The organism is Croceibacterium sp. TMG7-5b_MA50 (assembly GCF_039830145.1).
Classification (GTDB): domain Bacteria; phylum Pseudomonadota; class Alphaproteobacteria; order Sphingomonadales; family Sphingomonadaceae; genus Croceibacterium.
Window position 1 is genome coordinate 870,174 of sequence record NZ_CP156082.1, and the last position, 226,963, is coordinate 1,097,136.

At 66.7% G+C, this 226,963-nt stretch carries 217 protein-coding genes and 5 tRNA genes (1 of these 222 running past the window's edge); 96 read left to right on the plus strand and 126 right to left on the minus strand.

The window, feature by feature from the left end; translation table 11 throughout:
- Positions 1–33 precede the first annotated feature (33 nt).
- Together V5740_RS04315 and V5740_RS04320 are read right to left on the minus strand one after the other, a co-directional pair.
- A complete protein-coding gene (locus V5740_RS04315; RefSeq protein WP_347303851.1) occupies positions 34–339 on the minus strand; it encodes a cell division protein ZapA in 306 nt (101 codons plus the stop codon).
- A 7-nt stretch (positions 340–346) separates the two neighbouring features.
- Positions 347–520 (minus strand): hypothetical protein, encoded by a 174-nt coding sequence (locus V5740_RS04320; RefSeq protein ID WP_347303852.1) that lies wholly within the window; start codon positions 518–520, stop codon positions 347–349.
- A gap of 208 nt (positions 521–728) precedes the next feature.
- Here V5740_RS04320 and tkt point away from each other — a divergent pair, with 208 nt between their 5' ends.
- From tkt to V5740_RS04345, 5 genes are all read left to right on the plus strand, one after another.
- On the plus strand, positions 729–2,675 hold the full coding sequence (gene tkt / locus V5740_RS04325; protein ID WP_347304439.1) for a transketolase: 1,947 nt from the start codon (positions 729–731) through the stop codon (positions 2,673–2,675).
- 19 nt (positions 2,676–2,694) lie between these two features.
- A complete protein-coding gene (gene gap, locus V5740_RS04330) occupies positions 2,695–3,702 on the plus strand; it encodes a type I glyceraldehyde-3-phosphate dehydrogenase (protein WP_347303853.1) in 1,008 nt (335 codons plus the stop codon).
- Between the two features lie 95 nt (positions 3,703–3,797).
- Positions 3,798–4,193, plus strand: coding sequence for an MOSC domain-containing protein (locus V5740_RS04335; protein WP_347303854.1), 396 nt, complete (start codon positions 3,798–3,800; stop codon positions 4,191–4,193).
- Positions 4,190–5,389 carry a phosphoglycerate kinase gene (locus V5740_RS04340; RefSeq protein ID WP_347303855.1) on the plus strand — a complete coding sequence of 400 codons (1,200 nt, stop codon included), beginning with the start codon at positions 4,190–4,192 and terminating at the stop codon, positions 5,387–5,389. Before V5740_RS04335 ends, V5740_RS04340 begins: the two co-directional genes overlap by 4 nt.
- 58 nt (positions 5,390–5,447) lie before the next feature.
- Entirely contained in the window at positions 5,448–6,347 is a 900-nt protein-coding gene (locus V5740_RS04345) for a fructose bisphosphate aldolase (RefSeq protein WP_347303856.1), read from the plus strand.
- Here V5740_RS04345 and V5740_RS04350 read toward each other — a convergent pair.
- From V5740_RS04350 to V5740_RS04370, 5 genes are all read right to left on the minus strand, one after another.
- On the minus strand, positions 6,344–6,700 hold the full coding sequence (locus tag V5740_RS04350) for a hypothetical protein (RefSeq protein WP_347303857.1): 357 nt from the start codon (positions 6,698–6,700) through the stop codon (positions 6,344–6,346). The genes V5740_RS04345 and V5740_RS04350 overlap by 4 nt on opposite strands.
- A gap of 194 nt (positions 6,701–6,894) precedes the next feature.
- Entirely contained in the window at positions 6,895–7,599 is a 705-nt protein-coding gene (locus V5740_RS04355) for a DUF2459 domain-containing protein (protein WP_347303858.1), read from the minus strand.
- A complete protein-coding gene (locus V5740_RS04360) occupies positions 7,584–8,501 on the minus strand; it encodes a 50S ribosomal protein L11 methyltransferase (protein ID WP_347303859.1) in 918 nt (305 codons plus the stop codon). The genes V5740_RS04355 and V5740_RS04360 overlap by 16 nt, the downstream gene beginning before the upstream one ends.
- On the minus strand, positions 8,498–9,400 hold the full coding sequence (bla, locus tag V5740_RS04365) for a subclass B3 metallo-beta-lactamase (protein ID WP_347303860.1): 903 nt from the start codon (positions 9,398–9,400) through the stop codon (positions 8,498–8,500). The genes V5740_RS04360 and bla overlap by 4 nt, the downstream gene beginning before the upstream one ends.
- Positions 9,390–10,118: an SDR family oxidoreductase gene (locus V5740_RS04370; protein WP_347303861.1), complete on the minus strand. Its 729-nt coding sequence runs from the start codon at positions 10,116–10,118 to the stop codon at positions 9,390–9,392. The genes bla and V5740_RS04370 overlap by 11 nt, the downstream gene beginning before the upstream one ends.
- 161 nt (positions 10,119–10,279) lie before the next feature.
- Between V5740_RS04370 and sdhC the strand changes: the two genes are divergently transcribed.
- From sdhC to sdhA, 3 genes are all read left to right on the plus strand, one after another.
- Entirely contained in the window at positions 10,280–10,606 is a 327-nt protein-coding gene (gene sdhC, locus V5740_RS04375) for a succinate dehydrogenase, cytochrome b556 subunit (protein WP_347303862.1), read from the plus strand.
- Between the two features lie 14 nt (positions 10,607–10,620).
- The gene (sdhD, locus tag V5740_RS04380; RefSeq protein ID WP_347303863.1) at positions 10,621–11,004 is read left to right on the plus strand and encodes a succinate dehydrogenase, hydrophobic membrane anchor protein; all 384 of its coding nucleotides are present in this window, start codon (positions 10,621–10,623) and stop codon (positions 11,002–11,004) included.
- Positions 11,005–11,072: 68 nt separating this feature from the next.
- The gene (gene sdhA / locus V5740_RS04385) at positions 11,073–12,878 is read left to right on the plus strand and encodes a succinate dehydrogenase flavoprotein subunit (protein WP_347304440.1); all 1,806 of its coding nucleotides are present in this window, start codon (positions 11,073–11,075) and stop codon (positions 12,876–12,878) included.
- Positions 12,879–12,941: 63 nt separating this feature from the next.
- Here sdhA and V5740_RS04390 read toward each other — a convergent pair whose 3' ends face one another.
- Genes V5740_RS04390 through V5740_RS04400 form a run of 3 tightly spaced genes read right to left on the minus strand, consistent with a single transcriptional unit; the run spans position 12,942 to position 15,138 of the window.
- Positions 12,942–13,583, minus strand: coding sequence for a peptidylprolyl isomerase (locus V5740_RS04390; RefSeq protein ID WP_347303864.1), 642 nt, complete (start codon positions 13,581–13,583; stop codon positions 12,942–12,944).
- 51 nt (positions 13,584–13,634) lie between these two features.
- Positions 13,635–14,255 carry a hypothetical protein gene (locus V5740_RS04395; RefSeq protein WP_347303865.1) on the minus strand — a complete coding sequence of 207 codons (621 nt, stop codon included), beginning with the start codon at positions 14,253–14,255 and terminating at the stop codon, positions 13,635–13,637.
- Between the two features lie 10 nt (positions 14,256–14,265).
- Positions 14,266–15,138 carry a neutral zinc metallopeptidase gene (locus V5740_RS04400; protein WP_347303866.1) on the minus strand — a complete coding sequence of 291 codons (873 nt, stop codon included), beginning with the start codon at positions 15,136–15,138 and terminating at the stop codon, positions 14,266–14,268.
- A 66-nt stretch (positions 15,139–15,204) separates the two neighbouring features.
- Between V5740_RS04400 and V5740_RS04405 the strand changes: the two genes are divergently transcribed.
- The 3 genes from V5740_RS04405 to guaB all read left to right on the plus strand — a co-directional run bounded on the left by V5740_RS04405 (position 15,205) and on the right by guaB (position 17,721).
- The gene (locus V5740_RS04405; protein ID WP_347303867.1) at positions 15,205–15,963 is read left to right on the plus strand and encodes a 3-hydroxybutyrate dehydrogenase; all 759 of its coding nucleotides are present in this window, start codon (positions 15,205–15,207) and stop codon (positions 15,961–15,963) included.
- 5 nt (positions 15,964–15,968) lie between these two features.
- A complete protein-coding gene (locus V5740_RS04410; protein WP_347303868.1) occupies positions 15,969–16,163 on the plus strand; it encodes a hypothetical protein in 195 nt (64 codons plus the stop codon).
- A 106-nt stretch (positions 16,164–16,269) separates the two neighbouring features.
- Positions 16,270–17,721, plus strand: coding sequence for an IMP dehydrogenase (guaB, locus tag V5740_RS04415; protein WP_347303869.1), 1,452 nt, complete (start codon positions 16,270–16,272; stop codon positions 17,719–17,721).
- Positions 17,722–17,798: 77 nt separating this feature from the next.
- Here guaB and V5740_RS04420 read toward each other — a convergent pair whose 3' ends face one another.
- The 3 genes from V5740_RS04420 to V5740_RS04430 form a co-directional block, all read right to left on the minus strand.
- The gene (locus tag V5740_RS04420; protein ID WP_347303870.1) at positions 17,799–18,239 is read right to left on the minus strand and encodes a DUF3291 domain-containing protein; all 441 of its coding nucleotides are present in this window, start codon (positions 18,237–18,239) and stop codon (positions 17,799–17,801) included.
- 132 nt (positions 18,240–18,371) lie between these two features.
- Positions 18,372–18,914: a hemerythrin domain-containing protein gene (locus V5740_RS04425; RefSeq protein WP_347303871.1), complete on the minus strand. Its 543-nt coding sequence runs from the start codon at positions 18,912–18,914 to the stop codon at positions 18,372–18,374.
- Between the two features lie 83 nt (positions 18,915–18,997).
- Complete coding sequence (locus V5740_RS04430) at positions 18,998–19,477, minus strand: peroxiredoxin (protein ID WP_347303872.1); 480 nt, start codon at positions 19,475–19,477, stop codon at positions 18,998–19,000.
- A 153-nt stretch (positions 19,478–19,630) separates the two neighbouring features.
- Here V5740_RS04430 and ahcY point away from each other — a divergent pair, with 153 nt between their 5' ends.
- From ahcY to trxA, 8 genes are all read left to right on the plus strand, one after another.
- Entirely contained in the window at positions 19,631–21,064 is a 1,434-nt protein-coding gene (ahcY, locus tag V5740_RS04435) for an adenosylhomocysteinase (protein WP_347303873.1), read from the plus strand.
- 53 nt (positions 21,065–21,117) lie between these two features.
- Complete coding sequence (locus V5740_RS04440) at positions 21,118–23,268, plus strand: PAS-domain containing protein (protein ID WP_347303874.1); 2,151 nt, start codon at positions 21,118–21,120, stop codon at positions 23,266–23,268.
- A complete protein-coding gene (gene tsaE, locus V5740_RS04445) occupies positions 23,265–23,714 on the plus strand; it encodes a tRNA (adenosine(37)-N6)-threonylcarbamoyltransferase complex ATPase subunit type 1 TsaE (protein WP_347303875.1) in 450 nt (149 codons plus the stop codon). The genes V5740_RS04440 and tsaE overlap by 4 nt, the downstream gene beginning before the upstream one ends.
- Positions 23,711–24,706 carry a phosphotransferase gene (locus V5740_RS04450; RefSeq protein ID WP_347303876.1) on the plus strand — a complete coding sequence of 332 codons (996 nt, stop codon included), beginning with the start codon at positions 23,711–23,713 and terminating at the stop codon, positions 24,704–24,706. Before tsaE ends, V5740_RS04450 begins: the two co-directional genes overlap by 4 nt.
- On the plus strand, positions 24,703–25,431 hold the full coding sequence (locus V5740_RS04455) for a nucleotidyltransferase family protein (protein ID WP_347303877.1): 729 nt from the start codon (positions 24,703–24,705) through the stop codon (positions 25,429–25,431). Before V5740_RS04450 ends, V5740_RS04455 begins: the two co-directional genes overlap by 4 nt.
- An 8-nt stretch (positions 25,432–25,439) precedes the next feature.
- On the plus strand, positions 25,440–28,406 hold the full coding sequence (gene addB / locus V5740_RS04460; RefSeq protein ID WP_347303878.1) for a double-strand break repair protein AddB: 2,967 nt from the start codon (positions 25,440–25,442) through the stop codon (positions 28,404–28,406).
- On the plus strand, positions 28,403–31,855 hold the full coding sequence (addA, locus tag V5740_RS04465) for a double-strand break repair helicase AddA (RefSeq protein ID WP_347303879.1): 3,453 nt from the start codon (positions 28,403–28,405) through the stop codon (positions 31,853–31,855). Before addB ends, addA begins: the two co-directional genes overlap by 4 nt.
- Before the next feature lie 68 nt (positions 31,856–31,923).
- Positions 31,924–32,244, plus strand: coding sequence for a thioredoxin (trxA, locus tag V5740_RS04470; protein WP_347303880.1), 321 nt, complete (start codon positions 31,924–31,926; stop codon positions 32,242–32,244).
- An 83-nt stretch (positions 32,245–32,327) separates the two neighbouring features.
- On the opposite strand, the gene V5740_RS04475 is transcribed toward trxA, so the two are convergent.
- The 7 genes from V5740_RS04475 to V5740_RS04505 form a co-directional block, all read right to left on the minus strand.
- Positions 32,328–33,140, minus strand: a complete 813-nt coding sequence (locus V5740_RS04475; RefSeq protein ID WP_347303881.1) for a ferredoxin--NADP reductase — start codon at positions 33,138–33,140, stop codon at positions 32,328–32,330.
- The gene (locus V5740_RS04480; protein ID WP_347303882.1) at positions 33,137–33,613 is read right to left on the minus strand and encodes a hypothetical protein; all 477 of its coding nucleotides are present in this window, start codon (positions 33,611–33,613) and stop codon (positions 33,137–33,139) included. Before V5740_RS04480 ends, V5740_RS04475 begins: the two co-directional genes overlap by 4 nt.
- A gap of 3 nt (positions 33,614–33,616) precedes the next feature.
- Positions 33,617–34,045, minus strand: a complete 429-nt coding sequence (locus tag V5740_RS04485) for a hypothetical protein (protein WP_347303883.1) — start codon at positions 34,043–34,045, stop codon at positions 33,617–33,619.
- Position 34,046: 1 nt separating this feature from the next.
- Entirely contained in the window at positions 34,047–34,208 is a 162-nt protein-coding gene (locus V5740_RS04490; protein WP_347303884.1) for a hypothetical protein, read from the minus strand.
- Between the two features lie 100 nt (positions 34,209–34,308).
- A complete protein-coding gene (locus V5740_RS04495) occupies positions 34,309–36,375 on the minus strand; it encodes an NAD(+) synthase (protein WP_347303885.1) in 2,067 nt (688 codons plus the stop codon).
- Positions 36,372–36,887, minus strand: coding sequence for a CinA family protein (locus V5740_RS04500; RefSeq protein WP_347303886.1), 516 nt, complete (start codon positions 36,885–36,887; stop codon positions 36,372–36,374). Before V5740_RS04500 ends, V5740_RS04495 begins: the two co-directional genes overlap by 4 nt.
- A 90-nt stretch (positions 36,888–36,977) precedes the next feature.
- On the minus strand, positions 36,978–37,640 hold the full coding sequence (locus V5740_RS04505; RefSeq protein ID WP_347303887.1) for an alpha/beta hydrolase: 663 nt from the start codon (positions 37,638–37,640) through the stop codon (positions 36,978–36,980).
- 195 nt (positions 37,641–37,835) lie between these two features.
- On the opposite strand from V5740_RS04505, the gene V5740_RS04510 reads away from it, so the two are divergent.
- Together V5740_RS04510 and V5740_RS04515 are read left to right on the plus strand one after the other, a co-directional pair.
- A complete protein-coding gene (locus V5740_RS04510; protein WP_347303888.1) occupies positions 37,836–39,149 on the plus strand; it encodes a class I SAM-dependent methyltransferase in 1,314 nt (437 codons plus the stop codon).
- Positions 39,150–39,212: 63 nt separating this feature from the next.
- Positions 39,213–39,959, plus strand: a complete 747-nt coding sequence (locus V5740_RS04515) for a murein L,D-transpeptidase catalytic domain-containing protein (protein WP_347303889.1) — start codon at positions 39,213–39,215, stop codon at positions 39,957–39,959.
- A gap of 3 nt (positions 39,960–39,962) precedes the next feature.
- Here the strand turns inward: V5740_RS04515 and V5740_RS04520 are convergent, their stop codons facing one another.
- Positions 39,963–41,354 (minus strand): glycoside hydrolase family 88 protein, encoded by a 1,392-nt coding sequence (locus tag V5740_RS04520; RefSeq protein ID WP_347303890.1) that lies wholly within the window; start codon positions 41,352–41,354, stop codon positions 39,963–39,965.
- Positions 41,355–41,398: 44 nt separating this feature from the next.
- Positions 41,399–42,775, minus strand: coding sequence for an arylsulfatase (locus V5740_RS04525; protein ID WP_347303891.1), 1,377 nt, complete (start codon positions 42,773–42,775; stop codon positions 41,399–41,401).
- 149 nt (positions 42,776–42,924) lie between these two features.
- Here V5740_RS04525 and V5740_RS04530 point away from each other — a divergent pair, with 149 nt between their 5' ends.
- Positions 42,925–44,205, plus strand: a complete 1,281-nt coding sequence (locus V5740_RS04530; RefSeq protein ID WP_347303892.1) for a glycosyl hydrolase family 28 protein — start codon at positions 42,925–42,927, stop codon at positions 44,203–44,205.
- 173 nt (positions 44,206–44,378) lie between these two features.
- On the opposite strand, the gene V5740_RS04535 is transcribed toward V5740_RS04530, so the two are convergent.
- The 5 genes from V5740_RS04535 to V5740_RS04555 all read right to left on the minus strand — a co-directional run bounded on the left by V5740_RS04535 (position 44,379) and on the right by V5740_RS04555 (position 49,350).
- Positions 44,379–44,454, minus strand: a tRNA-Lys gene (locus tag V5740_RS04535).
- A 149-nt stretch (positions 44,455–44,603) separates the two neighbouring features.
- Positions 44,604–46,688 carry a penicillin-binding protein 2 gene (gene mrdA / locus V5740_RS04540; protein ID WP_347303893.1) on the minus strand — a complete coding sequence of 695 codons (2,085 nt, stop codon included), beginning with the start codon at positions 46,686–46,688 and terminating at the stop codon, positions 44,604–44,606.
- A gap of 31 nt (positions 46,689–46,719) precedes the next feature.
- Entirely contained in the window at positions 46,720–47,277 is a 558-nt protein-coding gene (mreD, locus tag V5740_RS04545; RefSeq protein WP_347303894.1) for a rod shape-determining protein MreD, read from the minus strand.
- Positions 47,270–48,274: a rod shape-determining protein MreC gene (gene mreC / locus V5740_RS04550; protein ID WP_347303895.1), complete on the minus strand. Its 1,005-nt coding sequence runs from the start codon at positions 48,272–48,274 to the stop codon at positions 47,270–47,272. The genes mreD and mreC overlap by 8 nt, the downstream gene beginning before the upstream one ends.
- A 29-nt stretch (positions 48,275–48,303) precedes the next feature.
- Positions 48,304–49,350, minus strand: coding sequence for a rod shape-determining protein (locus tag V5740_RS04555; RefSeq protein WP_347303896.1), 1,047 nt, complete (start codon positions 49,348–49,350; stop codon positions 48,304–48,306).
- 189 nt (positions 49,351–49,539) lie between these two features.
- Here V5740_RS04555 and mutL point away from each other — a divergent pair, with 189 nt between their 5' ends.
- Together mutL and V5740_RS04565 are read left to right on the plus strand one after the other, a co-directional pair.
- Positions 49,540–51,366, plus strand: a complete 1,827-nt coding sequence (gene mutL / locus V5740_RS04560) for a DNA mismatch repair endonuclease MutL (RefSeq protein ID WP_347303897.1) — start codon at positions 49,540–49,542, stop codon at positions 51,364–51,366.
- The gene (locus V5740_RS04565; protein WP_347303898.1) at positions 51,366–51,863 is read left to right on the plus strand and encodes a hypothetical protein; all 498 of its coding nucleotides are present in this window, start codon (positions 51,366–51,368) and stop codon (positions 51,861–51,863) included. Before mutL ends, V5740_RS04565 begins: the two co-directional genes overlap by 1 nt.
- Here the strand turns inward: V5740_RS04565 and V5740_RS04570 are convergent.
- A complete protein-coding gene (locus V5740_RS04570; protein WP_347303899.1) occupies positions 51,860–52,663 on the minus strand; it encodes a DUF1206 domain-containing protein in 804 nt (267 codons plus the stop codon). The genes V5740_RS04565 and V5740_RS04570 overlap by 4 nt on opposite strands.
- Before the next feature lie 105 nt (positions 52,664–52,768).
- Here V5740_RS04570 and lipA point away from each other — a divergent pair, with 105 nt between their 5' ends.
- Positions 52,769–53,737: a lipoyl synthase gene (lipA, locus tag V5740_RS04575; RefSeq protein WP_347303900.1), complete on the plus strand. Its 969-nt coding sequence runs from the start codon at positions 52,769–52,771 to the stop codon at positions 53,735–53,737.
- Positions 53,737–54,195, plus strand: coding sequence for a type II toxin-antitoxin system RatA family toxin (locus V5740_RS04580; protein ID WP_347303901.1), 459 nt, complete (start codon positions 53,737–53,739; stop codon positions 54,193–54,195). The genes lipA and V5740_RS04580 overlap by 1 nt, the downstream gene beginning before the upstream one ends.
- Here the strand turns inward: V5740_RS04580 and V5740_RS04585 are convergent.
- From V5740_RS04585 to V5740_RS04595, 3 genes are read right to left on the minus strand one after another with little or no spacing between them, the layout of a single operon-like run.
- Complete coding sequence (locus V5740_RS04585; RefSeq protein WP_347303902.1) at positions 54,192–54,695, minus strand: CinA family protein; 504 nt, start codon at positions 54,693–54,695, stop codon at positions 54,192–54,194. The genes V5740_RS04580 and V5740_RS04585 overlap by 4 nt on opposite strands.
- On the minus strand, positions 54,692–55,222 hold the full coding sequence (locus V5740_RS04590; RefSeq protein ID WP_347303903.1) for a hypothetical protein: 531 nt from the start codon (positions 55,220–55,222) through the stop codon (positions 54,692–54,694). The genes V5740_RS04585 and V5740_RS04590 overlap by 4 nt, the downstream gene beginning before the upstream one ends.
- Positions 55,219–56,388, minus strand: coding sequence for a bifunctional 2-C-methyl-D-erythritol 4-phosphate cytidylyltransferase/2-C-methyl-D-erythritol 2,4-cyclodiphosphate synthase (locus V5740_RS04595; RefSeq protein WP_347303904.1), 1,170 nt, complete (start codon positions 56,386–56,388; stop codon positions 55,219–55,221). Before V5740_RS04595 ends, V5740_RS04590 begins: the two co-directional genes overlap by 4 nt.
- 77 nt (positions 56,389–56,465) lie before the next feature.
- Between V5740_RS04595 and dusB the strand changes: the two genes are divergently transcribed.
- The 7 genes from dusB (at position 56,466) to hflX (ending at position 65,768) form a co-directional block, all read left to right on the plus strand.
- Positions 56,466–57,485, plus strand: coding sequence for a tRNA dihydrouridine synthase DusB (gene dusB / locus V5740_RS04600; protein WP_347303905.1), 1,020 nt, complete (start codon positions 56,466–56,468; stop codon positions 57,483–57,485).
- Positions 57,482–58,594 carry an ATP-binding protein gene (locus tag V5740_RS04605; RefSeq protein ID WP_347303906.1) on the plus strand — a complete coding sequence of 371 codons (1,113 nt, stop codon included), beginning with the start codon at positions 57,482–57,484 and terminating at the stop codon, positions 58,592–58,594. Before dusB ends, V5740_RS04605 begins: the two co-directional genes overlap by 4 nt.
- Positions 58,591–59,991: a sigma-54 dependent transcriptional regulator gene (locus V5740_RS04610; protein ID WP_347303907.1), complete on the plus strand. Its 1,401-nt coding sequence runs from the start codon at positions 58,591–58,593 to the stop codon at positions 59,989–59,991. The genes V5740_RS04605 and V5740_RS04610 overlap by 4 nt, the downstream gene beginning before the upstream one ends.
- A gap of 146 nt (positions 59,992–60,137) precedes the next feature.
- Positions 60,138–62,318: an ATP-binding protein gene (locus V5740_RS04615; protein WP_347303908.1), complete on the plus strand. Its 2,181-nt coding sequence runs from the start codon at positions 60,138–60,140 to the stop codon at positions 62,316–62,318.
- Positions 62,319–62,355: 37 nt separating this feature from the next.
- On the plus strand, positions 62,356–63,729 hold the full coding sequence (locus V5740_RS04620) for a sigma-54 dependent transcriptional regulator (protein WP_347303909.1): 1,374 nt from the start codon (positions 62,356–62,358) through the stop codon (positions 63,727–63,729).
- 150 nt (positions 63,730–63,879) lie between these two features.
- A complete protein-coding gene (gene hfq / locus V5740_RS04625; protein ID WP_347303910.1) occupies positions 63,880–64,443 on the plus strand; it encodes an RNA chaperone Hfq in 564 nt (187 codons plus the stop codon).
- A gap of 47 nt (positions 64,444–64,490) precedes the next feature.
- A complete protein-coding gene (hflX, locus tag V5740_RS04630) occupies positions 64,491–65,768 on the plus strand; it encodes a GTPase HflX (RefSeq protein WP_347304441.1) in 1,278 nt (425 codons plus the stop codon).
- Between the two features lie 228 nt (positions 65,769–65,996).
- On the opposite strand, the gene V5740_RS04635 is transcribed toward hflX, so the two are convergent.
- The 17 genes from V5740_RS04635 to V5740_RS04715 all read right to left on the minus strand — a co-directional run bounded on the left by V5740_RS04635 (position 65,997) and on the right by V5740_RS04715 (position 81,120).
- The gene (locus V5740_RS04635; RefSeq protein ID WP_347303911.1) at positions 65,997–66,347 is read right to left on the minus strand and encodes an endonuclease domain-containing protein; all 351 of its coding nucleotides are present in this window, start codon (positions 66,345–66,347) and stop codon (positions 65,997–65,999) included.
- A 151-nt stretch (positions 66,348–66,498) separates the two neighbouring features.
- The gene (mazG, locus tag V5740_RS04640) at positions 66,499–67,263 is read right to left on the minus strand and encodes a nucleoside triphosphate pyrophosphohydrolase (protein ID WP_347304442.1); all 765 of its coding nucleotides are present in this window, start codon (positions 67,261–67,263) and stop codon (positions 66,499–66,501) included.
- Positions 67,260–68,024: a glycosyltransferase family 2 protein gene (locus tag V5740_RS04645; protein ID WP_347303912.1), complete on the minus strand. Its 765-nt coding sequence runs from the start codon at positions 68,022–68,024 to the stop codon at positions 67,260–67,262. Before V5740_RS04645 ends, mazG begins: the two co-directional genes overlap by 4 nt.
- Positions 68,021–68,416 carry a capsular biosynthesis protein gene (locus V5740_RS04650; RefSeq protein ID WP_347303913.1) on the minus strand — a complete coding sequence of 132 codons (396 nt, stop codon included), beginning with the start codon at positions 68,414–68,416 and terminating at the stop codon, positions 68,021–68,023. The genes V5740_RS04645 and V5740_RS04650 overlap by 4 nt, the downstream gene beginning before the upstream one ends.
- On the minus strand, positions 68,413–69,873 hold the full coding sequence (locus V5740_RS04655; protein WP_347303914.1) for a hypothetical protein: 1,461 nt from the start codon (positions 69,871–69,873) through the stop codon (positions 68,413–68,415). Before V5740_RS04655 ends, V5740_RS04650 begins: the two co-directional genes overlap by 4 nt.
- A gap of 5 nt (positions 69,874–69,878) precedes the next feature.
- Positions 69,879–70,856 carry a hypothetical protein gene (locus V5740_RS04660; protein ID WP_347303915.1) on the minus strand — a complete coding sequence of 326 codons (978 nt, stop codon included), beginning with the start codon at positions 70,854–70,856 and terminating at the stop codon, positions 69,879–69,881.
- Complete coding sequence (locus V5740_RS04665; RefSeq protein ID WP_347303916.1) at positions 70,853–71,716, minus strand: glycosyltransferase family 2 protein; 864 nt, start codon at positions 71,714–71,716, stop codon at positions 70,853–70,855. The genes V5740_RS04660 and V5740_RS04665 overlap by 4 nt, the downstream gene beginning before the upstream one ends.
- The gene (locus tag V5740_RS04670; RefSeq protein WP_347303917.1) at positions 71,691–72,173 is read right to left on the minus strand and encodes a GtrA family protein; all 483 of its coding nucleotides are present in this window, start codon (positions 72,171–72,173) and stop codon (positions 71,691–71,693) included. The genes V5740_RS04665 and V5740_RS04670 overlap by 26 nt, the downstream gene beginning before the upstream one ends.
- Positions 72,167–73,861: a hypothetical protein gene (locus V5740_RS04675; protein WP_347303918.1), complete on the minus strand. Its 1,695-nt coding sequence runs from the start codon at positions 73,859–73,861 to the stop codon at positions 72,167–72,169. Before V5740_RS04675 ends, V5740_RS04670 begins: the two co-directional genes overlap by 7 nt.
- A gap of 144 nt (positions 73,862–74,005) precedes the next feature.
- A complete protein-coding gene (locus V5740_RS04680; protein ID WP_347303919.1) occupies positions 74,006–74,176 on the minus strand; it encodes a hypothetical protein in 171 nt (56 codons plus the stop codon).
- A gap of 1 nt (position 74,177) precedes the next feature.
- A complete protein-coding gene (locus V5740_RS04685; protein ID WP_347303920.1) occupies positions 74,178–74,945 on the minus strand; it encodes an MBL fold metallo-hydrolase in 768 nt (255 codons plus the stop codon).
- Positions 74,942–75,733: a TatD family hydrolase gene (locus V5740_RS04690; protein WP_347303921.1), complete on the minus strand. Its 792-nt coding sequence runs from the start codon at positions 75,731–75,733 to the stop codon at positions 74,942–74,944. The genes V5740_RS04685 and V5740_RS04690 overlap by 4 nt, the downstream gene beginning before the upstream one ends.
- On the minus strand, positions 75,733–77,268 hold the full coding sequence (gene metG / locus V5740_RS04695; protein WP_347303922.1) for a methionine--tRNA ligase: 1,536 nt from the start codon (positions 77,266–77,268) through the stop codon (positions 75,733–75,735). The genes V5740_RS04690 and metG overlap by 1 nt, the downstream gene beginning before the upstream one ends.
- Positions 77,261–78,217, minus strand: coding sequence for a DNA polymerase III subunit delta' (locus tag V5740_RS04700; RefSeq protein ID WP_347303923.1), 957 nt, complete (start codon positions 78,215–78,217; stop codon positions 77,261–77,263). Before V5740_RS04700 ends, metG begins: the two co-directional genes overlap by 8 nt.
- Complete coding sequence (gene tmk, locus V5740_RS04705; RefSeq protein WP_347303924.1) at positions 78,211–78,849, minus strand: dTMP kinase; 639 nt, start codon at positions 78,847–78,849, stop codon at positions 78,211–78,213. The genes V5740_RS04700 and tmk overlap by 7 nt, the downstream gene beginning before the upstream one ends.
- Positions 78,846–80,063 (minus strand): D-alanyl-D-alanine carboxypeptidase family protein, encoded by a 1,218-nt coding sequence (locus tag V5740_RS04710; protein ID WP_347303925.1) that lies wholly within the window; start codon positions 80,061–80,063, stop codon positions 78,846–78,848. Before V5740_RS04710 ends, tmk begins: the two co-directional genes overlap by 4 nt.
- Positions 80,064–80,097: 34 nt before the next feature.
- Positions 80,098–81,120 carry a lytic murein transglycosylase gene (locus V5740_RS04715; protein WP_347303926.1) on the minus strand — a complete coding sequence of 341 codons (1,023 nt, stop codon included), beginning with the start codon at positions 81,118–81,120 and terminating at the stop codon, positions 80,098–80,100.
- A 115-nt stretch (positions 81,121–81,235) separates the two neighbouring features.
- Between V5740_RS04715 and V5740_RS04720 the strand changes: the two genes are divergently transcribed.
- The 3 genes from V5740_RS04720 to V5740_RS04730 all read left to right on the plus strand — a co-directional run bounded on the left by V5740_RS04720 (position 81,236) and on the right by V5740_RS04730 (position 84,364).
- A tRNA-Ser gene (locus V5740_RS04720) sits at positions 81,236–81,322 on the plus strand.
- Positions 81,323–81,446: 124 nt separating this feature from the next.
- The gene (locus tag V5740_RS04725) at positions 81,447–83,864 is read left to right on the plus strand and encodes a glycogen/starch/alpha-glucan phosphorylase (RefSeq protein ID WP_347304443.1); all 2,418 of its coding nucleotides are present in this window, start codon (positions 81,447–81,449) and stop codon (positions 83,862–83,864) included.
- Positions 83,865–84,019: 155 nt separating this feature from the next.
- Positions 84,020–84,364, plus strand: coding sequence for a response regulator (locus V5740_RS04730; RefSeq protein ID WP_347303927.1), 345 nt, complete (start codon positions 84,020–84,022; stop codon positions 84,362–84,364).
- An 8-nt stretch (positions 84,365–84,372) separates the two neighbouring features.
- Here the strand turns inward: V5740_RS04730 and V5740_RS04735 are convergent, their stop codons facing one another.
- From V5740_RS04735 to V5740_RS04755, 5 genes are all read right to left on the minus strand, one after another.
- Complete coding sequence (locus tag V5740_RS04735) at positions 84,373–84,537, minus strand: hypothetical protein (RefSeq protein ID WP_347303928.1); 165 nt, start codon at positions 84,535–84,537, stop codon at positions 84,373–84,375.
- A 63-nt stretch (positions 84,538–84,600) separates the two neighbouring features.
- The gene (gene lpdA / locus V5740_RS04740; protein ID WP_347303929.1) at positions 84,601–86,016 is read right to left on the minus strand and encodes a dihydrolipoyl dehydrogenase; all 1,416 of its coding nucleotides are present in this window, start codon (positions 86,014–86,016) and stop codon (positions 84,601–84,603) included.
- Complete coding sequence (locus V5740_RS04745) at positions 86,009–86,419, minus strand: hypothetical protein (protein ID WP_347303930.1); 411 nt, start codon at positions 86,417–86,419, stop codon at positions 86,009–86,011. Before V5740_RS04745 ends, lpdA begins: the two co-directional genes overlap by 8 nt.
- Positions 86,419–86,790 carry an acyl-CoA thioesterase gene (locus V5740_RS04750; protein WP_347303931.1) on the minus strand — a complete coding sequence of 124 codons (372 nt, stop codon included), beginning with the start codon at positions 86,788–86,790 and terminating at the stop codon, positions 86,419–86,421. The genes V5740_RS04745 and V5740_RS04750 overlap by 1 nt, the downstream gene beginning before the upstream one ends.
- A gap of 10 nt (positions 86,791–86,800) precedes the next feature.
- Positions 86,801–88,144 (minus strand): pyruvate dehydrogenase complex dihydrolipoamide acetyltransferase, encoded by a 1,344-nt coding sequence (locus V5740_RS04755; protein WP_347303932.1) that lies wholly within the window; start codon positions 88,142–88,144, stop codon positions 86,801–86,803.
- 140 nt (positions 88,145–88,284) lie between these two features.
- Here V5740_RS04755 and V5740_RS04760 point away from each other — a divergent pair, with 140 nt between their 5' ends.
- Positions 88,285–88,737 (plus strand): universal stress protein, encoded by a 453-nt coding sequence (locus V5740_RS04760; RefSeq protein WP_347303933.1) that lies wholly within the window; start codon positions 88,285–88,287, stop codon positions 88,735–88,737.
- A gap of 19 nt (positions 88,738–88,756) precedes the next feature.
- Here V5740_RS04760 and V5740_RS04765 read toward each other — a convergent pair whose 3' ends face one another.
- Entirely contained in the window at positions 88,757–89,128 is a 372-nt protein-coding gene (locus tag V5740_RS04765) for a cupin domain-containing protein (protein ID WP_347303934.1), read from the minus strand.
- A 124-nt stretch (positions 89,129–89,252) separates the two neighbouring features.
- Between V5740_RS04765 and V5740_RS04770 the strand changes: the two genes are divergently transcribed.
- Positions 89,253–89,468, plus strand: a complete 216-nt coding sequence (locus V5740_RS04770; RefSeq protein ID WP_347303935.1) for a DUF4287 domain-containing protein — start codon at positions 89,253–89,255, stop codon at positions 89,466–89,468.
- Here the strand turns inward: V5740_RS04770 and V5740_RS04775 are convergent, their stop codons facing one another.
- Entirely contained in the window at positions 89,469–91,739 is a 2,271-nt protein-coding gene (locus tag V5740_RS04775; protein ID WP_347304444.1) for a VacB/RNase II family 3'-5' exoribonuclease, read from the minus strand.
- A 105-nt stretch (positions 91,740–91,844) separates the two neighbouring features.
- Between V5740_RS04775 and V5740_RS04780 the strand changes: the two genes are divergently transcribed.
- Both V5740_RS04780 and V5740_RS04785 read left to right on the plus strand, forming a co-directional pair.
- Entirely contained in the window at positions 91,845–93,035 is a 1,191-nt protein-coding gene (locus tag V5740_RS04780) for an MFS transporter (protein ID WP_347303936.1), read from the plus strand.
- Between the two features lie 47 nt (positions 93,036–93,082).
- Positions 93,083–94,411 carry an Nramp family divalent metal transporter gene (locus tag V5740_RS04785; protein WP_347303937.1) on the plus strand — a complete coding sequence of 443 codons (1,329 nt, stop codon included), beginning with the start codon at positions 93,083–93,085 and terminating at the stop codon, positions 94,409–94,411.
- Between the two features lie 19 nt (positions 94,412–94,430).
- On the opposite strand, the gene V5740_RS04790 is transcribed toward V5740_RS04785, so the two are convergent.
- The 9 genes from V5740_RS04790 to dnaK all read right to left on the minus strand — a co-directional run bounded on the left by V5740_RS04790 (position 94,431) and on the right by dnaK (position 104,877).
- Complete coding sequence (locus V5740_RS04790; protein ID WP_347303938.1) at positions 94,431–95,972, minus strand: aminoacyl--tRNA ligase-related protein; 1,542 nt, start codon at positions 95,970–95,972, stop codon at positions 94,431–94,433.
- 74 nt (positions 95,973–96,046) lie between these two features.
- Complete coding sequence (gene phaR, locus V5740_RS04795) at positions 96,047–96,631, minus strand: polyhydroxyalkanoate synthesis repressor PhaR (protein WP_347303939.1); 585 nt, start codon at positions 96,629–96,631, stop codon at positions 96,047–96,049.
- Positions 96,632–96,700: 69 nt separating this feature from the next.
- Positions 96,701–97,732 (minus strand): alanine racemase, encoded by a 1,032-nt coding sequence (gene alr, locus V5740_RS04800; RefSeq protein ID WP_347303940.1) that lies wholly within the window; start codon positions 97,730–97,732, stop codon positions 96,701–96,703.
- Between the two features lie 28 nt (positions 97,733–97,760).
- Positions 97,761–99,362: an MFS transporter gene (locus V5740_RS04805; RefSeq protein ID WP_347303941.1), complete on the minus strand. Its 1,602-nt coding sequence runs from the start codon at positions 99,360–99,362 to the stop codon at positions 97,761–97,763.
- A 28-nt stretch (positions 99,363–99,390) separates the two neighbouring features.
- A complete protein-coding gene (locus tag V5740_RS04810) occupies positions 99,391–99,822 on the minus strand; it encodes an iron-sulfur cluster assembly scaffold protein (protein ID WP_347303942.1) in 432 nt (143 codons plus the stop codon).
- The gene (locus tag V5740_RS04815) at positions 99,819–100,340 is read right to left on the minus strand and encodes a CvpA family protein (protein WP_347303943.1); all 522 of its coding nucleotides are present in this window, start codon (positions 100,338–100,340) and stop codon (positions 99,819–99,821) included. The genes V5740_RS04810 and V5740_RS04815 overlap by 4 nt, the downstream gene beginning before the upstream one ends.
- A gap of 9 nt (positions 100,341–100,349) precedes the next feature.
- Positions 100,350–101,717 (minus strand): DNA repair protein RadA, encoded by a 1,368-nt coding sequence (radA, locus tag V5740_RS04820; RefSeq protein ID WP_347303944.1) that lies wholly within the window; start codon positions 101,715–101,717, stop codon positions 100,350–100,352.
- Between the two features lie 37 nt (positions 101,718–101,754).
- Positions 101,755–102,879: a molecular chaperone DnaJ gene (gene dnaJ / locus V5740_RS04825; RefSeq protein ID WP_347303945.1), complete on the minus strand. Its 1,125-nt coding sequence runs from the start codon at positions 102,877–102,879 to the stop codon at positions 101,755–101,757.
- 75 nt (positions 102,880–102,954) lie between these two features.
- Entirely contained in the window at positions 102,955–104,877 is a 1,923-nt protein-coding gene (gene dnaK / locus V5740_RS04830; protein WP_347303946.1) for a molecular chaperone DnaK, read from the minus strand.
- A 197-nt stretch (positions 104,878–105,074) separates the two neighbouring features.
- Between dnaK and V5740_RS04835 the strand changes: the two genes are divergently transcribed.
- Together V5740_RS04835 and V5740_RS04840 are read left to right on the plus strand one after the other, a co-directional pair.
- Complete coding sequence (locus V5740_RS04835; protein ID WP_347303947.1) at positions 105,075–105,548, plus strand: copper chaperone PCu(A)C; 474 nt, start codon at positions 105,075–105,077, stop codon at positions 105,546–105,548.
- The gene (locus V5740_RS04840) at positions 105,545–106,039 is read left to right on the plus strand and encodes a vgr related protein (RefSeq protein WP_347304445.1); all 495 of its coding nucleotides are present in this window, start codon (positions 105,545–105,547) and stop codon (positions 106,037–106,039) included. Before V5740_RS04835 ends, V5740_RS04840 begins: the two co-directional genes overlap by 4 nt.
- A 57-nt stretch (positions 106,040–106,096) precedes the next feature.
- Here the strand turns inward: V5740_RS04840 and V5740_RS04845 are convergent, their stop codons facing one another.
- The 4 genes from V5740_RS04845 to hrcA form a co-directional block, all read right to left on the minus strand.
- Entirely contained in the window at positions 106,097–106,387 is a 291-nt protein-coding gene (locus V5740_RS04845) for a YMGG-like glycine zipper-containing protein (RefSeq protein WP_347303948.1), read from the minus strand.
- Positions 106,388–106,525: 138 nt separating this feature from the next.
- On the minus strand, positions 106,526–106,744 hold the full coding sequence (locus tag V5740_RS04850; protein WP_347303949.1) for a glycine zipper domain-containing protein: 219 nt from the start codon (positions 106,742–106,744) through the stop codon (positions 106,526–106,528).
- A 68-nt stretch (positions 106,745–106,812) separates the two neighbouring features.
- Positions 106,813–107,346, minus strand: coding sequence for a nucleotide exchange factor GrpE (locus tag V5740_RS04855; RefSeq protein WP_347303950.1), 534 nt, complete (start codon positions 107,344–107,346; stop codon positions 106,813–106,815).
- Between the two features lie 19 nt (positions 107,347–107,365).
- Complete coding sequence (gene hrcA, locus V5740_RS04860; protein ID WP_347303951.1) at positions 107,366–108,409, minus strand: heat-inducible transcriptional repressor HrcA; 1,044 nt, start codon at positions 108,407–108,409, stop codon at positions 107,366–107,368.
- A 64-nt stretch (positions 108,410–108,473) separates the two neighbouring features.
- Here hrcA and rph point away from each other — a divergent pair, with 64 nt between their 5' ends.
- From rph to V5740_RS04880, 4 genes are read left to right on the plus strand one after another with little or no spacing between them, the layout of a single operon-like run.
- Positions 108,474–109,190: a ribonuclease PH gene (gene rph / locus V5740_RS04865; protein ID WP_347303952.1), complete on the plus strand. Its 717-nt coding sequence runs from the start codon at positions 108,474–108,476 to the stop codon at positions 109,188–109,190.
- Positions 109,187–109,816 (plus strand): RdgB/HAM1 family non-canonical purine NTP pyrophosphatase, encoded by a 630-nt coding sequence (gene rdgB / locus V5740_RS04870; protein WP_347303953.1) that lies wholly within the window; start codon positions 109,187–109,189, stop codon positions 109,814–109,816. The genes rph and rdgB overlap by 4 nt, the downstream gene beginning before the upstream one ends.
- A gap of 9 nt (positions 109,817–109,825) precedes the next feature.
- The gene (hemW, locus tag V5740_RS04875; protein WP_347303954.1) at positions 109,826–110,977 is read left to right on the plus strand and encodes a radical SAM family heme chaperone HemW; all 1,152 of its coding nucleotides are present in this window, start codon (positions 109,826–109,828) and stop codon (positions 110,975–110,977) included.
- Positions 110,974–111,879 carry a tyrosine recombinase XerC gene (locus V5740_RS04880; protein WP_347303955.1) on the plus strand — a complete coding sequence of 302 codons (906 nt, stop codon included), beginning with the start codon at positions 110,974–110,976 and terminating at the stop codon, positions 111,877–111,879. The genes hemW and V5740_RS04880 overlap by 4 nt, the downstream gene beginning before the upstream one ends.
- Before the next feature lie 12 nt (positions 111,880–111,891).
- Here V5740_RS04880 and V5740_RS04885 read toward each other — a convergent pair whose 3' ends face one another.
- The 4 genes from V5740_RS04885 to rsmI are packed head-to-tail and all read right to left on the minus strand — an operon-like array spanning position 111,892 to position 114,714.
- Positions 111,892–112,500 carry a DedA family protein gene (locus tag V5740_RS04885; RefSeq protein ID WP_347303956.1) on the minus strand — a complete coding sequence of 203 codons (609 nt, stop codon included), beginning with the start codon at positions 112,498–112,500 and terminating at the stop codon, positions 111,892–111,894.
- 44 nt (positions 112,501–112,544) lie between these two features.
- Complete coding sequence (gene gshB, locus V5740_RS04890; RefSeq protein ID WP_347303957.1) at positions 112,545–113,501, minus strand: glutathione synthase; 957 nt, start codon at positions 113,499–113,501, stop codon at positions 112,545–112,547.
- Between the two features lie 17 nt (positions 113,502–113,518).
- Positions 113,519–113,869, minus strand: coding sequence for a YraN family protein (locus tag V5740_RS04895; RefSeq protein WP_347303958.1), 351 nt, complete (start codon positions 113,867–113,869; stop codon positions 113,519–113,521).
- Complete coding sequence (rsmI, locus tag V5740_RS04900) at positions 113,866–114,714, minus strand: 16S rRNA (cytidine(1402)-2'-O)-methyltransferase (protein WP_347303959.1); 849 nt, start codon at positions 114,712–114,714, stop codon at positions 113,866–113,868. Before rsmI ends, V5740_RS04895 begins: the two co-directional genes overlap by 4 nt.
- A gap of 58 nt (positions 114,715–114,772) precedes the next feature.
- On the opposite strand from rsmI, the gene V5740_RS04905 reads away from it, so the two are divergent.
- From V5740_RS04905 to rpsD, 3 genes are all read left to right on the plus strand, one after another.
- Positions 114,773–115,930, plus strand: a complete 1,158-nt coding sequence (locus V5740_RS04905) for a penicillin-binding protein activator (protein WP_347303960.1) — start codon at positions 114,773–114,775, stop codon at positions 115,928–115,930.
- A 60-nt stretch (positions 115,931–115,990) separates the two neighbouring features.
- Positions 115,991–117,982, plus strand: a complete 1,992-nt coding sequence (gene parE, locus V5740_RS04910; RefSeq protein WP_347303961.1) for a DNA topoisomerase IV subunit B — start codon at positions 115,991–115,993, stop codon at positions 117,980–117,982.
- Between the two features lie 195 nt (positions 117,983–118,177).
- A complete protein-coding gene (rpsD, locus tag V5740_RS04915; protein WP_347303962.1) occupies positions 118,178–118,792 on the plus strand; it encodes a 30S ribosomal protein S4 in 615 nt (204 codons plus the stop codon).
- 88 nt (positions 118,793–118,880) lie between these two features.
- Here the strand turns inward: rpsD and V5740_RS04920 are convergent, their stop codons facing one another.
- The gene (locus V5740_RS04920) at positions 118,881–119,192 is read right to left on the minus strand and encodes a chorismate mutase (RefSeq protein WP_347303963.1); all 312 of its coding nucleotides are present in this window, start codon (positions 119,190–119,192) and stop codon (positions 118,881–118,883) included.
- Positions 119,193–119,324: 132 nt separating this feature from the next.
- Between V5740_RS04920 and V5740_RS04925 the strand changes: the two genes are divergently transcribed.
- Complete coding sequence (locus V5740_RS04925) at positions 119,325–119,489, plus strand: hypothetical protein (RefSeq protein ID WP_347303964.1); 165 nt, start codon at positions 119,325–119,327, stop codon at positions 119,487–119,489.
- Here V5740_RS04925 and V5740_RS04930 read toward each other — a convergent pair.
- The 6 genes from V5740_RS04930 to V5740_RS04955 form a co-directional block, all read right to left on the minus strand.
- Positions 119,486–120,577: an alpha/beta fold hydrolase gene (locus V5740_RS04930; RefSeq protein ID WP_347304446.1), complete on the minus strand. Its 1,092-nt coding sequence runs from the start codon at positions 120,575–120,577 to the stop codon at positions 119,486–119,488. The genes V5740_RS04925 and V5740_RS04930 overlap by 4 nt on opposite strands.
- Before the next feature lie 74 nt (positions 120,578–120,651).
- On the minus strand, positions 120,652–121,470 hold the full coding sequence (locus V5740_RS04935) for a hypothetical protein (RefSeq protein WP_347303965.1): 819 nt from the start codon (positions 121,468–121,470) through the stop codon (positions 120,652–120,654).
- A gap of 251 nt (positions 121,471–121,721) precedes the next feature.
- Positions 121,722–122,843 carry a tRNA guanosine(34) transglycosylase Tgt gene (tgt, locus tag V5740_RS04940; protein WP_347303966.1) on the minus strand — a complete coding sequence of 374 codons (1,122 nt, stop codon included), beginning with the start codon at positions 122,841–122,843 and terminating at the stop codon, positions 121,722–121,724.
- Between the two features lie 6 nt (positions 122,844–122,849).
- Positions 122,850–123,794: a DUF481 domain-containing protein gene (locus tag V5740_RS04945; RefSeq protein ID WP_347303967.1), complete on the minus strand. Its 945-nt coding sequence runs from the start codon at positions 123,792–123,794 to the stop codon at positions 122,850–122,852.
- A gap of 17 nt (positions 123,795–123,811) precedes the next feature.
- A complete protein-coding gene (locus V5740_RS04950; protein ID WP_347303968.1) occupies positions 123,812–124,573 on the minus strand; it encodes an ABC transporter permease in 762 nt (253 codons plus the stop codon).
- Positions 124,570–125,529 (minus strand): ABC transporter ATP-binding protein, encoded by a 960-nt coding sequence (locus V5740_RS04955; protein ID WP_347303969.1) that lies wholly within the window; start codon positions 125,527–125,529, stop codon positions 124,570–124,572. The genes V5740_RS04950 and V5740_RS04955 overlap by 4 nt, the downstream gene beginning before the upstream one ends.
- A 125-nt stretch (positions 125,530–125,654) precedes the next feature.
- Between V5740_RS04955 and V5740_RS04960 the strand changes: the two genes are divergently transcribed.
- Together V5740_RS04960 and V5740_RS04965 are read left to right on the plus strand one after the other, a co-directional pair.
- Positions 125,655–126,794 (plus strand): glycosyltransferase family 2 protein, encoded by a 1,140-nt coding sequence (locus tag V5740_RS04960; RefSeq protein WP_347303970.1) that lies wholly within the window; start codon positions 125,655–125,657, stop codon positions 126,792–126,794.
- Positions 126,795–126,831: 37 nt separating this feature from the next.
- The gene (locus V5740_RS04965; protein WP_347303971.1) at positions 126,832–127,209 is read left to right on the plus strand and encodes a VOC family protein; all 378 of its coding nucleotides are present in this window, start codon (positions 126,832–126,834) and stop codon (positions 127,207–127,209) included.
- Positions 127,210–127,216: 7 nt separating this feature from the next.
- Here the strand turns inward: V5740_RS04965 and queA are convergent, their stop codons facing one another.
- From queA to V5740_RS04990, 5 genes are all read right to left on the minus strand, one after another.
- Positions 127,217–128,245, minus strand: a complete 1,029-nt coding sequence (gene queA / locus V5740_RS04970; RefSeq protein ID WP_347303972.1) for a tRNA preQ1(34) S-adenosylmethionine ribosyltransferase-isomerase QueA — start codon at positions 128,243–128,245, stop codon at positions 127,217–127,219.
- A gap of 10 nt (positions 128,246–128,255) precedes the next feature.
- Positions 128,256–128,945, minus strand: coding sequence for a peptidylprolyl isomerase (locus V5740_RS04975; protein WP_347304447.1), 690 nt, complete (start codon positions 128,943–128,945; stop codon positions 128,256–128,258).
- A gap of 69 nt (positions 128,946–129,014) precedes the next feature.
- Positions 129,015–129,524: a pantetheine-phosphate adenylyltransferase gene (gene coaD, locus V5740_RS04980; RefSeq protein WP_347303973.1), complete on the minus strand. Its 510-nt coding sequence runs from the start codon at positions 129,522–129,524 to the stop codon at positions 129,015–129,017.
- Between the two features lie 3 nt (positions 129,525–129,527).
- Complete coding sequence (locus V5740_RS04985) at positions 129,528–130,436, minus strand: polyprenyl synthetase family protein (RefSeq protein WP_347303974.1); 909 nt, start codon at positions 130,434–130,436, stop codon at positions 129,528–129,530.
- An 11-nt stretch (positions 130,437–130,447) separates the two neighbouring features.
- A complete protein-coding gene (locus V5740_RS04990) occupies positions 130,448–130,702 on the minus strand; it encodes an exodeoxyribonuclease VII small subunit (RefSeq protein ID WP_347303975.1) in 255 nt (84 codons plus the stop codon).
- A 79-nt stretch (positions 130,703–130,781) separates the two neighbouring features.
- Between V5740_RS04990 and purL the strand changes: the two genes are divergently transcribed.
- Positions 130,782–133,016 (plus strand): phosphoribosylformylglycinamidine synthase subunit PurL, encoded by a 2,235-nt coding sequence (purL, locus tag V5740_RS04995; protein ID WP_347303976.1) that lies wholly within the window; start codon positions 130,782–130,784, stop codon positions 133,014–133,016.
- A gap of 39 nt (positions 133,017–133,055) precedes the next feature.
- On the opposite strand, the gene V5740_RS05000 is transcribed toward purL, so the two are convergent.
- Positions 133,056–137,255, minus strand: coding sequence for a YadA-like family protein (locus V5740_RS05000; RefSeq protein ID WP_347303977.1), 4,200 nt, complete (start codon positions 137,253–137,255; stop codon positions 133,056–133,058).
- 404 nt (positions 137,256–137,659) lie between these two features.
- Here V5740_RS05000 and V5740_RS05005 point away from each other — a divergent pair, with 404 nt between their 5' ends.
- Genes V5740_RS05005 through V5740_RS05015 form a run of 3 tightly spaced genes read left to right on the plus strand, consistent with a single transcriptional unit; the run spans position 137,660 to position 140,446 of the window.
- The gene (locus tag V5740_RS05005; RefSeq protein WP_347303978.1) at positions 137,660–138,535 is read left to right on the plus strand and encodes a PAS domain-containing protein; all 876 of its coding nucleotides are present in this window, start codon (positions 137,660–137,662) and stop codon (positions 138,533–138,535) included.
- Positions 138,536–138,549: 14 nt separating this feature from the next.
- A complete protein-coding gene (locus V5740_RS05010; protein ID WP_347303979.1) occupies positions 138,550–139,863 on the plus strand; it encodes a DUF418 domain-containing protein in 1,314 nt (437 codons plus the stop codon).
- On the plus strand, positions 139,856–140,446 hold the full coding sequence (locus V5740_RS05015; protein WP_347303980.1) for an NADPH-dependent FMN reductase: 591 nt from the start codon (positions 139,856–139,858) through the stop codon (positions 140,444–140,446). Before V5740_RS05010 ends, V5740_RS05015 begins: the two co-directional genes overlap by 8 nt.
- Before the next feature lie 3 nt (positions 140,447–140,449).
- On the opposite strand, the gene serB is transcribed toward V5740_RS05015, so the two are convergent.
- The gene (serB, locus tag V5740_RS05020) at positions 140,450–141,334 is read right to left on the minus strand and encodes a phosphoserine phosphatase SerB (RefSeq protein ID WP_347303981.1); all 885 of its coding nucleotides are present in this window, start codon (positions 141,332–141,334) and stop codon (positions 140,450–140,452) included.
- A 4-nt stretch (positions 141,335–141,338) separates the two neighbouring features.
- On the opposite strand from serB, the gene miaA reads away from it, so the two are divergent.
- From miaA to leuA, 6 genes are all read left to right on the plus strand, one after another.
- The gene (miaA, locus tag V5740_RS05025) at positions 141,339–142,286 is read left to right on the plus strand and encodes a tRNA (adenosine(37)-N6)-dimethylallyltransferase MiaA (protein WP_347304448.1); all 948 of its coding nucleotides are present in this window, start codon (positions 141,339–141,341) and stop codon (positions 142,284–142,286) included.
- 75 nt (positions 142,287–142,361) lie between these two features.
- Entirely contained in the window at positions 142,362–144,104 is a 1,743-nt protein-coding gene (ilvB, locus tag V5740_RS05030) for a biosynthetic-type acetolactate synthase large subunit (RefSeq protein ID WP_347303982.1), read from the plus strand.
- A 29-nt stretch (positions 144,105–144,133) separates the two neighbouring features.
- The gene (gene ilvN / locus V5740_RS05035) at positions 144,134–144,649 is read left to right on the plus strand and encodes an acetolactate synthase small subunit (RefSeq protein ID WP_347303983.1); all 516 of its coding nucleotides are present in this window, start codon (positions 144,134–144,136) and stop codon (positions 144,647–144,649) included.
- A gap of 72 nt (positions 144,650–144,721) precedes the next feature.
- Positions 144,722–145,741, plus strand: a complete 1,020-nt coding sequence (gene ilvC, locus V5740_RS05040) for a ketol-acid reductoisomerase (RefSeq protein WP_347304449.1) — start codon at positions 144,722–144,724, stop codon at positions 145,739–145,741.
- A gap of 133 nt (positions 145,742–145,874) precedes the next feature.
- Positions 145,875–146,522 (plus strand): YceI family protein, encoded by a 648-nt coding sequence (locus tag V5740_RS05045; protein WP_347303984.1) that lies wholly within the window; start codon positions 145,875–145,877, stop codon positions 146,520–146,522.
- A 223-nt stretch (positions 146,523–146,745) separates the two neighbouring features.
- A complete protein-coding gene (gene leuA, locus V5740_RS05050) occupies positions 146,746–148,428 on the plus strand; it encodes a 2-isopropylmalate synthase (RefSeq protein ID WP_347303985.1) in 1,683 nt (560 codons plus the stop codon).
- A gap of 240 nt (positions 148,429–148,668) precedes the next feature.
- Here the strand turns inward: leuA and V5740_RS05055 are convergent, their stop codons facing one another.
- Both V5740_RS05055 and V5740_RS05060 read right to left on the minus strand, forming a co-directional pair.
- Complete coding sequence (locus tag V5740_RS05055) at positions 148,669–149,283, minus strand: AHH domain-containing protein (protein ID WP_347303986.1); 615 nt, start codon at positions 149,281–149,283, stop codon at positions 148,669–148,671.
- A gap of 50 nt (positions 149,284–149,333) precedes the next feature.
- Positions 149,334–150,026 carry a hypothetical protein gene (locus V5740_RS05060; protein ID WP_347303987.1) on the minus strand — a complete coding sequence of 231 codons (693 nt, stop codon included), beginning with the start codon at positions 150,024–150,026 and terminating at the stop codon, positions 149,334–149,336.
- A gap of 276 nt (positions 150,027–150,302) precedes the next feature.
- Between V5740_RS05060 and recJ the strand changes: the two genes are divergently transcribed.
- The 10 genes from recJ to phoB all read left to right on the plus strand — a co-directional run bounded on the left by recJ (position 150,303) and on the right by phoB (position 159,638).
- Entirely contained in the window at positions 150,303–152,081 is a 1,779-nt protein-coding gene (recJ, locus tag V5740_RS05065) for a single-stranded-DNA-specific exonuclease RecJ (RefSeq protein WP_347303988.1), read from the plus strand.
- 69 nt (positions 152,082–152,150) lie between these two features.
- Positions 152,151–152,225: transfer RNA gene (locus tag V5740_RS05070), tRNA-Glu, on the plus strand.
- 25 nt (positions 152,226–152,250) lie between these two features.
- Positions 152,251–152,325, plus strand: a tRNA-Glu gene (locus tag V5740_RS05075).
- 83 nt (positions 152,326–152,408) lie between these two features.
- Positions 152,409–153,638 carry an ATP-binding protein gene (locus V5740_RS05080; protein WP_347303989.1) on the plus strand — a complete coding sequence of 410 codons (1,230 nt, stop codon included), beginning with the start codon at positions 152,409–152,411 and terminating at the stop codon, positions 153,636–153,638.
- A gap of 109 nt (positions 153,639–153,747) precedes the next feature.
- Entirely contained in the window at positions 153,748–154,785 is a 1,038-nt protein-coding gene (locus tag V5740_RS05085; protein WP_347304450.1) for a substrate-binding domain-containing protein, read from the plus strand.
- 10 nt (positions 154,786–154,795) lie between these two features.
- Positions 154,796–156,181: a phosphate ABC transporter permease subunit PstC gene (pstC, locus tag V5740_RS05090; RefSeq protein WP_347303990.1), complete on the plus strand. Its 1,386-nt coding sequence runs from the start codon at positions 154,796–154,798 to the stop codon at positions 156,179–156,181.
- Entirely contained in the window at positions 156,174–157,433 is a 1,260-nt protein-coding gene (gene pstA / locus V5740_RS05095) for a phosphate ABC transporter permease PstA (RefSeq protein ID WP_347303991.1), read from the plus strand. The genes pstC and pstA overlap by 8 nt, the downstream gene beginning before the upstream one ends.
- Positions 157,427–158,221 carry a phosphate ABC transporter ATP-binding protein PstB gene (pstB, locus tag V5740_RS05100; RefSeq protein ID WP_347303992.1) on the plus strand — a complete coding sequence of 265 codons (795 nt, stop codon included), beginning with the start codon at positions 157,427–157,429 and terminating at the stop codon, positions 158,219–158,221. The genes pstA and pstB overlap by 7 nt, the downstream gene beginning before the upstream one ends.
- Positions 158,221–158,889 (plus strand): phosphate signaling complex protein PhoU, encoded by a 669-nt coding sequence (gene phoU / locus V5740_RS05105; protein ID WP_347303993.1) that lies wholly within the window; start codon positions 158,221–158,223, stop codon positions 158,887–158,889. Before pstB ends, phoU begins: the two co-directional genes overlap by 1 nt.
- A gap of 59 nt (positions 158,890–158,948) precedes the next feature.
- Entirely contained in the window at positions 158,949–159,638 is a 690-nt protein-coding gene (phoB, locus tag V5740_RS05110) for a phosphate regulon transcriptional regulator PhoB (protein WP_347303994.1), read from the plus strand.
- On the opposite strand, the gene V5740_RS05115 is transcribed toward phoB, so the two are convergent.
- From V5740_RS05115 to V5740_RS05130, 4 genes are read right to left on the minus strand one after another with little or no spacing between them, the layout of a single operon-like run.
- The gene (locus tag V5740_RS05115) at positions 159,635–160,354 is read right to left on the minus strand and encodes an extensin family protein (RefSeq protein ID WP_347303995.1); all 720 of its coding nucleotides are present in this window, start codon (positions 160,352–160,354) and stop codon (positions 159,635–159,637) included. The two genes, phoB and V5740_RS05115, sit on opposite strands and share 4 nt — an antisense overlap.
- Before the next feature lie 34 nt (positions 160,355–160,388).
- A complete protein-coding gene (locus V5740_RS05120; RefSeq protein ID WP_347303996.1) occupies positions 160,389–161,024 on the minus strand; it encodes a LysE family translocator in 636 nt (211 codons plus the stop codon).
- A 53-nt stretch (positions 161,025–161,077) separates the two neighbouring features.
- Positions 161,078–162,511, minus strand: coding sequence for a UdgX family uracil-DNA binding protein (locus V5740_RS05125; protein ID WP_347303997.1), 1,434 nt, complete (start codon positions 162,509–162,511; stop codon positions 161,078–161,080).
- The gene (locus V5740_RS05130; RefSeq protein ID WP_347303998.1) at positions 162,508–163,758 is read right to left on the minus strand and encodes a putative DNA modification/repair radical SAM protein; all 1,251 of its coding nucleotides are present in this window, start codon (positions 163,756–163,758) and stop codon (positions 162,508–162,510) included. Before V5740_RS05130 ends, V5740_RS05125 begins: the two co-directional genes overlap by 4 nt.
- A 143-nt stretch (positions 163,759–163,901) precedes the next feature.
- Here V5740_RS05130 and V5740_RS05135 point away from each other — a divergent pair, with 143 nt between their 5' ends.
- On the plus strand, positions 163,902–164,729 hold the full coding sequence (locus tag V5740_RS05135; RefSeq protein ID WP_347303999.1) for an alpha/beta hydrolase: 828 nt from the start codon (positions 163,902–163,904) through the stop codon (positions 164,727–164,729).
- A 6-nt stretch (positions 164,730–164,735) separates the two neighbouring features.
- Here the strand turns inward: V5740_RS05135 and V5740_RS05140 are convergent, their stop codons facing one another.
- A complete protein-coding gene (locus V5740_RS05140; RefSeq protein WP_347304000.1) occupies positions 164,736–166,622 on the minus strand; it encodes a glycosyltransferase in 1,887 nt (628 codons plus the stop codon).
- A 224-nt stretch (positions 166,623–166,846) separates the two neighbouring features.
- On the opposite strand from V5740_RS05140, the gene V5740_RS05145 reads away from it, so the two are divergent.
- Positions 166,847–167,317: a pyridoxamine 5'-phosphate oxidase family protein gene (locus tag V5740_RS05145; protein WP_347304001.1), complete on the plus strand. Its 471-nt coding sequence runs from the start codon at positions 166,847–166,849 to the stop codon at positions 167,315–167,317.
- A 61-nt stretch (positions 167,318–167,378) separates the two neighbouring features.
- Here the strand turns inward: V5740_RS05145 and V5740_RS05150 are convergent, their stop codons facing one another.
- A complete protein-coding gene (locus tag V5740_RS05150; protein ID WP_347304002.1) occupies positions 167,379–168,935 on the minus strand; it encodes an amino acid permease in 1,557 nt (518 codons plus the stop codon).
- Positions 168,936–169,161: 226 nt separating this feature from the next.
- Here V5740_RS05150 and V5740_RS05155 point away from each other — a divergent pair, with 226 nt between their 5' ends.
- Positions 169,162–170,256 (plus strand): DUF475 domain-containing protein, encoded by a 1,095-nt coding sequence (locus tag V5740_RS05155; protein ID WP_347304003.1) that lies wholly within the window; start codon positions 169,162–169,164, stop codon positions 170,254–170,256.
- Positions 170,257–170,412: 156 nt separating this feature from the next.
- Here the strand turns inward: V5740_RS05155 and phoA are convergent, their stop codons facing one another.
- Both phoA and V5740_RS05165 read right to left on the minus strand, forming a co-directional pair.
- Positions 170,413–171,855, minus strand: a complete 1,443-nt coding sequence (phoA, locus tag V5740_RS05160) for an alkaline phosphatase (protein WP_347304004.1) — start codon at positions 171,853–171,855, stop codon at positions 170,413–170,415.
- Complete coding sequence (locus V5740_RS05165) at positions 171,855–174,641, minus strand: TonB-dependent receptor (RefSeq protein ID WP_347304005.1); 2,787 nt, start codon at positions 174,639–174,641, stop codon at positions 171,855–171,857. The genes phoA and V5740_RS05165 overlap by 1 nt, the downstream gene beginning before the upstream one ends.
- 186 nt (positions 174,642–174,827) lie before the next feature.
- Between V5740_RS05165 and V5740_RS05170 the strand changes: the two genes are divergently transcribed.
- Positions 174,828–175,823, plus strand: coding sequence for a substrate-binding domain-containing protein (locus V5740_RS05170; RefSeq protein WP_347304006.1), 996 nt, complete (start codon positions 174,828–174,830; stop codon positions 175,821–175,823).
- Here V5740_RS05170 and V5740_RS05175 read toward each other — a convergent pair.
- Positions 175,820–177,145, minus strand: a complete 1,326-nt coding sequence (locus V5740_RS05175) for an MFS transporter (protein ID WP_347304007.1) — start codon at positions 177,143–177,145, stop codon at positions 175,820–175,822. The genes V5740_RS05170 and V5740_RS05175 overlap by 4 nt on opposite strands.
- 153 nt (positions 177,146–177,298) lie before the next feature.
- Here V5740_RS05175 and V5740_RS05180 point away from each other — a divergent pair, with 153 nt between their 5' ends.
- Genes V5740_RS05180 through V5740_RS05190 form a run of 3 tightly spaced genes read left to right on the plus strand, consistent with a single transcriptional unit; the run spans position 177,299 to position 181,834 of the window.
- Positions 177,299–179,800, plus strand: coding sequence for a TonB-dependent receptor (locus V5740_RS05180; protein WP_347304008.1), 2,502 nt, complete (start codon positions 177,299–177,301; stop codon positions 179,798–179,800).
- A gap of 7 nt (positions 179,801–179,807) precedes the next feature.
- Entirely contained in the window at positions 179,808–180,932 is a 1,125-nt protein-coding gene (locus V5740_RS05185; protein WP_347304009.1) for a glycoside hydrolase family 68 protein, read from the plus strand.
- A complete protein-coding gene (locus tag V5740_RS05190) occupies positions 180,929–181,834 on the plus strand; it encodes an ROK family protein (RefSeq protein ID WP_347304010.1) in 906 nt (301 codons plus the stop codon). Before V5740_RS05185 ends, V5740_RS05190 begins: the two co-directional genes overlap by 4 nt.
- Before the next feature lie 354 nt (positions 181,835–182,188).
- Here the strand turns inward: V5740_RS05190 and V5740_RS05195 are convergent.
- From V5740_RS05195 to efp, 3 genes are all read right to left on the minus strand, one after another.
- Positions 182,189–182,272 (minus strand) — tRNA-Leu (locus tag V5740_RS05195).
- Positions 182,273–182,323: 51 nt separating this feature from the next.
- Positions 182,324–183,145, minus strand: coding sequence for an inositol monophosphatase family protein (locus tag V5740_RS05200; protein ID WP_347304011.1), 822 nt, complete (start codon positions 183,143–183,145; stop codon positions 182,324–182,326).
- Between the two features lie 6 nt (positions 183,146–183,151).
- A complete protein-coding gene (gene efp / locus V5740_RS05205) occupies positions 183,152–183,715 on the minus strand; it encodes an elongation factor P (protein WP_347304012.1) in 564 nt (187 codons plus the stop codon).
- A 96-nt stretch (positions 183,716–183,811) separates the two neighbouring features.
- On the opposite strand from efp, the gene V5740_RS05210 reads away from it, so the two are divergent.
- The gene (locus V5740_RS05210; RefSeq protein ID WP_347304013.1) at positions 183,812–184,207 is read left to right on the plus strand and encodes a hypothetical protein; all 396 of its coding nucleotides are present in this window, start codon (positions 183,812–183,814) and stop codon (positions 184,205–184,207) included.
- A 3-nt stretch (positions 184,208–184,210) separates the two neighbouring features.
- Here the strand turns inward: V5740_RS05210 and V5740_RS05215 are convergent, their stop codons facing one another.
- From V5740_RS05215 to V5740_RS05235, 5 genes are read right to left on the minus strand one after another with little or no spacing between them, the layout of a single operon-like run.
- Positions 184,211–184,810, minus strand: coding sequence for a M23 family metallopeptidase (locus tag V5740_RS05215; RefSeq protein WP_347304014.1), 600 nt, complete (start codon positions 184,808–184,810; stop codon positions 184,211–184,213).
- Between the two features lie 4 nt (positions 184,811–184,814).
- Entirely contained in the window at positions 184,815–186,005 is a 1,191-nt protein-coding gene (locus tag V5740_RS05220; protein ID WP_347304015.1) for a L,D-transpeptidase family protein, read from the minus strand.
- Positions 186,006–186,055: 50 nt separating this feature from the next.
- On the minus strand, positions 186,056–186,691 hold the full coding sequence (thiE, locus tag V5740_RS05225) for a thiamine phosphate synthase (RefSeq protein WP_347304016.1): 636 nt from the start codon (positions 186,689–186,691) through the stop codon (positions 186,056–186,058).
- Positions 186,692–186,736: 45 nt separating this feature from the next.
- Positions 186,737–187,615, minus strand: a complete 879-nt coding sequence (locus tag V5740_RS05230; RefSeq protein ID WP_347304017.1) for an EamA family transporter — start codon at positions 187,613–187,615, stop codon at positions 186,737–186,739.
- A 39-nt stretch (positions 187,616–187,654) separates the two neighbouring features.
- Positions 187,655–188,059 (minus strand): DUF1622 domain-containing protein, encoded by a 405-nt coding sequence (locus tag V5740_RS05235; RefSeq protein ID WP_347304018.1) that lies wholly within the window; start codon positions 188,057–188,059, stop codon positions 187,655–187,657.
- Between the two features lie 105 nt (positions 188,060–188,164).
- On the opposite strand from V5740_RS05235, the gene V5740_RS05240 reads away from it, so the two are divergent.
- Positions 188,165–189,166 carry an SDR family oxidoreductase gene (locus V5740_RS05240; protein WP_347304019.1) on the plus strand — a complete coding sequence of 334 codons (1,002 nt, stop codon included), beginning with the start codon at positions 188,165–188,167 and terminating at the stop codon, positions 189,164–189,166.
- Positions 189,167–189,174: 8 nt separating this feature from the next.
- Here the strand turns inward: V5740_RS05240 and def are convergent, their stop codons facing one another.
- Both def and recR read right to left on the minus strand, forming a co-directional pair.
- Positions 189,175–189,741, minus strand: coding sequence for a peptide deformylase (def, locus tag V5740_RS05245; protein ID WP_347304020.1), 567 nt, complete (start codon positions 189,739–189,741; stop codon positions 189,175–189,177).
- Positions 189,742–189,776: 35 nt separating this feature from the next.
- On the minus strand, positions 189,777–190,373 hold the full coding sequence (recR, locus tag V5740_RS05250) for a recombination mediator RecR (protein ID WP_347304021.1): 597 nt from the start codon (positions 190,371–190,373) through the stop codon (positions 189,777–189,779).
- 45 nt (positions 190,374–190,418) lie between these two features.
- On the opposite strand from recR, the gene fmt reads away from it, so the two are divergent.
- Both fmt and truA read left to right on the plus strand, forming a co-directional pair.
- The gene (gene fmt / locus V5740_RS05255) at positions 190,419–191,324 is read left to right on the plus strand and encodes a methionyl-tRNA formyltransferase (protein ID WP_347304022.1); all 906 of its coding nucleotides are present in this window, start codon (positions 190,419–190,421) and stop codon (positions 191,322–191,324) included.
- Positions 191,325–191,332: 8 nt separating this feature from the next.
- Positions 191,333–192,082, plus strand: coding sequence for a tRNA pseudouridine(38-40) synthase TruA (gene truA / locus V5740_RS05260; protein WP_347304023.1), 750 nt, complete (start codon positions 191,333–191,335; stop codon positions 192,080–192,082).
- 1 nt (position 192,083) lies between these two features.
- Here truA and V5740_RS05265 read toward each other — a convergent pair whose 3' ends face one another.
- The 3 genes from V5740_RS05265 to V5740_RS05275 are packed head-to-tail and all read right to left on the minus strand — an operon-like array spanning position 192,084 to position 196,029.
- Positions 192,084–194,237, minus strand: a complete 2,154-nt coding sequence (locus V5740_RS05265) for a transglycosylase domain-containing protein (RefSeq protein WP_347304024.1) — start codon at positions 194,235–194,237, stop codon at positions 192,084–192,086.
- Positions 194,238–194,293: 56 nt separating this feature from the next.
- Positions 194,294–195,277 carry an AAA family ATPase gene (locus V5740_RS05270; RefSeq protein WP_347304025.1) on the minus strand — a complete coding sequence of 328 codons (984 nt, stop codon included), beginning with the start codon at positions 195,275–195,277 and terminating at the stop codon, positions 194,294–194,296.
- Positions 195,278–195,333: 56 nt separating this feature from the next.
- Positions 195,334–196,029: a helix-turn-helix domain-containing protein gene (locus V5740_RS05275; protein WP_347304026.1), complete on the minus strand. Its 696-nt coding sequence runs from the start codon at positions 196,027–196,029 to the stop codon at positions 195,334–195,336.
- Positions 196,030–196,101: 72 nt separating this feature from the next.
- On the opposite strand from V5740_RS05275, the gene V5740_RS05280 reads away from it, so the two are divergent.
- The 10 genes from V5740_RS05280 to thpR are packed head-to-tail and all read left to right on the plus strand — an operon-like array spanning position 196,102 to position 202,224.
- Positions 196,102–196,533: a VOC family protein gene (locus tag V5740_RS05280; RefSeq protein ID WP_347304027.1), complete on the plus strand. Its 432-nt coding sequence runs from the start codon at positions 196,102–196,104 to the stop codon at positions 196,531–196,533.
- Between the two features lie 28 nt (positions 196,534–196,561).
- Positions 196,562–197,221 (plus strand): glutathione S-transferase family protein, encoded by a 660-nt coding sequence (locus V5740_RS05285; RefSeq protein ID WP_347304028.1) that lies wholly within the window; start codon positions 196,562–196,564, stop codon positions 197,219–197,221.
- 17 nt (positions 197,222–197,238) lie between these two features.
- Positions 197,239–197,592, plus strand: coding sequence for a DUF1428 domain-containing protein (locus V5740_RS05290; RefSeq protein ID WP_347304029.1), 354 nt, complete (start codon positions 197,239–197,241; stop codon positions 197,590–197,592).
- 22 nt (positions 197,593–197,614) lie between these two features.
- Entirely contained in the window at positions 197,615–198,433 is an 819-nt protein-coding gene (locus tag V5740_RS05295) for a VOC family protein (protein ID WP_347304030.1), read from the plus strand.
- A 2-nt stretch (positions 198,434–198,435) separates the two neighbouring features.
- Positions 198,436–198,921 carry a VOC family protein gene (locus V5740_RS05300; protein ID WP_347304031.1) on the plus strand — a complete coding sequence of 162 codons (486 nt, stop codon included), beginning with the start codon at positions 198,436–198,438 and terminating at the stop codon, positions 198,919–198,921.
- A gap of 2 nt (positions 198,922–198,923) precedes the next feature.
- The gene (locus V5740_RS05305; protein ID WP_347304032.1) at positions 198,924–199,373 is read left to right on the plus strand and encodes an SRPBCC domain-containing protein; all 450 of its coding nucleotides are present in this window, start codon (positions 198,924–198,926) and stop codon (positions 199,371–199,373) included.
- 3 nt (positions 199,374–199,376) lie between these two features.
- Positions 199,377–200,015, plus strand: a complete 639-nt coding sequence (locus V5740_RS05310) for a glutathione S-transferase family protein (protein WP_347304033.1) — start codon at positions 199,377–199,379, stop codon at positions 200,013–200,015.
- A gap of 56 nt (positions 200,016–200,071) precedes the next feature.
- On the plus strand, positions 200,072–200,950 hold the full coding sequence (locus tag V5740_RS05315; RefSeq protein WP_347304034.1) for an oxygenase MpaB family protein: 879 nt from the start codon (positions 200,072–200,074) through the stop codon (positions 200,948–200,950).
- A 57-nt stretch (positions 200,951–201,007) separates the two neighbouring features.
- Entirely contained in the window at positions 201,008–201,643 is a 636-nt protein-coding gene (locus V5740_RS05320) for a DUF308 domain-containing protein (protein ID WP_347304035.1), read from the plus strand.
- Between the two features lie 5 nt (positions 201,644–201,648).
- Positions 201,649–202,224: an RNA 2',3'-cyclic phosphodiesterase gene (thpR, locus tag V5740_RS05325; RefSeq protein ID WP_347304036.1), complete on the plus strand. Its 576-nt coding sequence runs from the start codon at positions 201,649–201,651 to the stop codon at positions 202,222–202,224.
- Here the strand turns inward: thpR and V5740_RS05330 are convergent.
- The 9 genes from V5740_RS05330 to V5740_RS05370 all read right to left on the minus strand — a co-directional run bounded on the left by V5740_RS05330 (position 202,167) and on the right by V5740_RS05370 (position 214,068).
- On the minus strand, positions 202,167–203,633 hold the full coding sequence (locus V5740_RS05330) for a DUF4403 family protein (RefSeq protein WP_347304037.1): 1,467 nt from the start codon (positions 203,631–203,633) through the stop codon (positions 202,167–202,169). The two genes, thpR and V5740_RS05330, sit on opposite strands and share 58 nt — an antisense overlap.
- A 44-nt stretch (positions 203,634–203,677) precedes the next feature.
- Positions 203,678–205,771: a prolyl oligopeptidase family serine peptidase gene (locus V5740_RS05335; protein ID WP_347304038.1), complete on the minus strand. Its 2,094-nt coding sequence runs from the start codon at positions 205,769–205,771 to the stop codon at positions 203,678–203,680.
- A 111-nt stretch (positions 205,772–205,882) separates the two neighbouring features.
- Positions 205,883–207,979 (minus strand): NAD-dependent DNA ligase LigA, encoded by a 2,097-nt coding sequence (gene ligA / locus V5740_RS05340; protein WP_347304039.1) that lies wholly within the window; start codon positions 207,977–207,979, stop codon positions 205,883–205,885.
- Positions 207,976–208,440, minus strand: coding sequence for a hypothetical protein (locus V5740_RS05345; RefSeq protein WP_347304040.1), 465 nt, complete (start codon positions 208,438–208,440; stop codon positions 207,976–207,978). The genes ligA and V5740_RS05345 overlap by 4 nt, the downstream gene beginning before the upstream one ends.
- A gap of 1 nt (position 208,441) precedes the next feature.
- Positions 208,442–209,092, minus strand: a complete 651-nt coding sequence (locus V5740_RS05350) for a hypothetical protein (protein WP_347304041.1) — start codon at positions 209,090–209,092, stop codon at positions 208,442–208,444.
- Positions 209,092–210,759, minus strand: coding sequence for a DNA repair protein RecN (gene recN / locus V5740_RS05355; protein ID WP_347304042.1), 1,668 nt, complete (start codon positions 210,757–210,759; stop codon positions 209,092–209,094). The genes V5740_RS05350 and recN overlap by 1 nt, the downstream gene beginning before the upstream one ends.
- Before the next feature lie 58 nt (positions 210,760–210,817).
- Complete coding sequence (locus V5740_RS05360) at positions 210,818–211,615, minus strand: outer membrane protein assembly factor BamD (RefSeq protein WP_347304451.1); 798 nt, start codon at positions 211,613–211,615, stop codon at positions 210,818–210,820.
- Positions 211,616–211,681: 66 nt separating this feature from the next.
- A complete protein-coding gene (gene lepA / locus V5740_RS05365) occupies positions 211,682–213,499 on the minus strand; it encodes a translation elongation factor 4 (protein ID WP_347304043.1) in 1,818 nt (605 codons plus the stop codon).
- A gap of 71 nt (positions 213,500–213,570) precedes the next feature.
- Positions 213,571–214,068 (minus strand): hypothetical protein, encoded by a 498-nt coding sequence (locus V5740_RS05370; protein WP_347304044.1) that lies wholly within the window; start codon positions 214,066–214,068, stop codon positions 213,571–213,573.
- Between the two features lie 200 nt (positions 214,069–214,268).
- On the opposite strand from V5740_RS05370, the gene V5740_RS05375 reads away from it, so the two are divergent.
- Both V5740_RS05375 and V5740_RS05380 read left to right on the plus strand, forming a co-directional pair.
- Positions 214,269–215,036, plus strand: a complete 768-nt coding sequence (locus V5740_RS05375) for a M48 family metalloprotease (RefSeq protein WP_347304045.1) — start codon at positions 214,269–214,271, stop codon at positions 215,034–215,036.
- 158 nt (positions 215,037–215,194) lie between these two features.
- Positions 215,195–215,512 carry a multidrug efflux SMR transporter gene (locus tag V5740_RS05380; protein WP_347304046.1) on the plus strand — a complete coding sequence of 106 codons (318 nt, stop codon included), beginning with the start codon at positions 215,195–215,197 and terminating at the stop codon, positions 215,510–215,512.
- Positions 215,513–215,565: 53 nt separating this feature from the next.
- Here the strand turns inward: V5740_RS05380 and secA are convergent, their stop codons facing one another.
- The 3 genes from secA to V5740_RS05395 form a co-directional block, all read right to left on the minus strand.
- Positions 215,566–218,319, minus strand: a complete 2,754-nt coding sequence (gene secA / locus V5740_RS05385; RefSeq protein WP_347304047.1) for a preprotein translocase subunit SecA — start codon at positions 218,317–218,319, stop codon at positions 215,566–215,568.
- A 104-nt stretch (positions 218,320–218,423) separates the two neighbouring features.
- Positions 218,424–218,687 (minus strand): hypothetical protein, encoded by a 264-nt coding sequence (locus V5740_RS05390; protein ID WP_347304048.1) that lies wholly within the window; start codon positions 218,685–218,687, stop codon positions 218,424–218,426.
- Positions 218,688–218,756: 69 nt separating this feature from the next.
- On the minus strand, positions 218,757–221,711 hold the full coding sequence (locus V5740_RS05395) for a sugar-binding domain-containing protein (RefSeq protein ID WP_347304049.1): 2,955 nt from the start codon (positions 221,709–221,711) through the stop codon (positions 218,757–218,759).
- Between the two features lie 142 nt (positions 221,712–221,853).
- On the opposite strand from V5740_RS05395, the gene V5740_RS05400 reads away from it, so the two are divergent.
- Positions 221,854–223,341: a nucleoside hydrolase-like domain-containing protein gene (locus V5740_RS05400; protein ID WP_347304050.1), complete on the plus strand. Its 1,488-nt coding sequence runs from the start codon at positions 221,854–221,856 to the stop codon at positions 223,339–223,341.
- 62 nt (positions 223,342–223,403) lie between these two features.
- Here the strand turns inward: V5740_RS05400 and V5740_RS05405 are convergent, their stop codons facing one another.
- The 4 genes in view from V5740_RS05405 to V5740_RS05420 are tightly spaced (each overlapping or abutting the next) and all read right to left on the minus strand, a layout consistent with a single transcriptional unit that may run on beyond the window.
- The gene (locus tag V5740_RS05405) at positions 223,404–224,369 is read right to left on the minus strand and encodes a D-ribose ABC transporter substrate-binding protein (RefSeq protein WP_347304051.1); all 966 of its coding nucleotides are present in this window, start codon (positions 224,367–224,369) and stop codon (positions 223,404–223,406) included.
- Entirely contained in the window at positions 224,366–225,154 is a 789-nt protein-coding gene (locus V5740_RS05410; protein ID WP_347304052.1) for a DeoR/GlpR family DNA-binding transcription regulator, read from the minus strand. The genes V5740_RS05405 and V5740_RS05410 overlap by 4 nt, the downstream gene beginning before the upstream one ends.
- Complete coding sequence (locus V5740_RS05415; RefSeq protein WP_347304053.1) at positions 225,151–226,200, minus strand: ABC transporter permease; 1,050 nt, start codon at positions 226,198–226,200, stop codon at positions 225,151–225,153. Before V5740_RS05415 ends, V5740_RS05410 begins: the two co-directional genes overlap by 4 nt.
- Positions 226,197–226,963 carry the 3' portion of a sugar ABC transporter ATP-binding protein gene (locus tag V5740_RS05420; protein WP_347304054.1) on the minus strand. The gene runs 751 nt beyond the window's last position, so 767 of the gene's 1,518 nt are visible here — the last part of the coding sequence; its start codon lies beyond the right edge, outside the window; the stop codon is at positions 226,197–226,199. The genes V5740_RS05415 and V5740_RS05420 overlap by 4 nt, the downstream gene beginning before the upstream one ends.

The window sequence follows — 226,963 nt, forward strand, 5'->3', positions numbered from 1 at the left end:
CCACCACCAATCTAGGGATGGGACGCGCCCGGCTCAAGCCCCGTGCGTGTCTGCCAGCGCTTCCATGCGATCGGCCAGTGCCTCCAGCGCTTCGGCGATGTCGCTGTCGCCATCATCACCGCGCGCCGTGGCCAGTTGCTCGCGCGCCTCGTGCAACTCGTCGGCCAGCAGCAATGCTGCATATAGCAGCCGCCGCACTTCGGATTGGCCGGACACGCCCGGCACCCCTTGCAGCCGTTCGTCGATGAACCGCCCCAGATCCTGCAGATGCGCCTCCTCGCCCGGCGCGCAGGCGAGGGTGTAGGCGCGGCCGCCGATGGTCACGTCGACATTGCTCATGGCCGGGTCAGCCTTCCAGCCCGGCGATCAGGCGATCCAGTTCGGCCAGCGCGCCTTCCGCCTCCTGCCGCAAGCTTGCGTGACGCGCCGCCAGATCCCGATCGCCTGGGCCACGTGCGGCGATCCGCTCCGCCGCCATGCCGATCCGCTCCATCGCCGCCCTGATCCGTTCCTGCTGCATCGGCGGCTGCGTAATCAGTTTCGCCAGCGAAGGCAAAATCTTGCATGCCGCTGCTGCGAGCCGTTCTGGGATTGGGCCGGGCCGCGCGCTTGACGCGGCGTGGCGGGGTTCGCAAGGGGGGCACAAGACCTCGAATCATGCCCGCTTCATCGGTGCGGCTGATGTATGGGAGCATAGCTTGACCCACGATCCTGCCCGCTTCTCCGCGATGGCCAACGCCGTGCGCGCTCTTTCGATGGACGGGGTGCAGGCCGCCAATTCCGGGCATCCGGGCATGCCGATGGGCATGGCCGATGTCGCAACGGTGCTGTGGTCGGATTACCTGAAGTTCGATCCTGCCCAGCCGCAATGGCCCGATCGTGACCGCTTCGTGCTATCGGCCGGCCACGGCTCCATGCTGATCTACGCGCTGCTGCACCTGTCCGGGTACGAGCAGCCGACGATGGATGACATCCGCAACTTCCGCCAGCTCGGCAGCGTCTGCGCCGGCCATCCGGAGAACTTCCTGATCCCCGCGGTTGAGGCGACGACCGGCCCGCTGGGGCAGGGGCTCGCCATGGCGGTCGGCATGGCGATCGCCGAACGTCACCTCAATGCCGAATATGGTGACGATCTGGTCGATCACCGCACCTGGGTGATCGCGGGCGACGGGTGCCTGATGGAAGGCATCAATCACGAGGCGATCGGCCTTGCCGGTCACCTGAAGCTCGGCCGCATGATCGTCCTATGGGATGACAACCGCATCACCATCGATGGCAGCACGGACCTGTCCACCAGCGAGGATGTGGCCGCGCGCTACACCGCCGCCGGCTGGCACGTCGCGGCCTGCAACGGCCACGATCCGGCCGCGATCCGGTCCGCGATCGATGCGGCGCTGGCCGATGATCGCCCCAGCCTGATCGCCTGCCGCACCGTGATCGGCAAGGGCGCGCCAAACCTGCAGGGCACCTCCAAGACCCACGGCAGCCCGCTCGGCGACAAGGAAGTCGCCCTGGTGCGGGAAACGCTGGGCTGGACGTCCGCCCCGTTCGAGATCCCGGCGGAAATCGCCGCCGACTGGCGCGCCACCGGTGAGCGCGGCAAGCAGGTCCATGCCGACTGGCACACCCGGCTGCAGGGTCACGCGCGCGGTTCGGAATTGTCCGCCCGCATGCATGGCGAACTGCCTGACCTCGCCGACTGGGCCGCCTACAAGGCGCAGGTCGCCGCGGAGAAGCCCAAGATGGCCAGCCGCAAGGCGAGCGAGGCGGCGCTGTCCGTGCTGACGCAGGCGGTGCCCGCACTGGTCGGCGGCTCGGCCGACCTCACCGGCTCCAACAACACCAAGACGCCCAGCACCCAGTCGCTTTCCGCGACCGATTATTCCGGCCGGTATGTCAATTACGGCATCCGCGAATTCGGCATGGCCGCGGCGATGAACGGCATGGCGCTGCACGGCGGCATCATCCCCTACGGCGGCACCTTCCTGGTGTTCTCCGACTATGCCCGCCCCGCGATCCGCCTGTCCGCGCTGCAGCAGGTCCGCGCCATCTATGTGCTGACGCATGACAGCATCGGCCTGGGCGAGGACGGCCCGACCCACCAGCCGGTGGAGCATCTCGCCGCCCTGCGCGTCATCCCCGACTTGCTGGTGATGCGCCCTGCAGATACGCTGGAAACGGCCGAATGCTGGGAGCTGGCGCTGGGCGAGGCGAACCGCCCGACGGTGCTGGCGCTGACCCGGCAGAACCTTGCCGCGGTCCGCTTCGACGCGTCGGAGAATCTCTGCGCGAAAGGCGCCTACCTGCTGAAGGGGGCCGCTGCCGACAAGCGGGTGGTCCTCATCGCCACCGGCTCGGAAGTGGGCCTGGCGCTGGAGGTGCAGACCGCCCTTGAACAGCAGGGCATCGGTGCCGACGTCGTGTCGATGCCGTGCGCCGAATTGTTCATGGAACAGCCCGCCGAATATCGCGCCGGTCTGCTCGGCGATGCAGGCGTGCTGCGCGTCTCGATCGAGGCGGGCACGACCTTCGGGTGGGAACGTTTCACCGGCCTCGACGGCCTCAATATCGGTCTCGACCGTTTCGGTGCCTCCGGCCCGGCGGAAGACCTTTTCGCGCGCTTCGGCTTCACTGCCGACGCGATCGTGCCGCAGATCACGGCCAAGCTTGGCTGACACACAGGAGACGATGAGTATGGCGACCAAGGTTTCGATCAACGGTTTCGGGCGGATCGGCCGCCTGGTCGCCCGCGCCATCATGGAGCGTGACGACCACGATCTGGAACTGGTCGCCATCAACGACCTGGCGGAACCCAAGGACAACGCGCTGCTGTTCGCGCATGACAGCACGCATGGCCGCTTCCCCGGTACGGTCACCAGCGACGGCGATTCCATCCAGATCAACGGCAAGGACATCGCCGTCACCAAGGAACGCGATCCCGCCAAGCTGCCGCACAAGGCGATGGGCGTGGACATCGTGCTGGAATGCACCGGTTTCTTCCAGTCGCACGATGCGGCGAAGCCCCACCTCGATGCTGGTGCGAAGCGCGTCCTGATCTCCGCTCCGGCGACCGGTGTATCGGCGACCATCGTGTACGGTGTGAACCACGACAAGCTGACCGCGGGCGACATCATCGTGTCGAACGCCAGCTGCACCACCAACTGCCTTGCGCCGCTGGCCAAGGTGCTGAACGACGGCTTCGGGATTGAACGTGGTTTCATGACCACGATCCACTCCTACACCAACGACCAGCGCATGCTGGACCAGATCCACAAGGATCTGCGCCGCGCCCGCGCCGGCGCCACCAACATGATCCCGACCACCACGGGCGCCGCCCGCGCCGTTGGTCTGGTGCTGCCGGAGCTGAAGGGCAAGCTGGACGGGTCCTCCATCCGCGTGCCGACGCCCAATGTGTCCGTCGTGGACCTGGTGTTCGTACCCGGCCGCGAAGTGTCGGTGGAGGAGATCAACGCCGCGCTGAAGGCTGCCGCCGACGGACCGATGAAGGGCGTGCTCGACTACACCGATCAGCCGCTCGTCTCCTCGGACTTCAACCACTATCCGGCCTCGTCCACCGTCGACAGCCTGGAGACCACCGTGCTGGAGAGCAAGCTGGCGCGCGTGCTGTCGTGGTACGACAATGAATGGGGCTTCTCCAACCGCATGATCGACACCGCCGGTGTGATGGCGGGCCTGCTCTGAGCGGGTGGGTTGCGGCCGGCCAGGGAGAAGGCCGGCTGGCGGGGATCGCGCGGCACGCGCGGCCCCGCGGCCCGATCGAGCATGGCATCAGCCATGTGCACGTCAGCCGCGCTACCGGCATCGCCGGTGATTTTCGCGGCGGCCTTGCCGCGCAGAAGAACGTCTTCAAGCGACAGGTCTCCCTGATCGAGGCGGAGAGCTGGGCGGCTGCGCTGCACGATCTGGGCGACGTGGAGCACCAGTGGTGGCACCGCCGCGCCAATTTGCTGCTAAAGGGTATCCGCCTGCCGCGGCAGGAACGTATCGTGCTGCGCATCGGGGCGAGCTGTCGCTTGCGCGTCACCATGGAATGCGATCCGTGCAGCCGCATGGAGGAGATCGCCCCCGGCCTGAAGGCTGCGCTGACGCCCGACTGGCGCGGCGGCTTCCTGGCGGAGGTGCTGGATGATGGCGATATCGCCGTGGGCGACGAAGTGAGGATCGAGGAATGAGCCAGTTCAAGACCCTGGACGATCTTGGTGACGTGACGGGCAAGGTCGCTCTCGTCCGCGTCGACCTGAACATGCCGATGGCGGATGGCGTCGTCACCGACCTGACCCGCGCCCGCGCTGTCGCCCCCACCATCCTGGAACTCGCCGACGCCGGTGCCAAGGTGCTGCTGCTGGCGCATTTCGGCCGGCCGAAGGGCGAACGTAATTCCACCATGTCCACCAGCCTCATCCAGGGCGCGCTCGCCGACGTTCTGGGGCGCGAGGTCATGTTCGTGCCGGAGGTTGCCGGCCCCGTGGTGCAGCAGACAATCGGCATCTTCCGTCCGGGCGACATCGGCCTGCTGGAAAACACCCGGTTCTGGCCGGGCGAGGAGGCGAACGATCCCGAATTCGCCCGCGCCATCGCCGCCAATGGCGACTTCTACGTCAACGATGCCTTCTCCGCCGCGCACCGCGCGCATGCCAGCACCGAAGGGCTGGCGCACCTGCTGCCGTCCTTCGCCGGCCGATCGATGCAGGCGGAGCTGGAGGCGCTGGACAAGGCGCTCGGCTCGCCCGAACAGCCGGTGGCCGCGGTCGTCGGCGGGGCGAAGGTGTCGACCAAGCTCGCCGTGCTGGAACACCTGGTGGGCCGCGTGCAGCACCTCATCATCGGCGGTGGCATGGCCAACACGTTCCTCGCTGCGCGCGGGGTGGATGTCGGCAAGTCGCTGTGCGAACATGACCTGACCGGCCAGGCCGACGCGATCATGGACGCCGCCGATCGTTCGGGCTGCACCGTGCATCTGCCGTATGACGTCGTCGTCGCCAAGGAATTCGCCGCCAATCCGCCCAGCTTGCGCACCTGCAACGTGCACGAGGTCGCCGCCGACGAGATGATCCTGGACGTGGGGCCGCAGGCGACCGATCGCCTGGCGGATGTGCTGAAGACCTGCCGCACGCTGGTATGGAACGGCCCGATGGGGGCGTTCGAGACCCAGCCGTTCGATGCCGCCACCGTTGCGCTCGCCCGTACCGCTGCCGCGCTCGGCACGGAAGGTTCGCTTGTGTCGGTGGCGGGCGGCGGCGACACGGTCGCGGCGCTGAACCATGCGGGCGTCGCGGGCGACTTCACCTATGTATCTACCGCCGGCGGCGCGTTCCTGGAATGGATGGAAGGACGCGAGCTGCCCGGCGTTGCCGCGCTCTCGCGCTGACGCTACAGCATCAACAAGGCCGCACGCGGCACACGGAAGAACTCAGGGGGCAATGCGCATGACCAAGGATGAAATGACCGCCAAAATCGCCGGCGGGAAGGGCTTCATCGCCGCCCTCGACCAGAGCGGCGGCTCCACGCCCAAGGCGCTGCGCGCCTATGGCGTGGAAGACCACGAATATGATGGTGACGAGGCGATGTTCGGCAAGATCCACGAGATGCGCTGCCGCATCATCCAGGCGCCCAGCTTCAACGGCGACCGCGTGATCGGCGCCATCCTGTTCGAACGCACCATGGATGGCGAGACCAACGGCAAGCCGGTGCCCGCCGCCCTGATCGGAAAGGGGGTGGTGCCCTTCATCAAGATCGACAAGGGGCTGGAGGACGAGGTCAACGGCGTTCAGTTGATGAAGCCGATGCCGACGCTGGATGCGCTTCTGACCCGCGCCAGCGGTCTGGGCGTGTTCGGCACGAAGGAGCGGTCGGTGATCAACTCGGCCAATCCGGAAGGCATCGCCGCGGTCGTGGCGCAGCAGTTCGAGATCGGCGCACAGGTCATCAGCCACGGCATGATGCCGATCCTGGAGCCGGAATATTCGATCAAGGCGACCGACCGGGCCGAGGGCGAGGCGCTGTTGCGCGACGAGATCCTGAAGCATCTGGACCGGCTGCCCGATGGCCAGCAGGTCATGCTGAAGCTGTCGATCCCCGCAGTGGCCGGCACCTATGATGCGCTGGTCCGCCATCCCAAGGTGCTGAAGGTCGTCGCCCTGTCCGGCGGCTTCAACCGCACCGATGCCTGCGCCGAACTGGCGAAGAACGAAGGCATGATCGCCAGCTTCAGCCGCGCTCTGCTGGAAGAGCTGCGCGCCGGCCAGAGCGATGAGGAATTCGACGCCACCCTGGACGAGGCGATCACCGCGATCCACTGCGCCAGCGTGGAGAAGGTCGCCGCCTAGATCCCGCCGTCGAAGCGAAAGCTGAACCGGTAAGCGGCGGGGGCGATCGCCTCCGCCGTTTTCGCAGGTGTCACCTGCACCAGCTCCAGCGCGCCGTCGGCGACCGGCACGGGTTTCCCTTGCTCCAGTTCGACCATCCGGTCGCCTGCACCCAGATGCACCGCCACACGGATGCGGACGCGCCCGGCCCACACGCATTGCTCGCCTGCCGGACAGCGGCTGTCCTCCAGCACCTCCAGTGGAGTAAGTTGCGGACCGTCTACTCCGATCCGCTGCCCGATTGACGCCACCGGCAGATGCCGCTCGCCCTCCGGCGGCGGCAGGGTGGCAGTACACCCGGCAAGGGTAATCATTGGCAGTGCAATAAGGCGCATGGGCGCTGCCTGCATCGCGCGCGCTTGCGCCGCGCTGAATGGGCGGTGCAGACCCCTCCGCCGCACACCCGCCGGTGCTGTCCTACACAGCGCGCATCTGCCATTGCGCTCAGGCTGCGTCAGCCGGTGATCGCAGACCTGCTTACCGGGTCGTGGGAGGTGTCAACTTAGTGTCAACTTCCGGCGTAAGTGACTCTCCGATCGACATTTTCCGGCGCGGCCACCCACTTCATCACTCCGCCGGCGAATGGGGTCCACCAGCCCGTCCTCACCCCCGCTGCCGCCAGCATGTCGCTGGTCCACTGGTTGCAGGTGTTGCGCAATGTGTAGTGCCCCGGCGCGTCGTAGAACACGTCCTGCCTGCCGTAGCCCGGATAGTGGCCTGCACCCGCCGCCGGCAGGCTGCGGCTGATGGCGTGGACCAGGCGGGCATATTCGTCGGGCCGCAGCACGATCTCGCGCAGCCGGGATGAAGGGGTGGGGCGTACATAATGTGCCACATGCAGCAACCCGTCGCCGCCCAGCCCGACAATCCGCGCCACGGTGCCCGGCCTCAGGTCCCACCAGGTCGGCGTGTTGAGGAACACCTCCCGCTCCCCCCAGCTGATCGACAGGTGGGTGTAGGGCAGCCCGGCGGCGGCGACATGCTGCACCGGGAAGACGCGCCGCCAGTCGGCCTGCGGCGTCACCAGCGGCAGCACCAGCGCCGTGTGGACGCCGTTCGTCTCCACCATGATGGTCACGCCATCCGCCGGCTCCCGCCACTCCGCGTTGCGCGGGATGGAGCTGCCGATGCCACCTGCCAGCGCGAACAGCAGCACGAGGGCTGCCAGCGCCAGCGCGGCCAGCCGTGCGCCGCGGATCAGGCGGGTTGCCACCGGCGCCTGAGCCACAGGATCGACCAGTCGCTATTCACCAGCCGCCCCGCCAGCCGGAACCCGGCGATGCGATAGGCGGCGCGCACCGCCGGCTCCTGCGTCGTCAGCAGGCCCGCCAGCAGCAGATGCCCCCGAGGTGCGACCAGCGCGGCGAAGTCGCCGGCCAGTTCCATTAGCGGACCGGCCAGGATGTTCGCCATCAGGAGGTCGTAAGGGGCGCGGGCATGGATCAGCGGATGATCGGTGCCGGGCGCCGTAATCATCGCCAATGCGCCGCGCCCCGTCCCTTCCGCCACGCCGTTCAGCCGGCAATTCTCCGTCACCACGCTCTCGCACACGGCATCGATGTCGCTGGCGGTGGCGTAGGCGCGGGGCCACAGCGCCAGTGCGGCGAAGGCCAGCAGGCCGGTGCCCGTACCGATGTCGGCGCAGTCCCGCACCCGCACACCGCGCCGCCGCATCGTGTCCAGCATGGCGAGGCAGCCGGCGGTCGTGGCATGCTGGCCGGTGCCGAAGGCCTGCGATGCGGGGATGATGAAGTCGACTATGCCGGGCGTATCATCCACCGGGTAGTCGGGTGTATGGACGTGGAAGCGCCCGGCGCGGATCGGCGTCACGCTCTTCTGCGTTTCGCTGACCCAGTCGGTTTCAGGCAGTTCCTCCGCCACGATCCGCGGCGCGTCCGCCCCGAACAGGGTGGCCAGCAGCTTGCGATCGGCGGCGCGCGGCTTGCGCGGCAGATAGGCGTCGAGCTGCCAGTCGTCCGGCCGGTCTTCCGCCACCTCGCTGCCGGTCAGCACCATGTCGCTGTCCCAGTCGCCGGTCTCCTCCAGCCTCTCATGCGCCAACAGGGCCTGCCGCACGCGATGACGGGGGGCATGGGCCAGCAGTTTCCAGCTCATGGTTCAGTCCCGGCGGCCTCACGCGCCAGCCGTTCGTCAAGCTGGCGGCGCTTCAGCGCGGCATATGCGCGGCACTGCCCTTCGCCGGCGAGATCACCCGCCGTCAGGCGGGTGTCCATGCTGCTGGCGACGGGGTGCGGCGTCAGCAGGATATCGCAGGGCAGGGCGGCAAGCTCGTCCAGCCCGCGCCGCATGGCGGCGACCAGATCGGGCGCGGCGGTGAAGCGGTAGCCATCGGCGCTGATCGGGGTCAGGCTGTCGGCATAGACGATGGTCCGGCAGGTCTCCCCTTCGCATGACTGCCAACGCCAGGTCAGCGCGCCGAGCGTGTGGCCAGGTGTCGCGACCGGGGTCAGCGCGAGTGCGCCCAGGCGCACCGGCTGTCCGGGCGTGACCGTCCCATCCACCCGGATCGCCGGGAAGTTGTCCGCGATGGCATATTGCGGGTCGGCCGGGTCAGCCGTGCCGCTCGCCATCACCGGCGCGGCCTCTGCACTCGACAGCAGGCGCGCACCTGTCAGCCGCTGCAATTCCGCAGTGCCGCCGACATGGTCGTGATGTTCGTGGCTGGCGAGCAGCAGCTTCACGTCGGACAGCTTGAAGCCCAGCGCATCCACGTTCGCAGCGATCAGCGCGGCGCTGGTCTGCGTGCCCCCGTCGATCAGCACATGCCCGTCCTCGCCGGTGACGAGCAGGGCGGTGATGCCGCAGGTCCCGACGAACCAGGTATTGCCGAATACCTGGAACGGTGGGCCGGGACGATCCCATTCGTCCTCGTCCGTGCAACGCGCAGCCCACGCTTCGCCCCGATCGTGTTCTGCCGCCTCCTGCGCGTTCCCGGTGCTGGCACAGCCCGCCAGCAGGATGGGGGCGAGCAGGAAGGCGAACCTAGCGGACATAGCTTGCTCCATTGGCGTCGATGGTGGTGCCGGTCATGCTGGCGGGTGCGTCCAGCGCGCAGAAGGTGGCAATGGTGGCGATCTCCTCCGGCAGAGCCACACGGCCCAGCGGGATATCGGCCAGCAGCCCGGGTCCGCCTCGGCTGGCGAGGTAGTCGCCCGCCATCGCGGTATCGGTGAAGCCGGGGGCGATGGCGAAGGACAGAATGCCCTGCGCGGCATAGGCGCGCGCAATCGTCTTGTGCAGCGCCAGCATGCCGCCCTTCGCCGCCGCATAGTGCCAGTGCGCGGGGCTGTCCCCGCGATGGCCCGCGCGGCTGGCGACATGGACGATGCGCCCGGCAACGGCGCCCTCTAGGGCCGGCCGGTCCTGCCAATGCCGCACGGCGAACCGGCTGAGCTGGGCCGCGGCGGTGAGGTTGATCCGCAGCGTATCCTCCCACCCGTCCAGCCAGGCGATGTCGCTGCCGTCCAGCGGATTGGCGGCGAACAGGCCGGCATTGTTGATCAGCGCGTCGATCCGGCCGCCGGCGCGGTCCATCGCCTCCTGCCACAGCAAGGTGGGGGCGCCGGGTTCGCAGAAATCGGCGGCGATCACGTCCTCGCCCGCCGTCGTCGCCTGGCCGATGACGAAGGCGCCACGGGTGCGCAATTGGGCCACGATCCGGGCGCCGATGCCCCGGCTGGCCCCGGTGACGAGGATGACTGGCTGGTCCATGGCCGGCGCCTTACGCGATCGGCCCGTCGTGGCCAAGCGACGCCTTGCCCTGCCGGGCCGATCCGCTAAGGGGGTTCGCAACTGCACACTCAAACGGTATAGTTCACATGGCAAACCGTCCGCTTTCGCCCCATCTGCAGATCTGGAAATGGGGGCCGCACATGCTGACCTCCATCCTGCATCGCGTGTCGGGCAGCGGTCTGGCGTTCGTCGGCCTGCCCGTGCTGCTGTTGTGGCTGGGTTCGCTCGCCAGCGGACCGGAAGCGTATGCCACGTTCCAGACCGTGGCCGGCTCCATCCCCGGCATGGTCGTGCTGGTGGGCCTCAGCTGGGCGTTCTTTAACCACATGAGCAGCGGCCTGCGGCACTTCGTTCTGGACGTTGGCGCGGGTTACGAACTCACCACGAACAAGCGCTTCGCGCTGGCAACGGTCGCCAGTGGTATCATCCTGACGGTGGTCTTCTGGGCCGCCATCGTCCTGCTCTAGATTTCGGGGACATAATGGCAAAGGGAACCTCCCTGGGACGCGTGCGGGGCCTCGGCTCCGCGCATCATGGCGTCCACCACTGGCTGCTGCAGCGCTTCACGGCGGTCGGCAACCTGCTGCTGATCGGCTTCCTGGTGATCTCCTTCGTGCTGTTGCCGAACTTCGGCTACCAGACGCTGACCGGATGGATCGGCAACCCGGTGGTCGCCACCGCGCTGAGCCTCATCATGGTCAACACCTTCTGGCACGCGCGGCTGGGGCTGCAGGTCGTGGCGGAGGATTACTTCCACACCGCCGGCAACAAGTTCGCCGCGTTGATGCTGATGAACCTGGCCGTGTTCGGCGGCGCCGCCTTCGGCCTCGTCTCCGTGGCCCGTATCGCATTCGGAGTGGCATGATGGCCGAGAACGTAGCACCCAATACCGGCGACGTGCCGACCGGCGGACAGCAGGGGCAGAAGAGCAACCTGGCAAGCGCCTATAACATCGTCGATCATGTCTATGACGTGGTGGTCGTCGGCGCCGGCGGGTCGGGCCTGCGTGCCACCATGGGCAGCGCGGAAGCCGGCCTGAAGACCGCCTGCATCACCAAGGTATTCCCGACGCGCAGCCATACCGTGGCCGCGCAGGGCGGCATCGCCGCATCGCTGGGCAACAATTCGCCCGACCACTGGACCTGGCACATGTACGACACCGTGAAGGGGTCGGATTGGCTGGGCGACCAGGACGCGATCGAATACATGGTGCGCGAGGCGCCGCACGCCGTGTACGAGCTGGAGCACGCTGGTGTACCGTTCAGCCGCAACAAGGATGGTACGATCTATCAGCGGCCGTTCGGCGGACACATGCAGAACATGGGCGAAGGCCCGCCGGTGCAGCGCACCTGCGCCGCGGCGGACCGTACCGGCCACGCCATGCTGCACGCGCTCTACCAGCAAAGCCTGAAGTACGACGCCGACTTCTTCATCGAATATTTCGCCATCGATCTCATCATGCAGGGCGGCAAGTGCGTCGGCGTGATCGCGATGTGCCTGGATGACGGCACGATCCACCGCTTCCGCGCGCAGGCCGTGGTGCTGGCTACGGGTGGTTACGGCCGGTGCTACTACACCGCCACCAGCGCCCACACCTGCACCGGCGATGGCGGCGGCATGGTGCTGCGCGCCGGGCTGCCGTTGCAGGACATGGAATTCGTGCAGTTCCACCCGACCGGCATCTACGGCGCGGGCGTGCTCATCACCGAAGGTGCGCGGGGCGAGGGCGGGTACCTCACCAACAGCGAAGGCGAGCGGTTCATGGAACGCTACGCCCCCAGTGCGAAGGACCTGGCGAGCCGCGACGTCGTCTCCCGCTCCATGGCGTTGGAGATCCGCGAGGGGCGTGGTGTCGGGCCGAACAACGACCACATCTTCCTGCATCTCGACCACATCGACCCCGCGGTGCTGGCGGAACGGCTGCCAGGCATCACGGAAAGCGGCAAGATCTTCGCGGGCGTGGACCTGACGCGGCAGCCGCTGCCGGTGGTGCCGACCGTCCACTACAATATGGGCGGCATCCCCACGAACTATCATGGCGAAGTCGTGACCCGCGGGGCCGACGGCAACCCGGATACGGTCGTCCCCGGCCTGTTTGCGGTGGGTGAGGCGGCGTGCGTCTCCGTCCACGGCGCCAATCGCCTCGGCTCCAACTCGCTGATCGACCTGGTCGTGTTCGGTCGGGCCACCGGCCACCGGCTGAAGGAGATCGTCAAGCCGGGTGCGGCGCAGGACGAGTTGGCGAAGGACAGCGCGGACATGGCGCTGACCCGCCTCGACCATTTCCGCCATGCCAGCGGCGGCAGCCCGACGGCGGCGATCCGCACCGACATGCAGCGGGCGATGTCTGCCCATGCCGCCGTGTTCCGCACGGACGAGCTGATGCAGGAAGGCAAGGTCAAGCTGACCGAGATCTATGGCCGGATGAACGACGTGTCGGTGACCGACCGCTCGCTGATCTGGAACAGCGACCTGATCGAGACGCTGGAACTGGACAACTTGATCTCGCAGGCGGCGGTGACGATGCATTCGGCGGCCAACCGCAAGGAAAGCCGCGGCGCGCATGCGCACGAGGACTTCCCGGATCGCAACGACGGCGAATGGATGAAGCACACCATCGCCTGGTTCGATGGCTGGGGCGGCAAGGGCGGCGATGTGCGCATCGATTACCGCCCGGTGCACGAATACACGCTGACCGACGATGTCAGCTACATCAAGCCGAAGAAGCGGGTCTACTGATCCGCCGCGATCACTGACGCTACAGAAGGGGCGGCCCGGCTTCCGCAGGGCCACCCTTTCTTGTTACGGGGTTGCCGGCTCCACCCGCCGCGCGGTGACGATCCGCACCGGCTCCGCCAGCATTTGCCCCTTCATCCAGCCTTCGCCCTTGTCCGGATCGACCGGCGCATGGAAGATCGCGCGCACCACGTCCATTCCGGCGGTGACGTGGCCGAAGGCGGCGTATCCTTCGCGCAGGTCCGCGTCGGTGCTGGCTGGATCGGCGTCCAAGCCTGGCTGCGGGCTGACGGTGATGGAGAAGTCGCCGGTCGCGCTGCCCGGCTCCATCCGCGCCATGCTGATCGCGCCTTCGGTGTGCAGTACGCCGGTGTCGCTGGTCCGTTCATGCGCAATCGGCGGCAGGATGCGCTTGGGATCGTTCTGGGTCCCGCCCTGGATCAGCCCGCTGGGCTGATCGCCCCAGTCCAGCCGCATGGCGCGGTAGAACACGGTACCGTCCAGCTTCTTGCCATCGACATAGGCCAAGAAATTATTGGCGGTGACGGGCGCACGCTCCGTCTCCAGCGCCACGGTGATCGGGCCCATGGTGGTCTGCAGCACCACCTCCGTCAGTTCAGGCACGGTCGCTGGCGCAGAAGCGGGCAGGTCCTGCGCCGCGATCGGGTTGGCAAGGAGGGCGAGGGGAATGGCGAATCGCTTCAGCATGGTTGCACTCTGCCCCGACGACGCGCCCTCTTGCCAGCCCTCGGCTGCATGTCAGGGTGCGCGGTCGCCGCTTGCCTCCGACGTGACGCGGGGTTCGCCGATCGTCTCCACCGGGACTTCCGTGCCGTTGGTCTGTTCGCCCGGGATAGCGCGGTTGGCGTAGGAGTCCGGTTCGCGCTGCAGGATCGACATCGCGACGACTTCCGGCGGGGCGGGACGCGTTGGGTACGGGCAGCCCATCGCCTCCCCCAGGCCCTTCAGGTAGGCGCGCCGCATCATGCCGGCGACGATCGCCTCCTTGAACAGCTTCTCGTGCGCGGCGGCGCCCGATACTTCGCGGATCACGCCGCGGTAGGGGATCAGCATGCTTACGACGCTGCGGGCCATGCGGCCGACCTCGATCCCGCCGGCCGGCTTCACGCCGGGCATGTCGAAATCCTCGCCCAACACGGCGTCGAGATCGCCGATCTCGGAGCGGACGGCGCCGCAATAGCTGAGCCCGTCATTGGCATAGGGACGCGCCTTGGCCCGGACCAGCACCGCCGGGATCTCGTCCCGTGCAAGGTTCAGGTCCGCCAGCGGCAGGAGCGCCACGTCGCGGGCATCCACGTCCTCGTCCGTGACGATCTCTTGCGCATGCGCCGGAACGGCCACTGCCGCGCACAACATCACGGCCAGCGTGCTAGCCCGCCTCGACAATCCGGTCACACTGCCTGTCATCACCTGTCTCTAGCCCCAATCGCAGCGCCTGCATACGCTGCTGACTTGAACCATGTGTGAAGCTTTCAGGGTTAACCCTTTGACCTGCATTGCGCATCAGCGTGTCATCGCCGATCGCGCTGGCGGCGGTCATCCCTTCTTCGAAGTCGCCGGGTTCGATCAGGTTGCGGTTCCGCCCCGCCCACACCCCGGCATAGCAATCGGCCTGCAACTCCATCAGCACCTGCAACTGGTTGGCCATCTGCGGCCGCTGCTGCTGCGCGCTGCGGATCTGGCCGGAGATGCCGGTCAGGGTCTGCACGTGGTGGCCATATTCGTGCGCCATCACGTAATAGCGCGCGAAATCGCCGCCTGCGCCCATCTGCTGCTGCATCAGGTCGTAGAAGCTGGTGTCGATGTAGATGCCCTGGTCGGCCGGGCAGTAGAACGGCCCCGCATCGGAGGTCGCGCTGCCGCAGCCGGAGCGGGTGCCCCCCTGGTAGAACACCAGTGTCGGCTGCTGGAATGGGACGTTCGCCTGCTGGAACAGCGGCTGCCACGTCTGGTTCAGCGAGGCGAGGGCGTTGCACGCCTCCGTTGCGTAAGGGTTGTCGTCGCAGATCTGCGACGCGCTCTCGCCCCCGCCCTGGATGCTGCCGGGCCCAGCCTGCTGCTGCACGCCGGCGCCCTGCATGCCCGCCAGCATCTGCCCCGGATCAATCCCGAACACTACCGCGCCGATCAGCGCGATGACGATCGCGCCGCAGCCCAGTTGCCCACCGCCACCGCCGGGGAAGCCGCCTCCGCCACCACGGCGAACCTGGATGCTGTCAGGGTTGAAAGGATTGAGCCGCACGGAACCCCCTTGCCTCAGCCACGCTTCATTGCTTTCGTCAGGCCGTCAACCAGCAGGAGGCAAGGAATGTTCCTTTCGGGCAAGCGCGCACTCGTCACCGGATCGACCTCGGGCATCGGCCTTGCCATCGCGCGCGCACTGGCGGGGGAAGGGGCCAAGGTCATCCTCAACGGTTTCGGCGATGCGGATGCCATCGCAAAGTTGCAGGAGGAACTCGGCGGCGCCGAATACGTGAACGAGGACCTGACCACCACTGACGGCGTTGAAAAGCTGATGGCCGGCGCGGGCGCGGTGGACATCCTGGTCAACAATGCGGGCATGCAGCACGTGTCTCCGGTGCAGGACTTCCCGCCCGCCAAGTGGGACCAGATCATCGCGCTGAACCTGTCGGCCGCATTCCACACGTCGCGCCTCGCCATTCCGCACATGAAACAGGCGGGCTGGGGCCGGATCATCGCCACCGCCAGCGCGCACTCGTTGGTCGCCAGCCCGTTCAAGAGCGCCTATGTCGCGGCGAAGCACGGGATCGCGGGGCTGACCAAGGTGCTGGCGCTGGAACTGGCGCAGGATGGCATCACCACCAATTGCATCAGCCCCGGCTATGTCTGGACGCCGCTGGTGGAGAACCAGATCCCCGACACGATGAAGAGCCGCGGCCTGACCCGCGATCAGGTCATCAATGATGTGCTGCTGAAACAGCAGCCGACAAAGCAGTTCGTCCAGCCGGAGGAGATCGCCGCCATCGCCCTGTTCCTGTGTCGGGAGGAGGCGCGCAACATCAACGGTGCGAACTACACCGTCGATGGCGGGTGGACGGTCGAGTAGGGTCCGTGGCCGACACCCTGCCGGACGATCCGGCTCGCCAGAGCGGCCGGGTGTCACTCCGGCTTGGCCGGCATGTCGGGCTGGAGGTTGACGTGAGGCTGACGTCCCGCGGCATTCTGGCGATCGGCGGTCTGGTCTCCGGCATTCTCCTGTCCACCGCGGTGCTTGTCGCCGTGTCCATGCAGGAAGGCGGGGATTGACGAAGGGTCGCGGCGATCCCGTGCCGCGCCCCCTCTAGCCCCGGCCACGGCCCGTCGTTACATGGACCGCCACGAATCGACGCGCAGCTTGAGGCAAGTGGCACCCATGGAAATCGAAACCGGCCTGACCTTTGACGACGTCCTGCTGAGGCCGGCCGAAAGCGATATCTTGCCCAGTCAGGCGAACACCCGCACGCGGCTGACGCGCGGCATCGGGCTCAACATCCCTATCCTGTCCGCCGCGATGGACACCGTGACAGAGAGCGAGATGGCGATCGTCATGGCTCAGCTCGGCGGGATCGGCGTGCTCCACCGCAACCTGACGGTGGAGGAGCAGTGCGATGCCGTCCGCCGGGTCAAGCGGTTCGAAAGCGGCATGGTCGTGAACCCGATCACCATCCGCCCCGACGCCACCTTGGGGGAGGCGCAGGCGATCATGCAGGCAAACCGCATTAGCGGCATCCCGGTGACGGACGGCTCCGGGCACTTGCGCGGTATCCTGACCCACCGCGACGTCCGCTTCGCCGACAACCCGGCGCAGCCGGTGGAGGAGTTGATGACGCGCGACAACCTCGCCACCGTGCGCGAGGGCGTCAGTTCGGACGAGGCACGCCGCCTGCTGCACCAGCGCCGGATCGAGAAGCTGCTGGTGGTGGACGAGAGCTATCGCTGCATCGGCCTCATCACCGTCAAGGACATCGAGAAGGCGGTGCTGCACCCCGATGCGACCAAGGATGCGGGCGGCCGCCTGCGCGTTGCCGCGGCCACTACCGTCGGCGACAAGGGGTTCGAGCGGACGGAGGCGCTGGTCGATGCCGAATGCGACGTCATCATCATCGACACCGCGCACGGCCACAACCGGGAGGTCGCCAAGGCGGTCGAACGGGTCAAGAAGCTGAGCAATTCGGTGCAGGTCATCGCCGGCAACGTCGCCACGGCGGAGGCGACGAAGGCGCTGGTCGGTGCCGGCGCAGATGCGGTGAAGGTCGGCATCGGGCCGGGCTCCATCTGCACCACCCGCATCGTGGCGGGCGTCGGCGTCCCGCAGCTGACTGCCGTCATGGAAAGCGCGCAGGCAGCGGGCGACGTGCCGGTGATCGCCGATGGTGGCCTGCGTACCAGTGGCGATGCGGCCAAGGCGCTTGCCGCCGGTGCTAGTGCTGTGATGGTCGGCTCGCTGCTCGCCGGAACGGAGGAAGCGCCGGGTGAGACGTTCCTGTACCAGGGCCGTGCCTACAAGGCGTATCGTGGCATGGGCAGTGTCGGCGCCATGGCCCGCGGCAGTGCTGACCGCTATTTCCAGCAGGACATCAAGGACCAGATGAAGCTGGTGCCTGAGGGGATCGAGGGGCAGGTGCCGTACAAGGGCCCGGCGCGCGACGTGGTCCACCAGCTCGTCGGCGGGATCAAGGCGGCGATGGGCTACACCGGCAGCGCCAGCATCGCCGATTTGAAGGAGCGCGCGCGCTTCATCCGCATCACCAATGCGGGCCTCTCCGAAAGCCATGTCCACGACGTCGCCATCACCCGCGAAGCGCCCAACTACCCGACCCGCTGACGCCATCTTCCTCCCCATCCATGATGGGGAGGGGACCGTTCGCGAAGCGAATGGTGGAGGGGCGTGGCGCAACGCCTCTAGGGCTGAACGCCCAGCGGCCTGATCGGCACAGCGCCGCTCACCCGCGGCACAGCATACGCCAGGCTCTGATGATCGGCCGAAGGATGCCGGACCTTGGAAGGGCGCCCTTCGCCTCTCATCCGGCGGTCCGCTTCGCGCCAGTCGGGCGCGATCCCGTCGGCCTGCGTCCAGTGGACCACGCTCGCCTCGTCGCACCAGCCCAGCAGCTTCGGCATGGCCTTCAGGTGCGCACCGCTGGTCATGTACCGCTTCATGCTCGCCTGATCGTGCCACAGCGTCATCGTCCAGAATGTCAGCTTGCGGTCGTCGAGCAGCGATCCTCCGATAAATCCCGCCGCGTGACGTGTCTGCCGCAGCGTCCTGAGCGTATCCAGGGCGAAGACCGGCATGAACCGTAAGGAGCGGATGCGGAGCCGGGTGATGCTGACGAAGGCCATGCCCTATCATGGCCCTGATCCGATCCCGGCTCAACGCGATAGCCGTGCTGACCGTGGCGCGACCGTCGCGCGCCGGGCAAGCAAGGCCCCGGTTGGCTCCGGTACCCTGCTCAGGTCAGGTGTTCGATACGCTCAGGCGTCAGCCTTGCCCATGTAGCGGTTGTATTCTTCCGCGAAGCGCTGATCCAGCATCACCCGTGTATTCTCGTCCACCTCCCGGGCGATCTCGGGAAACCACTGGCTTTCTTCTTCATAGATGTGGTGCAGCACCGCGCCGCGGATATGTTCCAGCTTCTCCCGCCAATCAGCGCTGAGCGGGGTCAGGCGCTCCAGTTCTGCCATCTGCACCTTGGCGAGCTGCTGTTCTTCGTAAGCCAGGGTGGCGTGGCCCTTGTGCCCCTCCATCGCCAGGACAGGGTACAGCACCACTTCCTCCGCCACGGAGTGTGCGATCAGCACATTGGCCAGCTGCCTGACCGCGGTGCGGGCGTCGGCCTCGTTGGTGGCATGACGCGCCCGTTCGAACGCTGCGCAGATCTGCTCGTGGTGGCGCAGGGCGCGATCCAGCCAGGGGTTGGATGCGGCCAGATCCTGCGCGTCCCGGTGGGCCTGCGCGCGCTGCTCGTCACTCTCGGGCGGGGTTACGGCAGCGACGATCTTGTCCAGGAAAGACATGGTTCAACTCCGAAACGGTTTGTTCGGCACACTGACGCGCCGGGCCGGACCGCCGTTCCGGAGTTGATGATTCGCAGTAAAGGTCAGAGCTGGCTGAGCATGTATTCCGCGCTGCTCACCTGGAAGTCGCCCGGCTGCTCCACATTCAGCTCCGTTACGACGCCGTCGTCCACGATCATGGAGAAGCGCTGCCCGCGCTTGCCAAGGCCGAAGCCGCTCCCATCCATGGTTAGGCCCAATGCCTCGGCGAACTCGCCATTGCCGTCGGCCAGCATGGTGATGTCGGGCGATCCGGCGGATTCATTCCACGCGCCCATCACGAAGGCGTCGTTGACGGCGGTGCAGGCGATTTCGTCCACGCCCTTCGCCTTCAGCTCGGCCGCCTTTTCCACGAAGCCGGGCAGGTGCCGGGCGGAACAGGTGGGCGTGTAGGCGCCGGGGACGGAGAACAGCGCGACCTTGCGCCCGGCGAAATACTCGCCGCTCTGCACCGCGTCCGGCCCGTCGGGCGTGACCTTGGTCAGCTTCACGTCGGGCAGGCGGTCGCCCTTGGCAATGGTCATGGTGCAAGTACTCCTGTTGAATGGAACGGGCGCACAGATAAGCCGCGTCGCCGCCCGCGCAACCGGCGGTTTGCGTGGCGCGCCGCTTGCGGCTAAGGGCGCTCGCATCATCGGCGCCGCGTGGAGCCCCGGCAGCGCCCCCAGCCAACCAGCATGGAGATTATCCACGTGGCCACCATTGCGCGTGAAGCAGATTACGTCATCAAGGACATCGCCCTGGCCGATTACGGCCGGGCGGAGATCGCCATTGCCGAGACCGAGATGCCCGGCCTGATGGCCGTGCGCGAGGAATATGGCGCGCAGCAGCCGCTGAAGGGTGCGCGCATCACCGGCAGCCTGCACATGACGATCCAGACCGCCGTGCTGATCGAGACGCTGGTGGCGCTGGGCGCCGATGTGCGCTGGGCCACCTGCAACATCTATTCGACGCAGGATCACGCCGCCGCCGCCATCGCCGCGGGTGGGACGCCGGTCTTCGCCATAAAGGGCGAGAGTCTGGCGGAATACTGGGACTATGTCGGCCGCATCTTCGACTGGTCGAGCGAGGGTGACGAGGACCTCACCTGCAACCTGATCCTGGACGATGGCGGCGATGCCACCATGTTCGCCCTGTGGGGCGCACGGGTCGAGGCAGGCGAGACCCTGTTCGAGCCGTCCAATGCGGAGGAGATCGAGTTCGTCCGCGCGCTGAACGCGTTCCTCAAGGCGAAGCCGGGCTATCTGACCCGCACGGTGCAGGCGATCAAGGGCGTCAGCGAGGAGACGACCACCGGCGTCCACCGCCTGTATTCGCTGGCCAAGCAGGGTCGCCTGCCGTTCCCGGCGATCAACGTGAACGATTCGGTCACCAAGTCGAAGTTCGACAATCTGTATGGTTGCAAGGAATCGCTGGTCGACGCGATCCGCCGCGCGACCGACGTGATGCTGGCCGGCAAGGTCGCCTGCGTCGCGGGCTTTGGCGACGTCGGCAAGGGCAGCGCCGATTCGCTCCGCAATGGCGGTGCGCGCGTGATGGTGACGGAAATCGACCCGATCTGCGCCCTGCAGGCGGCGATGGAAGGCTACGAGGTCGTGACGATGGAGGAGGCGGTGAAGCGCTGCGACATCTTCGTCACCACCACCGGCAACGAGGACGTCATCACCGCCGAGCACATGAAGGCGATGAAGCCCATGAGCATCGTGTGCAACATCGGCCACTTCGATTCCGAGATTCAGATCAGCGCGCTCGACAATTACGACTGGCAGGAAGTGAAGCCGGGCACGGACATCGTGACGTTCCCCGACGGCAAGAAGATCATCGTGCTGGCCAAGGGCCGGCTGGTGAACCTGGGCTGCGCCACCGGCCACCCCAGCTTCGTGATGAGCTGCTCCTTCACCAACCAGGTGCTGGCGCAGATCGAGCTTTTCACCAAGGCGGAGCAGTACAAGAACGACGTATATGTCCTGCCCAAGCACCTCGACGAGAAGGTCGCCGCGCTGCACCTCGACAAGCTGGGCGTGACGCTGACGAAGCTCAGCCAGAAGCAGGCCGATTACATCGGCGTGCCGGTGAACGGTCCCTTCAAGTCGGATCACTACCGCTACTGAGCATGCAGCCTGCCCTTGCATCGCGCCGCCTGCGCCCATAGCGCTGGCGGCCGATGCAATTGTCGTCGTTCGCGCTGGTCATGCTCGGCCTGCTGCTCTCCGCCTGGAGCGTGGGGGCGGCGTGGATCGCGCTCGGGGCGCATGGGCGGGCGCGGCAGGCACGGGGGGCGCGGGGCAATGTCCGGCGCCTGACCCGCATGATCGACACCGCACCGGCGCTGCCGCTGCTGGTGCGATCGGACGGGCGGATCGAAGGGCCGGAGCGCCTCGCCGCGCTGCTCGGCCATGATGCGCTGCCGGCTTACCTGACAGAACTGGACCGTGGCCCGGCAGGGCTCACCAGCGCCGATGTCGAGACACTGGCGGAGGAAGTACGCCGCACTCAGCGCAGCGCCGCTCCGTTCGCAACCGTGGTGCCGACCCGTTCGGGCCGCAGCCTGGCGGTTCGCGGCCAGCTGGCCGACCCGGCGATCGCACCGGCCAGCACGGCGCTGCTGTGGTTCTTCGACATGTCGGACAGCCATGCCGAGCTTGCCGCCGCCCGGTCCCAGGCCGCGCAGACGAGTGCCGACTTCGCCGCGCTTGCGGGTCTGGTCGAACACGCGCCCTTGCCCATGTGGGTGCGGGGTACCGACGGATCGCTGCGCTTCGCCAACCAGCCCTATGTCTCCGCCGTCGGGGCGGTGGATGTGGATGACGTCCTCACCCGCAATCTGGAACTGGTCGAGCCCGTCGACGGCATGACCCCGCGCGCTGCCGCCGCCCGCGCGCTGGAGAAGGGCGCCCCGCTCACCCGCAGGGTGCAGGCGACGATCGCAGGGGAGCGCCGCGCGCTGCGCGTCACCGACCTGCCGGTGCCCGATACCGGTCAGGTCGCCGGCTATGCCATCGACGTGGAGGAGCGTGAGGCGCTCGCGCGGGAGCTTGCGGCATTCCGCGCCGCCCAGCGCGCCCTGCTGGATCACCTGCCGCTGGCGGTCGCGCAGTTTTCCGCCGACCGCCGCCTGGATTTCGTGAACGAGCCGTTCGTCCGCATCTTCGCCCTGCCGCCGGATGCGGCCGAGGGGCTGGCATTCGATCGCCTGCTCGACCGGCTGCGCGATGGCGGGCGCCTGCCCGAAAGCCGCGACTTCCCCGCTTTCCGGCGCGAACTGGCAAGCTGGTTCCAGGCGGATGCGCCCGTGCGCGCCGACTGGACCGTGAAGGGCGGCATGCACCTGCGCGTCCTGGGCGTGCCGCTGCCCGATGGCGGGCTGGTGCTGGTGGCGGAGGACCGGTCGGACCAGCTCGCGGTACTCGCCACCCGCGACACCCTGCTGCGGGTGCGGACCGCCATGGTCGACAACCTGTTCGAAGCGGTCGCCGTCGTCGCGCCCGACGGGCGGCTGCAATTGTGGAACCGCCGTTTCGGGCTGTTGTGGGATCTGCCCGAAGACCTGCTGCACGAGGAAGCGGGTTCCGCGCCCCCACGGTTCGAGGCGGTGCTGCAGGCCATCGCCACGCGGCTGGCGCGCCCGGCGCAGTCCGCCGCCATCGGCGACGTGGTGCGCGCCGCCACGCTGGACCGGCGCATGCGGGCGGGGCAAGTCCTGCTGGCGGACGGGCGCACGCTCGCCTTCGCCGGGGTGCCGCTGCCCGATGGCAACGGCATGCTGACCACGCTCGACATCACCGGGCAGAAGCTGCGCGAGGATGTGCTGCGCGAACGGGCCGACCTGGTGGAGCGTGCCGATCAGGCATTGCAGCAGGCGGCGGTTCCGGTCGTACCCGGCGCGCGGGAGACGGTCGATCTGCTGCCCTTCGTGACGGCGGCCGTCCGCGCGCAGGAAGCGGCGATCTCCGCCGGGAACCTGATGCTCGACCTGCGCGGCGATCGCGGCGCGGGCGAGGTGCAGGCGGACCCGGCGCAGTTGGGAGAGGCGCTGCAAATCCTGCTGGGCCGTGCGATCGCCGATTGCCGACCGGGCGGCCGCATCCAGGTGACGCTGGCCGGCCCGCGCAAGCCGGAACGGATCGTGCTCGCGCATGATGGCATCGCCATCGCGCCCACCGTGCTGGAGGAGGCGCTGGGCAGCGCCCCACCGCGCAGCGAGGCCGGCCGGGTACTCGCCCGTGCCCGCACGCTGGTGGAAGCGCAGGACGGCAAGTTGCGACTGCGGTCAGATGGCGTGCGCGGCACCATCGCGGCGATCACCCTGCCGTGAAGCGCACCATCGACCTGCCGGACGAGGGCGCGACCGCCTTGCTGGGCGCCCGCATCGCCGCCGTGCTGCAACCCGGCGACGTGGTCGCGCTGACCGGCGGGCTGGGCGCCGGCAAGACCACGCTGGCACGCGCGATCATCGCCGCCGCCGGCCATGCGGGGGAGGTACCGTCGCCCACCTTCACCATCGTGGAAACCTACGATCCCCCGGCGGTGCGGCTGCCGCTGGTCCACGCCGACTTCTATCGCCTGCGTCATCCGGACGAGGCGGCGGAGCTGGGTCTCGATGATTACCGCGCGGGCGCGGCGCTGATCGCCGAATGGCCCGACCATGCCGGCGGCTTCACGCACGAGCCGGCATGTCTGGCAATCCACATCGAAAGCGTGGGGGAGGGCAGAAGGGCGATTGTCGAACCCGGCGCGGATTGGCATGGCCGCTGCCCATGAACGACCTTCTGCCTCATGGGCTCGACGACTTCCTGGCGGAGGCCGGCTGGACCGGCGCGGTGGTGGAACCGCTTGTCGGTGACGCCAGCTTCCGCCGCTATTTCCGGCTGCGCGCCGCGGATGGCAGCACCGCCATGCTGATGGACGCGCCGCCTCCGCAGGAGGATCCGCGCCCGTTCCTGCATGTCGCCGGCTGGCTGGCGGAGCATGGCATGCGGGCCCCGCGCATCCTGGCCGCGCGGCCGGATCAGGGATTGGTGCTGCTGGAGGATTTCGGCGACGCCCGCATGCGCGACTGGCTGGATGACCATGGCGGGCACGAACAGGCCGTCTATGCCGCGGCGATCGACGCACTGGTGGCGCTGCACGCGCAGCCCGCCGGTCCGTTCGCGCCGTACGACATGGCCGTGTACCAGCGGGAAGCGGGGCTGTTCACCGAATGGTACTGCCCCGCGATGGGCCTGTCGGTGGACGAGGATGGCTGGCGTACGGCGTGGGACGCGGTGCTGCACCCGCTGCTGCCGCGCCAGACCGATCCCGTCACCGTTCTGCGCGACTACCATGCGGAAAACATCATGCTGCTTGACCCCGCCGGGCCCGATGGCGGCGCGCAGGGCGTGATCGACTTCCAGGACGCGCTGGTCGGCCACCGGGCCTACGACCTGGTTTCGCTGCTGCAGGACGCGCGGCGCGATGTTCCGGTCGAGCTGGAGAGCGCCATGCTGGACCGGTATTGCGCCGCGACTGGAGCCGGCGACGACTTCCGCGCCGATTACGCCCGGCTGGGCGCGCAGCGTAACGCCAAGATTGTGGGCATCTTCGCCCGGTTGTGGAAGCGCGACGGCAAGGCGCGGTACCTCGCCTTCATCCCGCGTGTATGGGACGCGCTGGAGCGGGACTTGCAGCATCCGGCGCTGGCGCCGGTCGCCGCGTGGTTCGCGGCCAACGTGCCGCAGGAGATCCGCGATACGCAAGGCGGGGAACTGCAATGAGCCGCCCGGTGCAAGCGCTGGCCTCCGACACCTGCATGGTCATGGCCGCCGGTCTGGGCAAGCGGATGCGGCCGTTGACCGTCAGCCAGCCCAAGCCGATGATCCGCATCGCCGGCAAGCCCATGCTCGACCATGCGCTGGACCGGCTGGTGGAGGCCGGCGTCGCCCGCGCGGTGATCAACGTGCATTATCTCGCCGACGCCATCGAGGCGCACCTGAAGCTGCGCAGCGCGCCCGAGATCACCATCTCCGACGAGCGGGCGCAATTGCTGGAAACCGGCGGCGGAATGGTCAAGGCGGCGGGCCTGCTGCCCGATCCGTTCTTCTGCATGAACAGCGACAATCTGTGGCTGGACGGGCCCAATGATGCGTTCCACGACCTGTCGCAGGCGTGGGACCCCAAGCGGATGGATGCGCTCCTGCTGGTCGTCGGCCATGCGCGGGCGCACAATTTCAGCGGCAAGGGCGACTTCCACATGGATGCTCTGGGGCGGCTGACCCGGCGGCGGACCGGCCGTGTGGCGCCCTTCATCTACACCGGCGTGCAATTGGTGGCCAAGCGGCTGCTGGACGACGCGCCGGAAGGGCCGTTTTCCACCAACCAGCTGTGGAGCCGCGCGATGGAGCAGGGGCGGCTGTTCGGCACCACCTTCACCGGCGAATGGTTCGAGGTCGGCACGCCGCAGGCGATCGCGCCGACCGAGGCGGTTTTGGCGCAGGGCTGATCCGGCCAATGGCGGTTCTGCCGGCCCGCATCGCACCACGCGTTCACGCCATCGCCGCGCATCGCGGCTTTGCCGATGCGCTGGTCGCCGGGCTGGTGCCGCGTTACGCCGATGCGGAGCTGGGGCTGGTCCGCCTCACTCTGCTGCTGCCCAGCACCCGCGCGATCCGCACGGTGACGGAGGCATTCATCCGCCATTTCGGGGAGAGCGGCAGCGCGCGGGCAGGCCTGCTGCTGCCGCGCATGGTGGTGGTCGGCGACCTTGATCTGGACGAGGCACTGGGGCCGCTGCTCGATCCCTTGGATGCGGGCGCAGCGATCCCGCCGGCGGTGGAGCCAACCCGGCGCTGGCTGCGGCTTGCCGAACTGATCGCGCTGGAGCGGCCGGGCCTGCCCGGTGCCGCGCGGCTGCGGCTGGCGCATGAGACCGCGCGGACGATGGACCGCCTGCTGACGGAGGAGATCGCGCCGGATGAACTGCTGGGCGACCTGGTGCTCGACACGCTGGGCGAGCTGGCCGGTCACTGGCGCGACAGCCTGGCGCTGTTCGCGCGGTTGCAGGCGCGCTGGCGGCACGAGCTGGAGGAACGGGGGGAGGTCGATGCCGCTGCCCGGCGCAATCTGCTGTTCCGTCATGCCGCGCAGGTGTGGCGCAACGATCCGCCGGCCACCCCGGTCATCGCCGCGGGCGTCACCAGCGCGGCGCCCGCGCTCGCGCGGTTGCTGCGGGTAGTCAGTGAATTGCCGCAGGGCGGCGTGGTGCTGCCCGACTTCGATCTGGCGCTGCCCACCCATGTCTGGGACGAGCTGGGCTATGCTGGTGCCCCTGACGCGGTGCCGCCGCTGGCCCGGGGTGACGCGGTGACGCATCCGCAATATCACCTGAAGTTGCTGCTGAACCGAATGGGCGTCGCGCGGGAGGAGGTGCAGCCATGGCACCGCGCTGGGCTCGGTGCCGCGCCTCCGTCACGCAGCCAGGCGCTGAGCAGCCTGTTCCTGCCGCCATCGGCCAGCCGCAGCTGGATCGACCTGCCGCCCGAAAAGCGCCGGATGGCGGGCGTGCGTCTGATGACCAGCGCCAATCCGGAGGAGGAGGCGCAGGCGATCGCGCTGCTGGTGCGGGAGGCGCTGGAGGTGCCCACCCGGCGCGTGTCGGTCGTCACGCCCGATCGCGGGCTGGCGGGCAGGGTGGCGCATCACCTGCGCCGCTGGAGCATACAGGCGGACGATTCCGCCGGCGTCCCTCTGCCGCAGACCGCAGCAGGCCGACTGTTCCTGCTGTTGGCGGAGACAGGGGCGCAAGGCGCCGCGCCGGTGCCGCTGGTCGGCCTGTTGCAGCATCCGCTGGTGCAGGCGGGGGACCCCGCGACCCGCGCCCGCTGGCTCGAACGGGTGCGGCGGCTGGACCTGCTGCTGCGCGGGCCGCGCCGGGCGCCGGGGCTGGATGCGATCGGGGCCGTGGCCGGCGACGGGCCGCTGGGTGAATGGTGGGCGCGGATCGTCCCGATCCTGGCGCCGCTGGTGGAGGGCGCCGGCGCACCGCTGGCCGACCTCATGGACCGGCTGGTGACCGCGGGCGAGGAACTGGCGGGGGAAGCGCTGTGGGCGCGCGAGGATGGCCGCGCACTGGCCGGTTTCGTGGAGGACCTGCGGCTCCATTCCCGTGCGGTCGGCACGATGCTCGACCCGGCGGAACTGCCGGCAGCCCTGCGCGAGGCGATGGAGCGGGTCGCGGTGCGACCCCCTTATGGCGGGCATCCGCGGGTCAGCATCTACGGGCTGCTGGAATCGCGCATGGGCCGCGCCGATCTCGTCATCTGCGGCGGGCTGAACGAAGGCGTGTGGCCGGCGACACCCGCGACCGATCCGCTGCTCGCCCCCGCCGTGCTGCGCGCGTTGGGCGTGCCGGGCGCCGATTTCCGCATCGGCCTCGCGGCGCATGACCTTGCAGGGGCGCTGGGCGCGCCGGAAGTGGTGCTGAGCCGGGCGGAGCGGGACGTGGGTGGCCCGGCCATCGCCAGCCGGTTCTGGCTGCGGGTGCAGGCCCTGCTGGGGGAGGACCTGCTGCCGCGCCATACGGAAACGCGCATTCCGGACCTCGCGCGCAAGCTGGACACCAGCGGCTACGACCCGGCGCATCCACGCCCCCGGCCGGTGCCGACGGCCGAACAGCGGCAGGTGCGGATCAGCGTGACAGCGCTCGATCGGCTGCGGTCCGACCCTTACCAGTTCTACGCCTCGTCCATCCTGCGGCTGAAGGAATTGCAGCCGCTGGATGCGGAACCCGACGCGGCGTGGCGGGGCACGGCGGCGCACGCCATTCTGGAGGCGTGGCATCGGTCCGGCCGGCCGTTGGCCGAGGTGGCGGAAGAGGAGCTGGCCAGGCTGGGGCAGCACCCGCTGATGCTGGCCCTGTGGCGTCCGCGGCTGCTGCAGGGGCTGACCTGGGCGGCGGCGGAGATCGCCCGTCATCCGGAGCGGGAGCCGGCCCTGTTCGAGGAATGGGGCGAGATGGAGGTGCGCGGCGTTGCCATCTTCGGCAAGGTCGACCGGATCGACCGGCTGCCCGGCGGCGAACTCGCCGTCATCGACTACAAGACCGGCCGCACGCCGACGGGCAGGGAGGTCGAGGCCGGCTATGCCCTGCAGCTCGGCACGCTCGGCCTGATGGCGCGGGCCGGCGGCTTTCCGGAGGTCGAGGGCGAGCCGACCGCTTTCGAGTATTGGACGCTCGCCAAGTCGCGCACCAGCGAGACGGGGTTCGGCGCCGTCATCACGCCGCTGCTGGTCGGGGCCAAGCGCAGCGGCATCCCGCCTGACGACTTCCTTCCAGAAGCGGAGCGGTACCTGCACGATGCGCTCGACCGCTGGATCCTGGGTGACGAGCCGTTCACCGCCCGCCTCAACCCCGATGCGCCGGGTTACGCGACCTATGACCAGTTGATGCGATTGGACGAATGGATGGGCGAGCTGTGAGCGGCCGGGTCCACCCGCTGAAGGGCGAACAGGCGCGCGCGGTCAATCCGGCGGACAGCGTCTGGCTGAGCGCCAGCGCCGGCACCGGCAAGACGCAGGTCCTGTCCGCCCGCGTGCTGCGCCTGCTGCTCCAGGGCGACGTATCGCCCGACCAGATCCTGTGCCTGACCTTCACCAAGGCGGGTGCGGCCGAGATGGCGGAGCGGGTCAATGCCGTGCTCGCCCGCTGGGTGCGCCTGGAGGAGACGCTGCTGTTCATCGATCTGGAGGCGATCGGCGCACCCACCGATCCCGCCACGCGCGAGCGCGCCCGCACGCGCTTCGCGGCGGTGCTGGACTGCCCCGGCGGCGGCCTGCGCATCGACACCATCCACGCCTTCTCCCAATGGTTGCTCGGCGCCTTCCCCGAAGAGGCGGAGATGGCCCCCGGCACGCAGCCGATGGAGGACCGCGACCGTGACCTCTTGGGCCGGCAGGTGCTGGCGGACCTGCTGGCGGACTGGCAGGCGACGGGCGAGCGGGAGCCGATCGAGGCGTTGGAGGCGCTTTCCCTACGGCTGGGTCCGGACAAGGCGCGCGGCTGGCTGATGCGCTGCGCCGCCGCGCGTGACCTGTGGTGGGGAGCGGGCGCCTGGCAGGAGCCCTTACGCCCGCAGGTAGAGCAGGCGGTCGGCCTGCCCGCTGGCGCCGGGCCGGAAAGCCTGGTCGAACTGTGCGCCGACGGACTGTTCGACTGCGCCGCCTTGCAACGCTGCCTTGAGGTGAACCGCAGCTGGGGCACCGCGAGCGGCCTGAAATGCGCGGAGGCGATCGTGCAATGGCAAGGCACCGCCGATGCCCTGCGGGCCGAGACGTTCGAGGCGCTGGCAGCCGCGCTGTTCACGAAAGACGGCAAGCCCCGATCGCTGAAATCGCTGGAAAAGCTGGACGGCAATTACGAGGGTATGGCCGCCCGTGTGCTGGAAAGCATCGGCCGGGTGCGCGAGCGAGCCGCGCTGCTGCAGCTCGTAGAAATGCTCACCCCCGCCCTGTCACTGGGCCGCCGCTTCGCGCTGGCCTGGGATGCGGCCAAGGTGCGCGAGGGGCTGATCGAGTTCGACGACCTGATCCGCCGCGCCGCGCAATTGCTGACGGTGCCGGGCATGGGCGACTGGATCCGCTACAAGCTGGATCGCCGGTTCGATCACATCCTGGTGGACGAGGCGCAGGATACCAATGCCAGCCAGTGGTCGATCATCGGTGCGCTGACGGAGGATTTCTTCGCCGGCCAGGGTCAGCACGATAACAAGCTGCGCACGATCTTCGTCGTCGGCGACTACAAGCAGGCGATCTTCCGCTTCCAGGGCACCAGCCCGGAAAATTTCCGCGAGGCGAAGGGGCGCTTCGCCCAGGCGATGCTGGACCGGGTGGACAATGTCCGCCTGCTGCCGGAACGGATCGACGCACGCGAACTGGTGGAACTGGGGCTCGGCCGGTCATACCGCACGGCGCAGCCGGTGCTGGATTTCGTGGATGCCGCCATTGGCCTGATCGGGCACGAAAGCATGGGGCTGGACCGCCCGACCACGCCGCATGTGGGGGACGAGCGGGCCGGCATGGTCACGCTGTGGCGGCCGGTCACCGCGCAACCCGGTGAGGAGGACGAGCCGGACGAGGAAGGCGAGGGGGGCGAAGGCTGGCTGTCGGCCCCCGAACGCCGCATGGCCGACCGGATCGCCGCGCAGATCAAGGGCATGATCGGCACCTATCCGCTGGTGAAGGGCAAGCCGCGCATGGCCGATGCGGGCGACTTCATGGTGCTCGTCAGGAAGCGCCGGGAACTTGCCGGGCTGATCGTCGCCCGCCTGCATGCGGCCGGCGTGCCGGTCGCGGGCGTGGACCGCTTGCGGCTGGGCGCGCCGCTGGCGGTGAAGGACCTGCTGGCCGCGTTGCGCTTCGCCGCGCAGCCGCTGGACGATCTCAGCCTCGCCTGCCTGCTGGTCAGCCCGCTGATCGGGTGGTCGCAGGACCAATTGCTGCAGCATGGCTGGCGCGGGGACAGCAAGGCGGCGCTGTGGGACCATCTGCGCCGGTCCGATCATCCGGACGTCCTGGCTTTGCGGGTCCAGCTGGATGCGCTGCTGGCGCGGGCCGACTTTGAACCGCCGCAGGCATTGCTGCACTGGCTGCTCGTCGGCCCCTGGCAGGGTCGCGCCCGCTTGGTGGCACGGCTGGGGCAGGAGGCGAACGATCCGATCGACGAGCTGCTGAACGCCGCCATGGCCTTCTCCGCGACGCAGGTGCCGGGGCTCACCGCCTTCCTGCGCTGGTTCGATGCGGGGGAAGGCGAACTGAAGCGGGAGCAGGCCGGGGCCGGCGGGCTGGTGCGGGTGATGACCGTCCATGGCTCCAAGGGGCTGCAGGCGCCGATCGTGATCCTGGCCGATGCCACGGGCAATCCCGATGCCAGCCCCATGCGCGACCTGATCCTGCCCGAACGGGTGCCCGGTGGCACCACACGCACGATCCCGCTGCCCGATCCACCCAGGGAACTGAAGGTCGGCCGCATCGCCGAGGCGGAGGCAGCCGCGCGAGCCGAGGAGCGGGAGGAGCACTGGCGCCTGCTCTACGTCGCGATGACGCGGGCGGAGGAGGCTTTGTTCATCGGCGGTGCCCTAGGCAAGCGGGAGACCGAACCGGCGGAGGATAGCTGGTATGCGCGCCTGTCGCCGCTGATCTGGGGCGCGGAGATCGACGACCCGGTATGGGGCGGGCGGCGCGATTGGGGCGACCCGCCGGAGGCACCGCGCAGCCTGCTGCGCCGGCAGGCCGAACTGCCGATCCCGTTCGTGCCCCCGCAATGGGCCGTGCGCGCGGTAGGCGAGGAACCCCGCCCGCCACGCCCGCTCGCGCCCTCCGCCGCGGGCAGCGAGGAAGGCTCCGACCCGCCGCTGGCGCCCGGCGCACCCAGCCTGGCCGCGCGGCGCGGCACGCTGATCCACCGCCTGCTGGAACGTCTGCCCGCCGTCGCGCCGGAACGGCGCATGGAACTGGGGGCCAACTGGCTGCTTCGCCACGCCGGCGACCTGCCGGAAGATGTCCGGGCGGAGATGCTGACGGTGACCCTCAGCGTTGTGGGCGAACCGGCCTGGGCGGACCTGTTCGGTCCCGGCGCGCTGGCGGAGGTGCCCCTGGCGGCGACCGTCGACGGGCAGGTGATCGCCGGCACCGCGGACCGGTTGCTGGTGACGCCCGGCCGTATCCTGGTCGCCGACTTCAAGACCGCGCGCCGCCCGCCTGCCAGCGCGGAGGCGATCCCCGCCGCGACGCGGCGGCAGATGGCCGCCTATGTCGCGGCGCTGGAACGCATCTATCCCGGCCGGCAGGTGGAGGCGGCGGTGCTGTATACGCAGGTGCCGGTGCTGTACCCGCTTGGGCCATTTGCGCGGGCGAAGGAAAGCTTGCCGTAACATCGGCTTGCCCGATCCGGCAGGTAGCCTACATATCCCGCAACAATCCGTTTCAGGAGCAACTTTACATGGCCACCAAGACCGTCACCGATGCTAGTTTCCAGTCCGATGTCCTTGATGCGGACGTGCCGGTGCTGGTGGATTTCTGGGCCGACTGGTGCGGTCCGTGCAAGATGATCGCGCCCGCGCTGGAAGAGATCAGCGACGAACTGGACGGCCGCGTGACCATCGCCAAGGTCGATATCATGGCCAATCCGGAGGTCGCCGGCCGCATGGGCGTGCAGTCGATCCCGCTGATGGTGCTGTTCAAGAACGGCGAGGCGGTGGCCCAGAAGCTGGGAGCCGCGCCCAAGAGCCAGCTGAAGGGCTGGCTCGAAAGCGAGATCTGATCGCAGACGGGAAGGGGAGCCAATCGGCTCCCCTTTTCATATCAGCCGGCGTTGTTCAGCCGAGGCCGTTCAGCCGACGCCGTTCAGCCGACAAAGGCCCGCTCGATCACGTAATCGCCGGGATTGTTGTTGGCGCCTTCGACCAGGCCGAAAGTCTCCAGCTTGGCCGCGAGATCCTTGATCATCGCCATCGACCCGCACAGCATGATGCGGTCGGTCGCGGGGTCGAAGGTCGCCTCGCCAGAGAGGCCGCGGAACAGCGTGCCGTCATCGATCAGCGCATCGATGCGGCCGGTGGTGTGGAACTCCTCCCGCGTGACGGTGGGAACGTAGTGGAACTGGCGCGCGGCCTCTTCCTCCACCAGGGGATCGCCGGCGAGCTTGCTTTCCAGGAATTCGCGATAGGCGAGGTCGGCCACGGTGCGCACGGAGTGGACCACCACGATCTCCTCGAACATGTCGTACACGTCGGGGTCGCGGGCCAGGCTCATGAACGGGGCGAGGCCGGTGCCGGTGGACAGCATGAAGAGGCGCTTGCCCGGCTTCAGTGCGTCGGTGACGAGCGTGCCGGTCGGCTTCTTGCCGACATAGATCTGGTCGCCGGGCTGGATATGCTGCAGCCGGCTGGTCAGCGGACCGTCCTGCACGGCGATGGACAGGAACTCCAGCTCCTCGTCATAGGAGGCGCTGGCGACCGAATAGGCGCGCAGCAGCGGCTTCTTATCGGATGGCAGGCCGATCATCACGAACTCGCCGCTGCGGAAGCGGAAGCTGGCGTCGCGCGTCAGTCGGAAGCTGAACAGACCGTCGTTCCAGTGCTTGACCCAGGTCACCTCCTCCACGCTGAGCGCGGCGGTGGGCTCCAGCACGGTGCCATTGCTAACCAGATCGTTCATGCATTCCCCGTATCGTTCGCGCCTTCGCGGCCAGGGGGCCGCGCGCTGGCGCGGCCGGCCTGGTCCGCGCACAGCAGATCACGCGCAAATAGACGCAAAGCAAGCTGGCGCAAGGCATCGGCGAGCGCAGGGGCCGCCCCGGCATGCACGATCTGCCCCGCTATGTCGCCCGCCTGCACCAGCGAACCGCACGGCAGGGTGCGGATGAGAGCCAGCACCAGCGCCTCATGCTCCGCCACGGACTCGTCGCCCAGCAGCAGCGGTTCGCGCATGGCGGTGGTAAGCAGCGTCATCGCCAGCTGGAAATGCGGCAGTACGGAGGCGAGCCGATGGGCGTGGAAGGCAGCGGCGATCTCCCGGCAGGGATCGCCGCCATCGGCTGCATCGCGCACCCAGCGGCGCATCGCCCAGACCAGCAATTGCGGCCCGCGTTCAAGCGCGATCACCGGCCGGTCGATATAGCTGTACAGCATGGATCAGCCCTCCTGCGCGACCAGCGCCAGACGCGCATCGCCAAAAGCCTTGGCCAGCGCCTGCAGGCAGGCGGCGAGCACGGGTGCGGCTGCCTCCGTGACCAGGGCGTCGCAAGTCGACTGCACCACATGGCTGCGGCCGTCACTCGCGGCGAGCAGGGCGGAGGTCAGGATCGCCTCATCCTCCGTGATGCTGGCCCGCTGCACCGCGCCGAAGCGCATGGGCGTACGGCCATGCTGGCAGAGCACCCGCATACCGTAAAACAGGGCATCGGTCCCCGGCTGCACCTCGGCGGAGCGGAAGGCGGAGCCGATCAGGCGGCAGACGCAGCGCCCGTCCTTGGCCGCCGCTGCCCATTGCCGCATGGACCAGACGAACAACTGGATGCCGCGCTCCTGCCGGGCGAGCGGGCGATCGACGAATTCGTACATGTCAGCAGCGCCCGTGTGACGATGCGACGGGGTGCGCGGCATTGTCGCGCAGCGCGCGGGCCAGCACGGCGCAGGGTGGGCGAGCCTCCGCCAGCGCGCCGCCGGCTTCTTCGCGCCATTGCGAGCACCCGCCAGACAGGTGATGGCTGAACAGCAGTTCCATCCTGCGCCTCCGCTATTGCAACTGAATTGCAGACAACCTGTAACACCCTGCGGTAGGCGTCAAGCAAGTAATTGCAACTTATTCGCAGGTAAGTGGCGCATCACCCCGGCGGCAGCCCAGCCTCCAGCTCCGCCAGCCACACCGCAGCACTCGCGTCGGAGGGAGCGCGCCAGTCGCCACGCGGGCTCAGCGCCCCGCCTGAACTGACCTTGGGCCCGTTCGGAATGGCGCTGCGCTTGAACTGGCTGGTGGCGAAGAAGCGATGCAGGAACTTCTCCAGCCAGTGCCGGATGGTGGCGAGGTCGTACTGGTTGCGGCCGGTTTCCGGGAAGGCGGCCGGCCAGATACCGGCGGAAGCATCGCGCCACGCATGCCACGCCAGGAACGCCACCTTGGACGGACGCTGACCGAAGCGCATGATGTGATGCAGGAAGAAATCGTTCAGCTCATACGGGCCGACGGTGCCCTCCGTGCTCTGTAGCTCCTCGTCCTCCCCTTGCGGGATCAGTTCCGGGCTGATCTCCTGAGCCAGGATCGCCTCCAGCACGGCGTCGGTCGCGGGATCGAACTGGTCGGTGCGCGCGGCCCAGCGGATCAGGTACTGGATCAGCGTCTTGGGCACCCCGGCATTCACGGCATAGTGGCTCATCTGATCGCCCACGCCGTAGGTACACCAGCCCAGCGCCAGTTCGCTGAGGTCACCGGTGCCGATCACGAAGCCGCGATGCTGCCCGGCCAGGCGGAACAGGTAATCGGTGCGCAGACCCGCCTGCACATTCTCGAAGGTCACATCGTACACCTTCTCCCCGCGCGAATAGGGATGGCCGATATCGGCCAGCATCCGTTCCGCGGCGGGGCGGATGTCGATCTCCTCCGCCACGATGCCCACCGCCTCCATCAGCTTCCACGCATTCGACTTTGTGCCGGCGGAGGTGCCGAAGCCGGGCATGGTGTACCCGCGGATGGTGGTGCGCGGCAGGCCGAGCCGGTCGCAGACCTTGGCGGCCACGATCAGCGCGTGGGTCGAATCGAGCCCGCCCGACACGCCGATCACCATGCTGTCGCCGCGGGTCGATTCGAACCGACGCATCAACCCGTCGACCTGGATGTTGAACGCCTCGAAGCAGTCGTCGTCCAGCTTGCCGGCGCGATTGGGCACGAAGGGGAAGCGGCGCACCGGACGGATCAGCGCGGCGTCCATCGCGGTCGCCCGCGGCGCGTGGTCGAACCGGATGGTGATGAAGTGATCCTCCGGCCGGCCGGCCTCCTCCGCATTGTCGTTGAAGGTCTGCAACCGCAGCCGGTCACCCAGGATGCGCTGCGTATCGACATCGGCGATGCACAGCTCGGGCTCGCGCTCGAACCGGGCACTCTCCCCCAGCAGGTCGCCCAACTCGTAGATCATCCCCTGGCCGTCCCAGGCGAGGTCGGTGGTGCTCTCCCCATGGCCGGCTGCCGAGTAGACATAGGCGCAGGCGGTGCGGCTGGATTGCGCGCGGCACAGCAGATGGCGCTCATCCGCCTTGCCGATCACGATATTGCTGGCCGACAGGTTGGCGCAGATGGTGGCGCCCGCCAGCGCGCCATAGCTGCTGGGCGGGATCGGCGCCCACACATCCTCGCAGATCTCGGCGTGGAGGACGAAGCCCGGCAGGCGCTCGCTCGCGAACAGCAGGTCGCAGCCGAACGGCACCACCGCCGCGCCGACCCGGATGGTCATGCCGCCGCGGATATCGCGGCCATGCGCATACCAGCGCTTCTCGTAGAACTCGCGGTAATTGGGCAGGTAGCTCTTGGGCACGACGCCCAGCAGGCGTCCGTCGGCAATGGCCAGCGCGCAATTGTACAGCCGCCCGCGATGCCTCAGCGGCGCCCCGACCAGCAGCACCGGCGACAGCCCCGCGCTCTCCGCCACAATGGTGTCGACCGCCTGCTCCACCATGTCGAGCAGCGCGTCCTGCATCACCAGGTCGTCCAACTGGTAGGAGGAGAGCGACAGTTCCGGAAACACCAGCAGGTCCACCGCGCTGTCATGCGCCCGCCGCGCCTCCGCCAGGATGGCGTCGCGGTTGAACGCCACGTCGGCGGTCCGGACTGCCGGGGTGCTGGTCCCCACGCGGACGAAGCCGTGACTGTGGCGATCGTAGAATGGGTGATCCGCGCTCACTGGCTCAGGGCCTCCTCGAACAGGTTGAGCGCGGTGCGCAGCGCGGCAATGCGCACCCCGTCGCGCCCGATGGCACCGAAATGTTCCTCCCGGTGCAGGGTCACCCCGTTCTTGCGGGCGCAGCCGAAATGGACAAGCCCTTCCTCGCCATCCTCATCCTTGCCTGGCGGACCGGCATAGCCGGTGATGGAAAGGGCGATGTCGGCGCGGGATGATTTCAGCGCCCCTTCCGCCATGTCGATGGCGATCTGGCGGCTGACCGCGCCACAACTGTCCACCCGCTTGCGCTCGATCGCCAGCAGGTCGCACTTGGCCTGACTGGCATAGACCACCAGCCCACGTTCGAACACGTGGCTGCGGCCCGGCACGTCGGTCAGCAATGCGGCGAGCAGCCCGCCGGTGCAGCTCTCCGCCGTGGCGAGCATCAGTTCCTGATCGTGGGCGGCGTCCAGCACCCGCTCCACAGCCTGCGCGATGTCTTCAGGCAGCACCGGGTCCAGCGTTTCGGTCATCCTCGCTCCCTCTCACCCGGCATGGAATCGCCCGGGTGAGAGGTCCAACAAGGCCGCGGACAGCTGCGTTCCCGACCTTACAAACCGCAATCAGGGCGTCGCGGCCAATCGTGACTGACGTGCGGCATCGCGCAGCAGCGGCGGCGCGAGGCGGTCCTGCTCGACGCGGTGTTCACGTAGCAGGCGGCCGAGCAGTTCCTGCCCGAAGGTCCAGTCGCCCAGGCCGGATTCGGCATTGATGTGCCCCACCGTTCCCGCAAACACGAAGCGCGATCCCCAATCGTTCGCCAGCATGCGCGCGGTGCGCAGCTGGCAATAATGGTCATCGTCGCTGGCGACCAGGAACGACGGGAAGGGCAGGGGCGAACGGGGGCACGCGCCGAAGCGGGCGAGCCGCGGGTCCGTGCCCGGCCGATCGACGTCGGGCGGGGCGACCAGCAGCGCGGAGACGACCGGGTTGCCCTGGCTCGGCTGCTCGTATTCCGCCCACCATGCCACCGCCAGGCAGCCAAGGCTGTGGGCCACCAGCACCACCGGGCGTTCCGCACGGCTGATTGCCAGGTTCAGCTTGTTTACCCAGGTGTTGCGATGCGGATCGTCCCACATGCCAAGGTCCACGCGGGCGCAATCTTCCCGCTGGCGTTCCCACCGGCTCTGCCAGTGGCGGGGATTGGAATTGTTGATCCCTGGCACGATCAGGATCAGCGGATCGCCCGCCAGCTTGTGTGGCGGCAGGTCGAGATAATGGGCCATCGTGTGCACTCCTCTCTGTCCAGCTTGCAGCCGTCCGACTCGTGTGGTGCGACATCCTCCATATAAGTCTACCAGCTTGGTAGACAAACCGCCAAGCGCCGGATTGCACGGTGCTTGCGCCAAAGCGCGTCAGCCAGGTGGGGTTGCAGCAATGGCCATTGGCAATGGCCGCGGCTTGCAGCAAAGAGCGCTGCAATGACTTCGCGCGAATTGACCAGCCTGCGCTCGCTGGCGCCCACGCCGGACGATCTGGCCCGGGGCGATGCTGTCGATCACCGGCTGCATCGCCTGTTCTACGGTGCGATCGGTTGGCCGTTCCTGTTGTTCAGCCTGTGGGGCGGCACCAAGGCGAGCAAGCGCCGCCTCTTACAACGGATCGGCCTTGCAGACGACGCATTGCCCCATCTCGGCAGCTGGAAGGCCGATACCGGATTCCTGCACCGGATCGTCGATGCGGTCGAATTGCTGCGGCCGCAGGTTGTGGTGGAACTGGGCTGCGGCGCCAGCAGCCTGGTCGCCGCGCGCGCGCTGGAACTGCATGGCGGCGGACGGCTGGTCAGCTACGACCAGCATGGCCCCTTCGTGGCCGCCACCCGCGAATGGCTCGCGGGGGAGGGGGTGGACGCCACGATCCACCATGCCCCCTTGCGCAACGGCGCCGGCGGCAAATGGCCGGGCAGCTGGTACGACCTGACCGCCGTCCCCGAACAGATCGACCTCATCATCATCGACGGACCACCGTGGACCGTCCATCCGTTCGTCCGCGGCGCGGCGGAACAATTGTTCAGCCGCTTGCGGCCAGGCGGCATGGTGCTGCTGGACGATGCCGCCCGGCCGGGCGAACGGATCGTGGCGCGCCGCTGGCGCCGCAACTGGCCGGACATGCGCTTCGCGCGCGTTGGGGGCAGCACCGCCGGCACGCTGGTGGGGCGCAAGGCCGCCGACGTGATCCCGCTGCCGCAGCGTACGGTCGCCCCGCTGGCGGCGGTCCGCCGGGTTGCCGCGGCGGCGGCGCTGCTGGCCGGTGGGTGGCTGCTGAACGAAACGGCGGAAAGCGTGACCGCGCCGGTCCAGGCCGCATCCTTCATCGCCGATGCCGACGCATCCTTCAGTGCCAGCCTCATGCGTCAGCAAATGGCGTCGCAACCCGAAAGCGTTCTGCTGGACCGGGCGGAGCTTCAGCGCGCCACCGGTCTTACGCTACCCACGCTGCCGGCTGGCTGGCAGGTGCGCGATGTGCAATTGTACCCCTCCAACAGCGGCATGGCGGTTACCGCGGTGCTGTTGACGCAGGATGCGGAAACGGTCGCCCTGTTCGCCACGCGCGCGGAAACCCCGGCGGAAAAGCTGCCGCTGCTCGCACGCCGCGCGGCGCGATCGGTCGCCTATTGGGAGGAAGGACCGTTCGCCTACGCCCTGACCGGAGAGCTGCCGGCCGACCGGATGCTGCGCCTTTCGGCCGCTCTGGCTAGCAGGCCGGAGCAGCAGGCAAGCGCCGCCCGCCCCTGATCGCACAGCAGCTTCGCCAGGCATCTTGTTGATTGCGCACCGGAAAAGTTCCGCCGTCATCGCATGGCCGGCACGGTACATCGTGATCGGGCGGACAGGCGGGTCAGAATATGGCAGGCGCGCGCGATGACTCTCGATCGCAGGCAGATCCTGTTCGGCGGTGCTGTATTCGCCGCGACCTCCATGCTGGGCGGGGCGGTAGGGACCGCCCGCCGCACCGGCCTCGTCACGCCGGCCGTTCCCGTACTGCCGCCCGCCCCTGCGATGCCGGCGATGGCTGCCGGCCCGGTCATCGATCCGGTGGTGCCGGCGGCATTGCTGGCGGAGGCGCGCGACGCGCTGGATCGTCAGGGTGCGTCGATCAAGCGCGACCGAATGGCGATCGTCGATTTCGCCGCCGCCTCGTCCACGCCGCGGCTGCATCTGGTGAACCTGGAATCAGGTGCCGTCCGTTCCCTGCTGGTGACGCATGGCAGCGGCTCCGACCCCGGCCATAGCGGCTGGACGGAGCGGTTCTCGAACCAGCATGGCTCCAATGCGTCGTGCCACGGGGCCTTCCGCGTGCTCGACTACTATCATGGCAAGCATGGCCGGTCCCAGCGGCTCGCCGGCCTGGACCCGAGCAACAGCAATGCGCTGGATCGCGCCATCGTGATCCACGGCGCCTGGTATGCGGAGCCACAGGTCGTGACCGACACCGGCAAGCTCGGGCGCAGCCAGGGTTGCTTCGCCGTTGGCGATACCAAGCTGGCCGAGCTGTACGACCATCTTGGATCAGACCGGCTGCTCTACGCTGCCAAGATCGCCTGACCGTCAGGGCTGGCGGCGCGGCGCAATCGTCCATTCGTCGATCGGTGGGCCGGGTGTCCACCGCTCCAGGTCGGGCGCGTCGACGCGCGGATCGTAGGCCAGGTCCCGCGTCGCCTGCATCTCCCGCGCCCGCCGGGCCGCCTCGCCACTCGGAGCGGTGCCGGGCCGGGCGGGTGTGGCGGGTCGCTCCGCCGCTGGCGGCGCGGGCAGGGCAGGTGGGGGCACCGGCAGGGCCTGCACCGGCTGCGCAAGCTGCATGATCTCCGCCGCCGCCAGCAGGAACGCGCCGGTGCCGTACATTCCCACGTCGTCGGCCGCTGTCGGCACCGGCTGGTCGCCGGTCTTCTGCACCGCGCCAAGCTGCCCGTTGGGCAGAATGTGGCGGTTCAGGCCGGCCCAGCCTCGCAGGACCTGGGGCAGGTATTCATCCCGCGGCAGGACGCCGTGGTTGACGCCCCACGCCAGGGCATAGGTGTGCAGCGCAGAGCCGGAGGTTTCGGGTTCGGGAAAGGCGGACACGTCCAGCAGGTCGGCGCGCCACAGCCCGTCGGACTGTTGCAGCCCCGCGATGCGCGCCGCCATCTGGCGAAATTGGTCGAGGTAGCGGTCGCGCGTCGGGTAATCCGCCGGCATGTGGTCCAGCACGCGGGCGAGACCCGCCAGCACCCAGCCATTGCCGCGCGACCAGAACACCTTGCCGCCGCTGTCGGACCGGTGCGTGACAAAGCGCGGATCGCGGAAGAACAGGCCCTCCGCCGGATCGTACAGCGCCTGCGAGGTGCGCCACCATTGCACATCCATCGCGTCGAGATAGCGCCGGTCACCGGTGATCGCACTCATGCGCGACAGAACCGGCGGGGCCATGAACAGCGCATCGCACCACCACCACACCAGCCGCGCGGGCTGCGGCTCCGCCCGCAGATGCGGCAGCGAGAAATCGAGCCGCTGCTGCGTCGGCATGATGTAGCCATCCTCCCGCCGCAGGACGTACAGCTCCTGGTACAGCTCGCCGATCGCCTGATCGTCGGCGTTCAGCAGCCCCTTTGGCGAACGCGTGCCGCGCATCGCGAAGTTGAAATGGTCGGCCACCGATACCAGGAACCGCATCGGCTCCGGCCGATCGGACACACGGGCGACCCGCGTCAGCCCGGTGTAGAACGTGGCCGAGACCCAGTTGGCGGTGATCTCGTCCACGCTGCGCCCCAGCACCTGGAACGGCTTGCGTTCCAGATCGGCGATCTCTGCCAACGCGGCATACTCCATCACCGCCAGCACCCGGGCGGGATCCGGCACGATATCAGTCGCGAATGACAAATCCGGTCGCGGGGGCAGGGTGATGTCGACCGGTCGCAATTGCGCCTGCGCCACCGCCGGAACAAGCGGAAGCGGTGCCACCGCACACGCGAGTGCGAGCAGCCGAAATCTTGCCATGGCTTTCATCAAGAAGCCGCCTCTGCTGCTGGGGTAGGATCCGGGTATTCCGCCGATGCGCGATGTTCGCGCGCCATGCCATCGTTCATGAACTGCACGACCTCCGGGTAATCGCTGGCCAGGTTGCGGCTTTCCCACGGGTCCGCCGACAGGTCGAACAGCTGGGTCTGCCCGGCACGCTGCAGCCGTACAGCCTTCCACTTCCCGTAGCGCGCCGCCTGGCGATACTCGGGCGAGTAAAACTCCCAGTACATGAACCGGTCGGGCGGGACGGCATCGGTGTTCAGCAAGTGCGGCAGCAGGTCGATGCCGTCGCCCGGCTGCGACGGCGCGCCTGCCGCGGACAAGGCCGTGGGCAGCAGATCGGGGAAGTAGATCGGCACGTCGCTGCGCGATCCGGCCGCGATCTGTCCCGGCCACCGCACCAGGAACGGCACGCGCAGCCCGCCTTCGTACATGTCGCGCTTGTACCCGGTCAGCCCGCCATTGGAGTCGAACGAATCCGCGACGCGCGTCTGCGGGGCGGATGGTTCGGACCGGGGCCCATTGTCGGACGAGAAGATGACCATTGTGTCCTCGTCGATGCCGGTTGCCTTCAGCTGTTCCAGCAATCGGCCGACATTCCTGTCCAGCCGATCGATCATCGCGGCGTAGAACTTCTCGTCATCTGGCCATGACTGATCCGCGTATGGGCCGAAGTCAGGTGCGATATGCGGGCTGTGGGGCGCGTTGTACGCCACGTAGAGGAAGAACGGCGCAGCGCGGTGCCGCCCGATGAAGTCGATAGACTCATCCGTGATCAGGTCAGTGTCGTAGACCTGCCGCGCGCCGCCGGCATTCCCCGCCACATCGACCATCTGCGTGTTGTGCATCCGCTTGGCCGGCCAGTACCCCTCCGTCACGGGTTCGGTCACCAGCCAGCCCTTGAACTCGTCGAAGCCGAAATTGGTCGGCACTGCCGCCGGGTCGTAGCCGTCGAGGTGCCACTTGCCCATGATCCCCGTTGCGTAGCCGGCAGCCTTCAGGTGCTGCGCCACCGTGCGGTCCTGCGGGGTCAGGCTCGCGCGGCGGAGTTGCTGCTCGCCTTTGTAGCCAAGGTGTCCGGCAGCCAGCGCGAAATTATCGCGAATGCGGGCATGGCCGGTATGTTGCCCGGTCAGCAACGCACCGCGTGATGGGGAGCACACGGGCGCACCGGCATACCCTTGTGTGAACAGCCGCCCCTGTTCCGCCAGTCGGTCGATGTTCGGTGTCCGGAACCGCGCCTGCCCATAAGCCCCGATATCACCATAGCCGAGATCGTCCGCCAGCACGAAGATGATGTTTGGCGGTCGCCGGCGCGGTAGCGGCGTCGCGGCGAGAGCCACGCCTGAGGCTGTCACCATGACCCCTGCAATGAACGTACGACGAAGCATCGGCATCCCCTCTTTCAACATCCCTGCCAGCGTCCACCTGCGAAAGCAAATTTCACTAGCGAGGTTTATGTAACTTCGGCACATGCTTTTGCATGGTCTTTCAATCTCCTCGCCGTGCCGTGTTGCTTGCGCTGTTGGCGACATCCTTCTCGCCCCGCTGGACAAGGGCGGATGCGGCGGATGATGTACACGGCCCGCGCATGAGCATCCTTGACGCCGGCGCGATGCCCGATGGCAGCACCATCAACACACTTGCGATCCAGACGACTATCGATCGAATGGCGGCGGAGGGGGGTGGTACGGTCGTCGTGCCTGCTGGTGTTTTCGTGTCGGGCGCGCTGTTTATGAAGCCGGACGTTCACCTCTATTTGCAGGAGGGTGCCGTGCTGCGTTGTGCCGAGGATGTGGCAACCCATTTTCCTGCCGGGCCTAGCCGGATCGAGGGCCATGTGGCGGACCAGTTCACGCCGGCGCTGATCAACGCGTCCGGATGTAATGGGCTGCGGATCACCGGGCCGGGCATGCTGGACGGAGCGGGACGACCGGTTTGGGATCTGTTCTGGCGCCTGCGAAGGGCATCTGCGGACCCGCGTAATTTCCCGAACATCGGCATCCCGCGAGCGCGGCTGGCGTTGATCGAACGGTCCCGGGACGTCCGGATCGATGGCGTCGCGTTCAAGGATTCGCAGTTCTGGAACCTGCATCTCTACGCCTGCAGCGATGTCACAGTTGCCGGATGCCGCTTCACCGTGCCTGATGAGTACGAGCGCGCGCCCAGCACCGACGGGATCGACATCGACAGTTGCCAGCGCGTTACGGTGGAGCACTGCTTCTTCTCGGTCACCGACGACTGCATCGCGGCAAAGGGATCGCGTGGGCCGCTCGCTTTGCAGGATCGCAGTTCGCCGCCGGTGGAGCATGTCCGGGTGCGCAACTGCGAGTTCCGGCGTGGCGGGAGCGTCTTCACCTGCGGCAGCGAGGCGACAATCGTTCGCGACGTGGTGGTGGAAGATTGCCGGGTGACCGGGGATGTCCGGGTGCTGGTTTTGAAACTGCGCACCGATACGCCGCAATTATACGAAGATATCGAGCTGCGACGCATCACGCTCTCAACCAGCGGCGGGCAGGTGTTCACCGTCCGGCCCTGGACGCAATATGCCGACCTCGACGGACATGAGCAGCCCACCTCTCGCGTCCGCAACATCCGGATGAGCGAGATCACCGGCCGTTACGGCGCGATGGGCACCATTCGGCCTGATCCTGCCCAGACCGACATGGCGGAGGTGGTGCTGAAGAATATAAATCTGCAACTGACCGATCCCACCTTTGAGGTAACCGGCGTCAGCAATCTGGAACTCGACAACGTGATCGTTAATGGGGCAGCCTTGCAGCCGACCTGACGACTTTCGGCCTGCTCGAAAAAGGTAGAAGATTTAGAGCCCGGTGGGTCAGAGAGGGTCCGCAGGACATCGTTCCGCGCGGCACGCATCTGCCATAAGAGGGGCCGACATCGTCGCGCAGCCGATGCTTTGCCTCGTCGATGAGGAGATCAAAACTGACTGCTGGGAAGGGGTGGTGGACGCACTTGGGCTCGAACCAAGGACCCGCTGATTAAGAGTCAGCTGCTCTACCAACTGAGCTATGCGTCCATCCGGGCAGGGCCGCGGAACACCCGGGGAGACCGGTGGGCCGCCGCGGGAAGCGCCCCTATACAGATTGCGGGGCCGGTGAAAACCCCTGAATTGCGCTGCCGCAAAATTTTATGCCTGGCCATCTAAGCAGCCGGCTCACCAAGCGCCTACGTCTGCGAACTCGCAGATCGCGGGCGTGGCACAACCGGAGGGGTCGGGCTGGCGGGCGCTGCCAGTCCTCCACCATCGGGCTCTGGCGGAGGAGCCACGGCGCCCGTGGCGGCGGCGGCGGGCTGAACGCCGGCACGCGCCTCCGCATCGACCTGCTGCGTCACCGCCACCAGATCGCGCGGTACCGGCGGCGGCACGCTCTCCCCAGCCGCCGCGGCATAGCGGGCGTAGGTCGCCGTCAGCCGCTGCTGCGCCGTGCCGCCCCACTGCGCTTCCATCTGGTGCAGCGCATCCAGCGCCTTCGCCGGGTCGAACAGGAAGGTCATGACATCGCGCGCGATCGGGTAGGCCGCGCCCGAGCCGCCGCCGTGTTCGATCACCACCGCGCAGGCATAGCGTGGATTGTTGAACGGCGCGAAGGAGATGAACAGACCGTGGTCGCGGTACTTCCACGGTCCGCTCTTGCCGCTGGCGACGGACAGGCTGACGACCTGCGCCGTACCGGTCTTCCCGGCCATAAGGATGTCGGGGATCGGCAGGCGGGCGCGGCCCGCCGTGCCGGGACCGTTCACGACATCGCTCATCGCCTTCTGGATGATCTGCACGTGATCACCGTGGAAGTTCATGGTGTCGAACCGCGGCCGATCCTTGGTCATCAGCAGCCGCGGCATGATCTGGTTGCCTGTGGCGAGGCGCGCTGCCATCACCGCCAATTGCAGCGGATTGGCCAGCATGTAGCCCTGACCGATCGTGGCGTTCACCGTGTCGAACGGCTGCCACTGGCTGTTATACTTGCGCAGCTTCCATGCCGGGTCAGGCACCGTGCCGTAGAATTGGCTGGCGACGGGAAGAGAGAATTCCTGGCCCATGCCCAGCCGCTTCGCCATCGGCGCGATCACGTCCATCCCCAGCTTCTGTGCGAAGTAGTAGAAGTAGACGTCGCACGATTGGTAGATGCCCTTGGCCATGTCTACCCGGCCATGACCGCCGCGATCCCAGCAGTGGAACACACGGTTGCCGACGCGCAGGCCACCGCTGCACCCGACACTCTCATGGGGGTCGAGGCCCGCCTCCAGGAACGACATGGCCACCATCGGCTTGACCGTCGATCCGGGCGGATAGAGGCCCTTCAGCACCTTGTTGCGGAGCGGAACGCGCTCGTTCTCGCTCAACATCTTGTATTCGAGGCGGCCGATCCCATCCGAAAAGCTGTTGGGATCGAACGAGGGCATGGATGCCATGCACATCAGGTCGCCGGTCAGGCAGTCGATCACCACGACCGATCCGCTTTCCAGACCGATGCGGCGGGCGGCGTAATCCTGCAGCGGACCGTCAATGGTCAGCCGGATCGGTTGACCCTGTACATCCTCCCTCGTCTCCAGATCGCGCACAATGCGGCCACCGGCTGTCACCTCCACGCGCCGGGCACCGGGCTGACCGCGCAACACCTGCTCGAACTGCTTCTCAAGCCCGTCCTTGCCCAGCTTGAAACCGGGGGTAACCAACAGCGGATTACGGTCCGCTTCCTCCCACTCTTCCTTGTTTGCGGTGCCCACGAAACCAATCAGGTGCCCGACGGCGGAGCCCGTGGGATAGTAGCGGGAGAAGCCACGCTGCGGAATGACGCCGTGCAGTTCCGGCAGGCGCAGCCCGACGGCGGCGAAGCGATCGTAGTCGATACCACTCGCCACCTGAACCGGGGAGAAGCCAGCGGCAGCCTCTACCTTGTCGATGAGGTCGGTCTTTTCCACCGGCGTCAGCGCCAGCAGTTCGCTCAGCGTATCGATGGTGGCGGCGGGGTTCTCCAGCCGCTCCGGAATGACGTCGATCCGAAATTCGGCCTGGTTGGAGGCGAGGGGAGCGCCATTGCGATCGAGAATCCAGCCTCGGCGGGGCGGGATCAGGGTGAGGTTCACCCGATTGCTCTCCGCCTCCATCTCGTATCTCTCGTTCTCGGCCACGGCGATGTAGCCCATGCGGCCAGCAAGCAGCATGCCGACGCCGCCCTGCAGCGCGCCCACGATGAAGGAGCGGCGCTCGAAGCTCTGCGCGAGACTGGAGGGGGTAAACTTCTGGGGCACGGCGCTGGCAGGCAACTTTCGGCAGGCGGGATCAATCGATGCGGCGGACCCGCTTCAGCCGCACGCGGTCAAGGGCAGCTACAAGCCACGCGATAATGGGGAAGAGTACCGCACAGAACAAGAGTTGCGACCCGACAAGCTGCGCCTGCAACTCCGTCAGTGGCACGCGCGCGAACAGGGTGGTCGCCGCCAGATACACCATCAGCAGCAGCACCGCCGTCAGCCAATCCACCCAGAACGAGCGCCAGGGAAAGCGAATCTCGATCAGGTCGATCGCGATCAGCGTCAGGCTGAACAGCAGGATGCCGCTGCCGAACGGCTGTCCGGAATAGAGATCGTCGAAGAGGCCCAGCGGAAAGCCCGCCCATAGCGGCAGGAGGTTGGACCGTCCCAGTCGCCAGCACAGCAGCAGCATGTAGCCGAGCGGCGGCATGATCGGAGCAGGCGCGATGACCGGCAGCCACGGCGTCAGCGACCCGAGCATGATGGTGCTCCATGGCACGCCGAAGGCGCGGATCGGCGACTGCGTCCGGTTGATGCTGCGGCTCTCGGCACCGCCACGGCCAGTCAGGGCGGACAGGTCAATCACCGTCCTGCGGCTCCACCACGGGCGTGATCTGCGGACTTGGCGCAGCCGCGCTGTCAGTGGCGGTGCTGGGAGTGGCGGCAATGGCGCTGGCGCTTTCAACCGCGTCGGTTTCCTCGACCTCCGCGATGGAGGGCGCCTGGGAGGCGGCGACGGCCTGCGGCTGCCAGATCGGTTCGACCAGAACCACGTCAGTGGCGGCAGGATTGCTCAGCAACTGGGCGATGCCGCCGTCGCGGGTGATGCCGGTGACAAGCGCCACAGCGATGCCAGGCCTGAACAGGCCGCCGGCCCCGCTGGTGACGAATACATCGCCCTTCTTCATGGGGTTGATCCCGAGATTGACCAGTCGAAGCCGCAGCAGCCCGTCGGCGCGCCCTTCGGCGAAAGCCACCACATCGTCTGTCGCGCGGCGCACCGGAACCATGCTTTCTGGATCGGTCAGCAGCAGCACGCGGGACGAATGCCGCCCGGTCTCCAACACCCGGCCGATCAGGCCAAGCGGGCTGCTGACCGGCATGCCGGGGCGCACACCATCCTGCCGTCCGGCGGAGATCCAGGCGAAGCGGCGCGTGCTGGCCGCGGTGGAGCCGATCAGGCGAGCGGTAGCGACGGGGCGGGTCTCGCCATCCGCCAGCCGCAGCACGGCCTTCAGCCGCATGTTCTCCCGCCGCAGCGCCTCCGCCTCCGCCAGCTTTACGCGAGCGATGCGCACCTCGTCGCGCAGTTCCGCATTGCGGCTGCCCGCACGGTAATAGCCGGCGATGGCGTCGAATACGTTCTGTGTCGCCATCCGCCCACCGGCGCCCGCTTGCCCTGCTGGGCTGGCGATATCCGCCGCCATGGAGCGAAGGCCGGCGAAGGTTTCCGGCCGGAACAGCGACAAGGCGAGCAGCGCCGCGCCCAGCAGCGCACCGCCGCCGGCCAGCAGGTATCCGGCAAACAGGCCCAGCTGGGCCTTCCTGTTGCTACCCGGCCGGCGACCGGAAGGCAGCGCCATGGCTGCGGCCCCTTGTCAGCAGGAGAAAATCAGGCGGTCATCAGCACGCCGCGATACAGCGGGTCTTCCATCGCGCGACCAGTACCCATGGCGACGCAGGACAGCGGGTCCTCCGCGATAGAGACGGGCAGGCCGGTCTCCTCACGCAGATGATCGTCGAGGCCGGAGATCAGCGCCCCGCCACCAGTCATGACGATACCCTGATCGACAATGTCGGCCGCCAGCTCGGGCGCGGTGTTCTCCAGCGCGATCCGCACGCCTTCAACGATGGCGCCGATCGGCTCGGCCAGCGCTTCGGCCAGATTGGCCTGGTTGATGGTGATTTCCTTGGGCACGCCGTTGACGAGGTCGCGGCCCTTGATGGTGATCGGCTCACCGATGCCGTCCTCCGGCATGACGGCGATGCCGTAGTTCTGCTTGATCCGCTCCGCGGTGGCTTCGCCGATCAGCAGGTTGTGGTGACGGCGGACGTAGGAAACGATCGCCTCGTCCATCTTGTCGCCCCCGGTGCGCACCGACGTGGTGTAGGCGAGCCCGCGCAGCGACAGCACGGCGACTTCCGTCGTGCCGCCGCCGATATCGACAACCATGGACCCGACAGGCTCCGTCACCGGCATCCCGGCCCCAATCGCGGCGGCCATCGGCTCCCAGATCAGGAACACCTCGGATGCGCCGGCATTGCTGGCCGCATCGCGGATCGCGCGGCGTTCAACGCTGGTGGAACCCGACGGCACGCAGATCACGATCTCGGGGTAGCGGAACAGGCTCTTTTTGCCATGCACCTTCTGGATAAAGTGCTTGATCATCGCTTCCGCGATCTCGATGTCGGCGATCACGCCATCGCGCAGCGGGCGGATTGCCTCGATGCTGTCGGGCGTCTTGCCCATCATCAGCTTGGCGTCGTCACCCACCGCCTTGACCCGCTTGACCCCGTTCAGCGTCTCGATCGCCACAACGGACGGTTCGTTCAGCACGATGCCGCGATCCTGCACATAGACCAGCGTGTTGGCCGTGCCGAGGTCGATCGCCATGTTCTGGGAGCCGAACTTGAACAGTCTGCTGAAGTAGGAACTCATGAACATTCCGTCTCTGTTTATGCGCAGGGGCAATGGGATGGCATGGAGCGGGCAGAGGACCCGCCGCCCGATGGCGGGTCCTTAGCGCGGTGATGCGGCGAAGGCCAAAATAAATCTGTCCTTATCCGCAACACATTCGCACCACCCGCCTCGAATTGGCGGCGGCTTGCCGCTACCTTGGTGTGCATCATGCCTGTCATTCGTCGCCTGCCGGAAACGCTGATCAACCGCATTGCAGCCGGCGAAGTGGTGGAACGCCCGGCCAGCGCGCTGAAGGAGTTGGTCGAGAACGCGATCGATGCCGGCGCCACCCGGATCGCGGTGTCGCTGGTCGATGGCGGGCTCGGCCGGATCGAGGTGGTGGACGATGGCTGCGGCATGCTGCCGGATGAGATGGCGCTCGCCCTTGAGCGGCACGCCACCTCCAAGCTGCCGGAGACGCTGCTGGGCGCGGACGGTGCGCTGGAACAAGTGGCAACCCTCGGCTTCCGAGGGGAGGCGCTGCCCTCCATCGCCAGCGTGGCGCGACTGGTGCTGGAAAGCCGGCCGCACGGCGCGCCGCAGGGTTGGCGCCGCGTCACCGATCACGGCATCGTGGCGGAAGAAGGCCCCTGCGCGATCCCGCCGGGCACCAAGGTTCGGGTGGAACAGCTGTTTGGTCAGGTGCCCGCCCGCCGCAAGTTCCTGCGCAGCGCGCGCAGTGAATATGCTGCCTGCCTGGACGTGGTGCGCCGCCTGGCGATGGCGCGGCCCGACATCGCCTTCACCCTGCATCATGGCGAACGCCGCATCCTGCAATTGCAGGGCGGGGAAGGGCACGCTGCCCGGATAGCGCAGGTGATCGACCGAGACCTCGCCGACAATGGCGTAACGGTCGACTGGCTGCGGGAGACGGAGCAGGGACCTATGCGACTGACCGGCTTGGCCGGTCTGCCGACCTTCAACCGCGGTGTCGCCGATCACCAATACCTGTTCGTCAACGGGCGCCCGGTGAAGGACCGCCTGCTGACCGGCGCGGTGCGTGGCGCCTATGCGGAAATGCTGGCGCGTGACCGGCACGCGGTGCTCGCCCTGTTCATCCACCTGCCGCCGGCGGAGCTGGACGTGAATGTCCATCCCGCCAAGACGGAAGTCCGCTTCCGCGATGCGCCGGGCGTGCGCGGCTTCATCGTGTCGGGCCTGCGCCAATCACTGGCGACCGGCGGCCGGCGTAGCGCGCAAGCCGCGGATGCCGCTGCCATGGCCCGCTGGCAGACACCGCCTTCAGCTCCAATCGCGGCTCAAACCTCTGCCGCAGCATGGTCGCCACAGCCGGCCGGGGCCGAGACCCTGCGTGAACAGGTCGCCGCTTGGCAGGGTTTCGAAGGACTGGCGACCGCCGCACCCCAAGGTCGAGCGGAGGTTTCCGCCAATGAACCTGCTCCTGCCGCGCAGCACCCGCTGGGGGTAGCACGCGGGCAGGTCGCGCAGACCTATATCGTAGCGGAGGCGGAGGACGGCCTGGTACTGGTGGACCAGCACGCCGCGCATGAACGGCTGGTGTTGGAACGGCTGCGTGCCGGCGGCACCGCTGCAAAGGTCGCCGCTTCACAGGCCTTACTGATGCCGGAAGTGGTCGATCTGGACGAACCCGCCTGCGACCTGCTGGAGGATGCCTCCGCCGACATGGCCCGCTTCGGTCTGCTTTATGAGCGGTTCGGGCCGGGCGCCCTCCTCGTGCGCGCAATGCCGGGCGTGCTGGCGAAGGCCGATCCCCCGTCTCTCCTGCGCGACCTGGCGGACGATCTGCGGCAGAACGGCATGGCGCTGCTGCTGGAAGAACGGATCGAACATGTGCTCGCCACCATGGCCTGCCACGGCTCAGTCAGGGCGGGGCGCGTGCTCTCCATCAACGAAATGAACGCTTTGCTGCGCGAAATGGAGGTGACACCGCGGTCCGGCCAATGCAACCATGGGCGCCCCACATGGGTCAAACTGTCGGCGGCAGAGGTCGCCAAGCTGTTCGGGAGGCATTGATGCGCCGGTTCGCTCCTTTTACCGCCATGCTGCTCGCCACCATGCTGCCGAGCTGTGTCGCCGAGCCAACGCCGGAAGAAGCTGCTGCCGAGGCGGACCGCGAGGTTGCCATCGTGGAACAGGCGAACCGGGCGCCGCCGCCTGCCCGCCAGATTGTGCCCGACGCGATCAGCGCGCCGGAGATCATGCGGCACCAGCTAACTGGAGCAGGCTGCAGCTATGCACCCGGCACCAGCCTGGGCGCGCGGGTCATCGCCCGCAAGCAAGATGCCTGGATGAAGCTGGACGGCAAGCTGGTCCGTTTCGCCGCCGATCCCGGTGCCGGGCAACTCGCGGCCGGAAGCTGGAACCGGTACTTGGGTGCCGGCTACGAATTGCAGCTCACCCTTGCCGACGGCGAACGCCATCGTGACGGCACCGTATCGCTGCGCGACGCGCATGGGCGGGAGGTCTATCGCGGGACCGGCACGGCGCAGTGCCAGGAAACTGCTGCCTAAAGGCGGAAGGTCGGGATCCGCATATCCACATCCAGCTCCGGAATGATCCGGTACCGCGCCAGCACCAGGCTGAAGATCCCGAACAGCAGCAGGCCGACCGCCACCAACTGGAACGCGATGCCGGTATCGGCGAGGGAACTGATCGCGCTGCCGATCGACTTGATTCCGCTGCTGGTCCCACCCCACGCCGCCTGCACCAGCGACCAGCCGATGATGGCGAACACCACGGCACGCGCCAGATAGCCGGCCGCACCGATCTGGCGCGTGGCGGCGGGCGCCCGGCGGCTGATCATGTGCATGAAGCTCCCGGTCAGCCCCTCCCGCGCTTGGAACACGGCGGTCGCCAGGAAGGCGAGTCCCGCCAACGCCAGCAGGACCGGCCCCAGATTGACTGACAGCACGCCCGCTGCGACCTCCTGCGCGCGGGCGCTGTCATCGGCGGCCTGCCCGGTGGTAGCGAACTGGAAGGCGCTCCACGCCAGCAGCAGGTGGCCGATCGCGCTGCCCGCATGGCCGATCCGCTTGGCCCAGCCGATCTTGTCTGATCCCTCGTGCTCGATGTCGAGCAATGTGGAGGCAAGCCGGAATAGGGCATAAGCGACGAGGCCGGCCGCGGTCAGCCACAACAGGGCGGTGCCACCAGGCGCCTCACCGATGGCGTCGAACGCAGCGGCCGGACCGTCCGACACCTCGCTGCTGCTGGCCAGGGCCAGCACGCCGAGCAGGATGTAGATTGCCGCCCGCGCCAGGAAGCCCAGGCGGACCGCGCGCTCGAACTGTTCGGACTTGTCGATGACCATGTAATTGTCGCCCCTGCTGCGCTGCGGAACTCACAACGTTCGTGCGCGCGACTGGTGCCGTCCGCACCATTGCACGGCGGGTGCAGTGGGCCTAGATGGGCGGCAATGACCGAGCTATCCCCGATCCCGAGCCCGGAAGGGCAACCTGCGTCACCCGCACGGCAGCGCAAGCCCGACTGGATCCGGGTCAAAGCGCCGGTCAGCAAGGGTTATCAGGAAACGCGCAAGCTGATGCGCGACCTGAACCTCAATACCGTGTGCGAGGAAGCGGCATGCCCTAACATCGGGGAATGCTGGACCAAGAAGCATGCCACGGTGATGATCCTGGGCGATGTATGCACCCGCGCCTGCGCGTTCTGCAACGTCAAGACCGGTATGCCGCGCAAGGTCGATCCGCTGGAACCGGAACACACCGCGGCCGCGGCGGCGGCAATGGGGCTGGAACACATTGTCATCACCAGTGTCGACCGCGACGACCTGCCCGATGGCGGTGCGGGGCAATTCGTGAAGGTGATCGAGGCGCTGCGGCGTGAGACGCCGAGCACCACGATCGAGATCCTGACCCCCGACTTCCGCGGCAAGATGCGCCCCGCGCTGGAGGCGATCTGCGCCGCCGGGCCGGATGTCTACAACCACAATCTGGAAACCGTGCCTCGGCTCTACCCGACGATCCGCCCCGGCGCGCGCTACTACGCCTCCCTGCGGCTGCTGGAAGAGGTAAAGCGCCACGACCCGCTGATCTTCACCAAGAGCGGCGTGATGCTGGGTCTGGGGGAACAGCGGCTGGAGGTGCATCAGGTGATGGACGACATGCGCTGCGCCGATGTCGATTTCATCACCATGGGCCAGTACCTGCAACCCACGCCCAGGCATGCCAAGGTGGAGGAGTTCGTCAGCCCCAAGGCGTTCAACGCCTATGGCGCCGTCGCGCGGGCCAAGGGCTTTCTGCAGGTCGCATCGACCCCGCTGACCCGTTCCAGCTATCACGCCGGCGCCGACTTCGCGGTGATGAAGGCCGCGCGGGAGGCGAAGCTTGCCAGGGCGGCGGGCAAGGTCGGCATCGCGGTCGTCTGATGCCTGGTATAAGGGAGCAGCGCCGGTTGCCCTATTCGGCGGCGCAGATGTTCGATCTGGTCGCCGATGTGGCGCATTACCCCGAATTCCTGCCATGGGTCGTGGCGACCCGCGTGCGGTCGGACGACGGGACGGAGATGGTCGCCGACATGCTCGTCGGCTTCAAGGCCCTGCGGGAGAAGTTCACCAGCCGTGTTCACAAGGAACGGCCGGGCTTTATCCGCGTCCAATATGTCGACGGCCCCCTGCGTGATCTCGACAACAGCTGGCAGTTCACCGACTTGCCGGAAGGCGGGTGCGAGATCGACTTCTGCGTCGACTTCGCGTTCAAGAACCGCATGTTCGAAATGCTGGCCGGCCAATATTTCGACCGTGCCTTCCGCAAGATGGTGGAAGCGTTCGAACGGCGGGCCGACGCACTTTACGGCGTCAGCGGCGCGGCGCAGCCTGTCGCCTAGGTCTTCGGCAGCAGCAGGTCCAGCGCGCAGAGCGTCGCCTGTCGCCTGATGGCGGAGCGGCCCTCATCCTCGAACTGGCGCGATTCCGCGTCCGGTCGGTCCTCGTTCCGCACCGCGCGGGCGAACACCACGGTACCGACCGGCTTGCTCTCGCTGCCGCCGCCTGGCCCGGCAATGCCGCTGATCGCCACCGCGACATCGGCATTGCTGCGCTCCAGCGCGCCCTTCGCCATGGCGTAGACGCAGGCGATTGAGACCGCGCCGAACGTGTCGATGATGTCGTCCGGCACACCCAAATCGGCATGCTTGGCAGTGTTGGAGTAGGTGACGAACCCACGCTCGAACACGTCGGAGCAGCCGGCGATCTCCGTCAATGCCGCGCTGACGAGGCCGCCCGTGCAGCTCTCGGCCACTGCGACCCGGCGGCCGGCGGCGCGGTTTTCCTCGATCACGCGGTTAGCCAGTGCGACGATCTCCGGCGGCAGCAGCGGCTCGCTCATGGCCGGGCCGGTTGGCAGATGGGGGTATTGGGCGGGGCGAACAGGCCCAGCACCCCGCCGATCAGCCCGGCGGCGATCTCCGGCTCGACCTGCGACATGGTCTCCAGCAGGCGCTCCGCCGCGCCGCAATCGGCGACCGGAATGCGTGCGGACAACTCCTGTACCAGCAGCGCATCGACCAGCGGTCGGACATGCTGGTCCGGCAGACCGGAGATCATGTCCAGATTGCCGCGCATCTGCCCTTGAGCCGCGCCGCCCAGCAGCTTCCGCAGCCCGGATTTCGCTTGCGGCCAGCTACGCCCCTGCAGCGCGGCGTAGCGGCGAGACATGCCGGCGCCACCCCGCGCCAGAAAGCCGTCGCTCGCCAATTGGGTGCTGCAACGCAGGTCCAGTGCCTGCACGGCGGAGGGCACGGCGTAGATTGCCATTGCGCTCACCTCGTCCGGGGTGACGCAATCCTGTGCGGCGGCCAGGGTTGGCGCGCCCGCCAGGGCAGCAGTAGCGATCGTGGCCAGCATCCGCCTCATGCCGGAACTCCATCATTGGGGACAAGCATGGCGACAGCCTGGGCCGCGATGCCTTCGCCGCGGCCGGCGAAGCCGAGCCGTTCTGTAGTGGTCGCCTTCACGTTGACCGCTTCTACTCCCACCCGCAGCAGTTCGGCAAGCCGCTGCTGCATTGCGGGCCGATGCGGTCCGATCTTGGGTGCCTCGCAGATCAGCGTCAGGTCGACATTGCCGATGGCGTAGCCACGCTCCGCCGCCAAATCGACCGCATGGGTCAGGAACTGGTCGGACGCGGCGCCACGCCATTTGGGATCGCTGGGCGGGAAATGCTGCCCGATATCGCCGGCGCCAACTGCGCCAAGGATCGCATCGACCACGGCATGCAGGCCGACATCGGCATCGCTATGACCCGACAGGCCCAGCGGATGATCGATGCGGATGCCGCACAGCCACAATTCCTCCCCCGCAACCAGCCGGTGCACGTCGAAGCCAGTGCCGCTGCGCGGCCAGCGGGGGGCGGCGGTCTGCGGGAAGTCAGCGGCGTAGGTCAGCTTGTGCAATCTCTCGTCTCCTTCGACCAGCGTCACCGGCAGGCTGGCCGCCTGCGCCACCTGTGCATCATCGCCGGCAGTCGCGTCGCCCACCCATGTCCGATGCGCTGCCAGAATGTCGGCGAAGCGGAATGCCTGCGGGGTCTGTACTCGGCGCAGCGCCTCGCGCGCGGCAGGCTGGCCCATCAGCGCACCCGTGGCGTAGGCAAGGCTGTCGGCCACCGGCAGGACCGGGATCGCGGCGGGCGCGGTCTCCAGCGCGGCATATAGCCGCGCCAAAACCTCCGGCGGACAATGCGGCCGTGCCGCATCGTGGATCAGCACCGCTACAGGCGGTTCGTCCACCAGGATCTCCAGCGCGGCGCGCACGCTGGCCTGCCGCGTCGTGCCACCAGTCACCGTCGCCACGTTGCAGCCATCAGCAAGCCCGGAAAGGCACTTTGCCACGATCTCCTCTGCCCCGGCAGGGATCGCCAGCACGAAGCGGCGCACGCCGCCACGCACCAGAGCATCAATCGCACGACGCAGGACGGGCACGCCGTCCAGCAGCGCGAACTGCTTGGGCAACGGCTGCCCGGCGCGCAGGCCCTGCCCGGCGGCGACGATGATCGCGGCAAGATCGGAAGGGCTGCTCATGGCTTGGCCCGTGCGGCTAGCGGCTTGCGAGGCGGGCGGCAATCCACTATGCGGCTGCCTGTTTTTTGGGCAGCGCGATGCAAGATCAGACACCTCCTCCTCCGCCGTGCCGGCCGATCGCCATCGGCCCCGTTGCGATCGCCTGCCCGGTGGTGCTGGCCCCGATGACCGGCGTCACCGACCTGCCATTCCGCAAGCTGGTGCGCCGCTACGGCAGCGGGCTCAACGTGACGGAGATGATCGCCAGCCCGGCCATGATCCGCGAAACCCGGCAGTCGCTGCAGAAGGCGGCGTGGGATCCGGTGGAGGAGCCGGTCAGCCTGCAGCTCGCTGGCTGCGCGCCTGCCGAGATGGCGGAGGCGGCGAAGCTCAACGCTGATCGCGGGGCGGCCATTATCGACATCAACATGGGCTGTCCGGTGAAGAAGGTGGTCAACGGCGATGCTGGCAGCGCGCTGATGCGCGATCTGCCGCTCGCCGCCCGTCTGATCGAGGCGACCGTGAAGGCGGTGGACGTGCCCGTCACTGTCAAGATGCGAATGGGCTGGGACCATGACAGCCTGAACGCGCCGGAGTTGGCTCATATTGCGGAAGATCTGGGAGCAAAGCTGATCACCGTCCACGGCCGCACCCGAAACCAGATGTACAAGGGCAGTGCCGACTGGAGCTTCGTCGCGAAGGTGAAGCAGGCGGTTAGCCTGCCCGTGATCGTCAATGGCGACATTTGCTCTACTGTGGACGCCGCCACCGCGCTCAACCAGTCGGGCGCGGATGGGGTGATGATTGGGCGCGGCGCCTATGGCAAGCCGTGGCTGCTAGGGCAGGTGATGCGCTGGTGGCAGACGGGCGAGCTGCGCGCGGAGCCCGACCTCGACGAACAATATACCGTGCTGGTCGAACATTACGGCCTGATGCTGGACCATTACGGCCGTGACCTGGGCGTGAAGATGGCCCGTAAGCACCTGGGTTGGTACACCAAGGGTCTCCCCGGCTCCGCGGAGTTCCGCAACAAGGTCAATTTCATCGACGATGCTGCAACCGTGCTTGACGAGCTGGAGCGGTTCTATGCCCCGTTCCTGCGGCAAAAGGCTGCGTGACGGCTGACGCCCGCGGCGCTGCGGCAGGTCCGCCTGGACCGCGCGAACAGCTCACCGGCCTAACCTTCGCCGTCCTGCTGGTGTCGCCCGGCCTGCTGATCCGGGAGGTCAATCCGGCGGGCGAGAACCTGCTGGGGCAAAGCACGCGGCGCCTGCGCGGCCGCCCGCTGCTGGACGTGCTCGACTTCGGTGATCCGCTGGTGCGCAATCGCCTGCTGGAAGGCGACGTCCAACTGACCGCGCGTGGAGCCCGACTGCGGGTGGAGGAGCGGGAGATCGTCGCCAACCTCACCGTGTCGCCCATGCCGCAGCATCCCGGCTGGCGTGTGATGACGCTGTCCGACGCCGGGCAGGGCGAGCGTCTGTCCGAAGGGGGCGAGAACCAGTCCGGACTTCGCGGTCCTGCGGTGCTGGCACACGAAATCAAGAACCCGTTGGCCGCCATTCGCGGCGCGGCGCAGCTGGTCGGCCGAAAGCTGCCGACGGGCGAACGCGGCCTCACCCGCCTAATCACCGACGAGGTCGATCGTATCGCCGAGCTGATCGACCGGATGCAGCGGCTCGGCCGGGAACGGGCGCAACCGATCGGGCCGCTGAACCTCCACGCGACTATCCGCCGCGCCCTGGCCACGGTCCATGCCGCGCGCGGGCCGGGGACCGTACGGGAGGAGTTCGATCCCAGCTTGCCCCCGGTGCTTGGAAACGAAGGGGCGTTGGTGCAGGTGCTGATCAACCTGCTGGCCAATGCCCGCGACGCTAGCGACGGCATGGCCGTGCCGGAGGTGGTAATCCGCACCCGGTTCGTCAGCGGGCTGGTGATGAACGTCATGCGGCTGGGCCGTCCGGTAAAGCTGCCGATCGAGGTGCAGGTGAGCGACAATGGCCCCGGCATCGATCCCGCGATCCGCGACCACATCTTCGAACCCTTCGTTTCGGCCAAGAAGAATGGTCAGGGTCTGGGTCTGGCCCTGGTCAGCAAGCTGGTGCGCGACATGGATGGGCGCATCACATACGACCGGGAGGAACCGCGCGCCGGGGCAGGGGGGTGGACACATTTTCGCATCCACCTGCCAATGGCGCGCCACGAACAGGGAGGGGCAGGAGCATGAGCCGCAGGGCCTTGCTGGTGGAGGACGATCACGCGATCGCCACCGTGATCACCGCCGCGCTGGAGGAGGAGGCGTTTACCGTCGCCCGCTGCGAAAGCGTGGCGGAGCGAGATCGGCTACTCGCGGGCGAGCCGTTCGACGTCATGCTGACCGATGTGGTGCTGACCGATGGCGACGGCATCGCCACGCTGCCCGCCGCGATGGCGCGCTGCCCTGCAATGCCGGTCATCATCCTGTCGGCACAGAACACGCTCGACACCGCGGTGCGGGCGACCGATACCGGCGCATTCGAATACTTCCCTAAGCCCTTCGACTTGGAGGAACTGGTGCGCGCCGCTTGCCAGGCGGCGGACGGGCGCGCGGACGCCGGTTTCGATGATCCGGGAGCACCCGGCGCGCTGCCGCTGATCGGTCGCAGCCAGCCGATGCAGGACGTCTATCGCATGATCACGCGGGTCCTGCGCAATGACCTGACCGTACTGGTGCTTGGCGAATCCGGCACCGGCAAGGAACTGGTCGCGGAAGCGATCCATCAGCTCGGCGCGCGCAAGAACGGTCCATTCGTGGCCGTGAACACCGCCGCCATCCCGCGCGATCTGATCGAATCGGAACTGTTCGGGCACGAGAAGGGCGCCTTCACTGGCGCCACGCAGCGGCATCTGGGCAAGTTCGAACAGGCGAACCACGGCACGTTGTTCCTGGACGAGATCGGCGACATGCCGCCCGAGGCGCAGACGCGGCTGCTGCGCGCGCTGCAATCCGGCCGCATCCGTCGTGTCGGTGGCGGCGAGGAGGTGGCGATCAATGTCCGCATCATCGCCGCCACCAACCGCGACCTACAGCCGCTGATCGCCGACGGCACGTTCCGCGAAGACCTCTATTACCGTCTGGCCGTGGTGCCGATCCAGCTGCCGCCCCTTCGCGACCGGCATGGGGACGTGGAGCCGCTCGCCCGCCATTTCCTGCGGCTCGCGGCGCTCGACGGACTTCCGGCACGCCGCCTGACACCCGCCGGTGCGGCGCTGCTGGACGGGCAGAAGTGGCGCGGCAATGTCCGAGAACTGCGCAACTTCATTTACCGCGCGGCCCTGCTGGCGCGGGAGGAGGATATCGACACCGGGCTTATCGGCCAATTGCTGGCTGACCGGCCGCCCCTCGCCGGCGGGCAGGCGCCCGCCGACCTGGCGCAGGCGCTGGACAGCTGGCTGGCGGAAGCCGCGCCCTCACCCGGTACGCTGTATCACGCGGCACTTGCCGCCTTTGAGCGCCCGCTGTTCGAACACGCTTTGCGCCAGACCGGTGGCAACCAGCTCCGTGCGGCGCAGTTGCTGGGCATCAATCGCAACACGCTGCGCAAACGACTGACCGACTTGCAGATCGGCTCCGACGGGCACTGACGGGCAACGCCATTGCGCAAAAAGGCCTTGCGTTGACGCAACATGGCTGTTGTAAAGTTGCAACTGTGAGTGTCACCGCCACCCCCCGGGCGCCAAGGTCGGCTGATCAGGGCGCGACCCGCCGTTCCCCGCGATGGTGGCGGCGGGTGCAGGTGGTCGGCCGCCGCGCGAACGTGTTCTTCTGGCTGGAAATTCTGTGCGCCGCAGCCCTGCTGGGCATGCTCACCAGCTCCTACGTGACCTTGGCCGACCTTGCGGACGAGCGGACGCTCGTCCCATCGGTGCAGGCATCGGCGATGCTGATCGGTACGCTGATCCCCGCGCTTGGCCTCCTGGTCCTGTTCGGCCGTCGACTAGCAATCCGGCGGGCTGGCGGCACCACCGCGCGGCTGCACGTCAACCTCGTATTCTTCTTCTCGCTGGTGGCCGCGGTCCCCACGCTGCTGGTGGCGGTGTTCGCCAGCTACCTGTTCCAGTCGGGGGTCGAGTTCTGGTTCTCCAGCCAGTCACGCGGCATCCTGGAGAACGCCAATGAACTGGCGCGCGGCTATTACGACGAAAGTCAGCGCGATGTGGAGCAGGAAACCGTCGCAATGGCCGGTGATCTGCGCTTCGAACTGGAACGCAACGGCCTCGCCAGCCCCGCCTTTGCCAGCGCCTACTCGCTGCAGGTCCTGTTCCGTAAGCTCAACGAGAGCGCCGTGCTGCAGCAACAGGCGGACGGCACCCTGCAGGTGGAGGCGATCGTCGATCCGGAGGAGGGGAGCGCGGATCGCGAACGGATTTCCGCCGCCGCGCTGCAACGCCTGCGCCGTGGCGATCCGGCGGTGGTGACCGCCAGCCCCGAACGGATCGAGGCCGTGACCGCCATCGATCGCCCGTCCGGCCTCTACCTCTACAACGCCCGCAACTCCGATGCTCTCGCACTCAGCCAGTGGAAGCGCGCGCAGAGCGTGGTGCAGGCATACGATCTGCTGACCGAACGCGCGCGCGTGCTGCAACTGCGCTTCAACCTGGCCCTGCTCGGCGTGTCGCTGGCGTTGGTGGGCCTTGCCGTGTGGTTCGCGCTGCGATTTGCCGACAGACAGGTACAACCTCTGGCCGACCTCGTCGGCGCGGCCCGTGCGATCGGCGCGGGCAATTACGCCATGCGAGTGGAGGGACGCACTGGGCCGGATGAAATCGGGCTGCTCAACCGCGCCTTCAACCGCATGACCCAGCAGATCGAGCGGCAGACGGATGCACTGATCGGCGCCAACCGCCAGCTAGCCGAACGCCGCGCTTTCATCGAGACGGTGCTGCAATCGATCACCGCAGGCATCGTCTCGGTCGATGCCGCCGGCATCATCATTCTGCTGAACAACTCGGCCCGCGACCTGCTGCTGGAGGAGGAGGCTCCCAACCCGGTCGGCCGCCCGCTCGCCGATCTGTCGCCGCGCTTGGCCGAGCTGCTGCGCGGCGGCGCGACCGGCAGCACGGTGCAGTACAACCGCCGGGGCGAGATGCTGACACTCGCCGTGCGCCTCGCCCCGTCGGGCGAAGGGCACGTCATCACTTTCGAAGATATTACCCGGCAACTGCTGGATCAGCGGCAGGCTGCCTGGTCCGACGTCGCGCGCCGTATCGCGCACGAGATCAAGAACCCGCTCACCCCTATCCAACTCGCGACGGAGCGGCTGAAGCGCCGTTACCGCAAGCAGATCCTTGCCGACGGGGAATTGTTCGACGACCTGACCGGCACCATCATCCGCCAAGTCGGCGACCTCAGGAAGATGGTGGACGAATTCTCGTCCTTCGCCCGCTTGCCAAAGCCCGTATTCCGGCGGGAGGACGTGGTTGATCTGGTCCGCCAGGCGATGTTCCTGCAGGAGGTCGGCCACTCCGACATCCGTTATCAGCTGGAGGTCCATGGCGACGGGCAGACGGTTTCGTGCGACCGGCACCAGATCGGCCAGGCCCTGACGAATGTCTTGAAAAATGCCGCGGAAGCCATCGAAAGCCGTCGCCGCGACGGTAGCCCGACGCACGATCAGGGGCGTATCTCCGTCGGCGTTCAGCTCGGTGTCACCGATGTGACGGTCGAAGTGCTCGATAACGGCATCGGCCTGCCACAGGGTGGCGAACGGATCATGGAACCCTACGTCACCACGCGGGAGAAAGGCACCGGCCTAGGCCTCGCGATCGTGAAGAAGATTCTGGAGGAACATGGCGGCGAGATCGCCTTCGCCGCCGCGCCTGATGGCGGTGCGCGCGCCACCCTCCGGCTGGCCCGTGATCCCTCGGCCGTGGCGCGGACCCCCGCACACGCCACCGAGGCGGCGGAATGAACAGGAGACACGATATCCGCATAAGGGAACACAGCTGATGGCGCTCGATATCCTGATCGTGGATGACGAACTCGACATCCGGGAACTCGTAGCCGGCGTGTTGAGTGATGAAGGGTACCAATGCCGAACCGCCGGCGACAGCGTCAGCGCGCTGCGCATGGTGGATGAGAAGCGGCCCAGCCTGGTCCTCTTGGATGTATGGCTGCACGGAAGCCCGATGGACGGGCTGGAAGTGCTCGACGCAATCAAGCTGCGCGAACCTGATCTGCCGGTAATCATCTTCTCCGGCCATGGCAGCCTAGATACCGCTGTATCGGCCGTCAGCCGCGGCGCGATGGACTTCATCGAGAAACCGTTCGAGGCGGAGCGCCTGCTGCTGTTGGTCGAACGCGCGACGGAAACCGACCGGCTCCGGCGAGAGAACGCCCGCCTGCGCGAGGGCATCACGTTGGCAGCGGAGTTCACCGGCAGTTCCACCTCCATCAACCAGGTACGTGCCCTGCTGAAGCGAGTGGCGAACACCGGCAGCCGCGTGCTCATCACCGGCCCGGGCGGTTCGGGTAAGGAAGTCGCCGCCCGCCTGCTTCATGCCTGGAGCCCGCGGGCAGACAAGGCCTTTGTCACCGTCAACTCCGCCCGTATCACACCCGAACGGTTCGAACAGGAGCTGTTCGGTGAGGAGGTGGACGGCCGCCTGGTGCGCCCCGGCCTGCTGGAGATGGCCGATGGCGGAACCCTGTTCTTTGACGAGGTGGCTGACATGCCGCTCAGCACGCAGGCGCGAATCCTGCGCGTGCTGACCGAACAGAGCTTCGTGCGCGCGGGCGGCAGCCGGCAGATCGGGGTCGACGTACGCGTGGTCTCCTCAACGGCGCGTGATCTGGAGGCGGAGATCGTGGACAAGCGCTTCCGCGAGGACCTCTATTATCGCCTCAACGTGGTGCCGATCACCGTGCCCTCCCTGACGGAACGGCGGGACGACATCCCGGCCCTGGCCGAGCATTTCTTCACCCGCTACGCCCGCGAGCAGGGTCTCAGCGCACCGGAACTGTCAGCAGAGGCATTGGCCGCGATGCAGGCCTATGACTGGCCGGGCAATGTCCGCCAGTTGCGCAACGTCGTGGAACGCACGGTGATACTCGCCCCGCGCGAACGGATCGGGCGGATAGAAGCCGACATGCTGCCGGCGGAGATCATCGGCGGCGGCGGCGATCAGGGCGCCGGCATGCCAGCGCTGATGGGCGTGCCCCTGCGAGAAGCGCGGGAGAACTTCGAACGGGAATACCTGCGGGTGCAGATCCGCCGCTTTTCCGGCAATATCTCCAAGACCGCGGGGTTCATCGGCATGGAACGTTCGGCGCTTCATCGTAAGCTCAAGCTGCTGGGGATGAGCGAGCGCGGCGACGAATAGCGGCGGTCTTGCGGCCGACGCAAAAGGGGCCTTCGCAGGCGCACAATTATTTGGCATGAAGGCGCCAGCCGCGGACCGGCGGGCAGGGTAAGGCCTGCCGCTTCGCGATGGATGCGCCTGAAAAGCGCCAATAAGATGGAGTCACGCGAAATGACCAAAGGCACCCTGACCGCCCGCCCGCGCCCGCCTAAGGAGACGCCCGCGCCCGCGGCGACCCCACCGGCAGGCAGCAAGGCCGGGAATCTGCAGGACCTATTCCTCAATCACCTTCGGCGCGAGAAAATGCCCGTCACCATGTTCCTGGTGAAGGGCGTGAAGCTGCAGGGCATTGTCACATGGTTCGACAATTTCTCGATCCTGCTGCGGCGCGACGGACAGTCGCAGCTGGTGTACAAGCATGCGATCTCCACCATTATGCCGGCGCAGCCGGTTGATGCCGAACAGTTCGGCACGGGCGGGGACGGGGGGCGCAAGCAGAAGCTGCTGCAGGACATCTTCCTGTCGCGCGTGCGTGATGCCGGCGTCGCCGTGACCATGTTCCTGGTAAACGGCGTCATGCTGCAGGGGCGGATCGCCGCATATGACCTGTTCTGCATGTTGCTGGAACGCGAAGGCTATGTACAGCTTGCCTACAAGCATGCGGTCTCGACGATCCAGCCCGCGGCACCGGTGGACCTGACTACCGACATGGACGAGGAAGGCGAGGAAAGCTGAATTTCGGCGACGACATAGAGGGCGAGGTCACCCGGGGCGCTCCCGCGCTGGTGATCTGCCCCGATATCCGCAAGGACCGCCAGACGCGCGATCCGGAAGCGCGGCTGGAGGAGGCGAAGGGGCTGGCGCTCGCCATCGGGCTCGACGTGCGCGAGGCGTTCGTCGTTCCCGTGCGCGACGTGCGACCGGGCACGCTGTTTGGCGAGGGCCAGATCGAGCGTATTGCCACCGACGCCAACATGGCGGAAGCGGAACTGGTGATCGTGGATGGCGCACTTTCCGCCATCCAGCAGCGCAACCTGGAAGACCGGCTGAAGCGCAAGGTAATCGACCGCACCGGGCTGATCCTGGAGATCTTCGGGGAACGCGCCGCCACGGCGGAAGGCCGGTTGCAGGTCGAACTGGCGCACCTCGATTACCAGCAGAGCCGGCTGGTCCGCAGCTGGACCCACCTTGAGCGGCAGCGCGGCGGCTTCGGGTTCCTGGGTGGCCCGGGCGAGACCCAGATCGAAGCGGACCGCCGCATGATCCGCGCCCGCATGGGTCGCCTGCGCCGTGAGCTGGAGCAGGTGCGCCGCACCCGCGCACTGCATCGCAGCCGCCGCGACCGGGCGCCGTGGCCGGTGATCGCGCTGGTCGGTTACACCAATGCCGGCAAGTCGACGATCTTCAACCGGCTGACCGGGGCGGGCGTGTTGGCGGAGGACCTGCTGTTCGCCACGCTGGACCCGACGATGCGCGCCATCGGCCTGCCGGGTGTGGAGAAGGCCATCCTGTCCGATACTGTGGGCTTCATCTCCGACCTGCCGACACAGCTCGTCGCTGCGTTCCGCGCCACGCTGGAGGAGGTGACCGCCGCCAGCGTGATCCTGCATGTGCGCGACATTGCCAATCCCGACAGCGCCGACCAGAAGCGGGAAGTGCTGGAGATCCTGGCCGAACTGGGTGTCGGCACGGGCGAGGGCCCGTTCGCCGATATCCCGATCGTGGAGGTCTGGAACAAGTGGGACCTGCTACCGCCCGAGCAGCAGGCGGAGTTGGCCCATGTGGCGGAAGGCGAGCCCGACATCCTGCACCTGTCGGCACTGACCGGCGAGGGGATGGACGAGTTGCTGACGCGGCTCGGCGCCCTGCTGACGGGCGGCGCGCGCGTCCACACGATCACGCTCGACGCGGCGGACGGACAGCGGATCGCCTGGCTGCACGCGCATGGCGAAGTGCTGGCCGACCACGATGCGGGGGTCGGTGCGGCCGGACCGCGCCGGGCGCTCGATGTCCGCCTGACCGAACGCGAATGGGGCCGCTTCCACGCGCTATCCGGCTAGGATCTGCGGACCAGCGCCGGTCGGATCACGCTGGAAGTTGACACTAAGTTGACACCTACCTTGAGCCGGCAGGACGGGCACCTGTGACGCACCTGCCGATTGACGGCGGGTGCGTGCGAAGGGGTCTGGCGAGCCATGGCCGTCCTATGACAGGTGAGTTCCCTGTAGGACAGCATCGGCGGGTCAGTTCATTTTTAGGAATGACGGAAAACGCCCCATTGCGGACCTTCAGTCCTCCCCGTGCGCAGCATGGGGAGGGGGACCAGCCGCAGGCTGGTGGAGGGGTGTGGCACAGCGTTTGACGATGGCGCCGGCCACGCGGTCCAGGTCACTCAGGATGTCTGCCGCTGCAATGCGGATGACCTCAACCCCTTCCTGTCGCAACCAGCTATCCCGGTCGATGTCGCGCGCCGGATTGTCGCCCATGTCGTGGACGATGCCGTCCACCTCTATGGCGATGCGTTGGGCGGAGCAGTAGAAGTCGAGCACGAAGGGTCCGACAGGATGCTGTCGTCTGAACTTGAGGCCTGCCGGACGGGTGCGCAGCACGCCCCAGAGCATCAGCTCCGGCTTGGTCATCGTTCGGCATAAGCGTCGGGCGGTCAGGACTGTCGTGCGTCGTGCCATACCCCTCCACCACCCTGCGGGTGGTCCCCCTCCCCATCTGCGATGGGGAGGATCAAGACGTCCCGGCTAGAGGCACTGTTCGTTATCTACCCATCCCTGACCTTCAGCTTGCACCCTCGCGCTCACCGGCTTTGACGGCCTGCCACAGGGCCTCTTGCCGCTTCAGATCGAGAGCCGCGAAGCCACCATCCGCCAGCGTCTCCATCGCACGGTAGCGGCGCTCGAACTTCTCGTTCGCGCGGCGGAGCGCCTGTTCGGCGTCGATGCCGTGGGCGCGTACCAGATTGACGGCGGCGAACAGCAGGTCGCCGGCTTCCTCCTCCGCGGTGTCGGGGCCGGCGTCGGCCAGTTCTTCCATCTCTTCCACCACCTTGGCGCGCGGGCCGGCGGTGTCGGGCCAGTCGAAGCCATCGCGTGCGGCGCGGCGCTGCAGCTTGTCGGCACGCAACAAGGCGGGCAGGGCGCGGGCGACGCCGTCCATGGCGCTGCTGGCGCCGGATGCCTGCCGCTCCGCCGCCTTCAGCATCTCCCATGCGGTGTGGTCGGTGTCCGCATCGCCGAAGATGTGCGGATGGCGCGCCTCCATCTTGTCGGCGATGGCGCGGGCCACGTCGGCGAAGGCGAACAGCCCCGCCTCCTCCGCGATGCGGGCATGGAACACCACCTGCAGCAGCAGGTCGCCCAATTCACCCTTCAGCTCGCCATGATCGTCCCGCTCGATCGCATCGGCGACCTCGTACGCTTCCTCGATCGTGTAGGGCGCGATGGTGGCGAAGGTCTGCTCCCGGTCCCACTCGCAACCCGCCACCGGATCGCGCAGCCGCGCCATGATGGCGAGCAGGCGCTGCAGCTGGTCCACCTGCGTCACCGTACCCAAGAAGCGGCGGCGGGCGGCGGATCGGCGGTGAAGCCCGCCACCTGGTCCGGCGTACCAAGCATGCCGACATCCTCCAGCGCGAGGCTGCCCATGGTGACCAGCCCGCCCTCCTCGATCAGGCGATTATACATCGGCGCGATGTAACGCTCCCCTTTCTCGGTGCCCTGGCCATCGGCGAAGAAGCGATCGTATAGTGCGATGTACTCGGCGGCGGAGGCGAACCAGTAGAGCCCGACCGTTGCGTGGGGGGAGATGCGCACCTTCTCCCGCAGTTCCAGCACGCGTCCATCATCATTGGTGCGGCAGAACGACCAACCATCCCCCGGTCCGGGGAAGCACGGGACCCATCCGGCCGATCCCGCAGGCACCTGGCCCGGGGCCATGGCGCCAGGCGCCACAAAGGTGTCGATGTTGAACACGGCGAACGGTGTATCGGGATCGCTGCGTTGCGCCAGCAGCAGCGCGGTGGTCGCCTGCCCATCGGTCACGCCGTCCAGTTCCACCACCTCGCCCATCGCGATGTCGAGCGCGCCGCAGCGTTCGGCGAGGAACGGCCGTGCATCCTCCTCCGCTCGCGTGGCGAAGGTGAAGTGCCAGCCTGCCTGCCGGAACGATTCCATCGCCAGCATCGACCAGTCGAACAACGGCCGGCCCAGCACCACGATCTCGTATTTCGGCCGGGTATAGCCCGCCTTGATGAACCGGCTGCCAAGGCCGGCCATGGTGACGGCGACGCTGCCCGGAACGGTCACAACGTGCGGTCCCGTTCGCAGATGGCGGCCAGTTCCTCCAGCGAATGGTTCAGGAATTCACGCGGGCGCACCGTGCGGTCATCGACGTAGAACCCGTCATGCCCCGGCCAGGGCTTGGCCATGGTGATCTCGTCATAAGGGACGCCATGTTCGTCCAGCCACTTGGTCAGCTTCGGGAACACGTTGCGGTAGATCTCCCCCACGTTCCCGTCATAGGTCCGCATGCCGCGGGACGAGGCCAGGATGATGCGCCAGCCCTGCTGGTGCAGCTCCACCAGCTTCGCCTTCATGTTGGGATCGCAGGCAAGGGCGGCGTAGTCGTCTTCCGGTCCCTTGATCTTGCACAGGGTGCCGTCGATGTCGCAGACCAGCACCCGCTCCTTGGCTATCACGCGAGGGTTCCTTCCAGTTCGTCCATGATGGCGCAGGCGATCAGGCAGAAGCCCGGCAGCTTGCGCGGGGTATCGCGGTGGAGCGGCAGCATCGACAGGAACAGCGACAGCTCGTAGGCCCGTACCACGCGCCGGTCGAAGCCTTCTGCCGCCAGCCGTTCCGCGAAGGCGGTCTGCATCCAGTGAGGCGGCCCCTGATTGTCGAGGTCGAGCACCAGTCGCAGGTCATCACCCACGCGGCATTCGAACAGACCGTTGTTGACGAAGTCGTATCCGCCCAGGATCGAGTGGCTGAACTTGGCGAGATCATACAGCGGATGCATCCATGCCTCGTCCAGCGTGGTCGCGCCCTTGGGATCGATCAGGCGGAACAGACCGATGTTCCGGCTAAACAGGATGTTCGACAGACACGGATCCCCATGCCCGATGGCCAGCGCGCTGCTGCGGTCCGCGCCGATCGCCCGTTCGATCAGGGCGGCGGCCTGCCGCCCCATGCTGACGATGTCGCCACGGGGTCCGCCATGGGCCAGCACGGCATTCATCCGGCGCCCTTCACCGGTCTGCAGCAATTGCTCCAGCCGCTCCTCCATCTTGCCCAGAATGGCGCTGCGCGCCGCCGCCTGCACATCGCCGACGCCGACCTCGCGCATGGCGCGCGCGTTCACGAATTCGAAGAACCGGTCGAGCAGCCGGCCGAAGCTGGCGGGATCGAAGCTGTGATGCACGATCTGCAGTGCCGCGTCGGGCACCGCCAGGTTCTCCATGGAATAGCTGGCCCGCCCATCCTCCTCCCGATAGTCGAACGTCGGCAGCAGGAACCGCTTCATCGGTTCGGGCACGACATGGAAGAAGCCGTACTCGCCCCGCATCTTCTTCACGTCAGCGGAGGATTTGCGGAACACATCGCCCGTGACCTGGCTGCTGTTGAAGAAGCGGACCTCCGTCGCGCCGGTCATGTAGCGGAGGAAACCGCTCACATCGCGCAGGTCCGTGAAGCCGGCGGCGTTGCCGACCTCCACGCTGCTGGCGGCGAAATTGTCGAAGAAGAACCGCCGACTGCGCGCATCGGGACAGGTCAGCAGAGCGGTGGCGTCGGCCCGGTCCAGCAGCGTGACCGCCTCGTCATCGAAACGGCCACCGAACAGCACGGCGCCGGGCGCGAAGGGCAGCTTGCGCAGGGTGCGGGCGAACAGGTCCAGATCGACCGGGATCAGGCTGCTGGGCAGGCGGAATACCCAGCTGTCCGCCCGGCGCTGTCCCAGCCGCTCCACCAGCGCGTCGCGCCCGGCGGCATCGGTAACCCGCACGAACTCGAACAGGCGTTCGCGCGCCACGATCCGCTCGATCAGGTCGGCCAACCGCTGCTTCCGCTTCAGCACATCGCCGTACCGGTCCACGCCGATGATGTCGCGGATCGTCGCCGGCGCCAGCTGGCTGTCGTCATATACGAACAGCATCGGGGTCAGGCCTTTCCGGCTGCGGGCAGGGCGATGCCGTCGGCGCCGGGCAGGCGCACCCGCCGCGGCTCCGCCTGCTGGCGGCGGCCATAGGGCAGGGGCACCCAGATCCACACCAGCAGCATCGCATCGAAGAACACGAACGTCGCCAGCGCCAGGGCGCGCGGCGACAGGTCACCCAGAAGCAGCACGCGCCAGCTGGCATCGGCCCGGCCCAGCGTGGCCGCGACCGTGCCGCCGGTGGACAGCAATTGGGGGTCCAGCGCCGCCAGGATCGCGCCCACGGCGACCAGTTCCATGCTCCAGATCCCGAGCGTCGCCAGCACCAGGAAGGCGGGGGCGGCGCTGATCACCTGGCGGCTGATGTCGAGCATGCCGCGCGCCTTGCTAACCTTGGCGAGCACCGACAAGGCCCGATCCTGGTAATGGTTGACGAAGATGTGGCGCTGCACCTGCTCAAGCAGCACGGGCAGGACGAAGAAGGCGAGCACCAGCAGCGTGAGGCCCGCGCCGGCCAGGGCGACCGGGATGGCCGCGTTCCACCCGCCGCTCGCCAGCAGCAGCAGGGCGAGGCCGATCAGCACCACGCCATCCATCGACCGGTCGATCACCAGCACGATGATCGCGCGCGACCATGACTTCGCAATGCGCGCCAATTCCGATAGGCGGATCAGCTCGTCCAGCTTGAACGGCAGCACCAGCGACCAAGGCGCCACGAACAGGTGCAGCAGCACCAGCGTGCGGAAACTCGCCCCGGTCAACGGCATGGCGATCACCGCCAGGCGGAAGGCGCGCATCAGGTGCGCCAGGATATACAGCCCGCCCGCAAGCAGGCAGGCGAACAGCAGGCGCCCGGTGAACAGCCACTCCCCGGCGGACAGCACGCCGATGCTGCGCACCAGGAGAGCGGCGAAGACCACCGCGGAAATGGCGGTGGCGGGCCACCGGCCGTTTGCGCGCAAGGAGGCCGCGAAATCGCTCACGCGCGGAACTGCGCCTCCGCCGGCCATGCCCGCACCAATGTCGCCGGGTATGCGTCCCGCGGCACGTCGCGATGTTCTGCCTCGTGGAACTTGCCGACGGACAGCAGCCGTTGCCGCAGCAGCTTCAGCATCCTAAGTCCCTGGCTGAACAGCTTGGCATTGGACACCTGGTCATCCTCCCGCCAGTTGATCGGAAAGAAGCGCATGCGATGTCCATGGTCGGCGAGGCCGAACACCAGGAAGTAGTTGAAGGTCAGGTTGTCGGCATATTTCAGGTGGAACCCGGTATCGAAGATGCTGACCCGGAACAGGTTGAGCCCCGATCCCAGGTCGCTGAACCACTGGCCACCGATGATCGAGAAGATCGCGTTGAACGCATGGTTGGCCAGCGTCCGCAACGTCGAATAGCCCTGCAACGTGGCCCCGCGCATGAACCGCGCGCCCAGCAGCGCATCGACCTGCCGGTGCTCGCCCTGCGCGATATGGGGTTGCAGGTCGGCGATCGAACCCTGATCGTCACCGTGCAGCACCACCAGATAGGTGAAGCCGTTCCGCCGGGCGAAGTCGATCGCCACTTTGTGCGATCCGCCGAGGCCATAATTGTCATCGTTGCGCAGCAGGTACTTCTCGCGCACCGGGCTCGCATCCAGCGCCGCCTCCGCCGCAGCCAGCGTACCGTCGGGGGACTGGTTGTCGATACAGAGCACGGCCATGTCCGCGGGCAGGCCGGCAACCTTCGCGAATTGCTCAATCACGCGCGGGATCTGCGGCGCGCACCGGTACATCGGCACGAACACCAGGATACGCTCCCCATTCACGTTGGAGGCGGGGGCGTCACCAGAAGCGGATGCGTTGTTCAATGATGATCCCCATTGCCAGATAGTTCAGGTACATGGTGGCAGGCGTCACGGCCACCTTGGCAATCGGCGGCACCAGGTACAAAGCATTGAGCGTCACGCCAAGGCTGCTGAGCAGGTTTTCCGTCGGCATGATGACGGCCGGACTTGCCAACAGGCGACCGATCGCCGCAACCGCCACCGATGCCAGCAAGATCGCCACCACGTTCCAGCAGACATAGGCCGCGATAGCGAGGGGTAGGGGCGTGCGGCTGTCGCGAAAGATGAAGTGGCGCCCCGCCACGAAGACGAGCGATACCGCCACGCCCGCGCCGACCAGATTGGCCACGAACAGATCTACGCCCGCCACTGCCAGCAGGTTGAACAGGGTGAAATCCACCAGCCATCCAATGCCTGAAATCAGCGCGAAGGCATGGACCCGCATGGGCGGCCGCTCCGGCGTAGCAGTTCTTGTCAGCACAGCGCGCGCGCCCGGCAATTCCGGCGGGCTAGCAACCGCCAGCTGCGATTCTCGTCCACCTGGCGGAAATCGCGCTCCAGCTCGGCAGCGTAGGCTTGCTGGAACCCGCGCGAGGTCGGATCTCTCAAGATCTTGGGAACCAGCACGTAATCCACGCCGCTCAGCAACTTGTCCGCGTCGGGCTTCAACTCCAGGGAGAAGGTGCGGTAAAGGTGCCACCACGCCAGTTCATGGCGCACGGGCGGCAGGCCCATCAAAGCGGGGTAGGGGTTGCTGAAGGTCGTCGGCAGAACGACCGCGTCCTTGCGCGTGCCGATATGACTGCGCACCAGGCTGACCGCGTCGCCGAACAGCTCCAGCATGTAGACATCGTTGATCGGCCGGGCGGCGCCATTGCGCGGCGACGGCGGCGGTCCCGTGTCGAACAGCCGCAGATCGGCGAGCGGAGTATCCGCAATCCAAGCGATTGCCTCACCTTGTGCACGCGGCGCAACGACGGTCCATGCAATGCCGGCGACATCCTGTGCCATCGGCGCCGCAGCCATGCCCAGGAACCCCGCCGCACAAGCAATGCCGGCCATGCGCCTCACGCCGGGCGGCTGTGCATCAAAGGATCCTGGCGCGCGCGGGTCCTTGGCAACATTCGGCAACGAAGCGGCTCGACGCAGGAAGCGGAGCGACGGATAGCCGGCGATCAGCACCGCCACAGGCAGCAGCGGATTTTCGAATTCGGGATGGTTCTGAATGCCGATCGCCACACCTGCCAGTACAATGGCAAGGGCGAGCAGAGTGCGCGGCACCCAGAAGAACAGCCGGCGAGGCTGGTCCCATTCCCAGATCAGACCAACCACCAGCGCGGCGACGGCGCCGCTGGCGCAGTAGAAGAGCAGCCGCACGGCGAAGACCGGCCGGAATACGTCGGTCGCCACTGCTGCGGCCGTGGCGAGATCGGCCAGGTAGAGATGAACCAGGCCGGTGCTCACCTCCACGAGCAGGACCGTTGCGGCCAGGAAGCCGAAGGCGCCAGCGGCGAACCGCCAGTCGCTCAGCCGGCGCACGGTGATGATGGCCAGCACCACGATGCCAATCGCCGCCAGCGCATAGGTCAGCTTGATGAAGAACAAGGCCGTCAGCAGGATACCCGCCGCCAGCCCGTCCAGCAGCGAAGATCGCCGTGTCAGGTCGGGCCGGGGGCAGGCCGCGACGATGGCCAACAGCCCGATGAGCGCCCAACTGAACCGGTTGTAAGATGCATTATTGGTGATGACCGCGAAAGGCTCGCCGATCTGTCGCGGGGAAGCGGCGGTCAGGCCCAGGTAAAGCGCGGTGATGGACGCAAGCCACAGAGGAAAACGATGTCGGGCAAACAGCATCGTGCCGGCCGCGACCAGCAGCGCTACCAGCACGTTCGCATAAATCACGGTGCTGGCGGACAAGGGCGTGACCAGTGTCGGTATGTAATGCAGCACGAAATACAGCGCGCCCACTGGAGAACCGAAATCCCGGTGCGGCAAATGCCCGTACCGCAGGTGCAGCGCACCTTCCAGCGGAACGAACAGGTCGTGCATGAAAATATAGAAGTACACGCCGCTCGCGACCTGGATCGCCGCGAACAGGATAAGAGCTACGAAAGGCAGCGACCACCAGATTGCGTCGATCCGGCGGCCGTTCATCATCAAACGATCCATGAAGCCCAAATTAGCTGAAAACCCCTAGGTAGGTGATGGCCTTAAAGGAGGGTCGGCGTCAATGCGCATCATTGTGCGTTGCACCATATGGTAGCTCAACGGCAAAGGTTGATAATCTATATTATGTATAGTTGCGTGGCTCTGTTATTCGTTCAGGAGCTGGATTGTCAGGACTACGATGGCAAAAATGCCGGCCCATATACCTGCCAGTTGACACATGCGCCGCGCGCCCATTTGCCGCAGATGACCGGATTGAGTGACCAGCACCAGCCAGCCGACAATTGCCACCAAGGATATCAGCAGCGTCTCACTCAAGTTAGGCAACCACCTGCATGCCGTCATACCCGACTTGCACGCCATCGGGCACCTCTGCAGAGATCGTCCGGTAGTCCATGCTCTTGTCCATATGCGTCAAGATCGTCGTGCCCGCTGCGCACGCATGCGCCAGTTCCAAAGTCATCGATAGATGTGAATGCGACGGGTGCGGCTCTCGCCGCAGGCAGTCCGCGATCAACACGTCGACACCATCGAACAACTCCAGCATGTCGGGCGTGATCTTAGAGAAATCAGTAGCATAGCCGACTGACTTTCCATCAGCTTCAAACCGCAACCCCGTGCTGGTAATCGGCCCATGCGGCATCGTGCACCAGTCGATCGCAAAGCCTGCCAGGATGCGGAGCCGCTCCAAGGTCTCCAGATCGACGATGGTGGAATAGCCGAACTCGCCAGCGAAGATGTAGCTGAACCGCTGCTTCAGTCGCCGCGCAGTTTCCGGTTCTGCAAAGCCGGGAATAGGCGTCTTGCGTCCGAAACGCAGCGACCGCAAGTCGTCAATCCCGTGCGTATGATCCGCATGATCGTGCGTCCAGAATACGCCATCGATCCGCCCGATCCCATTATCGAGCAACTGGTTCCGCAGATCTGGAGAAGTGTCGACCAGCAGACGCTCGCCACTGTCGCTTTCGACCACGATCGACACTCTGCTCCGCCGGTTACGCGGCTCTGCCGGATCGCATTCACCCCAATCATTGCCGACCCGCGGCACGCCCGTCGAAGTGCCGGAACCGAGCAGCGTGACCTTCACGCGCTAACCTGCGCAGGCTGGGTTTTCTTGAACAAGCGATGGAAGTTGGTCGTGGTCGCGGCGCTCAGCGTCTCCAGCGTTTCACCGCGCAAGTCTGCCAGGAACGTCGCGGTGTCGCGGACGAACGCCGGTTCACACGTCTTCCCACGGTTAGGTACCGGCGCCAAAAACGGGCTGTCAGTTTCGACCAGCAGACGATCAGCCGGTATTTTGCGTGCGAAATCCTGAAGATCGCGAGCATTCTTGAACGTGACAATGCCGGAGATGGAGATCGACAAGCCAAGATCCAGCACCGCCCGTCCGAAGATCGCGGTCGCGGTGAAGCAGTGAATCAGCGCGGGAAAGTCGCCCCGTCCTAACTCGTCCTGCAGGATAGCCAGCGTGTCATCTTCCGCATCGCGCGTATGAATGATCAATGGCAGTCCAGTCTGGCGTGCGACCGCGATGTGCAGGCGGAAGAGACGCTGCTGCATCGAGCGATCGGAATGTTCGTAATGATAGTCGAGCCCGGTCTCCCCTAAGCCGACAACGCGAGGGTGAGCAGCCTGGACCAGGAGTTCCTCGACCGTCAGGTCGGCATGGTCGTCCGCCTCATGCGGGTGGATGCCGATGGCCGACCAGACATCCGGTTCCCGCTCCGCCACGGCAAGTACATCGGCCCATTCACTGCGTCGGGTCGAAATGTTGAGAAAGCCGCCCACACCCGCAACCCGCGCAGTCGCAAGAACGTCAGCCTGCCGCTCCACCAGCCCCTTGTAGTTGAGGTGGCAATGGCTGTCGATCAGCATCAGGCCGGCAACTCCAGCCTGGGAAAAACCGGGCTTGGCTTGTCGATGATGAAAGCGGTGACATCTTCATGCGACAAGCTGTTGTAATCACGGCTATCCGCAGGGACGCTGAGGGCATCCATCAGCTTGCCGGCAGCCGTGGGCGTCACCGGAGCGATCGCGACGGTCAACTGACGGATACAATCGCATAACGTCGCCAGCACCGTGTGCATACGGGCCGGATCAGTCTTGCGCAGCGCCCAGGGCGCCTGCTCGTCGACGTAGGCATTGCAGGCGAAAACCGCTTGCATCCATGCCTCCAGTCCGGCGGCAAAGGCGAGACGTTCGAAGGCAGCGGGCAGCTCCGTCCCGCAAGTCGCGCGCACCTTCGCCAGCAATGCCGTGTCGGCGTCGGCAAGGTCACCCTGCACCTCCACACGGCCGTCGCAGTTCTTAGCAATGAAGCTCAGCACCCGCTGGGCGAGATTGCCGAAGCTGTTTGCGAGTTCCGCGTTCGCCCGTCCAACGATCGCTTCCGGCGACCAGGTGCCGTCCTGCCCGAAGCTGAATTCACGCAGGAGGAAATAGCGCAGCACGTCGACGCCGAATTGATCGGCTAGCGCTGCCGGATCGGTCACGTTGCCGAGCGATTTGCTTTCTTTCTGTCCGCGATTGAGCAGGAAACCGTGCGCGAAGATCGCCTTGGGTAACGGCAGGCCCGCACTCATCAGGAAAGCCGGCCAATATACCGCGTGGAACCGGACGATGTCTTTGCCGATCAGGTGCAGGTCCGCCGGCCAGAACTTCGCCATCAGATCCGCATCATCGGGATAGCCGACGCCGGTGAGATAGTTGGTGAGCGCATCGACCCACACATACATGACATGGTCGTCGGCGCCGGGAACCTTGACGCCCCAGTCGAAGCTGGTGCGGCTGATCGACAGGTCCTTCAACCCGCCCTCGACGAAACGCACCACTTCGTTTCGGCTACGTTCCGGCCGCACCCAATTGGGATTGTCGCGGTAGAGTGCCAGCAACGGTTCCTGGTATCGCGACAAACGAAAGAACCAGCTTTCTTCTACGGTCCATTCGACGGGGGTCCCCTGCGGCGACAGCTTGTCGCCACCCTCCCCGTCAATCAGCTCGCCTTCATCGTAATAGGCCTCATCCCGGACCGAGTACCAACCTTCGTACCGGTCGAGGTACAGATCGCCATTTGCCTCCATCGCCTGCCACAATGTCTGGCTGGCGCGGTGATGGGCATCTTCGCTCGTGCGGAAGAATCGATCATAGCTGATGTCAAGGATATCGAACAGGTCACGGAAATGACCCGACATCTCATCGGCCAACGCGCGCGGTGTCGTGCCCAGGTCACGAGCCTTCTGGGCCATCTTCAGACCATGCTCGTCCGTCCCGGTCTGGAATCGTACATCACGCCCGCGCGCACGCTGAAAGCGAGCCATCACATCGGCGGCAATCGTCTCGTACGCGTGGCCGAGATGCGGACGGCCATTGGGATAATGGATCGCGGTGGTGAGATAATACGGGTCAGCCATGTGCCGCTTCCCTAGGCACGGCCATCCGGGCGAGCAAGCCGCCGATTTCCATCACCAGCAGGCCGGCATCGAAATTGTGGGTCGATGCCTGCGCCCCCAAGCGGACGAGATCGGCATGCGTGTCCGCGAGAATGCCGGTTGCCGCCGTTGACCCGGCGTACAGGCGATCAACTGCCACCGCTCGGGCCAGGTCAATGATGGCCAGCTGGCGCTGTCGGTCTGGACATGCTCCGATCGTATCGGCGAGGCGACCACGCCGGCTGAGATCATGATCGCCATGCGTCACGATCTCCTGCATCAAGTGGTGGATCGGCCCGAGATCGAGTTCCACGAAATTGAGTGCGATGCCAGGGGAACCGCCGGCACTGGCGATGGCCGCCGCACGTGCGGCAGCGTCGGCCTGCGGCACCTGGCGGCGCAGGATAGCGTCGATCTGTTCGGCGGGCAATTCAGGGAATTGCAGCACCCGGCAGCGGGAGCGGATCGTCGGCAGTAGGCGCCCGAGGCGATGTGCCACCAGCAGGAAGAAGCTGCCAACAGGTGGCTCCTCCAGACTTTTGAGCAATGCGTTGGCACCCTGCGGCTCCAGATCGTCAGCTGCATCGATTATTATCGCCCGACGGGCCCCGAGCGTAGGCCGGGTGGTAAGCCGCGCCTGCATCTGCCGCAGTTGGTCCACGGTGATGTTCCGGCGGGTCTGGTAAGGCCGGCCCTCCTCCCGCTTCTTCTCCTCCTCCGCATTGGTAGGTTGCGGTTGCAGCAGGAGGATGTCGGGATGGTCACCCGCAGCGGGCGCTCCAGGCTCGGCGACCAGTTCATGCGCGGCGGCAAGCGCGAAGTGCCGTTTACCGATGCCGCGACGACCCGCCAGGATCCAGCCATGATGCATACGCGCGCCGGCGATCGCGGCGCGCCATTCGGCCCATGGCTGATCATGGCCGGTCAGCATTCCGACGCCAGTCCGAGCGTTTGAAGGATCCGTCGGTGGACCTCGCTTTCCGCCCCACCTGCATCGATCCGGCAGAAGCGGTCCGGCTCGGCATCTGCCAGGTCGGCAAAGGTAAGCGCGACGCGGCCGTGATAGCTGGCCCCACGCCCGCCGATGGCGTCGCTGGCACCGCCATCGCGACGGGCGAGCCGCTGTTCCGCCAGGATCGCGGGCAGTTCCAGCAGCAAGGTCACGTCCGGCAGCAATCCGCCCGAGCCAATCCGATGCAATTGCAGCAGGTCCGCGTCCAGCATCCCGCCCGCGCCCCCCTGGTAGGCGCGCGAGGAATCCAAGAATCGGTCGCATATGACCCAGGCGCCGCGAGCCAGTGCCGGTCGGATGGCTCGCTCTACATGATCGGCACGCGCCGCGGCGAACAGCAATGCCTCCGCTGCGGCGTGCCAGCCTGGCGCCGGCGGGTCGAGCAGGAGACCGCGCACGGCCTCCGCCCCGGGTGTGCCGCCCGGTTCACGGGTGAGTACGACCTCGAATCCGCGAGCCTTCAGCGCGTCCGCGAGCAGGCGGGCCTGTGTCGATTTGCCGACACCTTCGCCGCCTTCCAGCGCAACGAACCGTCCGACGACATCGTTCACGAGAAGAACCCGCTGATGCCGTTGCCAAGCCGCTGCCACAAATCGGCCTCGGCGACATCCTGACCCGCCACCAGCGGCAGGTCGTGCGATGTCTGCCCGGGCGCGGACACCCGCAGGAAAGCGATGGTCTGCCCCGCCCTGATGGGCGCCCGCAACGGCCCGCGATAGTGGATGGTCATCTCCGGACGGACGGCCGCGCCGCGCGCGGTGCTGGTCAGCACGGGCCCGGCGGTGCGCAGCGCCACGCTGCCTGCGGCCCCACCCTGCACCAGTGCCTGCCCGACCTCGGCACCGCCAGGCAGTAATTGCCGGCTGTCGAAGGCCGTGAAGCCCCAGTCGATAAGATCGCGCGCCACCTGGTTGCGCACCGGGATGCTGGGTACCGCCCCCAGCACCATGACCAGCCGGCGATCCCCGCGTTTGGCCGAGCCGACGAAGGTATAGCCTGCCTGCCGAGTGTAGCCGGTCTTGATCCCGTCCGCCCCATCAACCCGCCCGGTGATCGGATCATGATTGGCCTGGGTTATGCCGCGCCAAGTGAAGCCGTGGTTGCCGATGTAGCGGCTGTACAATTGCGGGTACCGGGTCACCATCGCCTCCGCCAGGCGGGCCAGATCACGCGCACTGCTGTAGGTGCGACCTTCGTCCGGGTAGCCGTTGGGTGAACCATAGTGCGTATCGCGCATGCCGAGTTCGGCGGCATTGGCATTCATCTCGTCGAGCCAGGCCGGCAGGCTGCCCGCCGCTGTCAGCGCCAGCATCACCGCCGCATCGTTGCCCGACACGGTGGTGGTGCCCATCAGCAACTGATCGACCGTGACCTGCTCGCCTTCCTTCAGGAACATGGATGAGCCTTCGCCCGACCACAATTGTTCCACAATGCGCGGCACGGTGACGACCTGCGTCGGCTTCAGCCGGCCATCGCCAAGCCGCTTGAAGGCGCTGTAGGCCGTCATGACCTTGGTCACCGAGGCTGGAACGAAGCGTCGGCGGGCGTCGCGTTCGAACAGCACCTGTCCGCTCGAAAGATCGATCAGATAGGCGACTGGCACCTCCGGCGGGACAGGAGCGCCGGGTGATTCCGCCGGGGGCAGCACGATAGCCGGCTGCTTCGTATTCGCGATGGCCGGCACAGGCTCTGCCGATGGCTGCACCTGCGCCAAGGCAACACCGCCCATCAGGACCGCTGCCCCGATCGCCACAATCTTCTTCACCGAAAACGCCCCTTCAAGCCGCCGCTTGCGATCCTCAGCGCGCGATCTCGTCCGCCAGCAGCCCAACGCTCATGGCATAATAGTTGGAGCAATTGTATTCCAGAATGACGCGGTAGTTCTGGGTGATCAGGTAACCCGGCGCGGCTGGGCCATCGGGTTCGAACAGGGCGGCCATGGCATCGTCCGCGATAGCTCCTTGCGGAGTGACGCCCAGGCTGCGCCATTCTGCGACCGTTCGCCACTGGCTATGCCGCACATGGACACGGGGGCAGACGGGCGCGACCACCTGGGTGTCGAGCGCGCCGCGATCGACGCTGTTCGGCACATAGGCCCGCACGCCCCATGGCTGACCCGGTCGCCAGCCCGCATCGCGGAAGTAATTCGCGATGGAATGCAGCGTATCGGCCTCACTGGTCCAGATGTCGCGCACACCGTCGCGGTCGCCATCGACGGCTAGGCGCAGATATACCGACGGCAGGAACTGCGGATTGCCAAAGGCGCCGGCCCAGCTGCCGACCATCGTGGAACGCGCGATGCCGGTGTCGAGAATGCGCAGCGTATCAATCAGTTCGCCTTCGAACAGCGCCCGGCGACGACCTTCCCAGGCCAGCGTCGCCAGCGATCGCACCAGGTCGAAGTTTCCGCGGACCGCGCCGTAGGAAGTTTCGTGCCCCCAGATGGCGATCAGCACCGATGCCGGCACGCCATAACGCGCCTCCACCTCCGCGATCAGCGACGGCAGTCGGCGGTAAGCGCGCCTGCCGCCATCGATGCGCGCCTGCGTGTTGTGGCTGGCGAGGTACGGCGCCAGCGGCGGAAACCCGCTCGAGCTGCCGCCGGAAGACACGTTGTCGCCGTCCAGCGCGATTACCCGCTGATTGGGGGTGAGACCGGCGAAGGCACTGGCGATCGTCGCATCACTGACACCGGCCGCTCGGGCCCGCCCCGCCACCTGCTGCAGATAGGCGTCGAAGGAAGTGTCCTGCGCACAGGCGGGCGCACAGGCGAACAATGCGAGAGCGGCAGCGATCAGCGGCTTGAAGGTGATGCGTTGCATGGCGGCCTTGTGGCAAAAGCAGGTGTCCGGTGCAAACTGCCTGAACGGCGATCCGCTCCCCATGCGCGCCATTTCGCTTGGCGAGCCGCATCGGGCAGGCTAGCGCCGATGGCGAGGACAGGTGGCCGAGTGGTTTAAGGCAGCGGTCTTGAAAACCGCCGTGGGTGCAAGCTCACCGTGGGTTCGAATCCCACCCTGTCCGCCGTACCTTCCGAAGCATTGCGACGCCCGTTTGCAATCAGACGTTAACCATGGCGCGTTAACATACGTTTGCATGGCGATGCTGCAGAAGGACAAGTATGCACTACCCCGATCCGGATGAGACGATGGCGACCCGTCACCCTGGGCCGCTGGCCGGCGCCATCGCCCGCACATTGCTGCACCGCATGGGCAAGCAACCGGCGGAAGCGCTGCCACGCGATTGGCTGGATGCCACCATCCTGACCGTGCGCGACGAGATCGTGGAACGTTGGGTCGAGACGACGCTGGCAACGCAGCGCCGTGCACTGAAGCAGGTCAATTATCTCAGCCTGGAATTCCTGGTGGGGCGCCTGCTGTCCGATGCGCTGCGCAATCTGGGACGTGATGGCGAAGTGGCGAGCGCCCTGGCGGAACTTGGCGTCAACCTAGCGGAGATCGAGGAGCTAGAACCCGATGCGGCGCTGGGCAATGGCGGCCTTGGCCGGCTGGCAGCCTGCTTCATGGACAGCCTCGCCAGTCTGGGTCTGCCTGCCTTCGGCTACGGCATCCGCTACGTAAACGGTATGTTCCGCCAGCGGATTGATGGCTCCGGCCAACAGGTCGAGCTGCCGGAGACGTGGCTGGCACAAGGCAATCCGTGGGAGTTCGAGCGTCGTGACAGCGTGCATCGCGTCGGCTTCGGCGGCGCATGGCACGTGGTGGAGGATGGCCGGGTGCGCTGGTCCCCGGCGGAGTATGTCGAGGCGATCGCGGTCGACATGCCGGTGGTCGGCTGGCGCGGGCGGCACGTCAACACGCTGCGCTTGTGGACCGCGCGAGCAATCGAACCCCTGCGGCTCGATACCTTCAACCAAGGCGATTTCGCCGGGGCGCTGGCGGATCAGACGCGCGCCGAAACGCTGGTGCGTGTGCTCTACCCCAATGACAGCACACCCGCCGGGCAGGAGCTCCGCCTGCGGCAGGAATATTTCTTTGCGTCCGCTTCCATCCAGGACATCGTTCAGCGGCATCTGCGGGCGCACGGCACGCTGGCAACCCTGCCGGACAAGGCAGCGATCCAGCTGAACGACACGCACCCGGCGATCGGCGTGGCAGAATTGCTGCGCCTGCTGATCGACGAGCATCGCCTGCCCTATGACGAGGCGTGGGATATCACCCGACGCACCTTCGCCTATACCAATCACACACTGCTGCCGGAGGCGTTGGAAAGCTGGCCCTTGCCGCTGCTCGGCCGGTTGCTGCCGCGGCACTTGGAACTGATCTTCCGCATCAATGCCGACGTGCTGGCGGAGGCGCAGGCTGGAACCGGGTCGGACACTGCCGCAGTGGAGGCGGTCAGCCTGATCGACGAGCGCGGCGAACGGCGGGTGCGGATGGCGAACCTGGCTTTTGCCGGATCGCACAGCGTGAACGGCGTTGCCGGTCTGCATACCCAGTTGATGCAGCAGACCGTCTTCGCCGACCTTCACCGGCTCTACCCGGACCGGATCAACAACAAGACCAACGGCATCACTCCCCGTCGGTGGCTGCTAGGCAGCAATCCCGGACTGGCGACCTTGCTGTCGGAGGCAATCGGCCCCGCCTTTGTCGATGATCTTGCCCAGGTCGCCGACATCCGCCCGCTGGCGGAGGATGCAGCGTTTCGCGACAGGTTCGCCGTAGTGAAGCAGGCCAACAAGGCTGCGCTTGCCGCGCATGTGGCCTCCCTCACCGGCCTCAACCTCGATCCCGCCGCGATGTTCGACGTGCAGGTAAAGCGCATTCACGAATACAAGCGGCAATTGCTGAACATCCTGCACACGATGGTGCTGTATGAACGCATGCGCGCCGCGCCGCAGTTGGATTGGGTGCCGCGGGTCAAGCTTTTCGCGGGCAAGGCGGCGTCTGGCTATGCCACCGCGAAACAGATTGTCCGTCTGGCCAATGACGTGGCGCGCAGGGTCAATGCCGATCCGTTGATTGCCGGGCGGCTGCAGGTAGCGTTCCTGCCCGATTACAACGTCAGCCTTGCCGAGCGGATCATGCCCGCCGCCGATCTGTCGGAACAGATCAGCACGGCCGGGATGGAGGCATCGGGCACCGGGAACATGAAGCTGGCACTGAACGGCGCACTTACCATCGGCACACTGGATGGCGCCAACGTCGAGATGCGTGAGCACATCGGCGCCGACGACATGCAGATCTTCGGCCTGACGGCGCCAGAGGTCACACGTTTGCGTGAGCGCGGGTATGATCCGCGCGAGAGCCTCGAGCTCTTGCCGGAATTGAAGGCGGTCCTTGCCGATCTGGCCGCCGGGAGGTGGTCCGATGGCGATCAGCAGGTCTATGCGTCTATCATCGAAAGCTTGCTGACCGAGGACAGGTATCTGCTGATCGCTGATTTTGCGACCTATGACGCGGCGCAAGCAGCACTCGATCGCCGCTGGAGCAACAGGCAGGAGTGGACCGCCAGTGCGATCCGCAACGTTGCCGCAATGGGCTGGTGTTCGTCTGACCGGACCATCGCGCAGTATGCCCGCGAAATCTGGCGTATCGCTGCCTGACGGAACAAACGCGCTACATTTCAGCCGGATGAACGGCTTGCCACTCGACGGGCGACGAATGTGCGGCTAACAAATGCACCAATTAGGAGCTTTTCGCCAATCGGTAAACATTTGTTTAGCCGTGCATTGGCGACGCTTGTGGGTGTGGAAACCAAATGCGCGTTTTGCTTGTCGAAGACGAACCGATGATCTCCATGCTGCTGTGCGACATGGTGGAATCCGCCGGGCATGAAGTGGCCGGGGAAGCCAGCAGTGTCGACCGCGCGCTGGAGATGGTTGCGGAAGTGCAGGCCGACGCAGCGATCGTCGATCTTCGCCTGCATAACCATGACAGCTACGGCGTCATGCAGCGTCTTCGGGAGAAAGGCATTCCATTCGCGGTTGCCAGCGGCTTTGGTGCTGACATCGATCGCGAACTCGCGGGAACGGATGTACCTATCGTGTCGAAGCCGTACTCGGCTGGAGAGGTGGCAAACGTCCTGACCCGCCTCGCCGGTTAGCCGAGCTGTCAGTCCCCTTCTTCGGGGATGTGCAACGCGCAGTCTGCCTTGTCGAAGTAGTCCTCAGGCGAGAGATAGACCGGCTTGCGGGGTGCGATATGCCCCTTGATCAGCTCGCCGTCGCTCTCGTCATCCGCAATGTTATCCGGCCTGTCGCTGATCTCGTATTCCATCGGTGCCTCCAGGCGTGCGTGCAAGTAGAACACGCATGGAAGCACCAATGTTCCCGTTCATAATCAGATATGTAGCGCCTTGCCGTAGGCGGACAGAACGCTCTCGTGCATCATTTCCGACAAGGTAGGATGCGGGAAGATCGTGCCCATCAGCTCGGCCTCCGTCGTTTCCAGCACCTTTCCGACCGTGTAGCCCTGGATCAGTTCGGTGACTTCGGCGCCGATCATGTGCGCGCCCAACAGCTCGCCGGTCTTGGCATCGAACACTGTCTTGATGAAGCCCTCGGGCTCGCCCAGAGCGATAGCCTTGCCGTTGCCGATGAAGGGGAAGTTGCCGACCTTCACGGAGTAGCCGGCTTCCTTCGCCTTTGCCTCGGTCAGGCCCACGCTGGCGACCTGCGGGTGGCAGTAGGTGCAACCTGGAATGGCGCTGCGGTCCAAGGGATGCGGGTGCAGCCCTTCCCCCTTGCCGAGCTCGATGGCGATGCTCTCTGCCGCGGTCACGCCTTCATGGCTGGCCTTGTGCGCCAGCCACGGACCAGGGACGCAATCGCCGATGGCCCACAGGCCCTTGCTCTTCGTGCGGCCGTACGGATCGATCTGGATGAAGCCGCGATCCATGTCGGCCAGCTTCTCGACCCCGATATTCTCGGTGTTCGCGACGATACCGATCGCGACGATGACATGGCTGTATTCACCGCTCTCGATCTTGCCGTCCTTGCCCTTCAGCTTGGCGGAGATGCCTTGGTCGCTGACCTTCAGCTCCTCCAGCGCGGTGCCCGCCTTGATAGTGATGCCTTGCTTGGTCAGCGACTTGGCGAGGAAGGTCGATACGTCCGCGTCTTCCACCGGCACGATCCGGTCGAGCATCTCGACCACCGTGACATCCGCGCCCATGTCGTTGTAGAAGCTGGCGAACTCGATGCCGATCGCACCGCTGCCGATCACCAGCAGCTTGGTCGGCATTTCGGTCGGGGTCATCGCGTGGCGGTAGGTCCACACGCGCTTGCCGTCTGCCGGGGCGAACGGCAGGTCGCGCGCACGAGCGCCGGTGGCGACGATGATGTGCTTGGCGGAGAGCTGTTCCTCGCCCTTGTCGCTCTTGACGGTGAGCGAAGTCGGGCCAGTCAGCGTGCCGGTGCCCATGTGCACGGCAATCTTGTTCTTCTTCATCAGGTGCGTCACGCCCTGATTAAGCTGCTTGGCAACGCCGCGGCTGCGCTTCACCACTGCCTCAAGATCCGCCTCGATCTGGCCGGCGATCTTGAGGCCGTAATCCTTCGCATGCTGCGCGTAATGCAGGATCTCCGCCGAACGCAGCAGCGCCTTGGTCGGGATGCAGCCCCAGTTCAGGCAGATCCCACCCAGCAGTTCCCGCTCCACGATGGCGGTCTTCAGGCCCAGTTGCGCGCAGCGGATCGCCGCGACATAGCCGCCGGGGCCGCTGCCAAGAACGATGACGTCGTATTGTTCAGCCACGTGAATAGCTCCTGATTGAATAATGTCGGGCGAGCGCGCCTGCACCCGCGTGATAGCTTGAAAGCCAAATGAGCATTGTGCCGAGGCCGGCCAGACCGGCCTTCCATGGAAGCTCGCCTGCCACGGGCAGCAACAGCACCATCGGCGCGATAGCGCTGATGATGGCGGCCAGCGCGAACCGCGGGGTGCCAGCCTGGCGTCGCTGCAGCCACGCCCATGTGGGCCAGACGATCAATAGCGCTGTCAGCAAAGCAAAGGGTGCAGAGATGGCGACGCCAAACTCCAGGTCATCCATACCGATGCCGTCCCGCTGTGCCGCTGCCTCCGCCACCATGAACAGCACGGGCATGATCACCGCAGCAATCAGGCACGCGGCCAGGGGCAGGAGGATGCGGCGCACCATCAGCCATCGACCGCGCGCGGCTGACCAGCGTCGTCGATAGCGACGAAGGTGAACTTCGCCTCAGTCACCTTGAACGCGTCTTCGGTGTGCCGATGGCGGCACCAGGCCTCCACGTCGATCGTCATGCTGGTGCGCCCGACCCGGACTACCTCGCAGTAGACCGACACTTCGTCACCCATCTTGACCGGACGGTGAAACACCATGCCGTCCATTGCCACCGTCACGGCCCGGCCCTTGGCACGGCGCGCGGCGGCGAGGCCGGCGGCATTGTCCATCGTGGACAGCAACCAGCCACCAAAGATGTCGCCGTAGGAATTGGTGTCCGCCGGCATGGCGACCACCCGCACCGCAGGCTTCCGATCGTCTTTCATGCCAGGCCGCTTACGCAACCAGGCTGAGCGGCGCTTCGCAGAGTTCCTTGAACGCCTTCATCAGCGCCGCGCCGTCTGCGCCGTCGATCGCGCGGTGGTCGAAGCTGCCCGTGGCGCTCATCACAGTGGCGATCTGCAGCGCGTCCTCGACCACATAGGGCCGCTTCTCGCCCGCGCCGATTGCCATGATCATGCCCTGAGGCGGGTTGATGATCGCCTCGAACTGCTTGATGCCGTACATGCCCATATTGCTGAGCGATGCGGTGCCGCCCTGGTACTCGTCCGGCGCCAGCTTGCCTTCGCGCGCGCGGCCGGCCAGATCCTTCATCTCGGTGCTGATGGCGCTGATCGCCTTGCTGCCGGCATCCTTGACGATCGGGGTGATGAGGCCACTGGGAATGCTCACCGCCACCGACACGTCGGCGCGGGTGAAGCTCAGCAGCTTGTCGCCGGCGAACTGCACGTTGCACTTCGGCTCCGCCAGCAGCGCCTTGGCCAGCGCCTTGATCAGCATGTCGTTGACGGACAGCTTTACACCTTGAGTGGCGAGCGCGCCATTCAGCTCCCCACGCAGCTTCAGCAGCGCGTCGAGGCGGATGTCCACCGTCAGATAGATGTGCGGGACCTGCTGCTTGCTCTCCGACAGGCGACGGGCGATGGTCTTGCGCATACCGGACAGCTTGTCCTCCGTATGCGGGATGCCGAAATCCTGCGCCTGGATGGCAGGGGTCGAGGCGGCAGGAGCCTGGCTCGGCGCCGGGGCGGACGCGGGTGCCGGCGTCGCTGCCGCAGGGGCGGATGCGCTCGCCTTCGCACCGGCGAGGTCCGCCTTCACGATCCGGCCACCCGGGCCGGACCCCTTCACACCAGCCAGATCGATCCCCTCAGCCGCGGCGAGCCGCTTGGCCAGCGGAGAAGCGATCACGCGGCTGCCGCCGCTGCTGGACGGAGCCGGCGCAGGGGCCGCGGCCGTATCGGGCGACAGCGCCTTGGCATCGGTGCCGGCGAGCGCCTGCGACTGGCCGGAAGATGCACCCTTGTCGGTCTCGTCGGAAGCCGAGGCAGGCGCAGCGGTGTCTCCGGACGCCGGCTTCACGCTTGCGATATCCTCGCCCTCTTCGGCCAGGGTCGCGATGACCGTGCCGACCTTCACGCCTTCCGAACCTTCGCTGACCGCGATGTCGGCGATCACGCCTTCGTCGACGGCTTCGAACTCCATGGTGGCCTTATCGGTCTCGATCTCGGCCATGATGTCGCCACTCGACACCTTGTCGCCGACCTTCACGAGCCAGCGGGCCAGCGTGCCCTCTTCCATGGTGGGCGACAGAGCGGGCATCCGGATGGCAATGGGCATGGCGGTACGGTAAATCCCTTCAGCAAACCTTGGCCAACCCTCTGGCCAATTTGCGCGCCGCGTTCAAGCGCCGCTTGCACCTCCATGCGCTTTGGCTGAATACCGGCCTAACGAAGCAGGGAGGGGGCAGGCAGCGGACCATGCGGGTCTATCTGGTAATCATCGATGACAGCGAGGAGGCGCGCGGCGCCCTGCGCTTCGCCGCAAGGCGCGCCGCGGACACGAGTGGCGCGGTGCATCTGCTAGCGGTCGTGCCGAAGCAGGCGTTCAATGCCTTCGGCGGCGTTCAGGCGACCATCGAGGAGGAAGCCCGCGACCGGGCGGAAGTGCTCGCCTCAAGTGCGGCGGGCGAGCTGATCAGCGAGGTCGGCAAGGTCCCGCAGATCACGGTTCGGGTCGGCGATGCCAAGAGCGTGATCAACGAATATCTGGCAGACCACACGGAGGTGGCGGCGCTGGTGCTGGGTGCGGCGCGTGACGGCGGGCCGGGCCCACTCGTCACGCACTTCGCTGCGGCTGCGGGGACGCTGCCCTGCCCGATCATCATCGTACCGGGCGGCCTGTCTGATGCGGAGATCGACCGGCTGAGCTGAACAGCGCTCCTACCGGGGATCAATGATCCTCGGCTTCTTCCGCTTCTTCCTTGGTCTTGAAGCTGACGCCTTCGGGTTCCGCCGGGGGCGAGTAGATGCTGAACAGCTTCAGCGGCTCATCACCCTTGTTGATGATGTTGTGCGTGGCACCCTTGGGAATGACGATCAGGTGGTTTTCGCCCACCTTGGTTTTGCTGCCATCGATGACCGCCTGCCCTTCACCAGACACGAAGAAGGTGGTCTGGTCCGCATCGTGCGATTCCTCGCCAATATCCTCACCCGGCGGGATGTGCATCATCACGATCTGGCACTGCTCGTCCAGGTAGAGCTCCTTCTGCCAATGCGTGTTCTTGGTGACCTGAGCAATGATATCCTTGTTGAACACGGCCATGTGGCGCGCCTCCTGTTTTGGTTGAACAGGCAGGCAACCGTCAGGCGATCATCGAGGTTCCACGCTTGCACCATGTCGAAGCCGAGGCCAAACTGACGCCGATCGCTGACAAGGTGACAAGCGCATGGCAGATGCACCCGTCAAGGGACCCGCTTCCTACTTCCCGTCCATTGAGCAGAAGTACGGCCAGCCGATCAGCCACTGGCAGGATCTGGTTCGAAGCCGTTTGCCGGCAAGGCACATGGAACTGGTGACGATGCTGAAGCAAGATCATGGAATGGGCCACGGCCACGCGAATGCCGTGGTTGCCCATGTGCTTGGCTCCGCAAAAGGCCTGTAGCTACTTCCGCTTGCGACCCTGATGCCGAATGTTGGCCGGCCGCCCGCGCTTGCCCGCCGAGTGACGCCCCGCAGGGGCCTTGCGCTTCGCTTCGGGTCGACTGCCGCGCGGCTCCACAGATTGACCTTCGCTGTCGGGCAACTCGAACTTCAGCGCACCCGTCAGCGGATTAGCTTCGGCGAGCCGCAGATCCAGCAGGTCGCCGACGGCAAAGCGCGTTCCGCTGTCCTCCCCCACCAGCGCGCGTCCCGCCTCGTCATGGTGGAAGTACTCGCGCCCCAACGTGGACACCGGCACCAGGCCATCGCCGCCAAAGCCGGCAATCGTGGCGAAGAAGCCGAACTTGGCGACACCGGTGATCCGCGTGGGGAACACCTCCCCTACCCTGCCGGCCAGCCACGCGGCAACGTACCGGTCGATCGTATCGCGCTCTGCCTCCATCGCCCGCCGCTCCGTCTGGCTGATGGCATCGGTGATCCGCGTCAGGTCATCGCGGTCGCGTTCTGACAATCCGGTAGTCGGCGGCAACCCGTTGCCGGGTTTGGGCTGCTCGAACCCGAAGGCATCCACCAGCCCACGATGCACCAGCAGATCGGCGTAGCGGCGGATTGGGCTGGTGAAATGGGCGTAGGAGCCCAGCGCCAAGCCGAAGTGCCCGGCATTCGCGGGCCCGTAATAGGCCTGCGTCTGGCTACGTAGCACCGCCTCCATGACCAGCGCCTTCTCGCCCGGATCGGCGATGTCGCGGATCATGCGGTTGAACAGGCCCGGCGTGATGACCTGCCCCAAAGCCAGCTTCTGCCCGATGGTGGCGAAATAGTCCTTCAGCGCAATCAGCTTCTCGCGCGTGGGCGGCTCGTGAATGCGATAGACGACCGGGGCGACCTTGCTTTCCAGCGCCTTGGCGGCGGCCACATTGGCGGCGATCATGAATTCTTCCACCACCCGGTGCGCATCCAGCCGCTCCCGCAAGGCAACCTCGGCGATCCGCCCCTGCTCGTCCAGCATGACCCGGCGTTCGGGCAGTTCCAGCTCCAACGGATCGCGCGCGTCACGCGCAGTATTAAGCGCCCGCCACGCGTCCCACAGATGCCGCAGATGTTCGGCGGCGCTGCCGTCGTCGATGCGGGCCTGCGCATCCTCGTAAGCGATGACTTCGTGGATGCGGACCAGCCCGCGGGCGAAAAACCAATCGGAGACGCGGCCCTCGGGCGTGATGGTCAGGTGACAGACCATGGCGGCGCGCCGCTCACCCTCTTTAAGGGAGCAGACGTCGGCGCTCAGCACTTCGGGCAGCATGGGGACGACCCGGTCCGGGAAGTAGACCGAATTGCCACGCCGCCGCGCCTCCCTGTCCAACTCGCCGCCGGGCCGCACGTAGAAGGACACATCGGCAATCGCGACCACCGCCCGCCAGCCGCCGCCCTGCTCGTCCGGCAGCGGCTCGGCCCAGATCGCGTCGTCGTGGTCGCGCGCGTCCGCAGGGTCGATCGCGACGATCGGCAGGTGCGTCAAATCCTGGCGGTGCGCCTCGCTCAGCGGCAAACGCGCCGCCTGTTCGGCCTCGGCGATCGCCTCTTCGGGGAAGATGTGAGGGATGCCATGCTTGTGGATGGCAATGAGGCTGTAGGCGCGCGGCGCCAGCGGATCGCCCAGCACCTCCGTCACCTTGACGCCAGCGCGTGGCGAGCGCCCCGCAGGCTCGGCCAGCACCAGCTGCCCCTCCTCCGCGTCGCCAAGATCGGCGATCGGCGAGGAATTGCGAATGCGCTTGTCGACGGGAGCCAGCCATGGCTTGCCGCCGCCATCCAATTCCACGACGCCCAGCACCGCCTCGTGCCGGTTTGGCAGCACCTTCATGGGGTGAGCGATCCAGCCCTTGCCCGTCTCTTCCGTCCGGGCGAGCACGCGATCGCCAACACCTAGAGCGGAGCCCTTCTTTTTCTCCTGCAGGCGCAGGCGGGGAGGCGGGGTGGCATCGTCCGGCTGCCAGCTGTCGGGAATGGCGATGGCTTCCCCGTCCTCTATCGTAACCACACGCAGTACGGTCACCTTCGGCACGCCGCCCATGCGATGGTAAGCGGTCTTGCCACCGTCGATCAGACCCTCCTCCGCCATGTCGCGCAACAGGTGCTTCAGCGCGATCCGCTCCTGCCCCTTCAGGCCAAAGGCACGGGCAATGTCACGCTTGCCGGCGGTGGTATCGCTGCTGGCGATGAAATCGAGGATTTGCTGACGCGAGGGCAGCGCCGTGTTCTTGTATGGGGGCATGGTCGACACCAGTATGGCCCCTCCGCCAACGCCCCGCAAGCAAGGTACAGCTTGCATTGCTGCTGGCCATAACTATTTGCTGCACTGCACAATAGAGCGTGTCCGATGATCCATTCCAATCCATCCACCCGGCCCATGCTGGTCATACTGGCACTGGCAACCGGCGCTTTCGCCATCGGCACGGCGGAGTTTGCCGCCATGAGCCTGGTGCCGTTCTTCGCCCGCGATCTGGGCCTGACCGAGCCTCAGGCTGGTCATGCGATCAGCGCCTATGCTCTGGGCGTTGTGGTGGGTGCGCCGATCATTGCCGCCCTAGCGGCGCGGATCGGCCGGCGGCAGCTGCTGATGGGGCTGATGGCGCTGTTCGCGGTCGGCAACGGCCTGTCTGCCCTTGCCGGCAGTTATGGTCTCCTGCTGCTTACGCGCTTCATAGCCGGCCTGCCGCATGGCGCCTATTTCGGGATCGCCGCTCTGGTCGCGGCGTCACAGGTCGCGCCGGAGCGGCGGGCACAGTCGATCGCCTGGGTCATGACCGGGCTGACCGTCGCCACGGTGATCGGTGTCCCGGTGGCCAATGCGCTAGGTCAGGCGCTCGGCTGGCGCAGCGGTTTCGCAATCGTAGCAGCGCTGGCGATCCTGACAGTCGTGCTGGTCGCGCTTTATGCGCCGGAACAGCCGGCCGATCGTAACGCCAGCCCGATGCGGGAGCTTGGCGCATTCCGCCGACCCCAGGTGGTGCTGACGCTGCTGGTCGGCGCGGTCGGCTTCGGCGGCCTGTTCTGCGTCTACACCTACGTCGCTTCCACCCTGATCGAGGTGACGCGCGTTCCGGAAGCGACCGTGCCGCTGGTGTTGGCGATCTTCGGTGCCGGCATGACGGCCGGCAACTTGTTCTGGGCATGGCTGGCAGACAGGATCGGAACCCGGTCTGCATTGATTGCACTGGTGGTCAGTGCCGGCGCCTGCGCGCTCTTTCCAATCGCGGCCGGTAATCTGTGGGCGCTGCTTCCGGTCGTCACGCTGATCGGCTTTACCGGTGGCTGGGGCACCGTGCTGCAGGCCAGGTTGATGAGCGTTGCGGGCGAGGCGCAGGCACTGGCCGCGGCGGCGCATCACAGCGCCTTCAACTTCGCCAATGCGCTGGGCCCGTGGCTGGGCGGGCTGGCGATCGCTGCCGGCTGGGGCCTGCCGTCGATCGGCTGGATCGGCACGGTCCTGTCGTTGGCCGGGCTCGCATTGCTGCTGTTGACGCTGTCCCTCCACCGCCAGCAACGGATGTTGACGAGACCCGCCTGACCATCACCAAGCTTGCCCCGGATGAAATTCTTAGCCATGGCTAAGACATGGATTTCAACGTAACGTCCGGCTGGCGCAAGCAGGGCAGCGTATCGCTGCCTGAAGTCTTCCGGACCGTCGCCGTCCCTGCGGGCGCAAGCCCACTACGCAAGATGCTGGCTTTTGCGGGACCGGGTTTCCTCGTTTCCGTGGGCTACATGGATCCGGGGAATTGGGCGACCGACCTCGCCGGCGGTTCGGCATTCGGCTACACGCTGCTGTCGGTCATCCTGCTGTCCAACATCATGGCGATCATCCTGCAGGCCCTTGCCGCACGGTTGGGCATCGCGACGGGGCGCGATCTCGCTTCCGCCTGCCGTGACGCCTATTCCAAGCCAGTCGCGCTATCCCTGTGGGTGCTGTGCGAGATCGCCATCGTCGCCTGCGACCTTGCGGAGGTGATCGGGACCGCCATCGCGCTGAACCTGCTGTTCGGCCTGCCGCTGGTGGCAGGCGTGTGCATTACCGCGCTGGATGTGCTGGTCATCCTGGCCTTGCAGAAACGCGGCTTTCGCCGGCTGGAGGCGTTTGTCGTCAGCCTGCTGGTGGTGATCGCCGCATGCTTCGCGTTCGAGCTGCTGGTCAGCCGTCCCGAGCCTACCGCAGTGCTGGCCGGCTTCGTACCGCGATCAGAGGTGCTGACCAACCCGGCGATGTTGTACATCGCCATCGGCATCCTCGGCGCGACCGTCATGCCGCACAATCTGTATCTTCATTCCGCGGCCGTGCAGACGCGCGCCTTTGAGCAGACGCCGGATGGGCGGCGCGATGCGGCGAAATGGGCAACCATCGACAGCACGGTAGCTCTGATGCTGGCACTGTTCGTGAACGCCGCGATCCTGATCTTGGCAGCGGCGGCCTTCCACACCACGGGGCAGACGGAGGTGGCGGAGATCCAGGACGCGTACCGACTGCTTGCCCCGACCTTGGGGATCGGCCTTGCCTCCACCCTGTTCGCCGTCGCCCTGCTGGCGAGCGGGCAGAACTCCACCGTGACGGCCACGCTGGCTGGGCAGGTGGTAATGGAAGGTTTCCTGAACCTGCGCCTGCCCGCCTGGGCGCGCCGCCTGATCACGCGCGGGCTGGCGATCATACCGGCGGGCATCGTGGCCGCGCTTTATGGCGAGAGCGGCACTGCGCAATTGCTGGTGCTGAGCCAGGTCATCCTGTCCATGCAGCTGCCATTCGCGGTGGTGCCGCTGGTCGCCTTCACCTCCGACAAGGTGAAGATGCGGGAACTGACCAGTCCCGTCTGGCTGCGGATCGCCGCCTGGACGATCGCGGCCATCATCATCGCACTGAACGGCAAGCTGCTGCTGGATACGCTGGCCGGCTGAGCCGCCGGCCAGCGCACGCTCAATAAGCGCGCGCCACCAGTATCCGCTCCACCGCCGGTTCGCCGGTGAACAGGCAGGCGCCATCAGCCGGCGCCGCATCGCGTGGCACGTTGCGGAAGGTCAGCTTCAGCGCCTTCAGCCGCTCCACCACCGCGTCCAGCGCGGCGCCGGTCGGCCTGGACCATTGCACTTCCGCCCAGCCGGGATTGCGCCGCCCGTCAGCGAAGAAGGCGGCGAGCCCATCGAAGTTCACGATCGTTCGGTCGATCTCGGCATCACGGCGAGCGGTCGCCTCGTCCAGCAGGGTGCGCTGGATGTCGAGCAGGATGTCGGGCAGCGATCCCGTCGCATCTTCCCGCATCGGACTGGCGAAGTCGGGTTTGCCGGCGGCGTTCCATAGGCGGTCTCGCCGCAATAGGCTGACCCGACCGTTCTCCATGTCGCGCGGACCGACCTCAATGATGATAGGAGCGCCGCGGCGTACCCAGTCCCACCGCTTCGTCGCGGCCTTGCCAGGGCGGCTGTCGAGCAGCACGCGCACCTTCTCGTGCCAGGCCCATTCCAGCGCGGCAGTGTTCTTCAGCAGATCGCAATATTCCAGCAGAGCGCCATCCCCCTCGTCACCGCGCAGCATGGGCAGGATCACCACCTGCCATGGCGCGATCTGCGGCGGCACCCGCAGGCCATCATCGTCACCATGGGTCATGATCAGCCCGCCGATCATGCGCGTCGACATGCCCCAGCTGACCGTATGCGCCAGCTGCTGCGCTCCTTCGCGATCCTGGTAGCGAATGCCCGCAGCCTCCGCGAAGCTGGTGCCGAGGTAATGCGAGGTGCCGGCCTGCAGCGCCTTGCCATCCTGCATCATCGCCTCGATCGACCAGGTCTCCACGGCGCCGGGAAAGCGCTCGTTCTCCGGCTTCTCGCCCGCAATCACCGGGATGGCGCACTGGTCTTCCGCGAAGGCGCGATACATTTCCAGCGCGCGCATCGTCTCCACCCGGGCGTCATCCGGAGTGTCGTGGGCGGTATGCCCCTCCTGCCAGAGGAACTCGCTGGTGCGCAGGAACATGCGGGTCCGCATTTCCCACCGGACCACGTTCGCCCATTGATTGATCTTGAGCGGCAGGTCGCGCCAGCTCTGCACCCAGCGGGCCATGGCGTCGCCGATGATCGTCTCGCTGGTCGGCCGCACGATCAGCGGCTCCTCCAGCTTGGCCTCCGGGTCGGGGACCAGCCCGCCTTTGCCGTCGGCGATCAGACGGTGGTGCGTGACGACCGCCATCTCCTTGGCGAAACCTTCCACATGCTCTGCTTCCCGCGTGAAGTTGGCCAGCGGGATGAACAGGGGGAAGTAGGCATTGTCGACTCCCGCATCCTTGATCCGGGCGTCCAGCAGTCGCTGCATCCGTTCCCAGATGCCGTAACCCCAAGGCTTAATGACCATGCAACCGCGCACACCGGATTCCTCCGCGAGGTCGGCGGCGGACACAACCTCCTGGTACCAGGCGGCGAAATCGTCGGCCCGGCGGGTGGACAGGGCGTGGCGGATGGCGGACATGGCGGACCTTCGCGGCTTGACGTGTATGTGGGCGGGCGCCTTGCCCGCCCCTGGCCGCGCTGTCGAGGGGGCTCTTACTTCCCCAGTTCGTCCAGCTTCTTCTGCATGGCTTCCATCTGCGCCTTCAGCACATCAAGCTCGGTCTTCTCGGCCGGGGTCGCTGTAGGAACAGGTGCGCCCGCGTCACGCCCGGTGCGCGCGGCCGGCATGAACGCCTCCGCCGCGGCCTGGAACATCGCCATGTTGGTCTCTGCCAGCTTGCTGAACGCGTCCGAGCCCGGCGCCGCGCTCCACGTGTCCTGCAACTTGCGCTGGTTCTGACGGAAATTGTCCATCGCCGCCTCAAGGTAAGGAGGCATCAGTGACTGCATCGAGTTGCCGTACATGGAGATCAGCTGGCGCAGAAAGCTGATCGGCAGCATCTGCTCGCCCTGGGACTCTTCCTCCATGATGATCTGGGTCAGGATCGAATGGGTGATGTCACCGCCGGTCTTGGCGTCGAGTACCCGAAAATCCAGGCCCTCCCGCGTCATGCGCGAAAGATCGTCCAGCGTTATGTAGCTGGATGTGCTGGTATTATAGAGCCGCCGGTTGGCGTACTTCTTGATGACGATCGGATCGGCCTTCGCACCTGCTCCGCCCGCGTCTTCTGCTGCCATGCGGCAATCCTCTCTGAAACCGACCATGTTGCACTTAGCACCTGCAACATGGCAGGCGCAACATCTTGCTCACACGCCGGTGGTCGTGCGTGCCAGTCTGGGACCTAGCAAGGTGAGGAGTTCATATTGGCTGAGCCCCGTCGTCGCGGCGGCCGTCGGCAGGTCGTACGGTACGTCGAGCCAGTCTCCCGGACCGCAATCGGGCGCGGCGGACAGGTCAACGATGACCATGTCCATCGACACTCTTCCTAGGAGTGGCAGGACAACCCCCTCGCATTCCAGCGCCCCCTTGCCGCCCCAAGCGCGCAGGAAGCCGTCCGCATAGCCCAGCGCCACCGTGCCGACCCGCATCGGCGCGACCGCCGTGAATATTCCGTTATACCCAACCCGGTCACCGGCATCGATCTGTCGCACCTGCAATATCCGGCACTGCGGAAAAGCGGTCTGCCTGATCGTTCCCGCCAACTCCGGCCGTGGAATGCCACCGTAAAGCGCCAAGCCGGGCCGGGTCACGTCGAACGCGAACTCGCGGCCCAATGCTATGCCGGCGCTGTTCGCCAACGCCCGGCGTGCCGTCGAAAATTGCGAGCCGATGGACCTGAAAGACGCCAACTGCTGACGATTCTGGAGATCGTCCTCATCTGCGGACGCCAGATGCGAATGCAGCACCTGCACATTCAACCTGACGATGTCCTGTTCGGAGAGTTGCGGCAGCGGCAGCCCCAGCCGGTTCATGCCGGTATCAACCATCAGGTCGCAGGGACCCCCACCTGCGGCATGCCACAACCCAGCCTGCTCCACACTGTTGATCACCGGTCTGACGCCGACCGCGCGGGCGAAGGTCGCATCCTCCGCTGTCACCGGGCCATGCAGCACGGCCACCTGTTCGGGGGGCACATGCGCGAGCACTGCCGGCACCTCCAGCCAGTGGGCGACGAAGAAATCGCGCACGCCGGCATCGCGCAGCACCGGCACAACCTGCGCCACACCCAGGCCATAGGCATCCGCCTTGACCGCCGCACCAGCGGACGCACCGCCGGATAATGCATCAAGTGCCCGCCAATTCGCGGCGAGCGCGCCAGCGTCGATGCGCAGGCGCAAGGGTGGCGGGGGCGGCTGCACGATGCTGTCAGTCAACCTCGACAAAGTCCCGGGGCGGCCCTTTGGGCAGGCCAGACCATGCGACGACGAAGGCCACTACCAGGAGGATAAAGGTGTACCATAATCCCGCCAGCAGATCGCCGGTCCGCGCCACGATGTAGGCGGAGATGAGCGGCAGGAAGCCACCGAAATAGCCGGCGCCAATGTGATAGGGAATCGACATGGAAGAATAGCGGATCCGCGCCGGGAACATCTCTGTAAGCAGGGCGGCGACCGGGCCGAAGGTCGCCCCGGTCAGCGCGCCGAGGACGAACACGATCAACACAATTCCAACCATGTTCGCCGGCGGCGGCACCTGATCCGGCCCGATGAAGCCGCGCGCCGTCAGTTCACGCTCCACCAGCGGCAGGTTGCCGGTGGCGGCGAGTGATATGCTCTCATCGCCGAAGCGGATGGCGAGCGCACCCGCAGGCTCGGCATCGTAGGGGATGCCCCGGTCCGTCAGGCTGGCCATCAGTCTGGCGCATTCGGCAGCCTGCTGGCTGGCCAGCGGGTCGTACTCGCAGCCCGGCCCGGCCAGCGTTACCGGATGATCTCGCTGCGCCCTCGCCAGCTCCGGATTGGCGAGCGCGGCCAATCCCCAGAACAATGGGAACAGCAGCACGATCGCCGCGACATAGCCCCACAGGATCGGCTTACGCCGGCCTATCCGGTCGGACAGGCGCCCAAACCAGACCAGCGTGCCAACGGACGCCAGCGCACCGATGCCGACCAGCACCTCCGCCACATTATCGGTCACGCGCATCGGCCCTTTCAGGAATGACAGGGACGCGAACACGGCGGTGTAGAAGGTGATGGTCAGCCCACAGGTGACGCCGAACAGCGCGACCAGGATGCGCCGCTTGTTGCCAGGATAGGTGAAGCTTTCGACAAACGGGTTAGCGCTGGTGCGTCCCTCCGCCTTCATTGCGCGAAACACCGGGCTCTCGTTCAGCTTCAGGCGCATCCACAGCGAGATCGCGAGCAGCGCGATCGATAGCCAGAACGGCACGCGCCAGCCCCATGAGGCGAAGGCATCGGCGGGGATCAGCGCACGACAGGCGAGCACCACTGCGACGCTCAGCACGAAGCCGGCGACCACGCTGGCCTGGATGAATCCCGTATAGAAGCCGCGCTTTTCCGGCGGGGAATGTTCCGCCACGTAGGTCGCCGCTCCACCATACTCGCCGCCGAGCGCCAAGCCCTGCGCAATCCGCAGCAGGATGATGATCACCGGCGCGGCAAGGCCGATCGTCTCCTCCGACGGGATCAGACCGACGCCCGCCGTGGCGATGCCCATCAGCACCACCGTCACCAGGAAGGTGTACTTGCGACCAAGCCGATCGCCCCAATACCCGAACAGCACTGCGCCCAGGGGCCGGAACCCGAAGCCGATGGCAAAGCCAGCCCAGGTCAGGAGAAGGGACAGGGTGGCATTGTCACTGGGAAAGAATGCCGCCGCGATGAAAGGCGCCAGCGTACCGTAGATAAAGAAGTCGTACCATTCGAACAGCGTACCGGCGGAGGACGCAGCAATGACCAGCCGGATTTCACCGGCATCGGGCTCCTGCGTGCCGACTTCCCTGTCCATGCTGCCGATCGCTCCTGTCCGCGGGTGGTTAGGCCGGGAACGGCGCGGGGAAAAGAGCAGCCATGGCCGCTTGCCACGGCAGCAGGATGGCGCCGTGGCGAGCCGGATAGTCGCGCGCAGGCTCCAGCAATTCGAGCCCGGGCCAGTCAGGCAGCGTACGCTCTCCAGCCAGCCAGGCGGCAATCGCGTCCAGTGCAGACCCGATCTCCGCCGCATCGCGCCCGACGATACTGCGTCCGAACAACGCTGCCGCCGCCTGCCCGATGGCGCAGGCCCGGACCTGCATGCCGAAGTCGGTTACCCGACCAGCTCCGTCCTGACGGAGGCCGAGCGCGATGGTGCTGCCGCAGGTGGGCGAGCGTGCCTCGCCTACCGCAACCGCGTCCGGCAGAAGCGGCCATCTGGCGAGTTCCATAGCCAGCCCAAGCACCTGCGGCGTGTACAATTTCGCCGTGCTCATCGTGCGGGCTCTTCCACGGTATCCAGCAGGGCGCGCTGCTCACAGATCAGGTTCACCATCCAGTCGGCGCTGGCGTTGACAAGAGGATAGGTCCGGGCCTCCGTCAACCAGAGCGGGCGCCCGCCCGCGCCCCAGATCGTGTCGTATCCAAGCACCAGCATGGAAAAGGCCATGATGACGATCACGAACCCCTTCAGCGCGCCGAACCCAAGGCCGAGCACGCGATCGAACGGTCCCAGAATGGACTTGCGGGAGGTCTGCCCTGCTTGCGTCGCAATGACGCGCAGGCTCAGATACGGGATCAGCAGCAGCAGCGCGAACGCCAGAACGGCTGCGCCGGAGGCGCTGCCGACAGGTTCCACCAGCCATTGGGTCAGGTCCGTATGGAACCAGCGAATGGCGACGATCGCCACCACCCACGCGGCCAGCGACAACGCCTCCTGCACGAAGCCGCGCGTGAGACCGCCGATCGCGGCAAGGCCGACCACCAGCAGCGCGAAGATGTCGAAACCGGTCATTCGCCGTGACTATTGCCCGCCCATGATCCGGTCAACGAGGTTGGGCAGGCTGGCGAGATGGCGGTTATGCAGGCCGATGCCGCTCTTCGCCGTGTCGATGGGGCCATTCCCTTGATCGAAGCCCAGCTTGGCCGCCTCGCGCAGGCGCAGGGCTGCATGCGCGACCGGGCGGACCTCTCCCGATAGCGAGACCTCGCCGAACCAGATCGCGCGCAAGGGCAGCGGCTTGTCGGCAAGTGCGCTTACCAGAGCAGCGGCGACCGCCAGATCGGCTGCGGGGTCGGACAGGCGATACCCGCCCGCTACGTTGAGGTAGACCTCCGCGCTGGAGAAGTTCAGCCCGCAGCGCGCCTCCAGCACGGCGAGCAGCATGGCAAGCCGTCCGCTGTCCCAGCCGACCACGGCACGGCGCGGGGTGGCACCCGATTGCAGGCGGACGATCAACGCCTGTACCTCCACCAGCACGGGCCGGGTGCCCTCCATCGCCGGGAAGACAGAAGTGCCGGCGACCGGATCCTCGCGACCGGACAGGAACAGGGTGGAAGGATTGGCGACCTCCTCCAGGCCTTCGCTCTCCATGGCGAAGACGCCAATCTCATCCACGGCGCCGAAACGGTTCTTGAGGCTGCGCAGGATGCGGTACTGGTGACTGCGCTCCCCCTCGAAGCTCATCACCACGTCCACCATGTGCTCCAGCACGCGTGGTCCGGCGATGGTGCCGTCCTTGGTCACATGACCGACCAGTACCAGCGCCACGCCGTTTTCCTTGGCATAACGGATCAGCTCGAAAGCGGAGGCGCGCACTTGGCTGACGGTACCCGGCGCGCCCTCGATGGTGTCGGAATGCATCGTCTGAATGGAATCGACGATCAGCAAGGCTGGGGCCTCCCCGCCGCCCAGCGTTGTCAGTATGTCACGAACATTGGTAGCCGCAGCCAGCCGCAACGGCGCATCCGCAAGCCCCAGGCGTGCGGCGCGCAGGCGCACCTGCCCGGTCGCTTCCTCGCCGCTGATATACACGGCGGACGCACCCGACTTCGCTACGCTGGCGGCGGCCTGCAGCAGAAGCGTGGATTTGCCGATCCCCGGCTCGCCACCCATCAGGATGGCGGAGCCCGGCACGATGCCGCCGCCCAGTGCCCGATCGAACTCCGCAAGGCCCGTGGTCCGGCGGGCGAGCGGGACCGTAGGCGCATCTAGCGTCTCGAAAGTGATCGCCCGGCCGCCGGCCGACAGGTCATGCTTGACGGAAAAGACGGTGGCCGGCGCATCCTCCACCAGCGTGTTCCACTGCGAACAATCCACGCACTGGCCCTGCCAACGCGAATGCACGCTGCCACATTCCGTGCAGATGTAGCGCCGCTTTGCCTTTACCATGGCCCGGCGCTAATCGGAACGGACACGGAACACAAGCTCACCCGGTGAAGGCGTCCTTCAGCCGGTCGAAGAAGCCGCGGCTTTCCGGACATTCCTCGCCCGTCTCCGTCTCCTGGAACTCGCGCAGCAACTCTCTCTGCCGTGCAGAAAGTCGGGTCGGTGTCTCCACCATGATCTCCGTCACCAGATCGCCGCGGCCACGACCCTGCAGCACCGGCATCCCGGCGCCACGTTTGCGCAGCTGCTTGCCCGACTGGATGCCGGCCGGAATGGTAATGACGTGGGTCTCGCCATCCAGTCCGGGAATCTCGATCTCTCCACCAAGTGCGGCCGTGGTGAAGCTGACAGGAACTCGGCTGAACAGCGCAGTCCCTTCGCGCTGGAACACCGGGTGCGCCTTCACGTGGATGAAAATGTAGAGGTCGCCTGGCGGTGCGCCCATCGGCCCGGCCTCCCCCTTCCCGGTCAGGCGGATGCGGGTACCGCTGTCCACACCCGGCGGGATGTCGACCTGCAACTCCTGCACCTTGTCGATCCGCCCCTCGCCACGGCAGGCGCGGCACGGCTTCTCGATGACCTCACCCCGACCATGGCAGGTGGGGCACGGCCGTTCGATCACGAACAGGCCCTGCTGCGCGCGAACCTTGCCGTGGCCGTGGCAGGTGGGGCAGCCCCGGCGCGAGGTTCCGGGTTCCGCCCCGGTGCCGTCGCATATGTCGCAGCCGACCGACACCTCCACCTTGATCTCGGTGGACTTGCCGTGAAACGCGTCTTCCAGCCCGATCTCCAGATCGTACCGCAGGTCCGCGCCACGCCGTGCACGCGTACCTCGCCCGCCGCCACCGCCAAAGGCGCTGCCGAAGATCGTTTCGAAGATGTCGCCGATATCGCCAAAATCCTGCCCGCCACGACCCTGTCCGCCCCCGCTTTGCGTGAAGGCGGCATGGCCGTACCGGTCGTAGGCAGCCCGCTTCTGCGGGTCCTTCAGGCAATCATAGGCGACGCTGATCGCCTTGAACCGCGCCTCGCACTCCTGATCCCCCGGATTGCGGTCCGGGTGATACTTCATGGCGAGCTTGCGATAGGCCGACTTGATCGTCGCCCCATCCGCGTCGCGGCTCACCTCGAGTAGCTGGTAAAAATCAATTTCCATGGTGGACATGTCCAAACCCCCAACCTTCGCCGCCGCCGGTCCTTGTCGTCCCGGCAGCGGCTGCGGTTTCCATCGTCAGGACAATCAGGCCTTCTTGTCGTCCTCGACCTCGGAGAACTCGGCCTCAACGACCTCTTCCCCACCGTCCTGCGTCTGGTCGGCAGAGCCGGCGGCACCGACCGAAGCGGCCTGCTCCTGCTCGTAGATCGCTTGCCCCAGCTTCATCGCCACCTGCGCAAGCGCCTCGGTCTTGGTGCGGATGGCGGCGGCATCGTCGCCTTCCAGCGCGGTCTTCACCTCGGCGAGTGCCGCCTCGATCTCGGACTTGACGCTCGCATCCACCTTGTCGCCATGGTCGTCCAACTGCTTCTGCGTGGAATGAACCAGGCTGTCGGCCATGTTGCGGGCCTCAGCGCTCTCACGGCGCTTCTTGTCCTCGTCGGCGAACTTCTCGGCATCTCGCACCATCTGCTCGATGTCGTTGTCACTGAGCCCGCCGCTCGCCTGGATGCGGATCTGCTGCTCCTTGCCGGTGCCCTTGTCCTTGGCCGACACGTTCACGATGCCGTTGGCGTCGATATCGAACGTCACCTCGATCTGCGGCACGCCGCGCGGCGCGGGCGGGATGCCGACCAGGTCGAACTGGCCCAGCATCTTGTTGTCGGTCGCCATCTCGCGTTCGCCCTGGAACACGCGGATGGTCACCGCCTGCTGGTTGTCGTCCGCGGTGGAATAGACCTGCGACTTGCGCGTCGGGATAGTGGTGTTGCGGTCGATCATCTTGGTCATGATGCCGCCCAGCGTCTCGATGCCCAGGCTCAGCGGGGTGACGTCGAGCAGCAGCACGTCCTTGACGTCGCCCTGCAGCACGCCCGCCTGGATCGCGGCACCCATGGCGACGACCTCGTCCGGGTTGACGCCGGTGTGCGGCTTCTTGCCGAAGAACTGCTCCACGACTTCGCGCACCTTGGGCATGCGGGTCATGCCGCCGACCAGGATCACCTCGTCGATGCCGCCCTTGTCCAGGCCCGCATCGGCCAACGCCTTCTTGCACGGCTCCAGGGTGCGCTGGATCAGCCCATCCACCAGCTGTTCCAGCTTGGCGCGGCTGATCGTCTCCACCAGGTGCAGCGGGGTGGACGAACCACCTTCCATGCGCGCGGTGATGAAGGGCAGGTTGACCTCGGTCTGCTGGCTGGACGACAGCTCGATCTTGGCCTTCTCGGCGGCTTCCTTCAGCCGCTGCAGCGCCAGCTTGTCCTTGCGGAGATCCATGTTCTCCTTCTGCTGGAACTGGTCGGCCAGGTACTCGACCAGTGCGGTGTCGAAATCCTCGCCGCCCAGGAAGGTGTCGCCATTGGTGCTCTTCACCTCGAACACGCCGTCGCCGATTTCCAGCACGGAGATGTCGAAGGTGCCGCCGCCAAGGTCATAAACGGCGATGGTCTTGCCGTCATTCTTCTCCATGCCATACGCCAACGCCGCCGCGGTCGGCTCGTTGATGATGCGCAGCACCTCGAGCCCCGCGATCTGGCCGGCATCCTTGGTCGCCTGGCGCTGCGCGTCGTTGAAGTAGGCCGGCACAGTGATGACCGCCTGCGTCACCGTCTCGCCCAGATAGGCTTCGGCGGTTTCCTTCATCTTCTGCAGGATGAAGGCGCTGATCTGGCTGGGGCTGTATTCGGTTCCGCCCGCTTCCACCCAGGCGTCGCCGTTCTTGCCACGCACGATGTCGTAGGGGACGAGGCCCATGTCCTTCTGGGTCAGCGGATCTTCGAACCGGCGGCCGATCAGCCGCTTGATCGCGAACAGAGTATTGTCAGGATTGGTCACCGCCTGCCGCTTGGCAGGCTGCCCGATCAGGCGCTCGCCATCGCGGGTGAAGGCGGTGATGGAAGGCGTGGTACGCGCACCTTCGGAATTCTCGACGACCTTGGGCTTGCCCCCGTCCATGACGGCCACACACGAGTTGGTGGTGCCGAGGTCGATACCGATCACTTTGGCCATGGTTTACCCCATTTCCCTTCTTTGGTTGGACGCCGCGCTGCTGGTTCCCCGATGGGGTGGCAGAACCGGTCGGCGGCTCGGATAGCGCGGGCGATATAAGGCGCTGTCGCCTTGGCACAAGAGCGGCACGCCGCTATGCCGCGGGGCATCGAACCCGGAGAAATCGCGTGCCCACCCTTGCCTTGCGTCGCCTGTGCGTGTCCCTTCTCCTGGCCGGCGCGGCGATGTTGCCTGCGGCATGCAGCCAGCAGGAACCCGCTGCGGAGCCGACCGAGGCTGCCGCGCCCGAAGCACCCAGCGGTATCGCGGTCACTGAAGGCCGCCTCGTGCTGCCTCCGGTCGGCGGCAATCCCGGCGCGATCTACTTCACGATCGTGAACGGCGGCGACGCCGACGTGCAGATCGCCGCCGCCAACGTCACCGGCGCCGGGATGGCCATGCTGCACACCACCCGAACCGAAGGCGGCACCACCAGCATGGCGCACCTGACGCAGGTGCCGGTGGCGGCCGGCGAAACCGTCAGCTTCGCGCCCGGCGGCATGCATGTGATGGTTAGCGATCTCGGCCCGGGGCTGACAGTGGGCAGCCAGGCGGAGGTAACACTCACCTTCGCCGACGGGGACAAGGTCAGCTTCCCGGCCGAGGTGCGCGCCGCCGGAGACGCAACCTGAACCCGGATGCCTGCGCCTGTCCGCCGGGCGGCGAGCGGCCGCTGACCCTAGGCGAGATCGCGCTGGCACGGTCGGTATTCGGATCGGCGATCGACTACGCGCCCGTCACGATCAGGCGGCGCAAGTTCTTCCCCTTCCAGCCTCGCAACGTTGCGATGGCGCCGTGCGGGCATATCCACTTCCACCCCTCCGCTTCCGCCTATTGCGACGACTTCGCCGCTGCTTCCCTGACACGGCAGGGATTGTTCATCCACGAGATGACGCATGTCTGGCAGACTCAGCGATTGGGGCGGTATTACCTCCCGCTGCGCCGTCATCCGCTATGCCGTTATGATTACAGCTTGAAGCCGGGTTGGCAGCTTGGTCGCTATGGGATTGAGCAGCAGGCTGAGATCGTGCGGCACGCTTTCCTGTTGCGACAGGGCGTCGCGCTTCCCGGGGTGGCGGACGCCGCCGTCTATGACCGGCTGGTCTGCTTCACCGCCAGATAGCGAAACGGCCGCGCTCCGGGGTGAAACGCGGCCATTTCGCCAGTCGGTACGTCCGTGTCAGCGCGGGCGAACGGGGTAGCCTTGCGTGCCATAGCAATCGTCGTCCAACCGGCCGCGGCTGTCATAGCCGTTGCAGCGGTCATCCTTGTCGACGAAATAGCCGGCGGCACCACCTGCCGCGGCGCCCACCGCTGCACCCGTCAGCACGTCGCCACCCGTGACGGCGCCGATCGCCGCACCTGCCACGGCTCCCAGACCCGCGCCTTCGGCTGCATAATTCTCGGCACATGCGCCGAGTGAGAGGGTGGAAAGGGCCAAGGCCGTCGCAAACAGCGGATTAGTTCTCATTGTATCGCTCCTGTGTTCCCCGAAACACAGGAAATACACCTCGGCTGCGGCTAAGTTCCTGCCGGCAAGCGCCTGCCAAGGTCGCTTGATCGCGACCGGCGGCGCGCACCAGATGGTGCGCACCGCCGGCTGGACGCATTATTCCTCGTCGTTGCGATCGATCAGCGCCCCACCGACGGCACCGGCGGCACCGCCCACGGCAGCACCAGTTCCGACATCGCCACCGGTCACCGCACCGATGCCGGCGCCGGCTGCCGCGCCAGCCAAGCCGCCTTCTGCCGCATAATTGTTGGCGCAGGCGCCCAGCGAAAGAGCCGCGGCGGAAACGACAGAGGCAAGCAGAACGCGATTAATCATGATGATCTCCGAAGGGTTTGGTTTCGCCAACCCTACGAAGACACCGGTGACAGGTTCCCGCCAGCAACTCAGTCGGGCTTGCGGGCGACACCCACCATGGCAGGCCGCAGCAAGCGATCACGGATCATGTAACCCGCCTGCATCTCCTGCACCACGGTCCCGGGTTCGACGTCCGCGCTCGGCACTTCCAGCATCGCCTGGTGCTGGTTGGGATCAAGCGGCAGCCCCACCGCCGCGATGCGGGTGATGCCGTGCTGGGTGAACACCTTATCGAGTTCGCGCTGCGTCGCCTCGATGCCGGCTACCAGGCCCTTGAACTTGTCGTCGGCCCGCAGCTCGGCAGGCACTGCATCGATCGCCCGCGTCAGGTTATCGCCAACCGACAGGATATCCCGTGCAAAGCCTGTGGCGGCATAGGCGCGCGCATCCGCCATGTCCTTCTCCAGCCGCCGGCGCACATTCTGCGTTTCCGCGCGGGCATAGAGCACGTCCTGCCGCGCAGCGGCCAGTTCTTCGCGCAGCGCCGCCAGCTCACCGGACGTATCCTGCCCCTCATCGGCGGCGGCGTCCAGCTCGGGGGCCTGATCCTGCGTCTCGTCCATGTTGTTCATTGCAATCCCGTCAACCTATCCGTCTGCCCAGAGAGCGGGCGGTAAAATCCACCATGGGCACAACCCTGGCGTAATTCAACCGCGTGGGGCCGATCACGCCCAGCACGCCGACCACCCTTCCTTCCCGGTCGCGATAAGGCGCCGCGATTACGCTGGAGCCCGACAGCGCGAACAGCCGGTTCTCGCTGCCGATGAAGATACGGGTCGATTCCGCCTCCCGCGCGCTGTCGAGAAGGTCGGCCACCGACTGCTTGCTCTCCAGATCGTCCAATAGCGATCGCACCCGCTCAATATCGCCGAGCGCTGTTTCATCCAGCAGGTTAGCCTGCCCGCGCACGATCAGCACCGGCCTGCGCGCCGCATCCTGGCTCCACACCGCCAGTCCCCGGCCGACCAGATCGGCCGCAGCACTGTCCAGCGCGGACCGGCCGCTCGCGATCTCCGCCTGCATGGCTCCGGATGCTTCGGCCAGCGTGCGGCCCGCCAGCCGGGCGGAGATGTAATTGGACGCCTGCTGCAGCGCCATGACGGACGCGCCATCCTCCAGCTCCATGATGCGGTTCTCGACCGTGCCGTCCAGGCCGACCAGCACAGCCAGCGCGCGCCCGGCGTCCAGCGGGACAAGACTCATCTGGGCAAGGCGCGGCTCCCGCCGGGGCACCAGCACCATGCCTGCAGCACCGGAGATGTCGGACAGGATCGCACTTGTGGCCTCGAGCGCCGCTTCGACCGGGCCCGCTCCCGACAGCCGCTGCTCGATCGCGGCGCGTTCCTCCCGCGTCGGTTCGGCGACCTGCATCATGCCGTCCACGAACAGGCGCAGACCCTGCTCCGTCGGCATGCGCCCGGCGCTGGTATGCGGCGCCGCCAGCAGCCCTGCCCGCTCCAGTTCTGCGAGCACGGATCGGATGGAGGCTGGTGACAGGTTTATACCCTGCCCCTGCGCCAGCGTCTTCGAGCCCATGGGAATGCCGCTGCTGAGATAGCCTTCCACGACAAGGCGGAAGATGTCGCGTGCGCGGTCGGTCAGTTCGCTGATCGGTGGGGAGGCCATGACACCGCGCAATCTAGCCGCTAGGGCGCGGGGCGAAAAGACGCTCACAGACCAAGGATCATCCATGCGACCTTCCGGCCGCGCGCCCGACGAGATGCGCGCTATCACCATCGAGACCGGCTTCACCAAGCATGCGGAAGGATCATGCCTGATCGGGTTCGGCGACACCCGCGTGCTGGTCACCGCCAGCGTTGAGGAACGGGTGCCCCCTTTCCTGCGCGGCAAAGGCCAGGGCTGGGTCACGGCGGAATATTCGATGCTGCCCCGCGCGACGCACACCCGCGGGAGCCGCGAAGCGGCCAAGGGCAAGCAGAGCGGCCGGACACAGGAGATTCAGCGGCTTATCGGCCGTTCCTTGCGCGCGGTCGTGGATCTGCAGAAGCTTGGGGAGCGGCAGATCACGCTCGACTGCGACGTTATCCAGGCTGATGGCGGCACCCGCACCGCCAGCATTTCCGGCGCATGGGTGGCGCTGCGCATCGCCGTGGACAAGCTGATGGCCTCCGGCGCGATCCAGGCCGACCCGATCCTCTCCAAGGTGGCGGCGGTCAGCTGCGGCATCCACCAGGGCACTCCCGTGCTAGACCTCGACTACATCGAGGACAACGCAGCCGACGCCGATGCGAACTTCGTGTTGCTGGAAGGCGGCAAGATTGCCGAGGTCCAGGCGACGGCGGAAGGCGCCTGCTATGACGAGGAGGCCCTGCTGCGACTCCTGCGCCTGTCGCGCATGGGCTGCGACCGCATCTTCGCGGCCCAGCAGCAGGCCGTCCGCGGATGAGCCGTCGTCTTGGCCCCGGCAAGCTGGTGATCGCCACCCACAATGCCGGCAAGCTGAAGGAAATGAATGCCTTGCTGGCGCCTTTTGGCACCGAATGCATCAGCGCCGGTGCCCTCGGCCTGCCTGAGCCGGCAGAAACCGGCGCCAGCTTCACCGCCAACGCGCTGATCAAGGCACATGCCGCCGCCAAGGAATCGGGTCTCCCCGCACTGGCCGATGACAGTGGCCTTTCCGTTGCCGCGCTGGATGGCCGTCCCGGCGTCTACACGGCGGACTGGGCGGAACGGCAATGGTTCGAAGGGCCCGCCGGGCGTGACTGGTTCATGGCGATGGGCAAGGTCGAAGGCATGCTGTGCCAGCTTGGTCCCGATGCGCCGCGCGATGCGTGGTTCACCAGCGTGCTGGCACTCGCCTGGCCGGACGGCGAACAGGCCGTCTACGAAGGCCGGGTGGACGGCACCCTGACGTGGCCGCCACGCGGCACGATGGGGTTCGGCTATGACCCGGTCTTCGTGCCCGCCGGAGAGACCCGCACCTTCGCCGAGCTGGAGCCCGCGGCCAAGCAGGCGATCAGCCATCGCGCAGCCGCCTTCGCCAGGCTGGTGGCGGAGCAGTTCGACGCGTAAGGCAAACCGATGGCCCGCGCCCTCTACATCCACTGGCCGTTCTGCCTGAAAAAGTGTCCTTACTGCGACTTCAACTCGCATGTCCGCGCATCCGTGGACGAGGCGGACTGGCGGGCCGCGCTGCTGGCCGACATGCGGCATGAGGCTGCCATAGGCGGCGGGGAGCGGCTGGCGTCGATCTTCTTCGGCGGCGGCACCCCGTCGCTTATGTCCCCGGCTCTGGTCGCGGACCTGCTGGCGGAGGCGGAGCGCCTGTGGAGCTTCGCCCCTGGCATCGAGATCACGCTGGAGGCCAACCCCTCAAGCGTGGAGGCCCGTCGGTTCTCCGGGCTGGCAGCGGTGGGCGTGAACCGCGCATCCATCGGCCTGCAGGCCCTTGACGACGAGGCGCTGCGCTTCCTTGGCCGCCTGCACAACGCGGCTGAGGCGCTCCGCGCCCTGGACGTGGCGCAAGCACATTTCGGCCGCGTCAGCTGCGACCTGATCTATGCGCGACCGGATCATACGCCCGACAGTTGGGCGCAGGAACTCTCGCGTGCCCTGTCCCTCGGCACTGGCCACCTTTCGCTGTATCAGCTCACGATCGAGGAAGGCACGCGCTTCGCGACCGACGTCAGGCAGGGCGCTTTCGCCCCACTCAACGATGATGCGGGGGGCGAGCTGTTCGCGCTCACGCGTACCATGACCTCTGCCGCCGGCCTGCCCGCCTACGAGATTAGCAATCACGCGCGTCCGGGCGAGGAGAGCCGCCACAACCTGACCTACTGGCGGTACCAGGACCATTGCGCGATCGGTCCGGGCGCGCATGGCCGCCGGGCAGGTTGCGCCACGGAACGCCACCGCAAACCGGAGAACTGGCTCGCGGCGGTGGCGCGCAACGGTCATGGCATCAAGCACGAGCGGGTTTTGGCCATGCCCGAGCAGGCGGCAGAGGCATTGTTGATGGGCCTCCGACTTGCCGAAGGCGTGGACCTCGCCAACCTGGCCACCCGCTTAGGCCTGCCTCAGGAGACGCTGGTGAACCAGCGCAAGCTCGGGTTCCACCGCGCAAACGGACTGGTGTGGGAAAGTGGGCAACGGATCGGCATCACCGAAGCAGGTATGCCGCTGCTGGACGCGCTATTGGGCGAGCTGGTGGCCGACAGCCTGGTTTCGGCATGACAACCCCGCCGACCACGCGCGCGGATCTGCTGGAATCATGGCATGAGCATCTGGCGCATGGGCGGCGTCTTTCGCCGCACACGGTCCGCGCCTATGGCACGACGGCCGCGCGGCTGCTGGACGCGACCGGAGCCGCCGATTGGGCAAGCATAGCAGCCCTGGATGCGCGTAGCTTGCGGGAACATCTGGCAACGCGGCGCCTGGCGGGCATCGGCAACGTCTCCGCCGCGCGGGAGCTGTCGGCGATCCGCGGCTTTATCGCCTTTGCGAAAACGCAGGCGGGCGACACCGCCAACACCCTGCCCCGCATGCGGGGTCCGCGCATCAAGCGTGGCCTGCCCCGGCCCGTCACGCCGGACGACGCCGTAAATCTCGCCGCGCTGGTCGCCGACGATGCGCAGCAGGCATGGATCGGCGCCCGCGACCGCGCCGTGCTGCTGCTGATGTATGGCGCGGGGCTGCGCATTGCCGAGGCGCTGTCGTTGACCGGCGCAGACCTGCCGCTGGGCGAAACGTTGCGCGTCACCGGCAAGGGATCGAAGCAGCGGGTGGTGCCGCTGCTGCCCATCGTGCGACAGGCGGTGGACGCCTATGCCGCCGCCTGCCCTTGGCCGCTCGCGCGCGATCAGGCGCTGTTCCGCGGTGCGAAAGGCGGCCCTCTGGCGCAAGGGATGGTGCAGAAGGCCGCAGCCCGCGCCCGCATCGTGCTGGGGCTGCCCGCGACTGCGACGCCGCACGCGCTACGCCACAGCTTCGCCACGCATCTGCTTGGGAATGGGGCGGACCTCAGGTCACTACAGGAACTGCTCGGCCATGCGAGCCTGGGTTCGACCCAGATCTACACGCAGGTGGATGCGGCAAGCTTGCTGGAGACCTACCGCAGGGCTCATCCCAGAAGCTAACGGTGCGGCGGATCAGCTCCGCTCCGCTCGCGGCTTCCAGGTTAGGACCCGGTACAGGTACAACAGCACGCCAAAGGCCACCGACCCGACGATCACCCACGTCATCGCGCCCTCATACTGCTCGATGTACCGGGACAAATATCGCCCGCCCAGGATCAGGATCGCGTTCCAGATGGCCGACCCGGCGAAGGTGAACAGCAGGAACTTGCCCGCCGGCATCTGCAACAAGCCTGCCGGGAGAGAAATCATCGTCCGCAGAAAGGGGGAGAAGCGCAGGGCAAAGACAACCCAGTGACCATGCTTGCGGAAAAATCGGCTGGTCCGCTCCACGTCCTCCCACTCCAGGGTCAACCAGCGCCCCCAGCGGGCGATCAGCGGCTGCAAGCGGGCATAGCCGAAGCGGTGGCCGATCCAGAACCAGACGTAATTGCCCGCCGTGGTACCCAGCGTGCCGACCAGCAGCAACGGCCAGAACTCCATGACACCGCGAGCGACCAGAATGCCGCCCAGCCCCATGATCAGCTCCGACGGGATCGGCGGAATGATGTTCTCCAGCGCCATCAGCAGCGCGATGCCGAGGTACCCGCCGCGCCCGACGATCTCGATGATCCACTGGTCCATGGGCAGGCAAACGGGTGAGTGGGGGCATGGTGCCCCCGCTGCCGTCACATCGCGGCGAGCCGCGCCTCGATCGCGTCCCAGATCAGCGCGCCGGTGTCGGTTCCGTTGAACCGGTCGATCGCCACGATGCCGGTCGGGCTGGTGACGTTGATCTCCGTCAACCACTTGCCGCCGATCACGTCGATGCCGACGAACACCAGGCCGCGACGCTTAAGCTCCGGCTTCAGCGCCGCGCAGATCTCCTCCTCGCGCGGGGTGAGCCCGGCCGCTTCGGCATAGCCGCCCTGCGCCAGGTTGGACCGGAACTCGCCCTTGCCGGGTTTGCGGTTGATCGCGCCGGCAAACTCCCCGTCCACCAGTACGATGCGCTTGTCGCCCTCGCTGACCTCGGGAAGGAAGGGCTGCACCATGAAGGGTTCCGGCCACATCTGGCCGAACAGCTCGGTCAGGGCGGACAGGTTGGTTCCGTCCGCCTCCACCCGGAAGATCGCCTTGCCGCCATTGCCATGCAGCGGCTTCACCACCACCGCGCCATGGCGCTGCTGGAAGGCGCGGACATCGGCGACATGGCGGGCGACCAGCGTCGGCGGCATGAAGCGGGCGTAATCCAGCACCCACATCTTCTCGGGCGCGTTGATCACCTCACGCGGATCGTTCACGACCAGCGTGGTGCCTTTCAACCGGTCGAGCAGCAGGGCCGCGCTGATATAGCCGAGATCGAACGGCGGGTCCTGCCGCATCAGCACGACATCGACATCATCGGCAAGGTCGATCCGCTCGGGCTCGCCCAGCTCCTCGATATGGTCGCCGGCCACGGCGCGAACGCGTGCCGGGCGGGCCCAGGCGCGGATGCGACCATCTTCCCACGACAGGCTGCGCACATCGTAATGCCACAGCCGGGCACCACGCGCCTGTGCCGCCAGCATCAGGGCGAAGGTCGAATCCCCGGCGATATTGATCGTCTCCAGCGGGTCCATCTGGACTGCGACGCGCAGGCTCATGGGTATGTGCGACCTTTCTATGGCTGCCAGGCGTTGGTGATGTGGTCGGGCGTGCACCCAGGTGCAAGCAGGATCACGTCGATCCGCATGTCCTCCCCACAGGTGGCATATTCATGCCCTATGGCGGCCACCGCCGCAGCGACGCGGGAGAGCCGCCGCTCGTCGATCGCCAGGCCTAGGTCCTGCACCCGGGCACGCCATTTCACCTCGATGAAGGCGATCAGGCCGGGCCGGCGGGCGATCAGGTCGATCTCTCCCGCTTTGGTCTTGCGGCGGCGGTCTAGGATCGACCAGCCTTGCTCGACCAGCCAATCCTCCGCCTGCTGCTCGCCCGCCCGTCCGCGCTCCTCCGCTTGCCGGCGCCTCATCGGCCGCGCAGTTCCAGCGCCCGGGCATAGAGCGTTCGGCGGTCCTGCCCCGTCATCCGAGCAGCCTCGGCCGCGGCGTGGGATGGCTTGTGGTCGGTCAGCAGGGTGGCGAGCAGCACGTCCACGTCGATCCCCGCGCCGGTCTGCTCCACCGGCGGGCCAACCAGCAGCACGATCTCGCCGCGCGGGGGGTGCGCCTGGTAATGCGCGATCAGTTCGGCGGCGGTACCTGTCCGGCATTCCTCGTAAAGCTTGGTCAGTTCGCGCGCGACCGCGACTTCCCGCCCGGGCAAATGCTCGGCAATAGCGTACAGGCTGCGTTCCAGCCGGGGCGCGGTCTCGAAGAACACCAGCGTGGTCCGGACCGGCGCCAGTTCGGTCAGCACCTCGCCCCGCGCCTTGTCCTTCGCGGGCAGGAAGCCAGCGAACAGGAACCGGTCGCTCGGCAATCCGGACAATGCCAGCGCGGTCACGGGTGCGGAGGGGCCGGGAATGACGGTGACGGCTACGCCGTTTTCCCTTGCATCGCGGACCAGCCGATAGCCGGGATCCGACACCAGCGGCATGCCCGCATCGCTGACCAGTGCCACCGGCTCTTCCGCCATCGTCGCCAGCAGCCGGGCACGGTCATCGGCCGATGCATGATCGTCATGCCGCACCAGTGGGCGCGAAATCTGGAGATGGCGCAGCAGCTTGGCGGTGACGCGGGTGTCCTCGCACGCGATCACCGCGCATGCCGCCAGCACGCGGGCTGCGCGGACGGAGATATCGCCAAGATTGCCAATCGGGGTCGCGACTATATACAGGCCGGCAGGCAGGGTCTGGGGTTCGCTGGCGTCACTCACGGGCGCGCTTGTGGCCGCTGGACCGCGCAAGCACAAGATTTCAGGGAGCGGCAGGCAAATGCTGGCACTCATCAGGCGCGGTCTTGCCGCGTTCCTCCTCACCATGTTCCTGGCGGCTTGTCAGGTGATCCCCGACACGGGCCAGGGCCCGGCCACGACGGCTCCGCCGCCTGAACCACAGGGGCCGAGTGCCGGCGTGTTGCCGACGGACGAGACGCGCCACCGCGTCGCCATCCTGGTGCCACTGTCCGGCAGCAACGGCACGGTCGGGCGGGCGATCGCCAACGCCGCGACCATGGCGCTGATCGATACCAACGCGGACACGATGCGCATCACGTCCTATGACACGGCGGATGGTGCCCCGGCGGCGGCTCAGCGCGCGCTGGACGACGGAAACCGCCTGATCCTTGGGCCGCTGCTGGCGGAGGACGTGGCGCAGGTCGCTGCCGCCGCCCGGCCCGCTGGCGTTCCGTTGATCGCATTTTCCAACGACAGCGCGGTCGCCGGGCCGGCGGTCTTCGTACTGGGTCAGGTGCCTGAACAATCGGTCACCCGCACTGTGGCCTACGCCACGCAGCAGGGTGCCCGTCGCTTTGCCACGCTGCTCCCGCAGGGCGAATATGGCGACCGCACCGCCGCCGCCATGGCCAGCGCCGTCGCAGCAGGCGGCGGGACGCTGGTGGCGAGCGAGCGTTATGATCGCGGCAACACCTCCATTGTCAGTGCCGCGGGTCGGCTGCGTGCGGCCGGCGGCTACGATGCGGTGCTGATCGCCGACGGTGCGCGCCTGTCAGCGCTAGCCGCCGGAGCGCTGGTGCGTGGCGGCGGGGACCGGCCGAACCTTCTGGGAACTGAATTGTGGAGCGGTGAGGAGGCTGTCGCCAATGCTACCGCGATGAACGGCGCCTGGTTCTCCGCGGTGTCTGACGATCGCTTCCGGCAGTTCGTCACCTCCTACCGCGCCCGCTTCGGCGACGCGCCGCCGCGTATCGCCACGCTGGGCTATGACGCGGTGCTGTTGACCCTGCGGGTCGCCCGTGATTGGCAGGTGGGCCAGCCCTTCCCCGTGGCATCGCTGCGCGCGCCCGATGGCTTCCTGGGCCTCGACGGTCCGTTCCGCTTCGGCCAGGACGGCGTCGGCGAACGCGCGATGGAGGTTCGCCAGGTGGGCAACGGCACCATCACCGTGGTTTCCCCCGCCCCGGCGAAGTTCTGACCGCGGATAAGCGAAGTCGCGGGGCTTGCCACGGCAGGCTCCGCCGCTTCTAAGGAATACATGGCCGACGATCTGTTTGACGCATTGCCGCAGGGCGGCGGTGACTACGATTCCTCCGCGATCGAGGTGCTGGAAGGGTTGGAGCCGGTCCGCCGGCGCCCCGGCATGTATATCGGTGGCACCGATGATCGCGCCCTCCACCACCTCGCCGCCGAGGTGCTGGACAATGCGATGGACGAGGCGGTGGCAGGCCATGCCAACCGCATCGAGATGGAGCTGGAGAACGGGCCGGAAGGCAGCGCCGGCCGCCTGTCGGTCAGCGACAATGGCCGCGGCATCCCGGTGGACGAGCACCCGAAATTCCCCGGCAAGTCCACGCTGGAGGTGATCCTCACCACCTTGCACTCCGGCGGCAAGTTCTCCGGCAAGGCCTACGCCACCAGCGGCGGCCTGCACGGCGTGGGCGTCAGCGTCGTCAACGCCCTGTCCAGTCACACCCGGGTGGAGGTCGCCCGCAACCGGGAGCTGTTCGCGCAGGACTTCGCCGCCGGCCACCCGCAGGGTCCGCTCCAACGTGTCGGCGCCGCACCCAACCGGCGCGGCACCACCGTCAGCTTCGTGCCCGACACCGCGATCTTCGGCGACCGCAAGTTCAAGGCCGCCCGCTTGTTCAAGCTCGCCAGGTCCAAGGCCTATCTCTACGCTGGAGTGGAGATCCGCTGGAAGTGCGCGCCTGCCCTCGCTGGAGACGGAGTGCCGGAGGAGGCGGTGTTCCAGTTCCCCGGCGGTCTTGCCGACCACCTGGCCGAACAGGTGGGCACGCGCGAATGCGTCACGGCGGAATTCTTCGCCGGGCGGCAGGACTTCCCGGAGGACCAGGGCCGCGTGGAATGGGCGGTTGCCTGGCCACTGTGGTCCGACGGTTCGACCAGCTGGTACTGCAACACCGTGCCCACGCCCGATGGCGGAACGCACGAACAGGGGCTGCGCGCCGCCCTCACCCGCGGCATCCGCGCCTTTGGCGAGCTGACCGGCCAGAAGAAGGCCAAGGATATCATTCCCGAAGACGTGATGACCGGCGCGGAGATCATGCTCAGCGTCTTCATCCGTGACCCCCAGTTTCAGAGTCAGACCAAGGACCGCCTGACCAGCCCCGAGGCTGCGCGCCTGGTGGAAAACGCCGTTCGCGACCACTTCGACCACTTCCTCGCCAACAACATGGAACGCGGCCGCGCCTTGCTGGGCGCGGTGATGGAACGGATGGACGAACGCCTGCGTCGCAAGGCGGAGCGAGAGGTCAAGCGCAAGACCGCCACCAATGCCAAGAAGCTGCGCCTGCCCGGCAAGCTGACCGACTGTTCGGGCGACGGCAGCGGAGAGACCGAGCTGTTCATCGTCGAAGGCGACAGCGCTGGCGGCAGCGCCAAGCAGGCGCGGGACCGCAAGACGCAGGCGATCCTGCCGATCCGCGGCAAGATCCTGAACGTCGCCTCCGCCAGTGCGGACAAGATCAGGGCCAACAGCGAGATTGCCGACCTGACGCTGGCGCTCGGCTGCGGCACCCGCAAGGATTGCGACGCCAGCCAGCTCAGATACGACCGCATCGTCATCATGACCGACGCGGACGTCGACGGCGCGCACATCGCCACCCTGCTGATGACCTTCTTCTTCCAGGAGATGCCGGATCTCGTCCGCAACGGGCACCTCTACCTCGCGCAGCCTCCACTCTACCGCCTGACTGCCGGCAAGGAGAGCCGCTACGCCGCGGACGAGACGCACCGGGCGGAGCTGGAACGGACCGTATTCAAGAACAAGCGGGTCGAGGTCAGCCGCTTCAAGGGCCTTGGTGAAATGAACCCGCAGCAATTGCGCGAGACGACCATGGACCCGCGCACCCGCAGCCTGATCCGCATCACCCTGCCCGACCAGAACGAACAGCGACACGCCGTGAAGGAGCTGGTGGACCAGCTCATGGGCCGCAACCCCGAACACCGCTTCAACTTCATCCAGAACCGCGCGGGCGAACTGGACCGCGATCTGATCGACGCCTGACGCCGGCTTGCCTTTCGCGCGAACGCTGCTAAAGGCCCCGCTTCACTTCGGCCCCGCGCTGCACGCAGCGCGCCCGATTGGCCCCGCATCCCGGTGAAGCGGCGGCCGCGCATGGCGATGAGCATGGCCATGCGGTGCGATGCCGGGTTGAATGGCAGGCATCGGGCCTGTCCAGCAGATTGAGAAGGACGACACATGTCGAAGCGCAACAGCGCCAAGCACAAGCTTGACCGCCGCATGGGCGAGAACATCTGGGGCCGGCCGAACAGCCCGGTGAACAAGCGCTCCTACGGTCCGGGCCAGCACGGCCAGCGCCGCAAGGGCAAGATGAGCGATTTCGGCCTGCAGCTCCGCGCGAAGCAGAAGCTGAAGGGCTATTACGGCGACGTCACCGAAAAGCAGTTCCGCAAGACCTATGACGAGGCCGCGCGGCTGAAGGGTGACACCAGCCAGAACCTGATCGGCCTGCTGGAACAGCGCCTGGACATGATCGTGTACCGCGCCAAGTTCGCCCCCACGATCTTCGCCGCGCGCCAGATCGTGTCGCACGGCCACATCCGCGTGAACGGCGTGAAGTGCAACATCGCCAGCCGCCGCGTGCGCGTGGGCGACGTCATCAGCTTGGGCGCCAAGGCCAAGGAAATGGCCTTGGTGGCAGAGGCGCAGAGCCTGCCGGAACGCGACGTGCCCGATTACGTGGCGCAGGACGGCACGGACAAGGTGACCTTCGTCCGCGTGCCGAAGCTGGACGAGGTGCCCTACCCCGTCACGATGGAACCGAACTTGGTGGTCGAATTCTACTCGCGCTGATCGGCGGACATCACCGGAACGATGGGGCGGTCCTGCGGGGCCGCCCTTTTCGTATCAGCCCCACTCTCGCATCAGCCCAGCTTGCCTGTCAGGCGCGCGTCTCGTCCCACTCCGCCAGTTCGTAGGCGATGGACCCTTCCACCAGCGTCTCCCACATCGCGGCGACGATATGCGCCGGCAGGTCGTGCCGGCGCGCTTCCGCCACGGCGTTGGCGATCACCTCCGCCTTGCGACCTTCGTCCCGCACCGCCTCGCGCGCGGGCTTGATGCGGGCGGCGGCGCGCATGTAACCGAACCGGCGGGCGAGCAGCGAGACCAGATCCCGGTCCAGCGCGTCCACGCCGGCGCGCACCTCCGTCATGGTGGTGCAATCGTCGGGCGGGGTCATGTTGTCGGTCATGACGGGCGCTTTGCCGGGCGGGTCCGCGCTTGTCGAGGGCCGGGAAGATGTCCCTGAAAGGGACTGGCGATTACCCGCGATTGCGGGAACAGAGGCGGTACGGGATTGTTGAAGGCGCAAGGTCGCCACAGAATGATCCTCTACCGCTTCATCACCCGACATCGCACCGGAAAATGGTACGCTGACCTGCGGACCGCGCAGCTTCGCGCCAACGCGATCGGGGCCGGGTTCCTCGACCCCGCCGGCCACTTCGTCCCCTATCGCGGCACCGTGCTGGAGATGCGCCGGGCGGACTAGGTCCCCGGCGCCATTGCGGACAGGAAGCTGTCGATCCGTTGCAGCATGTCGGTGCGTTTGGCCGGCTGATCGATGAAGTGGTCAAGTCCGGCATATTCGACATAGTCGACCGGCTTACCCGCCTGCCGCAGCGCCCCCGCCATCGACCGGGAATGGCCGACATCGACATTCTCGTCCACCGTGCCGTGGAACAGCAGCACCGGTGCGCGGAAGCCGTCGGCATGCCGCGCGGGCGACCCGGCGGCGACATGCGGGCCGGTGCCGATGAAGTCGCGCACGATGCGGAAAGAGGTATAGGTGCGCGCATCTTCCTGCAGCCGCGCCAGATCGGTCACGGGTGCGATCGCCACGATCGCGCGGAACAGGTCCGGTTCCAGCGCGGGCGATTGCAGGGCGGCATACCCGCCATATGACCAGCCCACGATCGCAAGCCGGTCAGCCCGCGCGACACCCGTCTCCACCAACCAGCGTCCCGCGGCGTTCACATCGCCAACGGCCGTCTGCCACGACTGGAAGCCGTTCTGCTGGAACCATGCGCTGCCATATCCGGACGATCCGCGGAAGTTCGGCTGCAACACGGCATAGCCGCGATGCACCAGGTACTGCACCAGCCAGTCGAAGCCCCATTCGTCACGCGCGCTCGGCCCGCCATGGGGCAGTACGACGGCCGGCAGCCCGGTGCCATCACTGCCGGGTGGCAACGTTAGATACGCCGGGATCATCGTGCCGTCCGCCGCCGGATAGCTGACCGGCTTCATCGTGCCCATCGCCAGGCCCGCCAGTTCTTCCCGCATGGGCATCACCTCGGAAAGCTGGCGGGTCGCCTTGTTGAACAGGTAGACCTTGCCCGGATCGACATCGCTGCTGGCGATCAGCAGCAGACGGCTCTCATCCTCGCTCGCATCGACCACCTCGATCAGCGGCGTGCCCGGCAAGGCCGCGCGCAGCGCATCCATCAACCGTCGCAGTTCGGGATCGAACAATTCAAGCTGGCGCTTCTCCGTCGCGTAGCCGGCACCCACCACACGGCCACCATCGCCCAGGCGGATCAGCTGATCGACGTCGCTTCCAGGCTGCGCCAGAAGCATCTTGCCCGCGCCGGTCCCATCCAACGCGACCGAAAACAGTGCATCGTTCCCCTCATGCTCGCCGAAGCCGTAGGCTATGTCCGCCGCGCCATCCACCGCGATCGGCACGAAGTCGGCCGGCGCCCCGGCACCCAGTTCAAGCGGGCGCCAGCGATCCTCTCCCTTGAGACGGAACTGGTAGCGGCGGATGCCTTCCCGCACAAGCCGGTTCCGGTCATCTCCCGGTCCCTGACCAGCCTCACGGCGCCGTTCTCGTCGGCCAGGTACCACTGGGCCGTACCGCGCGACGGCTCCGTACGGCGGCGGCGCATGTTCGACAGCTGGATCGTCTCCGCCCCCAGACCTTCCCCCGGCCCGCGGATATTGCTGCCGGTGGTGCTTTCTTCCAGATTGTAACGGGTAAGCAGCACGGTGTCGGGGCTTTCACCGGCGACCTTCCATGACAGCACCTCCCCACCATCCTGGTGCAGGCCGATCGCGCGCGAGGATTGGCGCGCGGTCAGGCTTTGCATGCTCCCGCTTTCGACATCGACGGACACCAGCCGGGTGAAGCCGATCAGCAACCCGGCATCGGCGCTCGTACCACGCAGGGTGCAGATCAGGTGCCGTTCGCCTGCCCAGTCGCACTGGCGCAGATCGGTAAGCGGCCGATCGTTGCGCATCGCGGCGGACCAGCCGGGCTCCGCCGCAGAAAGGTCGCTGACCAGCACCACTTCGCCATCTTCGCCTTCCGGCGCCACCAGCACGATACGGTTGCCGGATGGCGACAGCTTGGCATCGATCACGCCGGCACGCGCGCCGAAGCGTTGCTCCAGCGATGGCGCGGCATCTTGCGCCATCGCCGGCTGCACCACCGCGGTTGCCGCCAACAGCGCGGCCATGATCCTGTTCATGTGTATGAATTCCCGTCCCTGAGAGCTCAATCTATCCGCCGTCACGGACAGTGCAAGCCCGTCAGGCGCGCAGGTCCGGTAGCGATCACAGTGCGCCGGCGCTGTCCTACATCGCGCACGTCTGCCATGCGCAGGTCATGGCCCATCCACTGCTCACCGCCGGCTCCGCTGCTCGCCTGACCGGCACCAGCCCGATGCCTCACCTTCTGCGTTTAAGGTGTCAACTTAGTGTCAACTTCCAGCGCCGCGGATCACCCGCGCAGGTAATTTCGGCGGAACTCCGCCGCGAACTCCGCGAAGCGGCCGGCGGCGATCGCCTCCCGCATCGCGGCCATCAATTGCTGGTAGAAGGCCAGGTTATGCTCGGTCAGCAGCATGGCCCCCAGGATTTCGCCCGACCGGTGCAGGTGATGCAGATAGGCGCGGCTGAAGCGTGATGCATCGGATACGACCCGCTCGTCCACCGGCCGCTCATCCTCCGCATGGATCGCATTGCGCAGGTTGATCGGCCCGTTCCAGGTGAAGGCCTGCCCATTTCGCCCCGATCGCGTCGGCAGCACGCAGTCGAACATGTCGACCCCGCGCTCTACCGCGCCCACTAGATCGTCGGGCTTACCGACGCCCATCAGGTAACGGGGTCGATCCGCCGGCAATTGCTCCGGTGCGAAGTCCAGCGTGGCGAACATCGCCTCCTGCCCCTCGCCCACGGCCAGCCCGCCGATGGCATAGCCATCGAACCCGATCTCCCGCAGCGCCGCTGCCGACCTGGCCCGGAGCCTCTCGTCCAGCGCACCCTGCTGGATGCCGAACAAAGCCGCCCCCGCCGCATGCTCACCCCCGGCATCGAAGGCATCCCGGCTGCGCCTGGCCCAGCGCATCGACAGTTCCATGCTCGCCTCGATCTCCGCCAGCGGGCGATCGGCGCGGGGACATTCGTCGAAGCACATCACGATATCGCTGCCGAGCAGGCGCTGAATCTCCATCGACCGTTCCGGGCTGATGAGATGCTTCGACCCGTCGAGATGGCTGCGGAAGGTGACGCCTTCCTCCGTCAGCTTGCGCAGGGCGGCAAGGCTCATCACCTGGTACCCGCCGCTGTCTGTCAGGATCGGGCGGTCCCATCGCATGAACCGGTGCAGCCCGCCCAGTCGGGCGACCCGCTCCGCGCCGGGGCGCAGCATCAGGTGGTATGTATTGCCCAGGATGATGTCCGCGCCCGTCGCGCGGACGCTGTCCGGCTTCATCGCCTTCACCGTGGCGGCGGTGCCGACAGGCATGAAAGCCGGAGTGCGGATCTCCCCCCGGCGCATGGTGATCGTGCCGGTGCGGGCACGCCCGTCCGTGGCATGGACGGCAAAATCGAAGCGGGTCATGGCGCGCTAGAAACCGTAGACGAGAGTGAACCGGGTCTGCGTGTCGGTCGTGACCGCATTCCCTGGCGGATTGCTGTTGTAATCCACCGTATAGCTCAGCCGCGTGGTGAAGCCGTCGCGAATGGTCGCCTCAAGCCCGGTGACCAAGAGCAGGCTGGTGTTGTTGCCATCGGCAATCAACTGCGCCCGCCCGCCGGTTTCCGTGACGTAGTCGGTGTCCTGCGTCAGCCGCAGACCCTCCATGATGCGCCAGCTGAAATCGAGACCTGCCAGCGCACCCAGGTTGGTGTCCGTCGTGCCGTCGATGGACTCGGTGCGCCGGTAAGCCGGGCCTGCCTGCACCGACAGGCTCGGCTGTCCCTGCAGCACCTGGTAACCAAGCCCGCCCGACACGGAATAGCGCCCGTCGAAGCCGGAGAAGCGATCCTTCTCGAACTGGGCGAGGCCATAGGCGAACAGGCGCGGGCTGATGACGTAACGCGGCTCGTACGCGGCCAGGTACTGCTCGCGCGAGGTGCGGCCGCGGCTACGCTGGTAATCCACCGATCCCCGCAGCAGGTGCGTCCAGTCGATCCCCGTGCGACGCAGCTCCAGCGAGGCGCTCACACCCACGTCGCTGCTGTTGCCGGTGGACTGGAAGGCGCCGATCTGGCCGCGGCCACCCCAGTTGGCCAGCAGACCGGCATCACGCAGCGCCTCCTGCCGGACCTCCGTGCGAGCCTCGGCTAACTGGCGTTGTCGCTGGCGGAAGCCGGCCTGCAGCGCGTCGATCTCATCGACATCATCAGGGTTGGTCTGCTTGGCGATGTCGGCGACGACCTTCACCTTGTCGGCATCATTGGTCGCCATCGCCGCATCGATCATGGCGCGCACGGGCGCGGCCAGTTGCGCATGGGCGGGCACGGCAGGAAACAGGACAAGCGAGAGCAAGAGGATGACGCGCTGCAGCATGGTGGCTTGCTAGCGCGTCAATCGCGTAGCCGCCAGCCGGTGCGGAAGATCACCGCGATGATCGCGACACACAGTGCCAGGAACGCGAGCGTTGCCGTCAGCGACAGCCCGATCGGGAAGTCCGAAGTCCCGGTGAAGGTCCAACGCAGGCCGTTCACCAGATATACGATCGGGTTCAGCATCGCGACCGTCCGCCATGGGTCCCCAAGCATGTCGATCGAGTAGAAGGTCCCACCCAGGAAAGTGAGCGGGGTCAGCACCAGCAGCGGCACGACCTGCAGCTTCTCGAACCCGTCGGCCCAGATGCCGAGGATGAACCCGAACAGGGAGAAAGCGGCCGAAACCAGCAGGATGAACCCGAAAGCATAGAGTGGATGGACAATCGTGTAGTCCACGAACAGCGTCGCCGTTGCCAGGATGATCGCGGCGAGGATCAGCGACTTGGCCGCCGCTGCACCCACGAAGCCGATCAGTGTCTCCGCCACGCCGACAGGTGCCGACAGCAGTTCGTAGATCGCGCCCGTGAAGCGGGGCATGTAGATCCCGAAGCTGGCATTGCTGGTGCTTTCGGACAGCAGCGTCAGCATGAGCAGCCCGGGCACGATGAAGGCGCCATACGACACCCCGTGGATCGACTGGATCGCGCCCCCGATGGCAGAGCCGAACACAATGAAATAAAGCGACGTCGTCAACACGGGCGACAGAATGGAGCCGAAGGCGGTACGGAACGCACGCATCAGCTCGTTCCTGAAGATGGCGTAAGCGCCGCGCAGGTTCATGCCTCGATCTCGCTGTGATGCGCCTCGTTGCGTTCCACGAGGTTCACGAAAATATCCTCCAGACTGGACTGGCGGGTCTCTATGCCAGCCAGCGCGATGTCCCGCCGTCCCAGCGCCTGAGCCAACTCCGCCACCTGCCGGCGGCCCTGCCCTTGCCCGTCCCCGCCGCGATACACCAGCACCCGGCCGTCCTCTTCCAGCGATAGCGGCAAGTCGGCGAACTCGGCCGGTACGGCTGCCATCGGGTCCGCCAGCGTAAGCCGCGCCTCCATCCGGCCCAACTGCGCCATCATCGCCGCCTTCTCGTCCACCAGCAGGATGCGCCCCTGGTCGATCACGCCGACCCGGTCGGCCATCTCCTCGGCCTCCTCGATATAGTGGGTCGTCAGGATGATGGTGGTCCCCTTCGCCCGCAGCGCATCGATCTGGCGCCACATGTCGCGGCGCAGCTCGACGTCGACGCCGGCGGTCGGCTCGTCCAGGAACAGCAGGTCGGGATCATGGGCCAGCGCCTTGGCGATCAGCACGCGCCGCTTCATCCCGCCCGACAATTCGCGGATCTTGGCGTCGCGCTTCTCCCAGAGACTCAGGGAGCGCAGGACCTCTTCGATCCGCGCCTCGCTCGGCGGCAGGCCAAACATACCGCGGGAATAGCGCACCGACCGGATCACCGTGTCGAAGATGTCGAAGCTGAGTTCCTGCGGCACCAGCCCGATGCGGCGGCGCAGGCGGCGCCAGTGACGTTGCAGATCCTCACCAAACGCAAACATCTCGCCGCTCGTGGGCCGCACTAGCCCGCATACCGCGCCGATCAACGTCGTCTTGCCCGCGCCGTTAGGCCCCAGAAGTGCGAAAATCTCGCCCGGCTGGATTGTCAGGTTCACGCCTGCCAGCGCGGTGGTCCCGCGCTTGTAGGTCTTGGTCAGATTGCGGATGTCTAGAATCGGTGTGGCCACGCGCCGGAGATTGGCCGACATCATCACTATTGCAACCGCGAAAGCGCCGGTCTGGCCCATCCCGACCTTGCCCTGCCCGGCGGAAGGATTATGGGCGCGAGACCCAGCGGGAAGCACCAGTTTTTATGCACGCCGACACTGCCCGATTGCCTCCCACCGCCCCGCCATTGCGGCAAGGTGCAGCCCTGGCCGTGGTGATCCCGACCTTCAACGAACGGGACAATGTCGCCCGTATGGTCGAAGTGCTCGACGCTGCTCTCGCCGGCATCCCGTTCGAGATGGTGTTCGTGGACGATGACAGCCGGGATGGCACCCGCGACAAGCTGGCGGAGATCGCGGCGGCCGATCCGCGCGTGCGCATGGTGCACCGCATTGGGCGGCGGGGCCTGTCCACGGCCGTGGTCGAGGGTATCCTGTCGACCACCACGCCGTACGTGGCTGTGATCGACGCGGACCTGCAGCATGACGAGCGCGTGCTGCCGCAAATGCTGGAGATCCTGCAGGCGGGCGAGGCGGACGTTGTTGTCGGCTCCCGCTACACCGCAGGGGGCAGCACCGGCGATTGGGAGCAATCGCGCGTCCGCGTCAGCGCGGTCGCGACGAAGCTTGCCCGGATGGTCGCGCGCGTGCCGCTAACTGACCCGATGAGCGGTTTCTTCGCGCTGACCAGGGCGGCGTTCGACAGCGCGGTGCGCGACCTTTCAGGCCAGGGGTACAAGGTGCTGCTGGATATTTGCGCCAGCAGCGCGGCGCCGTTGCGCATGGCGGAGGTGCCGTACCAGTTCCGCCGGCGGGAAGCGGGCGACAGCAAGCTCGATGCGATGATCGTGTGGGAATACCTGCTGCTGCTGGTCGACAAGCTGATCGGCCATGTGGTGCCCGCCCGCTTCGTCTCCTTTATGGCGATCGGCGGGATCGGGGTGTTCGTCCACATGGCGGTGCTGTCATTGCTGATGGCGACCGGCGGCCTGCCGTTCATGTGGGCGCAGGCCAGCGCCACCGGCGTCGCGATGGTGTTCAACTTCTTCGTCAACAACCTGCTGACCTACCGCGATCGCCGGCTGAAGGGCTTTGTCGCCGTGACGCGCGGATTGTTGAGCTTCGTGACGGTATGCTCGGTCGGAGCGATCGCCAATGTCGGCATCGCGGAGGTGCTGTTCGCCGGGTATCGTTACGCCTGGTGGTTGGCCGGGTTGGCGGGCATCGTGGTTGGCGCGTTCTGGAATTATGCCGCCACGGCGCTGTTCACCTGGAAGGCAAAGTAGCGGCGGAACCGGCGTTTGACTGGGCGGTTCGCCATTCATGCTGCACCACGTCTCTGTCGGCACCAGCGATCTTGCCCGTGCGCGGGCGTTCTATGACCCCGTGATGCACGAGCTCGGGTTGCGGCGGACGCTCGATGTGGCGGAAGCGGTAGGCTATGGTGCAGGGATCACGGCCTTCAGCCTGAACCTGCCGGTGGACGGCCAGGCGCCTTCGCCAGGTAACGGCGTGCATATCGCGTTCGAGGTGGAGAAGCGGGCGGCAGTGGATGCGTTCTGGCGCGTGGCGTTGCTGCATGGCGCAGAGCCGGACGGCGAGCCGGGGCTACGACCCGAGTACGACGGCCATTACTACGCCGCCTTCGTGCGCGACCTCGACGGCAACAAGATCGAAGCGCTGACCTTCGCCGCGGAGTGACTCGATTCTACGGCAGCAGCAGCGAGGCATCACCGTAGGAATAGAACCGGTACCCCTCCGCAACCGCATGCGCATAGGTCTGCTGCATGCGCTCCAAGCCCATCAGCGCGCTGACCAGCATGAACAAGGTGGAACGCGGCAGGTGGAAGTTGGTCATCAGGCCATCGACCGCCCGGAACGTATAGCCCGGCGTGATGAAGATCGACGTGTCTCCGGCGAAGGGCTGGATCGTGCCGTCGGACCCGCACGCGCTCTCCAGCAGGCGAAGAACGGTAGTGCCGACCGCGATCAGCCTTCCCCCGGCTGCGCGGACGGTGTTCAACCGATCCGCCGTGGCGGCATCAATCCGGCCCCATTCGGCGTGCATGGTGTGGTCGGCGGTGTCGTCCGCCTTGACCGGCAGGAAGGTGCCGGCGCCAACATGCAAGGTCAGGGTCTCCCGGCTCACGCCTGCCTCGTCCAGCGCGGCCAGCAGTTCGGGGGTAAAGTGCAATGCCGCGGTCGGCGCGGCGACGGCGCCGTCTTCCCGTGCGAACATCGTCTGGTAATCGGTTCGATCAGCCTCGTCAGTGGCGCGCTTGCCGGCGATGTAGGGCGGCAGCGGCATGCGGCCGGCACGTTCCAGCAACACTTCCACCGGCTCCTCACCCGCAAAGTGCAGCGTCCAGCTACCATCGGGATGGCGCTGCTCCGCGCTGGCGGAGACGTCTGCCGGGAACGCGACCACGTCACCTTCGCGCAGCCGCTTGCCATTGCGGATGAAAGCTTGCCAGCGGCGCAGGTCCAGTCGCTTGTGCAACGTGGCCCCGATGCGCGCGTCGCCTCGCGTCCCTTCCAGCTGCGCGGGAATGACGCGGGTATCGTTGAAGACCAGCACGTCGCTCTTGCGCAGGGTACTTGGCAGGTCCCGCACGCTCCGGTCTTGGAAAGGCTTGTCGCCCTCCACCACCAGCATCCGCGCAGCATCACGCGGGCGGGCCGGTCGCAGCGCGATCAGTTCTGGCGGAAGCGCGAAGTCGAACAGGTCGACACGCATGACATGCGACCTAGTTGCTGGCGGAGTTGCTAAGCTCGGCCGCTGTCAGATTGGCACCGGCGGCAGGCGCGGCGGGCGGCATCTTCTGCGGCTTGTTGTCGGCGGCAATGGACGCCTGCACTATATAGGTCGGGTCCTGCGGCGGCTCGCCCCGCTTGATCGCATCCACCGCATCCATTCCGCCGATCACACGGCCGAAATTCGTATAATTCCGGTCGAGCGAGAAGCGCGGATAGAACACGATGAAGAACTGACTGTTGGCGCTGTCCTCCGATTGGGCGCGAGCCATCGATACCGTGCCGCGGACGTGCGGGAACTGGTTGAACTCTTCCTTCAAGTCGGGGAGCTCCGACCCGCCGGTCCCGGTGCCGGTCGGGTCACCCGTCTGCGCCATGAACCCTTCGATCACCCGGTGAAAGATGATCCCGTCATAGAAGCCCTGCCGGGCCAGCGTCTTGACCCGCTCCACATGCTCGGGCGCCCATTGCGGCATCAGGCGGATGGCGACCCGGCGGCCGTTCGACAGGTCGAGGTAGAGGATGTTCTCCAGATCCTGCGTCGCATCGAAGTTGACGACCAGCGGCATGGCCGCAGATGCCGCCTCCGCAATTGCAGGCTCGGCAGTGGCGTCCTGCGCGGCGGCTGGCGGCGCAAAGAGGATCGGCAGGGAGAGCGCGAGGGCAAGGAAGCGGTGCGTCATCGGTACCATACGAAGATCGGGTGGGAAGCGCCGGGCCTTAGGCGCAGGCGGCTGTCGGCGCAATGAATGTCACGCCCTGCCCCGCTGGCCGATCTGCGCGACGCGGCCGACGACGGCGTCCCGGACCGGCTCGCTGACGAAGCGGGAGATGTCGCCGCCGAACAGGGCGATCTCCTTCACCAGCTTGGATGCGATCGGCTGGAGGGAGACATCCGCCATCAGGAAGACGGTTTCGATACGGCTGTTCAGCTGCTGGTTCATGCCGGCCATCTGGTACTCGTATTCGAAATCCGCGACGGCCCGCAGGCCGCGCACGATCAGGCTGGCCCCGCACTCCTCCGCGAAGTGCATCAGCAAGGCGTCGAACCCACGCACCTCCACATTCTCGATGCCGAGCCGCGCGACCTCGTCCAGCACCATGGCCATGCGCTCGTCCGGTGTGAACATCGGGTTCTTGGACGGATTGGTGGTCACGCCGACCACCAGCCGATCCACCAGCTTCGCCCCGCGCCGGATAATGTCGGAATGACCCAGCGTCAGCGGGTCGAAGGTTCCGGGATAGAGGCCGATGCGCCCCATGAGCTAGCGGTCCCGCTCCACCACGTAGCGGGCGAGCGCACGCAACAGGTCCGCCTCCGGCCCGTGCTGGGCCAGATGGCCGATCGCCTGCTCACTGAGAGCACGAGCCTGGGTGCGGGCAGCCTCCGCCCCCATCAGCGAGACGAAGGTGGCCTTGCCCGCATCGGCATCCTTGCGCAGGGCCTTGCCTGCCAACGCCTCGTCCCCTTCGTGGTCGAGCAGGTCGTCGGCGATCTGGAACGCGAGGCCGATGTCGCGGGCATAGGCCCGCAGCAATCCCCTGCCCTCCTCCGGCACATGACCGAGGATGGCGCCCATCTCCACCGCCGCGCCCAGCAGGGCGCCGGTCTTCAGCTCCTGCAGCCGGATCACGGTATGGAGGTCGAACTCCGCCTCCTCCGCCGCGATGTCCATCATCTGCCCGCCGGCCATGCCGTCATGCCCGCTGGCTGTGGCCAGGCAGCGGACGAGATCGACCCGCACGAACGGATCGCCGCTGGTGGCGGGATCGGCCAGGATCTCGAACGCCAGTGCGTGCAGCGAATCACCCGCGAGCACGGCCACAGCCTCGCCAAAGGCCACATGGGTGCTTGGCTTGCCATGGCGCATGGCGTCGTCGTCCATGCACGGCAGATCGTCATGCACCAGAGAATACGCATGGATCGCCTCGATTGCGCAGGCGGCGCGGACCGCGGCCGCGCGATCCACGTTGTGCATCTCGGCCACGGTCACCAGCAACAGCGGACGCACCCGCTTGCCACCGCCGATCACCGCATGACGCATCGCCTGCACCAGCCGCGCACGCGGATCGTCGGGCACGGGCAGGAAGCTGTCGAACGCTTCATCGACCTCCGCCTGGATGCGGGCGAGGCCGCGCGGCAGGACATCGGTATCGAGCAGGGGCAAGCCCATCGCGGCCAGGCTCACTCGCCGGGGAACGGCTGGGTGCCGGCGACACGGCCGTCCGGACCCGCGACGATGCTTTCAATCCGGGCCTGCGCCTGGTCCAGCCGGGCCTGGCAATGCAGCCGCAGCTTTTCACCCTGCTCGTACAGAGAGATCGACTCTTCCAGCGGCACGTCCCCTCCCTCCAGCCGACGCACCACGTCTTCCAGCGCGCGCAGCGCGTCCTCGAAGCTCAGTTCGGCCAGCGGCGGGGTATCAGTAGCGGCATCCATCACAACGCAGCTTTGACGGAGCACCTATGGGCGGTCAACCTCTAGCACTCCGGCATCAGCAAAGCTAAGGCGCGGCCCCATGTCCCAGATCACCCCTGCTGTCGTCGAGGCACATGGCCTCAGCCCCGAGGAATATGACCGCGTTCTCCACGCGCTCGGCCGCGAGCCGAACCTGGTCGAACTCGGCATCTTCTCCGTCATGTGGTCCGAACATTGCAGCTACAAGTCGAGCCGGCTGCACCTTAAGACATTGCCGACGCAAGCCCCGTGGGTGATCTGCGGCCCGGGCGAGAATGCCGGCGTGATCGACATCGGCGACGGACCCGATGGCACCAGGCTGGCCGCCATCTTCAAGATGGAGAGCCACAACCACCCCAGCTACATCGAACCGTACCAGGGTGCGGCGACGGGTGTGGGCGGCATCCTGCGCGACGTGTTCACCATGGGCGCACGGCCGGTGGCGAACATGAACGCGCTGCGGTTCGGCCGCCCCGACCATCCCAAGATGAAGCACCTGGTCAAGGGCGTGGTCGCGGGGATCGGCGGCTATGGCAATTGCGTGGGCGTGCCGACCGTCGGCGGGGAGACGAATTTCCACCCGGCATATGATGGCAACATCCTGGTCAACGCGATGACGGTGGGCGTCGCGGACCAGAGCCGGATCTTCTATTCCGCTGCGACCGGCGTGGGCAATCCGATCGTGTATGTCGGCAGCAAGACCGGGCGCGACGGCATCCACGGCGCCACCATGGCGTCGGCCGATTTCGGCGAGGACAGCGATGCCAAGCGCCCGACGGTGCAGGTGGGCGACCCGTTCACCGAAAAGCTTCTGATCGAGGCTTGTCTTGAACTGATGGCCACCGACGCGATCGTGGCCATCCAGGACATGGGCGCGGCCGGCCTCACCTCGTCCAGCGTGGAAATGGCGAGCAAGGGCGGCGCCGGCATCCGGCTGGACATGAACAAGGTGCCCTGCCGCGAAGAAGGCATGACGCCGTACGAGATGATGCTGAGCGAAAGCCAGGAGCGGATGCTCATGGTGCTGCAGCCCGGCAAGGAGCCGATGGCGGAAGCGATCTTCCGCAAGTGGGAGCTCGACTTCGCGGTGATCGGCGAAGTCACCGACACCGGCCACATGGTGCTCGAATTTGATGGCGAGGTGGTGTGCGACATCCCGCTCGCACCGCTCGCGGACGAGGCGCCGCTGTACGATCGTCCATCTGCTGAACTCGCCAAGCCTGCCCCTCTGGCCGACGCGCCCGATTGCGACGATCCTGGCGCCGACCTGCTGCGCCTGATGGGTGGCGCTGACCTCGCCAGCCGCAAGTGGATTTGGGAGCAGTACGACCACATGGTCGGCGCGGACACGGTGGCCGGTCCGGGCGGCGATGCGGCGCTGGTGCGGGTGCATGGCACGGCCAAGGCCCTCGCGCTGACGACCGACTGCACGCCTCGGTATTGCTTCGCCGACCCGTATGAAGGCGGCAAGCAGGCGGTGGCGGAGGCCTATCGCAACATCAGCGCCACCGGGGCCACCCCGCTTGCGATCACCAATTGCCTGAACTTCGCCAATCCGCAGCGGCCGGAGATCATGGCGCAGCTGACCGGCTGCATCTCCGGCATGGGCCAGGCCTGCCGTGTGCTCGACTTCCCGGTGGTGAGCGGCAACGTGTCGCTCTACAACGAGAGCAAGGCGACAGGTGGCGGCAGCGCCATCCTGCCGACACCCGCGATCGGCGGCGTCGGGCTGCTGGAGAATTACGAGCGCCGTGCATCCATCGCCTTCAAGGCACCGGGAGAGGCGATCTACCTCTTCGGGGCGGAATTCTGGGCGACGCCGAACCACGCTCGCGGCCATCTCGGCCAGTCGCTGTGGCTGCGGGAGCTGCACGGGCGGGAGGACGGCCCTGCCCCGCACGTCGACCTGACGCTGGAGAAGAACCAGGGCGAGTTCATCCGCGAACTGATCGCCGCCGGGCTGGTCAGCGCCGTTCACGACGTTGCCGATGGCGGGCTCGCCGTGGCACTCGCTGAGATGGCGCTGGCGGGTGACATGGGTGCGGATGTGCAGCAGCACCCCTCCTACACCGCTGCGGGCTGGTGGTTTGGTGAGGATCAGGGCCGCTACGTCGTCACGGTGCCCGACATGGACGCGTTCCAGCGGCAAATTGCCAAGGGCACGCGCAATGCCGACACCGCAAGCGCGGGTTTGGTTCGCATCGGCACGACCGGCGGCACCAACCTGCTTGGCATCGAGCTGTCGGCCCTTCGTTCCGCACACGAGGCCTTCTTCCGCGACTGGATGGAGGACTGACCCTGCCCGGCGCAGGCGTAGTCCTCCATCATCGTGTCATCAGCGCAGCGCGAAGCCGACACCGACCGCTGCGCCGGCCTGTCCCCGGCTTGTATAGGTCGCGGCCATGTTGATCCGGCGGCGTTCGGTACGGTGTGACAGGCCCAGAGCCATGGCGCTCTCACCCTGCCACAGACCTGCCCCGCCACCGATCGTCAGCTCGCCCTCGATCGACGGGATCTGTGCCATCGCCATGGCAGCCGCCGTACCCGCCTCCGCATCGCGGCGCAGATCATCCAGGTCGAAGGCGAATTCCTGCAGGCGCATGTCGGTGTAGGCGGCGGAGGTCGCCACCGACAGGTTCATGGCATTGCCGAGTTGCCCCACATTGACCGCATCGGTCAGCTCCACCCCGGCAGCGACGTTGCGCAACGTCACGGGGGCAGACGGCGGGAAATCGCCGGGATGGGTGAAGGTGACGACGTTGGCAGCGCTGTCATACTGGACCGCATTGCGCACGGCGCCGGCAGCACTCTGCGCGCTCGCTGCCGCAGCCGCGACAGCAACGTTGGTCGCGGCTAGCTGGCGGCCATTCACCGCCTGGGTCGAACCCGCGTCCACCGCGCCGTCCGCGACATTGGCCAGCGTCACGGGCGCACCAGCCGTTCCCCCGGCGAGTGTCACCGTGTCGCTTCGGTCGCCGGCTTCGGTCCGATCGTACTGCAACGAGTTGCCGGCGGTAGCGGCGACCGCCGCAAGCTGTCCGCCGTTCACCGCGTCAGTGGATCCGGCGGCCACCGATCCCGCGGCGACATTGTGCAACCCGACCGGCGTGCCGGCGCTCGCCCCCACCAGGGTCACATCGCTGCTCGGCACTCCCCCGTTGGAGACCGTCGGCGTGGCCGCATCGGCGTAGCGGACCGGCCCTGCGTTGGCATTGCCAGCCCCCGCCGCCAGCGCAGCGATGGCGACGGTGTTCGCCGCGACCTGCGCGTTAGTGGCGGCAAGCTGGCTGCCGTTCACGGCGTCGGTCGACCCCGCCGTCACGCTACCGGCGGCCAGGTTGCTGACCACGGTACCTGCGGCGCCCGCAAGAGTGGCCCGTTCGCGCAGCGCGCCGTCGTAAGTGATGCCTGTCGACGTCGCAGAGCCGACCTGCGCCGACAAGGCAGACAGCGCCTGACCCACATCCGTGAAGGTGGCGCCATTCAGGCTGTAGGACGGGCCGGTCAGTTCACCGGTGGTGCTGTTGTGGCTCGCGCCACCGCCCAGCGACATCGCCATTGCGGTACCCAGGTTCGCCGTCGCGCCGCGCAGCTGGGCAAGGTTCACGGCATCGGTTGCAACACTCCCCGCGGCGACACCGGTGATCTGCCGCTCGCCCAAGGGGAAGCTGCCGGGATTACCCGGATCGTCCAGCGTACGGGCGACCGCGATCTCCCCGGCGGAGGTCTGCGCGCCCGCCAATCCGAAAGCGGTGTAGCCGACCTGCGCACCTCGCGCCGCCAGCGCGCTCGCCCCCAGCGCAACGCTGCCGTCCACCAACACCTGCGATCCAATGCCCAGGGCCACGGCGCCGAAGCTGTTCGCCTGCGCGGCGGCGCCCAGCGCCACGGCGGCGATACCCGCGCTGGCACGTTCGCCCACTGCGGTGGCGAAAGCGGCAGCCTCGGCCGCAGTGCCAAGTGCCGTCGCCTTCTCTCCATCCGCGCTGGAGCCATTGCCGACGGCAAGTGTGTTGAGGCCGATCGCACGCGCCTCGTTGCCCACCGCCATGGCATACACCCCGTCGGTCCAGACATTGCTGCCGATGGCCATCGCCTCGTCACCATACGCATTGTTGTTGTAGCCCAGCGCGAGGGCGTGCAGCCCGCTGACCGTGTGCCTGTCGCCGATGGCGATCGCGTTCTGTCCGCCGACCGTGTTGAAGCTGCCGATCGCGATGGTTCCGATCCCGCTCGCCCGATTACGCTGTCCGATGCCGACCGAGCCGTCGCCTGCCACGATGTTCGTGTCGCCCAGGGCCAGCGCACCCGTCCCGGTCGCTTCATTGTCCCGGCCCATGGCAACTGCGCCATCGCCCATGGCGATGTTCGGGTCGCCGATCGCGACGGCACCGTCGCCCGCTGCACGGTTGAGATAGCCGATCACCACCGCCTTGCCGCTCTCCGCGACCGAGCCATCGCCGATCGCCACCGAGCCGTGGCTCCACGCCTCGGCCCCGCGGCCGACTGCCAGCGCACCCTCGGCCGCGGCGATCGCATGGGGGCCGATCGCCGTCGAATCACTCGCCAGAGCCTGTGAGTCGGCACCGACCGAGTTCGTGTTGAAGTAAGGATTGTCCTTGGCGACACCGCCCACCGTCAGGTTGCTCATGGACGTTTCGATCGCATTCACGACCGCCTGCACGTCGTCGAAGGATCGCCCATTGTACAGCAGTCCCCCGGCGAAGCTGCCACTGGTGGGATCGAAGGTACTCAGGGGGCTGAACAGCCCGGCGACCTGCCCTGCCAGGTTGAACATCTGTCCGCCATTCACCGCCTCGGTCGACCCGCCAAGCACGGCACCGGGTCTGATGTTGGCGATAACCGTGCCGGTGGCTCCGGCCAGGATCAGTCGATCGTGCGAACCGGCGTCATACTGAACGGCGACATTCGACAACGCGACCAGAGCGTCGCCTATGCTCGTGATCCGGTCGGCATGGATGGTCAGAGCCGCAGTGTTCCCGGCAACCCGGGGGTCGAGCGTAGCCAGCGCAGCCTGATGGGCGCTGACACGACCATCCAGCAAGGTGATGCTCGCGCTGTTGGCGGCAAGGCCAGCGTTGGTGACGAACAATTGCGCGCCCGTCACCGCACCGGTCGAATTGTCAGCTATCTCGGCGGCAGCCAGATTGTGCAGCGCCACTGGCCCACTGCCAGCACCTACCAGCGCCAGGTGCTGGGTCCGCGCACCGCCATTCGGCACAATCGGCGATCCTGGATCAGCGTAGCGTACGGGTCCCACTCCGCCGTTGGAGACCCGCAATGTCAATTCGTCGACCGCGTTGTTGGTGGCAAACAGCTGGCCGCCGTTCACTGCGTCGGTAGAGCCGGCGGCAAGAGCGCCAGCGGCAAGATTTGTGATCTGCGTGCCCTGCGCCCCCGCCAGCGTCGCCGTGTTCCGAGCCACACCATCATAGCGTAGCGCGACCGCATCGAGCGTCGCGAGTGCCGCGTTGCCGCCGGCGATCGCATCGGTGTTGTCGGCGACCTGCGCGTCGAGTGCATCGATGTCATGCGCCTGCGCGACCACGCGCACATCCAGGTCCGACAATGCCAGGCTGGTTGCGGTCATCCGCGTATCGAGCCCGTCGACGGCGGCAGCGTTCGCAGCAATAGCCTGATCCGTCGCAAACAATTGCGAGCCGTTGACCGCGTCACTCGAACCGGCTGCGACACTGCCGCTGGCGAGATTGGTGATCCGCGTCCCGCCGGTGCCGTACAGCGCGATCAGGTCCCGCTCGGCTCCGGCGTACCGAACGGCAACAGCATCTAGCGCCACGACCTGATCGCGAACACCTGCCACCTGTCCCACCGTCGCGGCGTCGCTGGCAGCGCTGCCAGCGGCCACGTTCGTGATCTGGCGCAACGCACCGGCAGCACCGACGGAGACCTCGCCAATGGAGAGCTGCGGCCCTGCCAGGCCTAGCGCTGCATAGCTGCCGGTCGCGCCACGGAGTGCCTGCGATCCGGCGCCAAGCGCGATGCTGTTGGCGGCCGTGGCCTGAGCATTCGCCCCGAGCGCGATGCTGGCAATCGCGCCGTTCGTTGCCTGCGCATTGTTGCCCAGGGCGATCGCATCAAGATGGTGCGCTCGCGACGGTGTCATTCCCGTGGCGCCAAGGCCACTGATGCGGTTGCCGCCGATGGCAATGCCCGCCGCCTCATCCAGCGTGATGCTGTCCGATGTTGCGACGCATTGGTCCGACGGCCCGACGATAGTGCCGTCACTGCCCAACACCTGCAGCGTGACTGGCTGTCCCGCCGCTGCGCTGGTCAGCAGGCCAGTGACGTTGAGGTTCGGCCGCAGGCCCAGCAAAGGACCGACCAGCGGCAAGGCGCCAACCACATTCAGAAGGCTGTTTACCGATGCTTCAAGTGGATTGGCGACGCCAGTGATCACGGGCGCGACGATGTTGGTCACGGCCGACGCAGGCAGGCTTACGCCGGCACAGGCGCTTACCAGACGATCGCCTGATTGCGCCCCGGATTGCGCCATTGCCGCCGGCGAGCCCAGCAGGGCAAGGCACGCTACTCCACTGCACGGGAACCCTATTGCACGGAAAGCGTTACGACGCAGGCTGTTGGTCAAATTCCCCTCCGATGACCATGAATGTTGGTTCATCACGGGTATAAGACGGCGATGAAGGCGTTCTTGCGCCGCACCACCCGTGAAAATTACAGATTTCATGGACTTTTTGCGTCCAAACCGGTTGGTCGGATGGCCTCAACCCCAGCGTCGGACTAATTCAGCGTTAACCCAAGCGATAAACTCCATAATTAACGTGATTGTTCGCGCCATGGTATGCGATCGCACATTGTCCATCTGGAACAATCTGTTAGGCCGGCGTCTTGAGGCCAACGGGGAATGAAGTGGCGGTAACAGTTCAGGGTGCGGTGCATGTGAGTTCCGCTGAATTCGTTCGCCATTTCGGCGGCTGGCAGGATCGGGTAAGCAGAAGTCCCATCGTCGTGACCCATCATGGGCGAGAGCGGCTGGTGGTGCTTTCGCCTGAACACTTCGCGCAGCTTGCGTTTGACGACGCGTCGCCGGAGCGGACGCCTTCAGGGTTCGTGGCACCTGCCGAACGCGGCGCCATGGAGATCGTGGCGGACAATCTCGAAGAATGCTTCTTGGCATTCGATCACGATCTGCGGGTCGTGCACGTCAATGCCATGGCCTGTTCTTACCTCAGGATGGGTCGTCATCAGCTGGAAGGGCGGGCGCTGGAGGAAACCGTGCCGCAATCCAGCGGATCGCTGGCGTGCATCAGCGTCGCCCGGGCGTTGGAAACCGGTCAGCCAGCGCAGTTGGAGGTTGAATCCCTGCTGTATCGCGGTCGGTGGCTGCGGGTGAAGACCTTCCCCTTCCCGACCGGGTCCGCCTGCCTGTTCCGTGACGTCACGGACGAGGTGGAGAGGCGCGATGCCATCGATGTTCAGCAAGCGACGCGGCAAGCGCTGCTGGCGCACGGCCTGGTCGGGCGATGCGTGCTGAGTGCGAGAGCGACCTTCCGGGAGGTCGATGCCGCTTTTGCCGCTCTGGTCGGCCTGGAACCGGCGGGTCTGCTGCGTGCGCCCTTCCGCGACATCTTCCCGATGGATTGCCGCGCCGTCGTACGGGAAAATGTGGAAGCCGTGCTGGAGGAAGGGGAGCCGTGCACGTTCGAAACCCGCATGCTGCATCGCGGACATGCGGGCCCCGAAGTCAGGCTCAGCCTGGCGCCGCTTGCAGGCATCGGGGACCGCGGCGTAGTGGTGATTGCCACCCGCCGGTAAACGAAGCCCGCGGCATGCCAGCAGCGCGCTTCACACGCGATGCCGCCCGTGGCACCCACCGCGGCATGGCGGGCAACAACGTGACCACCTCTGCTTCGGAACGGCTCCTGCCGCTCGACATCATGCGCGGGCTGGCGGTGCTCGGGATCTTTTCGGTCAACATCGTCGGCATGGCGATGATCGAGGAGGCGTATTTCTACCCCCCGGCCTTCGGCTTCGGCATGGTGGCCGATCGGGTCATGTGGGCCCTCAACTTCATCCTGGTGGATGGCAAGCTGCGGGCGCTGTTCTCCATCCTGTTCGGCGCATCGGTGGTGCTGGTGTGCGAACGGGCGGTGGCGGCCGGTCGGCAACCGTGGCGGGTGCACTATCCGCGCATGGCCGTGCTGCTATGTTTCGGCCTCCTGCACTTCTACCTGCTCCTTTGGGGTGACATCCTCGCCAATTATGCCCTGGTCGGCAGCATCGCTTTCTTCTGCTGGCGCCTCTCCGCCGAACGGCTGCTGGTCATGGCGATCATCGCGCTGGCGCTGCACAACGCCCCGGCCGTGGCCTATGCCGAGCAATTGCGGGTAGCACAGGTCATGGAGGCGCCAAACGCACCTGCCGATGATCGCAATCGCATTGCCCGATGGCGCGCTTCGCTGATCCCGCAACCGGCGGATCTGGCCGCTGCGAAGGCCGCCCATCGATCGGTCGCGGCGCATGCCCGCTACATGCTGCGGGAAGACCCATACCGCCCATTGCAGAGCGTCATCGGCTATGGCGTGGAAAGCCTCGGCCTGATGCTGCTGGGCATGGCGGCATATCGTTCGGGTTTCCTGACGGGCCGATGGACGCGCAGGCGCTACCTGCAGGTCGGTCTTGCCTGCGCTGGCGCCAGCCTGCTGTATTTCGGCATGGCGGCCGCCGCTATCCTGCGCGCCGGCTTCGATCCGTTCACCTATATGCCGCTGGCGCAATACTGGGCGGGGCCGATGCGTCCGATCGGCGCCATCGGCTACGCGGCCCTGGTGATCCTGCTTGTTCCCGTCGGCGGGGCGGTCGCCCGCCGGCTTGCGGCTGCGGGCAGGATGGCGTTCAGCAATTACCTCGGCGCGACGCTGCTGGGCGTCCTGCTGTTCAACGGTTTCGGGTTGCAACTCTACGGCACATTGTCCCGGGCAGAGGTGTGGCTGTTCGTGCCGCCGGTCTGGGCATTGATGCTGTGGTGGTCATCCTGGTGGTTGGCGCGTTTCCGCCATGGTCCGCTGGAATGGGTCTGGCGCAGCCTGGCGCGGTGGCGTTTCGAGCCATTGCGGCAGGCGGAAAGGGCGAGCGATGGCTGACCGGATATTGATCTTCTACGGCTCCTACCGGCGTGATCGGCAGGGCATTCGGCTGGCGGAATGGCTGGTGCGCGCCTTTGCCGCACGTAGGGCCGCGGCCGAACTGATCGACGCGCAGGCTGTCGGGCTGCCCATGCTCGACCGTATGTACAAGGAATACCCTGCTGGGGAGGCGCCGCCCACGCTGGAAGCGCTGGCCGGCAAGATCAAGGGCGCCGATGCCTTCGTGTTCGTCGCGGGCGAATACAATTGGGGTGTGCAGCCCGGCCTCAAGAACCTGACCGACCATTTCCTTGAAGAATGGTTCTGGCGCCCGGCGGCGATCGCCAGCTATTCGGCCGGGCGCCTTGCCGGTGCGAGAGCAGGCCTGGCCTGGCATGGCACCTTGTCCGAAATGGGCATGGTGGTCGTTTCCAGCACGCTGGCCGTCGGCGGGATCGGTCAGGCGATCAATGCCGATGGCGAACCTGTTGGCGATGGCGGAGCGGCACTCACGCGCTCCTTTCCACGCTTCGCGGACGATCTGGCATGGTGGACGCAGGCTGCACGGTCGCAGCGGGAGACAACACCCCCGCCCTACTGATCGCTACCCGGCGACCCATTCATGCTCGGGTATGCCCATCAGCTTCAGCAGGGCCGTGAGCTCGCCCCGTTCCACCCACCCGTTCGCCGCCTCACGGGCGGCCGGCTTTGCCCGATATGCGATGCCGTAGGTCGCGGTACGCAGCATGGGTATGTCGTTGGCGCCGTCGCCGGCCGCCATGGAAACGGCCTGCTCGCCCAGCAGCGACAGTTCCTCCCGCAATGTCCGCTCCTTGCTGGCGGCGTCGGCGATCGGGCCGGCCAGCTTTCCGTCCAGCCGGCCTTCGGCCACGGACAACCGGTTGCCGACGACCCGGTCGAAGCCGAGCTGTTCCGCCACATGGTCAGCGAAGTGGTGGAAACCGCCGGTCACCAGCACCGTACGGCAGCCACGATGGCGAAGGGTGGCCACCAGCACACGGGCACCCGGGACGGGATGGATGCGGGTGTCGAGGCAGGTGCCGATCGCTGTCTCCTCGAGCCCGGCCAGCAGGCCGACCCGCTCGTGCAGCGCGGCGGCGAAGTCCAGTTCGCCCTGCATGGCACGTTCGGTGATTGCGGCGACCTGGTCCTTCAACCCGGCGAAGTCGGCCAGCTCGTCGATACACTCCTGACCGATCATGGTGCTGTCCATGTCGGACACGAACAGATCGGGGACGCGGATCTCCTCGCGCGCGATGATGGCGTCACTCGGATCGAAATGGTCGCGGATCACCGTTTTTAACGTCGGCAGGTCATTGCCCGGCAGCATCAGCTCCAGCACGTCGCTCCAATGGTCCAGCAGGCTGGCGCCGGCGAGCGCCAGGCCCTTGTCGGCCAGCGCCGCCGCTGCGGCATCGAGGCGCCTGTCGAGTGTGGCAGGGTCTGCTATGAGCCGGGCAATGAGCAAGAAAATGTCTCCGGGTGCGCGAAAGGTGGCGCTCATCGCAGGGCCGACCGCCAGCGGCAAGAGCGATCTGGCCGTGCGACTGGCCCTGGCGGTGGAGCCGGCCGGGTGCCCTGCCCGCGTGATCAACGCTGACAGCGCGCAGGTCTACCGCGACCTTGCGGTGCTGAGCGCGCGGCCGACCACGGCGGAGATGCAGGGGGTCGATCATCGTCTGTTCGGCGCGTGGGATGGCGCGGACGCCTGCTCGGCGGCGGACTGGGCTGAGGCGGCCAAGCAGGAAATTGCCGCGGCGCACGCCGATGGTGCGCTCCCGATCCTGGTGGGCGGCACAGGTCTGTACCTGCGCACCCTGCTTGACGGCATTGCCCCTGTTCCGGCGATTGACCCGGAAGTGCGGGCCGCGGTGCGGGCGATGCCCCCTGCCGGCGCTTACGCCGCCTTGCAGCAGGAGGATGCCGACCGCGCGGCGCTGCTCAATGCGGGTGACAGTCAACGGGTGGCAAGAGCGCTGGAGGTGGTGCGTTCGACCGGCCGGCCACTCGGCTGGTGGCAGAAGCGGCGCGAGGGCGGCATCGCCGGCGAAGTGGAGCTGCACCCTCTGGTGCTGCTACCCGAACGCGCATGGCTGTACGAACGCTGTGACCGGCGCTTCGCACAGATGATGGAAGCCGGGGCGGCGGAGGAGGTCGCCGCCCTGCTGGATCGCAACCTGCCCGGGGACCTGCCGGTCATGCGCGCGATCGGCGTGGCGGAGGTCGCCGGCTGGTTGCGCGGCCATTTGGACCGGGAGACCGCGATCGCGCAGGGTCAGCAGGCGACACGTCGCTACGCCAAGCGGCAATATACGTGGTTCAGGCACCAGCCGCCTGCCTGCTGGCCCCGGATCGACTGTTCACCGGCGTACGAACAGCATGAGTTCACAACAATGTTGCGCACTTTGCGGTTGACATGACATTTTGTGTCTCATAGTGGGAGCCGACTTCGGGGCGGATAGCCCTGTTCCCCATGCAGACAAGGGACTGGAACGGTGACGCAGGAACGCAGCGGGGCTGCGATATTGATCGAAAGCCTGGTTCGGCAGGGCGTGGAGTTCGTCTTCGGATATCCCGGCGGCGCGGTGCTGCCGATCTATGACGAGCTGTTCAGCGACACCCGGCTGCGCCACATCCTGGTGCGGCACGAGGCCGGCGCAGCCCATGCGGCGGAAGGCTATGCCCGCTCAACCGGCAAGCCCGGCGTGGTGCTGGTCACGAGCGGCCCGGGTGCGACCAACGCGATCACCGGCATCGCCGACGCCTATCTCGATTCCATTCCGCTGGTGGTCATCACCGGGCAGGTCGCCACCAACCTGATCGGCACCGACGCCTTTCAGGAGGCGGATACGATCGGCCTGACGCGCCATTGCACGAAGCACAATTACCTCGTCCGCGACCCGGCGGACCTCGCCCGCACGATTGAGGAGGCGTTCACCATCGCCACGTCGGGTCGACCCGGCCCGGTCGTGATCGACATCCCCAAGAACGTGCAGGTCGCCACCGCCCCGCTGACCGATCCGCGCCCGCGTCGCCAGCGCCGGTACGACCCACGCACCGTCGCCGCGCCGGAGGAGATTGCCGAGGCGCTGGAGCTGATCGCCAATGCGGAACGCCCGGTGTTCTATACCGGCGGCGGCATCGTCAACAGCGGCCCCGCCGCCAGCGCCGCATTGCGCCGCTTGCAGGCGCTGACCGGCGCGCCGGTGACCTCCACCCTGATGGGCCTGGGCGCCTTCCCGGCGGAGCATCCGGACTGGCTCGGCATGCTGGGCATGCACGGCACGCTGGAAGCCAATATGGCGATGAACGAATGCGACGTGATGGTCTGCATCGGCGCGCGGTTCGACGATCGCGTGACCGGCCGGCTGGACGCCTTCAGCCCGCATTCGACCAAGATCCACATCGATATCGATCGCGCCAGCATCAACAAGGTCGTTCCGGTCGACCTCGGCATCGTGGGCGATTGCGGCACGGTGATGGACCAGCTCATCGCCGCCTGGGGCGAACGGCGCGGACGGGACCTGGGCGAATGGAAGGCGCGCATCGCCGGCTGGAAGGCACGCGATTGCCTCGCCTTCCCGCACCGCAAGGACGCGCTGATGCCGCAACTGGCCGTACAGCGGCTGTACGACCTGACGCATGAGCGCGCGCCGATCATCACCACGGAGGTCGGCCAGCACCAGATGTGGGCCGCGCAATATTTCGGCTTCCAGAACCCGAACAAGTGGCTGACCAGCGGCGGCCTCGGCACCATGGGTTATGGCCTGCCCGCCGCCATCGGCGCGCAGTTGGGCAACCCCGATGCGCTGGTGATCGACATCGCGGGCGAGGCCAGCATCCAGATGAACATCCAGGAACTGGCCACTGCCAGCCAGTACCGCCTGCCGGTGAAGATCTTCATCCTGAACAACGAATATATGGGCATGGTCCGCCAGTGGCAGGAGCTGACCTATGAAAGCCGCTATTCCAACAGCTATTCCGACAGCCTGCCCGATTTTGTGAAGCTGGCGGAGGCCTACGGCTGGAAGGGCGTGCGCATCACCGGAGAGGCAGAGCTGGACGCCGGCATCGGCGCGATGCTGGACCATGACGGTCCGGTGATCGTGGACTGCCTGGTCAGCAAGGATGCGAACTGCTTCCCCATGATCCCCAGCGGCGCCGCGCATACCGAGATGCTGCTGAACGGCGACGTCCACGCCGGCACCATGGCCGATGACGCCAAGGCGCTGGTGTGACCGCCCTCCTCCCGATCGCAGGACCAGACATGAAGATCCAGCACCGCCAGGCGGAGCGGCACGTGTTGACGGTGATCGTCGACAACGAGGCCGGCATCCTCGCCAAGATCGCCGGCCTGTTCACCGCGCGCGGCTACAACATCGACAGCCTGACCGTGGCCGACATCACGGAAGACCACACGACCAGCCGCATCACCATCGTCACCAACGGTCCGCCGCCAGTGATCGACCAGATCATCGCGCAGCTTGAACGGCTGGTGCCGGTGCACAAGGTGGTCGACCTGACGGACGAAGGCCCGCATGTGGAGCGCGAGCTGGCGCTGGTGAAGGTCGCCGGTCAGGGGGATCACCGGGTGGAGGCGCTGCGCCTCGCCGACGTGTTCCGTGCCAAGGTGGTCGACACCACCACCAGCAGCTTCGTGTTCGAACTCACCGGCGCGCCCGAGAAGATCGACCGCTTCGTCGCCCTGATGCGCGAGCTTGGGCTGGTCGAGGTCGGGCGCACCGGCATCGTCGGCATGATGCGCGGCGCGCAGGGTATCTGATTTAACACCAACGCTAATGATGGCCCGCGACAGGGGGCCGGCGGGCGCATGCCCGATGACAAGGAAAGTACGATGAAGGTCTATTACGACGCCGACGCCGATCTCAACCTCCTCACGGACAAGAAGATCGCGATCCTGGGTTATGGCAGCCAGGGCCACGCCCATGCGCAGAACCTGCGCGACAGCGGCATCAAGAACGTGGCGATCGCGCTGCGTCCCGGCTCGGCATCCGCCAAGAAGGCGGAAGGGGCCGGCTTCCAGGTCATGAGCAACCAGGACGCCGCCGGCTGGGCCGACATCCTGATGATCCTGGCCCCGGACGAGCACCAGGCCAAGATCTGGGCCGACGACCTGAAGGGTCGCCTGCGTCCCGGCGCCGCCCTCGCCTTCGCCCACGGCCTGAACGTCCATTTCGGCCTGATCGAGCCTGACGAGGGCATCGACGTCATCATGATCGCCCCCAAGGGCCCAGGCCACACCGTGCGCGGCGAATACAAGAAAGGCGGCGGCGTGCCCTGCCTCATCGCGGTGCATCAGGACGCCAGCGGCAACGCGCACGACATCGCGCTGGCCTATGCCAGCGGCGTCGGCGGTGGCCGGTCGGGCATCATCCAGACCGATTTCAAGGAAGAGTGCGAGACCGACCTGTTCGGTGAGCAGGCAGTGCTGTGCGGCGGCCTAACCGCCCTCATCAATGCCGGGTTCGAAACGCTGGTGGAGGCGGGCTACGCCCCCGAGATGGCGTATTTCGAATGCCTGCACGAAATGAAGCTGATCGTGGACCTGATGTATGAAGGCGGCATCGCCAACATGCGCTATTCGATCAGCAACACCGCCGAGTATGGCGACATCCACACCGGCCCGCGCCTGATCACCGAAGAGACCAAGGCGGAGATGAAGCGCGTTCTGGCCGACATTCAGCAGGGCCGCTTCGTGCAGCGCTTCATGCTGGACAACGCCGCCGGCAACCCGGAACTGAAGGCCAGCCGCAAGCTGCAGGCGCAGCACCCGATCGAACGCACGGGCGAGCAGCTGCGCGCCATGATGCCGTGGATCGGCGCCAACAAGCTGGTGGACAAGGAACAGAACTGATCGCGTGATCGCTGCCTCGCCCGGATGGGCGAGGCAGCCTTTCCTGCCGGTTACACCTTTGTGCCTTCTTGAGCGTTGCCGGACAGGGCGCCACCTTGCGCTCTGCCAAGCACCACAAGGGGAGCCAATCGCAATGCGCAAGATCATCCTGAGCACCATCGCCGTCGCCACGCTCAGCACCGGGGCCATCGCCGGCCTGCAGGCGCAGGACGCGCCGGCCCTGCCCGGCCAGATGGATGCCAGCCGCGTCACCGCGGGCACCTACACCGCCGACAGCAATCACTCGCTGATCGGCTGGCGGGTCAATCACTTCGGCTTCAACGATTACTTCGGCATCTTCGGCGACGTCGCCGGAACGCTGACGATCGATCCGGCGAACCTTGCCGCTGCAAAGGTCGATGTGACGGTGCCGATCGCCAACGTCACCACCGCCAGCGACGGGCTGACCGGCCACCTGCTGCGCCCCGGCAAGGATGGCGGCAAGCCGGACTTCTTCGGGGCGGAGCCGGCCCCGGCCCGCTTCGTGTCCACCAGCGTTCAGCCCACGGGCGAAACCGCGGCCACCATCACCGGCGATCTGACCATGAATGGCGTGACCCGCCCGGTGACCATCGCCGCCCAGTTCACCGGCGCCGGGGCCAACCCGATGAGCCAGGCGCTGACCGCCGGTTTCGAAGGCACCACAACCATCCGCCGCAGCGAGTTCGGCATTGCCGGCGCGCTGCCGGTCGTGTCCGACGAAGTCGAACTCGACATCACGATCGCGTTCGAAAAGCAGTAATGCCGTGTCCGGGCAGGGTGGACAGCCCCACCCTGCCCGCCTATCAGCCCCGGTCATGACCGCCCGCGATCTGCTATCGCTGCTTCGACTAACGCGCCCTTAGGCGCGTCACGGTCCGCGCGCCCTTGTTACCGGCGCGGACCATTCGCCTAAGGGCCTGCATCACCTGCACAGTCGAACAGCCCTGCCGTTCATGCGGGGCAACGCGAAGGCAAGCAAAGCCATGACCATGCTGAAGGAACCGGGCCGCAAGTACAGGCCCTTCCCCCCCATTGATCTGCCCGACCGGCAATGGCCGACCCGTACCATCATCCATCCGCCGCGCTGGCTGTCCACCGATCTGCGCGACGGCAACCAGTCGATCATCGACCCGATGGACGCGGTGAAGAAGAACCGCTTCTTCGACCTGCTGGTGGAGGTCGGCGTGAAGGAGATCGAGGTCGGCTTCCCCAGCGCGGGCGCGACCGAGTTCGACTTCATCAGCGATCTTGTCCGGTCCGGCCGCGTGCCCGACGACGTGACGATCCAGGTGTTGACCCAGTCGCGTGAGGACCTGATCCGCCGCAGCTTCGAAAGCCTGGAGGGCAGCCCCCGCGCCATCGTCCACCTCTACAACGCGGTCAGCCCCGCGTGGCGGGAGATCGTATTCCGCATGACCCGGGAGGAGGTGAAGCAAATCGCCATCGCCGGGGCGCGGCACCTGGCTGACGAGGCGGCAAGGCGCCCCGGCACGGACTGGCAGTTCGAATATTCGCCGGAGACGTTCTCCACCGCGGAACTCGATTTCAGCATTGAGGTCTGCGCCGCGGTGATGGACGTGTTGCAGCCGACGGCGGAACGACCGCTCATCCTGAACCTGCCCGCGACGGTGGAGGCTGCGACGCCCAACGTCTATGCCGATCAGATCGAATATTTCTGCCGCCACCTGCCTAACCGGGAAGCCGCGGTGATCAGCCTGCACACGCACAACGATCGCGGGACCGGCGTCGCCGCGGCGGAGCTGGGCCTGATGGCCGGTGCCGACCGGATCGAGGGTTGCCTGTTCGGCAATGGGGAGCGGACCGGCAATTGCTGCCTCGTGACCGTGGCGCTCAACATGTACACGCAGGGAATCGACCCCGGCCTCGACTTCTCCGACATCGACCGGGTGATCGAAACGGTGGAGTACTGCAACCAGTTGCCCGTGCATCCCCGGCATCCCTATGGCGGCGAACTGGTGTTCACCGCTTTTTCCGGCAGCCATCAGGACGCGATCAAGAAGGGGTTCGAGGCGCAAGGTGCGCGCAATGACGATCTGTGGCGGGTGCCCTATCTGCCGATCGACCCCGCCGATCTCGGCCGCAATTACGAGGCGGTGATCCGGGTGAACTCGCAATCCGGCAAGGGCGGTTTCGCCTGGGTGCTGGAACAGGGCCAGGGGCTGAAGCTGCCAAAGCGGCTCCAGGCCGATTTCAGCCGCCATGTGCAGCGCATGGCGGACGAACTGGGCCGGGAACTGAACGGCGCCGACATCTGGGACGCATTCCGTGCGGCCTACTACCTGGAGGCCGCGCCGACCTTCGATCTGGTGGATTACGAGGAAACCCGCGCAACCGACGGGACGCGCCTGTTTGCCGGCACGATCACCGTCGGCGGCCAGACGCAGAAGGTCAGCGGCCGGGGCAAGGGGCTGGTTTCCAGCGTGCTCGCCACCCTGCGACAGACCTTCGGGCTGGAACTGGAGGTGCTCGATTATACCGAGCATGCGCTGGCCAAGGGTACGGATGCCCGTGCCGCGGCCTATCTGGAATGCGCCTTACCTGATGGCGCCATCGTGTGGGGTGTGGGCGTAGACGAGGATGTCGCCACCGCCAGCGTGCGCGCGATCCTGTCGGCGGCGAACGGCGCGGTCGCTCGCCGGGCCTGAGGACCGACACGCAGCCGGATCAGGCGGTAAGGTTTGGTGGCATGACAAACCACTTTCCTACAGCCTGATCCTGTGGCCCAAGCGGTCCATGCATTGCCGGGTGACCGTCATCGGTCAGCCTGCAATGCAGCACCGGCTAACGGTGACATTAACAATCGCGGGAGGTGTCAACTTAGTGTCAACTTCCGATCCACGCAGGCCCATCGTGGCGATGGATCGCCTCGCTTTGCTCGCCGGATCCTAGCCGAAGATCCAGTCGATCAACGCCCGGTCATCTACCTGGCGGAGCGGCGCGGGCTCGCCCAGCGGCGGATGCGGTTCGCCCGCCATGATCAGCACCTCCGCGGGCAGGCCCGGCTCCGTGCTGTTCCACAAGGCTTCCGCCATCGCGTCCAGCACGGTGAAGTCGACCGCGTCTCCCAGACGATCGCTGCGGTTCAGCTTGATGCGGGTGCGGTCCTCCGCCAGCAGACGCCGCCGAAGCGCGCGTTGCAGTAGGTCGATGCGCATGATCGCCTGGTCTAACGCGATCTCGGGGGCGCGGGGCCGCAGGCGTGACCAGTCCGCCTCGATCTGCCCCATGCGCTCGGCGACCATGCTGTTGTAATCGGGGTGCGGCCCACGGTGCAGCGGCATGCGGGTCGCCTGCGCGGTCTGGTCGGTGGCGGGCAACAGCAGCCCGTTGCTGCGGAAATCGTCGAAGCCGATGCGGTCACGCCCGATCTCGTCGAACAGCCTGCCGCAACTGTTCCGGTTCAGCAATTGCCGGGGCAGCAGGTGATGCCGCTGCATGCCGGCGCGATAGCCGGGCTGCCCCGGGTTGTTGACCGCGCGAAATGGAAGCTTGGGCCGCACCAATGCGGCGTTGCGGGCGACCGACCGCCGATTTGGCGGCCCGGTCGATTTCATCCCCGTGATGCGCTCACGAACCGTCCGCTGGTTGATGGGTCAAGGATCAGCGGCTCTCCGCCAGGACCGGCCAACGTCACAGTCTGTTCCAGCCGGCCATTCTCCACCAGCCAGTGCAGGATGCGCAAAGCCAGCCGTGCACCCGCCGCCCGGTCCGTGACCAGGCGCGGATCCAGCCGCAGCTCCTGCCCGGTGAACAGGCTCAGCCCCTCGCTCTGCAACCCGCCCTCCGGCGTGGGCGCAAGCGCGGTAAGACCAAGGCCGGGGAACGGGCCACCTTCGGCCCAGCGGATCACGGACTCGCTGAAATGGCGCGGGCTGCACCAGGTACGCGCGGAATGCCACGCCACCGCCTGCACGAACGGCATCTGCGCCAGGCGGGCCATCAGCCAGGCCATGCCACGCACCACCGGCAGCATGGTGCCGCCGGCGCGCAGATGCGGGCCGGGCCGCAGTGTCACCGCCTCCAGCATGGCCGGGGTGAAATCGGCAGGCAGACCATACATGTGGCCAAGCGGCGGCATCGGCTCGGGCTCTCCCGGCCGCAAACCCTCCAGGTCGAAGGTGAGACCGTTCGCCAGCAGTTCGACCCAGCGCAGCACCTCGGGATCGTCCGATCCATCGTCTGACGGGTCGAGACTGATTGTATAGCCGCCATCCAGCCGCGCAGCCGCGCGCACGTCGGCCACGGTGGGCCGCCGACCGGGCGCGAAAACGAGCGAAGCTGCCGTTAACATGCTCGCAGCGTCTGGATGCACCCCGCCGGTGATCTGCCGTCCCCCCTCTAGTGAGAAAGCGCGTGTATGCACAGGATTTCCTAAACAGGTCGAGTCCGGGTGAAACGCCCGTATCTGTTTGGGACGGCGCGCAACTTTGCACCCCATCACATGAATTTCGGACCCGCGGCTGCCATGTGCCGCTGCGCCCGCTTTGCACCTGATAAAGCAATGGAGTAGGCGGAAGTCATGGCCACTCGCCCTGCAACCCTTCGTATAGAACATTCGATTTCTGGCAAGTCCTGGCGCTGGCGCGGCGCCGAGCATGGCGGCGATGGCGCATACGGACTGGGTAGCGATCTGGTCACACACCTGCTGCTCGCACGCGGGATCGAGCCGCACGAGGTCGCGCGACACCGTAGCCCCACGCTGCGAGACTTTCTGCCAAATCCTTCACATTTCAATGACATGGACCGTGCGGCAGAGCGGATAGCCGATGCCGTCATCGCCGGGGAGCAGGTTGCGATCTTTGGCGATTACGACGTGGACGGGGCGACCAGCGCGGCGCTGCTGATCAGATTGCTGCGTCTGCTAAGAAACAGTGCAACGGCCTACATTCCCGACCGCCTGACAGAAGGTTACGGCCCGAACGAGAAGGCCTTGCTGGCGCTGGGGCAGGCCGGTGCCACGCTGATCATCACGGTTGATTGCGGGGCCACCGCCTTTGAACCACTCGCAGCCGCCCACGCGGCCGGCGTGGATGTCGTCGTGGTGGACCACCACAAATGCACGGCGGACCTTCCCACCGCATATGCCGTGATCAATCCCAACCGTCTGGACGAAGGCGAGATCGGGGTAGCCCATGGCCATCTTGCTGCTGTCGGTGTCGCATTCCTCCTCGGCGTCGCTCTGGTGCGTGTCCTGCGGGAACGTGGATACTTCCGGGATCATCCCGAACCCGACCTTCTCGCACTGCTTGATCTGGTGGCGCTGGGAACGGTAGCTGACGTAGCTGCCATACGTGGCCTCAACCGCGCCTTCGTTGCGCAAGGATTGAAGATCATGCGGCGGCGCGGCAATCCCGGGATCGCCGCTCTGATCGATGCCAGTCGCCTCAACCGGGCACCGACATGCAGCGATTGTGGGTTCGCACTGGGACCGCGGATCAACGCCGGTGGCCGGGTGGGTGATGCCGCGCTGGGCGTGCGGTTGCTGACCACGGACGATCCGGAGGAGGCGCGCACCATCGCCGTCCGGCTGGACCTGCTGAACGAGGAGCGCCGCGCTGTTGAGCAGGCAGTCCAGGAGGAGGCAGACGCCCAGGCCTCCATGCAGAGCGATCGAGCGGTTCTGGTGGCGGCAGGAACCGGATGGCACCCGGGGGTGATCGGCATCGTGGCGGGCCGGTTGAAGGAGAAGCACGGCCGCCCGGCCCTCGTCATCGCGCTGGATGCCATGACCGGTCAGGGCAAGGGATCAGGCCGGTCGATTGCCGGGGTCGATCTCGGCGCAGCGATCATCGGCGCGCGAGATTTAGGAATGCTGGCGGCAGGAGGCGGCCATGCGATGGCAGCCGGGCTGACCATCGACAACGCGCGGGTGTCGGAGTTCAGCGAGTGGATCGACCACCACCTTGCCGCTCCGGTGGCGCGCGCCGCTGCCGCAGGATCCCTCCTGCTGGACCTGATGGTCACACCGGGCGGCCTGAGTTCGGATCTGGTGGAGACGACCGAGCAAGCTGGCCCTTTCGGCGTCGGCTGGCCAGGCCCGCGGGTTGCAGTCGGCCCCGTTCACCTGATCCGGGCGGAGGTGGTCGGCAACGGACATGTCAGGCTGATCGCCGGTGGACAGGACGGCGCGTCGATCAAGGCGGTCGGTTTCCGCATGGCGGATACGCTCCTTGGCCAGACGCTGCTGCATGGGGTGCATGGCCGCAGGCTGTGGCTGGCCGGCCGTGCCAAGATCGATGACTGGGGTACCACACCTCGTGCAGAGCTGCATCTGGAAGATGCCGCCTTTGCCGACTGAATGACGTCGCAAAAGCAGGGTTGACCAGACAATGCGGTCCACCTAAAGGCGCCCCCTGCCTTGCAGAAAGGCCCCTTCGTCTAGCGGTTAGGACGCGGCCCTTTCACGGCTGAAACACGGGTTCGATTCCCGTAGGGGTCACCATCGCAGGTGCAGGCAGAACTGGTTTGGCCCCTTCGTCTAGCGGTTAGGACGCGGCCCTCTCACGGCTGAAACACGGGTTCGATTCCCGTAGGGGTCACCAAGCCTTCTGCCTGTAACACTCAAGCCCCATCAATCATGCTTTCTGGCTGGCACCTCGCCGGCCCTGCCGCTAGGGGGCGCGCCATGTTCGAAAGCCGGCCGTTCCCGACCGCAGCCGTCCTGATCGCGCTTGCATCAGGATTTGCGTTGTTGCTGGCGGGTGAGAATCTCCTGCTTATCGGCGTATTGATCCTGGTATGGATCGCCACCTTCTGGCTGGTCAGCCCCGTGGCCGCCGGCGCCCCAGCCGTCTCCCACGCCGAAAGCGTTCAGCTGACCCGCACGGGCATGCGCGACCTGTTTGAACATTCCAGCCAGCCGGTGCTTATGCTGGATGGCATGCGCATCATCGTCGCAAACGCCGCTGCGCGCGAGGCGCTCGGCACGCATGTGCTGGGGCAGGATGCACGGGTGGCCTTCCGCCACCCGGAAGCGGTGGAACTGCTTTCCGGGCTGGAGAGCGGCAGCGCCTCTATCCAAGGGCTGACTGGTCCGCGAAGCATCTGGCAGATCACGCGTCAGCCGCTGGATCAGCGTTATTCGCTGGTGGAACTCGTCAATCGCACGGCGGAGGCGGATATCAGCCGGGCGCACACCGATTTCGTCGCCAATGCCAGTCACGAATTGCGCACTCCGCTCGCCTCCATCATCGGCTACATGGAAACGCTGGTCGATGAAGGTGATGCGCTGGACCGCGCGCGCGCGGCGAAGTTCCAGACCACTGTGCTGAGGGAGGCGCGTCGCCTACAGCAGCTGGTGAGTGACCTGATGTCGCTGTCCCGGGTGGAGGCGGAAAAGCACGATCGTCCGCGCGATACGGTAGACCTTACTCAGGTGGTTGCCCTGGCGGCGCGTGATGCCGCCGGGCCGGACCGGCAGGATCGGCTGCAAATCGATCTCGCCGATGAACCGCTGCATGCCCAGGGCGACCAGCGCCAGTTGGAGCAGCTGGTGCGCAACCTCGTCGACAATGCGCTGAAATATGGCGCGGCCGATCGTCCGGTGAAAGTCGAGCTGAAGCTGGCGGAGCGGCAGTGCGCCGCCATCGTGGTGCGCGACGAAGGCGACGGCATCGCGCCCGAGCACCTGCCTCATCTGACACGCCGTTTCTATCGCACCGATCCTGGACGGAGCCGGGCAGCAGGCGGCACGGGGCTGGGTCTGGCAATCGTCAAGCACATCGTGGAACGACACCGGGGCAAGCTGGACATCGCCAGCCGCCAGGGGAGCGGCACCGTCGTGACCATCCGCCTGCCGCTTGCCGCCACCGCAGCAGATGCTACGCAGGCCTCCGGCTCGGAGCCTATGTCATGAAGCTGTCGCAATCTTCCTTGAACGGGCGGCTGTCAGGGCAACGCCCATCGGCTGCGGGGCCACGCCCCTGCCGTTCACTTATCACTGAAAGGCTGGCACGACCGGCATGATGCGGTGCCTTCCTCCTTTGCTGCTGTCTCTCGTCGGCGCGGTGTCTCTGGCCGGCTGCATGGCCGATGCCGGCACGCGCGGGTCGATCCGCGCGGTCGGTTCATCCACCGTCTACCCATTCGCCAAAACGGTGGCGGAGGCTTTCGCGCGGTCGCACCCGGAGTTCCCCTCCCCCATCATCGAGGCGACCGGCACCGGCGGCGGGATCAACCTGTTCTGCGCCGGCCTTGGCGCCAGTATGCCCGACATCGCCCACGCCAGCCGGCGCATGAAGGTGTCGGAGTTCGAGCAGTGCCAGGCCAATGGCGTTGCCGATGTCATGGAGATACAGGTGGGGCTGGACGGCATTGCCTTCGCCAGTGCGCGCGGCGGGATCATGCTGAATCTCAGCCCTGAGATCGTCTACCGAGCGATCGCGGCGAACCCCTACGGCCGGCCGCAGACCGCACGGCTGTGGTCGGACGTCGATCCATCGCTGCCGGAGCTGCCGATCCTGGTTTACGGCCCGCCCTCCACCTCCGGCACGCGGGATGCCTTGAAGGAGCTCATCCTGACACCCGGTTGTGTGGCCGGGCCCGGCATGGCCGCGCTGAAGGAGAGCGACGGGGACCGTTTCGAGCAGATCTGCACCGAAGTGCGCAATGACGGCGCCTTTGTCGATCAGGGGGAGCAGGACAACCTGATCGTCCAGAAGATCGAGAGCAATCCGCGGGCCGTCGGCCTGTTCGGCTATTCCTATCTGGAAGAGAACGCCGACAAGGTGCAGGGCCTGCCGATGAATGGGGTGCAGCCGACTTACGACAACATCGCCAGCTTCGCATATCCGGGCGCCCGCCCGCTCTATATCTATGTGAAGCGCGCGCACCTCCAGGCCATACCGGGCTTGCAGGAATTCCTGGCGAAGTGGACCGAGAGCTGGGGCCGTGACGGGCCGCTCACTGACATCGGCCTGGTCGCCAACCCACCGGCGGTTCTGCAGCGGAGCACGGAGGCAGCCACCCGCCACACCGTGCTGACCGCCGCGGATTTCGAGTAGGCTGACGGCCATGTCTCCTGCCCTCCTTATCCTGTTGGCTCTGGCCTTGGCGACGATCGGCTGGATCGTGGCGCGTGGCCGCGCCTACAGCTTCGCCCGGGTCGCGCCGGCCCGACGATTGGCCGCGCTGCCGGTCTACCATGCCTGGTTCGTGGCGCTTGCCATTGTCCTTCCGGCGATCGTCTTCATCATCGTCTGGGGCATCATATCGCCGGGCCTGATCGCGCAGGCGGTGGCATCCAGCCCCGCCGCTGCCGGCCTCCCGGCCGAGGGTCTGCTGCGCAGCACGATGCTGGCGGAGGCGCGCAACGTCGCGATGGGCACGGCACCGGGCGTGTTCAACCCGGAAGCGGAGAGGCTAGTCGCTCCGTTCCGGGAGGCGATCGACCGCTTCAACCTGATCGGCGCGGGCATCACGCTGGTGATTGCCTTCCTGTGTGGTGCTGCAGCCTTTCTGCGCCTACGTCCTGACTTCCGCGCCCGCACGCAGGTCGAACGGATGGTGATGGCCATCCTGCTGCTCGCCAGTTTGGTGGCGATCCTCACCACTTTGGGCATCTTCGTCAGCCTGGTGTTCGAGACGATCCGCTTCTTCGGGATGGTCAATCCGGTGGACTTCCTGTTCGGCACCAATTGGGGGCCGGACCCGATGAGCAGCACGGAGGCCGTCGACGGCAGCCGCTACGGCGCGCTGCCGCTGTTCTGGGGTACCATCTACATCGGCGCGATCATTGCGATGGTCGTCGCGATCCCACTAGGGTTGATGAGCGCTATTTACCTGACGCAATATGCCGATCCGCGCGTGCGCCGCTGGTTGAAGCCGATGCTGGAAATCCTCGCCGGCGTGCCGACCGTCGTCTACGGCTATTTCGCCGCGCTGACCGTCGCCCCCGCGATCCGCGATGCGGCGGTCGCCATCGGCATCAGCAATGCCAGCAGCGAAAGCGCCCTTGCGGCAGGGCTGGTGATGGGGGTCATGATCATCCCCTTCGTCTCCTCCATGGCCGACGATTCCATCGCCGCCGTGCCGCGCACGATGCGCGACGGGTCGCTTGCGCTGGGAGCGACCAAGAACGAGACCATCCGGCGTGTACTGGTGCCTGCCGCCTTGCCCGGCATCGTGGCGGGCGTGATGCTGGCAGTCAGTCGCGCTATCGGCGAGACGATGATCGTGGTGATGGCCGCCGGTGCCGCCGCCAACCTGTCCGCCAATCCGCTGGAGGCGATGACCACCGTCACGTTCCAGATCGTTGCCATGCTGACAGGTGAAGGCAGCTTCGACCATCCGGCGACGCTTAGCGCCTTTGCCCTGGGCTTCGTGCTGTTCCTGGTCACGCTGGCGCTCAACTTCATCGCCTTGCGTGTCGTGAAGCGGTTCCGCGAAGCCTATGAGTGATCCCATGACAGATGTCGGCCCCACCCGTACGCCGGCCTATGCCGTCCGGCTGCGGCGTCGCTACGCTGCGGAACGCCGTTTCCGACTGGCCGGACTAGGCGCCGTGGTTTTCTCCATGGCGGTCCTCGTCTTCCTGCTGGTGACGATGACAATCAACGGCGTTGGCGGCTTCCAGCGGACCACGCTGTTGGTCCCGGTCGATTTCGCGGCAGCGAACCTGACGGCGCCACCAGCCGACGCCAGCCTCGGCATCGCAATCCGGTCGCTGGAAGACCAGCGTCTGCCGCAGGTCATTGCCGCCAACGTCAGCGCCCGGTTCGGCGCGGACGCAGCGGAGCAGGTCAGCCCCGATGCCTGGCGCGTCGCGGCCGAACATATCATTGAAGACCCTGGCTTGCTGGACCGGCGGGTCACGCTGGATCTGCCCGTCAGCCAGAATCTCGCGGCCGCCTTCGCTGGCGATGGCCATGCCGACCTGAAGCCGCTGGCGGATCGCCTGGCTGCGAACGGCGCGTTGACCGACCGGCTCGACTGGGGGTTCCTCGCCCGTTCCGATGCGACAGATCCGCAGCTTGCCGGTATCTGGGGTGCCTTGAAAGGGTCGATCCTGACAATGCTGGTCACGCTGGCTCTGGCCTTCCCCGTTGGCGTGCTCGCCGCGCTTTACTTGGAGGAATACGCGCCACGTGGCCGCTGGACCGACATTATCGAAGTATCGATCAACAACCTTGCGGCCGTGCCTTCCATCATCTTCGGTCTGCTGGGTCTGGCCGTGTTCCTCGGCCTGTTCCCCTCGCTCCGTTCCGCTCCCATCATCGGCGGCATGACGCTGGCGCTGATGACCATGCCGGTGATCGTCATCTCCGGCCGCAACGCGATCAAGGCGGTGCCCCCCTCCATCCGCGACGGTGCCCTGGCAATCGGGGCCAGCCCGATCCAGGTGGTGTTCCACCACGTGCTGCCGCTGGCCCTGCCAGGCATCCTGACCGGCACCATCATTGGCATGGCGCGCGCCCTGGGTGAGACCGCGCCGTTGCTGATGATCGGCATGCGCGCATTCGTCGCTACGCCGCCGGGCGGGCTGACTGATCCCGCCACCGTGCTGCCGGTGCAGATCTATCTTTGGTCGGACGAGATCGATCGCGGCTTCGTCGAACGCACCAGTGCGGCAATCATCGTGCTGCTGGCATTCCTGCTGCTGATGAACGGCATTGCCATCTACCTGCGCAACCGCTTCGAAAAGACATGGTGACCCCTTTGCCCGATCAGGTGCTGAGCAATTCCGAACCCAAGATGCGCGCGCGCGAGGTATCCGTATTCTACGGTGCCAAGCGGGCCATCGATACCGTGTCGATCGACATCCGGACTGAGGATGTGACCGCCTTCATCGGTCCGTCGGGCTGCGGCAAGTCGACGTTCCTGCGCACGTTGAACCGCATGAACGATACCATCGCCAATGCACGGGTAGAAGGTGTGATCGAACTGGAGGGCGAGGACATCTACCAGTCCGGCATGGACGTGGTGCAACTGCGCGCTCGCGTGGGTATGGTGTTCCAGAAGCCGAATCCTTTCCCCAAGTCGATTTATGAGAATGTCGCCTACGGACCGCGCATCCACGGCCTGGCCCCGGCCAAGTCCGAGCTCGACGGCATTGTCGAAAGGTCCCTGCGTCGTGCCGGTCTGTGGGACGAGGTGAAGGACCGCCTGAACGATCCGGGCACGGCCTTGTCGGGTGGGCAGCAACAGCGGCTGTGCATCGCGCGGGCCATCGCGGTGGAGCCGGAAGTCATCCTGATGGACGAGCCATGCAGCGCGCTAGACCCGATCGCCACGGCGCGGATCGAGGAACTGATCGACGAGCTGCGCGGTCGTTACGCCATCGTGATCGTCACCCATTCCATGCAGCAGGCTGCCCGTGTCTCTCAGCAGACAGCCTTCTTCCACCTGGGGCACCTTGTGGAATATGGCGCAACCTCGCAAATCTTCACGACGCCGCGCGAACAGCGCACGCAAGACTATATCACGGGACGGTACGGCTGATGGCGCAACACACGGTCAAGGCGTTCGACGAGGACATCACCCGGCTCCGTGGCCTGATCGCAGAGATGGGCGGTTTGGCCGAAGTGGCCATCCAGGAGGCTTTGGACGCCCTTGTCGCTGGTGACGAGGACAAGGCGAACCGTGTCGTCGGGCGTGATCGCAAGCTGGACGAGCTCGAGGCCGAGATAGATGCAATGGCCGTGCGCATGCTGGCCTTGCGTGCCCCCATGGCGGACGATCTGCGGGAGATCATCGCCGCATTGAAGATCGCCGGCGTATTGGAACGGATCGGCGACTACGCCAAGAACATCGCCAAGCGTGTGGCCCGCATACCGGAGCGTGCCCGGTTCGAACCGCTGACGCTGTTGCCGGCGATGGGCGAGATCGCGGCGGAGATGGTGCATGATGTGCTGACCGCCTACGCCGCCCGTGACCCGATGCTGGCACGCGAAGTGATCGAGCGTGATGCCAAGGTGGATGCGTTCTACGACAGCATCTTCCGCAACTATGTCAGCTATATGGTTGAAAATCCGGCAACTATCAGCAGCGCAGCGCATCTGCTGTTCGTTGCCCGCAATCTCGAGCGGATCGGCGATCATGCGACCAACGTGGCTGAGATGGTGCACTTCTCCGCCACGGGGCATTATCCCACGGATATCGACCGCTGACACGATTTTGTCTTTTTGCTGTCATAAGGCGCGCGTGAGCTTCAGGGGATCATCGCCTTATGTCCGCACCCAAGCTGCTGCTGGTCGAAGACGACATCGCGCTTGCCGAACTGCTTGAGTACCGCTTCGCCAATGAAGGCTATGAAGTGCGCGTCACCGCTGATGGGGACGAGGCGCTGGTGCTGGCGGCGGAGGATGCGCCCGACCTCGTGATCCTGGACTGGATGATCGAGGGTACCAGCGGGATCGAGGTCTGCCGCCGACTTCGCCGCGACAAGGGCACGGCCCACGTGCCTATCATCATGCTGACCGCGCGGGAGGGTGAGGACGATCGCATCCGCGGCCTCGAGACCGGGGCAGACGACTACGTCACCAAGCCGTTCTCCCCGCGCGAACTGCTGGCCCGGGTGTCGGCCGTGCTGCGCCGGGTGCGTCCTGCCCTGGCCGGCGAGACGATCGAGGCGGGGGACATGAAGCTCGACCCCGTAGCCCACCGGGTGGAGCGGCGGGGGCGCCAGCTCCAGATCGGCCCGACCGAGTATCGCTTGCTGAAATTCTTCATGGAACACCCCCGCCGGGTGTTCAGTCGCGGGCAGTTGCTCGATGCCGTATGGGGCACCGGCAGCGAGATCGAGGAGCGCACGGTGGATGTGCATATCCGCCGGCTGCGGAAGGCGATCGCGCTCGATCTCGCAAAAGATCCCATCCGTACCGTGCGATCTGCCGGCTACGCGCTGGAACCTGTCTAACGGCAAAATCCGCCGAGGCCGCGTAGCGCCTGGTCAAGATGCAGGTGATCGGCATGCGCCGCGTTGTATTCGGGGCTGAGCACCGTGCCGAACACGTTGCATGCACCATCGCGGACGCGGCGCAGGAAGTCGGCACCCGCTCCTTCCCCATCCCAGCCACGCAGCACGGTCACTCGCTGGCCGTCCTCTGTCACAAAGCTGGCGATGTCGATCGCGTTGCCCGTCGCATGCTCACTCCAGTTGCCGCCACCGCCGATCCGCCGACAACTGAAGGTTCCGAGATGTTCGATCCGCGAAATGGGGGAGCCAAGCAGTTCCTCTGCCGCAGGCTGAACCGTTTGCGTCAGCCAGACCTGCACTGCGGCGTTGACCGCGCAAGTCGTGACCGGCCTTGACGGGCTGAACACGCCTTCGCGCCATTGCGTACGATCGGCTCTGTGACAGGTACCCTCCCCCGCCGGATCGAGGACGGCGAAGGATATTCCGCTACGCTCCAGAACGGCATGGCACTCCTCCGGATCGGAGCGGAGAGCGGCAAGTTTGCGCGGCGTCGCCCAGCCGGGCGGATCGGTGAGGTCGAGCGGTGCCCACGGATCATGCTGCGGGTGCTCGGCCAGCCAGGCGCGGGCCGTGAGCAGCACGGCCGCGAGGATCAGCAAGATGATGATGGTGCGGTCTTGATCAAATCGGTCGAGCTGGCGGGAGAAACGCATCATCCCTCAAGCGCCAGATCAACCCAGGTGTTCCTGATCAGGCAATCCGCCCGCCGCCGCGAACAAGCTCCACCAGGATGCCGGCTGCCAGTATCAGGAAGATGGTGCCGATCACCCGTTCGAGCCATAGCCGCACCACAGGCTTGCTCATTGCCGCCGCGAGGCCACTGCCGGCAGCCACATAAATCACCCCGACCGCCATGTCACAGGCGACAGCGATCGCGGCCAGGACCATCAATTGCGAGGCAAGTGGCTGACTGAAGTCCAGGAAGGGTGGCAGCAAAGCAAGCACGTAGACCAGCGACTTGGGATTACCCAGCGCGATGGCGAGACTGTCACGCAAGGCGTGGCGGCTGCGTGGTGCAGCGGCGCCATGGGGTGCATCGCGGCGCGCCCCGGCGATTGCCTGCCAGCCCAACCATGCCAGATACAGCGCACCCGCCGCTGCCAGCACTCCGATGGCGCGCGGCCAAGCCAGCGCCAATGTGCCGAGCCCTAAACCCGCGGCGGCGAACCAGCACAGATTGCCCAGTTGAAGCCCGCCAAGCGCTGCAAATCCCGCGCGATGGCCCCGCCATGCCGACTGGGTCAGCACGAACACCATCTGCGGCCCGGGAACGATGCTGACCGACGCGGTGACAGTGGTGAAGAGCAGGAGCTTCGCAGGGTCCATGTCCGCTGCCTGTGGGCATCGGCGATGCTGGTCAATGACAAAGCTGGCGACGCTTATCCGGTCATTTCAGCGAGGCGCTCAGCCACCGCCTGCAGGTCGGCCTGGAACATCCGCTCCTGCTCCTCTCGCGCCGGTCCGTCCAACCGCAACAGATATGATGGGTGCGCCGTGATCCACAATTCGGCGCCATCTTCCAGCACGTGCGGCACGCCACGCGCCTTGCTGACGCTGACGGTCTTGCCCAGCATGCCACGCGCAGCGCTGGCCCCCATGGCCAGGATGAGCCGCGGCTGCACGATGTGCCGCTCGCTTTCAATCCACCAGCGGCAGATGTCGATTTCCTTCGCGGTGGGTGTCTGGTGCAGCCGGCGCTTTCCACGATCGACGAACTTGAAGTGCTTGACGGCATTGGTCACGTATACCGTACCGCGATCGATGCCCGCCCGCTGCATATGGGCATCGAAGACCTGCCCGGCCGGTCCCACGAATGGGCGACCCTGCCGATCCTCCTGATCGCCCGGCTGCTCGCCCACGATCATCAGCGTGGCATTGGGTGGCCCTTCCCCCATGACGGCCTGGTTGTCGAGCTCGCCGATCGGGCATTTGCGACACCCATGGATGGCCCGATCAATCGCTGGCAGCGTGGCTGGCCGCTCCTCGAACTCCAACGCACCTGCCTCGACCATCGCTGCCTCCCGGGCCTGAGCGCCCGCGACCAGCTCCGGAATGAGGGCACTCTCGGGCATGTTCTTCCAGTATTTGCGCGGCATCTCCTTGAGCATGGCACCGATCTTGAGCCGCGCGGGATTGAAGATGGAAGCATAGTACCGGCGCCACAGATCCTCCGCCGGGTCGCCATCAGGCGCATCGCCACGCTCAGCCGGTGGCCCTTCGCCAAGCACCTCGCCATCCCAGTGCAGCGAGCCACGCGGGGTCAGAATGGACCACCGCATATTGCTGAAACGGTTGACGAAGAAGGCGGCATTGCTGCGCAGAATATGGTGCTCGGGTTCGAACCACGCGACGTAGCGTTCCTGCCCATCCGCGTCTTCCATGGCGCGAAAGCGAACAAAGGCGCGCATCTTGTGCTTGTCTCGCCGGACCGATCGGGCGAGTTCATCGAGGCGCCGCACGTCATTATCGGTGCGATCATCCAACAGATTGCGGTTCCCCTGCAAACGCCAGAGCAACCGATAGAGTAACGCAAAGCGGGCCGGATCTGAATGGCAGATGGCGGCTTCGGCCGCCTGGATGAACGGCTTGCTGGCCCGTACCATGGGCGCATTTGCTGGCGGGAGCGGCAATGGCTGGTCGCCAGCGGCAAACAGATCGCCCGTGCTGCCCGGCTCACCCCAGGCAATCTGGTCAGGGGGCACCCGGCACTGCACCAACACGCGCGCGGCATCGCGCCAGAAGGTAAAATCGTCCGGCGCCGGCACGTTCACGGCATAATGCGAATCCTTGTCGGCTTGCGGCAGCATGCTCATGCCGCGAACAGTTCCAGCTGCTCCTCCGCCGGAGGTGCGACCAGGGACTTGAGGTCGGCACGATCGGTCAGCAGTGTGGGCCGCCAGTCCGCGGTGACAATGAAGGGGCGGACCTTGGCGATAGAGACGGTGAGCTTGCCGACATCCTCCAGCCGCAAGGTGCGCTGCCGGCGCGCAGCGATCAACTGGTTGACCGCGCGAACACCAAGACCGGGTACCCGGAGCAACGCTTCCCGCCCAGCGCGATTGACATTCACCGGGAAGCGGTCGCGAAACTTGAGTGCCCAAGCCAACTTGGGATCGATGTCGAGCGGCAGCATGCCATCGGCACCAGTCGCCTGCATCACCTCTGCCGCGGAGTAATCGTAGAAACGCATCAGCCAGTCGGATTGATACAGCCGGTGTTCCCGCATCAAAGGAGGGCGCTTCAGCGGCAGGACGGCACTGGCATCCGGGATCGGACTAAACGCGGAATAGTAGACACGGCGCAGGCCGAAGCCATCGTAAAGGCGGTTTGCCTTACCCACGATGTCGGCGTCACTCGCCGCGTCAGCACCTACGATCATCTGCGTTGACTGCCCTGCCGGCGCGAAGCGGGGTGCATGGCGGAAGCGCTTCGTCTCGTCGCGGTTCTGCGCGATATGCTCCTTAACCTCGCCCATCGCCCCTTCGATGCGCCCGGTGTTCTTGTCCGGCGCCAGTCTCGCCAGACCGGCATCGGTCGGCAGTTCCACATTGATGGACACGCGATCGGCGTAGAGCCCCGCCTGATGCACCAGCTCCGCATCCGCATCGGGAATGGTCTTCAGATGGATGTAGCCACGGAAATCATGCTCCTCCCTGAGGATGCGAGCGACCTCAACCAGCTGCTCCATCGTGTGGTTTGAGCTTTTCACAATGCCAGAGGAGAGGAACAGCCCTTCTATGTAGTTGCGTCGGTAGAAGGAGAGCGTCAGATCGGCCACTTCCTGCGGCGTGAACCGGGCGCGTACCACATTGGAACTCGCCCGATTGATGCAGTAATGACAGTCAAAGATGCAATGATTGGTCAGCAGGACCTTCAGCAGGGAAATGCACCGGCCGTCCGGGGCGTAGGCATGACAGATGCCCATACCTTCAGTGGACCCGATGCCCTTCCCTCCTGAATCCTTGCTGTTGCGTTTCGCCGTGCCGGAGGACGCGCAGGAGGCATCGTACTTCGCGGCATCAGCCAGGATGGCGAGGCGATCGATGATGCTGCTCTTCATTCGTTCCATATATGTTCTACACCGCTCGACAGCTAGCGCTTTCTTCTTGCTCACCTTTCCATCCGGCAACGCAGGTGGGCACTTTTTGTCCCCGCCAGAGGTTTCGTGACCGCCACCTTCTCTACGGCAGGAGACCCATACGGATGAACCGCATCAAAGCCCGCGACGGCACGCAACTCTACGTGAAGACGATCGGCCAGGGCCGACCCGTCGTCCTGATCCATGGATGGCCGCTGTCTGCCGATAGTTGGGACCCCCAGGCCATCGCGCTGGCAGAGGCCGGTTATCAGGCGATTGCCTACGATCGGCGGGGTTTCGGCCGGTCGGATCAACCGCCCTCAGGATATGATTACGACACTTTCGCTGACGATCTGGCCGACGTGCTCGAAGCAACTGCCGCCACCGACAATGTTGCGCTGGTCGGCTTCTCCATGGGTGGCGGTGAAATTGCCCGCTATATGAGCCGGCATGGCGGCAAGGGCGTGACGCAGGCGGTGCTCGTCAGCTCCGTCGTGCCATATATGCTGCAGACGCCGGACAATCCCAACGGTGTGCCTCAGGCGACTTTCGATCAGATGACGGCGGGCATGCGGGATGACTTCCGCAAGTTCTTCACCAGCTTCTTCAAGGACTTCTACGGCGTGGGTTACGTCACCCAACCCGTCAGTGACGAGCAGTTGCACTGGGCCTGGATGACGACGCAGATGGCGGGTCAGTACCCTACCCTGCAGGCCGCGAAGGCATTCGCCACCACCGACTTCCGGCCTGACCTGCCGCACTTTGCCGTACCGACGCTGGTGATTCACGGCACGGCGGACAAGACGGTGCCGATCGAAGCGACCGGCCGGGCGGTCGCTCAGGCTGTGCCGTCAGCAGAGCTGATCGAGTATGATGGCGAACCCCATGCAGTGTTCGCCACGCAGCAGGATCGGCTGACGCGCGACCTGCTGGAGTTCCTGGGCCGCCGCTAATCCTTATCAGGCCACGGCCGGCACTTGCGGGCCGTGGCCATCCGTCGCCTCCGGGCGGTTACCGCGCAAGGCAAGCACCGCCATGTACGGGGCACACAGGAACTGGACCGCCAAGGTGAGCAATCCGGCGGAGCCAAGCACCGTTAGTTCCCAGCCGATCCGCGGCAGAGCCAGCAGGACCAGCCCACCGGCAGAAAGGCATGCAAGCCCCAACACCGTCTCCGGCATGGCCGACCACAAAGCGCCACCAAGCGTGTCCGCTCCACCGAACTTGGGCGTCCGGCGCCAGGCCAGCGGCTTGCCCGACAGCCCGGCAACACCGGACAGCAAGACCACATAGGTAAGCGACGCACGGGCCACCTCTCCCCGGATCATGTCGGAGAGCCGGTCAATGCCGGACAGCTTGTAACGGTGGTGGATGCGGACCACTGTCGTGATCATGGTCAGACCCAGCAGCGGCCAGGTGACATCCGGAATGTTCACGGGAATGATCGCACCGGACAGAATCGCGCCCATCAGGCCTGCGAGCATGAACAGACCAGTGACGATGCCTGCCAGCGTCTGTAACGGGGCCATGCAACGCAGCACCTCCAGCAGCTTGGTCCAGCCAGGCATCGGGCGCGCATACGGGGCGGGCAGGAAAAGCCGCCAGTGCCGCATCAATTGTTGCACCGGTCCGGCGGTCCAGCGGAAGCGCTGCTTCTTGTAATCGTCGAACGTGTCGGGGATCAGGCCCCGCCCGAATGTCTCGCTAAGATAATAGCCGCGATAGCCGACCGCCCGAATGCGGACGGAAACCTCGGAATCCTCGGTCAGGCACCATTCCGCCCAGCCGCCTGCTGCGCGCAAAGCGCGGGTGCGCAGCAGACACATCGTGCCGATGGTGAACGCGCCGCCATATTCATGTACGCCGAGCATATCGACCTTGTTGTTGGGCATGTACTCGGCGTAGCAGGCCGACAGGAACGGGCTGTTCTCGTAATCGCGGTAATCGTGGGGCGTCTGCAGATAGCCGATCCGCGGGTCTTCGAAGAACGGCACCAGTCGCGCCAGGAAGTCGGGCGTGGACAGATAATCGGCATCGATGACGGCGATGATCTCCGCCGTCTGATCCATCTGGCCGAGCAACCAGTTGAGTGCACCAGCCTTTGCACCCGGAAGCGGGGACACATGGAAGAAACGGAACACTTCCCGGCCCAGCTTCGCGTTCAGCTCCGCACTGTATGCCTCCAGCGGCCGCCAGAGCGCCTCGTCCTTGGTGTTGTTGTCACACACCAGCACCTCGAAGTTGGGGTAATCCAGCTCTGCGAGGCGATCCATGGTCGCCTTCACAATTTCCGGCGGCTCCGCATAGCAAGGGAGCTGGATGGAAACGCGCGGCGTGAAATGGCGGGATCGGGTCGCCGGCGCGTGGGTCGGCTCGTCCCAACTGCCATGCGTCAGCACCGCTTCGCGCGCGATCCGTTCGATCGAGGCAAGGACGGAAACGGCAAACGTCACCGTGACGCCGACAAGGGCTAGCGCCTCGAACCCGCGGGCCAGCGTCAGCTCGTTGATGAACAGACAGGACCATAGCCAGGTGGTGGTCAGGCCCTGGAACGTGATCGCCAGCCACGCGGCACCAGGGATGGAGATATTGCGAGCGCCCATTGCGATCGCGACCGACAGGATCACGAATATCGCGGCGGGCCACAGGATCGTGCCCAACTCTCCCATCAGCAGGGCCGACGCGCCGGCCGCCAGTACCGCGATGCCGAGCAATTCGCCAAGCTCCACCGCCCGTGTCTCATGCGTCACCCGCACCGAGCGGGCAAGCCAGAGGGAAATCGACAAGACGGCAACTGCTATGAACAGCACCCATGGATCGAGATCGACGCGCTGCGGCAGCGGCATATCTTAAATTCCTGCAAAGATGGCATCGGTGCCTTTGCTGCAATGCAACATCAAGGACCTTTGTTCCACGAATGCGTCATCGCGGCACAAAACCATTGCCGCAAAGGGACCATTCGCCGGCCGCGCCATCCTTTTGCGGCCAAATGAGCGCGATCATGCGACCGGCTGCGTCATGGAACCGGAGCCGTCGCCATCCGGTTGGGCACTCAGAAGGAGATAACCTAATGAGCGACGCGCACGAACTGAAGCAGAAATTCTGGAAGGCTCTGGCCGACAGCCCGTTCACGTTCCTGCAGCTGGATGCGCAGCCGGCGACGGCCGTGCCCATGACCGCTACGCTGGACCGTGATGCGAACAGCGCGATCTGGTTCTTCACCAAGAAGGATCATGCGCTGGCTGCCGGTGGCCCGGCGACGGCCACGTTCAGTGGCAAGGGGCACCAGATGTTCGCTCGCTTCAACGGCACGCTGGTGACCGAACATAGTCGAGAGCGCCTGGACAAGCAGTGGAGCAAGCCGATCGAGGCCTGGTATTCGCAGGGCAAGGATGATCCAAACCTGCTGCTGCTGCGCATGGATCTTGGCCAGGCGGAGATCTGGAACGCCGATCTGGGTGTGATCGACGAGGTCAAGATGCTGCTGGGCTTCGATGTCCGCGCCGAGGCGAAGGACGAGCATACCGAAACCGCGCTGTAGGCCAGCCTGCAAAAGCGAAGGCCCGCCGGGAGCGATCCCGGCGGGCCTTCTGCTGTCGGCCTCAGGCGTCCTTGCCGCCTGGGGTGTGGATACCACCCGGCAGCGGAGGCACGGGCTGCGGCGGGATACCGACATCGTCTTCCGGTACGTCGATGATGCCTTGCCCCACGAAGGAGCGGGAGCGGCTGTACAGGAAGTACACGGCGAGGCCGACCAGCGCCCAGCAGAAGAACAGCAGGATGGAACGGCTGTCCAGGCTGAAGAACAGATAGATGCAGCCGGCGATCGACAGCGGCGCCACCACGAAGATCGCCGGCGTGCGGAACGGACGGTGCCGGGTGGCATCGGTCCGGCGCAGCACCATGACCGCGATCGACACCGCGGCAAAGGCGAACAGCGTACCCGAGTTGGAGATGTTGGCGAGTTGCCCCACCGGGAAGAACCCGGCAAACAGCACCACGAAGATGCCCGTCAGCACGGTGATGACATGCGGCGTGTTGAAACGTGGATGCACCTTGGAAAAAGCCGCCGGCAGCAGGCCGTCACGGCTCATCACGAAGAAGATGCGGGTCTGGCCGAACATCATCATCAGGATGACGGACGGCAGTGCCAGGATCGCCGCAAGGCCGATAAGATTGCCGATCTGCGGCCAGCCGATCTGGCGCAGCGTCCAGGCAAGCGCCTCGTTGGAGCAGGTGACGGCCTGGTTCGCGATGGCATTGCACTGGGCGGTCAGCGCCGCCGTACCTGGCTCCAGCACCTCTCCGGCCGGTCCCATGACCGGCTGTGCGCCGACCGTGCCGATGACGCCGGCGGCGACCAGGATGTAGAACAGGGTGCAGATGCCCAGCGAACCGATCAGGCCGATCGGCATGTTGCGCTGCGGGTTCTTGGTCTCCTCCGCCGCGGTCGAAACCGCGTCAAAGCCGACATAGGCGAAGAAGATGGAGGCGGCCGCGGCGGAGATGCCCCCGAAGCCGAGCGGTGCGAAGGGTTCGAACTGCTCCATGCGCATGACAGGCACGGCCAGGATGATGAAGGCGGTCAGGGCAACGATCTTGATGCCCACCAGCACCGCGTTGACGGTGGCGGACTCCTTCGTGCCGCGCACCAGCAGCATGGTGACGAGCGCGGCGATGATCATCGCAGGCAGGTTGATCGTGCCGCCGTCTAGCGGCCCGAGCGTCAGGGTGTCGGGCACCTCGATGCTGAACGCATGCTCGATATAGCCGATGAGATAGCCCGACCAGCCAACGGAAACCGCCCCGGCGGCGACCGCGTATTCCAGGATCAACGCCCAGCCGACCATCCAGGCGATCAACTCGCCCATAACGGCGTAGGAATAGGTGTAGGCAGAGCCAGAGACGGGTACCATCGACGCCATCTCGGCATAGCAGAGCGCCGCCACGGCGCACACCGCGCCTGCGATGATGAAGGATATCATCATGCCCGGCCCGGCCTTCTGCGCCGCCTCGGCCGTCAGCACGAAGATACCGGTGCCGATCACCGCGCCGATCCCCAGCATGGTCAACTGGAATGCGCCCAGCGATCGATGGAGCGACTTCTTCTCTGCCGTCGCCAAAATGGCGGATAGCGGCTTTACGCGGCCGAAGATCATGAACCCGGACGTTCCCTCATTGCTTGTGCGCCACGCCAGGACACGCAGCCTGACCGGCGCTTGTGCGCGATCTTGTATGCCAATTTACGCTGCCTGCAATGCTGCCTGCCGATTTCCGGCACGTTTTGCCGGATATGTGCGTGGAACGGCGCTCATGGTTGCCCGTTGTCGGCAAAGCGCCTAGCGCAAGGAACATTCCGCAACTGATTGGGACCACGCCGGCGCCATGGGCACATTCCGCCGCTTCTACGGCTTCTCGCTGATCTTCACCCTGTTCTGCCTCGGACTGGGCGCCTGGTACGGCTTTTCCAGCACCGGCACCGTCACCGCCACCCTTGGCATGCTGTGGATCATCGTGGTCCTTTCCGTGCTGGAGATCAGCCTGTCGTTCGACAATGCGGTGGTCAACGCATCCGTCCTGAAGGACATGGACAAGGTCTGGCAGAAGCGGTTCCTGACCTGGGGCATCGCCTTCGCAGTGTTCGGCATGCGCGTGATCTTCCCGCTGGCGATCGTCGCGATCGCCGCTGGACTGAATCCGGTCGAAACCGTGAACCTGTCCCTGAACGATCCCGCCGAATACGAGCGGATCGTCAGTTCCGCCCATGTCGGTATCGCCGGCTTTGGCGGTGCGTTCCTGGCGATGGTCGGCCTCAAGTTCTTTTTCGATGGCGAGAAGGAGGTGTTCTGGATCGCCAGCGTGGAACGTCTGTTGTCCCGTTTTTCTGCCGTGCCGGCAGCGGAAATCGCGCTGCTGCTGCTGGTGCTGTGGGGCATTTCAGGGCTGCTGTCGCCAGCCGATGCCCTGACCTTCCTTACGGCCGGCATCCTCGGCCTCGTGACCTTCATCGCCGTGGAAGGCGTCAGCGCCATTCTGGAATTGCAGGAGGAGAAGAAGCAATTGGCAGGCGCTGCCATGCGCAGCGGTCTGGGTGGCTTCATCTACCTCAACATCCTCGACGCATCGTTCAGCTTTGACGGCGTGATCGGCGCCTTCGCCCTGTCGAACAATATGATCGTGATCGCGCTCGGCCTGTCCATCGGGGCGATGTTCGTTCGTTCCATGACCGTGCACCTGGTCGAACAGGGGACGTTGGCGCAGTACCGCTACCTCGAACACGGGGCCTTCTGGGCGATCATCGTGCTTGGCGGCATCATGCTGCTGTCCGCCCGTTTCCATATTCCGGAAACGATCACCGGTCTGATCGGAGCCGTGCTGATCGGTCTGTCGCTGCTCTGGTCCGTCCGGCACAACCGCCGGATGAAGGGTCGCGAGGGCCTGGGAGCTGTGCAGCAGAAGACCGAGGCCCGGCTTCACTGAGCTGCAGATGTACGGATAAGCCGGGCATCGCTACCGCGGCCCGGCGTATCTAAGTTCAACAGCATGGGACGGCGTAAGCTGCCTGTCACGCGGATAGATCAGCCCGGTGCTGTGTGGCAGCTTGCCTGGACATCAGCACGCTGATGGTTCGTCAGTTCAGTTTCCCAACCCCAACGCGTCGCGCATGATGTAGAACAGGTCGGTCTGGTCGATCAGACCGGCGACATTGCCGGCATGCGGGCCATAGGCCGCGATCCGCAGCTGAGTGCCCGTATGCGCCTGTGACCCCTCTTCCGCCGTGGCATAGTTCACGGTCATGACCGCATCATCATGGGTGATGAGCGACCGCGTCAAACCCGGCGAGCGGGTGTCATTGCCGACGATCTGGCTGGTATGCCCATGATCTGCCGTGACAATCACCAGGGTGTCACCCTGCTCCTGCGCGAAGGCCAAGGCGACCTGTACCGCCTCGTCCAGATCGACCGTCTCGCCGATCTGACCGCATGGGTTGGCCCCATGATCCTCCTTGTCGATCGACGCGCCCTCTACCTGCAGGAAGAAGCCCTTGGGCTTGCTCCGCAACAGTTGGATGGCCTTGCTCGTCATCGCAGCCAGCGTGGGCTGCGCATCGGTCCGCTCAGGATTGTCGCTGCATCGGACCGGCGCTTCGTCCAGATTGGCGCGACGTGCCGCCTTCGGTCCGGTCCAGCGCACGGGCATGTTGCCGGGCGCAAAGAGGCCGATCAGCGGCTGATCGCCATTCGCCGCCTCCACCCTGGCAAGCTCGTCAGCATCGCGTACGATGCGATAGCCGCGGCCCATTGCCTGCTCCAGCAAGGTGCGCCCTTGCCAGTCGCCGGCGGTCGCCACCTCGTCAAAGGTGCGGGCGCCTCCGCCCAGCACCAGGTCAGGTCGCAGGGTGAGCATCTGCTCGGTGATGGAGCCTGCGCCGCCGTTCTCCAGCGCATTGCCGGCGCAGGTCGCACTGGTCGCGACCGGGCCGTAGCAGCGGCGGCTGGTGACATGCGCAGCGATCGCCGCGGGCGTCGCATCCTGGATTTCCGCAGTCGTGACGTCACCTGTGGCAAGGCCTGCCGCCTTCGCCAGTTCCATGATCGTGGGGTGAGGACGCTCGTGAATATCGACCCCGATTGCGCCATTGTAGCTTTTCACGCCGATCGCCCATGCCGTAGCGCTGGCGGCGGAATCGGTCACGTAGTCCGGCTTGCCGTCATCCTTGTGCAGCGAATAGTGCGTGTAATGGCCGGTGATCGGCAGCGCGTCGATGCCGGGGAAGTACCCGCCTGCACCCATGGCGTAGTTGCGCGCCACGGTGATCTCGGAGTCCCCCATCCCGTCACCGATCAGCAGGATAACGTTGCGCGCCTGTGCGCCGTTGACCAACGCGCGCAGTTCCTCTGTCCGGTCTCCGGCGATCCGGCGCGCTCCGCCCGGTTCGCTCAACGTGCCCTCCGCCGCGCGTGACAGATCCGGCGCGGGACCGGTCTGCTGCGCAATGGCGGGATGGGCGAGCAAGGCCGTCGCGGCCAGCAGGATCGTGCGAAGCGGCATGGTTCGTTCCATCATCATCAGCCTCATCAGAACAGCGCCCGCACGCCCAGGCTGTAACGGGCGCCGGAAAACTCGTACATGGTGGGGAAGGACGGATCCATCGTGTAGCCGGAGGTTTCCTCCTCCGTCACGTTGATGCCCTGCAGCTCTACCCGGAAGTTCGGAGTCAGCTGATAGCTGGCTGCGAGGTCCACCTGCCCGTAGGCATCCCGGTATACCGGGTACATGTTGTTCTGGATGTATTCCACATACGCGCCCTTGCGATTGTAGGACACGCGGGCGGCCAGCGGACCGCGATCCCAGAACACCGTCACGTTGTAGGTGTTGTCGGCAAGACCGATCGGCGACGTGTCGATGCCGAGGTCGCTTTCTCCGGTCAGTGAACTGTCGAGGAAGGTGTAGTTGGCATTGATGCCGAACCCTTCCAGCGCGGGCACGACCATCCCGAACGGCAGCACCGCCGCTAGTTCCACACCCTTCACGGTGAACGAACCCTCGGCATTCACCGGCTGGTAGACGTCGAAATCGTATACGCCATCGATCGTGCCGTTCGCGTTGTACTTGGTGACGTCCGGCACTGTGCCGGTCAGCCGGTTCGTGATGACCCCCTGAATATCCTTCCAGAAGTAGGAGGCGGACAGCAGGCCGCCGCCCGGCAGGTACCACTCGAGACCCGCCTCCCACTGGTCGGCGTAGGTCGGCTCCAGATCGGGGTTGCCGTCATTGAAGCGGAAGGTGTTGAAGCTGGCAGTCCGCTTGTAGGCAAGATCCGTCAGTGCCGGGCGGATCAACGTCTGAGAGGCGGCGGCGCGCAGCAGCAGGTCGGGCAACAGTTCGGCCCGCGCGTTCACCGCCGGCAGCACCTTGTCATATCGCCCTTCACTCGAAACCGGAGCATCGGTGTAGCCGGTGGAACCGTCGGTGTTCTGGATTTGCTGGAACCCTTCGGACTTCACCTTCGTGTTGATGTACCGCGCGCCGCCGTTGATAAACACGGGCACCGGACCAAGATCGAACTCAAGGTCGGCCATGGCCCAGCCGGCCCAGGTTTCCTCCCGAACCTTGTAATACTGGCCATCGCTGAATGGCGTGCGGAAGCCATCGGGACGGAAGAAGTCACGTGCCCAGGCATTGTCGGCCTGCGCCCAGTCCAAGTCGCGCGCCTGGTAGGACTGCCCGCCGACGATCTCCGTCACGGAGGTCAGCGGACTTTCGGCCAGCGTGCGCTTGTTGACATAAGCCACGCTGCCGCGCTCCGGACCTTGCAGTTTTTCCTCGCCGTACTGACGCTGGTTGGTCTTGTTGGTGTAGCGCGCGCCGGCGTTGATGCGGCTGACGGGGCCGTCGAAGAAGCGGGAGATGTCGGCCTGGGCGGCGTACTTGTCGTCGGCGATCTGCTCCAGCGTGGTCTCGTACGCCTCGAACAGGTAGCGGTTCGGTGCATTGTACATGTCGATGGTGTTCGGATCTTCGCTGGGGATCGTTTCGCCGCCCGTGGCGGTGTAGCGGGTCCGGGTCGGGGCGTAGGCGACGTGCTTCAGGTTGGAGAAGTCGAGCGTCTTGTCGGCGCCTGAATAGCCGCCCAGCACGTTGATCTCCCACTGACCCGGCGTCCAGTTCAGTTCGCCGCCGAACTGCCGGTAATCGGTCTCGTTCACGTATTCCTTGCTGAGGAATTCGTGCTGCGTGCGGGTGTAGGAGACGTCGCGCAGGACGGTGATGCCGTCATCCGCCAGGGTCGTGCTGTCGAATTCGTGAATGACGCCGAGCGTCGAGGTGCTGGAGGCCGAGTAGCCGGCGGCGTCGTATTCGTCGACGTGGGTGTCGTAGCTGCCGATGAACGCGTCGAACGCGATGCTGAGATCGTTCGACGGCTGGTACTGCAACGACCCGGAGAAGCCGTAGCGGTCCTGCTGGTCGTAATAGACCCGGTCGCCGACCTTATCGAGGAAGACGACCCGGTTGACTCGATCCTTGTCGGCAAGGTCGCCAAGGGTGATGCCCGCGTCGCGCTGCAGCACGGCGACCGCCTGCCGGGTCTGCGCGTTGCCGCGGTCGGTCCAGCGGCTGATCGGGCGGAAGTTGATGCCCGAATTGCTGTCGGTGCGATTGGACCGCTGCTGCCCGGCGAAGGACAGCAGGATGCCGAAGTCGCCGAAGGTGTCGCTCGCCAGGACGGAGAATTGCGGGTCCACCTTCTGCGAGATGGTGTTGTACGCGCCTTCCACACTGCCCACGATGCGGCGACCCGGATTGTCGAACGGGCGCGCGGTGCTGATCGCGACGGAGCCGGCGATGCCGCCTTCCTCGTGCGCGGCGGTCGGCGACTTATTGACGGTGACGGTCTGGATCAGCTCGGACGCGAAGATGTCGAATTCGACGTCGCGCCCGCCCGATCCCGAGGCGGTCGCCAGCTGGTTGATCGACACGAAGGTATATTCGGACGGCAGGCCGCGGACGTTGACGCGGGTGCCGAGGCCGCGGTCGCGTTCGATGGTCACGCCCGGCACGCGCTGCAGCGCTTCCGACAGGTTCTGTTCGGGGAAGTCGGCGATATCCGTGGCGACGATCGAATCGGAGAAGCCGATATTCGCGCGCTTGATGTCGATCGCCTCCTGCAGGCTGCGCTGGTAGCCGGTGACGATGATGGCGTTGTCGTCCGCCGCGGCACCCTCCGCCCCGGCGGCGACCGGCTCGGCGCCGTCAGCCTGCTGCGCCATCACAGGCATCGTGGCAGGCAGCGTGCCGGCTGCCAGCATGGCGGTGCCGGTCAGCAGGCGCGCGAGCAGCCCGCTGGTGGTGTTCCTGATCATCTGTGTCGTCCCCGTCCGTTCTGAAGCGGGGCCGGTGATGCCGACAGGTGACGTCCAAATGACGGGATTGCATCTGCGTGACTGTTTGCTTTCAAGGCAAGTATCCGCCCGCGCAAACGATGACGGCACCCCTGTCAACGTCATGCCGTTCCCGCTACGCCCGACACGAGTCGCAGGAGGTTCAGGTTGAAACGCACCGGTCTTGTCGAGCTTGCGAAGATTGCCGGTGTGTCGGTGTCGACCGTTTCCCGCGCGCTGTCCGGCAGTTCCCGCGTGTCCGCCGCGACCAAGGCCCGGATCCGCGCGCTGGCAACCGAGCACGGCTTCCGCCTGAACCAGACCGCGAGTGCGCTGCGGCGGCAGCGGACGGGCGCGATCGGCGTGGTCATCCCACTGGGCCACGATGTCGACCAGACCCTGTCCGACCCGTTCTTCATGGCGCTGCTGGGCCCATTGGCCGATGCCCTGGCGGAGGCGGGTTACGACCTGCTGCTGTCGCGGGTGATCCCGCGCGGTGACGGCTGGCTGGACGACATCGTGGCCGCCGGTCGCGTGGATGGCGTCATCATCATCGGGCAATCCAACCAGACCGAGACGATCGAGGAGGTCGCCGGTCGGTTCGCCCCGCTGGTGGTATGGGGCGCCCGCCGGCCCGGCATGACGCAGATCACGGTCGGCACCGACAATCACACGGGCGGGCAGCTCGCCGCCCGGCACCTGATCGCCATTGGACGGCGGCGGCTCGCCTTCCTGGGCGATCCCGGAGTGCCGGAGTTCGCCGATCGCCAGGCCGGCTTCCACGCGGTGATCGCGCAAACGCCGGGGATCGAGGAGACGGTCCTGCCGCTGCACCTGACAGACCGGGATGCCTTCACCGAAACCGCCCGGTTCCTGGACGCGAACCTGCCGCCCGACGGCATTTTCGCCGCGTCAGACGTGATCGCCATGGGCGCGATGCGTGCAATCACCGGGCGGGGCCTGCGGGTGCCGCAGGATGTGTCGGTGATCGGCTTCGACGATATCGGCATCGCCGCCCACACCGCGCCGCCGCTGACGACCATTCGCCAGGATCTGGAACGTGGCGCCCGGCAATTGGTCGAACTGCTGCTGCGCCGCATTGCGGGCGAGAGTGCCGGGCCGGTGATCATGCCGCCCGAACTGGTTTTGCGCGCCTCCGCCTAGGCCGTGGCGGCGGGCAGCGATGGTCGCCCTTCCCGCACCCGCAGCGTGGCGATGGCGGCGCACAGCATCAGCACACCTGCGAGCATCAGCACGTTGCGCGGATCGCCGCCCAGCACGGGGCGGTAGATCAGCGGCACCACCAGCGTCTCGATCATCATCGGGATGACGATGAACATGTTGAAGATGCCCATGTAGATGCCGGTGCGTGCGGGCGGGATCGCGCCCGCCAGCATGATGTATGGATTGCCCATCAGGCTGCCCCACCCGATCCCGATGCCGATCATCGGCAGGAACAGGCCGAGATTCGTGTCCGCCGACGGCAGGGCGAGCATGGCGAGGCCCGAAAGCACCATTGCGATCGCATGGACGGGTCGCGCACCGATGCGGCGGGCGATCGGCACCATCGCGAAGGCGGCGATGAAGGCGATGAAATTGTACGTCGCGCCCGCCTGCCCGGTCGCCAGGATCGCCTGCCGGAAGGCCGGGCTGGCCGGATCGCCGGTGCCGAACAGAGAGCGGGCGACGGCAAAGCCGATATACTGCCAGTAGGCGAACATCGCGAACCACTGGAACAGCATGGCCAGCGCCAGTTGCCGCATCGCCAGCGGCATTTCCCGCACGGCCGCCACCAGATCGTCCCACGCGACCTGCGCCGACAGGGAGGAGCCGCCCCCATCCGGTTGTTCCGAAGGCGGGGTGGGCAATTCGGGCACCCGCACGACGGACCAAACGATGGTGGAGATGGACAGGATCGCGCCGATGACGAAGGCGATGCGCGTAATTTCCGGAATGCCGTTGGCATCGATCAGGTCGGCGCTGATGCCGCCCCATACCAGCAGGGACGGCGCCAGGTAGGACAGCGTCTGGGCAAGCCCGGTGAAGGCCGATTGCGTCAGGAACCCGGCGGCCCGCTGCGACGGGTCCAGCCGGTCGCTGACATAGGCGCGGTACGGTTCCATCGTGACGTTGTTGGCGGCATCCAGAATCCACAACAGGCTGGCCGCGACCCACAATGCGGGACTGTACGGCATGGCAAGCAATCCAAGGCTGCAGAGCACCGCCCCGACCAGAAAATAAGGCGTGCGCCGGCCGAACCGCGTCCGGGTGCGGTCGCTGAGCGCGCCGACGATCGGTTGGACCAGGAGGCCGGTCACCGGCCCGGCCAGCCACAGCAGCGGCATGGTCGCCTCGTCCGCGCCCAGATAGCTGTAGATCGGCCCCATGTTCGCCTGTTGCAGGCCGAACGAGAATTGCAGCCCGAAGAACCCGAGGTTCATTTCAGCGATCCGCATCGCCGACAGCAACGGCTTGCCCATGGTCATCCTCGCTCTTCCATCATCGGCCATTCTGATGGGCCGTGGCCCTGACGTACAAGCCATGCCAAACGTTTGCAAGATTTCTGTTGCAAACGTTTGCGCATCATCTATGCCCTGCCCCAGAGAGCCGGCTGACCGGCCTTTTGGGAGTGAGAGGCGATGATGAAGGCGACACCTATCCTGCTGGCGACCACCATGCTGGCACTGCCCCTGCCGGTGCTGGCGCAAAGCGCCGCCGAAGTGGCAGCGACCCCGGACGATGCCAGTGGCAGTGAAGCGGAGACGTTCGGCGACGAGATCGTCGTCACGGCCGTTCCGCAGGGCACCAACCGGCTCGACAGCTCGATCACCGTGAGTTCGATCAGCGCCGATTCGCTGGTGCAGCTGGCGCCCCGCACGTCGGGCGAGCTGCTGCGCAACCTGCCCGGCATCCGGGTCGAGGCATCGGGCGGCGACGGCAATGCCAACATCTCCGTCCGCGGCCTGCCGGTCGCCTCCGGCGGGTCAAAGTTCCTGCAATTGCAGGAGGATGGCCTGCCGATCCTGGAATTCGGCGACATCACGTTCGGCAATGCCGACATCTTCCTGCGCGCCGATTTCAACGTGCGCACCGTCGAATCGGTACGCGGTGGCTCGGCATCGACCTTCGCCTCCAACTCGCCGGGCGGGGTCATCAACTTCATCAGCAAGACGGGCGAGCAGGAAGGTGGCGCGGTCCAGTTGACCGCCGGACTGAATTATGACGAGTTCCGCCTGGACTTCGACCAGGGTGGGCGGCTGTCAGACAGCCTGACCTACCACATCGGCGGGTTCCTGCGCACCGGCGACGGTCAGCGGGAGGTCGGCTATTCCGCCGTGCAGGGCGGGCAGATCCGCGCCAACATTACCAAGTCGTTCGACGGCGGCGGTTACCTGCGCCTGCACGCCAAGTACCTGAACGATCGGGCGATCGCCTACCTGCCCAACCCGGTGTTCGTCGCCGGCAGCGATGCCGACCCCGATTACCGTGACCTGCCCAACTTCTCCATCAACAGCGACACGCTGCATAGCCGATATATCCAGAGCGCGCTGACCCTGGACGGATCGAACGAGCCGGCCCGCCGCTCCATCGATGACGGACAGCATCCGATGGTCGCCTCCATCGGGCTGGAGGCGAAGGTTCCGCTGTCGGACGACTGGGACCTGATCGAACGGTTCCGTTACGCCGACATCTCCGGCGACTTCGTGGCGCCCTTCCCCGCCGCCGCGGGCGCCGCCCAGACACTCGCCAACGGGCTGGGTGGCCCCGGCGCGCAGCTGTTCTATGCCAGCGGACCGATGACCGGGCAGCGGATCGCCGATCCGGCGACACTGGGCGGCAACGGGCTGCTGGCCAATGTCGTGCTGTTCGACGTGGACCTGCAGAGCCTGAACAACCTCACCAACGATGTCCGCATCACCGGTTCCATCCCGCTGGGCGAACAGACGCTGGCGGTCACGGGCGGCCTCTACGCCTCCCGCCAGGAGATCGTGACGGACTGGCTGTGGACCTCCTTCGTCCAGACGGTGGAAGGTGACGGGCGTTCGGTGCTGGTGGATGTACGCACCGCCGCCGGGGTGCCGGTGACGCAGAGCGGCGTACCCGGCTATTCGGCGAGCTTCTTCGGCAATTGCTGCCGGCGCAGCTACGACCTCGACTACACCACGTTGGCGCCGTTCGCCCAGTTCGGGCTCGATCTCGACCGGATCAACCTCGATGCGTCGGTCCGGTACGACTTCGGAGAGGCCGGCGGCAGCGTTGCGGGCGCGGACCTGGGCGCGGCGTTCGGGCCGGGCGTCGTGATCCGCGACATCAACGGGGATGGCGTCATCGCCGCGCCCGAGCGGCAGGTGGCGGTGATCCCGTCGCGTCGCTCGCCGGTCGATTACGACTATGACTACCTGTCCTATTCCGCCGGCGTGAACTTCCGCGTCACCGGTGCGGCGGCGCTGTTCGCCCGGTACAGCCGTGGCGGGCGCGCCAATGCGGACCGGCTGACCTTCGGCCCGTCTATCAACCCCGTCACCGGCGGACTGGTCGATGCGGGCGCGGCGGTCGATTTCGTGCGGCAGCTGGAAGGCGGCTTCAAGTACCGGGGCGACGGCGTGTCGTTCTACGCCACCGGCTTCTGGGCGCGGACGGAGGAGCAGAACTTCGAGGCGACGACGCAGCGCTTCTTCAACCGCAATTACGAGGCGAAGGGCGTGGAGCTGGAAGGACGGGTCACGCGCGGGCCGTTCACGCTGAGCGCCGGGGGCACCTACACCGATGCGGAGATCACGCGCGACGCGCTGAACCCGGCGGTGGTCGGCAATCGGCCGCGGCGGCAGGCGCGCTTCATCTACCAGGTGACGCCGCAGGTCGATTTTGATGCGGTCAGCTTCGGCGCGAACGTCATCGGCACGAGCGCCAGCTACGCGCAGGACACCAACGAGCTGGAGATGCCCGGCTATGCCCAGGTCAACGCCTTCGTGGCGTTCCGCCCGACGGACCAGATCACGGTCACGCTGAACGGCAACAACCTGTTCGGGGAGACCGGCATCACGGAGGTGGAGGAAGGCGCGATCCCGGCGAACGGCATCGTCAGGGCACGCTCCATCACCGGGCGCACGATCTCTGCCGCGGTGCGGTTCGGGTTCTGAGGCGATCATGGCGAGCGACGTGATCGAGACCTTCCGCTGGACCCCCGCGCATGTGGCCGCGATCGGCCGCGGCGCGGGGGCGGCGCCGCTGATCGGGGCGGTCGCTCCGGTCCTGCCGGGGATCGACATCTGGGACCACTGGCCCGTCACCGATCGGGCGGGTCGCACGTTGGCGTTTCCAGGCGGGCCACTCGTCATCGCCCTGACGGCGCCGGTACTGCCGGACCCGGACGATCGGCACGCGATCGCCCGCCTGCGCCTGCTGCAGGCGGGTCCGGACGGTTGGCGCGATTTCGGCCATCTGCTTCCCGACACGCTCAATCCTGGCAGCCGCGAATGGGCGGGCACGGCGGTGCTGGAAGCGGACGGGCAGACGCTGTCGCTCTACTACACGGCCGCCGGTCGGCGTGGGGAGGCCGTGACCAGTTTCGCGCAGCGCCTGCTGCTGACGCAAGGGCGGCTGGTCATGGACGAACGGTCGGCGCAGGTCACCGGCTGGACCGAGCCGGTCGAGATCGTGGTGCCGGATGACGTGACATACCAGGCGGACATGGCAGGGGGCGGCGCGGTCGGTGCGATCAAGGCGTTTCGCGACCCCTTCCCCATCATCGATCCGGCCACCGGGATCGAGCATGTGCTGTTCACCGCATCGCTGGCCGGATCGCCCAGTGCATGGAACGGCTTGATCGGCATGGCGCGGCGGGACAAGGCGGGCTGGACCCTGCTGCCGCCCCTGGTCGATGCCGACGGGCTCAACAACGAGCTGGAGCGGCCGCACATCGTGCGCCATGATGGGCGGATGCTGCTGTTCTGGTCGACCCAGGCCAAGGTGTTCGCCGATGGCGGGCCGCGCGGGCCCACCGGCTTGTACGGGCTGGTGGCGGACAGCCTGTATGGCCCGTGGCGACCGCTGAACGGGACCGGACTGGTCCTGGCCAATCCGGTGGAGGCGCCGTTCCAGGCCTATAGCTGGCTTGTGCTGGACGATCTCAGCGTGTGGAGCTTCGCCGACCTGTTGGGTCTGGCGGAAGCGCCAGGCTCAGTCACGGAAACCCGCGCGGCATTCGGCGGTACGCCTGCGCCCGTCCTGCACCTTGAGGTGGACGGTGACAGCGTGCGGGTAACGGCATGATGGAAGAACCGATCGTCGCCTCGCTGGAGCTGGGCGGCACCAAGTGCATCGCGGCCGTATCGCTGGGAACGGACGTCCTGCGGATGACCGCCTTGCCCACGGGTGACGAGCCGCACATCGTGCTCGCCACGCTGCTCGACCTGCTGGCGCAATGGCGCGGCAATCATCCGTTCGTGGCGATCGGCGTCGCCAGCTTCGGCCCGATAGCGCTGGACCCGGCCGATCCAGAGTTCGGCCGCATCTTGCAGACACCCAAGCCGGGCTGGTCCGGCTTCGACGTGCGCGGCGCCGTCAGCGCGCGCTTCGACCTGCCGCTGGCGATCGACACCGACGTCGCGGGTGCGGCGCTGGCGGAAGGGCGCTGGGGCGCGGCGCGCGGCTGCGCCACCCATTGCTACCTGACGATCGGCACGGGGATCGGGCTGGGCCTGGTGACCGATGGCCGCGTCCACCACGGCACCTTACATCCGGAGGCCGGGCACCTCCCCGTGCGGCGTGTGGCGGGCGACGGCTTCGCCGGCATCTGCCCGTTCCATGGCGATTGCCTGGAAGGGCTGGCCAGCGGCCCCGCGATCGCCGCGCGAACGGGCCGCGCCGGACCGGACATCGCGGACGACGATCCGGTCTGGTCGCTGGTCGCCCGTGAGGTCGCGGACCTCATGACCACGCTGATCCTGGTGGTGGCGCCCCACCGCATCGTCGTGGGCGGCGGGGTCGCAAGCCAGCGGCCCGGTCTGCTGGAGGCGATCAGGGCAGCGACCGTGCAGCGCATGGGCCATTATCTGCCGGGCTGCGACGAAGCCGGCATGGCGCGGCTTATCGTGCCGCCAGCGCTGGCCCATGCCGGGCCACTGGGCGCATCGGCCCTGGCGCTGGATGCGCTGGGACACGCCGCGGCCTGATGGCGGCGGCTCTCTGCTACCGGCTCAACTGCATCACGCAACCGCTACGGGCGAAGCGGCGACCATGTGGCTCCGTAAGCCAATGCATGTCTTCTACTGAGACACAGTACGGTAAAGCGTGGCGTATGCGCGATTGACCGCGCAAATGCTTTCCATATGGTCACAGCCGCAAGTATTGGGGCGGCTTTGACCATGATGTTTATCAAGTTTAGCGCTCTTGTATCTTGGTTCAACAGAAAGAAATGCCCGCACAAAAGCGCCGGGTGCACGATGATCCGGCCTTGCGACGTCTGCTGGGAGGACGATTGCTTCCGGCTCTAATGCGAGCGCCGCATGTTGATCCGGAAATAAGGGTGGTGCCCCTGGCCAGACTCGAACTGGCACTCCAAAGGAATCCGATTTTGAGTCGGACGCGTCTACCAATTCCACCACAGGGGCATTTCAGGACATGCCGGCCCTAGCGGGCCATGCGCAGCCCCGCAAGTCGGCTCAGTCCCGGATCGCGCCGGCCAGCAGCTTGTGCAGCCGGGAATGCAGCGGATCGTTGCCGGCCAGCACCTGATCCGCGCAGATCGGCAGCGACCGGCCACGGAAATCGGTGACGAAGCCGCCCGCTTCCCGCACTAGCAAGCAGCCAGCGGCGGAGTCCCACAGGTTCAGCCCGCTTTCCCAGAAACCGTCATATCGGCCCGCTGCCACCCAGGCGAGGTCGAGCGCGGCGGAGCCGAAGCGGCGGATGCCGGCAACCTCCGGCCCGATCGCGCCAAAGATGCGGCCCCATTGCTGGAAATCGCCATGCCCGGCGAAGGGAGTGCCGGTGGCGATCAGCGCCTCCGACAGCTGGCGGCGACCGGACACGCGCAGCCGCCCGTCATGCAGCCATGCGCCGCGGCTCTTTTCCGCCCAGAAGCTTTCGTCGGTGATCGGCTGGTACACCAGAGCGGCGGTGACATCGCCCCAGCCGCTGCCGTCCAGCTTCGGTTCCTGCACCGCGATGCTGATCGCGAAATGCGGGATGCCGTGCAGGAAGTTGCTGGTCCCATCCAGCGGGTCGATGATCCAGCGCGGTTCACGCGGATCGCCTTCGATCTCGCCCGCTTCCTCCAGCAGGAAGCCCCAGCCGGGACGGGCGGCACGCAGTTCGTCCCACAGGGTGCGTTCCGCCTGCATGTCGGCGCGGCTGACGAAGTCCGCCGGCCCCTTGCGGCTGACCTGCAGGTGCTCGATCTCGCCGAAATCACGGCGCAGCTTGCCGCCCGCCTTGCGCGCGGCGCGCTCCATCACGCGGATCAGGCCGGTAATCGCTGCCATGACCCGTCAGCCGGCCTTCCCGACATAGGTACGTTCGTACACGTCGACGACGATCCGCGTGCCGCTGCCGATATGCGGCGGCACCATCACGCGCACGCCGTTGTCGAGGATCGCCGGCTTGTAGGAGGAGGAGGCGGTCTGCCCCTTCACCACGGCGTCAGCCTCCACAATGGTGGCTTCCACCGTGTCGGGCAGTTGCACGCTGATCGGCTTCTCGTCCCACAGTTCCAGCATCACCTCCATCCCGTCCTGCAGGAAGGCGGCGGCATCGCCGAGCAGGTCGGACGGCAACTGGATCTGGTCGTAGGTATCCTTGTCCATGAACACCAGCATGTCGCCTTCGGCGTACAGGTACTGATAGTCCTTGGTATCCAGGCGCACCCGCTCGATCGTGTCGGCGCTGCGGAAGCGGACGTTGGTCTTGCGGCCGTCCTGAAGGTTCTTCATCTCGACCTGCATGTAGGCGCCGCCCTTGCCCGGCTGGGTGTGCTGGATCTTGGCGACCTTCCAGATGCCGCCTTCATATTCCAGGATATTGCCGGGACGAATGTCCACGCCGCTGATCTTCATCGCTGTGCAAGCCTTCAAGGGATGGGAAAGACTGGCGCGCCGTAGCTTGTGGCGCGCGGCATGGCAATGCGGGGCATGGATCGCTAGATAGCGGGCATGAACATGCGAACCCACCGCCTGGCGCCGCTTGCGATCATCCCTGCGCTGCTTGCCCTGCCCACCGCGCTGCCGGCGCAGACTGCCGGGGAGACTCCGCCACGACACGGTGGCGATATCGGCGTGGTGCAACAGGGGCTGTATGTCTGCGAATTGCCCGATCCCCGCGCCCCGTCACGCGGCGTGGTGCAGGACGGCGCCGGTTTCCGCATCCTCGATGCGTCCCGCTACATCTCCGACGAGGGCACCGGGACGTATCTGCGCCGGGGTGACAGGATGATCCTGTCGAGCGGCCCGCGCCGGGGCGAAAGCTACCACATCGTCACGCCCGGCTTTTTCAGGAAGCTGGAGGGCGGCAGCCCCGGCCGGCTGCGCTGCATCCGCCGCGGACGGTAGGCGTCAGCCCCCGCCGAGCAGCGGATACGGGTTGATGGCGCGTGCAGGTTCCCACCACTCGGAATCGGGGGTGGTGCGCAGTACGGCGAAGTGAAGATGGGGTGCCGCAGCATCGGCGTTGCCGGTCGCGCCGACCGTGCCGACCACCTGCCCGGCCTGGACCTGCTGCCCTTCGGCAAGACCGGGCGCATAGGATTGCAGGTGCGCGTAGTAATGCAGCATGCGGCCGTCGGCTGACCGGATATAGATGGTGAGGCCGCCGGCGCGGCTGGTGAACAGCTTCTCCACCCGCCCGGCGGCCGCCGCCTGCACCGGCGTCCCGGCGGGGGCCATGATGTCGAGCGCCTGATGCGTGCGCTCCTCCTCCCCCTCCTCCCCGCGGGGATCGGTGAAGGTATCGCTGAGGTCAGTCGCCACGACGCCTTGCACGGGGATGACCCAGCCGCCCTGCATGGCCATGGGACGGCGGGCGCCATCGGTGGAGGCAACACTCGTGCCGCCGCCATACTGCTCCGTCAGCCATCCTCCACCCACCACGATCCAGGCCGCGCTGGTCAGGGTGGCGGTGACGACAATGGTCAGCAGGCGATCTGCGAGGCGCATGACGTCAGGCCTGGAACAGGACTTCGGTGGAACCGGTCACCATCTGGGCGAGGCGCGCCGCATCCCAGTTGGTCAGGCGCACGCAGCCATGGCTTTCCGCGCGGCCGATCGTCTGCGGCTCCGGCGTGCCGTGGATGCCGTAATGATCCTTGGTGAGGTCAATCCACACGACCCCGACCGGTCCGTTCGGCCCCGGAGGCAATTGCTGTTCCTCGACCGAGTCCGACACGTCCCAGAACAGGTCCGGATCGAACGCGAAGGTGGGATTATAGGACGTACCGTTGATGCCCCATTCGCCCAGCGGCAGCGGATCATGGCTGGACCCGGTGGTGACGGTGAACAGCGCGATCAGCTTGTCGCCCTTGTCATACGCCTTCAGCGTGCCGGCGGACTTGTCTACGACGATGCGGGCGGCCTCCGGCTGCTCGCTGCCGACGCCCAGGCTGGCGAGCGTCGCAAGCCATTCCTTGTTCTCGACATTCGCGGGCACGATGCGGTCGGCGCCCACATTGGGCACGCGAATTTCCTGCCCCGCCCGCAGCAGCGGACGTGGCGGGGTGCTGGTGACGGACGGCGTCGCGGTTGGCCGGTCGACCGGGGCCGGCGGCGCGACATTGTCGCGCGCGGCGGGGCGACCATTGGGGTTCAGCGCGTGGAGCACCTCCACCGTGGTATGGAACCGTTCGGCCAGTGCCTCGTCCAGGCTGGCATAGCCGATCCGCTGCAGCTTCGCCTGGTCGGCATAGTCGGCGGGGATCGGGCGATACTGACCCTGGCCCCAGCCCTGCGGCACCGTGACCACGCGGGTCGCCGGGATGTTGTTCCACCGGGCCAAGGCGGCGCGGGTCGGCTCGTCGAACTCGCCCGTCACCTCCAGCCCGTTCGCCTCCTGGAAACCCTGCAGCGCGTTGGTGGTGGACAGGCCGGTGCGACCGTCGATCACGCCGGGGCCGAACCCCAGCCGTTCCAGCACTACCTGCGCCTGCATCAGCGGGCGCGGGTCGCTGTCGGCGATGTCCACATCGGCCTGCTGCCCGGGGGCGGGATCGTCGGAGGCCATGGCGTCTGCGCCTGGCGCCTCGCCCGCGGCGCTTGCCGCCTCCTCCTGATCCGGATTGTCCGTTCCGTTGAAGCCGCAGGCGGCCAGGGCCAGGCCGAGTGCCAGCAGCGGTGCGGTCAGGATCGTGGTGCGCATGTCTTCTCCCTTTTGGGTAAGACAACCGCAACCGGGGCGTTTGGCTCCCCTTAGCGGGCGGCAGCGGCGAAGGCGCGCACCGCCGCGCTTTCGTCAAGACCATCGGCATTGGCCCAGACGCTGGCGGATATGGCCAGGAAATCGGCGCCCGCATCTATCAGCGGGCGGCAATTGGCGGGCGTGATGCCGCCGATCGCGACGCAGGGAATCTCCATCAGGCCGTGCCACCATTCCAGCAGGTCGGTGCCGGGCCGATGCTCGCTGGCCTTGGTCACGCTGGGATAGAAGGACCCGAAGGCGACATAGTCCGCGCCCGCGTCGCCAGCCTCCATCGCAAGGTGGCGGCTTGCATGGCAGGTGACGCCAATCTGCGCGTCGGGACCGAGCAGGCTGCGCGCCTCCCGCGGGTCGCCGTCACCCTGCCCCAGATGCACGCCGTCGGCCCCGATGCGCTTCGCCAGGCTGACATCGTCGTTGACGATGAAGGCGACGTCCCGCTCCGCACACAGGCGCTGCAGCGGCTCCGCCGCGCGGGCGCAGGCGTGCTGGTCCAGGTCCTTCAGCCGCAGCTGGAACGCCGCCACCGGCAGTGCCGGGTCGGCGGCGTCGATCGCGCGGGCGAGCCGGTCGGGGAAGGTGCCGGACACATCGGCGGGGGAGATCAGGTAGAGCTGGCAAGAGGACATGGCGGGCGCCTTACATCGGGGCGGGCGGCGCGCCAATGGCCGCCGTCAGGACAGATCCTCTCGCGGGCGGGACACGGCCGGTCGCCCCGTCAGCGCGGCCCCGGCGCTGGCCGCGATCATCAGCGCCACGGCGATGCCTTGCGGCAGGGTCAGCCGTTCGCCCAGTACCGCGTAGCCCGACAATGCGGCGGTCGCGGGGGAGGCGCTGACGATCAGGCCGAACAGGCGCGGGCTGAGCCGACCAAGCGCGAACATCTCCAGCAGATAGGGCAGGCAGCTCGACATCAGCGCAACCAGCAGGCCCATCGCCAGCACCGGCACGCTCAGCAGCAGGGGACCCGCGCGCACGATGCCGAGCGGCACGGTGACGATGCAGGCGAGCGCGAGGCCAAGGGCTACCACCTGCCGCCCGCCGATCCGGCTGACCTGCTTGCCGAACACGATGTAGAGCGCCCAGCAGGTCGCCGCACCCAGCGCCAGCACCACTCCGCGCCAGTCCAGCGCAGCCGCGTGGTCGGTCCACGGCACCAGCAGCGCGAGGCCGGCCACGGCAAGCCCCGCCCACAGCCGGTCCCGCAAGGCGCGGGTGCCGGCCAGCACCACGGCGAGCGGACCAACGATCTCGATCGCGACCGCCACGCCGATCGGGATGAAGATGAACGACCAGTAGATCAGCAGGTTCATCAGGCCCATCGTCAGGCCGTACAGCAGCACCCAGCCCCATTGCGCCGCCTGCAACCGCACGCGCCATGGTCGCCCGAGCAGCAGCAGCAGCAGCGCGGCGATCCCGGTGCGCAGCGCCACCACGCCTTCCACCCCGATGCCGGCATACAGCGTCTTCGCCACCGCGGCGCCAAGATTGACCGAACAGATCGAGCCGAGAATCGCCAGGGCGGCGGCAAGGACGGTCCGGTCTGAGTTCATCCCGCCGCCCTGTAAGGCGGCCGAACGAAGCGCAACCGTTCAGTTGCCGCCCGCCCGTTCACGGGGCCGGTCGCCTGCCTGCTGCCACGGCCAGCGGCCGTCGATCTCCACCTCCAGGCTGAACGACAGGAAGGTGCGGATGATGACGATGAGGCCGAGCACCAGCACGCTGTTCAGCGTCGGCTCGACCGCCACGGTGCGGATGATGTCGGCCGCGACCAGCAGTTCCAGCCCCGTCAGCACCGACCGGCCGAGCGTCCGGCGGAAGGCGGGCAGCACGCCGTCACGCCCTTCTGCCCGGCGCAGCAGGCTACCCCGTAACAGGCTGATGCCGAACTGCGCCGTGGCGAGGACCGCGCCGAGGATGATCGCGGCGATCCCCGCCAGTTCGAACCCCTGCGCCACCACGGTGGCGGTCGTCAGCATGAAGGTCTCGCTCAGCATGCCCGCGCAATGGGCGGGGTCCGCCGGTTGTTCCGGCAGGCGGGACGGACCCTGCGGCCGGCGACGCCGTTGACGGGCAAACCCTTCGTCGCATCAGGAGCATCCATGTCCCCTAGGCTGAAGCCATTGGCCGAGCAGACCATCGTCATAACCGGGGCCACATCCGGCCACGGCCTATCAACCGCGCGCATGGCAGCTGCCGCCGGCGCCAACGTCATGCTCGCCGCGCGAGACGAAGATGCGCTGCGCAGCGTGGTCGCCGATATCCTGTCCATCGGCGGCGCTGCCGCCTGCACCGTCACCGATGTGGCGGTGCCCGCCGATGTCGAGCGTCTCGCCGCGGCGACCATTGCGCGGTTCGGCGGGTTCGATACCTGGATCAACAATGCGGGGTCGGGCGCCTATGGCGAACTCACCGCATTGTCCCTGGCCGATCACCGGCAGGTGTTCGAAACCAATTACTGGGGTGTCGTCCACGGATCGCTGGCGGCGATTGGGCACCTGAAGGATCGCCCAGGCGGCGGGGCGCTGATCAATGTCGGGTCCATCAACAGCGACATGCCCTCCCCGATCCTGGGCGCCTACAACGCGACCAAGCATGCCGTTAAGGGGTTCACCGATTCACTCAGGATCGAGGTGCTGGCCAAGGGTCAGCCGGTGGCGGTCACGCTGATCAAGCCGGCGGCGATCGGCACCCCATTTCCGCAGCATGGCCGCAACATCACCGGGCGACACGCCGCCCTGCCCCCGCCGCTCTACGCGCCGGACGTGGTCGCGCGCGCCATCCTGTATGCGGCCCAGCATAACCGGCGGTCGATGACCGTGGGCGGCATCGGCAAGCTGCAGGTGCTGGCCGCGCAGACCTTTCCCAACCTGTTCGACCGGCTGGCCATCCCGATGACCAGCGTGCTGGCCCGGTCGGGACAGCCGGAGCCGTTCGAGCCCGGCAACCTCTACGCCCCGCAAGGCCGGGATGGTGCCACGGAAGGGCAGCAACGCGGCCGCCGGCTCAGCACCTTCAGTGCGGCGCAGCGTCACCCGGCCGCGGCGCTGGCCCTGCTGGGTGGAATGGTTGCGGGCGGCGCCTGGCTGAGCCGGCGCCGCTGATTGCGGGGTCAGGCTGCCTTGCGCAGCTTGTCCAGCTTCTTGAGGGCCATGTTGCGCTTCAACCGGCTGAGATGGTCGATGAACAGGATGCCGTTCAGGTGATCCATCTCGTGCTGCATGCACGTCGCAAGCAGCCCGTCGAGCCATTGTTCGTGGCTGCCGCCGTCCAGGTCCTGCCAGCGGACGCGGCAGCGGGTGGGCCGCTCCACCTCGCCGTAGATCTCGGGGATGGAGAGGCAGCCTTCCTGGTAGGTCGCGGTCTCCTCGCTCGTCTCCACGATCTCCGGATTGATGAAGGTCAGCGGCGTCTTCTTGGTAGGGCGATGGTCATGGCCGCAGCCGTGATCGTCGCATTCGGCCGGGTCTGCGTCGGGGTCCGGCTCCTGCAGGTCGATCACCATTACCCGGACCGGCTCGCCAACCTGGATCGCCGCGAGGCCGATGCCGTGCGCATCGTACATCGTTTCGAACATGTCGGCGACGAGGGTGCGGAGCCCGTCATCGAACGCCTCCACAGGTTGGGAGACGAGCTTCAGCCGGGGATCCGGCACTTCCACGATTTCACGAATGGCCATGCCCGCAAGATAGTCGGATCGGCCGTTCTAATCAATCACGCGACCGGGCGCCGCGCCCGCAACGCCTGCGCCAGGGTCCCTTCGTCCAGATAGTCGAGCTCCCCGCCGACCGGCAGACCATGGGCAAGCTGGGTGATGCGGACGGGCAATCCTTCCAGCCGTTCCGCCAGGTAGTGCGCGGTGGTTTGCCCTTCCAGCGTGGCGTTCATCGCCAGCACCACCTCGTCGATCCCGCCGCCGGATACCCGTTCCAGCAGGCGACCGATGCTGAGATCCTCCGGGCGTACACCCTCCAGCGCGGATAGCCGGCCGCCCAGCACATGATACCGGCCGGTGAACAGATGCGCCCGGTCCAGCGCCCATAGATCGGCCACATCCTCCACCACGCAAAGCTGGCGCGTGTCGCGGCGCGGATCGGCGCAGATGGCGCAAGGGGTGACGGTATCGACATTGCCGCAGGTGGCGCATTCGACCAGGCTGCGGCGCATCACCTCCAGCGCGTCGGCCAGCTGGACCAGCGCGGTTTCGCGCCGTTTCACCAGCCACAGCACGGCCCGGCGGGCGGAGCGCGGGCCAAGGCCCGGCAGACGCGCCAGTGCGCCCGCCAGCGCCTCGATCTCTTGCGATGCCATCGACCCGCAGATAGGGCGCGCCACGGCATTAGCAAAGGGGCCGGGATGCGCACGATCTTCATGGGTACCCCCGACTTCGCCGTGCCCACCCTGGATGCGCTGGTGGAGGCGGGGCACGAGGTGGTCGCCGCCTATACCCAGCCGCCCCGCCCTGCCGGCCGGGGCAAGGCGCCGCGCCCATCCCCGGTGCAGTTGCGGGCGGAGGCGCTCGGCATCCCGGTCCGCTCCCCACGTACCCTGCGCGATGCCGATGCGCAGGCGGAGTTCGCGGCCCTGCATGCGGAGGTCGCGGTGGTGGTCGCCTATGGCCTGATCCTGCCGCGCCCGATCCTGGCCGCGCCGGCGCTCGGCTGCGTGAACGTCCATGGCAGCCTGCTGCCACGCTGGCGGGGGGCGGCGCCAATCCAGCGTGCGATCCTGGCCGGCGATCCGGTGACCGGCATCACCATCATGCGCATGGCGGAAGGGCTGGATACCGGGCCGATGCTGGCGACCGCGCGCGTGCCGGTGCAAGACAAGACCAGTGGCGAGCTGTTCGCCGAGCTGGCGGAGGTCGGCGCGCACCTGCTGGTCGACACCCTGGCCGACCATGCGCACTGGCGGGCGGAGGACCAGGACGAACGCGAGGCGACCTACGCCGCCAAGATCGACAAGGCGGAGGCGCGGATCGACTGGACCAAGACAGCCGAGCTGCTGGAGCGCGAAGTGCGCGCCTTCGCGCCCGCGCCGGGCGCATGGTTCGAGCTGGACGGCGACCGGATCAAGGTGCTGGCCGCACATGTGGTCGCCAGCAATGCCGCCCCGGGCACGGTGGTGGATGACGAGCTGACGATCGCCTGCGGGGAGGCATCGCTGCGCCCCGCGATCGTGCAGCGCGCCGGCCGGCCGGCGATGCCGGTAGCCGATTTCCTGCGCGGCCGGGCCGTGCCGTTCGGCACCATCTTGCGCTAGGGTTTGGCGTGACGCGCTTCGCCCTGACTCTGGAGTTCGATGGCGGTCCGTTCATGGGCCTGCAGCGGCAGGCGCATGGCCCCAGCGTGCAGCAGGCGGTGGAAGAGGCGGTGCTGCGGGTGACCGGCGAGGCGGCGTTGCTGCACAGCGCCGGGCGGACCGACAGCGGCGTCCACGCCCTTGCCATGCGCAGCCATGTGGACGTGGCAAAGGATATCGCCCCCTTCCGCCTGCAGGAGGCGCTGAATGCCGTGCTGCGGCCGCAGCCGGTGGCGGTGACCGCATGCTGCGTGAAACCGGACGACTGGCATGCGCGCTTCTCCTGCACCGGCCGGTCCTATCTTTATCGCATCGCCAATCGCCGGGCCCCGCTGACGCTGGAGCGCGGACACGCTTGGCAGATCCCGCGGCCGCTGGACGCCGGTGCCATGCATCGGGCGGCGCAGGCGCTGGTCGGCAGCCACGACTTCACCACCTTCCGATCGGTCCATTGCCAGGCGGCGAGCCCGCTGAAATCGCTCGACCGGCTGGATGTGCGGCGCGACGGGGATTGGGTGCTGGTGGAAGCGGCGGCGCGGTCGTTCCTGCACCATCAGGTGCGATCCATGGTGGGCACGCTGGCGCTGGTCGGCCTGGGCCAGTGGCAGGAGGCGCAGGTGGCCGAGGTGCTGGCCGCCCGCGACCGTACCCGGCTGGGGCTGAACGCCCCGGCGCAAGGGCTGTACTTCGTTAGCGCCAGCTACCCGGACGATGCTTGATCTAGGGGGTCGGCGCAGGCTCCGGCGCCTCATCGGCACTGACGCTGACGCCGTTGCCGTCCAGCCGGAGGTCGATCGAGGCGCCATCCACATCGCCGGAGATCACCGCCGCGCCATCCTCCAGCCGCAGCACCGGGGCGCCCTCCCCACCCAGCGGGAGATCGCCGATGGCGGGCAGGTCGAGCGGCTGGACCGGGCCACTGGGGTTCGGTGCAGGGGCATCGCGGCGGCGGACGGGCCCGCTCCGTTCCCCCAGGGCCTGCTGCATGAAGTCGCGCCAGATGCGGGCGGGCACGTTGCCGCCGCCGGTGCCGGCGGGAAGCGGGCTGTTATCGTCATTGCCGACCCACACGCCCACCACTAGGTCGCCCGAATAGCCGACGAACAGGGCGTCGCGGCTGTCCTGCGTGGTGCCGGTCTTGCCGAAGTTCGCGCCGCGCAGCATGGCCGCGCGGCCCGTCCCACGATTGACCGCCGTGCGGAGCATCTGTTCCATCGCGGCGTGTTCGTCCGAGCCGACGCTATCTTTGCCATCGAATAGCCAGGCCCACAGTCGCGCCAGCCAGCCACGCTCCTCCACCGGCAGGGCGCGGGGCTGCACCGGGAAGCTGTTGCCGGCGACCCCGGCATAGGCGGCAGTCAGCTCCATCAGCGTCATGGTGGAGGTGCCGAGCGCCAGCGAGGGATCACCTTCCGGCAGGGGAGACGTCACGCCCAGTTCGCGGGCGAGATCGATCACCTGTTCCGACCCGACCTCCCCCAGCAGGCGCACGGCGGCGACGTTGCTGGACCGGGCGAAGGCATCCTCCAGCGTGATGAACTGCGAATAGTTGTCCGCCGCGTTGCCCGGTCGGTAGCTGCCTTCGGTGATCGGCTCGTTGCTGATCGGGTCCTCCGGCTCCCACCCGTCCTCCAGCGCGGCGAGATACACGAACAGCTTGAAGGTGGAGCCGGGCTGGCGGCGCGCCTGGGTGGTGCGGTTGAACGGGCTGTCAGCGTAATCACGCCCGCCGATCATCGCCACCACCTCGCCACTGGTGCGCATCGCCACCAGCGCCACCTGCGCACGGCCGAGCGGCGCGCGTTCGACCGCGCGGCGGGCGGCGTTTTGCAGGCGGCTGTCCAGCGTGGTGACCAGCGTCTGCCGCGCATAGCCGCCCGTGGCGACACGCCGCGCCTGCGGCAACGCCCAATCGGCGAAGTAGGTGCCGGTCGGCAGCGTGCTGCCGTTGCGGACGTCCAGGCGGGGGGCACGCAACGCCTCGGCCTCGGCCGGGGTCAGGTACCCGGCGTCGACCATTGCGCCGACGACCGTCGCCATCCGCTCCCGCGCGAGGCGATAGTTCTTGGTCGGCGCGTAGCGGGACGGCGCCTGCAGCAGGCCCGCCAGCATCGCCGCCTGCGACGGTGTCAGGCGTTCGGGCTGGCGGTGGAAGTAATGCAGGCTCGCCGCCCGGAGGCCGTAAGCATTGTCGCCGAAATAGGCGTTGGACAGATACCGTTCGAGGATCTCGTCCTTGGTCAGCCAGGCCTCCAGCCAGAAGGCGATCAGCGCCTCCCGCCCCTTGCGTCCCAGGCTTTGTTCGGAGGTCAGGAAGGTGAACTTGGCAAGTTGCTGCGTGATGGTGCTGCCGCCCTGCGTGCGCCCGGTGGTTATGTTCCCCCACGCCGCGCGCGCGATGCCCCACGGATCGACGCCCCAGTGATTGTAGAACCGGCGATCCTCGATCGCGAGGAACGCTTCCACCACATGCGGCGGCAGGTCGGCGACGGTGACCGGCGCATCGACATTGGCGCCATTGCGGGCGATCGGCGTGCCGTCGGTTGCCAGCAGGGTGATCTGCGGGGGCACGATCGGCTGCAGGCTCTTGGACAGCGGCGCGGTTACCGCCAGCCATGCGATGACCAGGATCAGAAGCGCGAGCAGCGCCGCCAAGCCATGGCGGATCCACCAGCCGCGTGTCCGCTGCGGCGACAACGCTGGCGGAGCTTCGACCGGCGCGGCCGCGGATGGCCGTGGAGGTGCGCGCCAGTCATCCTCGTCATCGTCCAGGCCATAGAGCGGTGACCAGGGCGCATCCTCCCGGTCGCGCCACGGTTCCGGCGTTTCTTCCCGCCGCGCCGCCCTGCCCGTCAGCCGATCCCACAATGCCATGCCGGCTGTCTTAGCGGACTAATACAGCCGGCGTAAAGAGCCGAGCGATAGCGGCCTTAGCGGGTCGGCCGGGCAACCACGCTTTCGGGCAGTTCGGTGCCGAACACGCGTTGGTAGTATTCCGCCACCAGCATCTTTTCGGCGTCATCGCACTTGTTGAGGAAGCTGAGCCGGAAGGCGAGTGCCGGATCGTTGAAGATTTCCGTATTCTGCGCCCAGGTGATGACGGTGCGCGGGCTCATCACGGTAGAAATGTCCCCGCTCATGAACCCCTGCCGGCTGAGGTCGGCAACGCGAACCATGTCCGCCACCAGCTTGTCGGCCAGCTTCGTCTTGCCGCCGACGATCGCCCGCTCCGTCTCCGCAGGCAGGTAGTTCAGCCCGACGACGATGTTCCACCGGTCCATCTGACCTTGGTTGATTGCCTGGGTGCCATGGTACAGCCCGCTGGTGTCACCCAGGCCGACCGTGTTGGCGGTGGCGAACAGGCGGAAGCCGGCATGCGGCCGGATCACGCGGTTCTGGTCCAGCAGGGTCAGCTTGCCCTCCGCCTCCAGCACGCGCTGGATCACGAACATGACGTCGGGGCGCCCGGCATCATATTCGTCAAACACCAGCGCCACCGGGTGCTGCAGCGCCCAAGGCAGCAGCCCTTCGCGGAATTCCGTCACCTGCAGCCCGTCGCGCAGCACGATGGCATCGCGCCCGATCAGGTCGATACGGCTGATATGCGCGTCCAGGTTAATGCGGATCAGCGGCCAGTTCAGCCGGGCGGCGACCTGTTCGATGTGGGTCGACTTGCCCGTGCCGTGATAGCCCTGCACCATCACGCGGCGATTAAAGGCGAAGCCCGCCAGGATCGCCAGCGTAGTGTCCGCATCGAACACGTAGGTCGGGTCGGCGTCGGGCACCCGCTCGTCCGCCCGGCTGAAGGCCGGCACGGTCATGTCGGTGTCGATGCCGAACACCTCCCGCACGCTGACTTGGACATCGGGGGCCGGCAGCGCGGTGCCGGATTCAGGACTGGTCAACTGGTTCATCGGGCGCCTTGCCTAGACAAGGGTCTGTTGCGCTGCAACCGTGAATGGCTTGCCGGTCAGCCCATCTTGGGCGGCAACCCGAACAGCGCGGCGAACCGACAGGCAAGATCGCGATCGCCGCTGATTTGCACCCCCGCCGCCTCCGCCTCGGCAAGCGGTTGCTTGCCGTAGAACACGCGCAACAAGGGTAGCGGCGTGTCGGCGGCGAAGCCGATTGCGCCATCGCATATCGTTGTCGCACGCCGTACCGGCATGGCCCCGTCCGCCAGATCCGCCACGAAGTCCTCCCCACCAATGGAGAAGTCGGCCCGCACGTCGAGCGAGCGAGCTGCGACCGGGTCAAGCATGGTGCGCAGCGAAAGCATGAAGGCGACGGGCGTCATCGGCAGTTGCGGGTTGTGCGCGGGGGACATGGCAGCCCAGCGCCCGAGCTCCTGGATCGAAGGCTCAAGCGCCAGGCCCCACTCCGTCAGCTCGAATAGCTGCACCGGGGTGGGCGGCGGCAGCCGGCGACGGGTCAGGACACCCGACAGCTCCATGCCTGACAGCCGTTCCGTCAACACCTTGGCGGACAGTCCCGGAAGGCTGGCCTTCAGGTCGGAGAAGCGCAGCGGGCCGAGCATCAATTCCCGCACGATCGGCAGGGTCCAGCGCTCCCCAACCAGTTCCATGGCGAAAGCCATGCCGCAGGCGTCGCGGTACCATCGCCCGTGAACCTGCTGCGCTGACTTGGTAACTTTCTGCGACTCCATGGTTGCTTTTGGTAACCATGGAGTGCATCAAAGTCAAGCAGACGATTCGCAAGCGAACCAGTGGAGTTCCCTATGCCGGAGATGATCTTCGTAAACCTGCCCGTGACGGACCTGCCGCGTTCGACCGACTTCTACACAGCCGCGGGCTTCGCCATGAACCCGGCCTTCTCCAACGATCAGGCGTCCTGCATGGTTTGGTCGGACACGATCTTCGTCATGCTGCTGACCCATGAGTTCTGGAGAACCTTCACCAGCAAGACCATTCCCGGCGCGAAGGAGAGTGCGCAGGTGCTGCTATGCCTTAGTCGTGAGGATCGCGCCGAGGTGGATGCCATGGTCGCCGCTGCCGTACGCGCCGGTGGCGTGCCCGATCCGACGCCGACCCAAGATATGGGCTTCATGTACGGCCGCAGTTTCGAGGATCCAGACGGGCACATCTGGGAAGTGATGTGGATGGATCCGGCCGCCGCGGAGGGTGGCCCGCCGGCGGAAGCCGCCGCTTGATTCAGGTCTCGTCACAAGGAGGTAGCGCATGAACCTGCCAGCCACGCTGAGCGCGTTCGAATGGGTCCCCGATTTCGCCCGCGGGCACGTCCGCGACCTGCGGGTGCGCTGGGCGTGCGAGGAGATCGATCGACCGTATGATGCCGTGTTGCTCGACGCCACACGGCCGCGTGGACCCGACTACACCTGCTGGCAGCCATTCGGCCAGGTTCCCGCCTGGCGGGAGGGGACCCTTTCCATGTTCGAGAGCGGGGCCATCCTGCTGCATCTCGGCGAAACGGACGAGCGGCTGCTGCCGTCAGATCCGCAGACACGGTGGCAGGCTATCAGTTGGCTGTTTGCGGCGCTCAACTCGGTCGAGCCATATGTGGGTCCGCTGGTGGATGTGCGGCTCTTCCATGCCGACCGCCCATGGGCGGAAGACGCCTTTGCCACCTTTCGCCCGGCCGCCGAACAGCGGCTGACGCAACTGAGCGACGCGATTGGGGAGCGCGAGTGGCTGGCCGGGCCTTTCTCCATCGCTGACATCGCAATGGCTACCGTGCTGAAGGATGTCAGCTCCATGAACCTGCTCGATGGGTTCCCCACCCTCGACGCCTATCTGCAGCGGGCTTGCGCCCGCCCGGCCTACGCCCGCGCGCTGCAGGCGCAACTCGACGATTTCCGTGACCAGCCGAAAGCAACGTAAAATCAAGGAGAGAGCACATGTATATCAGCGGATTTCTGCTCGCCGTCCCGGGTGACAAGAAGGAAGCCTATCGCGAGATGGCGGCGGCCGTCGGGCCATTCTTCCAGAAGCACGGCGCGATCGAGATCGTGGAAGCGTGGGAGGAGGATGTCCGCGACGGGCAGCACACCGACTTTCGCATGGCCGTGAAGGCCGAACCCGGCGAGAAGATCGTGTTCTCCTGGATCATCTGGCGCGACAAGGCAGCTGCCGATGCGGCCGAGAAGGCGATGGAGAGCGATCCCGACATGCAGATGCCGGACGAGATGCCGTTCGACGGGAAGCGCATGATCTTCGGTGGCTTCGCCCCGATCTACACTCTCGGCCGCTGACGCCGGACACGGGAGACAGGACATGACCCAGCCTGACAATGCCGGCGGTGACGGCGGCGACTTCATCTGGTACGAACTGGCGGTGCCCGACCCGGCATTGGTACGCGACTTCTACCGGGAGGTCGCGGGCTGGTCCATCGACGAGACCGCCCATGATACCGGCACGGTCGAATACCGGATGATCCGGCGTGCCGATGGCGGCTTTGCCGGCGGCGTGCTGACGATCACGGATCAGATGGCGCAAGGCGGCATGCGGCCGATGTGGCTCGGCTATATCCACCACCCTGACGTCGATGCCGCCGTGCAGGCGATGATCAAGGCGGGCGGAACGACCCTTATGCCGCCATCGGACATGGAGGGTGTCGGCCGCATCGCGCTGCTGGCCGATCCGCAGGCTGCGCCAGTCTACATCATGGCGCCGACGCCGCCGGCGGGCGATCCCGACGCGAAGAGCGACGTCTTCAGCTACATGACCACGGGCCATGTCACCTGGAACGAGTTGATGACGAGCGATCCGGCGGCCGCGATCGCGCTGTATGGCCAACTGTTCGGGTGGTCGCAGGAAGGCTCCATGAACATGGGCGAGTTGGGCGAGTACCAGTTCATCCAGCATGGCGACGATCCGATCGGCGCTGTCATGCCGCTGATGCCGCAGATGGAGCGGTCCTGCTGGAACTTCTACATCGCGGTCGAAGACATTGACCGGGCGGCGGAAGCCGTGACCGCCCGGGGCGGCAGCGTATTCGGCGAGCCGCAGGAGGTGCCCGGCGGCAGCTTTGCCCTCAACGCCCTCGATCCGGCTGGCGCCGCCATCGGCTTCGTCGGCCCGCGCAAGGAGTGACGATGATGAGCAAGGCCACCATCTGCCTGTGGTTCCGCAACAAGGACGCGGCGGAGGCTGCGGCATTCTATGCCGCGACCTTCCCCGACAGCCATGTCGGCCCGACCCTGGCCGCTCCCACGGACTATCCCGCCGGGGTGGCGGGAGACCCGCTGGTCGTCCACTTCACCGTGATGGGCCTGCCCTGCATCGGCCTGAACGGCGGAGAGGCGCCGTGGGACCACGATCTCGCCTTCTCGTTCTCCGTAGAGACGGAGGATCAGGCCGAGACCGACCGGTACTGGGATGCCCTGATCGCCGATGGTGGAGAGGCCGGGCAATGCAGCTGGTGCAAGGACCGGTGGGGTATCTCCTGGCAGATCACTCCGCGCGCGTTGAACGAAGGGATGCGTGACCCTGACCCGGCCGCAGCCGCACGGGTGATGCAGGCGATGATGGGCATGACGAAGATCGATGTGGCCGCCATCGAAGCGGCGCGGAGAGGGTGACGATGGCGGACTCAAACGAACTTTCGGTGACGCGCTTCATCGCGGCGGCGGCGGCGACGGTGTGGGACGTCCTGGCGAACCGGCAGGCGGAATGGTGGTGCCCCGTCCCCTGGTCGGTCGAGATAACCGCGCAGGAACGCCGCGCCGGCGGGCGCTGCGCCATGGTCATGCGCGGTCCGGCGGGGGAGGAGGTGCCGACCGAGGGTGTGTACCTCGCCTGGGATGAAGGGCGGCGGATCGTATCCACCGACGCCTTTACGGGCGACTGGCAACCCGCCGGGCCGTTCATGACCGGCATCTGGGAGATCGAGCCGGAGGGCACCGGCACCCGATATACGGCGCGTGCCCGCCATTGGACGGCGGAGGCGCGCGATCAGCATCTTGCCATGGGCTTCGAACCGGGGTGGAATGCCGTCGCGGACCAGTTCAAGGCCCTGTGCGAAGGAGCATGATCGATGGCGGGGTTCACATTCTTCTTCAATCCGATGAGCCGCGCGCAGATCGCCCGCTGGGCCTTGCACGAGGTGAGCGCCGACTACGATCCGGTGTTCGTTCCGTGGGATGATCGGCCTGCCGCCTTGCTGGCAGCCAACGGGATGGGCAAGCTGCCGACGATCATCCATCACACGAACGAAGGTGACCACGTCATCACCGAATGTGCTGCGGTGTGCCATTATCTGGCGCAGGCAACCCATTCTCCCCTGCTGCCGCAGTCGGGCGAGATGGCGGATTATTTCCGCTGGCTGTTCTTCGGCGCCGGGCCGCTGGAACAGGCGGTGATCAGTCACTCCATGAAGTGGGAGGTCACGGACCGGACGCAGGAGATGATGGTCGGTTTCGGCAGTTACGAACGCACAATGGATGTGCTGGAGAACTGGTTGAAAACACATGATTTCATCTGCGGCAATCGGTTCACCATGGCAGACGTGTATGTCGGATCGCAAGTCGATTGGGGTGTGTCGTTCAAGACCATGCCCGAACGGCCGGGGTTCCTCGCCTATGCCGAGCGCGTGCGGCAGCGGCCCGCCTATCAGGAGGCAAAGGCCATCGACAATGCCCTGATCGCGGAGATGAAGGCGGGCACAAGCGGCTGATTGGACTGGCAAATACCGGCGCGCATCCCATGTCTTCACCAATCAGGAGACCTGCGATGCGCGACGGATCAGCTTTGGCCACTCTGCGACGGCAACCCTGGCATCCGGCGGAGCAGATGCGCCGGCAGCTTGGGCGCAGTGTGCGGCAGATGTTCAACGATCCGGGACGGGGCGAAGCGCCGGTGATCCCGTCCGCAGACGCGCTGTTCGCGCCCGACACGCCGATCCGCATGGTTCATGCGGACGTCACCTCCATGATGGTCGGCGGGGTCGCGGCCTTGCTCTTGCAGATGCTGCATCCCCACGCGTTGCAGGGCGTGCTGGACCATTCCGATTTCCGGCACGACCTCGACCGTCGGCTGCGACGCACCGCCCGCTTCGTCGCGGTGACGACCTATGGCCCGGCAGCCGATGCCGCCCGGGCGATCGAGCGGGTGAATGCCATCCATCGGCACATCAACGGGACGTTGCCGGATGGCACGCCGTACAGCGCGACCGATCCCGCAACGCTGGCCTGGGTTCACCTGGCGGAAGCGTGGTCGTTCCTCAACGCTTATGTCACTCTGGTCCGCCCTGACATGCCCGGCGGGGAGCAGGACGAGTATTACCGCCAGTTTGCCGTGCTGGCCCGCCTGCTGGGCGCAGCCCCAGTGCCCGAAAGCCGTGCGCAGGCAGCCGAGTTGATGGCGGCCATGCGACCCGCCCTCTCCGCCGGACCTGCCCCGCGGCAGGTGGCGCAGGTGGTGTTGAACCATCGCGGCAGCACCATCAGTGCCATGGCACAGCCTGTACTGACGCAGGCGGCGGTCGATCTGCTGCCGCCTTTCGCCCGCACCATGCTCGGCTTGCGCAGTTCGCCCCTGCCCGCGATCAGCACCCGGCTGGCGACCCGCATGCTGGGCGGCACGATCCGGTGGGCGTTGCGCCCGGCCTGAACGGCCGGGAACCTGCAAGGCCGGCCATCGTAAGGCGGGTGCAGGAGGAACCGACACATGGCTACACAGCACGATCACACCGGCAGCGCGATCCATGATCCGGTTGCCGGCATCGCCGATCCGCTGGTGCCCGGCGGATCCATCGCGGTCGCGAACTGGGGCTGGTACCTGGCACGCGGAGTACTGCTGATCGTACTCGGCCTGCTTGCCGCCTTCATGCCCGCTGCGGCGCTGTTCGTGTTCGCGCTGCTGTTCGCCGCCTTCTCCTTCGCCGACGGCATCTTCAACATCATCGCGGGCGTGCGCGGCGCGACGCACCATCGGCAGCGCTGGTGGGCGCTGGTTCTTTCCGGCCTGGTCGGAGTGGCGATCGGCGTGCTGTTTGTGGCTTTCCCCGTCCTCTCCTCAATTGCATATGCGACCGTCGCCGTGCTGCTGATTGCCGCCTGGGCGGTCATCACCGGTGTGGCGGAGATCACCGCCGCGATCCGGTTGCGGCGGGAAATCACCGGCGAATGGCTGCTGGGCCTGTCGGGCGCTGTCTCGGTCCTGCTGGGTGTTGCGCTGTTGTGGCTTGCCATGGGCAATCCGGCAATCAGCGTCGTGTCGGTCGGCTGGCTGATCGCGCTATACGCCCTTGTCGCGGGTATCGCGCTCGTCATCCTGGCCCTGCGACTGCGCAAGCTGCGCTGACGGCCATGCACCGTCTGTTCGTCGGCATCCGCCCGCCGCCCGCGGTGCTGGACGCATTGATCGACGTGCAGGACGGGATCGAAGGTGCCCGCTGGCAGAGCGAGGAGCAACTGCATCTTACGCTGCGCTTCGTGGGCGAGGTGGAGCGCCCCGTCGCCAACGAACTGGCGGAGGCATTGGCGGACCTAGCCGCCCCACCCTTCACGCTGGAGGTGGCAGGCACGGGCCACTTCGAACGCAAGGGCCGCCCACATGCTGTGTGGGCCCATGTTCGCCCGAACCCTTCCCTCGACGTGCTGCACAGCCGGGTCGAACGGGCGTGTCAGCAGGTGGGCCTGCCGCGCGAAACGCGCAGATACGTGCCGCATGTCACGCTGGCGCGCCTTTCAGGCGGCAGCGGCCCGATCCATGGCTGGTTGGCGAGTACCGGCACGTTGCGGGTACCCGCCTGGCCGGTGACGGACTTCGTCCTGTACGAAAGCCACTTGGGCAAAGCTGGCTCAATCTATGATCCGGTGGTGACTTACCCGCTCGGCGCAACCGACACCTCCGCCGTGCCGGTCAGCCGCACCGGCAGATAAAGGCCCTGCCCGGCGGCCTTGAGCTTGCCGGTGGCGACCTCGTCGATCCTGGCCCGGATCACCAGCGGGCCTTCGCGCTTCTCAGCAATTGCGCGGCGTACCTTCACCAGCAGCTCGGCAAAATCACGGTCGAAGTTCTGCGTCAGCGCGCCGGCGATGTAGGCGTCCACCCCCGGCGCATTCGCCAGTTGCAGCAGCAGGTCGCCGCCGGTCATGTCCGTCGTGCCGCTGATCTCCAGTCCGCTGATGCCGACGCGGCGCGATCCCGGCTCGTTCACCGGGGTGCCGGTGAACCAGACCGTTCCGGTCGCCTGCTCCCCTTCGCTGTCCTGCGCCGCGAAGGTCGCACCCACCGCGATGCGTCCGCCGGTCGTGCCGTAGATGGTGACCCGGTCGAACCGCGCCCGTACCGGACCCAGGCCAGGCACCTCGAACGGCCGCTGCGATCGCCGTTGCAACGCGCGCAGCAATACCGGCTCTAACTGCCGGTAGTCGGCGATGACCGGGATGAAGAACGACAATCGCCCACTTCCCCGCTGTAACGGCTGAAGCGGTGGCAGCGGCGTGGCCGGCGGGTCGGTCGGACGATCGCCGATGAACGTCTCGGTCGTGGCGGCGAGGCCCAGGTTCAGCCGCAGTCGGCCCTCCGCGATGCGGTACCCGCCATACCGCAGGGCCTGTGGCGTGATCCGCATCCACACCGGCGGGTTCTCCCGATTGAGGGAGATGCTGGTGAAGGCGCTGCGCCATGCACGACCGATCTGCTCGCGCACCTGCAACCGCCCGATCTCCCCCGGCAGCTCCCGTTCCAGTCGGGCGATGATCGGCCTGAGCTCGCGATCGGCGGCCTCGGCGAACTCGATCCGCTGGCCGAGGAAATCGACATGCGGTTCGTCCCGCCAGTCATAGCGGATGTCGATCGTGCCGCGCGGGGTCCAGTCACGGGCCAGGTCGATGCGGATCACCGCACGGGCCATGGCGGTGGCGGTCGCGGTCTCCCGCTTCAGCACGCCGCCGATATCCTCCGCCCGCACGACCGCGTTCAGCGGCATGGCGAGGATGATCTCCTCTCCCGAGCCAGCCAGTTGCAATGGACCGCGGGTGACCTCGCCCCGGATGCGACACCGCACGGTCGGCGTCTTGATGGTGGCGATGCCGATGTCGATCCGGCGGGACGGGACGCAGGCCTGCCCCGGCCGGTCGATCTGCCACAATTGCCGCGGCAGACGCCGCTCCAGCACCGCCGCCAGATTGCCGAGATCCGCGTCGACCGGCACGGCAAGGAAGGATTCCACCCGTTCCACCGGGATGGGATCGTTGGCGCGTGGCGGCGCCCCGTCGCCCCCGCGCCCGCTGCAGCCCGCGGTGACGAGCAGCAGCGCGACGCCGGCGGTGTTGCGGTAACCCATGCAGCATCACTCCCCCGATGGCAGGGGAGCAATGCGCGAACAGCTTAGTTGGTTGCTGGCGGCAGCTGCAGCCCAGTCCAATGCGCCAGGAAAGCGAGAATGTCGGCGGATTCGGCGATCGCCTTGTCCGTCGGCTTGCCCGCGCCGTGCCCTGCGCGCGTCTCGATACGGATCAACTGCGGACGGGGACCGAGATCGCTCGCCTGCAGGGTAGATACATATTTGAAGCTGTGCCCCGGCACCACGCGATCGTCCGTGTCGGCCGTCGTCACCAGCAGCGCCGGATAAGGCGTGCCGGCCTTCACGTTGTGCAACGGGCTGTAGGCGCGCAGGGTCCGGAAGTCGTCCGCCCGGTCGGGATAGCCGTAATCGTCCACCCAGTACCGGCCGGCAGTCCAGCGGTCGAACCGCAGCATATCCATCACGCCCACCGCGGCATTGCCGGCGGCGAACAGGTCCGGCCGCTGGTTGACCACCGCGCCGACCAGCAACCCGCCGTTCGATCCACCCTGGATCGCAAGCCCTTCCTGGGAGGTGACACCCTCCGCCTTCAGGAACTCGCCCGCGGCGATGAAGTCGTCGAACACGTTCTGCTTGTTCGCCAGCCGTCCACCATCGTGCCACGCCTTGCCGTATTCGCCGCCGCCACGAATGTTGGCGAGCGCCCAGGCGCCACCCGCCTCCACCCAGGCGAGCCGGCTGGCGGCGAAGCCCGGCGTCAGCGAGATGTCGAACCCGCCATAACCGTACAACAGCGTCGGAACCGGCTGCCCGGCGGCAGCAACATCCTTGCGCCGCATCACGAACATGGGAACGCGGGTGCCGTCCTTCGACTGGTAGAAGCGCTGTTCCACCACGAAATTCGCGGGGTCGAAGGTCAGGCGGGGCTGGAAGAACGGCGTGCTCTCCAGCGATCCCACCGCCAGTCGGCTGATCGCGGCGGGCTGGTTGAAGGAGGAGAAGCTGTAGAACGCCTCATCATCGCCCGGCTCCCCGCTGATGCCGCCCATCGAACCGATGCCGGGCAGCGGCAGTCGCGCCTGTTCCGTGCCCTGCCGGTCGAACACGGTCGCGGCGGACTTCGCATCCTCCAGATAGGACAGGATCAGCCGGTCGCCGACCAGCGCGGCGCTTTCGATCACGCTGTCACGCTGCGCCACCACCGGCTGCCACTGCCGGTCGCCCGCCATATTGACGGCGACCACACGGTACATCGGCGCGTCCTGATTGGTGACGAACCACAGCCGGTCGCCCACACCGTCCACCAGCGACCACGAGTTCTCAAACCCGGTGACCAGCGGCACCGGCTGCCATCCTTTCGCCTCGCGGGCGGACAGGTCGATCGCATGCACCTCGTACCGCGCATCGGTGCCGAGCGAGGAGGTGACGATCGCCCACTTGCCGTCGGAGGTGACGCTGGCCGTATGCCCCTGCTTCGGGTGGTCGGGCGTCGAATAGACCAGCTGGTCCTCGCTCTGCGGCGTGCCCAGCCGGTGGTAGTAGACCGCCTGGTTGTAGTTCAACGCCTGAAAGTCCTGGCCGGCTTCCGGCTCCGGGAAGCGGGAATAGAGGAAGCCGTCATTGCCGACCCAGGCAAGTCCGGTGAACTTCGCCCAGCGGATCTCGTCCTGCAGCGGCTGCCCGGTGGTCACATCCAGCGCGCGGATGATGCGCCAGTCGGTGCCGCCATCCTGCACCGCATACAGCAGCTTGCCGCCATCGGGCGATGCGGACCAGTCGGCAAGCGCGGTGGCGCCGTCATCGGCCCAGGCATTCGGATCGAGTAGCAGGCGCGGCTCTGCGGTCAGGCTGTCCCGGACATAGAGCGGCGACTGGTTCTGCAGCCCGCTGTTCATCGTCTGGAAGTAGCGCCCGCCCCGCTTCACCGGGGTGGACACGCGCTGGAAATCGGTCAGCTCCGCGATGCGCGCCGCCAGTTCAGCCCGGCCGGGCAGTTGCTGCAGATAGGCCTGCGTCACCGCATTCTGCTGCTCTACCCACTGGGCGACCTCGGCATCGTTGCGGACGTCGTTCTCCAGCCAGCGGTACGGATCGGCGATCGTCTCACCGTGCAGGACGTCGGTGGTCTGGGTGGTGGCGGTCTCCGGATAGGCGGGCGCTGGCAGCGGGGTCATCATGGTTGCGGCGGCAAGCAGGGCAAGGTTCAAGGCAGGCGATCCGTTTATGATCAAGACTATGCCGCAACCGTAGCGCCGCCGGCCGCGGGATCAAGGGGCCGTGCCGGACGCTCAGCCGGCCGCGGCGACGATGGCAGCCCAGCCGGCCTCGTCGATGACCTCGATGCCCAGCTCCGCCGCCTTCTTCAGCTTGGAGCCGGCGCCCGGTCCCGCGACGATCAGGTCCGTCTTCGGGCTGACCGATCCGGCGGCGCGCGCACCCAGCCGCTCGGCCTGCGCCTTTGCCTCGTCGCGGCTCATCGTCTCCAGCTTGCCGGTGAACACCACGATCTTGCCGGCGACCGCGCTGTCGCGGGTCTCCACGGTGAATGGCGGAGGATCGACCTCCCGCAGCAGGTCGTCCCACAGGTGCTGGTTGTGCGGTTCGTGGAAGAAATCGCCCAGCGCCTCGACCACGACGGGCCCTACGCCGTCGATCGCCAGCATCTCCGCCGCGGCATCGGTGTCGCCGCCCCGCGCACGCTCGGCCACATCGCGCAGGGCGGGCAGCGTGGTGAAATGCTTCAGCAGATCACGCGCGGTAACCGCGCCGACATGCCGGATGCCTAGCCCGAACAGCAGGCGCGCCGCGTCCGGGCGGCGCTTCGCTTCGATGTTCGCCAACAGGTTGTCCACAGACTTGTCCTGCCAGCCTTCCCGTCCGATCAGCTCGTCGCGATGCCGTCGCAAGCGGAAGATCGCCGCCGGACCATCGGCCAGCCAGCCGAGGTCGAGGAACTCGGCCACGCTTTTCTCGCCCAGCCCTTCGATATCCAGCGCGCCGCGGCTGACGAAATGGCGCAGCCGCTCGAACGCCTGCGCCCGGCAGACGAGGCCGCCGGTGCAGCGCACATCGACCTCGCCCTCTGCCGCGACTGCCTCGCTGCCGCAGACTGGGCAATGGTCGGGGAACACATATGCCTCGCGCGCAGCATCGCGGCTCAAATTGTCGACCACCTGCGGGATCACGTCGCCGGCACGCTGTATGACCACCCGGTCGCCGGGCCTGACGCCCAGCCGCGCGATCTCGTCCCGGTTGTGCAACGTCACGTTGGTGACGGTGACGCCGCCCACCAGCACGGGAGCGAGGCGGCCCACCGGGGTGAGTTTGCCAGTCCGGCCGACCTGAATGTCGATACTCTGCAGCGTGGTCTCCGCGCGTTCCGCCGGGAACTTGTGTGCCAGCGCCCAGCGCGGCGCCTTGGCGACGAAGCCGAGACGCTGCTGCAGTGCCAGGCTGTCCACCTTGTAGACCACACCGTCAATGTCATAGGCGAGCCCGGCGCGGCGACTCCCGATCCCGCGATAATGCGCCAGCATCGCATCCGTGCTGTCCACCCGCACCAGATCGGGCGAGATCGGAAAGCCCCAGCCCGCCAGCGCCTGCATGACCGCGAACTGCGTATCGCCGGGCAAGGCACTGGCAACGCCCCAGCCATGCGCCAGGAAACGCAGCGGCCGATCCGCCGTGACCCGCGCATCCTTCTGCCGCAAGGACCCGGCGGCGGCATTGCGCGGATTGGCGAACTGGCGGACGGAGCCCTCATCGAAGGCATCCCCTGCCGCCCCGCGCGCCTCCTCCATCATCCGCGCGTTGAGTGCGGCAAATGCCTGTTTTTCCATGTAGACCTCGCCCCGCACCTCGAACAAATCGGGGGCGTCATCCGGCAGGGTCTGCAGAATATCGGCGATATGCGCGACATTGGCCGTGACGTTCTCCCCCACGCTGCCGTCCCCGCGCGTTGCGGCGAGGACCAGGCGGCGATCCTCGTACCGCAGCGAGCAGGACAGACCGTCGATCTTGTCCTCCGCAGTGAAGGCCAGCGGTTCTTCGGCGGGCAGGCTCAGGAACCGGCGGACGCGGGTAACGAACTCCGCCACCTCCTCATCCGCGAAGGCATTGTCGAGGCTCATCATGCGCTGCGCATGGGTGACCTTGGACAGGGGCGAGGCGGCGACCTCGTGCCCGACGGCGTTGCTGGGCGAGTCAGGTCGCACCAGGTGTGGAAAGGCGGCTTCCAGTTCCGCATTGCGGCGGACCAGCGCGTCGTACTCCGCGTCGCTGACCTCCGGTGCGTCGTCGGCGTGGTACAGCCGGTTGTGCCGCGCGATGCTGCGCGCCAGCCGCATCAACTCGTTGGCGGCCTCCGCTTCCGGTATGTCGATCATTGCGCGATCAGGCGATGATCGCCGGCAAAGGTCCAGCGCCCATCGTGCCAGCGCATGATCCAGCGGGTGGCGGGGCTGCCCGGTGCGTTGGTCCAGCCGGTACAGATCACCGTATCGGCGCATTCGAGGCCATAGGCCTGCAGCAGCACCGCGCGCTCGCCGGTCAGGCGGTCGATCCAGCCGGGCGGCTGTTCGCAGCGGGATCGGGGCGCCAGCCTGGGGAAGCGTGCCATCAGCGCCTTCTCCGCCTCCGCGGGCAGCCCGCCGGGGGACAGGTCGACGCACACGGTTGGCGGATCGGCCGCGGCGCCGGGACCGGCGAAGAAGGTCAGCAAAGCGTGTTCGAGCAAGGCCGGGCCGGGTTCAACCTGATCCTGCGCCAAGGGCGGCAACGCGGGATCGTGCGCGACCGGGGCACAGGCACCGGCAAGGAACAGCAGCAGGGGGGCAGCGCGAATCATGTCAGAACTCCACCCCTGCGGGCAGCTTTGCGCCGTCGAAGGCCTTATCGGCAAAGGGACCATCACGATCGATCCAATGCAGGAATAGATGCGCGGACCAACGGTTGGGGTTGGGCTGCGTGCGCCCGTGATGATGGTGGACGCCGCGGTATAGCACCGCATCGCCCACCGCCATCGCGGCGGAGGCGGCATGCTCCCCCGCCCTGAAGGCGGTGTCCGCCCGTTCGTAGGGATCGCCTTCGATGGCCACCCGCGCAACCTCCAGCGGCCATGGCAGGTTGTCGGCATAGCCGAGCGTCAGGGACAGGCTGTGTTCGCAAGATGGGCGGTCGCCATGCACGCGGCAGATGTCGCCCTGCCGGTAGACACGGAAGTAGCAGTAGGACGGCAGCAAAGCCGCCCCGCTTAGCTGCTGCACCACCGGGGTCAGTCCCCAGTGGAACGTCGCGAAGGGGGCGTAATGATGACCGTAGAGCTCGATCGCCGGTGACGTCAGCAATGGTCCCTGCTGTTGCAGGCGGCCGAGATCGACGCCCTGGCGCGCCAGATCAGCCCGCATCCGCGCGAGCAGGCCCAATGCGACCTCCCGCGAGATCAGCGCGCCCAGATGCTGGTAGCCGTCGGCGTAATAATCGCCGGCTAGAATTTGCATCACACCCCTTCCAGCAGGCGTTCGGCCTGCGCGCGGGCTTCGCTGGTGATCTCTGCGCCGGACAGCATGCGCGCGATCTCCTCCTGCCGGCCCGCTTCGTCAAGCAGGGTGACTGAGGTACGCGTGACGGTGCCCTCGCTGGACTTGGCGATAAGGTAATGCGTCCCGCCCCGCGCGGCTACTTGTGGGCTGTGCGTTACCGCCAGCAGCTGGCCGCCGTTACCCGCCAACCGCGCCAGCCGCTCCCCAATTGCGCTGGCGACCGCACCGCCGACGCCGCGGTCAATTTCGTCGAAGATGATCGTCGCCGCCCCGCCCTGCTCCGCCAGCGCGACCTTCAGCGCCAGAATGAAGCGCGACAGCTCGCCCCCGCTGGCGATCTTGTTCAGCGGCGCGAAGGGCGCGCCGGGATTGGTGGCGATCAGGAACTCGACAGCATCGGTGCCATGCGGTCCCCAGCGATCTTCCGGCAAGGCCGTGACCGCTGTCTGGAAGCGAGCGGCATCCAGTCTGAGCGGCGCCAGCTCCGCCGCGACTGCCGCGTCCAGCCGTGCGGCGGCTTCGACACGGATCGCATGCAGCGCCTCCGCCGCCTGGCGGTAGGCGGCGCCGGTGCGCGCCTCCTCCGCCGCCAGTACCGCGATTTCCGCGTCACCGGCCTCGATCGCATCGAGCGCGGCGCGCATCGCCAGCATGCGGGCGGGAAGGTCGTCGGGCTCGCAGCCGTGCTTGCGGGCGAGCGCGCGCAGGTCGAACAGGCGGGTCTCCACCCGGTCCAGCTCGTTGGGATCAAAGGCCAGCGCATCGGCGGCCTCCGTCAGGCGGTCCTCCGCCTCCCCCGCTTCGATCACGGCACGGTCCAGCGAGGCCAAGGCATCGGCCAGCAGGGGGTGCTCGCCCGCGATCCGGTCCAGCCGGCGCGCGGCGATCCGCAGCTGCGCCAGCGCGCTGTCCGACCCGTCCCATACCTGCCGCAGCGTATCGAGATCGCCCGCCAGCCGTTCCCCCCGCTGCATGTCGGCGCGGCGCAGGGCGAGCTGCTGCTCCTCCCCCTCCTGCGGTTCGGCAGTGGTCAGCTCGGCGAGGTGGGCCAGCAGCAGGTCCTGCTCCGCTCGGGCGGCTTCCACGCTGGACCGTGCTTCGGACAGCCGGCTTTCCGCCGCCCGCCAGAGAGCCCAGGCCTGTTCCACCCTGACGACCTCACCGCCGGCATAGCGGTCGAGCAGCGCGCGGTGGCCCCGTGGATTGACGAGGCCGCGATCGTCATGCTGGCCATGCAGTTCCACCAGCGCAGGCGCGATCTGGCGGAGCAACGCGGCGCTGACCGGCTGGTCGTTGATGAACGCCTTGGACCCGCCATCGGCGCGGACGCGGCGGCGGATTATTAGCGGCTCACCGCTATCCGCCTCCACCTCGGCATCGGCCAGCGCCTCCGCAATGGCGGGTGGCAGTTGCGCGAATTCGAAGCTGGCGGTGACATTCGCCTGATCGGTGCCGGCGCGCACCAGCAGCGTTTCCGCGCGGTTGCCCAGTACCAGGCCCAGTGCGTCGAGCAGGATCGACTTGCCCGCGCCCGTTTCGCCCGTCAGCACGCCCAGCCCGCGCCCGAAGGCGAGGTCCAGCGCCTCTATCAGCACGACGTTGCGGATGGCGAGGGCGGTGAGCATCGTTCACCAACCGTTCTAGTGCATCATGGTTGCCGCGTCACCAGCAACCCTCACCCGATCAGTTGCCCAAGGCGGCGACCTGCGCCTCGGCTTCGGGCGCGTGCTTCTCCATCAAGTCGAACGCCTTTTCGTACCACTCGCTGCCCGGATAATTCGCGCCCAGCACGGCGGCGTATTTCTGCGCCTCCGCCGGGATACCGAGCGCCAGACTGGTCTCGGTCAGGCGGTACAGCGCCTCCGCCGCGTGGCTGGTGGTTTGGTAGTTTTCCACCACGTTGCGGAAGCGGATCTGCGCCGACAGCCAATTGCCCGCCCGTTCGTAGAAGCGGCCGATCTCCATGTCCTTGCCGGCCAGGTGATCGTTGACGAGGTCGACCTTCAGCCGGGCATCCGCCGCATACTCGCTGGACGGGTAGCGCCGCTGCACTTCCGTCAGGGCGGTCAGCGCCTGTTCGGTGATGCGCTGATCGCGATCCACGTCGCTGATCTGCTCGTAATAGGACATGGCGATCAGGTAATAGGCATAGGGCGCGTCGCGGTTGCCGGGATGGATCGACAGGAAGCGTTGCGCCGATTGGATCGCCTGGTTGTAGTCGCGCTGCAGGTAGTAGGCGAACGCGCTCATCAACTGCGCCCGGCGGGCCCAGGGCGAATAGGGGTGCTGGCGCTCCACCTCGTCGAACAGGGGTGCGGCGCGTTGCAGATCGCCGCGGTCCAGCCGATCCTTCGCGGCGGTGTAGAGCGATTCCACGTCCCGCGCGACGTAGGCGGTGTCGATGCCCTTGTCCCCGCCGCCGGAGGCGCAGGCGGACAAAGCGGCGGTAACGGCGAGGAGGGGCAGAGCGCGCAGGTACATCGCGCGGCTATAGCCCCGGCGGCAATGAACGCCAAGTGAGCGGGTGGCCGAGAGGATCACGGGCATCTATTCCTCCCCCATGCGCAGCGCCGCGATGAACGCTTCCTGCGGGATGGAAACGTTGCCGTATTCGCGCATCCGCGCCTTGCCCTTCTTCTGCTTTTCCAGCAGCTTCTTCTTGCGGCTGATATCACCGCCATAGCACTTGGCGGTCACGTCCTTGCGCAGCGCGGCGATGGTCTCGCGCGCGATCACCTTGCCGCCGATTGCGGCCTGGATCGGGATTTTGAACAGATGGCGCGGGATCAGGTCCTTCAGCCGTTCGCACATGCCACGCCCGCGCTCCTCCGCCACGGAGCGGTGGACGATCAGGCTGAGTGCATCGACCGGCTCGTTGTTCACCAGGATGTTCATCTTGACGAGATCGCCCTCCCGCAATCCGATCTGCTCGTAATCGAAAGAGGCGTAGCCGCGGCTGATGCTCTTCAGCCGGTCGTAGAAGTCGAACACCACCTCGTTCAGCGGCAGTTCGTAGGTCACCTGCGCCCGGCCACCCACATAGGTCAGTTCGGTCTGGATGCCGCGGCGATCCTGGCAGAGCTTCAGGATGGAGCCGAGATATTCATCCGGCGTGTAGATCACGGCCTTGATCCACGGCTCCTCGATCGTCTCGATCCGGCTGGGATCGGGATAGTCGGCCGGGTTGTGCAGCAGGACGGTGGCGGCATCCTCCGTCTTGGAGGCGCGCAGCTGGATGCGGTAGACGACGCTCGGCGCCGTGGTGATGAGGTCGAGGTCGTATTCGCGGCTCAGCCGTTCCTGGATGATCTCCAGGTGCAGCAGGCCCAGGAAGCCGCAGCGGAAGCCGAAGCCTAGAGCAGCGCTGGTCTCCATTTCGAAGGAGAAGCTGGCATCGTTCAGCCGCAGCTTGGCGATGCTTTCACGCAGCTTCTCGAAATCGGCGGCATCGACCGGGAACAGGCCGCAGAACACCACCGGCTGCACTTCCTTGTAGCCGGGCAGCGCCTTGGTCGCCCCGCCCTTCACCGTGGTGATCGTGTCGCCGACGCGCGCCTGCTCCACCTCCTTGATCTGGGCGGTGATGAAGCCGATCTCGCCGGGGCCGATCTCCGGCAGTTCCACACGCTTGGGCGTGAAGCAGCCCACGCGGTCCACCAGATGTTCGGTGCCGCCCTGCATGAACTTGACGCTGAGGCCCTTCTTCAGCGCGCCGTCGATCACCCGCACCAGAATGACGACGCCGAGATACGGATCGTACCAGCTGTCCACCAGCGAGGCCTTCAGCGGGGCAGCGCGATCGCCGGCGGGCGCGGGAATGCGCTTCACCACCGCTTCCAGCACATCCTCGATCCCGATACCGGACTTGGCGCTGGCCAGCACCGCGTCCGACGCGTCGAGGCCGATGATGTCCTCGATCTCCGCCTTCACCTTCTCCGGCTCCGCCGCGGGCAGGTCGATCTTGTTGATGACGCTGACGATCTCGTGATCGTGCTCGATCGACTGGTAGACGTTTGCCAGCGTCTGCGCCTCGACCCCTTGCGCCGCATCCACCACAAGCAGCGCGCCCTCGCACGCGGCGAGGCTGCGGCTGACCTCGTAGGCGAAATCGACGTGGCCGGGCGTGTCCATCAGGTTCAGCTCGTACGTCTCGCCATCCTTGGCGGTGTAGCTGAGGCGCACGGTCTGCGCCTTGATGGTGATCCCGCGCTCCTTCTCGATATCCATGTTGTCGAGCACTTGCTCGCTCATCTCGCGATCGGTCAGCCCGCCGGTGAACTGGATCAGCCGGTCCGCCAGGGTGGACTTGCCATGGTCGATATGCGCGATGATGGAGAAGTTGCGGATGCGGGAAAGCTCGGTCATCCGCCGCCGTTAGCAGCGGGTGGGCCGGTTGGGGAGTGGTTCTGCGTCGCCGCCGATCGTGCGTGTCAGGTTTACACGCAACGGGCGAAATGTGCGCGGATGCGGTGGTACTCGGTCGGGTCCTCGGCACCGGTGACATCTATGCGGTCCAGACCGCGAACAAGGCCGAGAAGCGCGGAAGTGACGGGTTTCTGCTGCACGCCGGTGAACATGCCCCGCCACAGACGCGGCCGCAGCGCGCCGGTGAGGGCCAGCGGCGCACGGTCGGCCGGTGTAAACTTCCAGCGTGGTTGTGTGCGGCCGGTGATCGCGGTGTTCCACGCGGTGTTGAAGGAGCCTGCATCGGGGTGGCGGCGCAGACGATAGGCACTGGCGCGGCTGAGGCCGATCGCCCGTGCGGCGGTGCGGACACAGCCGCTTTGCGCAAGGAGGCCGATGAAGCGCGCCTGACGCTGCGGCGTCCAGCCATCCCGGCGGGCGCGCAGCGGAACGGGCAGGAAGGCGGGAATGCGCAGGTAGCGTTGCAGGGGCTTGCGACGGCGCGGGGCGGTGTTGCGACGGTTGCTCATGCACGGCGGGGTAGCGCCGGCGCAGGGGTGTAGGAAAATGGATTGGCAGCACCGCGCCATGGAGGACCAATCTTCGTCGGATTTGGACCGGAGCAACGTCGCCGCGGATCAAGTCCGGGCCGAGGTGGTTCAGCGGGGAGGCGTTCCTGTTCGAAGGCTGACCGACCGGCCTGGCGATGGCGGCAAAGGGGGAGAATCCTGTGATCCTGAAGAAGCGAATGATGTCTTTCTGTAAGGTTGGCCTGCTGACGGCCGCCCTTGCGACAACAGTGCCACTGCAGGCCCAGTTCAACCTTGGCAGTGCCCTCAACTCGGCCAGGAGGGTGATGGAAGCCGTCACCATCTCGGACGCGGAGATCGTGTCCATGTTCGGCCAGATGTCCGACGAGATGGATCGCATCAATCCGGTGGCGCCGCCCGATGACCCTTACGCGCAACGTCTGGCCGCGTTGACCAGTGGTCTCGAGAATTATGACGGCCTGAACCTCGACATCAAGGCCTACCGGGTGGCCGACGTCAACGCGTTCGCCATGGGCGATGGCACGGTGCGCGTAATGGCCGGGCTGATGGACGGGTTTGAAGACAACGAGATCCGCTGCGTGATCGGCCACGAGATCGGGCACGTAAAGCTGCAGCATTCCGCGAAGCGTCTGAAAACTGCGCTGCAGCAGGATGCCGCGTTGAGCGTCGCCGGCACAGCCAGCGGCGAGGTGCGCCAGCTTGCCGAATCCCAATTGGGTCAACTGGTCGGTCAAGTGGTCAATGCGCAGTTCTCCCAAGCCGATGAGACGGCAGCCGACGACTACGCGCTGACCTTCATGCGTAACAACAATTACGATGTGCAAGGCTGCCCGGCGGCAATGGACAAGCTGGCGGCGCTGGGCGGCGGCAGCGGCGGCGTGGCCCTGCTGCAGACCCATCCCAGCCCGGAAGCCCGCGCGCGGCGTATGCGAAGGCAGCTCGACTGAGTGCTGCCGCGCATAGGACGCTGAACGTCCGCGGCGGAGCGTGGTCGGAAGTTGACGTGGCAGGCTAACGCCCCATGTTCGGGTCGCGGTGACCACGTTCCCGCCCCCTGTCGGGTGATCAAGTCCGGGACGGCCCGGCAGCTTGGAAGGAGGCTGCCTTGGCCTGGATTGCACTTGTTCTTGCCGGTCTGTTCGAGATCGGCTGGCCCGTCGGACTGAAGATGGCGCAATCGCCGGCGACGCGCTGGCCAGGCATCGCCATGGCCATCGGTTTCATGGCGGTGAGCGGATCGCTGCTGTGGATCGCGCAACGGCAGATCCCGATCGGGACCGCCTACGCCGTCTGGACCGGGATCGGCGCGGCCGGCACGTTCCTGGTCGGCGTGATGATCTACGGCGATCCGACCTCGCTGGCACGTTATGCCGGGGTGGCGCTGATCATCGCCGGTGTCGTGACGCTCAAACTGGCGCATTAGAGGGCGGTGCACCATCCTCCCCATGCGGCGCATGGGGAGGACGGGTGTAGCGGTCAGGCGTGGGCGCCGTGGCAGTGCTTGTACTTGTTGCCGCTGCCGCACGGGCACGGGGCGTTGCGGCTGATTTCCTGCCCGGCCCAGGGATCGGTGCCGTCCGCCCCGCCCGGCCCGGCGGCGGCCATCGGCGCCCCGGCGAGGGACCCCAGCAGCGCCTCCTGCCCGGTCGCCCGGCTGGAATTGTCACTGTCGTCGGTGCCGAAGAACGGGTCGATATGCCCGGTCAGGAAGTCGGGCAGTTCAGGCAGCGGCGGCGGGGCGACGGGTTGCGGCATGCGCAGCTCGCTCTTCATCAGCACCCGCGTCACGTCGGTGCGGATGCCCTCCAGCATCGCCTCGAACAGGCCGAACGCCTCCTGCTTGTATTCGTTGATCGGGGTCTTCTGCGCGTAGGAGCGCAGGAACACCACCTGGCGCAGCGCGTCCAGCGTCGCCAGGTGCTCCTTCCAGTTGAAGTCCATCCGGTCGAGCAGGACGCCCTTTTCCACCTGGCGCCAGACCTGCGGGTCGATATCGGCGAGCTTCGCGGCCATCTTCGCGTCCGCCAGAGCGACGATCCGCTCCTCCAGCACCTCGGGCTCGACCGCTTCCTCCGCCAGCCAGTCGTCCAGCGGCAGGTCGAGGCCGAGGACGTCGTCCGCCTTTTCCCTCAGCCCGGAGATGTCCCACTGTTCGGGGTAGGAGCCGGGGGGGCAGGCATTGGCGACCATGGTGTTGATCGCGTCCTGCCGCATGTCGGCGACGACATCGTCCACCGCCTCGGCATCCATGATCTCCGCGCGCTGCTCGTACACGACCTTGCGCTGGTCGTTCATGACGTTGTCGTATTCGACGACCTGCTTGCGCGCCTCGTAATTGCGCGCCTCCACCTTCTTCTGCGCGGTCTCGATCGCGCGGCTCATCCAGCGGGACGGAGGCAGCGCTTCCCCATCCTGGAGGTTGGCGTTGACCATCTTGGAGAACATCGTTTCCGGCCCGAAGATGCGCAGCAGGTCATCCTCCAGGCACAGGTAGAAGCGCGACAGGCCCGGATCCCCCTGGCGCCCGGTGCGGCCGCGCAGCTGGTTGTCGATGCGGCGGCTTTCGTGGCGTTCGGTGCCGAGCACGAACAGGCCGCCGGCGGCGCGCACCTGCTCCCGCTCCGCCAGGATGTCGGCCCTGATCCGCTCAATCGCGGCGTCACGCTCCGGCCCCTCCGGCATGTCGCGCAGCTCGTCCTCGACGCGGAATTCGACATTGCCGCCAAGCTGGATGTCGGTGCCGCGGCCGGCCATGTTGGTGGCGATGGTGACGGCGCCGAGGCGGCCCGCCTGCGCCACGATATGCGCCTCCTGCTCGTGGAAGCGGGCGTTGAGGACCGCGTGCTTCACGCCCTCCTCGTTCAGGAAGCGGCTGAGCAGTTCCGACTTCTCGATACTGACGGTGCCGACCAGCACCGGCTGCCCGATCTCGTTCTTTTCGCGAATGGCGCGGGCGATCGCGCGGAACTTGTCGGCGGTGTTCTTGTAGAACTCGTCCTCCTCGTCGATGCGCTGGACGGGGACATTGGTGGGGATCTCCACCACGTTGAGCTTGTAGATGTCCCAGAATTCCACCGATTCCGTGGCGGCGGTGCCGGTCATGCCGGACAGCTTGGGATACATGCGGAAATAGTTCTGGAAGGTGATCGAGGCCATGGTCTGGTTCTCGGGCTCGATCTTCACGCCCTCCTTCGCCTCAACCGCCTGATGCAGGCCGTTGGACCAGCGGCGCCCGTCCATCATGCGGCCGGTGAATTCGTCGATGATGACGACCTTGTCGTCCTTCACGATGTAGTCGATGTCGCGCTTGAACATGACCACCGCCTTCAGCGCCTGGTCCAGATGGTGGACGACCATCGTGTTCTCGACATCGTAGAGATTGTCGGTCGCCAGCAGCCCGGCGGCGGCGAGGCGGCGTTCCACCTCCTCGGTCCCGTCTTCCGTCAGCTGCACGTTGCGGCTCTTCTCGTCCGCCTCGTAATATTCGGGCTCAAGCTGCTTCACCACGGCGTCGAGCGAGATGTACAGGTCGCTCTTGTCATCCGTGGGGCCGCTGATGATGAGCGGGGTGCGCGCCTCGTCGATCAGGATGGAGTCCACCTCGTCCACGATGGCGTAGTTGAATGGGCGGTGGACCTGCTGGCCGCGATCCTGCTTCATGTTGTCGCGCAGGTAATCGAAGCCGAATTCGTTGTTGGTACCGTAGGTAATGTCGGCGGCATACGCCTCCCGCCGGATATGTTCGGGCAGGTTGGGCACGATCACGCCGGTCGTCAGCCCCAGCCAGCCATACAGGCGGCCCATGGTTTCCGCATCGCGGCTGGCGAGGTAATCGTTGACGGTGACGACGTGGACGCCCTTCCCCGGCAGGGCGTTCAGATAGGTGGCGAGCGTCGCCACCAGCGTCTTGCCCTCGCCCGTGCGCATCTCCGCGATCTCACCCCGGTGCAGCACGATGCCGCCGACCATCTGCACGTCGAAATGACGCATGCCCATGACGCGCACCGACGCCTCCCGCACGGTGGCGAAGGCTTCGGGCAGGATGTCGTCCAGCGAGGTGCCGGCGGCAAGCTGGTCGCGGAACTTCGCCGTCTGTGCCTGCAGGGTGGCATCGTCCATCGCCTGCATCTCTGGCTCGAGCGCGTTGATGCGGTCGACGACCTTGCCGATCGCCTTGACGTAACGATCATTGGCGGAGCCGAACCACGATTTGGCGAGCGACTGGAACATGGGCGATCTTTCGATAAGGAACCGCCGCGAGCCTGGCGCGGCGTAGATACAGGAGAGCAGCCGCAGGCATGCGCGGCTGGCGCAGGGATGCGGGCGGCGGCGCGCTACTCGCGCGCGCGGTCGGTCTGCAGGCGTACGGCGGGCGCCGGATGCGCCGCGATGGCCGTGGGCCGGTCCGGCGTCTGCCAGCCGGCGACGCGCACCTGGGGTGCGGCCCCGGTCAGCCGGACATCATGGACGGGGGCGGCAATCGCGGAATTGCTGGCGACCTGCTCCGCCGCGAGCACGACCTGAGCCGCCCGCGCAGGCGCGCCGATGGCGGCGAAACCGGCGCATAGCGCGATCAAGGTCAGCAGACGGCGGATCATCGGACGCGACACATAGGTGGTCGCAACTATATCGTCGAGTCTTCGCAGCCCCTTTGAACCGCCGTCGGCCTATGTCCGGACCTGACCGGGATCGATCACATCACCGGTATCGGGCGGCGTGATGACGGTCGCAGGCGCCACATGACGCCGGTCGATCCATGTGGCGAGTGTCCCTTCATTCAGCGCCAAGGCAGGACTGAAGCGGTCGGATGCCATGTAATCCAGCACCGATCGGCGCAGGGCTGGCCCACCGGCGAAGCCTGCCGTGCCCTGCTCCGTCAGGTCGAAGGCACTGGCGATCAGCCGGCCCGGACCGACGCGCGCCTCGAACAGCAGGGCGGTGCGCAGGCTGCGGTTCCAGTCGTCGATCGGTTGCACGATCGGGCGCAAGTCGGGCGGCAGCGCCTCCACGTTCATGGCGGTGGTTGCCCCGATCAGGTCGACCCACTGCCAGTCGCAATGGTCCTGCGTCGGGAAGCCGGCCAACGCCGGATGCGCGGCATCGTTCAGCAGGCCCAGCATCCAGGCGCGGCTGGGGTTCATCAGCCGGTTCCAGAAGATCGGCACGGTGGTCATGGCCAGGTCCGGATTGGCCTCTGCCGGATTGCCCGACAGGAACAGCACACGCCCGCCAGCGGCCAGCGCCGCCCTGGCCTCCGCCCAGTCCGCCGTGGTCACCACACCTGCGGGTTGCGGTACTTCCTCGGCCGGCGGGTAGACCCAGAAACGCCAGCGATTGCGGAAGGCGGTGCCCGCCAGTTCCACGACCAGTTCGTAGGCCGCCGGGGCCGGCAGGCGCGACAGGTCCGCACTGATGGTGCCGAGCGGGATCGCCTTGCCGCGCGGGGCGGCGCGCGCTGGCAGGTCGCCCGACTGGACTGTCTTGCCCGCCGTATCCATGATCCGCCAGCGCGGGCGGACGGAGCGCAGCGGGCGCGGGCCGTGATGATAAAGCTCGGCCGAAGCCTCCAGCATCCGGTCGCTGGTGAAGGTGCGGTCCTTCAGCCGGACCAGCGGCACGGTGGCGCTGCAGAACTCCCGCCATTCGGGCGCATCGACATAGCCCTTGGGTTCCCAAAAAGCATCGAGCAGGCCCATCAGCGCGCCGCCCTGGCCAAGGTAGTCGTGCAGGTCGAGCATCTGGAAACCCGAATGTGACGGGGTGCGCAGATTGGCTTCCAGCTCCTCCTTGTAGCAGGCGAGCTGAAACCGGCCGGAGGCGTGGGCGAATTGCCGGTTCAGGTCCAGCAGGCCGTGCGCGGCGGCGAAGTCGCGCATGATCTCGTAATTGCCGGGCACCATGTAGGGTACGTCGCCGGTGTCGATGCCGTGCGGAAACGCGGCATAGTCGCTCTGGCCGGAAAACTTGTCGATCAGGCCGAGATCGGGATAGGCGCACCATTGCCCGGTCTCGTGACTGATGACCGGCTGCGCCACGCCGCCGAGCAGTTCCTGCAGCTCTTCCTCGTAATCCTCCCCGAACCAGCCACGCGGGCCGCGCACGGTGGAGCCGACCACCAGAAAGTCGGCCGCGAACGGCGTGCCCGGCCCGCCCGGCGCACGGGCATGGCGGCCGGTTCCGTCGGTGTAGAGGCGGCGCGGATCGGCGGCCTTCCAGCGCTCGTCCCAACCGGGCAGCTGAGCATGGAACTGGCCCGCCGGCTCGTTGCCGCTGCCCATCAGGATGAACGATGGGTGGTTGCCATAGGCGCGGATCAGCCGGGCGGTCTCGTCATGCAGGACGGCCAGCATGCGGCCGCCGGCATCGAAATTGTTCCACATCGCGCATTCGGGTTGCAGGTAGAACCCCATCCGGTCCGCGGCGATGAACGCCGCCTCCGGCGGGCACCAGCTGTGGAAACGCATGCCGTTCAATCCCCATTCCTGGCAGATGGCGATGATCCGCTGCCAGGTCTCGAGATCCGTCGCGGGATAACCGGTCAGCGGGAAGGCGCCGGCATCATGCGTCCCGCGCATGTCCAGCACCTCTCCGTTCAGCAGGATGCGGTGCCCGTCCGTCGTGATCTCCCGCATGCCGAACGTGACGTCCCGACGGTCCTGCCCCGCGGGGCTGTCGAGCGTGACGGCGAGCGTGTGCAGGTGAGGATCGAATTCCGACCACGGCCGGGGATTGCGCATCGGTACCTCGATCGTTGCCTCGCCCCCTTCCGCCGTCCACGACACCGGCACGGACACACCACCGGCATTGACCGTGCCGGAGCCGGTCGCCCCCGTGACGTTGCCGATCCTGATCTGCACCCTCGCCAATCGCGCGGCGAGATCGGGGAAGACCTGCACATCGTCCAGCCAGACCGGGGCCGTCGCGCTGAGTTCAATGCGGCCGACCACACCGTTCCAGGTCGTGCCGGTACCGTCCGTCACGCCGTGGCCGTCGGGCCGGTAGACCGGCTCCTGCATGCTGTTGTCGATGCGCAGGGTCAGCCGGTGTGTCCCGGGCTCCATGATGCCCAGGTCAAACTCGTGCGGCGCGACGAGCGACCGGTCGCTGCCGACGGGTCGATTGCCGATCCAGGCATCCGTGCGCCAGCGGGTGCGTTCGAGGTGCAGCATCACCCGCTTGCCGGCCCATTCCGCCGGTACCTCGATGTCGCGCTGGTACCAGGCGACCCCCAAATAATGCCGGATCGGCTGCGACAGGTACGGCACCTTGACGTTGCCCGGTCGGGTATACGGCTCGTACTGCGGCAGCAGGTACCAGCGCATGTCGCGCGGCAGGGCGGCGACGAACTGCGTATCCGCCTCGATCTCGTTGCCGAAGCCTTGCGTCTGCAGGATGCCCGGCAGACGGATCGACAGGTCCGATGGCATTACCTTGTTGAACCAGTAATCGGCGCTGCCGACATCCGCCGGGTCGAGGGCGAAGCGCCACTCTCCCGCAAGCGAGATCGCACCCTCATGCTCAGGCACCGATGGTGCCGACCGGGCGTGCAGCGCACCCGGGAAGACGGCGCTGGCACCCAGCAGGGCAACGAAGGTGCGGCGATCGACGGTCAAGTCATTCATGAAAAACGGTTTCACAGATGGGAGGGGGATGCACAAGAGCCTGAAGGTTTCCGCGGACGCGCCGATGCTTGTGGCTTTCGCAAGGCTTCGATAATCTTCGCACCCAAGAACAAGCGGGGAGGTGACGATGGCCAGTGGTGACATGACAGGGCCTACCGACGGATCGACGCAGGGCCGCGCACGACGTATTTTACGGAGCGGCGGCGGGTTGCTGGCGATCGCGGCCCAAGCCGTGCTGCTCAGCAGCATTCCGGCCACCGTCGCCGCGCAGGATCGGGTCAAGCCGCGCGTCATCGTGCTGACCGATATCGAGAACGAGCCGGACGATGCGCAATCGCTGGTCCGCTTCCTCGCCTATTCCAATCAGTGGGACGTGGAGGGGCTGGTCGCCACCACCTCCGTCCACATGCAGGACCGTGTCGCGCCGCAGCGCATCCGCGCGATCGTCGATGCCTATGGCAAGGTCCGCCCCAACCTGCTGCTGCACGAGCCAGGCTTCCCCGATCCGGCGCAGCTGACCTCCCTGATCCGGGAGGGTCTGCCGCAGACAGGCATGGCGGCGGTCGGCGAAGGCAAGGATTCACCGGGCTCCCGCTTGCTGATCGAGGCGGCGGATCGGGCGGACGAGCGGCCCCTATGGGTGCTGGTCTGGGGCGGGCCCAACGTGCTGGCGCAGGCGCTGTGGCAGGTGGAGCGGACCCGATCCGCCGCGGAACTCGCCGCTTTTGTGGCCAAGCTGCGGGTGTACACCATATCGGACCAGGATGATTCCGGGCCGTGGATCAGGACCACTTTCCCGAACCTGTTCTATATCGCCAGCCCCGGCGTGCATGCCGGCGGCGCCTACCATTCCGCGACGTGGAGCGGAATCAGCGGCGACCGCTTCCATGGCCGTTTCACCGGGCCCGATTTCAGCATCGTCGACAACCCCTGGCTGGACCGTAACGTCCGCAGCAAGGGCCCGCTGGGGGCTGAATATCCGCACACCGAATTCATCATGGAAGGCGACACGCCGTCCTTCCTGTACCTGATCGACAACGGCCTGGGCAGTCCGGAGCATCCGGATTGGGGCAGTTGGGGCGGCCGCTACGAACATTACCGGCCGCGCACCCGCAAATGGTTCCTGCAGGACGAGACACGTCCGTTCTGGACCGATGCCGAGGACGAGGTGATGGGGGCGGACGGGTTCTGGCATACCAGCAACAAGGCCACGATCTGGCGCTGGCGGCAGGCGTATCAGAACGATTTCGCCGCGCGCATGGATTGGGCGGTCAAGCCGTTCGACCAAGCGAACCATGCGCCGGTTGTACGGCTGGGCCATGGCGACCAGTTCACCGCGCGGCGCGGGGAGACCATCCGGCTGAGCGCAGCAGGCACGACCGATCCCGACGGCGATCGCCTGTCCTATGACTGGTTCCACTACCCGGAGCCCGGTAGCTTCACCACGGCCTATGGCCGCGGGGCCACGCCGATCGCGATCCAGACGGCGGAGGACGGCACGGCCACCATGACCGTGCCGACCGAACGGGTGCTGCGCAGCGGGACGCTGCATCTGATCCTGCAGGTGACGGACGGCGGCACGCCCGCGCTCACCCGATATCGCCGGGTGATCGTCAACGTGGTGGATTGAACCGCAGCTTCACGGCCCAGCCGCCGGACAGGGCAGCCCCGGCCTGCGCTCCCTATGTGCGCCTACCGCGGGGCGAGCGCAAAATCATTCAGCCGCCGGGCATTGCCGCGGTCGATCAGGAAGCATTCCATCAACTGCTTTTCGGGCATGCCGGTCTCCGCAGTCCGCAGGTAGCGATCGGCAAGCTCCACCGCATATTGCGCCTGCCGGTGTGCCGGCTGCAGCACGGTCGCCACCATCTTGCCCGCCAGGATCGCGTCGCGCGCATCGTTGGACCCGTCGAACCCGACCACCGCCACATCGCTGCGCCCGGCGCTTTCCAGCGCGGCGATCGCGCCCAGCGCCATGGTATCGTTGCCCGCTATGATACCCTTCACGTCGGGATGCGCCTGCAGGATCGACTGGGTGACGGTGAACGCCTGCGCCTGATCCCAATTGGCGCTCTGCCGCGAGACCATGGTGAGGCCGGGATAGCGGTCGAGCACCGCATGGTACCCTTGCGAGCGGATGCCGGCATTGGTGTCGGATTCCCGGCCCACCAGTTCGGCATAGGTGCCCTCCCCGCCCATCGCCTCGGCGAAAGCTTCCGCGCCCAGCGTCGCGCCCTGGAAGTTGTTGGACACGATCTGCGCCACCGCGGCGCCGCGGCTGGAGATCTCCCGGTCGATCAGGAAGGTTGGAATGCCGGAAGCCTTCGCCTTCAACACCGCCGCGACGCTGGCATCCGACCCCGCATTGTCCAGCACGATCGCCGCCGCGCCACGCGCGATCGCGCTCTCGATCAGCTCGTTTTGGCGGAAGGCGTCGTCCCCGTGGGAAAAGCTCAGAGTCTCATAACCGAGCGCCCGTGCCCGCTGTTCGGCGGCGCGCGCCTCCTGCCCGAAGAACGGGTTATCGAGCGAAGGGGTGATGACAACCATCAGCCGGCGATCCCCGCCGCCGGGCAGCAGCGCCAGCAGCGCGGCGCCCACGACCACCACGATCCCGATGACCACCAGCACCAGGCGGGTGCGGGTCGTGCCGGTCATGCGATCACCACCTTCACCCCCGCCGCTTCCAGTGCGGCGCGATCCTCGTCCCGGATAGCGTCATCAGTCACCAGCGTATGGATCTGCTCCACCCCGCCCAGCGAGGAGAAGGAGCGCCGGCCAATCTTGCTGCTGTCCGCCACCAGGATCACCTCGCTGGCGGAATCGATCATCGCCCGCTTCACCGGAATGTCCGATAGGGAGGGAAAGGTCAGCCCCGCCTCCACCGAGATGGCGGCGGTCGCCAGGAACAGCTTTTGCGCGAACAGGCCGCGGAAGTAGTCGGCCGAACGCTCTCCGCTCAGCGACAGAGTCGGCGGCTTGAAGTGGCCACCGGGCATGTGAATCTCGAAGTTGGGCAGGCCGCCCAGCATCACCGCGATGTTCAGCGCATTGGTGATGACGGTCAGCCCCTCGTGCTCCGTCAGCTGCATCGCCACCTCGCTGGTGGTCGATCCGGAATCGAGGATCACCGTCTCGCCATTGGCGACCATCGCCGCCGCCGCCCGGCCGATCCGGCGCTTGGCATCCATGTTGACCATGTGGTGCAGCGCCAGCGCCTGCACCTGCTGAGTGACCGACTTCAGGAAGGCGCCGCCATGCTCGCGCACGATGTGCCCGTCGGCTTCCAGCTTCTCCAGGTCCTGCCGAACCGTCACCTCCGACACGCTGAACGCATCGGCGAGGTCGCGCACGCGGGCGGTCCCTTCCTCCTGCAACCATTCCAGGATCTTCATCCGGCGCGCTTCGCCCAGCAGCCCGGATCGCGGTGTACGGCCCATCATGCCTTGCTCCAGCCGCCGCGCGCCATGCGCTGCTGGAACTGATCCAGCATCACCGCGCCCACGATCACCGCACCCTTGATCACCATCTGCCAAAACTCGCTGACGCCCATCATCACCATGCCGTCGCCTAGTACGCCAATCACGCAAGCGCCAATCATTGTGCCGCCGATCGTACCGCGTCCACCGGCGAGGGAAGCGCCACCCAGCACGACCGCGGCGATCGCGCTGAGTTCGAACGTCTCGCCAGAGGCGGGATGGGCGGAAGTGAGATCGGATGCGACGATGAGGCCGACCAGCGCGGCGCAGGCGCCCGAGATCATGTAGGCCGCGCACTTGATCCGGTCGACCCGCACGCCCGACAGGAATGCAGCGCGCTCGCTGCCGCCTACGGCGTAGATCCGGCGGCCGAATGGGGTGTGCGCCGCCACGATTGCAGCCACGGCCGCCAGCACGATCAGGATCAGCACGGGCACCGGCACGCCCAGCAGGCGCCCTGCCCCCAGCAACTGAAAGCCCTGGTTGCCGAAGGCCGGATTGCCGACGAGGTTGGGAAAGGTGGTGCCGTTCGACAGCAGCAGCGCGGCGCCGCGCGCCACGTAGAGCATGCCCAGCGTGGCGATGAACGGCGCCACGCCGAAGCGGGTGATGAGCGTCCCGTTGACCAGCCCGATAGCCGCGCCGAGCGCGACCACAAGCACGATCACCAGCGGAATGGACGGGAAGATCGCCACGCCCATCGGCGCGAGCACGATGCCGTTCAGGATCAGCCAGCCCGCGACCATGCCGCCCAGCCCCGCGACGGATCCCACCGACAGGTCGATGCCGCCGGTCAGCACCACGAAGGTCATGCCGATACCCAGTACCGCAATGATCGCGATGTGCTTGGCCATGATCAGCCCGTTCGCCAGCGACAGGAAGTTGGGCGCCATCACGCCGAAGAACGCCAGCACCACGAACAGCGCGATCAGCGCACGCAGGCGGATCGCCAGGTTCAGCACTGTCCGGCCACCGGAGCGGGACCCATCCGCAACAACCGTCTCGCTCATGCAGCATCCAGCTCTTGATCAGATCGCGCCGAGGCATTCGCGGCGCGCAGCAGCACCTCCTCGCTCGCCTCGGCAGCGGGAAGGTCCGCGGTGATGCGGCCCTGCGCCATGACCAGGATGCGGTCCGCAAAGGTGGTCGCTTCCACCACGTCGGAAGTCGAGAAGATCACGGCGACATCCTGCGCGCAAAGATCGCGCATCCTGCTGAAGATCTCCGCCCGCGCGCCCACGTCGACCCCGCGACCCGGTTCGTCGAGCAGCAATACCCGCGGTCCCGGCAGCAAGGAACGCCCGATCAGCACCTTCTGCTGGTTGCCGCCGGACAGGGCGCCGATCGGCGTGGCGGCGGACGGCGCCTTGACGGCCATGGTCCGCATCATCGGGGTAATCGTTTCATGTTCCGCCTGCCGGGACACCAGCCCCAGGCGGCGAAGACGGTCCAGCACCGAGACGGACAGGTTCTGACCCACTGCCAGATTGCCGAACAGGCCTTCCGCCTTGCGATCCTCCGGCACGAGCTGGACGCCATGCTCCAATCGCGCATGGAGCGGCAGCCGATCGATCGCGGTGCCATCGACCCGGATGCTGCCCGACGAGGGCCGCGCACCGCAGATCGCCTCGAACAGCTCGCTGCGGCCGGCGCCGAGCAGGCCGTAGATCGCGGTGAGCTCTCCCGCCCGTGCCTCCATGTCCAGCCCATCGACCGCAAGGGCTCCGCTAGCGCGGCGCACCTTCAGGTTGGCGATGGACAGCATGGTCCGGC

Bases quoted from the DNA above. Each gene is read 5' to 3' on its own strand.
- V5740_RS04315 (WP_347303851.1), bottom strand. From the start codon at position 339: ATGAGCAATGTCGACGTGACCATCGGCGGCCGCGCCTACACCCTCGCC.
- V5740_RS04320 (WP_347303852.1), bottom strand. From the start codon at position 520: ATGCAGCAGGAACGGATCAGGGCGGCGATGGAGCGGATCGGCATGGCG.
- tkt (WP_347304439.1), top strand. From the start codon at position 729: ATGGCCAACGCCGTGCGCGCTCTTTCGATGGACGGGGTGCAGGCCGCC.
- gap (WP_347303853.1), top strand. From the start codon at position 2,695: ATGGCGACCAAGGTTTCGATCAACGGTTTCGGGCGGATCGGCCGCCTG.
- V5740_RS04340 (WP_347303855.1), top strand. From the start codon at position 4,190: ATGAGCCAGTTCAAGACCCTGGACGATCTTGGTGACGTGACGGGCAAG.
- V5740_RS04345 (WP_347303856.1), top strand. From the start codon at position 5,448: ATGACCAAGGATGAAATGACCGCCAAAATCGCCGGCGGGAAGGGCTTC.
- V5740_RS04350 (WP_347303857.1), bottom strand. From the start codon at position 6,700: ATGATTACCCTTGCCGGGTGTACTGCCACCCTGCCGCCGCCGGAGGGC.
- V5740_RS04360 (WP_347303859.1), bottom strand. From the start codon at position 8,501: ATGAGCTGGAAACTGCTGGCCCATGCCCCCCGTCATCGCGTGCGGCAG.
- bla (WP_347303860.1), bottom strand. From the start codon at position 9,400: ATGTCCGCTAGGTTCGCCTTCCTGCTCGCCCCCATCCTGCTGGCGGGC.
- V5740_RS04370 (WP_347303861.1), bottom strand. From the start codon at position 10,118: ATGGACCAGCCAGTCATCCTCGTCACCGGGGCCAGCCGGGGCATCGGC.
- sdhC (WP_347303862.1), top strand. From the start codon at position 10,280: ATGCTGACCTCCATCCTGCATCGCGTGTCGGGCAGCGGTCTGGCGTTC.
- sdhD (WP_347303863.1), top strand. From the start codon at position 10,621: ATGGCAAAGGGAACCTCCCTGGGACGCGTGCGGGGCCTCGGCTCCGCG.
- V5740_RS04390 (WP_347303864.1), bottom strand. From the start codon at position 13,583: ATGCTGAAGCGATTCGCCATTCCCCTCGCCCTCCTTGCCAACCCGATC.
- V5740_RS04405 (WP_347303867.1), top strand. From the start codon at position 15,205: ATGTTCCTTTCGGGCAAGCGCGCACTCGTCACCGGATCGACCTCGGGC.
- guaB (WP_347303869.1), top strand. From the start codon at position 16,270: ATGGAAATCGAAACCGGCCTGACCTTTGACGACGTCCTGCTGAGGCCG.
- V5740_RS04420 (WP_347303870.1), bottom strand. From the start codon at position 18,239: ATGGCCTTCGTCAGCATCACCCGGCTCCGCATCCGCTCCTTACGGTTC.
- V5740_RS04425 (WP_347303871.1), bottom strand. From the start codon at position 18,914: ATGTCTTTCCTGGACAAGATCGTCGCTGCCGTAACCCCGCCCGAGAGT.
- V5740_RS04430 (WP_347303872.1), bottom strand. From the start codon at position 19,477: ATGACCATTGCCAAGGGCGACCGCCTGCCCGACGTGAAGCTGACCAAG.
- ahcY (WP_347303873.1), top strand. From the start codon at position 19,631: ATGGAGATTATCCACGTGGCCACCATTGCGCGTGAAGCAGATTACGTC.
- V5740_RS04440 (WP_347303874.1), top strand. From the start codon at position 21,118: ATGCAATTGTCGTCGTTCGCGCTGGTCATGCTCGGCCTGCTGCTCTCC.
- V5740_RS04450 (WP_347303876.1), top strand. From the start codon at position 23,711: ATGAACGACCTTCTGCCTCATGGGCTCGACGACTTCCTGGCGGAGGCC.
- V5740_RS04455 (WP_347303877.1), top strand. From the start codon at position 24,703: ATGAGCCGCCCGGTGCAAGCGCTGGCCTCCGACACCTGCATGGTCATG.
- addB (WP_347303878.1), top strand. From the start codon at position 25,440: ATGGCGGTTCTGCCGGCCCGCATCGCACCACGCGTTCACGCCATCGCC.
- trxA (WP_347303880.1), top strand. From the start codon at position 31,924: ATGGCCACCAAGACCGTCACCGATGCTAGTTTCCAGTCCGATGTCCTT.
- V5740_RS04475 (WP_347303881.1), bottom strand. From the start codon at position 33,140: ATGAACGATCTGGTTAGCAATGGCACCGTGCTGGAGCCCACCGCCGCG.
- V5740_RS04480 (WP_347303882.1), bottom strand. From the start codon at position 33,613: ATGCTGTACAGCTATATCGACCGGCCGGTGATCGCGCTTGAACGCGGG.
- V5740_RS04485 (WP_347303883.1), bottom strand. From the start codon at position 34,045: ATGTACGAATTCGTCGATCGCCCGCTCGCCCGGCAGGAGCGCGGCATC.
- V5740_RS04490 (WP_347303884.1), bottom strand. From the start codon at position 34,208: ATGGAACTGCTGTTCAGCCATCACCTGTCTGGCGGGTGCTCGCAATGG.
- V5740_RS04500 (WP_347303886.1), bottom strand. From the start codon at position 36,887: ATGACCGAAACGCTGGACCCGGTGCTGCCTGAAGACATCGCGCAGGCT.
- V5740_RS04505 (WP_347303887.1), bottom strand. From the start codon at position 37,640: ATGGCCCATTATCTCGACCTGCCGCCACACAAGCTGGCGGGCGATCCG.
- V5740_RS04510 (WP_347303888.1), top strand. From the start codon at position 37,836: ATGACTTCGCGCGAATTGACCAGCCTGCGCTCGCTGGCGCCCACGCCG.
- V5740_RS04515 (WP_347303889.1), top strand. From the start codon at position 39,213: ATGGCCGGCACGGTACATCGTGATCGGGCGGACAGGCGGGTCAGAATA.
- V5740_RS04525 (WP_347303891.1), bottom strand. From the start codon at position 42,775: ATGGTGACAGCCTCAGGCGTGGCTCTCGCCGCGACGCCGCTACCGCGC.
- mreC (WP_347303895.1), bottom strand. From the start codon at position 48,274: ATGGCGCTGCCTTCCGGTCGCCGGCCGGGTAGCAACAGGAAGGCCCAG.
- V5740_RS04555 (WP_347303896.1), bottom strand. From the start codon at position 49,350: ATGAGTTCCTACTTCAGCAGACTGTTCAAGTTCGGCTCCCAGAACATG.
- mutL (WP_347303897.1), top strand. From the start codon at position 49,540: ATGCCTGTCATTCGTCGCCTGCCGGAAACGCTGATCAACCGCATTGCA.
- V5740_RS04565 (WP_347303898.1), top strand. From the start codon at position 51,366: ATGCGCCGGTTCGCTCCTTTTACCGCCATGCTGCTCGCCACCATGCTG.
- V5740_RS04570 (WP_347303899.1), bottom strand. From the start codon at position 52,663: ATGGTCATCGACAAGTCCGAACAGTTCGAGCGCGCGGTCCGCCTGGGC.
- lipA (WP_347303900.1), top strand. From the start codon at position 52,769: ATGACCGAGCTATCCCCGATCCCGAGCCCGGAAGGGCAACCTGCGTCA.
- V5740_RS04580 (WP_347303901.1), top strand. From the start codon at position 53,737: ATGCCTGGTATAAGGGAGCAGCGCCGGTTGCCCTATTCGGCGGCGCAG.
- V5740_RS04585 (WP_347303902.1), bottom strand. From the start codon at position 54,695: ATGAGCGAGCCGCTGCTGCCGCCGGAGATCGTCGCACTGGCTAACCGC.
- V5740_RS04590 (WP_347303903.1), bottom strand. From the start codon at position 55,222: ATGAGGCGGATGCTGGCCACGATCGCTACTGCTGCCCTGGCGGGCGCG.
- V5740_RS04595 (WP_347303904.1), bottom strand. From the start codon at position 56,388: ATGAGCAGCCCTTCCGATCTTGCCGCGATCATCGTCGCCGCCGGGCAG.
- dusB (WP_347303905.1), top strand. From the start codon at position 56,466: ATGCAAGATCAGACACCTCCTCCTCCGCCGTGCCGGCCGATCGCCATC.
- V5740_RS04610 (WP_347303907.1), top strand. From the start codon at position 58,591: ATGAGCCGCAGGGCCTTGCTGGTGGAGGACGATCACGCGATCGCCACC.
- V5740_RS04620 (WP_347303909.1), top strand. From the start codon at position 62,356: ATGGCGCTCGATATCCTGATCGTGGATGACGAACTCGACATCCGGGAA.
- hfq (WP_347303910.1), top strand. From the start codon at position 63,880: ATGACCAAAGGCACCCTGACCGCCCGCCCGCGCCCGCCTAAGGAGACG.
- V5740_RS04635 (WP_347303911.1), bottom strand. From the start codon at position 66,347: ATGACCAAGCCGGAGCTGATGCTCTGGGGCGTGCTGCGCACCCGTCCG.
- V5740_RS04655 (WP_347303914.1), bottom strand. From the start codon at position 69,873: ATGCTGTTCGTATATGACGACAGCCAGCTGGCGCCGGCGACGATCCGC.
- V5740_RS04675 (WP_347303918.1), bottom strand. From the start codon at position 73,861: ATGGATCGTTTGATGATGAACGGCCGCCGGATCGACGCAATCTGGTGG.
- V5740_RS04690 (WP_347303921.1), bottom strand. From the start codon at position 75,733: ATGCTGATCGACAGCCATTGCCACCTCAACTACAAGGGGCTGGTGGAG.
- metG (WP_347303922.1), bottom strand. From the start codon at position 77,268: ATGGCTGACCCGTATTATCTCACCACCGCGATCCATTATCCCAATGGC.
- V5740_RS04700 (WP_347303923.1), bottom strand. From the start codon at position 78,217: ATGCTGACCGGCCATGATCAGCCATGGGCCGAATGGCGCGCCGCGATC.
- V5740_RS04715 (WP_347303926.1), bottom strand. From the start codon at position 81,120: ATGCAACGCATCACCTTCAAGCCGCTGATCGCTGCCGCTCTCGCATTG.
- V5740_RS04725 (WP_347304443.1), top strand. From the start codon at position 81,447: ATGGCGACCCGTCACCCTGGGCCGCTGGCCGGCGCCATCGCCCGCACA.
- V5740_RS04730 (WP_347303927.1), top strand. From the start codon at position 84,020: ATGCGCGTTTTGCTTGTCGAAGACGAACCGATGATCTCCATGCTGCTG.
- V5740_RS04735 (WP_347303928.1), bottom strand. From the start codon at position 84,537: ATGGAATACGAGATCAGCGACAGGCCGGATAACATTGCGGATGACGAG.
- V5740_RS04745 (WP_347303930.1), bottom strand. From the start codon at position 86,419: ATGGTGCGCCGCATCCTCCTGCCCCTGGCCGCGTGCCTGATTGCTGCG.
- V5740_RS04750 (WP_347303931.1), bottom strand. From the start codon at position 86,790: ATGAAAGACGATCGGAAGCCTGCGGTGCGGGTGGTCGCCATGCCGGCG.
- V5740_RS04755 (WP_347303932.1), bottom strand. From the start codon at position 88,144: ATGCCCATTGCCATCCGGATGCCCGCTCTGTCGCCCACCATGGAAGAG.
- V5740_RS04760 (WP_347303933.1), top strand. From the start codon at position 88,285: ATGCGGGTCTATCTGGTAATCATCGATGACAGCGAGGAGGCGCGCGGC.
- V5740_RS04765 (WP_347303934.1), bottom strand. From the start codon at position 89,128: ATGGCCGTGTTCAACAAGGATATCATTGCTCAGGTCACCAAGAACACG.
- V5740_RS04770 (WP_347303935.1), top strand. From the start codon at position 89,253: ATGGCAGATGCACCCGTCAAGGGACCCGCTTCCTACTTCCCGTCCATT.
- V5740_RS04775 (WP_347304444.1), bottom strand. From the start codon at position 91,739: ATGCCCCCATACAAGAACACGGCGCTGCCCTCGCGTCAGCAAATCCTC.
- V5740_RS04780 (WP_347303936.1), top strand. From the start codon at position 91,845: ATGATCCATTCCAATCCATCCACCCGGCCCATGCTGGTCATACTGGCA.
- V5740_RS04785 (WP_347303937.1), top strand. From the start codon at position 93,083: ATGGATTTCAACGTAACGTCCGGCTGGCGCAAGCAGGGCAGCGTATCG.
- V5740_RS04790 (WP_347303938.1), bottom strand. From the start codon at position 95,972: ATGTCCGCCATCCGCCACGCCCTGTCCACCCGCCGGGCCGACGATTTC.
- phaR (WP_347303939.1), bottom strand. From the start codon at position 96,631: ATGGCAGCAGAAGACGCGGGCGGAGCAGGTGCGAAGGCCGATCCGATC.
- V5740_RS04805 (WP_347303941.1), bottom strand. From the start codon at position 99,362: ATGGACAGGGAAGTCGGCACGCAGGAGCCCGATGCCGGTGAAATCCGG.
- V5740_RS04810 (WP_347303942.1), bottom strand. From the start codon at position 99,822: ATGAGCACGGCGAAATTGTACACGCCGCAGGTGCTTGGGCTGGCTATG.
- V5740_RS04815 (WP_347303943.1), bottom strand. From the start codon at position 100,340: ATGACCGGTTTCGACATCTTCGCGCTGCTGGTGGTCGGCCTTGCCGCG.
- radA (WP_347303944.1), bottom strand. From the start codon at position 101,717: ATGGTAAAGGCAAAGCGGCGCTACATCTGCACGGAATGTGGCAGCGTG.
- dnaJ (WP_347303945.1), bottom strand. From the start codon at position 102,879: ATGTCCACCATGGAAATTGATTTTTACCAGCTACTCGAGGTGAGCCGC.
- dnaK (WP_347303946.1), bottom strand. From the start codon at position 104,877: ATGGCCAAAGTGATCGGTATCGACCTCGGCACCACCAACTCGTGTGTG.
- V5740_RS04845 (WP_347303948.1), bottom strand. From the start codon at position 106,387: ATGAGAACTAATCCGCTGTTTGCGACGGCCTTGGCCCTTTCCACCCTC.
- V5740_RS04850 (WP_347303949.1), bottom strand. From the start codon at position 106,744: ATGATTAATCGCGTTCTGCTTGCCTCTGTCGTTTCCGCCGCGGCTCTT.
- V5740_RS04855 (WP_347303950.1), bottom strand. From the start codon at position 107,346: ATGGACGAGACGCAGGATCAGGCCCCCGAGCTGGACGCCGCCGCCGAT.
- hrcA (WP_347303951.1), bottom strand. From the start codon at position 108,409: ATGGCCTCCCCACCGATCAGCGAACTGACCGACCGCGCACGCGACATC.
- rph (WP_347303952.1), top strand. From the start codon at position 108,474: ATGCGACCTTCCGGCCGCGCGCCCGACGAGATGCGCGCTATCACCATC.
- rdgB (WP_347303953.1), top strand. From the start codon at position 109,187: ATGAGCCGTCGTCTTGGCCCCGGCAAGCTGGTGATCGCCACCCACAAT.
- hemW (WP_347303954.1), top strand. From the start codon at position 109,826: ATGGCCCGCGCCCTCTACATCCACTGGCCGTTCTGCCTGAAAAAGTGT.
- V5740_RS04880 (WP_347303955.1), top strand. From the start codon at position 110,974: ATGACAACCCCGCCGACCACGCGCGCGGATCTGCTGGAATCATGGCAT.
- V5740_RS04885 (WP_347303956.1), bottom strand. From the start codon at position 112,500: ATGGACCAGTGGATCATCGAGATCGTCGGGCGCGGCGGGTACCTCGGC.
- gshB (WP_347303957.1), bottom strand. From the start codon at position 113,501: ATGAGCCTGCGCGTCGCAGTCCAGATGGACCCGCTGGAGACGATCAAT.
- V5740_RS04895 (WP_347303958.1), bottom strand. From the start codon at position 113,869: ATGAGGCGCCGGCAAGCGGAGGAGCGCGGACGGGCGGGCGAGCAGCAG.
- V5740_RS04905 (WP_347303960.1), top strand. From the start codon at position 114,773: ATGCTGGCACTCATCAGGCGCGGTCTTGCCGCGTTCCTCCTCACCATG.
- parE (WP_347303961.1), top strand. From the start codon at position 115,991: ATGGCCGACGATCTGTTTGACGCATTGCCGCAGGGCGGCGGTGACTAC.
- rpsD (WP_347303962.1), top strand. From the start codon at position 118,178: ATGTCGAAGCGCAACAGCGCCAAGCACAAGCTTGACCGCCGCATGGGC.
- V5740_RS04920 (WP_347303963.1), bottom strand. From the start codon at position 119,192: ATGACCGACAACATGACCCCGCCCGACGATTGCACCACCATGACGGAG.
- V5740_RS04925 (WP_347303964.1), top strand. From the start codon at position 119,325: ATGATCCTCTACCGCTTCATCACCCGACATCGCACCGGAAAATGGTAC.
- V5740_RS04930 (WP_347304446.1), bottom strand. From the start codon at position 120,577: ATGCTTCTGGCGCAGCCTGGAAGCGACGTCGATCAGCTGATCCGCCTG.
- V5740_RS04935 (WP_347303965.1), bottom strand. From the start codon at position 121,470: ATGAACAGGATCATGGCCGCGCTGTTGGCGGCAACCGCGGTGGTGCAG.
- tgt (WP_347303966.1), bottom strand. From the start codon at position 122,843: ATGACCCGCTTCGATTTTGCCGTCCATGCCACGGACGGGCGTGCCCGC.
- V5740_RS04945 (WP_347303967.1), bottom strand. From the start codon at position 123,794: ATGCTGCAGCGCGTCATCCTCTTGCTCTCGCTTGTCCTGTTTCCTGCC.
- V5740_RS04950 (WP_347303968.1), bottom strand. From the start codon at position 124,573: ATGAACCTGCGCGGCGCTTACGCCATCTTCAGGAACGAGCTGATGCGT.
- V5740_RS04960 (WP_347303970.1), top strand. From the start codon at position 125,655: ATGCACGCCGACACTGCCCGATTGCCTCCCACCGCCCCGCCATTGCGG.
- V5740_RS04965 (WP_347303971.1), top strand. From the start codon at position 126,832: ATGCTGCACCACGTCTCTGTCGGCACCAGCGATCTTGCCCGTGCGCGG.
- queA (WP_347303972.1), bottom strand. From the start codon at position 128,245: ATGCGTGTCGACCTGTTCGACTTCGCGCTTCCGCCAGAACTGATCGCG.
- V5740_RS04975 (WP_347304447.1), bottom strand. From the start codon at position 128,945: ATGACGCACCGCTTCCTTGCCCTCGCGCTCTCCCTGCCGATCCTCTTT.
- coaD (WP_347303973.1), bottom strand. From the start codon at position 129,524: ATGGGGCGCATCGGCCTCTATCCCGGAACCTTCGACCCGCTGACGCTG.
- V5740_RS04985 (WP_347303974.1), bottom strand. From the start codon at position 130,436: ATGGGCTTGCCCCTGCTCGATACCGATGTCCTGCCGCGCGGCCTCGCC.
- V5740_RS04990 (WP_347303975.1), bottom strand. From the start codon at position 130,702: ATGGATGCCGCTACTGATACCCCGCCGCTGGCCGAACTGAGCTTCGAG.
- purL (WP_347303976.1), top strand. From the start codon at position 130,782: ATGTCCCAGATCACCCCTGCTGTCGTCGAGGCACATGGCCTCAGCCCC.
- V5740_RS05000 (WP_347303977.1), bottom strand. From the start codon at position 137,255: ATGGCGCAATCCGGGGCGCAATCAGGCGATCGTCTGGTAAGCGCCTGT.
- V5740_RS05010 (WP_347303979.1), top strand. From the start codon at position 138,550: ATGCCAGCAGCGCGCTTCACACGCGATGCCGCCCGTGGCACCCACCGC.
- V5740_RS05015 (WP_347303980.1), top strand. From the start codon at position 139,856: ATGGCTGACCGGATATTGATCTTCTACGGCTCCTACCGGCGTGATCGG.
- miaA (WP_347304448.1), top strand. From the start codon at position 141,339: ATGTCTCCGGGTGCGCGAAAGGTGGCGCTCATCGCAGGGCCGACCGCC.
- ilvN (WP_347303983.1), top strand. From the start codon at position 144,134: ATGAAGATCCAGCACCGCCAGGCGGAGCGGCACGTGTTGACGGTGATC.
- ilvC (WP_347304449.1), top strand. From the start codon at position 144,722: ATGAAGGTCTATTACGACGCCGACGCCGATCTCAACCTCCTCACGGAC.
- V5740_RS05045 (WP_347303984.1), top strand. From the start codon at position 145,875: ATGCGCAAGATCATCCTGAGCACCATCGCCGTCGCCACGCTCAGCACC.
- leuA (WP_347303985.1), top strand. From the start codon at position 146,746: ATGACCATGCTGAAGGAACCGGGCCGCAAGTACAGGCCCTTCCCCCCC.
- recJ (WP_347303988.1), top strand. From the start codon at position 150,303: ATGGCCACTCGCCCTGCAACCCTTCGTATAGAACATTCGATTTCTGGC.
- V5740_RS05080 (WP_347303989.1), top strand. From the start codon at position 152,409: ATGTTCGAAAGCCGGCCGTTCCCGACCGCAGCCGTCCTGATCGCGCTT.
- V5740_RS05085 (WP_347304450.1), top strand. From the start codon at position 153,748: ATGCGGTGCCTTCCTCCTTTGCTGCTGTCTCTCGTCGGCGCGGTGTCT.
- pstC (WP_347303990.1), top strand. From the start codon at position 154,796: ATGTCTCCTGCCCTCCTTATCCTGTTGGCTCTGGCCTTGGCGACGATC.
- pstA (WP_347303991.1), top strand. From the start codon at position 156,174: ATGAGTGATCCCATGACAGATGTCGGCCCCACCCGTACGCCGGCCTAT.
- pstB (WP_347303992.1), top strand. From the start codon at position 157,427: ATGGTGACCCCTTTGCCCGATCAGGTGCTGAGCAATTCCGAACCCAAG.
- phoU (WP_347303993.1), top strand. From the start codon at position 158,221: ATGGCGCAACACACGGTCAAGGCGTTCGACGAGGACATCACCCGGCTC.
- phoB (WP_347303994.1), top strand. From the start codon at position 158,949: ATGTCCGCACCCAAGCTGCTGCTGGTCGAAGACGACATCGCGCTTGCC.
- V5740_RS05115 (WP_347303995.1), bottom strand. From the start codon at position 160,354: ATGATGCGTTTCTCCCGCCAGCTCGACCGATTTGATCAAGACCGCACC.
- V5740_RS05120 (WP_347303996.1), bottom strand. From the start codon at position 161,024: ATGGACCCTGCGAAGCTCCTGCTCTTCACCACTGTCACCGCGTCGGTC.
- V5740_RS05125 (WP_347303997.1), bottom strand. From the start codon at position 162,511: ATGAGCATGCTGCCGCAAGCCGACAAGGATTCGCATTATGCCGTGAAC.
- V5740_RS05130 (WP_347303998.1), bottom strand. From the start codon at position 163,758: ATGAAGAGCAGCATCATCGATCGCCTCGCCATCCTGGCTGATGCCGCG.
- V5740_RS05135 (WP_347303999.1), top strand. From the start codon at position 163,902: ATGAACCGCATCAAAGCCCGCGACGGCACGCAACTCTACGTGAAGACG.
- V5740_RS05140 (WP_347304000.1), bottom strand. From the start codon at position 166,622: ATGCCGCTGCCGCAGCGCGTCGATCTCGATCCATGGGTGCTGTTCATA.
- V5740_RS05145 (WP_347304001.1), top strand. From the start codon at position 166,847: ATGAGCGACGCGCACGAACTGAAGCAGAAATTCTGGAAGGCTCTGGCC.
- V5740_RS05150 (WP_347304002.1), bottom strand. From the start codon at position 168,935: ATGATCTTCGGCCGCGTAAAGCCGCTATCCGCCATTTTGGCGACGGCA.
- V5740_RS05155 (WP_347304003.1), top strand. From the start codon at position 169,162: ATGGGCACATTCCGCCGCTTCTACGGCTTCTCGCTGATCTTCACCCTG.
- phoA (WP_347304004.1), bottom strand. From the start codon at position 171,855: ATGAGGCTGATGATGATGGAACGAACCATGCCGCTTCGCACGATCCTG.
- V5740_RS05165 (WP_347304005.1), bottom strand. From the start codon at position 174,641: ATGATCAGGAACACCACCAGCGGGCTGCTCGCGCGCCTGCTGACCGGC.
- V5740_RS05175 (WP_347304007.1), bottom strand. From the start codon at position 177,145: ATGACCATGGGCAAGCCGTTGCTGTCGGCGATGCGGATCGCTGAAATG.
- V5740_RS05180 (WP_347304008.1), top strand. From the start codon at position 177,299: ATGATGAAGGCGACACCTATCCTGCTGGCGACCACCATGCTGGCACTG.
- V5740_RS05185 (WP_347304009.1), top strand. From the start codon at position 179,808: ATGGCGAGCGACGTGATCGAGACCTTCCGCTGGACCCCCGCGCATGTG.
- V5740_RS05190 (WP_347304010.1), top strand. From the start codon at position 180,929: ATGATGGAAGAACCGATCGTCGCCTCGCTGGAGCTGGGCGGCACCAAG.
- V5740_RS05200 (WP_347304011.1), bottom strand. From the start codon at position 183,145: ATGGCAGCGATTACCGGCCTGATCCGCGTGATGGAGCGCGCCGCGCGC.
- efp (WP_347304012.1), bottom strand. From the start codon at position 183,715: ATGAAGATCAGCGGCGTGGACATTCGTCCCGGCAATATCCTGGAATAT.
- V5740_RS05210 (WP_347304013.1), top strand. From the start codon at position 183,812: ATGAACATGCGAACCCACCGCCTGGCGCCGCTTGCGATCATCCCTGCG.
- V5740_RS05215 (WP_347304014.1), bottom strand. From the start codon at position 184,810: ATGCGCCTCGCAGATCGCCTGCTGACCATTGTCGTCACCGCCACCCTG.
- V5740_RS05220 (WP_347304015.1), bottom strand. From the start codon at position 186,005: ATGCGCACCACGATCCTGACCGCACCGCTGCTGGCACTCGGCCTGGCC.
- thiE (WP_347304016.1), bottom strand. From the start codon at position 186,691: ATGTCCTCTTGCCAGCTCTACCTGATCTCCCCCGCCGATGTGTCCGGC.
- V5740_RS05230 (WP_347304017.1), bottom strand. From the start codon at position 187,615: ATGAACTCAGACCGGACCGTCCTTGCCGCCGCCCTGGCGATTCTCGGC.
- V5740_RS05235 (WP_347304018.1), bottom strand. From the start codon at position 188,059: ATGCTGAGCGAGACCTTCATGCTGACGACCGCCACCGTGGTGGCGCAG.
- V5740_RS05240 (WP_347304019.1), top strand. From the start codon at position 188,165: ATGTCCCCTAGGCTGAAGCCATTGGCCGAGCAGACCATCGTCATAACC.
- def (WP_347304020.1), bottom strand. From the start codon at position 189,741: ATGGCCATTCGTGAAATCGTGGAAGTGCCGGATCCCCGGCTGAAGCTC.
- recR (WP_347304021.1), bottom strand. From the start codon at position 190,373: ATGGCATCGCAAGAGATCGAGGCGCTGGCGGGCGCACTGGCGCGTCTG.
- fmt (WP_347304022.1), top strand. From the start codon at position 190,419: ATGCGCACGATCTTCATGGGTACCCCCGACTTCGCCGTGCCCACCCTG.
- V5740_RS05265 (WP_347304024.1), bottom strand. From the start codon at position 194,237: ATGGCATTGTGGGATCGGCTGACGGGCAGGGCGGCGCGGCGGGAAGAA.
- V5740_RS05270 (WP_347304025.1), bottom strand. From the start codon at position 195,277: ATGAACCAGTTGACCAGTCCTGAATCCGGCACCGCGCTGCCGGCCCCC.
- V5740_RS05275 (WP_347304026.1), bottom strand. From the start codon at position 196,029: ATGGAGTCGCAGAAAGTTACCAAGTCAGCGCAGCAGGTTCACGGGCGA.
- V5740_RS05280 (WP_347304027.1), top strand. From the start codon at position 196,102: ATGCCGGAGATGATCTTCGTAAACCTGCCCGTGACGGACCTGCCGCGT.
- V5740_RS05285 (WP_347304028.1), top strand. From the start codon at position 196,562: ATGAACCTGCCAGCCACGCTGAGCGCGTTCGAATGGGTCCCCGATTTC.
- V5740_RS05290 (WP_347304029.1), top strand. From the start codon at position 197,239: ATGTATATCAGCGGATTTCTGCTCGCCGTCCCGGGTGACAAGAAGGAA.
- V5740_RS05295 (WP_347304030.1), top strand. From the start codon at position 197,615: ATGACCCAGCCTGACAATGCCGGCGGTGACGGCGGCGACTTCATCTGG.
- V5740_RS05300 (WP_347304031.1), top strand. From the start codon at position 198,436: ATGATGAGCAAGGCCACCATCTGCCTGTGGTTCCGCAACAAGGACGCG.
- V5740_RS05305 (WP_347304032.1), top strand. From the start codon at position 198,924: ATGGCGGACTCAAACGAACTTTCGGTGACGCGCTTCATCGCGGCGGCG.
- V5740_RS05310 (WP_347304033.1), top strand. From the start codon at position 199,377: ATGGCGGGGTTCACATTCTTCTTCAATCCGATGAGCCGCGCGCAGATC.
- V5740_RS05315 (WP_347304034.1), top strand. From the start codon at position 200,072: ATGCGCGACGGATCAGCTTTGGCCACTCTGCGACGGCAACCCTGGCAT.
- V5740_RS05320 (WP_347304035.1), top strand. From the start codon at position 201,008: ATGGCTACACAGCACGATCACACCGGCAGCGCGATCCATGATCCGGTT.
- thpR (WP_347304036.1), top strand. From the start codon at position 201,649: ATGCACCGTCTGTTCGTCGGCATCCGCCCGCCGCCCGCGGTGCTGGAC.
- V5740_RS05330 (WP_347304037.1), bottom strand. From the start codon at position 203,633: ATGGGTTACCGCAACACCGCCGGCGTCGCGCTGCTGCTCGTCACCGCG.
- V5740_RS05335 (WP_347304038.1), bottom strand. From the start codon at position 205,771: ATGATGACCCCGCTGCCAGCGCCCGCCTATCCGGAGACCGCCACCACC.
- ligA (WP_347304039.1), bottom strand. From the start codon at position 207,979: ATGATCGACATACCGGAAGCGGAGGCCGCCAACGAGTTGATGCGGCTG.
- V5740_RS05345 (WP_347304040.1), bottom strand. From the start codon at position 208,440: ATGATTCGCGCTGCCCCCCTGCTGCTGTTCCTTGCCGGTGCCTGTGCC.
- V5740_RS05350 (WP_347304041.1), bottom strand. From the start codon at position 209,092: ATGCAAATTCTAGCCGGCGATTATTACGCCGACGGCTACCAGCATCTG.
- recN (WP_347304042.1), bottom strand. From the start codon at position 210,759: ATGCTCACCGCCCTCGCCATCCGCAACGTCGTGCTGATAGAGGCGCTG.
- V5740_RS05360 (WP_347304451.1), bottom strand. From the start codon at position 211,615: ATGTACCTGCGCGCTCTGCCCCTCCTCGCCGTTACCGCCGCTTTGTCC.
- lepA (WP_347304043.1), bottom strand. From the start codon at position 213,499: ATGACCGAGCTTTCCCGCATCCGCAACTTCTCCATCATCGCGCATATC.
- V5740_RS05370 (WP_347304044.1), bottom strand. From the start codon at position 214,068: ATGAGCAACCGTCGCAACACCGCCCCGCGCCGTCGCAAGCCCCTGCAA.
- secA (WP_347304047.1), bottom strand. From the start codon at position 218,319: ATGTTCCAGTCGCTCGCCAAATCGTGGTTCGGCTCCGCCAATGATCGT.
- V5740_RS05390 (WP_347304048.1), bottom strand. From the start codon at position 218,687: ATGATCCGCCGTCTGCTGACCTTGATCGCGCTATGCGCCGGTTTCGCC.
- V5740_RS05395 (WP_347304049.1), bottom strand. From the start codon at position 221,711: ATGAATGACTTGACCGTCGATCGCCGCACCTTCGTTGCCCTGCTGGGT.
- V5740_RS05400 (WP_347304050.1), top strand. From the start codon at position 221,854: ATGACAGGGCCTACCGACGGATCGACGCAGGGCCGCGCACGACGTATT.
- V5740_RS05405 (WP_347304051.1), bottom strand. From the start codon at position 224,369: ATGACCGGCACGACCCGCACCCGCCTGGTGCTGGTGGTCATCGGGATC.
- V5740_RS05410 (WP_347304052.1), bottom strand. From the start codon at position 225,154: ATGATGGGCCGTACACCGCGATCCGGGCTGCTGGGCGAAGCGCGCCGG.
- V5740_RS05415 (WP_347304053.1), bottom strand. From the start codon at position 226,200: ATGAGCGAGACGGTTGTTGCGGATGGGTCCCGCTCCGGTGGCCGGACA.